Consider the following 220,642-nt stretch of genomic DNA (forward strand, 5'->3'; position numbering starts at 1 on the left):
TGGAATGACGTGCCTACCTGTAAAGAAGTGGGTGTTCCAACCGACTACGTGATGCTGCGCGGCATTTTCATGCCCCCTGGCGTAACCCAAGATCAGGTCAATTACTACGTGGACCTCTTTAAAAAGGTCATTGCCACCCCAGAATGGAAGAAGTTCATGGCCGATGGCGCCTTTAACCAAACCTTCATGAGCGGCAAAGAGTTTGATAAGTGGTTAGATACCAACGCTGCATTGCACAAGCAGCTCATGCAAGAAGCTGGATTTATTGCGAAGTAAGTTAGGATGAACAGGGCCCGCATGTAGCGCGCCCTGTTTTGTTACTGTATTAACCCTTTTTTAGTGAGTAGAGCAATGTCGGAACACGCAAATAATTCAAAATCAGAGGCATCCATTGGCATGCGTGCCATGGAAATCATTACAGCCCTTTTATTTTTAGTGTTTGGTTTGGTGGTGATGGTTGGCAGTATTAAGTTGGGCGCATCCTGGGGCAGCGATGGTCCCGAGGCTGGTTATTTTCCGTTTTATATCAGCCTAATCATTTTGCTTTCCAGCTCAGTCACCCTCTATCAGGCCGCCATTGTTGACCGCAAGAAGGAAGACGAGCCTTTTGTAGAGAAAGAGCCATTTAGGCAAGTTCTGGCCGTTCTGTTGCCAGCATTTGTATTCGTGCTCTTTATGCAGCTGATCGGCATTTATGTTTCTGCCGCTGTTTACATCGTTGTTTTCATGGTCTGGCTGGGTAAGTACCCATTATGGAAGGCGGCCGCCGTTGGTGTTGGTGTAAGCATCGCCCTGTTCATGATGTTCGAGTTCTGGTTTCAGGTCCCATTGCCACACGGCTCTTGGTTTAATCCGCTCGAATTCATCGGCGTCAAATAACAAAATTATTACAAAAGCTTAGAAAAAAAGGAGCTCCAGTTGGACGAAATTAACGCGCTATTTAACGGCTTTGCCGTAGCGATGACCCCCTTTAATTTGATGTTGATGTTGGTTGGCGTTGTTCTCGGCGTCATCATTGGTGTGTTGCCTGGATTAGGCGGCGCCAACGGCATTGCGATTTTGCTGCCATTAACGTTTACGATGGAACCTACCTCGGCCATCATCATGCTCTCCTGTATTTACTGGGGTGCTTTGTTTGGCGGAGCGATCACATCAATCCTATTTAACATTCCGGGTGAGCCTTGGTCAGTTGCAACGACCTTTGATGGTTACCCCATGGCGCGCAGCGGTAAAGCAGGTGAGGCCTTAACTGCTGCATTTACATCATCCTGTATTGGTGCTGTTTTTGCGATTGTGATGATCACCTTCTTGGCACCATTGGTAGCGAAGTTTGCGCTGCAGTTTGGCCCACCTGAGTTCTTTGCGGTCTATCTCTTAACCTTCTGTAGTTTTGTGGGTATGAACAAAGGCTCGCCATTTAAAGTGCTGTCCGCAATGATGCTCGGCTTTGCCTTGGCTTGCGTCGGTATGGATACGGTTACTGGCCAATTGCGCTTGACCTTCGGTAGCACTGAATTGATGCGCGGCTTTGACTTCTTGATCGCAGTTATTGGTCTCTTCGGTATTGGTGAAATTCTGCTCTCGATGGAAGAGGGTCTGAAGTTCTCTGGTGCAGCAGCGAAGATCAAGAGCACCATCGTTTGGCAGACTTGGAAGCAATTGCCTAAGTATTGGGCTACTTCCTTGCGCAGCTGCTTGATTGGTTGCTGGATGGGTATTACGCCAGGCGGCGCTACCCCAGCTTCCTTCATGGCATACGGTGTTGCTAAGCGCGTATCTAAAAACCAGAGCAACTTCGGTAAGGGCGATATGGAGGGTATTGTTGCTCCTGAGACAGCGGCTCACGCTGCCGGAACAGCGGCATTATTACCAATGCTCTCGCTCGGTATTCCAGGATCGCCTACCGCGGCAGTATTGCTGGGTGGTTTGCTGATTTGGGGCTTGCAGCCAGGACCATTGCTCTTCGTTGAGAAGCCAGACTTCGTTTGGGGCTTGATCGCCAGTATGTACCTCGGTAATATTGCCGGCCTGTTCGTGGTCTTGACCTGCGTACCGCTGTTTGCATCGATTCTGCGGATTCCGTTCTCGATCATTGCACCAGTCATCATTGTGATTTGTGCGGTTGGTGCTTACACAGTACACAACGCCACCTTTGACGTTTGGTTGATGCTGGGCTTCGGTGTAGTCGGATACGTCTTTAAGAAACTCGATTACCCAATGGCTCCAATGGTCTTGGCGTTAGTTCTCGGTGACCGTGCAGAAGATTCCTTCCGCCAGTCGATGTTGATTTCACAAGGTAGCGTCGATGTATTCTTCTCGAACTACTTGGTGGCCGGCATCACCACCTTGGCTTTAGTCCTGCTGTTCTGGCCATTGATTGGCAAGTTCACCAGCAAGAAGGCCAAAGCAGCATAAGCCTAACTTGTAGGACGCATGATCTAAATGGGGGCGTAAGCCCCCATTTGTATTTCAGCCCGGGCTAGTCTCGCACTTGCGCTTAAAATAAGCCCATGTCACGCATTGCACGCACATGGATTCATTGGCTTACTGCCGCCGCAGTATTGCTTGGTTCGGTCATGCCAATGGCTGCCCATGCCCGTCCAATCATCTCAGATGTCAATAAGCTTGAGATGGCTGTCTGCGCCCCCAGTGGTGAGCAGATCGATTTGCGGGTTGATCTAGGCCTACCCGATAGTCATCAAGCGCAAACAGGCTGCGCATACTGCCTTATTCAAGATAGTTATGTCCCCAGCATTCAGCTCGATTTACAGTTTGCGGAGCCAGAATCGTCTTCAAAGATCCACACTGCTTTCCAAGCTATAGCATTACCCATTATTGCGTGGATGCAATTGCCCTCAAGGGCGCCCCCAATCCTTTCTTAATGCAACGGGGTAAGTACGCTTACCCAAGATCGTGAGTGGTAAATAAGCCTCCCGGCTTATTCCGCTCATCCCTTTTATTTGCTAAACGGAAAAATTATGTTGAAACGTTTAAAACAAAGTCTACTGCTAGCTTACTTGTCATTATTTGTAATGGCTTCGTATGCCGCTAACCTAGACCCCCTATTTGTTAGTCTTACCAGCGATGAGCCTCATCGCACCACGATGGCCCTGAACTTTAGTAAACACCATGCAGCAAATGGACACCCATTAAGTGTCTTTTTGAGCGACAAGGGGGTTTATCTGGGAGTGAAGGCCGGCAGCACAAGCCATCCCGAGCAGCAAAAATTGCTAGCTGACATGATCGCAAGCGGTAGCACGGTGATTATGTGCCCACCGTGCTTGCGGCATTATGGCTTTAATGAGGCGGATCTATTGCCTGGCATCAAATTAGGGGGAGTCAAGGTGACTGGCGAAGCCTTGTTTAAGCCAAATACAAAGACTTTGAGCTGGTAGTAGAGTATTGCCATGCGCGTTTGGCTTATGAAACGAAACTGTTCCTTTTCACCGAAGCAGGTGGGGTATTTCTACGCCTCGATTGTCTTTTTTTCGCTTCTGGTGGCAGGTTCGTTTTTGCTCATGGGCGTTTGGATGGTTCTGATTTTTACCTGCATTGAAATCACGGCCTTGACCATTGCCCTATATGTATACAGTCGCCATGCTCTCGATTATGAAAAGATCACGATCGATGGCAAGAACATGACGATTGAAAAAAGCTGGGGCGGTAAGGTAGAAAGAAAAGAACTCAATACTGTATGGGCTCGCGTTAGCCGTACCGATAAACATTTATATCGCTTAGTACTTCAACATGCCGATCAAGAAACACCGATTGGTATTTTTGTAAACCGAGATGATCTTCCGCAATTTGAGCGGGAACTTAAGATGCATCTCCATTAATTTATTCAAAGGAAGTTATGAAAACCACCATTCAATTTAGAAGTTTGATGATCAGTGCAGCATTCATTTGCGCAGTGCCATCCGTTGGTATTGCCCAAGATGCAAAAGTGGGCAACATTGCCGTCAATGGTGCCTACACCCGTGCCACCGTCCCAGGTCAGGCGGCAGCTGGCGGCTTTATGAAAATCACCAGCAATGGCGCTGCCGATCAATTGATCTCTGCAACTTCCACAGTCTCGGATGATGTGCAGTTGCACACCATGACTATGGATAACAATGTGATGCGCATGCGTGAGGTAAAGCAAATTGAGGTGCCTGCCAATGGCGCTGTTGAACTCAAGCCAGGTGGTTTGCACTTGATGTTTATGAATATCAAGGCGCCCCTGAAGGCGGGTGAGTCTGTGCCGGTGAAGCTGAAGTTTGCCAAAGCAGGCGAAGTGGAGGTGAAGATGCCAGTCAATGCTCCTGGCGGTCATGGACACGGTCCTAAGCACTAAATACGTGCTGTATTGACCTAAAAAGGGCGCTGCGGCGCCCTTTTGCATTCGCCCTAGGGGGTAGAGCGCTTAATGTACCATTTCAGTTCAAATCAAGAAATTACGAATGATTGCCGCTGCGTAAAGGGGTAATCAATAAACGTAAAGGAGACAGCATGTTTAAGCAAAAAAATGCGATCGGTGGCCTAGAGAAAACCGTCGAATCGTTTGAGACCATCATTGGTGCCTCGACTGAGGTTCATGGTCGCATCCTGATTGAGGAAAGCGTCCGCATTGATGGCAGCGTCATTGGGAATATTGAAGCGCGGCAGGGTAAATCTATTACGGTTGCTTTAGGCAAAACGGGAACCGTTCGTGGCGATATTCATGCACACCGCGTTTTGATTGCCGGTACAGTGGAAGGTAATGTCTACGCCTCTGAAAAGGTGGAGCTTCACAATGGATCATCAGTGCGGGGCGATATTGCCTATGGCCAGCTTGCAATGGAATATGGTGCGGTGCTCAATGGCGCCCTGAATGCCAATGTTGGAGCGGATGAGCGCCCATTGCTATCGGGTGACTCAGAAACGGTATTTCAGGATAGCTGGGACAAGATTAAAGGGCGCTAAGCAGCCACCCTTAAACGACACTACTTTTTCGCTAGCTGGGTATTGCTGGAGATTAAGAACTGCATTGGATTGACGTGCTTGCCATTGTGGGTGATTTCATAATGGAGATGTGGTCCGGTAGATCTGCCTGTGCTGCCTACTTCGGCAATGATCTGCCCGCGCTTAACTGTTTGACCTTGCTGAACATGAATTTTCTTGGCGTGGGCGTATTTTGAGACAAAGCCATCGGAATGACTGATTTCAAGGTAGTTTCCGTAGGCAGCATCATAGCCTAGGCTGGTAACAGTACCGTTACCCGAAGCAATAATCGGCGTTCCTGAGGGCGCTGAAAAATCAATGCCGGGATGCTGCGCCAATAGATTAGTGAATGGATCAAGGCGTGATCCGAAGTTGCTAGATAAGCCCAATTGATTTTGAATCGGCGATCCCGTGGGCAGCTGGCTCAGCCACTCATATTGCTCTCGCCAACTATTTTCTAAGTTTTTGACACCCTGCTGAATCGATGAGGTATTGCCTAATGCATGATCCAACTCATCGACTAGGCTTTTTTGCGGCGTTAGTTTGAATGTAATCGGTTGGTACGCGCCACCCTTATTGCCGGACTCTGGGGATAAGCGCTTCACTGGTGCCGGTGTGGCTAAGTCAGCAAAGCGATCCTTGAGGGCTTTCATTTCCACAATACGCTCGGTCAATTGAGTCAGCTGATTCTGTAACTCATGCAAGCGAGCGCGGTAGCTGGTTTCGATGGCATCTTTCTCTTGAACGGTAATGACGCCGCCGATTTCTCTTGCTAGCTCAGGACTATATTGGATCGCAACCCGAAAGCCCAGCGAATGAATTCCGACTCCGAGCAAAATTAAAATGAACGACACTACCGCCGCCGCTTTGATCAGCGTGCGAGCGGTAATATTGATCTTTTTAACCTGAGCGGTTGATCCGGAGATCCAAATCAGCTGCATAAATTAAATCTTCAAATCCAAGTCGGTTACCGCTCCCTTACTTGCACTGCTTGCTGTACTGGCGTACTTTGCGAGTAGGCCGCGGGTATAGCGCGGCTTAGGTTGCTTCCAGGCTGCACGGCGTTTGGCAATCTCATCATCCGCAACATTGAGCTGAATTAAGAGCTTATGTGCATCAATCGTGACTGAATCACCTTCATTGATTAATGCAATAGTGCCGCCAACATAGGCTTCAGGCGCAACGTGACCGACAACCATGCCCCAGGTGCCACCGGAGAAGCGACCATCCGTAATCAGGCCAACGCTCTCACCCAGTCCCTGGCCAACGAGCGCTGATGTGGGGGAAAGCATTTCACGCATGCCGGGGCCGCCCTTGGGACCTTCGTAGCGAATCACCACGATGTCACCCGCCTTAATTTTGTTTGCCATGATGGCTTCCATTGCTAAATCTTCCGAGTCAAAGACGCGTGCTGGGCCGGTAATCGATGGGTTCTTGAGGCCGGTGATTTTGGCAACGCAACCCTCAGGCGAGATATTGCCCTTCAGGATGGCCAGATGCCCTTCGGCATACATGGGGTTATCTAAGGTGCGAATGACTTTCTGGTCTGCGCGGGGGGTGGAAGGAACATCTTTGAGAACCTCTGCAATCGTCTTCCCGGTAATCGTTATGCAATCACCGTGCAGTAAGCCGCCGTCGAGCAAGATTTTCATGATCTGTGGAATTCCGCCCGCTTGATGTAAGTCGGTGGCTAAGTAAGCGCCCGATGGTTTCATGTCGGCAATCACGGGAACGCGTTTGCGAATCCGCTCAAAATCATCAATCGTCCAGTCGATATCGGCGGCGCTAGTAATAGCCAAGAAATGCAAGACCGCATTGGTCGAACCGCCAACGGCCATGATGACGCTCACTGCATTCTCAATCGATTTTTTGGTAACAATGTCGCGGGGACGTAAATTATTTTTGATTGCCTCCACTACTGCGCGCGCTGAATCCGCAGCGCTAGCGACTTTCTCGGCATCGACGTTGGACATGGTTGAGGAGTAGGGGAGGCTCATACCAAGCGCCTCAAAAGCCGAGCTCATGGTGTTGGCGGTATACATCCCGCCGCACGAACCACTGCTTGGGCAGGCATTCTGTTCGATGCCTTTAAAGTCTTCTTCACTTAAACGACCAGATGTAAATTCGCCAACGGCTTCAAAAGCAGACACAATATTGAGCTCTTTTCCTTTGTAGTGACCCGGCTGAATGGTGCCGCCATAGACATAAATGCTAGGCACGTTCGTACGTACCATGGCCATCATGCCGCCAGGCATATTCTTATCGCAGCCACCAATGACTACCACGCCGTCTTGCCATAAGCCGTTCACGCAGCACTCAATGCTGTCTGCGATGACTTCGCGTGATACCAAAGAGTACTTCATGCCCTCAGTACCCATGCCAATACCATCTGAAATGGTCGGAGTGCCAAACACTTGGGCTTTAGCGCCAGCTGCCTCGAGTGCCTCAATGGCAGCATCAGCGAGCTTCTGTAAGCCACTATTGCAAGGTGTTACGGTCGAGTGGCCATTGGCTACGCCCACCATGGGCTTGGTAAAGTCGCCATCCTTGTATCCCATGGCGTAATACATGGAACGGTTGGGTGCGCGTGCAACACCTTCGGTGACCATTCTTGAGCGTTCATTGAGGCGTTTCATGCGGCTGACTCCATCTGTAATTGCGGAAAAACCTCTATTGTGCAATGAGCTGGGGTAGTGCGATGCACGGGCAATAGTGGGGAAATAGAATGCTGCACTGCAATAATAAAAAAGCACAATAAAACCAGTATGTTAGCCTTCAAAAGTTAGCTATTGAGCTAATATCTTATGTGCAGCACTTCTATTACATTTGCATTAAATGCAAATTAAGGTGAAGAAATGAATACATCGGGGCACGTCTATCTGGTTGACGATGACGAGTCAATGCGGACCTCCTTGAGCAGAATGCTGCGCGAGTTGGGCTACAACGTCCATGATTTTGCGAGTGCTAAAGCGTTTATCGAGCATTCAGTTCCTATAGCGCCCGCGGTGATTTTGCTGGACATGCAAATGCCCGACATGACTGGACTTGATCTACAAGAAGAGCTTGTTCGTATGGGCCGTAAGACGCCGATCATCTTTGTGAGCGGTCAAAGTCACCCGCAGCAAATTGTTAAAAGCCTAAAAAAAGGGGCTCTGGATTTTTTATTCAAGCCGTTTAATTTGGAGGACTTGCTCCATTCTGTGGCTGATGCCATTGCGTTTGACGCGCGGCAGTTAAAGCGGGTCTCCAAGGATGTCGAGGTCAAGCGCTATTTCAGTACCCTGACTCCCCGTGAAAAAGAGGTTTGCCACTTGTTGGTCCAAGGCCTTTTAAATAAAGACATTGCTGTGCAGCTCGGCACAACCGATGCCACGATCAAGGTACACAAGGCGCGGGTAATGGAAAAAATGCGTGCCGAGTCCTTACAGGGTTTGGTGAAGTCCTATTTAGAGGCCTCCCTTGATCAGTCACTGCCAGCTCAGTAATCGGATTAGCCCTAAGGCGACTTCAAATCTCCACCCCAATCGCCGAAAATAAATTTAATACTTTATTAACCTTAAGATATGGCCGGTAAACAGTCCACTCCCGAGATACGCACAGAAGCATTTATTGCGGCACGGGAAAAATGTGCCCTGTCGATCGAGGAGCTGGCGCATCTCGCATGCCTCTCTAAAAAACAAATTCAGCAAATTGAGAATGGTCAAAGTAGTAGCTTTTACTCACCGGCCGTTAAGTTCACTGCTGCAAAAAAAGTAGCCAAGTTAATTCAGCTGGACGAAAAAGACGCATTTGATTTTGGCCCTCAGGCCGAGCTTCCTTTTGTTCAAGCGGCTGAAGTAACGCAGACTGAATTGACTGCCGCTCAGCACGATTCACCAGTCGCTGCAGAAAAGGAAGTCCCCAAAAAAGAAGTGGCTCAAGCGAACGAAGGTGAGCTAAAAGAGACAAAGAAAAAAGCGGTCAGCAGAAAAACAAAAACGGATGAAGCATCTCCAGCAGTCATTCAGCCCGAAGCTAAGCCTATTTTGGTAGAGGCCGTTAAGCCAGAGCTAGGGATGCGGGTGCATTCCGATATGCGTGAACATAAGTCGTCGGGAAAAAAATGGGTTTGGTTGCTCCCGGTAGGCGCATTAGTACTGGCAATCATGCAATTTCAGCCGCTACTGCGAGATCAGCTCGATGCCATGATGGGCAAAGCAAAGCCAGTGGAGGTTACTGCGCTTTCCAGCGCGCCAGCAGCAGACCCCGCACCAACCAACCCGCCTGCTACAGAAGCCAACGCTGCCCCCGTACCTGCCGTCGCTCCTGCTCCTGCTCCTGCTGTATCTGCTACTACTCCAGTACCGCCAGTAGCATCCTCAAGCCCAGCGCCAGTAGCTGCTGCTTCGGGGTGCCCGCCAGCAGATGGAGCGATGGAAAGCTATAAGCCAACGTCTGCAGGCAAGCCAGGTAACCTTGTTTTTGTTAAGGCAAATACAGCGCAATTGGTTTGCGTGATCGATGCAGGTGGGGTGGTGCAGAGCAAGACCTTGGAGCCAGGCCTAGGTCACTCGTTTTACGGCAAGCCGCCATTTAAGGTATTAACGCCAGGCTTTGCTTCCGTTGAAGTCTATTTTCAAGGCTTTCGAGTGCGAACAAGCACGCCCGATGCCAAAAACATACTGCTAGTTCAAGCTGACTGGCAGTAGTTTATTCGGTAGTAATTGAAGCGATAGCTTAAACCGCATCCTCGTTGGCTTCACCAGTACGGATACGGATGGCTTGCTCAATCGGACTGACAAAAATCTTGCCATCGCCAATCTTGCCAGTGCGCGCCGCTTTGGTGATAGCTTCGATCACGCTTTCAACGCGATCACTCGCCACTACAACCTCGACTTTGACCTTGGGTAAAAAATCCACCACATACTCTGCACCGCGATAGAGCTCGGTATGGCCTTTTTGGCGACCAAAACCTTTGACTTCAGTAACCGTGAGGCCGGTAACGCCGACTTCGGCCAATGCTTCACGTACTTCATCGAGTTTGAACGGCTTAATGATGGATGTTATTAATTTCATAAGTTTCCCCTGTTGCAGTAATCATACCCAAAACCGATCGACTCGTCTAAGCAAGTCAATACACTCTCAATTATCTGTATTAAGCTAAAAATCGAGAGGTAATGGGGTAACGCCAATCCCGACCAAATGCCCGGGTAGTCACACGTACGCCCGGTGGTGCCTGGCGCCGCTTGTATTCATTGAGCTTAATCAGGCGGGTAATCTTCCGCACACTGGCTTCATCAAAGCCGCGCTCAATTAAGGATGCAATCGACTGGTTCTGCTCCATATACCCTTCAACGATGGCATCCAGCAGCTCATAGGGTGGCAGGCTATCTTGATCAGTTTGGTCGGGGCGTAATTCTGCCGACGGTGCGCGCGTCAAAATCCGCTCGGGAATGACCGGCGCTACGCTATTGCGATAGGAGCACAGCTTGTAGACCAGGGTCTTGGGGATATCTTTAATGACTGCAAAGCCGCCCGCCATGTCGCCGTAGAGCGTGCAATAGCCGACAGCCATTTCACTTTTGTTGCCGGTGGTTAAAACCAGACGACCGGTTTTATTCGACAGCGCCATCAAGAGGGTGCCGCGCACACGGGCCTGAATGTTCTCTTCGGTGGTATCTGGGGCAAGGCCAGCAAACTGACTGGCCAGCGCGCCTTCCAAAGCAGCTACTGAACTACCAATCGGAATTTCATCGTATTGCACGCAGAGATTGCTCGCTAAAGCGCGGGCATCTACCCACGATATCTCGGCGGTGTAGGGCGATTGCATCATCACGGCGCGCACCCGTTCGGCGCCTAAGGCATCGACAGCAATGGCAAGCACCAAGGCAGAATCTACCCCGCCAGATAAACCAATGATGACGCCTGGAAATCCATTCTTGTGCACATAATCACGTACGCCCAATACTAGGGCGGCATAGGCTTGTGATTCCATACTTTGCGATGGTGCAATGACTCCGAGCTCAGGCTCTCCGTTTTGATCAATCGCAACAAGCCCAATACGGCTTTCGAACTGGGGCATTGCGGTGGCCACTAAGCCATTGGCATCAAGAACAAAAGAGCCGCCATCAAAGACTAATTCATCTTGACCGCCAACGGCGTTCACGTAAATAAAAGGCAGGCCAGTTGCGCCAATGACCTTGCGTAGCACCTCTAAGCGTAAATTTTCTTTATGTACATGGTAGGGCGATGCATTGAGTGAGATTAGTACCTGGGCACCAGCAACTTTTGCCTGAGAGGCAGGGCCTGCATGCCATGCATCCTCGCAAATGATCACGCCAATGACGCAGCCCTCGACGTCAAAAACACAGGGCGCATTGCCAGGGATGAAGTAACGCACCTCATCAAAGACCTCGTTATTGGGAAGTTCGTGTTTGGCATAGCTTGCAATGCACTTCCCATCCCGCAACACCGATGCGGCATTGTGCAATCCCTGCGGAGTTTTTAGGGGGTGACCGATAACGACTGCTAAACCGGGGTACGCCGCCAAAGCACTGCGCAATTGATCTAGGGCATCTGCCGCCGCCTCAATAAAAGCAGGGCGTAGTAATAAGTCTTCAGGGGGATAGCCGGTGAGGGCTAGCTCTGGAGTGACAAGTAACTTTGCACCCGAGCGGTGGGCGACTTCAGCCGCCTCCTGAATTAACTTCGCATTGCCGCTCAAATCCCCCACGACAGGGTTGATTTGAGCTAGGGCAATGTGAAACGGGGTCAAGGCTTATGCCTTTTCCTTGTTGTTGCGCTCTACGCCTTCAAGGATTTCTTTATGGGCATCGGCAACGCCGCCCCAACCGCGAACCTTAACCCACTTGCCTTTTTCGAGGTCTTTGTAGTGCTCAAAAAAGTGCTTAATTTGATTGAGGGTTAAGGGATTCATGTCCTCTGGTTTTTGCCAGCTGGAATAAATTGGCAATATGCGGTCTTCAGGCACGGCCAATAATTTGGCATCCTCACCACCTTCATCTTCCATCTGTAATACACCAATGGCGCGGCAGCTAATCACGACGCCGGGAACGAGGGGGAAGGGAGTAATGACGAGGACATCAACGGGATCGCCATCGCCCGCAATGGTCTGCGGAATGTAACCGTAGTTGCATGGGTAATGCATGGCAGTACCCATAAAACGATCAACAAATAGGGCGCCCGACTCTTTATCAACTTCGTACTTGATCGGATCTGCATTCATTGGAATTTCAATAATGACGTTGAAATTCTCAGGAATTTTTTTACCGGGCTTGACTAGATTAAGACTCATATACGCTCCAAACAATAATAAAAAGGGTGATTGATTTCATTCATGCCATTGCTATGCGCTAAACCCGTGCATCGACAAAAAATGGCACGCTCGATAAAAGTTACTCCAGGGTTTCTAAATAGCGCTGGGCATCCAGGGCAGCCATACAGCCCGTACCCGCACTGGTAATGGCTTGGCGGTAAATGTGATCCTGCACGTCACCCGCAGCAAAGACGCCTTGAATATTGGTTGCGGTTGCATTACCAGCCAATCCGGATTGGGTCTTGATGTAACCGCCTTCCATATCTAGCTGACCAACAAACAATTCGGTATTAGGCTTGTGGCCAATCGCAATGAATGCGCCCATGACAGGAATGTCTTCTTTACTGCCATCTTGCTTGGCAATGCGCACACCCGTAACGCCTTTTTCATCACCCAGAACTTCGTCCAAGGTGGCGTTGAGTTTGAGCTCGACTTTTCCTTCGGCTACTTTCGCCATGAGGCGGTCATTCAAAATAGGCTCGGCACGGAATTTATCGCGGCGATGAATGACGGTGACCTTACGGGCAATGCCGGTGAGGTAGAGCGCTTCTTCAACGGCGGTGTTACCACCACCAACCACGCACACATCTTGGTTGCGATAAAAGAAACCATCACAAGTAGCGCAGCCAGAAACGCCGCGACCCATAAAGGCCTCTTCGCTCGGTAAACCCAAGTATTGCGCTGATGCGCCGGTAGCGATGATTAAGGCATCACAGGTGTAAGTCCCAGAGTCACCCACCAGACGAATCGGTTTTTCGGAGAGGGCTGCCGTATGAATGTGGTCAAAAATGATTTCAGTATTAAAGCGTTCTGCGTGCTTTAAAAAACGGTCCATCAGCTCAGGCCCTTGAACCCCGTCCGGGTCGGCCGGCCAGTTTTCCACATCGGTGGTCGTCATCAATTGACCACCTTGCGCCATGCCAGTGATGAGGGTAGGTTGTAAATTGGCGCGGGCAGCATAGACTGCGGCGCTGTAGCCTGCTGGGCCAGAGCCCAGAATCAGGACTTTGCTGTGTTTCGGAGTAGTAGTCATCCCCTAATTATAGGATTGCTTGATTACAATCAGGGAACATGGCTAAATCGACCCAATCCCCCAGTAAATCCACGCTACCACCCCAGGATAGCGGGCAGGGACGAATGCCCCGTCTTTTCTTGGAAATCCGTTGGTTTTTGACCTTAGGCTTATGCCTTGGCCTGATTGCGATTCTCCTCACCTATTCCAAGTCCGATCCCGCCTGGTCACATGCCAGTTTTGAAGCGCCAAGTAATGTGGGCGGTCGTTTTGGGGCCTGGACTGCTGATTTATTACTCTATATTTTTGGGGTATCCTCCTTTTGGTGGGTTGTACTCTTTGGGCGCCGTGTGATTGCTGGTTGGCGTGAGCTGTGGAGCGTTCCCTTGCTGCCCGACCCCGATGCCAAGCCTGATTCGCTATTGGTGCGTTGGCTTGGTTTTGGATTAACCCTGTGCTCGAGCATGGGTCTTGAGTCGATTCGTTTGCACTCCTTAGCTATTCCATTGCCGAGGCCTCCAGGCGGCATATTAGGCGAGTTAATTGGCGATCCCTTGGTGATGGCCCTTGGCTTTACCGGATCGACCGTATTACTGCTCTTTGGCCTGTTTGCTGGCCTCTCCTTGTTTTTACGTTTCTCTTGGTTAAATGTTGCCGAGCAGGTGGGCCGATCCCTCGAGATTGCCTATCGCCGCCTGCGCGAGCGCCGTGAACGCGTTGAGGATTTGAAGATCGGCGAGCAAGCCGCCGAAGAACGTGAAGAGTTTGTGGAAGAAGTACGTGGCCGAGTTGAAATTGCCCCGGCTGTCCAAATTGTGCGAGCACCCTTGCAGATTGCCAAGAGTGTGCGAGTCGAGCGCGAGAAACAGCAACCCTTGTTTGTCGATATTCCGGACTCTGAATTGCCACCCCTATCGTTGTTGGATGAGGTACCCGAGGCGAAGGAAACCATCTCTGCCGATATATTGGAATTTACCTCCCGTCTGATTGAGCGCAAACTGAACGAATTCGGTGTTGAAGTCAAAGTGATTGCAGCCTACCCGGGCCCGGTAGTAACCCGCTACGAAATCGAGCCAGCCATTGGCGTCAAGGGCAGTCAGATTGTCAATTTGTCGCGCGATCTATCCCGATCATTGGGCTTGGTTAGCTTACGTGTCGTGGAGACCATTCCGGGCAAAACCTGCATGGCTTTGGAGTTGCCGAACCCCAGCCGCCAATCCGTTTATCTCTCTGAAATTCTCAGCTCGCAGGTATACAACGACAATCATTCGCTACTCACCTTGGCTTTGGGTAAAGACATTTCGGGCAGTCCGATGGTAGCCGATTTAGCTAAGATGCCGCATTGCCTCGTGGCAGGCACCACGGGCGCCGGTAAATCGGTTGGTATTAACGCCATGATTTTATCGATCCTGTTTAAAGCCAAACCCGATGAAGTGCGATTGATCTTGATCGATCCTAAGATGTTAGAAATGGCGATGTACGACAAGATTCCGCATTTGCTGTGTCCGGTTGTGACTGACATGAAGCAGGCTTACAACGCTCTCAATTGGGCCGTGAATGAGATGGAGCGTCGCTACAAACTCATGAGTAAGTTTGGTGTGCGTAATTTAGCAGGCTTTAATAAAAAGATTCTCGAAGCAGAAGAAAAAGGCGAGAAGCTGACGAACCCATTTAGCCTAACGCCAGATGATCCTGAGCCAATCTACAAAGCTCCCGTGATTGTGATTGTGATCGACGAGCTAGCAGACCTGATGATGGTTTCTGGCAAAAAGATTGAAGAGCTCATTGCACGCATTGCACAAAAGGCACGTGCAGCCGGCATCCATTTGGTGCTCGCGACACAGCGGCCGAGCGTCGATGTGATTACGGGCTTAATCAAAGCCAACGTACCAACGCGGATTTCATTTCAGGTGAGCAGCAAAATTGACAGTCGCACCATCCTCGATCAGCAGGGTGCCGAAGCCCTTCTGGGTATGGGCGACATGCTCTATATGGCTCCCGGCACTGGCCTTCCAGTAAGGGTGCACGGCGCTTTTGTATCAGACGATGAAGTGCATCGCGTAGTGGAGTGGCTCAAAGAGAAAAGTGAAGCCAATTACATCGAGGGCGTGCTTGAGGGCGCCGATGAGTCCAATATGGATGTGCTTAGTGGCGGCGGTAGCGGCGAAGCCGATCCGCTCTACGATCAGGCGGTCGCAGTGGTTTTGGAGCACAAGCGCGCTTCGATATCACTGGTGCAGCGCCATTTGCGGATTGGCTATAACCGCGCAGCCCGTTTACTCGAGGATATGGAAAAGGCCGGCATGGTCTCCAAAATGAGCGGCAGCGGTAACCGCGAAATCCTTGTCCGCGGTTCTGAATAAGTTCATTTATGACAATGCGTTTTTTAAGTAGCGCTTTTTGCGCTCTCCTGTTTTCAATCCCCAACACTTCTTTTGCGCAAGACGCACAAAGTGGCGTTGAGCAATTGCGGCAATTTGTACGCATATCCAAAACAGCAGAAGGGGAGTTTGTCCAGCAGCAGTTGCGTGCCCCCAAGCCCAATGAACCCCAAGATAAAGGCCTCAAAGTGATTCGCAAAACGGAAGGGCGTTTTATATTCCAACGCCCTGGTCGCTTTGTATGGGACACCCAAAAGCCCTTTGAGCAGCGTTTGATTGCGGATGGCAAGCAGCTCATTATGTGGGACAAGGATTTAAATCAAGCGACCTTTCGGCCTGCGGGGCAGGTTTTAGCATCGACCCCAGCGGCCATCTTGTTTGGTGATGGGGCGCTGGAGCAGCATTTTGATTTGGAGGAGGGCGCTGAGCGCTCTGGCCTGCGCTGGGCAAATCTTAAGCCGAAGGCGAAGCCATCGGCTGGCAGCAATGACCTGCCCTATACCTCGATTGCGATTGGCATGAGCGGCGGCCTACCGCGGGCTTTAGAGCTGATGGATGGATTGGGGGGCGTGGTACAGCTGAGTCTCACGCAAATCCAGCTGAACATTCCCCTGCCTGCAGGTACCTTTACCTTCACGCCGCCTGCTGGCGCGGAAGTCTTGCGCTTAAAATAACGATTCGCACTAAAGCAAAACGCCATGATTGATCCCCAACTCCTTCGCAAAGACATCGCCGCTGTAGCAGCGCGCTTATCTACCCGTAAATTTATTCTGCCAGTTGAGCAATTTAATGCCCTAGAGGCTGAGCGCAAGCAATTGCAGTCCCGCACAGAAGAGTTGCAAGCCAAACGCAATCAACTCTCTAAAGCTGTTGGCATGAAAAAAGCTAAAGGTGAAGATGCTGCTGCAGAAATGGCTGAGGCTGTCCAAGTAAATGCGGATATGGAAGCGGGCGCGAACCGCCTCGCTATTTTGCAAACCGAGATCGCCGATTTTGTCGCGGGCATTCCGAATCTGCCGGATGAGTCGGTGCCGGTCGGTAAAGACGAAAAAGACAATGTCGAACTAAAGCAATGGGGCACTATTCCCACTTTTGCATTTGCCGTGAAAGACCACGTTGATTTAGGGGCGCCCCTTGGTCTTGATTTTGAATCCGCTGCCAAGATCAGTGGATCACGCTTTGTAGTACTTAAAGGACAGCTTGCAAAGCTGCACCGGGCATTAGCCCAGTTCATGCTGGATGTGCATACCGGACAACACTCCTACGAAGAACTGTATGTTCCTTTTATGGTTAACGCTGCTTCGATGCGTGGCACCGGCCAGCTGCCTAAGTTTGAAGAGGATCTCTTTAAGGTCCCACGCAAAATGGGCGAGGGTCAGGGAGAGGGCGAGGAGCGCACCGAAAACTTTTACTTAATTCCGACGGCGGAAGTGCCGGTCACGAATTTAGTGCGTGACACCATCACCGCAGCCGAAGCCTTGCCCCTCAAATACGTAGCTCATACGCCTTGCTTTCGTTCGGAGGCAGGCAGTTACGGGCGCGATGTGCGCGGCATGATTCGTCAGCACCAATTTGAAAAAGTGGAGCTCGTGCAAATCGCTAAACCCGAAGAGTCGATGCAGCGCCTCGAAGAATTAACTCGCCATGCTGAAACGATTCTGGAGATGCTAGAGTTGCCATACCGCCGTGTATTGCTTTGTACTGGCGATATGGGTTTTGGCAGCACGAAAACCTACGACCTTGAAGTCTGGATTCCATCGCAAAATGCCTACCGTGAAATCAGCTCCTGTTCCAATATGGGTGACTTTCAGGCCAGACGGATGCAGGCCCGTTACAAGGTCGGCAACAATAAACCTGAGCTACTGCATACCCTGAATGGTTCGGGTTTGGCAGTCGGTAGAACGGGCGTTGCTCTTCTTGAGAATTTCCAGCAAGAAGATGGCAGTATCCGGATACCTAAGGCCCTGCAGCCCTATATGGGCGGGATCACCAGCCTAAAGCCCAAGGCATAACCAACCCAAAGCTATAATTGCGGTTCGATTCGGAGAGGTGGCAGAGTGGTCGAATGTACCTGACTCGAAATCAGGCGTACTGTCAAAGGTACCGTGGGTTCGAATCCCACCCTCTCCGCCAGAAGCACAAAGTCCTTATAAATCAACAGTTTATAAGGACTTTTTTATTTAATCCCGCTCTTAATTAAATAAAGACAGATGCAGTGCATCATCGGTTCGACAGGGTATCGGCATGGTGAATAGAAAAATATAGAAATACAGTTAGGATTTGAAGAGTAAATTCCAAGCACTAAACTTTTTGTGTGGGCCGTTCTTCAAATTTAAAGATATCTATAGTGGTAACAAAATTTCGACTGCTGGAACCTCGTAGTAACTTAAAGCAATACTCTTCCAATAAAGTTGCATTAAAAATAATCAAACGAAAACATTGATCATCATCATTTATTGCATTAAGAATCAATTTACAAAACGTCTGATTTCCTACAATTGAAATTCGTGCACGATGATCATCTGTTAGGAACAGAGTGCAGGTATAAGGTAGGTTTTCATTATCTGAAATTCCAATAACATCAACCGCGAAAATGGATTGATTTAAGACTTTGTAAATGGATGCATCACAATAGTGCGGATCAATGTTGATACTTAAATTGTTAAACGAAAAACGATCGCTCACAATCGAAACATGAATCGCCTCCTCCCAACAGGTCGTGAATTCGAAGTTTTTCAAGGCACTAATTACAAAAATTTAAACTATCATGGTGCGTGTAGTAGTTAACTACCACAATAGATACATAAGAACTTCTTAGTTAATTTATGTAGTGTCTATAAAACATGATGTAGATAATTCTTTTAGGGTGTATATCCCTAGGGACTACACATGAATAGCATCGAAATCAATCAACTACTAAAAGAACTGCACGGATCATTAGCGCATCTACCAATCTCAAATTCGATTGCATATGAAATTATTTTGATTTCAATGCTTTTCTATTTGAATAAGAAGGAATTATCGTTAAAGACTCTTTTTGCCAATTCAAAATCTACCGAAATGGGTGTAAGACACCATCTCAACCGATTAATCGAGTATGAATGGTTAGAAATGAGACAGTCTGAAAATGATCTTAGGGTGAAATTGGTATATCCAACAACCAAACTGATCCAGCAGTACGAACGATTTCACAAAATTCGATTTGATGAAAAAAATTAACTTAATGCAGTTGAAGTGGCGTTTCTTATATTGAGTTTTCATACGGCGAGAGATCGTTTTGCACTGCATGACAGATTGATAAGCAATAAATCAAATCATCAGACCAAAAAAAGTATTCATTCAATTGGCATAGACATGCTTGATTTGATTTAACTGTAATGGCTGCTATTTGTATTTAAATGCAAACCATAAATATGTATGGCGCTGCTGAATTCAAAGAGCGGCTAAATAACACCTCAGCAAGCCCTTGGTGGGGTATTACTTACCCCTAACAGTCAGTCGATGGCAATGAGCGCGCTATCTTCAATTTTTGGCCCAGAAAGCAAATCTGCTACTATTTACTGCGCCTTATTCTTCTACTCAACTCCGATACCTTATTCGATGCCGATCATGCCCTTTATTCAGCGTTATATTGCGTTTTTACTCTTATCGTTCTCCCTTTGCGCTGGTATTGCTCATGCAGAAAGCAGGGCAGAACTAGACCGAAGCGCACGGTCTGTACTCAATCAACTCATTTCCAGTAATGCCAACGCAAAAAAGCTGAGCGAGAAGGCCGTTGCAAGCCTAGTATTTCCGGTGGTGACCAAGGCTGGCTTTATTGTGGGCGGCCAATATGGTGATGGTGTTTTATTTAAGGATGGAAGGCCAGCAGCGTATTACAACACTGCAGGCGGCTCCTATGGTTTACAGGCAGGAGCCCAACAATTCGCTTACGTATTGTTTTTCATGAAAGAGTCTGCGCTAAATGCCTTAGATTCGACTCAGGGATTTGAGATTGGAGTCGGTCCGAGTGTTGTGTTAGTTGATCAAGGTGTTGCCAGTTCAACAACCTCAATCACTACCCAAAACGATATCTATGCCTTTATTACCGCCCAAAAAGGGGCTATGGCTGGTATCGGTATTCAGGGCAATAAGATTACGAAGCTCGCGAAGTAAGAGAATCTACTGCAGGTTGCAGTTAAAGGTCCACGTTATCTAAAGCCAGGGTGCTAAGGTGGTCAGTGTCGGCCCAGCGCTCGACTGACCAAGTTTTCCCATCGTAGGCAATCCAATTTAAGGACGTATTCGGGACTACCGCCACCCGGGCCTGATCCAATGCTTGTTTACTGGCAATCCGGTACATCATATCGAGGGTTCCGCCGTGGCTCACCACCAAAATGGTTTGGCCTTGGTGTGCGGCCACTAGCATCGCCAAGGCGCGTTGCGCCCGTTCATGAAATGCCTGAATACTTTCACCACCGCCTAAGTCGTGCTGGATATCGCGCGCCAGGTGTGCCTGCCATACTTCGGGCACTGCATGCGGCGCATCATCTAAGCGCAGGCCCTGCAAAACCCCAACATGGCGCTCCCGAAAGATAGGATCGATGGTGATGCTTAGCCCCAGTGCATGCGATACCTGTTTGGCGGTATCGGCAGCGCGTTGCAAATCACTGGAGTAAAGGTGATTAAAGGTATGGCCGGCATGCTGCAAGGATTGCGCTAAGCGCTGGGCCTGCGCTTGTCCATGGCTATTAAGTGGGGTATCGATGTGGCCCTGCATGCGGCGCTCAGCGTTCCAGTCGGTTTCGCCATGGCGGGCAAAACAAATGCGTGTAATCGTACTCATGGTTTATTGCGTAACTGGGTTTACCGTTGTTTGTTTCGAGATCTCAATTGCATCGAGATTGAATCCTTTTTGCTTTAAACGTTGCAATAGGGCTTCATAGGCTTTGGGCTCAACGGATTTACTGCGCGACAAAATCCACAGGTATTTACGGCTCGGCTCACTGACGGCTGCAAGCTGGTATTGCGGGTCTAAGTCAATGACCCAGTAATTCCCCCAAACAAAAGGCAGAAAGGAGAGCCAGGCTGGCGCAAAACGGACTTCCAATTTAGGTGAGTTTGCGTCGCCTACTTGTTTAGCTGCGCCGAGCGCTTCGCTCATGGAGCCATCTTCTTTTTGGCAGCGGTTCAGAACCTGCAGCATGCCATTGGGCTGCACGGCATAGGTTGCACTGGTGTTGGCAATGCAGCGCTTCTGAAACCAGTTAGGATATTTAGCCACTTCGTACCATGTGCCCATATATCGAGCTACGTCCAGTGAGGCAATCGCTTCGAGCGGCGCAGGTGATGCCTCGTTCGATGGGGTTTGAGCTGATGCTAAGGAGACCCATGCACTAAAACTAAAGCAAAGTGCGACGATCAGCGATCGACTAAGGAGGCGCGTGATGGTGTTCGTTGTGTTCATACCGATACTGTATACCTTTCAATGTCACCCTTGCCCAGTCGATTGCGCTATATTGGTATATAAGCAAAAGGACATATAAAGCAAGATGAGTCGACCATTCAAAATAGTGCTGATGATGCTTGGCGCACTCATCGCTTCTTTGCTGATTGGGCTTTTTTATCTCAGCACCCTCATTAGTCCCGCCAAGTTAACGCAGATGCTTATTTTAGAGGTGCGTGAGACAACAGGGCGCGAGTTGATGATTGCTGGACCAGTCAGCTTGGGATTTTTTCCAAGGATCGCTGTATCGGCGGAGCAAGTGCGCCTCAGTAATGCGGCTTGGGCTAAAAGCCCTCAAATGGCAAGTCTAGAAAAAGTAGCCTTAGAAATCAGTCTTTTGCCATTACTGAATCGCCGGATTGAAATAAGCAGCATTCAATTATCGGGATTGATCCTGCATTTAGAAACCAATGCAAAAGGCGATGGCAATTGGCTGATGGGTGATATTGCTACGCCGAATAGCGCAACCGCATCATCCTCGTCTGGCTCGGCACAAGCCAATGCTAAAAAAGCGGACAGTGATGCCGATGCCATAGATCGTAATCTGGTGTTGATTGAGGGCCTCAACTTAATCAATGGTCAGATTCATTATCAGCCGAGTGGGGCTGCCGTTAGTAATTATGGGATTTCACGTTTGTCGATGCAAAAAAATGGCGCTGAGACGGCAATCAATGCTGACCTAAAGCAGGGTGCGTTTACGATTGCGATCAAAGGTAGGATGACGTCAATTCGAGAGGTCTTACGTAGCATCGGAGCAGAGGCAATTGACGTCAATTTCGATTTTGAAGTGGCGCTGGGCGGCAAGCCATCCCAACTCAAGGGAAAGGCAGCACTCAATCCAGCTAAGCCTACTCAGTTTGATGTTGCGTTTAAAGCAGACGAGCTCGATTTATCCGCCATACCAGCATTCAACCACCCTTCATTGCCTACAAAGCCAACATCTTCAGCATCCAACGCAAATACGACTGCCGCTAAAGCAATCAATGCCATCACACCATCCAGCCAGACTCCAGCTACTGCACGTGCTGCCGAGCGTTTCTTTAGTGATACGCCATTGCCGCTCGATTACCTGCCCAATGCCAATGGCACGCTTGATGTTGATATTGGGCAGCTAGTGCTCCCCACTAAAGTAGCGCTCAAAAAAGTAGCTGTGCTGGCACGCCTCACTCCACAGCAGATTGACATTCCCCAAGCGACTTTTCAGCTAGGCAATGGCCGGTTTGATGGCTCCGCCAGCATTGGCAATCTGCAGAGTTTTCCTAACTGGGCATTCAAAGGTCAGGCCAGCGGCTTTACCTTAGAGCAATTGCTAGTCTCAACTAATTCCAAAGGAGAGGTGAGCGGCGGTGATATGCGCGTTGCATTTAACCTCACTAGTAGCGGTAAAAGTTCACACCAAATTGCTTCAGGCTTAAATGGCCAAAGCCAGATCACGATTGGGAGTGCACGCCTTGCATCGAGCTTCATGAACCAGGGTGGCGATGTATTTATCACCTTATTTGATGCGATTAATCCGATGCGCAAAAAGAGCAATGCAACAACACTCGAGTGCGCAGTAGCCTATTTGCCAGTCAAGAATGGGCTAGTAACGGTTCGGGATTCCATCGGCATCGAAACGGACCGTTTAAATATTGTGTTGACTGGAGCCGTTAATCTGAATACCGAGCAGATTAATTTAGCTTTTTACCCAAAAGAAAAATCGGGCCTCACTGCGGGGCTTGATTTGGCCAGCCTGGTGCGCTTACAGGGCAGCTTGGTAAAGCCACAAGTTGGCATCAATAAAGAGGCGGCAGTGCATCAAGCCTTGACACTGGGCCTCGGATTTTTAACGGGCGGTGCATCGATCGTTGCCCAGAATGCCGAAGGGGTCATGAACAAGCCCCACCCCTGCCGTGAGGCTATGCAAAGCTGGGATCGTATTTATTTACGCTCGTAACGTACTTCAGTCTTAAAAACGCTGGCGCCAATAAAAAGACTAAATACAGAAATAAAGATGCCGGCAAAGAAGGCGGTCCAAAAGCCGGAGATCGTAAAACCACTCACTACGGTTGAGACCAGCATCAAGACCAAGGCATTGATCACCAGCAAGAAGAGGCCCATCGTCAAGGCTGTTAGTGGTAGCGTGAGCAAAATGAGGATGGGTTTCACAATCGCGTTGGCAAAACCCAATACCAGGGCGGCAACAATGAGAGCTGCTGTGCCGTCAAACTGAATGCCATCAAAAATAAAACTTGCAACCCATAGGGAGAGGGCGGTGAGACCCCATTGCGCGAAAAAGGGGAGGAGGTTTGGCATGGCGAAGTGCTTTCTGAAGAAGTGTGCAATTGATCTTACCAGTCGAGGGCAGCTAAATTCAGGCTCAGCAGTATTAAAAAACCAGTTCTATTAGTAAATTTGGCATTTTTAGGCTGGGGTGTTTATACTGTGTTTTTATACAGTACTTTAACGAAAAGTTACCATGAATTCCCCTGTTGTAAGGCCGATTCAGGCCGTTTCTGAGTTGGGTCTTAGTCAAACCCCGGAACGCTTTGCCTTGGAGGCGCCACCCTCCGAGTTGCGCCTGCTGGTGCACGGCTTATCTGCCGGCTTTCCCTCGCCTGCAGGAGACTACGTCGAGGATGCGCTCGATCTGAATCAGTACTTGATTCAGAATAAGCCCGCTACTTTTTTGTTTACAGTGCGCGGCGATTCGATGATGGGCGCCAGCATTGAGGATGGCGATAAGGTGGTGGTGGATCGAGCACTCAAGCCTAAGCACCAGGACATCATCGTCGCCGTTGTGAATGGCGACTACACCATTAAGCGTTTATACAAATACCGCGGCACGATTGAGTTGCGCCCTGAAAACCCCAATTACCCGGCAATCACTTTTACGGATGGCGCTGAGTTACAAGTCTGGGGCGTCGTGATTGGTGTGGTGCGTAAATACATAAATAAAGCGGCGCCGCATGCCCAGCAGCGCCACGCCACCCATTCTTGATCATGGGGCAGCGATGGGGGTAACGTCGCGCGCAGCGCATTTTGCCTTAGTGGATGTCAATAACTTTTATGTTTCATGCGAGCGGGTATTTCAGCCACGTCTAGAGGGTGTACCGCTAGTGGTGTTGTCCAATAATGATGGCTGCGCGGTAGCGCGTAGCAGCGAAGTGAAAGCATTGGGCGTGAAGATGGCAACGCCCTGGTTTTTACTAAAGGATTTAGCGGCGCAGCATGGCATACAGGCGCTATCGTCAAACTACACCTTATACGGCGACATGAGTGATCGCGTAGTTTCCATCTTGCGGGACTTTTCGCCAGACATGGAGGTCTATAGCATTGATGAAAGCTTCTTGCGCATCGACGCCGTCACCCATCTTTACCCGAGCCCCATTGCAATGGGAGAGATCATGCGCAGTCGCATTCGGCAATGGACTGGATTACCGGTGTGCGTGGGCATGGGCGCTTCCAAAACCTTGGCTAAGTTAGCCAATTATCTGGCGAAAAAACACCCTGTATTCAATGGGGTGTGTGATCTGAATGCATTAACAGACGCAGAGCTCGAGCATTGGCTATCGATCACTGACGTCGGTGAGGTATGGGGAGTCGGCCGTCAACTCACCTTACGCCTACGGGCCATGGGTATTGAGACGGTATGGGATCTGCGCTCTACCTCGCCCAAAATACTTCGCACTCACTTTGGTGTGGTGATGGAGCGTACCTGTAGTGAGCTCAATGGCATTTCTTGTTTGGAGCTGGAGGAGGTGGTGCCGGCAAAACAGCAAATCATTGCGTCACGTAGTTTTGGTCGGGCGGTGATCAGCCGTGAGGAGCTCGAGGAATCCGTCGCTACTCACATGGCCAGAGCCTGCGAAAAGTTGCGTGCACAATCCTCGGTGGCAGCGATGATTCAGGTATTTGTGCGGACCAATCGCTTTAAGCCGAGTGAGCCGCAATATAGCCCAAGCATTGCAATTGGATTGGTGGAGGCGTGTGACGACACCTTGGTCTTAACGGATGCCGCACTAAGCGGTTTAGGACGGATTTTTAAAGCCGGTTACCGCTATAAAAAAGCGGGCGTTGTGCTGAGTAGCATTTCAGAAAAAGCGCAGCAGCAACACAGCTTATTTGATGACCATCACTGGAATCACAAATCAGCTGAGTTAATGAAGGTAATGGATTCCCTCAATACCCGTTTTGGAAAAAAGACCGTGCATTCGGCGGCAATGGGTAATACCGTGGGCTGGGCCATGCGCTCTGAAAATCGCTCACCCCACTACACCACCTGTTGGGATGAATTGCCGTTTGTCAGCTAAGCCAGCTGGGTTTGCTAAGATTCAGGCTTATTTCTGATCGCACTTCCTTTTTTACACTCAATTTATGTCCATTCTCGCCATTGCTTTAGCCGTTTTATTGGGTCTCTACCTCTTAATCAAGATCCTAGGCCGCCGCAGCGCCATCCGCCTGATGGTCGAAAATTACGGTTTAATCCCGGAAAAACTTGCCCCTTTGAGTGATCGGGAGATTAAGGAGCTCTTGGCGAAACTCCACCACATGGCGGAAAGAGGCCATTCTGTTGCCCTGGAAACGGCTACGCGGCCTTATCGCTAGGCGATATCCCTAGAAACACGTAGTTTTCCGATGACCAGTATCATTGTGGGTTATTGCTTACATTATTAAGGAGATAGCATGCCTGGCTTGCTTCCAAACGTTGATCCCGATGGGTTGTTGGAGTTTTCAGTGGTCTATACCGACCGCTCGCTCAACCACATGTCCGAAGAGTTCAAAAAAGTCATGGTGGATATCTCTAGCGTACTCAAGGATGCCTATCAGGCTAGCTCCGCCATCGTGGTTCCGGGTAGCGGCACGTTTGGTATGGAAGCAGTGGCACGTCAATTTGCAAACCAAGAAAAGATCTTGGTTTTGCGTAACGGTTGGTTTAGCTACCGCTGGACGCAAATTTTCGATATGGCGAACATCACTCAAGATATTCATGTGATTAAGGGTAGGCAAGTCGAAAACGCGACTCAGGCACCCTATGCACCAGCCCCGATTGAAGAGGTGGTGGCCTACATTAAAAAAGAGAAGCCCGCCGTTGTCTTTGCACCTCACGTAGAAACTTCAGCCGGCATTATTTTGCCAGCGGATTACCTCCGTGCAGTGGGTGATGCAGTGGAGTCGGTTGGCGGTTTGTTTGTACTCGATTGCATTGCGTCTGGCGCAATGTGGGTCGACATGAAGGCATGTAAGGTGGACGTTGTGATTAGCGCGCCACAAAAGGGCTGGAGTAGTTCGCCATGCTGCGCCTTAATTGGCCTCAGTGCACGTGCCCGCACCAAGATCGACAGCACACAGAGCACCAGCTTTTCAACCGACCTGAAAAAGTGGTTGCAGATCATGGAAACCTATGAAAACGGTGGTCATGTGTATCACACCACGATGCCAACCGACGCCTTGAAAATTTTACGTAACGTGATGCAAGAAACCCAAGCCTTGGGCTTTGATCACTTACGCAATCAGCAAATCGAGCTGGGTAAAAAAGTACGTGCGATGTTGGTTAAGCGCGGCTACCCCTCAGTAGCCGCTCCTGGATTCGAGGCGGCTGGTGTGGTGGTGAGTTATACCGAAGACCCAGACATTCAGACGGGTAAGAAGTTCATTGCCTTGGGCTTGCAAACTGCTGCAGGTGTGCCATTGCAGTGCGATGAGCGCCCAGACTTCAGAACCTTCCGTATCGGTTTATTTGGTTTAGAGAAGTTGACGCATGTAGATCGTACCGTGGCTCATCTGGAAAAAGCCATGGACCAGATTCAGTCGGTGGCCGCTGTAGCAGCCTAATTGCACTTTAGTAGTGGGGCGGTATTTCGTCGCGTAAGTCTCTCGAGTCGTTGCCGCCACCCAGTCCTTCCGAGCCGCTCGCGCTCATCTGCTCCTTGAGCGATTTCATTTCTCGGTATAAAAATTCAATTTGCTGCTGCTGTTTATAGATCGTTTGATTGAGGTTCTCAATCAAGTCCTCGGCAAAACTGAGCTTCACTTCTAAATTGGTAAGGCGTTCTTCGCTGGACATGGCATTGCCTCCTAATTGGTTTCCGATGGCATTACTACAAAGCGCCCATCTTCCATTTCAGCTTGGGGCCGAATCCAAAAATCATGGGTTTGCAGGGATTCATACACATAGGCCGGCGCCAAGTCGGCTTCGATATTGGCCAAGCAAACCACCCGATAGAGGCCGCCAGTCTTCACATGCCTCAGTTGGGTATTGGGTGTAAAGCGTCCATCAGATGCTTGCGCCATACGGGGTTTTTGTGTCATCACATACTTTCTTTTATGATCAAGTGACATTACAGCATGCATTGATCTACAGAATACCGTTTCCTTATAAAACCAGCCATGTCAATTGCTTACTCGATTCTTGATTTATCACCCATTCCCGAAGGCGGGACTGCTGCTATTGCGCTGCGCAACTCGCGTGATTTGGCGCAGCATGCAGAGGAGTGGGGGTATTCGCGCTACTGGGTAGCCGAGCACCACAATATGACAGGCAATGCGAGCTCGGCTACGGCAGTGTTGATTGGATATATTGCCGAAGGCACGAAGACAATTCGCATTGGTTCGGGCGGCATCATGCTGCCTAATCATGCCCCGCTCGTGATTGCAGAACAATTTGGTACCTTGGCATCCCTGTATCCGGGCCGGATTGAGCTTGGGCTTGGCAGAGCGCCGGGTACCGATCAGATGACCGCCCACGCATTGCGCCGTGATTTGCAAGGCAGTGATCATCAGTTCGCACAAGACGTGCGTGAGCTGCAGCACTACTTTGCACCAGACCAAGAAGGTCAGCGCGTGCGTGCCATTCCCGGAGTGGGCTTAGAGTTACCTATCTGGATATTGGGTTCCAGTTTGTATGGCGCCCAATTGGCAGCAAATTATGGCTTGCCCTATGCCTTTGCATCGCACTTTGCCCCCGATTATTTGCAAGAGGCCATCCAGACCTACCGCACGCACTTCCGTCCATCAGCGCAACTGAACAAGCCCTATGCTGTATTTGGGGTGAATGTGATTGCGGCCGATACCGATGAGGAGGCGCAATACTTGTTTACCACCCTACAGCAGCATTACACGCGAGCCCGGCGCAATACCCGTGGGCAGTTGCCATCACCGATTGCAGATATCGACGCTTTCTGGGAGCCTCATGAAAAAGCCGGCGTGATGCGGTCTTTAGCCTGCTCGGTGGTTGGCTCCCCGCAAACCATACGCGATGGATTGCAGCGCTTACTGAAAATCAGTGGGGCCGATGAGGTTTTAGTTGCTGGTCAAATTTACGATCATGCAGCGCGCCTGCGCTCGTTTCAGATTGCGGGGGAAGTAATTCGTAGTCTAGAGCCTAGCGCCTAGCGCGCTTAGTGATGACTAGCCAAGCAAGGTCTGGAGGCGATCGTACTGATTGCTAATCTCAACGCCGTGAGTCTTGGCAATAGCACCCAACTCCAATACCAACAGGTCTTTGCTGAGCAGCATGGCCGGGCGGATGCTGTAGGCCATATCCAGAAAGACTTGATCGTCTAGGTCGCGGCAAGTGAAGGGGGCTGGCTCCATTGCCGCATTCTCCAGCAGTCGAGTAACACTTTTCCATGCCTGCAGAATCATGGCTTGTTCTTCTTGATTTAGCTTAAACGTCGGACGCTGAATCACATCGATGAGCTCTAGCATTGAGGCTTCGCTTCGCACTGCATCCACGAGCTTGGCATCGAGCAAAAGCCGAATGGGTTCCGCAGTCGGATCTTTAAACACCAGCAAATCCAAAATGACATTGGTGTCCAGCACCAAGCGCGGTTTTATATCAGTCAAGGCAGTATTCACGCGTGAGGGTAAATGCCTTAGTTCGCAGGCGCTTTCCAGATCTCCGGAACCACGGTCACTTGACCTTGATCTGCAGAAACCAGCATCTCACCATCTTGAATATTGACGTGAATAATCATGCTGCGCTCCACCAGTGCAATTAAGGCTTTTGACTGCTCCTCCGGTATGGCGACAATGGTCAAGTTACGCGCGCGCTCTAGCTTATTTTTGATGCCATCCCACCATAATTTACTGGTATTGCCGGCATAGCAATAGACAGCTACTTGATTGGATCGTCCGCAGGCCTTTAGAATGCGCCGCTCATCAGGTTGGCCGATATCAATCCACAGATTGATGGCGCCGGTAAGGTCCTTCACCCAAATATCGGGCTCATCGGTATCACTGAGTCCTTTAGTAAAAACCAACTGCTCTTGTGCATTGAGGGCAAAGGCAATGATGCGAATCATCATGCGCTCATCGGTCTCAGAGGGATGCTTTGCGATCGTTAAGGGGTGGCTAGCATAGTAGTAGCGATCCCCATCGGAGATGTGGAGCTCTGCTTTATGGATGGTTGCGCGCAATGCCATGAGTAAATCCCTTAATTGATCCGCTGTTTGCCCTGATTGGCCGCAGAAAACAGACCATCATAATCCCCTTGGGATATTAGGGCGCTGGAGCGACCAGAACCAGCCGCATGCGCTGATGCGGAATGCCCACTTCATCAAAGATGGCACCATCCGGCTTAAATTGCAGTTTGGCATAAAAAGAAACCGCACTTTGCTGGGCATGGAGCTCAAATACGCTTGCACCTTGCAACATGCCGGCACGAATCGCCTCACCCAGTAGGGCCGTTCCAATCCCTTGACCGCGAAATTCCTTGAGCACTGCCATTCGTCCAATCTTGGCTTTGCTGGGATCCTGCTCATCCAGATAGATTCGCGCGGTGGCAACACATTCACCATCAACGAAGGCCAGCGCATGCTCAGCAATGGGGTCGTAGTCATCGATTTCCAGTTCGGCAGGAATGCCTTGCTCTTTCACAAAAACGGCATAGCGAATCGCATATGCGGTATCGCGCGCTTCTAACCAAGACTGTGTTTCGATCGTAATCATGCTTTACTGAATTAAATGATGACCAATGGGCGAGCGCGCGTCGGCGCCAAAAAGAGGGTGTCCAATTGACTCAACACAGAAGTACTCAATTGAATTTGATTTGCTTGCCAGTTTTCTTCAATACGAGTGAAGTGAGTTGATTTGGGTATGGCGACGGCATGCGGGTGGCGCAAAATCCATGCCAGTGCTAACTGGGCAGCAGTTAGACCCTGTTCAGCGGCCAGCAGAGATAAGCCAGGGTGCTGTGCTAGATTGCCGGTACCCAGTGGCGAGTACGCCATGAGTGCGATATTTAGAGTATTCATGGCAGGCAGTAAATCAAACTCAATGCCACGTTCATTTAGGGCGTAATACACCTGATTACTTTGGCATTGATACGGGGAGCCTACATTCGCTTCGGCTGTGCGCCAGGAATCCAGAGCCTTTGGATCAAAATTACTCACACCGAAATGGCGGATCAGCCCACGCTCGTGAAGCGTTAAAAATCCCTCAATAGTGCTCTCAAAGGAATGGCTGCCTTGCCAGTGCAATAGATAGTGATCCAGATAGTCGCATTGCATGCGCCGCAAACTGGCTTCGCAGGCTTGAATCGTGCCCTTTTTATCAGCATGGTGTGGCAGCACTTTGGAGACTAAGGTAACTTCTTCACGGCGATTGGAGGCAAAGGAGCCAAGTGCCTTGCCGACGAGCGATTCAGCCACTCCGTCGGCGTACATTTCTGCGGTATCGATCAGGCGATATCCCACCTCAAGAGCGTGCGCAATGGCGGTGCACTCTGCCTTGGCTTGACTGGGGTCTTCGCCCATTTGCCATGTACCTAGGCCAATGCGAGACTGAAATAAGGGCGTGGATTGCATGGCGTCTAATATAACCAAAAAACAGCAGTTGTAGCAGATGTTTGCTTACCATCCAAGACTGTGTATCGTATAGCCCTATGATCCGAGTTACCGAGCTGCGCCTTGCGATTGACCATGCCCCAGAAGCACTGGAGGCGGCCATTGTGCGTTTTCTTAAAATTGCCCCAAAAGACATGATGTCCTTTGAGGTATTTAAGCGCAGCTATGACGCACGCAAAAATCTAGCCCTTGCTTTTATCTATACCGTCGATGTTTCAGTCAAAGACGAAGCGCAGGTATTAACCCGCTTTGCTGGCAGTGTTCATGTACGACCATCGCCGGATACCCGTTATCACTTCATAGCAAAAGCACCTCAAACTATGGAGCAACGGCCAGTCGTTATTGGTTTTGGCCCCTGCGGTATTTTTGCAGCACTATTACTTGCACAAATGGGCTTTAAGCCGATTGTGCTGGAGCGAGGAAAAGCGGTGCGGGAGCGTACCCAAGATACCTGGGGCTTATGGCGCAAGAACACCCTCAATCCGGAGTCCAATGTGCAATTTGGCGAAGGCGGCGCTGGTACTTTTTCTGATGGCAAATTATGGAGTCAGGTTAAAGATCCGAAGTTTTACGGACGCAAAGTTTTACATGAGTTTGTCAAAGCCGGCGCCCCTGAAGAGATCCTCTACGTTGCCAAGCCACACATTGGCACCTTTCGCTTAGTGGGCGTGGTTGAAAAAATGCGCCAAGAGATTATTGCGCTAGGCGGTGAAATTCGCTTCTCCCAAAAAGTGACTGGTTTTGAAATCGAGGATCAGGCGATACGCGGCCTTGTAATGGAAGACGGTGAGCGCCTTGCTGCCAGTCAGGTGATTTTGGCTTTGGGGCACAGTGCGCGCGATACCTTTCAGGCCCTACACGATGCTGGCGTGTATCTTGAGGCAAAGCCATTTTCCATTGGATTTCGGATTGAGCATCCGCAGTCGATGATTGATCGGGCGCGCCTGGGGCCGCATGCAGGCAATCCCTTGATTGGGGCGGCTGATTACAAATTAGTGCACCATGCCAAAAATGGGCGCTCGGTCTATAGCTTTTGCATGTGCCCGGGCGGTACCGTGGTGGCTGCTACTTCGGAGCCGAACCGCGTGGTCACTAATGGCATGAGTCAGTATTCGCGTAATGAACGCAATGCGAATGCCGGCATTGTGGTGGGCATCACCCCAGAAGACTATCCAGGCGGACCTCTGGCTGGAATTGAGTTTCAGCGCGCCATTGAATCGAGGGCGTTTGAGCTGGGCGGTAAAAACTATGAAGCCCCCGGTCAATTGGTTGGGGATTTTTTAGCGCAAAGGCCTTCCACTGATTTTGGTGCCGTATTGCCATCGTACAAACCCGGTGTGCACTTAACGGATCTTGCGAGCAGTTTGCCGGAGTATGCGATTGAGGCGATTCGCGAGGCGATTCCTGCATTTGAAAAACAGATACCCGGTTTTTCAATGAACGATGCCGTATTGACCGGGGTTGAGACGCGCACTTCATCGCCATTGCGCATCACACGCGGCGCCAATTACCAAAGTCTGAACATCAAAGGCCTGTATCCCGCAGGCGAGGGCGCAGGCTATGCTGGCGGCATTATGTCCGCCGGAATCGATGGCATCAAAGTCGCCGAGGCCCTGGCATTGGAGTATTTAGCCCAGCACCCCCAATAGGGCGAAGCCTTAACCATGGTGTTTATCAGCCTGGGTTTTCAGAACAGACGATAATGCGGCATGGCTTTAATCGTACTTACAGATGCAAAACTGGCTTTTGGCCACGTTGACTTACTGGCGAACACCGCTTTCTCTCTGGAATCAGGCGAGCGCATCGGCTTAATTGGGCGTAATGGCACCGGTAAATCATCCCTACTTAAAATTCTGGCTGGCCTTGAAAAGCTAGACGATGGCCTATTGCAATATCAACAAGGTTTGCGTATTGCCTATGTGCCCCAAGAGCCGATCTTTGAGGCAACGGAGACCGTATTCGATGCAGTCGCAAAAGGCGTATCCCAGGCAAAGTCCTTAAGGGAAGAATACGAGGCTCTCAGCGTAGGGGATTGGGATGATGCATCCCATCAGCGCCTCGATGAACTGCAATCCGCCTTAGAGGCAGTCAGCGGCTGGAATTGGGAGCAGCGGGTTCATGAAACCCTAGATCGATTGCATTTGCAAGCTGAGATGAAAATCACAGCACTATCGGGCGGCACAAAAAAGCGAGTCGCCTTGGCGCAAGCCTTGGTCGCCGTTCCAGATGTACTGCTGCTCGATGAGCCAACCAACCACTTAGACCTCGACTCCATTACCTGGTTAGAAGAGTTGCTGCGCGAGTATCAAGGCTCAGTAGTCTTGATTACCCACGACCGCGCTTTTTTGGATGCAGTCTGTACCCAAATCGTTGAACTGGATCGCGGTATTCTGCGCAGTTACCCTGGTAATTTTTCTGCCTATGAGGTCTTGAAGGACCAAGAGCTCAATGCGGAATCTTTGGCTAATGCAAGGGCAGACAAACTGCTGGCGCAAGAAGAGGTTTGGATACGCAAGGGAGTTGAGGCAAGGCGTACGCGTAGTGTTGGCCGCATCGCCCGTTTAGAAAAATTACGCGCTAGTCGTGCACAACGCCGCGATGAAATGGGTCAGGTCAAGCTGGCTGTCTCTGCGGGGGATCGCAGTGGCAAGATCGTGGCGGACTTACAAAATGTATCGAAATCATATGATCGCCCGATCGTTCAGGACTTTACCGCCACCATCTTGCGTGGCGATAAGGTTGGCCTTCTTGGCCCGAATGGTGCAGGCAAGACAACCTTGCTAAAACTCATTCTCGGCACGATTACTCCAGATTCGGGAACTGCCGTGATGGGCACGCGGATCGAGGTTGCTTACTTTGATCAAATGCGCGAGGGCCTTGATCTCAATGCATCGCTGGAAGATTACATCAGCCCAGGAAGCGAATGGATTGAAATCAATGGCAATCGCAAGCACGTCAAGAGTTACTTAAGTGATTTCTTATTTGCACCGGAGCGCACCAATTCACCGGTCAGCACCTTATCGGGTGGTGAGCGCAATCGATTGCTGCTTGCTCGCCTATTTGCAAGGCCAGCGAACGTCTTGGTACTCGATGAGCCAACCAATGACTTGGATATTGACACGCTAGATCTGCTAGAACAATTGCTTCAGGACTATAAGGGAACGGTCTTTTTAGTCAGCCACGACCGTTACTTTTTGGACAATGTGGTGACCAGCATTATTGCCAATGAAGGCGATGGATTTTGGCGCGAGTACGAAGGCGGGTATGAGGATTGGAAAATTCAGAAGGCACGCTCCGATCAAATTCGCTCAGAAAATGGTAGCCTAAAAACAGAGCTGAGCCCAAAGGCAGTAGTAAAGCCCGCTGAAAAAGGCAACAAGGAAACTAAGCCAGTTGCCGCTAAGAGCGGCATTCAAAAACTCAATGGTAAAGAGCGCCAAGAGCTAGAGTCATTGCCCTTGCAGATTGAAGTGCTGGAGGCAGAGCAGGCTGAGATTGGCCTAGCGATGAGTAATCCCGATTTATACAAAAATGAGCCTGAACTGGCTGCAAGTATGCAGGCGCGCTTATCTGAGCTTACGAACCAAATCGATGCGATGCTGCAGCGCTGGGAATTATTACTAAGCCGATCTGAGGGCTGATTTACCGTTGGCGTGGATGCCAATATCGACTGATCGACTCAATTGCAATGGAGGCGATCAGAGCCACTACCAAAGCAATCGCACTGGCTGGTGCCGTTTTCACAGTGTTGATAAACAGGGCCATGAATAAAGCCGCATTAATGGCGATGGCGCACCATAAAATGCGCGGATCAGCCCCCGTTTGCTGATGCACACGAAGGTGGCCAAATGTAACAACGGCGTATACCAATAGAAAAGCCAAACTGGCCATTTGACCTATCTCAGCCAATGGAAAGAGGAGGGCAAAAATAATCACACCGATCGAAGAGATGGTTAGTGCACGCATTTGCGTTTTGAGAACGCTATTACCTAATGCACTGGAAACCATTCTTTTTTTAGCGACATCGGCCGCAATATTAGAGGCGGCAAAAATAGTGGCATTGACGGCAGCGGCGCAGGCTAGGAGTGCAGAGATGCTGATGGCAATTTGCCCTAGCTTGCCAGCTACAAGCTGGGCGGCGTCCGCTAAAACATGCCCGTTATTCAGCTCAATTGCGCTTAAAGGCATCAGTAAAACGACGGCGCTACTCACTGCCAGATAAGCTACGGTAACCAAAATAAGAGCAGAAAACATAGCTAGGGGTAATTCGCGTTGAGGACTCTTCATTGCCGAGGATGAGTTGGTCACCACCCCAAAACCCTGAAAATTAATGTATAGAATTCCGGCGGCTACGGCAATCCCCTCGATCGAAAGGCTGCCCATGCGGAAGGCACTGAACTGGGCCTGTTCAAAGCCCATGGCAGAAAATATCAGCAAACTGATCACGACTAAACCAATTGCAAGCATCTCTGCTCGTCCCACCAGGCTAGCGCCAAGGAGATTAATGAAGGTGCAGCTCAAAATGATGCTGGCCGTGATGGCCTTTAATAGGAACGGCGATAAATCACCGCCGAAGAGGGTGTTGGCGTACTCCACAAATCCAGCTGCATAAAGTGCTGCGGCAATTAGGTAGGCAATGTACTGAAATATATTAATGCTGCCTGAAATAATTCCAGGCCCAAAGCTCATGACCGTGAAGGTTGCGGCGCCGCCACTACTGGGATAGGCTGCGCCCAGCTTAGCATAGGAGTAAATCGAAAAAGAAGCAGCTATCGCCCCTAATAGAAAAGCCAAAGGCAGGTAACTGCCGGCATGAAAACTGGCGAGTCCGAGTAATGAATAGAGTCCGGCGCCCATCATGCCACCAACGCCTAAGGCGGTAGCCGAAAATAGACTAATGTTGCTGCGTTGTTTTGTGCTGTGCTTGAGTAATTCTGGGTGCAATCGATTTAATCTCGATGAGGGTTTTGAAGCTGTAGCTGCTGTCGCAGTTGGGTGATTTCATCGAGGAGATCGAGGGCAAGGGCAACTCCCGGAGAATTCAGCTCTAAATCCCGCATTAAACGGGCTGCAGTTTTTGCCCGCCTAAGTGAGTCGCCACTAAAGCGCCAATCTTCTGGCGATGCTCCAGCTGGGCTTAATACGCCTTCGGAGACCCACGCCATGATGAGATCTTCTGGTGTCTGACTTGCTTGAGCCAATTCCACCATGGTCATATGCACATCATGTTCAACAATGCTGCCTTCAATCCAAGTAATGTGAGTTTGTGCCATGCTATTTATCCCTTTTAGTAGCTTCTCGGCTTGAAATCAAATGCACCTTGTAGTGTGCGATAGGCTTCTTTTTGCGCCTCGGTTTCTGCTTTGGGTAAAACAATGTTGGGTACAACATAGAGATCACCAGGCTCTTTACTGGGGATGCCCTTGCCTTTGAGGCGCATCTTACGGCCAGTAGCGGTACCGGCTGGAATGGTGAGCTCAAGCAAAGCGCCGGTTGGCATCGGTATATTGACAGTCGTACCTAAAGCTGCTTCCCATGGGCTCATCGGTAAATCAAAGAATACATCCTTGCCATCGACTCGGTACCTTGGATCAGGATGAATGCCGATCTCCAAATACAGATCGCCTGCTGGACCGCCACCAAAGCCAGGACCAGCTTGACCTGCCAGGCGTAAATTCTGGCCCGCACGAATACCCTGCGGAATGCTGACATCCAATTTGCGCTCTTGCATGAACAGCTGACCCTGATCATCGTAGGCTGGCATGCTTAATCCAATAGTACGTTTGGCACCTTGGTAGGCATCAATTAAATCAATCATGATCTTGGCATGCTGATCTTGGCCTTTGGCGGATCGCGCTTGCGATTGCCGCCCCGCTTGGGCGCGAGCACCTCGGCCAAACAAGGATTCAAAAAAATCGCTTTGGTCGCCGCTAAACTCGCCATCTGCAAAGCCGCCGCTATTCCAATCAGGTGGTGGGTTAAAGTCTTGCCCACTCTTCCAATTGCTGCCCATTTGATCGTAGGCCGCACGCTTCTCGGGATCTTTTAATACGGCAAATGCCTCGCCAACTTCTTTAAAGCGTTCCTCTGCACCTGATTCTTTACTGACGTCTGGGTGGTATTTGCGGGCCAGCTTGCGATAGGCTTGTTTAATCTCATCTGGGCTTGCGGTGCGGGCAACGCCGAGTGTTTCGTAATAGTCTTTGAATTTCATTAGACGAAAGCGAATCCTGTAGTGGTGTTGGAATGCGGTTTAATCCATTTTACAGATCTTTACCGCATCCGAATATAGCAATTCATAGGCCTACGCGCCATTGCTTGAGCTCAACTCATAATGCCAATTTGCCAGGGCACAAATTCGTAGTCGCCCAATCCGAGAAGTTCACTTTTGGATGGCTTGCCGGAGGCGGTTTCCAAAAAGAGTTCAAAAATACGCTGCCCCATTTCTTGTACGGAGACAGTGCCATCTAAAATTTCACCGCAATTGATATCCATGTCTTCCGTTAGACGTGAGTACATTGGCGTATTGGTGGCTAACTTGATGCAGGGCGCTGGCTTGCTGCCAAACATCGAGCCGCGGCCCGTCGTAAAGGCAATTAAATTGGCGCCGCCCGCGATCTGACCGGTAGCAGAGACAGGATCAAAACCCGGCGTATCCATAAACACGAAGCCCTTGGCGGTGACTGGCTCGGCATAGCGGTAAACCTCCATTAATGGACCTGTGCCGCCTTTCATGGATGAGCCTAAGGATTTCTCAAAAATATTGGCGAGGCCACCGATTTGATTACCTGGACTTACTTGGCCATTAATTTGGACATCACGACCAACCGAGTACTCGTCTTTCCACCAACGAATGCGCTGGATGAGTTTTTCACCAATCTCTTTGGTCGCGGCGCGGCGCGTGAGGGTATGTTCAACGCCATAAATCTCGGGCGTTTCCGAGAGAATGCCGGTGCCTCCGTGCCGTGCAAGGATATCAATCGCGGCGCCCAGGGCTGGATTGGCGGTGATGGATGAAAAACCATCTGAGCCGCCGCACTGCAGACCAACGCATAAATGACTTGCCGAGACGGTTTCACGCTTTACCTTATTAGCATTGGGTAAGAGAGCTTTAACCGCTTCAATGCCGGCTTCAATGGTTTTGCGGGTACCTCCACTTTCTTGCATGATGAAGGTATGCAAAGTGGATCCTTCTTTAAGATCTTCTTGCTCCATTAAGCCTTTGAGCTGGTTGCGTTCACAGCCCAGTCCAATCACCAAAGCAGCAGCGAGGTTGGGGTGTTTGGCATAACCAGCCATAGTGCGACGAAGTAATTGCATTGGCTCGCCCGTCATTTCCATGCCGCACCCAATCGAGTGACTAAAGGCAACGACGCCATCCACATTGGGATACTCGGCTAAACGCTCAGGCGTAAACCATTCAGCAATCTTATTCACCACCGTCGCTGAGCAATTGACCGTGGACAAAATACCAATGAAATTCCGCGTACCCACTTTGCCATTAGCACGTACGTAGCCCTGGAAGGTGGCGCGCTCGGATTCTGGTAATAGAACGGTGGGTTTAAATTCGCTGGCGTAGGCGTAGTCCCGATCAAACTCCTTGAAGTCAGTATTGTGGCCGTGCACCATGGTGCCAGGCTCGATGTCCACATTCGCAAAGCCAACCGTGACGTTGTACTTCAGTATGGGCTCACCTTTCTTGATTGGCCGCGCCGCAATTTTGTAACCCGCCGGTACTTGGCTACGGCTAGTGAAGTGTTCGCTTGCTACTTCGGTACCAATGCCCACATCGACCCGAGCAACAACGACGTTATCGTTAGGATGTAAACGAATAACAGGGCCAATGAGGCGCTTTTCTGAGATTTCAATCATAGTGTTAGTACCTTATTCCATTTGCAAAACATCAAATGCTGCTTTCAGTCTTCGTGTGTATTGTTCGTTTACGGCCTTGCTTTCTTTCGGGCTCCATTTCCGAAAGCCTTCTCCCGCTTTGATGCCGGTCTTGCCCTCTGCCATTAGCTTCGCTAAGCTGGGCGGAATTGCGTCAATATTAGAGAGGGATGGGTAGATTTCCTTGGCGGCATTAGCCATTCCATCCCATCCCGAGATTTCTTTCTGAGTCATTGGGCCAACTGCCGCATAACGAAAGCCAAAGCTATAACGCACGGCATCGTCAATATCATCCGGCGTTGCAATGCCTGCGTCTACTAGGGCGAGTGCCTCGCGCATGAGTGCGTGCTGAATCCGGTTGGCCAAAAAGCCGGGAATGTCACGCTTTACCAATACTGGTTTTTTTTGAATCGATTTATATAGTGCACACACCTGCTCTGCCAGTAGGGGGTCTGTTTTTTCGCCCATTACTATCTCAACCAAGGGAACAATATCCGCCGGCATAAAGTAGTGCGCCCCCATCATCCGAGAAGCAGTGGGAAGGCCCTCGGCAATCTTGCTAATGGGGAAGCCCGAGCTATTGCTACCAATTGGAATGCCGGTAGGTACGCGCGCATCCAATGCCTTAAAAATCGTCTGCTTAATGGCTAGGTTTTCGGTAACGGTTTCTATTACCCAAATGCAGTTATCCCATGCATCCCAGGCCTCTATTAATCCAGTCTGATGCTGCATATTTGGCTGCCCAACACCCTGAGCCAAGGAAACCGCCTTTGTGAGGCAGGAGTTGGCTTTTTCTAAAGTCCGGCCCAAAATGACCACAGAATATTGCTGAGCAATGAATCCAGCTGCAATGCCAGCCGCCATTGTCCCGGTGCCTATAACGACGATCTTTGGCATGCTGCCCCTTTTTTGGTGATGTCTTTTTCTGCACAAATAGCCAATATGCAAATAAGATCATTATTATGATGTTTACCTATTTTAATAGACTGGTTGTACATGAGTAGCGTAAAAGAAGACGTAAAAGACACCTGGCTTGGATTCTGTGAAGCGGCGCAGGATAGGTGGGGTAATTTCGTTCAGTTTCTGCGTGAAACGTGGCCATTGCTATTGTTGTTGTTTGCCGGATTAATGTTGGTGTGGTGGCTAGCAGACCCACCCCCGCCCAAGCGGATTGTGATGGCGACCGGCACCGAGGGTGGCTCGTATCAGATGCTGGCTAAAAAGTACGTCGACTACTTTGCAAAAAAAGGCATCACTATAGAACTCGTTCCGTCTCGCGGCGCTCAAGAAAATATCGCGCGGCTGAGTGACCGCAAAGACCCTGTTCAGGCGGGGTTTGTTCAGGCAGGCATTTATAACCCCACCGGTATAGCCGGCATCATATCGCTGGGTAGCGTTGCCTATGAGCCGATTTGGTTTTTTTACCGAGGGCCGGCGCTAGAGGCATCTCATTTTCATTTTCAGGGAGATCGTTTAAAGAAACTCTTAAGCATGAAGACCTCGATTGGGGATGTGGGTAGCGGAACGCATAGTCAAGCACTTCATATTTTGAAGGCAGCGGGTTTAGAGCAATACATCCCTCAATTTTTGACCTTATCTTCGGCGGATGGAGTCAATGCTTTATTACGCGGGGAGATCGATGTGCTTTTCTTAGTCGATCAACTCGAGTCACCTAATATTCAAAAATTATTGAGTGATCCCAAGCTGAATTTAATTGGCTTTAATCGTGCTGAAGCCTATACCCGCATATTGCCTTACCTCGAAATTCTGACGGTACCCACGGCAAGCTTTAGTTTGGTTCGTGATTTTCCACCGCAGACCATTCAATTGTTATCCACTACAACACAGCTATTGGTCGATGACCGAATGCATCCAGCCTTGCAGTACCTATTCCTAGAGGCTGCTGAGGCCATTAATGGGAAGCAATCTTTTTTTGCTAAACGTGGCGAGTTTCCTAAATTTAATCGTTCTGCATTTCCAGAGAGCCCCGTTGCTGCTCGTTTTGAAAAGAGTGGCGCTCCACCGATCATGAACTACCTGCCATTCTGGGTAGCTGAATTTATTCATCGGATGTTCATTCTGATCGTCCCATTTTTGGCATTTGCCTATCCGATTGTTTCTAGCTTACCGAATTATCGGTACAAGCGCGTGCAAGCTCGGATTAATAAAATGTACGGCGCTCTATGGACTTTTGAGCAAGAGTTAGCGGCTAACTTTGATCCAGATCAATGCGGTGTATATCTTAGCAAGATCAATCAAATGGAAGCCGATGCGCTCAGCATAAAGGTGCCTAAAAAATTGGCCAGCGACTATTACAGCCTACGCAGCAGCATGGATTATGTGCGTAATTGCCTCATCCGCGGTGAGCGCCCTTACCTTGCTACTGAGAGGGCTGCGTCATCCACTAAGACAGACGCGCAGCTGTAAGACACTACTTTTTATCACTCCATAAAGCCCCGCCGCTGGCCCAATTGTCTTTGGTGACATCCGTCAAGATGATGTCAACGGACTCGGCTGAACAGTTGAGTGTTTCGCAGGTGACGCGCGTGACCGCTTCTACGAATTGACGTTTTTGCTCATGGGTGCGACCAGCAAATAATTGCACATTAATGGTGGGCATGGGATTTTCCTTTCAGGTAAAAAATCGGATTAAAACATCGCTTGCATTTACTCTTTATAACTGGGATCAATTCGGTCTAATTTGCGCAGCAAGGCAGGCCACTCGAGGACGCCTTCTTCTACTCCAAAATCGTGCAGATCGGCTGCCGCTTTTTCAATAATCCGAGGGCCCGGCATGATCAGGTTGGGACTGCTGAGTGCTGCCACTTGAATTTCACAGGCCTTAATCAGGGTGGCCATCACCACATATGCTTCAGCAATCGTGCGGCCTACCGTAAGCGTGCCATGGTTACGCAGTAGCATGGCGGGGTGATTTCCCAGGTTGGTAACTAAACGTACCCCTTCAGATTCAGTCAGTGCCAGACCCTCATAATCATGGTAGCCGAGGTGCCCCATAAAGCGAATGGCGTGCTGCGATAAGGGCAGCAGACCATCACGCTGAGCGGAGACCGCGATGCCGGCGGTGTTATGCAAATGCATCACGCATTGAGCATCGGCGCGGGCGCGGTGGATGGCGCCATGAATCGCAAAGCCGCTTGGGTTTACCATGCCAGATTGACCAGGAAGTAATTCCCCTTGCACATTGACTTTGAGCAAACTCGAAGCCGTAATCTCGTCAAACTGCATCCCGAAAGGATTAATCAGGTAGTGATCGGGCTCCCCTGGAATGGCTGCCGAAATATGTGTATAAATCAGATCATCCCACTGATTGAGTGCGCATAAGCGATAACATGCCGCCAAATGAATGCGGGCTATCTGCTCTGAATTAAAGGTGCGATCAGCTGACATACGGTTTTCAGGTTTTGAGGGGCAAATGAAGTTCTATTTTATAGGGGCGCCTTATTTTGCCGCCTGCTACTGCTTTTGGGTCAAAATTTAGCGGTATCATTTGAGAATTCAATACGACCATGAACGGGATGTGCGCAACATGAAACCCTATGATCACCCCTTACGGCAGGTGCTGCACGAAGAAGTGCATTCTAGGCCGCCCGTAGCGCAGTGGCCAAAAGAGCGTATTTTGTCGCAGGCATTCTTACTGGATGCACAGTCACGTCAGTTGCAAACCAATTGGATCGAATGCCTCTCTAAAGCTTTTCAAAGCAAAGGCAATGCGAGTCAAGATCACTTCTTTCGATCAATCGAGTTATCTGCCGCCCCGGAGCGCATCATCATTAAGTGGGAGCTGCATGGCGAGTTTGCGACCATTGCTGCGATTGTTCAGCAAAGTGCTCCAGTAGATAAGCCGCTCATTCAAACCCGCCACGCTATTTTGGATCGCCTCAATGCGGTATTGCAAAAAATGGCTTGCCCATCGATTGAGGCAGCAGGTGGCCAGCGGATTGCCGCAATTGATATTGCGTTTGAGGATCGCAGCCTATTTAATGATGCAGAAGAGGTGTCTGCCATTTTTAATGGCAATACCCTGCTGGGTAGCTACATCATGTCGAATCGGCGGGCGCAGCTTTGGACTGACCTCAACTTAAATGAGGATGGATTTATTTCGTATTACGTGCCGCACAATACTTTAGGCTCGCGTCAAGCTGGCCGGGTAGCGCGCCGCATTACAGAAGTCGAAACTTACCGCATGGCAGCGATGCTGGCCTTCCCAGTAGCCAAGGGACTGTCCTTGCCTCTGCGTAATGCTGAGTCCGATTTGGCGCAGATGTCAAAAGAAATTGCCTTGCTGCAAACAGATACCGGCATTCAACTGAAAAAGAATGGTGAATTTTTAGCGGAACTCTCTCAACTTGCATCGAAGACGGAGCAATGGATTTCGGAGTTTGGCCTGCGCTTTACGGCTGCAGAAGCCTACAGTCAGCTAGTGAATAAAAATCTAGCTGAGCTGCATGAAGAAGCCATTCCTGGTATTCAGACCTTGGTGGAGTTTATGGATCGGCGCTTTCAGCCGGCTATGGGTACCTGCTTGTGGACCCAGCGCCGCCTCAAAGAATTATCGGATCGCGTATCCAGAACAACCCAAACCCTACGTACACGAATTGAGTTCGTTAATGAAGAGCAAACGCAGGCGTTGTTAGCTAGTATGGATAAGCGGGCAAAACTGCAATTGCGTATGCAGGAGACAGTCGATAGCTTGTCGGTGCTGGTCCTCACCTATTACTTGGTTGGTCTTCTGTTCTATGTTGCCAAAGGCGGCAAAGAAGCGGGCTTGCCAATTTATCCTGAGATTACCGCCGCCATTGCTGCGCCGATTGTGGCAGCAGCGTTTTTTGTTATTAGTAAACGCCGCCGGGCGCGTAATGCGCGTAATGCCATCTCGTCTTAACGCTGGCTGCACCGAATAAAAAAGGAGCTTACGAATAAGCTCCTTTTTTACGTCCGGCATAGTGCCGGCTAAGACCAGGATTACGCTAAGCTATCTGCCCAGATGTTACGTGCCCAGCCCCAGGCGTAGACGCCTTCGAGCGAGGTAGGCTCACTGGAAAGTCCGCCAGAGCCTGGAACGGTTCTGAAGGTTTTCTCGGCAGCGTTGTACTGGTGTACGCTAGCGACGTGAACCACTTCCCTGGCATTCACAAAGCTATAGCAGGTATTGGTGAGAACCGGTGCTGGATTGACTTCCCAGCCGCTGAGCTCAGCAACAATTGCGGCAGCGGTTACTTTGGCATGCTGGTTTGCCATGTGGCCAGATTTTGGCATGAGGGGCGCAACCTGAATCGCATCACCAATCACGTGGACATTCTTCGCGGCGGTTGATTCAAAGTTAATGTAGTTCACATTAGCCCAGCGTCCGTTGGAGTTGGCGATACCTGATTTAACCGCGACATCGCCGGCACGCATTGCGGGAAGAATATTTAAGACGTCAGCCTTCACATCGTCTTGCACATCAAACTTGATGGTTTTGGTTTTCGCATCGACTGCGACCGCATTGTGCTTCGGACGATATTCGATCATGCCAGGGTACTGCTCAGCCCATACCTTCTTGAAGAGGCCGCCTTTAGAGGTTACATCCTGGTTGGCATCCAAAATCAATACCTTGCCTTTCGGGTTGTTGGCCTTCAAGTAGGAGGCTACCTGGCAAGCGCGCTCGTAGGGGCCAGGAGGGCAGCGATAGGGCGCTTCAGGAATGGTGATGGCAAACACACCGCCTTCGCGCATCGCAGCGATTTGATTGTGTAGGGCCACAGTCTCGGGGCCGGCTTTCCAGGCCTGCAAAGTTACTCCAGCTTGATTCGCTTGCGCTAAACCTTGAACGCTATCCATCATCAAGCCAATTCCGGGTGAGAGGACCACTTTATCAAAACGCATGGATTTACCGGAAGCCAGTTGTACGGTTTGCTTTGCGGCGTCAATATTGATCACGCTATCTTTGATGATCTTAATGCCATGGCGTTTGCTCAGGCCATCATAGGAAACCGTTAATTCTGAAAGCTTGCGCGAGCCACCCACAACAAGGTTGGACATCGGGCAGGAGATAAATTCAGGATTAGGTTCAATGATGGTGACGCGTGCGGTGTTATTCGAGAATAAGCGCAGGTACTTTGCTGCCGTAGCACCACCGTAACCGCCGCCAATCACGAGGATCTCGGCTTTTTGTAAATTGGCTGCACGGGCGGGGCCGGATAAACCGGTCAGTAAACCCAGGGCTGCAGCACTTTGACCCATAAAATGTCGACGATTCATAGTCATCTCCTTATTTCTTGCCAAGCTGGTTGGCAATGATTTGCAATTGTTCGTCGGTATAGCCCTTCGCCAGCTGATGCATGATGGTGCCCTCCCGTGCGCCGGACTTATAGGCCTTCATCGTGGTCAGTATCTGCTCGCTAGTGAGGTTATTAATCAGCGGCATGCCTGCCTCTGGTACGCCTTTGCCATCCGTGCCATGGCAGTTGGCGCAGGTGGCTGCAAGGCTACGGTGATATAGCTTGGTGGCGTCGGCATTTTGCGCGGCAGCGAATAGGCTGACCTGCGACAAACCTAAAAAGACCGCCAATCCTAAGCTTAGTTTGCGTAGGGTAATGTGCATTTGAATGCTCTCCATTAATTATGTTTAAAACAACTGCTCTTTCTATCGAGATTGCTATCTTAGTAGCAATCAAGGGTTAAAAAACGCTTTCCATAGACTGTTTTTTTATATTGTTGCAACTAATTAATCTAAGCGCCTGCAGGTTTACCCTAATTTATAGGAGATTTTTCTAAGCCTTATAAAATGGTGGGATGCGTAGCCAGACCCACTTCCGTTTTCTGCTTCTGATTCTGGCCTTAGCAATCCTGACCTATTGTTTTGCCCTCGATAGCCGCTTTGCCCCAAAAAATGGCGATGAGTATGTATACATGCATATTGCCCGCATTACGGCGGACTTGGGGCAATGGCTACCTTTGCAATCCGAGATGGAGGCGATGCGCAATACTAAGCCGCCGCTGATCTTTTGGCAGGGGATAACCAGCACTGACTGGGCTACCAACTGGGGCTTGCTGGAGTTACGTTGGCCCAGCGTTTTGTATACCGGCTTAACAGCACTCTTTCTGTTCTTGGCAGTAGGGCGCTTTTCTGGGAATGCCCAGACCGGCTTACTTGCCGCTCTCGTTTGGCTGTCTTTCTTTGCAAGCTATCGCTATGGGCGTCCTTATCTCACTGATCCGCCCGAAGTCTTTTTCTTGAGCCTGCCATTTTTTGCATTGCTCTATTGGGGGCGCGCCGCATTTGACTCGCGCATCCTCTTTCCACTATTCGCTGCAATCAGTATCGGCTTGGGGCTCTTGTATAAATCCTTTGCCTACGTATTGCCCGCCTGCTTTGCATTACTGCTTTGGTACGGGCGCTGGAGGCAGTGGCGTCTGATCGAGGTGCTCAAGCGCGATGTGTATAAGCTCATCGTGATTGGTTTGCTGTCGCTGGGTATTTTTGGCTTGTGGTTTGCGCTAGATCCGAACCCAGAAGCGATTTGGCGTGAGTTTGTTTTGGGTGAGAACGCAGGAAAGTTTGGTGCGCGTACTAGCAATTACTTTTTGGACTTGATTCGCGGCGGTGACAGTATTTGGCTCTTACTCCTGACAACCGTCGGCAATGCTGGCCTATTTGCTTTTGTGTTGCTATCGCTGGGCTGGCAATCGTGGCGTGAACGCGCTGTTACCGATATCGAAGAGCGTCTATTGTGGCTCTTGGTCCTTGCCTTTGTGATTGTATTTAGCCTGCCGAGCCAGCGCTCAGGTCGCTATCTGCTGCCCATCATGCCAGCTCTTGCTGCATTAATTGCGCTGCATTGGCAGCGCTTGCCCTTGTGGGGATTTCGGTTTGCGCTAGTACTCCAGCTTATTGTCTTGCTGGCGCTTACTTGGGTCAGCATTCATCTGGAGGGCGGCGACTGGGCCAGCCCACTGCTTTGGCAATACTCGGTTTGGCATTGGTTATTGCTCAGTTCGGGAATAGCCCTAGTGATATGGGGATTTATCCAGACCAACACAACAAAGCTCATGGCATTAGCCACATGCTTCATTTGTTACTTGGCTCTGAATACTGGACTGGCTCCACTCGAAGGACAAATTGGCCGTTACGATGCAGAGACGATTGCTCGCGTGCAGGATAAGTTAGTTGCGGTGCCCTGTGATTTTCGGTCCAAAGATGAGGAATACCGACTGTTATTGCCGGGCGCGCGTTTACAGGGTTATCCAGCCGGCGAAGCAGCTAATGGGATTGACTTAGCTAAACGGTATCCCTATTTCACGGCCTATGCAGCGCTAGGTGCGCCACCTGCATTCTGTGATGATTGTCAAATATTGGGTAAGCGTATGGAGATGCGCGCACGCCATACTCAAGCGGAGATTTTGGCCATCATTCGCGGTGAAATGGGACAATACCTTTTCGTGAACGAATACCTTATTTACTCCCCATCAGCTGTCGCAGTCGCCTCACCGGATGCTTGCCGATGATGCGCATTGCGAGTCTATGCATCGTAGCCTTGGCTGGTGTTGCAGGTTACCTTCAGATCGAAAGTCGGCTGCCATGGAGCCCATTTGCAATCCCAGCAGTACTGGAATCTGAATTGCAGGTAGCCGAACCGGCCCCGGTAGTCGTCGGGAAAAAAGCACAAGCGACTGCGCAAGTCAGCGTGCCTGAGCCGCGTGCCCAATTTATTCCAGAGACTGCGGCGCCGTCGGTGCATGCCGGCTCTGCAATTCTTTTAAATGATGGCAATCTGCGTGCATTTTGGTTTGCTGGGTCCAGAGAGGGGGCGACCGATGTCGTCATTCAAACCGCTGTATTTGATATCAAGGCCGGCAGTTGGTCTAGCCCTGAAGTGGTGATTGACCGAGTTAGCGCTGAGAAGGGCCTGTCGCGCTACATTAAAAAACTGGGTAACCCATTGCCAGTACGTTCAAGCCAAGGCACATTGCAACTGTACTTTGTGACGGTTTCAGTCGGTGGCTGGGCTGGTAGCTCAATCAGCTGGATGGAATCCAATGATGAAGGCATCAGCTGGTCACGCCCACAGCGCCTCATCACTTCGCCTGCACTGAATTTAAGTTCCTTGATCAAGGCTCCTGGATTTGATTTTACCGACGGCACCTTAGGTTTGCCGGTATATCACGAGTGGATGGGTAAGTTTGGAGAGCTCATTCGGGTAGATGGTGGGCGCGTGATCGATAAGCGCCGCATGAGTTCGGGCCGCGCCTTATTGCAACCCATCGTCTTTATTGATGCCCCTGAAAAAGCCGTAGCCTACTTTCGTCAGGCAAGATCTGCAGGCCCACCCCGTATTGCCAGTGCGCTAACCGAAAGCGCCGGTCAATCCTGGGTGAGTGGACCTGATTTGGATTTAGCCAATCCCAATGCAGCAATCGCAGGGCTGCAACTCGCTAACGGCGATCGTCTGATTGCGCTAAATGATTTGGAGTCTGCGCGCCATCGCCTTGTATTGGCGATAGCGCCTGCCGGAACCAACAACTGGAATGTGATTGCAGAATTGGAGAGCGATCAAACCATGACTAATGGCCTCTACCGAGAGTTTTCCTATCCCTCTTTATTACTGGGCGCAAATGGGGAAGTCCATCTTATCTATACCTACGATCGCAAAAAGATGAAGCACATTCAGTTTGATCCACGCTGGATTGAGAGCAAGAAGAATTCGAAGGGGAGTTCCTAATGCTTCCCAATCCAGTAGTACAAGTGACTTCCTTGATTGAGATTGCTATCAGCTCTGCAATCCTATTGGCATGGCTTGCGCAGGCATTGTTTTTTAAAGAAGATGGCAGCGGACGGATAGTAGCCCTTCGAGTGCTTGTTTGTTTTGTACTGGCTAATCTATTGTTCTGGCCGCTATTCACCCTATTCACACCACTGGAGCTGCCCCTGGCCGCCTATGTAAGGGGCTTTACGGGCGAGCTGAGCATTACCTCGATGCTGCTCTTGTGGACGGCTTATTTTTCGCCAAAAGAAATCCATGTGCCTGTAGTAATGAAGGCGTGGATTGCGGTGGTTGCGATTGCTTTTTATCCGCTTGCTTTAGGAGTAAGCATGCTTGATCCCTACGCTTGGGGATATGGCTCAATTACCTTATTGGCCGCTGTGATTGCTACGGCCTTGATTGCATGGATCGCCGGATCCAATCGCATTGCGATTATTTTGGCCGTGGCTATTTTGGCGTGGGCAGCAGGGTGGCATGAGTCTGCCAATCTATGGGACTACATCCTGGATCCATTCTTAGGCTTATGGGCGATTGCTTTACTGATTCGATCAAGTTGGCGGGCGCGTGCTGCACGTGCACAAGCCGGATACCTCTTTCGTAAGGGCTAGGCTTACTGACGTAACGACACTTACTGAAGGGTATAAAAAAACCAGCGACGTATCGCTGGTTTTTGCTTTTATTCCGCGGAATCAATTCCGCTGACTAGATAAGGCTTAGTCTGGAATATTGGCTTTACGAATTACAGGACCCCATTTGTTGATCTCATTATCGAGGTGGGTCTTCAGTCCATTCGCACTGACTTTGTCCATTGAAACGATGTCAATGTTGGAGTCAGCTAAACGCTTCTTCACATCTGGATCGTTCAAGGCTGCTTTGAGGGCAGTATTGAGTTTGGCTTGAATGGCTTGTGGAACATTCTTTGGTGTATAAAGACCGTGCCATACCTTCACTTCAAAGCCTTTTAAGCCTTCTTGATCCAAGGTAGGAACGTTAGGCAATGCAGACAAACGCTTTGGTGTGGTGGTGCCATACACCTTCACGCGATTGTCTTTAACAACACCAATCGTTTGGGTGGTTTGGTCACACAGTAGGTCCACTTGGCCGCCCATGAGGTCGGTTAATGCAGGGCCAGTACCTTTGTAAGGAACATTGGTTAAGCGAACACCCAAACGGCTCTGAAACAGGAGGCCGCACAACTGCGATACCGCGCCAGGTCCGGCATTGGCCATGGTTACTTTATTACCGTTGGCTTTGATGTAAGCCTCGAGTTCTTTAAAGTTATTGGGTGGGAAATTCTTACGCGCAAGCATCAGCATTGGCACATCTACAACTTGACCGATGTATTCAAAATCGACGAGTGGATCGTATGGCAACTTGTCGTATAGGGCCTGTGCTGTAGCCATACCCATGTGGTGCAGATAAATGGTGTAACCGTCTGGTGTAGCACGTGCTACTTTGGCAGATGCAACGGTACCGCCGGCGCCAGGTGCATTCTCAACCACCACGGTGGTGCCCAATGATTTGCCCATTGGAATGGCGATTAGGCGTGCCACGGTATCAGTTGGGCCGCCCGCCGCAAACGGAACGATCAGCGAAATCGGCTTATTGTTGGGCCAGTTTGCTTGTGCAGTAGCAGTATTGCTTGCAATTAAGGCACTGGCGCTGATGATGGCAGCAAATCCAGCTAATACGGTTTTCTTCAATTTCATTACGGTCTCCAGTTTTTTTAAAGCCCTGTGATTTTGCCATTTTTGGCGTCTAGCGGGGCATTAGTGTTTACCAGCAAGCACCAATAGACGTTTGGCCAAAAGTACTACGGGACGGTCAATCATACGGCCGTTTAGCTTGACTACCCCACCTTTCGAGGCTTTATCGGCTTCTATCACTTGATTTGCCCAGTGCAGCTCATCCCCGGTGGGTGTAAATGCCTTAGAAACAATGGGGACTTGTGCCGGGTGGATACAGAGCTTTGCACCAAAGCCAAGCCTTTTCCCCCGCATTGCATCGTCAGAAATGCGGTCGATGTCATCGGTTGCGGTAGTAACACCGTCCACTGGCGGGGCTATTTCGGCCAGGCGCGAAGCCAAGACCAGCTGAAAGCGCGCTACTTGTAATTCCGTTTCTTGTGCATCGCACACCATACCCAGGTCGGCTTGCAAATCAATATTGCCGAGTGCCAGGCGAATCACTTGCTGCGCATTCGCGATGGAATCAATTTGTTGCAGTCCGCGTGCCGTTTCAATCATAGGGATGATGGCGGTAGTGGGTAAAACCTCTGCCGCACCATTGATCTGGTCATGCGATTCGCTTTTGGGAATCAGTAAGCAAGCGATCGCCAGTTCTTCTGCCAAGATTAAGTCTTCACCGTAAAAGCGTGTGCCGGGTGCATTCGAGCGAATGACGATGCGCTGGCGTTGCTCAGCCGAAAAACTAGACCAGGCCTGCCGAATAGCCGAGCGTGCCGCCGCTTTGTCTTCTTCAGCCACTGCATCTTCTAAATCAATGATGATGGCGTGGGCGCCGCTATTCAGGGCTTTTGCAAATCGCTCGGGCCGATTACCCGGAACAAATAAGAAAGTGCTGGCATAGCCAATGGGATTGTCAATCGGGTTCATGGCGTTCATGTTGGTGTGCTCAGTAAAAAACCGACTTTCGTTTGATTGCGGATATTCCACAGTGCATCGATGGCATTCGTCATCTCAAGCGGGGTAGCGCCGCCACTGAAGGCCGCTAAGCGCAGTGCCTTATCGGTAATCTCAGTACGCGTTAGCGTATTGCCAGGGTCACCCTTAGGCTCATCTACACGACCATGCAATTGGCGACCATCTTTCAGAGTGACGGTTACCTTGCCAATCCAGCGCTTAGGGTAGGCGGCATCGATCTCAGGATCGAGTTTCATCGTCACCCGATCGCGCAAAGCACAGATTTCTGGATCGCTAAAGTGATCAGCAAATTCTTGGAGGCCCGCAAATTGATAATGCGCAATGATGGCCAGCACCGTACCCATTGAGAATTTCGATTGATGCACGGTCGTGGGATGGGTAACGGGCCCCAAGACATCAATCGCCCCTTGATGGACATGCGTCACAATGCGATCAATGTCGTGCGCCTGAATATGATTCGATTGCATTGTGTACAACAGCGCATCGGCAGCGGGATGAGTGTGACGGCAAGAGGCATGGTACTTAAAACTCGTTTCTGCACTAGCCCAGCGCGTGCCGAGGCGATCAACTAAATAACTTGGATCGGCATCACTCGACATGCCAGCAGCCAAACCTTGTTTGCCTTCCAGAATGTGCTGCGCCCCAGTAAATCCATCACGGGCCAAATAAGCAGCCATCAATCCCGTTCCGGCAGCATGCGCGGTATGCAATTGTTTTGAGTCGGCAGCGTCGCGCAAGAATTCCCAAAGGCCAGCAGATTGCGTTCCGGCAGAACCAAATGCATGCAGCATGTGCTCTGGGCTGAGTTTTAGAAGATGACCTACTGCAGCAGCAGATGCTAAGGAGCCGGCAGTGCCCGTCGTATGAAATGTTTTGTAATGCGAGCGCCCCAAAAACTCGCCCACACGAATGCCCACTTCATAACCAACTATCGCAGCTGTCAAAAACTCCGTTCCCGAACGACCCAGCGCCTGAGCGCAGGCCAGGGCAGGCGAGAACACGACGGTCGCTGGATGAAATACCGAACTATTGTGTAAATCGTCTTGCTCAACCACATGGGATGCTGCAGCATTGGACATCGCCGCCAAATAAGGGCTACTGCTACTGCGGTGAACGAGGATTTCCGATGGGCCGTTCGTTGGCCCCATTTGCTCGGCAAACCGGGTCAGGATTTCAACCGGGGTAGCACCTTTGCCGGCGACGGCAGAGCCAAACCAATCCACCAGCAAGTCTTCGCCGCGGCGCATAACGTCCTCGGGAATATCTGCTGGCTTGAGTGTTGCGGCAAAGTCGGCTAAGACCTTCGAATAATGAATCGTACCCATCTTAATTAAGCACCGCGGTTGCTTGCATGGTTAACCATCCTTCGTGATCCTGTGCCCAGACACGAATGGTCTTGCCGCTGGGGTCAAGTGCCAAGTCTGGCGTTGCTGAAACTGAGAAGGGATTGATATCAAAGGTCGGCCGGACGGCGCGAAACTCAAAGCGTTTCAAGGTAGACCCTGGAATGGATTGTCGTACCAAGTCAACCAAGAGCGTGGCAATCAACGGGCCGTGGACGATAAGGCCTGGATAGCCTTCCACTTCGGTGACGTAGCGCCGATCGTAATGAATGCGATGGCCATTAAAGGTGAGGGCAGAGTAACGGAATAACAAGACGTCATCGGGATTGATGGTCTTGGTCCAAGTGGCATCCGTTGGTGCTGGAGTGGGTGCAACCGGTTTGTCGTCAGGCGCAGGCGCATCGCGATACACAATGTCATGCTCTTCCGTGAGCGCAATGCCTGCGGCGTTGCTAATTTCATGGCGTACCAAGACGAAGATGAGATCACCGGTGCGCCCTGATTTATGGGTAACGGATTGGATTGTGGAGGTACGTTCAATTGCATCGCCAACGACTAGCGGCTTAATCCACTCAAGCCGGCCACCGGCCCACATGCGGCGAGGGAGTGGTACGGGTGGTAAAAAACCGCCGCGCTTGGGGTGACCGTCAGGGCCGATTTCGGATTGGCGGGCATGGGGTAAAAAATAAAGCCAGTGCCAGAGCTCGGGCAAGAAAGTCCCCATCGTTGGCATTGGGTCGGGTCTATCCAATGTGGCTGAAAGCGCCCTGACTGGCGCAGCAGTGACGGTATCCAGGATAGATTCGGATTTACCAATCCACTCCTGCAGGTGTTTGATGGTTTGATCTTCGATTCGCATCACCCTATTATGCAATGAGCGATTCGGATGGGACGCGCTTTTACCCCAGCCAGCCCAAGAAAAGCCCAGTCAATGCGGCGCCAGCTAGGACAGTCATAATGCCGAGCTGAAAGCGAATTAGAGCAACTATTGCTGCTGCGCAAATTAATACGGACGGTATGGATACCGAACCAGCAAAGCCAGCAGGAAAGAACACGTGGTACGCAAAAAATAGGCCCAAGTTCACGATCACGCCAACCACGGCAGCGGTAATCGCGGTGAGGGGTGCCGTAAAGCCTAGTTTGCCGTGGGTTGACTCTATCAAGGGCCCGCCAATGAGGATGAACAAGAAGGACGGTAAAAAAGTAAACCAGGTGGCAATACACGCCGCTACAGCACCGCTCCAAAAAGCCAAATCGGATCCGAGCGTTTCTTGAACATGGCCCGCAATGTAAGCAACAAAGGCAAGCACCATGATGAGCGGTCCTGGCGTGGCCTCTCCTAACGCAAGACCATCGATCATTTGACTGGCGCTGACCCACTGATAATGTTTGACTGCGCCCTGATAGACATACGGAAGCACGGCGTATGCGCCACCAAAGGTGAGTAAGGCGGCTTTGGTGAAAAACCAAGCAAGCTGAGGGTAGAGTGTCTTCCAACCAAAAAAGAGAATGAGAAGCGTGATCGGCAGAGTCCATAAGAGCGCACCCACAATACCTTTTCGGACTGAACTTCGAACGCTAAAAATAGCGTGCTCCGGCGTTGGTGTTGCATCGTCAATGATGGCGCTACTTTTCCCATGTTCGCTAACGGCATCAACAGCGTGCGCCTTCGGGCTAAAAATGGCAGGATATTTTTTCCCGCCCCAAATACCAATGAGGGCGGCGCAGATCACAATGATTGGGAACGGCACATTAAAAATAAAGATCGCGATAAAGGAGAGTGCAGTAATGAGCCACAGGGCACGGTGTGTAATGGCGCGTTTGCCGATTTTGAGCGCAGCGCATAAAACGATTGCCGTCACTGCCGGCTTGATGCCAAAAAAGAGTGCAGCGATCCAGGGGGTCTGACCAAAAGTCAGGTAGACCCAGCCCAACCCAATTAGGATCAGCAGGGAGGGTAGTACGAAAAGGACCCCAGCCAAAATGCCACCAATACTGCGGTGCATTAACCAGCCGATGTAGGTCACCAATTGCTGTGCCTCTGGACCAGGCAGCAACATGCAATAGTTCAGCGCATGTAAAAAGCGCCGCTCGGAAATCCAACGGCGCTTTTCAACTAGCTCGGTATGTAATACCGCAATTTGACCCGCGGGCCCACCAAAGCTAATGAAGCCTAGCTTAGCCCAAAACCACAGGGCCTCGGTGAGCGGAACCTTCAAGCCTCGTCCATGCCGCCAACGACTTGGCTAAAGCCGTTGTCTACGTAAATAATTTCAGCGGTAATGCCATTGGCAAGATCTGACATTAAGAAGGATGCTGCATTGCCGACATCATCAATCGAGACGTTACGGCGCAGCGGCGCAGTGGCCTCAACCGCGCTCAAAATTTTGCCAAAGCCTTTAATGCCGGAAGCGGCCAAGGTTTTAATCGGCCCTGCTGAAATGCCATTGACCCGAATGCCTTTGGGGCCAAGCGATCCTGCCAGATAGCGGACTGATGCTTCGAGGGAAGCCTTAGCCAAGCCCATGGTGTTGTAGTTGGGAACATTGCGCATTGATCCCAAGTAGGTCAAGGTCAGCAGTGCTCCATTGGCTTTGAGCATAGGCAAGGCCGCTTTGGCCATTGCTGGAAAGCTATAGGCAGAGATGTCATGGGCAATCTTGAAGCCTTCGCGACTGAGTCCGTCTAAAAAGTCGCCGGCAATCGCTTCGCGCGGAGCAAAGCCAATGGCGTGCACAAAGCCATCAAACTGGGGCCAGGTTTTGGCTAAATCACTAAATAGAGCGGCAATCTGCTCGTCGCTGCCGACATCGCAGTCAAAAATCAGCTTGGAATTGAATTCATTTGCAAATTCGACAGTGCGCTCTTTGAAGCGATCGCCGACATAGGTAAAGGCCAATTCAGCTCCTTCACGATGGCAGGCCTTGGCAATGCCATAGGCAATAGAGCGGTTAGAAAGGAGGCCGGTGATTAAAATCCGTTTGCCCGATAAAAAGCCCATGATGAGATCCTTTGCTTCAAATGTGATTTGCTATCTACAATTGTTGCATATGGTTCACTTGCCCCCCTTACTCACGCCTTTTGCCCGGACTTATGCTGGTCGAATGGCGATCCTACTGTTATTGGGGGCGATTGGCTTCGGGGATAAGGCTGACGCAGCGCAAGGCATAGCCCAATACGGCAAGCCCAAGTATGCCGATGGCTTTGCCCATTTTGATTACGTTAATCCCAATGCGCCCCGGGGCGGCACTTTAACCCTGCCCAATCCGGATCGCCGCACTAGTTTTGATAAGTTCAATCCATTTACCTTGCGTGGCGTGACGGCTCCTGGCGTTTCGCAGTTGATGTTTGAGTCCTTGGCGGTGGGTAGCGCCGATGAAGTATCCAGCGCTTATGGCTTGATCGCAGAAGATATTGCAGTTGCGGCTGACAAGATGTCGGTGACGTTTCGGATTCGGCCAGAGGCCCGTTTTTCTGACGATAGCCCGATCTTGGCGCTAGACGTCAAGCACAGCTTTGATACCTTGATGAGTAAATTGGCTAACCCGCAATTTCGGACGGTGTATGCCGATGTGAAGCAAGCGGTTGTAGTGTCGGAGCGTGTGATTCGCTTTGACTTTAAAGAGCCCAATAGCGAGTTACCAGTAATGGTTGGCGGCTTACCCATCTTTTCGCGTAGCTGGGGTAAAAAACCGGATGGCACGATAACCCCATTTGATAAGTTGGCCTTTGAGCATCCCATCGGTAGCGGCCCCTACGTGATTGAGTCTTATCGCGCCGGCAAGACCATGGTGTTCAAGCGTAATCCTAATTACTGGGGTGATCGCGATGGCAAAACCGTCAATGTCCGGGTTGGCTTTTTTAACTTCGACCGCATTCATTACAAACTCTATGCTGACGATGCAGTGCGCTTAGAAGCATTTAAAGCGGGTGAATTTGATGCCTTGGTGGAGTACCGCGCTAAGAATTGGGCGAAGAGTTATGTAGGACCTAAATTCAATAACGGCAGCTTATTGAAAAAGGCCTTTATTAATCACAATGGCGCCGGCATGCAAGGCTTTGCTGTCAATATTCGCAGACCTTTGTTTCAGGATCAGCGCGTGCGTCAGGCGCTGGGTTATGCGCTGGATTTTCAGTGGCTCAATCGTCAATTGTTTTACGATCAATACGGCCGCATTAGTAGTTACTTCATGAATAGCGACCTCAGCGCTAATTTTGATGGGCCAGCCAAACCCGAAGGGGATGAGTTAAAGCTTTTGCAAAAACTCAAAGCGCAGTTCCCGCAAGCGGTGCCGGACGCAGTATTTTTGCCAATGCCACCACCCCCGACTACAGTGGAGCCGAGTAGCCTGCGCCAAAATTTACTCAAAGCCCGCGACTTATTGGCGCAAGCCGGATGGACTTATCGCGATGGCGCCTTGCGTAATGCTAAGGGTGAGCCATTTCGCTTTGAGATGGTTGAGGATGGCCCCTTCTTTTTGCGGGTGATTTCATCGTATGTGCGCAATTTAGAAAAATTAGGCATCAAGGTAGATGTGCGTACCAGTGACTTTGCGCTGCATCAAAAGCGCATGAATGAATACGATTTTGATATGACCACGATTCGCTTCCCGGATTCGCAAAGTCCAGGCAATGAGCTCTACGATCGCTTTGGCAGTAAGGCCGCCGAAGAAAAGGGATCAGATAATGTGATCGGCGTTCGCTCCCCGGCCGTCGATGCTTTGATTGATGCGATTGTTCGTGCAGAGACGCGCGCGCAACTGCAAACGGCTACGCGCGCACTCGATCGGGTATTGTGGAATAGTTACTATGTGATTCCGCAGTGGTACAACCCAACGCATCGCGTGGCTTTTAAGAAAGAAATGCGTTACCCCGAGCCGCCCCTGTATTACACCGCTGAATCATGGATCCTATTGAACTGGTGGAAGGCGGATAAATCCCAATGAACGGTCAGCTGCTCTCCTACATTGTTAAACGCATTTTGCTGATGATTCCAACCTTGCTTGGCGTCCTGACCTTGACGTTTGCCGTAGTGCAGTTTGTTCCAGGTGGCCCGGTAGAGCAGTTAATGCTGGAGCTCAAAGGCAAGGGCGATGCTGCGGTGAGCGGCGCCGAGTCTTCTGGCGGCGGCAGCACCTACCGCGGTCGTCAGGGGATCGATACCGAACGCTTGGCTGAAGTGAAAGCTTTGTACGGTTTTGATAAGCCCCCATTGGAGCGCTACTTTGCAATGCTCAAACGCTTTGCGCAATTTGATTTGGGGCAAAGCTATTACCAGCATCAAAGCGTCTGGCAGCTAATCGTATCGAAGCTACCGGTCTCGATCAGCATTGGTCTGTGGACCTTTTTTATTAGTTACCTCATATCCATTCCTTTGGGCATTGCCAAAGCAGTGCGGGAAGGTAGTCGTTTTGATGCGGTCACTAGCACCATGGTCTTGGTCGGTTATGCCATTCCGGGATTTGTACTGGGTGTTTTGCTTTTAGTTATTTTTGGTGGCGGTAGTTTTCTGCAAATCTTTCCATTGCGGGGGCTGACATCCGATAACTGGAATGATCTAACCATGATGGGCAAGGTCCTGGATTATCTCTGGCATTTAGTTTTGCCAATTACAGCATCGGTACTCGGCAGTTTTGCTGTGATCACGATGCTAACTAAAAACTCTTTTTTAGAAGAGATTCGCAAGCAGTATGTACTGACGGCGCGAGCCAAAGGCTTAAGTGAAAAACAGGTGCTCTGGAAGCACGTTTTCCGCAACGCCCTATTGCCTTTAGTGACCGGCTTTCCAGCCGCTTTTGTGGGCGCATTTTTTACGGGATCTCTACTGATCGAAACCTTATTCACGCTCGATGGTTTGGGCTTACTAGCCTATGAGTCCGTCATGCGCCGGGACTACCCGGTGGTCTTTGGCACCCTGTACCTCTTTACCTTGATTGGCCTCTTTACCAAACTCATCTCGGATGTTTGTTATGTCTTGGTAGATCCGCGGATACAGTTTGGCGCCGGGGGCAGCTCATGAATCGATGGCAGCGCTTCAAAGCCAATCGCTTGGGTTATGCCAGCCTTTGGATCTTCCTGATTCTATTTGGCCTGAGTGCGTGTGCAGAGCTCATTGCTAATGACAAGCCACTCGTCGTGCGCTACCAGGGGCAATTTTATTTTCCGATTTTGCAAAGTCAGCCAGAAACTGCTTTTGGTGGTGACTTTGCTACGCCAACGGATTTTTTGGATCCGGATATTCGCCGCAATATTACTAGTAAGGGTAACTGGGCAATCTATCCGCCGATTCCCTATAGTTTTGAGACTCTGAACTATTTTGCGAAGTCACCCAATCCAGCCGCGCCTTCCGTGGATAACTGGCTCGGCACCGATGACCGTGGTCGCGATGTGTTGGCGCGCTTAATTTACGGCTTTCGTTTATCCATCCTGTTTGGCCTGGCGTTGACCTTCGTGGGCGTGACTGTGGGGATTATTACCGGCGCGCTGATGGGATTTTTTGGCGGAAAGTTCGATTTGATTACCCAGCGCGCTATTGAGATTTGGTCGGCGATGCCGGAGTTGTATTTGCTGATTATTTTTGCATCGATTTTTACCCCGAGCATTTGGCTCTTGGTGATTTTGTTGGCCGCATTTAGTTGGATGGGTTTATCCGATTATGTGCGCGCGGAGTTTTTCCGTAACCGCGCCTTGGAATATGTGCGTGCAGCGCGCGCCTTGGGCTTAACCAATATGCAAATCATGCGGCGCCATATTCTGCCCAACAGCCTAACGCCCGTAATTACCTTTTTGCCATTTCGTATGAGTGCGGCAATTCTATCCCTCACTAGCCTCGACTTTCTTGGTCTGGGTGTGCCTCCGGGTACGCCAAGTTTGGGTGAGCTCTTGGCTCAAGGAAAAGGCAATCTCGATGCATGGTGGATCTCCTTGTCTACCTTTGTCGTATTGGTTTCCACTTTGCTATTGCTCACCTTTATGGGTGAAGCCCTGCGCGATGCATTTGATTCCCGTAAGAGTGGCGCAGTATTGGGGGCGCGCTGATGAGTGATCAATTGATGGTGGCAGCCCCTTTACTGCGTTACGACAATCTCTCGATTTCCTTTGGGTCCGGGCGACGTGAAAAGTTTGCAGTCAAAAATCTGAACTTGGAGATTGGCGTTGGCGAGCGCGTGGCGCTTGTCGGTGAATCGGGTTCTGGAAAAACACTATCTGCTTTAGCTCCGCTGCGCCTCTTGCCGGAGGGCGCCAAAGTAGAAGGAAAGTTAATTTGGACTCCCGTGAGTGCAAAGCAAACTCAATTAACACCGTCATTCACGCCGGAGTCGACTGATCTGCTCACACTTTCAGAGCCCGCCATCCGGGAAATTCGGGGGCGCGATATTGCTATGATTTTTCAGGAGCCGATGACGGCGTTAAATCCGCTCTTTACGATTGGCAATCAAATTGTTGAAGCAGTCTTGGTGCATGAGCCCCTCACATCAAAAGCGGAGTGCATTGAAAAGGCGATTGCACTTTTACGTAAGACCGGCATTCCTGAGCCAGAGCGCCGTTTTTATTCCTATCCACACCAACTCTCCGGTGGACAGCGTCAGCGCGCTATGATTGCCATGGCCTTGGCCTGCAAACCGCGCCTACTCATTGCCGATGAGCCTACGACCGCCTTAGATGTTAGTTTGCGCATGCAAATCTTGGAACTCCTGATTGAGCTGCAAGCCGAGGCGAAGAGCGATCAGGGCATGAGTATCCTGCTGATTACCCATGACCTGAATTTAGTCCGCCATTTTGCAGAGCGTGTCGCGGTGTTAAATCAAGGCAAGTTAATGGAGTGTGGTCCGACTCAGCAGGTTTTCGAGCATCCCGAAAACAGTTATACCGAAGCCTTGGTTAATAGCGAGCCAGTACGCGAGTTACTGCCCGTGATGCCATTAGCTCCGGTGTTACTGAGCACCGACAATCTCCATGTTTCCTATCCCGGATCAAAATCAGGGAACCCTCTGCAACTCTTATCCTTCTTTAAAAAACCACCGCGCCATACCGTACTGAAAAAAGTGCAGTTTGAATTACGCCAAGGCCAGACGATTGGGGTGATTGGGGAATCCGGATCAGGCAAGACAACCTTGGGCATGGCAATTTTGGGCTTGCTGGGTGATTCTGCTGCCGAGGTTGGCGGCGCGGTGAATGTATTGGGCAATGATTGGCAAGTGCTGGACTCTGCGGCGAGGCGTAGTCTGCGTTCGAGCTTGCAGGTGATTTTTCAGGATCCATTTGGATCGCTATCGCCGCGCATGACCGTCCTGCAAATTGTGTCTGAAGGACTGGATGTTCATTTTCCGAATCTATCCGCGAGTGAGCGTGAGGGTCGGGTGCTCGATATGCTCAAAGAAGTAGGTTTAGACCGATCGGCTTTGCAACGTTACCCCCATGAGTTTTCGGGAGGACAGCGTCAACGGATTGCGATCGCGCGCGCCTTAGTATTGCGTCCTCAAATTTTGGTGCTAGATGAGCCCACCTCGGCTTTGGATGTGTCGATTCAGAAGCAAGTGCTCGCGCTACTGACCGAGCTGCAGAAAAAGTACAACCTGGCCTACCTCATGATCAGTCATGATCTGGCCGTGATTCGGGCGATGTCACACCAAATCATGGTGTTAAAAGAGGGCAAGGTAGTCGAGTTTGGCGAGACCGAGGCCTTGATCGCGCATCCCAAGCAGGCCTATACCAAGCAGCTATTTACTGCTGCAGAAATGACCTAGTGCACCATGGCAGTGCAATACTGCTTAAAAAATAGGCAATTTACTCTCACTTAAAGCCTAAATATCCAATATAAACAATGACTTAAGATAATTAAGTTGGTTTGGAGGATTGTAAAAAGTTTGATACACTCCGGCTATGCCAATGTCTTTAAGCCATTCCCCTTCTGCACGCCAACTTGCGCGCTCGTTCGCGCTAGTGTGTTCGCTTGTGGTCTGCACAGCTGCTGGAGCGAATGAGCAGGCCAAAGAAGCGCCGACCGAATCGTTTACCCAGGCAGGTAAGGCGTATTTCATTCGTGCTGCAGATAGGCTTGTAGATTCAGTATCCGGTCGCTCTGAGAATTTAATTAATCAGGCTATGGAATTGATTGGTGTGCGGTATCGCTGGAATATGGATATTCCGCAATCGGGCCTGGATGGCAGCGGTTTCGTTGCCTACGTTTTCAAAGACAAACTGAGCTTTTTGATTCCGCGCAAATCGTCCCAGATGAGCAAAGTAGGGAAGTCCATCACCCGCGATGATTTGCAGCCTGGCGATTTAGTGTTCTTCAATACCATGCGCATGACCTTCTCGCATGTGGGAATTTATGTTGGTGAGAATAAATTCATTCACTCCCCCTCCAAAGGCGCCAGCATTCGGGTGGATGACATGACGAGTGTGTATTGGGATAAGCGTTTTGATGGCGCCCGTCGCCTCGACGGCAGCGATGAGTTTTCCGAGCAGGAACGGAAAAACCTCATGAATGAGATGAAGAAATTTAAAAAACAAACCCAGATGTTTTAGGCGCTGATTAGCGCTTTTATCTGAGCCATTTTTTCTTGAGTGGCAATCTCCCCAGCCAGTATTGCAGCACTTCTCGCCTTAAAGTCAGCACCGCCCATTTGATGGAGTTTTGGCTGAATCACGATGTCAGCACTTTGCAGCTCGTAGCTATTAATGCTTTGCTGCATGATGCTAATGGTTTGCTGAAGCACCCCTAGCGTACCGCTCGCATTTTGCTGGCCGGGCTCATTTGAAATCGAAACAGCAATCACGACCGTAGCACCCATTTGCTTCGCGTATTGCACTGGCACTGGTGCGACAAGACCTCCATCGACATACTCGCGACCCTGAATCGTAGTGGGCTGAAATACACCCGGAATACTGCAGGAGGCGCGCACTGCTATACCGGTATTGCCACTACGAAAGAGCACCCCTTTGCCGGATTGCAAATCGGTGGCAACCACACCCAAAGGAATACGCATCTGTTCAATCGGCCGGTTTTTCACCTCCCGATTGATCATGGCCTGCAGTGCATCTCCCTTAATGAGACCACCAAACCGACCGGCAAACGGGAGTCCCCAGTCGGCAATCGCTGCCTCGTCTAGGCTGAGTGCGATGCGATTGAGCTCATTCCCACTTAGCCCTGATGCATAGAGGGAGGCGATCACGCTGCCCGCACTGCTACCCACCACCAGATTGGGTGAAATGCCTTGTGCTTCCAGGGCTTTAATCACGCCGATGTGAGCAAAGCCCCGTGCGGCGCCCGCACCCAGAACCAAGCCAACAACCGGTTTTTTAGGGCTAACGGTCGTGCAGGCGCTTAATCCAAGGGCGCTAACCCCGGCTAAGGTCGATGCAAGGCCTAAAAAATGACGCCGTTTTGGCTCGGGGGCAGGGGGCAGGGCAAATAATTCCATTTGGCTATTGTAGGCAGCCTCCCCTATAATGGCGCAACTAGTGAGCGAATTGTGAGAATTGCCTTGTAGGTTGCTCCCATACCGTATCCGCTCAGACAGTAGCGTCCAAACTTAAATCCTGACCCACGAAGTCGCCTTGGACGATTGCCTGAAGCAGCTAGAGAACACCCCAACCCATGACGGATAGCCCTTTTTATGCCACTCAGGCTTTGACCTGTTAGGCCGAATTTTATGGATGATCACAAAAAACGCGTTATTGAAACCGCCCTCTTGTGCGCGCAAGAGCCCATTACAGCAATGGATCTCACACGCCTATTTACTGATGAGCTCAGTCCGGCTGTTATTGAAGAAGTGTTGACGGCAATTCAGGAAGACTGGCAAGACAAGGGCATGGAGCTGGTGCATATCGCTACCGGCTGGCGCTTTCAGAGTCGCCTCTCGATGCGCGAGTATTTGGATCGACTTACCCCAGAAAAGCCACCGCGCTATTCTCGTGCAGTGATGGAAACCTTAGCCATCATTGCCTATCGTCAGCCCGTCACCCGTGGCGAGATTGAAGAGATCCGCGGTGTTGCTGTCAGTAGCAACGTGATGAAGCAACTCGAGGACCGCGGTTGGGTTGAAGTTATTGGCCATAAGGAAACGATTGGTCGCCCTGGCCTCTATGCGACTACGAAACAATTTCTCGATGATTTAAGCCTACCTAATTTACAAAGCCTACCTTTATTGGAGGATGCTGCGCCGACCTTTGAATCCTTGGGTCAAGGCGTGATTGAGTTTGATCAAACGGCCACAGTCGAGACCGTCATCACTATGGAAGAGGGCAGTACTTCTGATGATCAGCAAGAGGTCGAGTCGGGACCCGGTCTCGAAATCGACGCTCAGTCCGATGATGAGCCCAAGTTAGATAACACACCAAACCATTAATGACATCTTCCAACGAATCCAATTCCGCAGCACCCAATTTGAATACCACGCCTGTTAGCAGCGACAGCAACTCAGGCGCTGCTACTTCAGAAAATAAGAGCGAAGCGCCCAGTGGTGCGCCAAATGCTGAGCAGGGCGAACAGGGTGAACGTCGCCCGCGTCGTTTTGGTAAGCACCCGTTTAAGAACCGTAAACCCCGCGGTGATAGGCCACCACGCCCAGAGGGTGGTGAGCGTAAGCCTCATACGCCGGGCGAACAAAAAGTAAAACCCACATTCGATCCCGCTCAAAGCGATGCCTTATTTGCTTCGGTTGTGTCCGGTGAATTTGATGCAGCCCTCGATGCGCCGGAAGCCGAAACTGGTAACCCGGATTTAGCAAATTCCTCCGATGAAATTGCAGTCTCCCATCAGGCCGGCGTAGAGCGCAGCGCTAATCGCCAGCACGATCACGATGAACTCGATGGGCCCACCGACGATGAGATGGGAAGCTTGCAGTTTACGAACGTGGATGAGTTGCCGCTTAGTTTGCGGGACGAGGTATGGTCTGATTTAGATGGTCTTGATGATGACGCGGACGATGAAGATACCGTCAAGCTACACAAGGTATTGGCTGATGTTGGCATGGGCTCGCGCCGCGAGATGGAAGATTTAATTGTGCAGGGCAGGGTATCGGTTAATGGTATGCCCGCCCACATTGGTCAGCGGGTGGGCCCTACCGACCAAGTGCGCATTAATGGTAAGGCAGTGCACCGCAAAATTCAGACCAAGCCACCGCGCGTTATTTTGTATCACAAGCCCTCCGGTGAAATCGTCAGCCAAGCCGATCCCGAAGGCCGTCCAACCGTGTTTGATCGATTGCCCAAGCCGCGGCAAGGCCGCTGGATTGCAGTGGGTCGACTCGACTTTAATACTGAAGGTTTGTTGTTGTTTACAACCTCGGGCGAACTAGCCAATCGATTGATGCATCCCCGTTACGGCGTTGAGCGTGAATATGCTGTACGTATTTTGGGTGAGCTCAGTGATGAGCAGCAGTCGCAATTAAAGACAGGCATTCAGTTGGATGATGGCCAAGCGCGCTTTCTGCGCCTTGCCTCTGGGGGCGGTGACGGTGCAAACCGCTGGTATCACGTGGCCTTAACCGAAGGGCGTAATCGTGAAGTGCGCCGGATGTTCGAGGCCAGTGGTCATACGGTTTCGAGGTTAATTCGCACGCGCTATGGAATCTTTTTGTTGCCCCCGCGTTTGCGCCGCGGCAAATGGGAAGAAATTCCAAACGAAGGTGTTGCCCAGCTGATGAAAGCGGCCGGTCTCAAAGTGCCCCAAGCCAGTGATAAGAGTCGCTCCAATCCATCGGGTCGTGGCGACTCCAATGCGGCTAGAGGAGATGATTTCCAACCAGATCCAATGCAAACCTCGGTCTCTTATTGGGGCTCGCGTGAAGCATTAACCATGGCCAATCAGCACCATGGCCTGACACACCAAGGTAAAAATGCAAAACCCGGCGGCGGCGGTCAAGGCCAGGCAGGTAGAGGTCGGGGCCAAGGCCAAGGACAGGGTGGCCGGGCAGGCGGTCAAGGCCAAGGACAGGGCGGAAGAGGCAAAAAAGTCCATCATGGCCACGCATTTAACCCCCAATCCCCTCAGGGACCCGGGGCTGGCGGACCGAAGCGGGGCGCTCCCAAAGGACGCAAACCCTTCCATAAAGGACCTAAAAAGCCGCGAAATCCAAGCGAAAGCTTCTGATTTCACTCAGGTTTTGGTGTAATCGGCTATAATCTTGATCGTACTTGCAATACGGTAGTTTGCAGTGCTGTTTTACCGGCTGATGTTGCGATCAACGTAAGCTGGCCTGTTCTGTAGTTCGGAATATGGGCTTTGAAGCCCATTTTTTTTTGCCATTTTTGCAGCAAGGGGCGTTGTGCGAGAGCAGCAGATTATTTCTGCCGAGTTGGGAAATCTGGGTTACGCGCTAGTCGATATTGAGCGCGAAGCCGGAGGTTTGCTACGTGTAACGATCGAGAACCAAGACTACGAGCGTTTAATTACGGTCGAGGATTGCGAAAAAGTAAGTCACCAGTTGAGTTACTCCTTGCCGGTGGAAAACATTCCGTATGAACGACTGGAGATTTCGTCCCCAGGACTGGATCGTCCTGTGAAAAGTGCAGCTGATTTTGTGCGATTTGCGGGTTTTGAGGTTGACCTAAAACTGCGTGTTGCAGTGTCTGGTCGTAAGAATTTTCGTGGGGTATTGGAGGGGCTCATCGCAGGAAGCGTTGACTCACCCGATGCCAAGTTTGGTTTGTTGTTTGAGGCGAGCGATGGTGCAGAGTCTCAGTTGGAGTTTTCCCTTGCCGAGGTCGACAAGACTCGGTTGGTCCCTGTCATTGATTTCAAAGGAAGAAAATCATGAGTCGTGAAGTTCTCATGTTGGCCGACGCCCTTGCGCGTGAAAAAAACGTTGATCGTGAAATTGTTTTCGAGGCACTCGAGCTTGCGCTCGCTTCGGCTACAAAGAAACGCTATGAAGAGGATGTGGATATTCGTGTCGGCATCGATCGCGAGTCTGGCGAGTACGAAAGCTTTCGCCGCTGGCTAGTGGTCCCTAACGAAGCTGGATTGCAAGAGGCCGATAAAGAAATCCTGTTGTTTGAGGCTCAAGAGCAATTTCCAGACATGGAAGTCGGCGAGTACATTGAAGAGCAGATTGAATCTTTGGCATTTGGCCGCATTGGTGCACAAGCTGCTAAGCAAGTCATTCTGCAGCGCATTCGGGATGCCGAGCGCGAGCAAATTTTGAACGACTACCTTGAGCGTGGCGAGTTAGTCATGACCGGCACGGTCAAACGTGCTGACAAAAATGGTCTCATCATTGAATCCGGTCGTGTAGAAGCCCTATTGCGCCGTGATCAGATGATTCCAAAAGAGAATTTACGTTCCGGCGATCGCGTACGCGCCTACATTTTGAAAGTGGACCGTGAAGTACGCGGTCCCCAAATCGAACTGTCACGTACCTGCCCTGAATTCCTCATCAAGCTATTTGAGAATGAAGTCCCTGAAATTGAGCAAGGCTTGCTCGAGCTCAAAGGTGCTGCCCGCGATCCTGGTGTACGCGCCAAGATTGCAGTGGTTACCTATGACAAGCGTATCGACCCCATCGGCACTTGTGTCGGCGTTCGTGGAACCCGTGTTACAGCAGTTCGCAATGAAGTTGCTGGCGAAGCAGTGGATATCGTTTTGTGGTCTGAAGATCCAGCGCAATTTGTGATTGGCGCCCTCGCTCCAGCGCAAGTCTCATCGATCGTGGTGGATGAAGAGCGCCATGCCATGGATGTGGTAGTAGACGAAGAGAATTTGGCCATCGCCATTGGTCGTAGTGGTCAAAACGTACGCTTGGCCAGTGAACTAACTGGTTGGCAGATCAACATCATGACTCCAGAAGAGTCCGCTGATAAGACAGAGAAAGAAGTGGCTGTCGTGCGTCAAGTCTTCATGGATAAGCTCGACGTTGATCAAGAGGTGGCCGATATTTTGATTGAAGAAGGCTTTAATACCCTCGAAGAAGTGGCGTATGTTCCATTAAGCGAAATGCTCGAGATCGATGCCTTTGATGAAGATACCGTGAACGAGCTGCGGACCCGTGCCCGTGATTCTTTGCTAACGATGGAGTTAGCAAAAGAAGAGCGTGTTGGTGAGGTGTCCCAAGATTTACGTTCCCTTGAGGGAATGACGACGGAGTTGATTGCAAAGCTTGCTGACAATCAAGTTCATACCCGTGACGACCTTGCTGAACTGGCTGTTGATGAGCTAGTTGAGGCGACACAAATTGACGAAGAAACAGCGAAAACGCTCATCATGAAAGCGCGCGAACATTGGTTTACTTCATGAGAGGAAGTGCATGGCAACGACCACAATAAAAGAACTTGCTCAGGAGCTTAAACGCACCTCAGCCGACCTCTTAGATCAATTGAAAGCAGCCGGAATCAATAAAGATTCTGAGGATGCCAAGATTACCGAGAAGGATAAAACCGCACTGCTCGAGCATTTGCAAAAAGAGCATGGCAGTGCTGATACGGGCGCGCGCAAAAAGATCACCTTAACCAAGCGTGAGACTTCTGAGATCCGCCAGGCTGATTCCACTGGAAAAACACGTACCGTACAAATTGAGGTGCGTAAAAAACGGGTACTCGTTAAACGGGGCGATGAAGCAGCGAAAGCGGAAGAGGCGCCAGTAGAAGAAAAGCCAGTAAAAGAGGCTGTAAGTAAACCCCTCTTGTCTGAGGAAGAGTTGGAAAAGCGGGCTGCAGAAGCAACCCGTCAAGCGGAGTTATTGGCGCGTCAAGAAGCAGAAATGAAGGCGGCTGAAGAGGCCCGTCAAAAGGCTGCGGCAGTACCAGTAGAGAGCAAGCCTTCAGCTGCCGAAGCGAAAGCAGCCCAGTCGGCCGAAGCGCTTGAGACCAAAAAGAAGAAAGACCTTGCAGCAAAAGAATTGACCGATGCCAGCGAAAAGCAGTTGGCAGATATTCGTTCGCGCCGTGCTGCGGCAGAAGCGGAGGCCTTGGCGATTCGGGACATGATGAGTGCGCCTGCGCGTGTTCTCAAGGCCCCAAGCGAAGTGGCTGCTGAAGAAGCGAAAAAAGGTACTTTACACAAGCCATTAAAAGCGGAAGGTGCTGATGATAAGAAAAAAGCACCTGCTAAGGTTGGCGGAAAACTGATTAAGTCATCTGAAACTTCCTCCACCTGGCAAGAAGAAGGTGCTAAGCGCGCTGGCGGATTAAAAACCCGTGGCGATAGCTCTGGCGGTGTTGGTGGTGGCTGGCGGGCAGGTGGTGGACGCAATAAGCGTCAGCGCCAAAGCTCGGATAGCAATGCAGATACGAACTTCCAAGTGCCAACTGAGCCAGTGGTTCGCGATGTGCATGTGCCTGAAACTATTACGGTTGCGGATTTAGCCCACAGCATGTCGGTGAAGAGCGCTGAAGTCATTAAGTTGCTGATGGGGATGGGCCAGATGGTCACCATCAACCAAGTGCTTGATCAAGATACTGCCATGATTTTGGTGGAAGAAATGGGTCATAAGGCATTTGCAGCCAAATTGGATGATCCTGATTTAGATCTTGGTATTACAGGACAAGACGCTGAGCTTCTGGGCCGCCCACCGGTAGTCACCGTGATGGGGCACGTTGACCATGGAAAAACATCGCTCCTGGATAAGATTCGCCTGGCCAAAGTAGCATCTGGTGAGGCTGGCGGAATTACACAGCACATTGGTGCTTACCACGTAGAAACGCCGCGTGGGGTGATTACCTTCTTGGATACGCCAGGTCACGAGGCATTTACTGCCATGCGTGCACGTGGTGCGAAGGCAACCGACATCGTTATTCTGGTGGTCGCTGCTGACGATGGCGTGATGCCGCAAACCAAAGAAGCGATTGCCCATGCTAGAGCTGCTGGAGTGCCGATTGTGGTGGCGATTAACAAGATCGATAAACCAGAAGCCAATCCAGATCGCGTTAAGCAAGAGTTGGTCGCTGAGCAGGTTGTGCCAGAAGAGTACGGCGGCGATATTCCATTCATTCCAGTTTCTGCAAAAAGCGGTGAAGGCATTGATTCCCTTCTGGAAAATGTCTTGCTGCAGGCTGAAGTCCTTGAATTAAAGGCTCCGAAAGATGCGCCGGCCCATGGCCTAGTGATTGAGGCCCGCTTGGATAAGGGTAAGGGTCCGGTTGCAACCGTATTGGTTCAGTCTGGAACGCTCAAGCGCGGCGACATGATTTTGGCGGGCTCCTCCTTTGGACGTGTCCGTGCCATGCTCGATGAAAACGGTAAGCCATGTAGCGAAGCGGGTCCTTCCATTCCGGTGGAGATTCAGGGTCTGTCGGAAGTGCCGGCTGCAGGTGAAGCGGTTCAAGTGGTGCCAGATGAGCGCAAGGCGCGTGAGATTGCACTTTTCCGTCAAGGCAAGTTCCGCGATGTGAAGTTGGCAAAACAGCAAGCTGTGAAACTCGAAACCATGATGGAAAACATGGGCGAAGGTGCAATTGAAGCCAAGCTCCTGCCAATCATTATTAAAGCGGATGTACAAGGCTCGCAAGAGGCCTTGTCGCAATCTTTGCAAAAGCTATCTACCCCAGAAGTCAAGGTGCAGATTGTCCACGCTGGCGTGGGCGGCATTACCGAGACCGACGTCAACTTGGCCGTTGCCTCTAAAGCCGTCATCATTGGTTTCAATTCGCGTGCTGATGCGTTAGCTCGGAAGTTGGCTGAAAATAATGGCGTTGATATTCGTTATCACAACATTATTTATGACGCCGTTGATGAGGTGAAGTTGGCTCTGAGCGGCATGTTGACTCCAGATAAGAAAGAAGAGATCACGGGTCTAGTTGAGATCCGCCAAGTCTTCTTGGTGTCTAAAGTGGGCGCGATTGCAGGTTGCTTGGTCGTTGACGGCTTGGTTAAGCGTACTTCAAGCGTACGCTTGCTGCGTGACAACGTCGTTATCTGGACGGGCGAGCTCGACTCACTCAAGCGCTTTAAAGATGATGCCAAAGAAGTACGTGCCGGTGTTGAGTGTGGTCTGTCATTGAAGGGCTATAACGACATCAAAGAAGGTGATCAGCTCGAGGTGTTTGAAGTGACTGAAGTGGCGCGTTCACTCTAATTCGGATCGCGTTCTTTATGCACAAAACGAGCCCCCATCGCAATCAACGCCTAGCGGATCAAATTCAGCGTGATTTGGCTGAATTGATTCCGCGCGAATTGCGTAGTACGAGTTTGGGATTGATTACCCTCCAAGGTGTTGAACTGTCACCGGATTTGGCGCATGCCAAGATCTTCTTCACGGTTCTCGGCGCCGACCCGGATCACGCTCTGACTGCCTTACAAGAAAAAGCAGGCTATTTGCATTCCTTGCTGTTTAAGCGCTTGCATATTCATACCGTTCCTACCCTGCATTTTGTGCACGATGTATCGGTTGAGCGTGGCATGGAAATGTCCCGATTAATTGATCAAGCGGTCGATAGCGACCGCAAAGATTGAGAAATTTGATGCGTCAACGTCTTGATGGAGTCGTGCTGCTGGATAAGCCGTTAGGTATGAGTTCACAAGGCGCTGTGACTGCGGTCAAACGCGCGCTTAATGCCGATAAAGCAGGGCACACCGGGACCTTAGACCCGATGGCCACCGGCTTATTGCCGATCTGCTTAGGCGAGGCTACTAAGTATTCCCAAGATTTGTTGGACGCAGATAAGTCGTATGTGGCCCGAATTCGTTTTGGCGCCAATACCGATACAGGCGATGCCGAAGGACAGATTGTGACGTCCTTTCCTTTGCCTCAGTTTGCCGACGATGCCGCGATTCAGATTGCCTTAAATGCCTTGTTGCCTGCGTTTACCGGTCCGATTCTGCAGGTGCCACCAATGTACTCAGCGCTGAAGCGCGACGGTAAGCCCTTGTATGAATATGCCCGTGCTGGCGTCGAGCTCGAGCGCGAGGCTCGCTCGGTCGTCATCCACTCTATTGTTTGGACCGAGGTGCAATGGCCCGAAGCCACTTTAGAAGTCAGTTGCAGCAAAGGAACCTACATTCGGGTGTTGGCGGAAGATTTGGGCGCAGCACTCGGCTGTGGCGCCCATTTGGTTGGCCTTCGGCGCAGCGAAGTGGGGCATCTGAGCTTGGCACAGTCCATCTCCTTGGATGATCTATTGCGGACAACCGCAGATCACGCCGCTTTTATTCTGCCGGTAGATGCTCTATTGCAAACCTTGCCGCACCTCACGGTCGATGCGCAACAAGCCAAGCGCCTAGAAATGGGTCAACGCGTTCCGTTAACCGTCAATGCTAAATTTCCATTGGCAGAAGCCTTGGTGCGGATTTATCGCGCCACCGCAGCGCCCCACAATTTTATTGGTACTGCCGATTGCCGTTCCGGCGTACTACACCCTAAACGCTTGATTTCACAAGCCCCTTAACCTTATTTTTAACTTTAGAAGCTTCACATGACTAAACGCGCACTTCGTAATATTGCAATCATCGCCCACGTTGACCACGGTAAAACTACCTTAGTGGATCAATTGTTGCGCCAATCTGGCACCTTCCGCTCCAATGAAAAAATGACCGAGCGGGTTATGGATTCGAACGATCTTGAAAAAGAACGTGGCATTACGATTCTGTCCAAAAACTGTGCAGTCGAATACGACGGCACCCACATCAACATCGTTGACACACCAGGCCACGCTGACTTCGGCGGTGAGGTAGAGCGCGTTCTCTCGATGGTTGATGGCGTTCTCTTATTAGTCGATGCGGTTGAAGGCCCGATGCCACAGACTCGCTTCGTGACTAAAAAAGCCTTGGCCTTGGGCCTTAAGCCAATCGTCGTGATCAACAAAGTAGATCGTCCAGGTGCGCGTTGCGATTACGTCATTAACGCCACGTTTGAGTTGTTCGACAAATTGGGCGCCTCGGAAGAGCAGCTCGATTTCCCAATCATTTACGCTTCTGGCTTAAATGGCTATGCCGGCAATTCAGAAGACGTTCGCTCGGGCGATATGCGTCCCTTGTTTGATGCGGTTCTCAAGAATGTGCCGATGCGGGATGATGATCCAGACGGCCCATTGCAGTTCCAAATCTCCTCGATTGATTACAACAGCTATGTCGGCAAGATCGGCGTCGGCCGTATTAATCGTGGCCGTGTGAAGGCGGGCATGGAAGTGATTTGCATGAATGGCCCAGAGGGCATTCCTTTTAAAGGCCGTGTGAATCAAGTACTGAAATTCAAAGGCCTAGAGCGTGAAGTAGTAGAAGAAGCGGTAGCAGGTGATATTGCGTTGATCAACGGTATTGAAGATCTGGCCATTGGTACCACCATTTGTGCGGTGGATAAGCCTGATCCATTACCTATGCTCAAAATTGATGAGCCTACTTTAACCATGAACTTCATGGTGAATACCAGCCCACTCGCTGGTCGAGAAGGAAAGTTTGTTACCAGCCGTCAGATTCGGGAACGTTTAGACCGTGAGCTCAAATCCAATATGGCTTTGCGCGTGCGCCAAACCGACGACGACACCGTTTTTGAAGTTTCTGGCCGCGGCGAGCTGCATTTAACGATCTTGGTCGAGACGATGCGCCGTGAAGGCTATGAGATGGCAGTATCCCGTCCACGCGTGGTGTTCCATGAAGAAAATGGCGTCAAGATGGAGCCGTTTGAGAACTTGACAGTTGACATTGAAGACACCACCCAAGGTGCTGTCATGGAAGATTTAGGTAAGCGTAAGGGCGAGTTGCTTGATATGGTAAGCGACGGTAAAGGCCGCACACGACTGGAATATCGCATTCCGGCGCGTGGCCTGATTGGTTTTCAGGGTGACTTTATGACCATGACCCGTGGTAATGGTTTGATGAGCCACACCTTTGATTGCTATGCACCAGCAAAAGATGGCGTATTAGGTGAGCGCCACAACGGCGTATTGATTAGCCAAGATGACGGTGAAGCTGTTGCCTATGCGATTTGGAAATTGCAAGACCGTGGCCGCATGTTTGTGAAGCACGGTGACCCTGTGTACGAAGGCATGGTCATTGGTATTCATAGTCGCGATAACGATCTGGTTGTAAACCCCATTAAAGGTAAACAGCTGACTAACGTACGCTCTTCGGGTACCGATGAAGCCGTTCGCCTCGTAACACCAATCGATCTGACTTTAGAGTACGCAGTGGAGTTCATTAGCGACGATGAGTTGGTTGAAGTAACCCCCAAGAGCGTTCGTGTTCGCAAGCGTTACTTGAAGGAGCATGAGCGTAAAAAGGCATCACGCGATTAAGTTGCGCTGATCGATAGTAAAACCACCTTCGGGTGGTTTTTCCTTATTTATTCTCTAAATTACTTCATATGTTGCCATCCATAGAACACCGTCTCGCTGCTGAATTATCTGCAAAGCCCAATCAAATTACTGCCGCTATTGGATTAATGGATGAAGGTGCTACGGTGCCATTTATTGCACGCTACCGTAAAGAGGTTACTGGTGGGCTGGATGATGTTCAGTTGCGCTTATTGGAAGTGCGCTTGGCGTATTTGCGCGAGTTAGAGGAGCGGCGCTTAGTCATTATTGCTTCGATTGAAGAGCAGGGAAAAATGAGCCCCACATTGCTTCAGCAGTTGATGGAGGCTGAGGATAAAACCCGCCTTGAGGATTTGTATTTGCCATACAAAGTGAAGCGCAGAACAAAAGCACAAATTGCACTAGAGGCAGGCTTGGCAGAATTAGCAGACGCCCTGTTGCAAAACCCACAATTAAATCCAGAAGAAGAGGCAGCAAAGTACCTCAAGCCAGCCTTTACGTCGGATCAAGGGGAGAATCCTGGTGTACCCGATGCAAAGGCAGCGCTAGATGGTGCGCGTCAGATTTTGATGGAGCGATTTGCTGAAGATGCGAGCTTATTGCAATTGCTGCGCCTTTATGTCCAAGAGCATGGCATCGTGGAATCAAAAGTGATTGCAGGCAAGGAAGAAGAGGGTGAAAAGTTCCGAGACTATTTTGACTATGCTGAGGCTGTACAGGCGATACCCTCGCATCGTGCCTTAGCCTTATTTCGGGGGCGGCGCGAGCAAATTCTGATGGTGTCCTTGCGCCTAGACAGTGAGGCCGAGCGACCCAAGTGGGACGCCCCACTTAATCCCTGTGAAGCTCGCATTGCCCAACATGTTGGCATAGCGCAGCAGGGACGACCAGCTGATCAGTGGCTTGCTGATACCGTACGCTGGACTTGGCGGGTTAAGAGCGCATTGCACCTGGAGTCCGAACTCATGGGCGCATTGCGTGAGCGCTCTGAGACCGAGGCAATTCAGGTCTTTGCTCGCAACCTAAAGGACCTCTTGTTGGCTGCGCCAGCCGGTCCAAAAGCCACAATAGGCCTGGATCCCGGGATGCGCACCGGTGTCAAGGTGGCAGTAGTTGATTCCACGGGCAAAGTGCTAGATACCGCTGTTATTTACCCACATCAGCCGCGTAATGATTGGGATGGATCACTGCATACATTGGCGGGTTTAATCGACAAGCACCAGGTCACCTTAATCTCAATTGGTAACGGCACTGCTTCGCGCGAAACTGACAAGCTAGCTCAGGAATTGATCAAGCTAAAGCCAGGCCTTGGATTGCAAAAAATGGTGGTCTCAGAAGCTGGTGCGTCGGTTTACTCTGCCTCAGAGTATGCGTCCAAGGAGCTGCCGAATATGGATGTTTCCCTCAGGGGTGCCGTTTCGATTGCGCGCCGATTACAGGATCCCCTGGCTGAATTAGTAAAGATTGATCCGAAGTCTATTGGCGTTGGCCAGTATCAGCATGATGTTATGCAGTCGCAACTAGCGCGCTCACTTAATGCAGTGGTAGAGGACTGCGTGAATGCCGTTGGCGTGGATGTTAATCTGGCCTCTGCACCTTTGCTGGCGCGTGTTTCAGGCTTATCCACCGCTGTTGCAGAGAGCCTGGTTGCCTACCGTGATAGCCACGGGCAATTTCAGTCTCGCTTGGATTTGCGCAAGGTGCCGCGATTTGGAGAAAAAACCTTTGAACAGGCCGCTGGATTCTTGCGCGTGATGAATGGCAGCAATCCGCTGGATTCTTCGGCAGTGCATCCCGAGTCCTATCCGCTGGTGGAAAAAATTCTAGCGAAGATTAAAAAAAGCATGAAAGAAGTGCTAAGCGATCCCGGCGCACTGGCATCCATACAGCCTGAATTATTTGTCGATGCAAAATACGGTATGCCTACGATTGTGGATGTATTAAAAGAGCTGGAGAAGCCAGGGCGAGATCCCCGCCCGGAATTCACAACTGCTGCCTTTAAAGAAGGCATCGAAAAAATCAGTGATCTTTCAGTTGATATGGTGCTTGAGGGAATAGTGACTAACGTCGCTGCTTTTGGCGCATTTGTCGACATTGGCGTTCATCAAGATGGCTTGGTGCACATTTCTGCGCTTTCAAATACATTTGTAAAAGATCCCCATACGGTTGTAAAAGCGGGGCAGGTAGTCCGAGTCAAAGTCCTTGAGTTGGATGAAAAGCGTAAGCGTATTGCATTGACGATGCGCTTAAATGAGGCATCTAATGTGCCTGTAAAGGATGCGCATTCTGATCGTCAGCGTACTGGCAGCACTAAGCCACGCACTGAAAAGTCATCACCAAACCGACAATCTCCTCCCCTTGTGAATAGCGCAATGGCAGCTGCCTTTGGGAAGCTTGGTAAGAAATAAATGCACGATCATGTTGTAATACGGACTAGATAAAAATACTATGCCAGCCGATCAGAGCCACTTGCATGCAATGCAAAAAAATCCCACTTTAGGTCATAAGCGCTTGGCGGTTGCCCCCATGATGGAATGGACCGATCGGCACTGCCGATCCTTTCATCGGCAGCTATCCAAGCAAGCTGTTCTGTATACCGAAATGGTGACCACCGGTGCATTGCTGCATGGTGATGTGCCGCGCCATTTGGATTACTCAAGCGAGCAGCACCCAGTAGTGCTGCAACTGGGGGGTAGTGAGCCAGCGGATCTGGCAAAAGCTGCAGCCTTGGCAGCTCAATGGGGCTATGACGAAATTGATCTTAATTGCGGCTGTCCTTCCGAGCGAGTACAGCGCGGGGCCTTCGGTGCTTGCCTGATGGCAGAGCCGCAATTAGTTGCCGATTGCGTTCGAGCGATGCGAGCAGCATGCGATTTGCCCATCTCGGTGAAGCACCGCTTGGGTCTTGATCACATGGATGCCAGTCTGCACCAAAAAGACTACCAATTTGCCTTGGATTTTATGATGGCCGTTGCCGATGCTGGCGCTCATCAGGTCACCATTCATGCACGTAATGCCATATTGAAGGGCCTTTCCCCCAAAGAGAACCGCAGTAAGCCCCCATTGCACTATGCCGTGGCAGCGCAATTGCGCTTGGATCTCCAAAAGCAATTTCCAAATGTGGCTGTTCTACTCAATGGCGGCCTGGAGAACAACGATCAAATTGCGGGCCATTGGCATGACTTTGATGGCTTTATGGTGGGTCGTGCTGCCTATCACTTTCCGGCGATGTTGCTCGGCTGGGATGACTTGCTCGAGACCAATGGAGAGGCTGCAGGCTACCTCTTTAGCGAGTCGGAGTGGCATCGCGTGCAAATTGGTTTGGTGCATCAAGTATGGCGCTGGTTTGATGAATGCCAGAGCAAGGGCAAACTGTTTTATATCGGCGCCTTTACCCGGCACATACTAGGCTTGGCCCATGGCAGGGCGGGCTCACGCTATTGGCGTCAGCGCCTATCGGATCACCATGCCTTGGCTAAGGTGCAGAGCAAAGCGGCGATTGCCGACTTTTTTCTCGAGGCGAGTTTGGAGCTAGGGGATTGGGCTGCATTTGAGATGGATACTGCCTCGGCGGAAAATTCATGAGTGCTGTGCAAAACCCGGGCGCCGATCTCGAGCTGGAGATCACTCCAGATTACCAATTGGCGCTGGATGCAGTCGAGCGCGGCGATCCCTACATCTTCATTAGTGGTAAAGCGGGCACGGGTAAAACGACCTTAATTAGCCACCTGCGCAAAACCATTGCTGGAAACGTTGTAGTGCTCGCCCCTACGGGGGTAGCAGCACTGCAGGTGCGTGGCGTCACGATTCATTCCTTCTTTCGCCTGCCGCCGCGCTTGATTTTTCCAGAAGAGGACATTAAGCCACTGCGATCCTCGCGTGAGCGCCAGCTGTACAAAGATATTCGCTTACTCATTATTGATGAAATATCGATGGTGCGGGCTGATCTGGTTGATGCGATTGATCTTTTCTTGCGCGAAAACGGACCCCAAAAAGGCGAGCCATTTGGGGGCATACAGGTCATGTTTGTCGGTGATTTATTTCAATTGCCGCCAGTGGTATCGAGTAACGATATGCATATCCTGTATGAGCGCGGTTATGAGGATCCGTATTTCTTTTGCGCCATAGCGCTGCACCGTAAAGACATTACGATGATCGAGCTGACGAAAATCTTTCGTCAAAAAGATGCTCATTTTGCGCAGTTGCTCAATCAAATCCGCATTAATGAAGACATTGAAGTGGCACTGGAAACCATCAATGATGCCTGTTTTAATAAGGCGGCAGAGCCTGATCCGATGACGATTACCCTGACTACGACCAATGCCAGGGCAGACATGATCAACCATGGTGAACTCAAAAACCTGACTAGCGACGCCACCAGTTTTACAGGCAAGTTAGAGGGAAAGTTCAATGTGGATGAGCGCAACTTACCCTCACCCATGAACTTAATTCTGAAGCCAGGCTCGAAGGTGATGTTTACGGCGAATGACAATGGGTTTCCAAAAAAATGGGTCAATGGCAGCATTGGTATTGTTCATGAAATCAGCAAAGACAAAATTAAGGTCAAGATCCCTAATGGGGCCTATACGAATACGGTTGAGGTAACCCCTTTCAAATGGGAATCGTATAAATATGACCACGATATGGTGTCCGGCAAGATTAAGCCCAACGCGATTGGCTCTTATGAGCAATTGCCGCTCATGCTGGCATGGGCTGTGACGATCCACAAAAGCCAGGGCAAAACGCTCGATAAAGTGAAGGTCGATCTATCTTCTGGAGCCTTTGCATCGGGCCAAGTCTATGTGGCACTCAGCCGCTGCCGCTCGATTGAGGGGATTTCTTTAGAGCGGCCTATTGTCCTGAAAGACGTGCGCTGCGACCCTGAAATTAAGCGTTTTTACATGGCATGTTTGCCCTAAAAGCCAGCCCAGATTGGCCTCGAATTGGCCGACCGGCAAATTTTGGCTAAAAGCCGACAAAAAGCTATAATCTCATTTCTTCTACGGTGGCTGTAGCTCAGCGGTAGAGTCCTGGATTGTGATTCCAGTTGTCGTGGGTTCGAACCCCATCAGCCACCCCAATCTCCCCCCCGCACCACAGTGACCCCCGAATCCCTTGAAAAGCTCGTTCGCATGAAAATGCCGTATGGCAAGTATGCGGGCCGTACCCTTTCTGATTTACCGGGTGATTATCTCTCCTGGTTTGCCCGCAAGGGCTTTCCAAAGGGTGAATTAGGTGAATTGCTGGAGCTGATGCACACCCTAGACCACAATGATTTGCGGGGACTGTTAAAGCCCCTCTCAGGGCATTAAACAGTCCTCTTGCGATGAATTAATCTGCAAACACCACCGACTTATTACCGTTAATTAAGACCCGGTCATTCAGGTAGTAGCGCAGGGCGCGCGACAGTACTTGACGCTCTAAATCACGGCCTTTGCGTACCAAATCTTCTGCGCTATCGCTATGGCTAATGCGGGTTACATCTTGCTCGATGATGGGCCCCTCATCCAAATCGCTCGTCACAAAGTGGGATGTTGCCCCAATCAACTTGATGCCGCGCGCATGCGCTTGATGGTAGGGCTTTGCTCCCTTAAAGCTGGGCAAGAAGGAGTGGTGCACATTAATGCAGCGACCCAATAACTTAGCGGATAAGTCATCCGACAGAATTTGCATGTAACGCGCTAAGATCACCATATCTACGTTGGCGTCTTCAACGATGCTCAGCAGCTTTGCTTCTTGAGTGCTTTTTGTCTCCGGTGTGACCGGTAGGTAGTGAAATGGTATATCAGCAAAATCAATGCTGGCATACACCGAGCGGGGGTGATTCGACACAATGCCAGCAATAATCATCGGCAATTCACCAATACGCCAGCGATACAGTAAGTCCACCAAGCAATGATCGAGCTTGGAGGCCATGATTAAAACGCGTTTGAGTACGGCGGTGGAACGCAACTCCCAAGAGAGCTGAAAGCGCTCGACGATGGGCTTAAAACCACGGCGCAGTCCCTCTAAATCGACGCTTGCATCGCAACTGAAGCTGACACGCATAAAGAAGCGACCCGAATCTTTATCGTCGAACTGCTGGGCCTCTTGAATGTCCCCGCCCGCCTCAAAAATATAGCTGGCAACAGCAGCAACAATACCGGGGCGATTTTGACAGGTTAGGGTGAGGTTGATGTTTTGCTCTGGCATAGTGAAAATGTTTAAAAGAATTAAAAAGAAAAGAAAAAGAAAACGAAAAAGAAAACGATCAGGTCAGTATTTTATCGACTCGATGCCGGTGTTGGCAGTGAGGTGGGTCGATCTGCAATCCCCACCATTTCTTGGCTGTGATCCATGATGGGCGGCACTACAAACTCTTCGCAAACCGGCTTAGGACCGAGTAGATTTAAAAAATTACATTCTTTTTTAGTGGCTTGCGAAGCAGCATGCTCTAAAGGAGATTTTCCGGTAGTGACGGTAGAGGCGACGCTAACTGCGGTGCTGGGGTTGGCTACTGCTGCTGTAGCCACAGTACCTCCGACGGCACTGGCGGTTGCTGTCCCAGCACTGCCGATGGCTGCTAAAGGCAGGGCGCAGCCCGATAAAAAGAAAACACCAAAGCCAATAATGAAGGCATAGCTCAAGCTATGCCATGCAATGCAGCGGCAATACTTCGAAAAGAGCTGCTGTTTATTTGGCTCGGCAGGCAATGCTATAAACTCCCGCGGCCCATGAGCCATTGGTAATGGCTTCAAATTGGCTGTCAGGGGACTTGATGTCCGCTATAACCTTGCCTTCACCCTTGTTTCCGGAAAACACTTTGTATTCAATAGGGCGGTATTGGGCTTTTTCGCAGAGGTACTCGTTGAGGCCAATGATGGAACGAATTGGCTCTTTTGTTTTGGGGTCTACACCAGGCTTAGTAAAGTCCAGCATCGACATGATTTGCGCTTTGTCGCCATCTTTTTTGAGGGTCTCGATGTCTAAAGAGACCGTGGATTGTTCGTTGGAGCCAATTTCTTGCCAAGCAGCGAAGGCGCTTGAAATTGGTAGGACGGTCATGCAGACCGCGGTCGCTATCCATCTTTTCATCGTAAAACCCCTCAATAAATGTGTATTTCTATTTTAAACCCCAATAGACCTACTTTGGTCTGAGCTCGAGTTGGCGCTGGAAGTTGCTGGGTTTCATCTGTAGTGGCAGTGCTTGATTGCTTGCCCAAAGGGGATTTAGGTTGCGGTAGAGCTTGCTTTGAACCCAGCCTGATTGCCCCGTTTGATAGATGAAGGTCGATTGTTCTAGGTCGGCCAAATCAAATACCGTTCGCAGGCTTGCTGCTTGTTTGGTCTCAAACGGATTTTGATATTTGCCAAGCTCAGGTCGCCCTACATTGATGGTAAATCCATCCCCCGGAAACGGCGCCGTAATATTGAATACTCGATTTAAAAACGGAACCCGACTAAAGGGACGGTGCTCCGATACGGCGATGTGTGCATTCCCCCATTTCCAATTGGCTGGATCGCTGCCGTATTGTGCGCTGAGGTATTCCAGCGCCTTATCCATCGCCTGTTGCGATGCTTGCGCGCAGTTTTCAATACTTTCGGTCTTGGGTGAGTCGCACCAGGGGCTATTTGGATTCGATAGTTGCTCGAGTAAAGCGTTTCTAAAATGGCGTTTGCCATACTCAAACGAAAAATAGTCTCCCAGACGAGAAAATAAATGGCGCGTCAGTTGATCTACCCACGCATTAAAGAGGAGGGCGCCACTGCTATCGATGCGCATATCGCCATCAAATCCAGCAACGATAGCCTTGGCTGCAGCTGCGCTTGAATGAGACGACTGGGTTGCTTTGAAGAGTGGTAATAGCGGTGTTGCTGCTAGCGAGAGGGTGTCGCCCTGCATGGTTCGCATTGCGGCAAAGTCATGCTGTTGCTTTGCTTGTAGTAAGGCGGTAATGCGCTCATACCGAAATGGCAACTCCCAATCCCCGGTGAGCGGATTGGGATTATTGGTGGCCAGAATTTGCTGGTTGGCAGTGGCGATCCAGCCTTGCTCGGGGTTATCGAGTGTGGGCAGCTGATCAAATGGAATATAGCCTTGCCAGTCGTATTGCTTATCCCAGCCAGGTGCTGGCGCAACCCCGTAGAGGCCTTGATGGAGCGTGCGTTTAGGGGCCACGCCAGCCGCCTGAAAGGCAATATTGCCAGCAGTATCGGCCATCACCACGTTTTGCATGGGAGCATAGTTCTTGTGCAATGCTTTCTTGAATCCCTCTAAATTGGTAGCGCGATTCATATCCAGCAAACCGATCACCGATTGATTATCAAGATCGAGTGCGGTCCAGCGCAGGGCCAAAGCAAAGCGATCGGTATTGATTAAATTTTTAGCCCGGTCGTAGGTTTCTGAAATGATGGGGCCGTGGCGACTCTGTTTGACGATAAAACGATGCGCCGGTTTATTTTTAATCTCAATCACTTCTTCACGGACTAAAAATGCAGCCATGCCATCGGGGGTACGGTATTGGCCAGGATTGGCCGGATCAAGTTCCTCGATAAAGAGGTCTTGCACATCGGGTCCCGTGTTCGTAAAGCTCCAAGCAATGCTATCCGTTCTGCCAAGCACGACTGCCGGAATGCCGGGGAGGGTGGCGCCAATGACATTCATTCCTGGCGCCTCCAGGCGTGCAAAGTACCAGAGTGCCGGAGCAGATAAACCCAAGTGTGGATCGTTAGCTAACAGTGGTTTGCCGCTCACTGTGCGCTTGCCACTGAGCGCCCAATTATTCGAGCCAATGCCCTCGATACCTCCTGGTAAGAATGCGCGCAACAACTGATCCTGTTTTGTATCTGGCTGACGTACATCCTGAATACCTAGAGGCTTAATGGACTTGCTGGCATCGGTACTCGCAAAAATGCCCATGTTTTTATACAGCGCTGCAAAGTCCATCTTAGTAACCGGATTGCCTTGCGTATAAGGGGGTAATACCTCCCAAATTTGTGCCGTCGTTAAATCACGCGATAACTCTAAGCGTTGCAATTCTTTTTGCCAATTACCACCCAAATCCATGGCCATCATTAGCATCCAGGCGATGCTATCGGTTGGCGACCAATGGCCTGGTTTGGAGCCTGTCAAAAAGTACTCTATTGGCAGGGCCCAGCCCAATTTCGCGTTACCTGCATTGACGCCATCGGCATAGGCTTGCAGAAGGCGTTTAGCCTCGACCGGGTAGCGCTCATACTGCCGTTCAGCGCTGTACTTAATTCCAACAGTACGAATGAAGCGATCAATTTTCAGGGTGTCTTCACCGAGAATTTCAGATAAACGGCCCGCTGCCAATCTGCGGTTGATTTCCATTTGCCATGAACGCTCAGTTGCGTGCAGAAAGCCCAGAGCGAATAGGGCATCACTCGCGGTAGCCGCCTTGATATGGGGTATGTCACTAGCATCAAAGCCGATGCTCACCGTGTCATTGAGGCCGAGTAGGCGATCACTGCCAGAGGGGCTATTTTTGGTTGAGGCAAGATAGATTATTGCAAGGCACGCAATCAAGAGCATCACGCCAGTCAAGCCCAATGCAGTCCATTTGAGGATGCGTAATAGGAGAGGGCTGCGCTGTGTTGTTATGACCATGAACCTATTCTAAGTGCTCTCGATTGCCTTTGACCTGACCAATAAAAAACCCCGCTTGCGCGGGGTTCTCATGAGGATGCTGGTGATTACTTGTAAAGCACTTCGGGCAACCACAAGCCAATTGCTGGGAAGGTGTAGAGCAACACAATTGCCAGAATCTGGATACCCATGAATGGCAACATACCTGCAAAAATCTGATTCAGAGTCACGTGGGGAGGCGCAACACCCTTCAGGTAGAAGGCTGACATGGCCACCGGTGGCGACAAGAATGCAGTTTGTAAATTCAGCGCAACTAAGAGGCCGAAAAACAATGGATTGATACCAAAATCATCGAGCAGGGGCACGAAGATTGGCATGAAGATCACGATGATCTCAGTCCACTCGAGTGGCCAGCCCAGGAAGAAAATAATGACCTGAGCCAGAATTAAAAACTCCATTGGGCTTAAGCCGAGTGACAGCACCCACTTTTCAACCAAGGTTTGGCCGCCCAGCAAAGCGAATGCTGCGGAAAAGATCGATGAGCCCACGAAGAGCCAGCACACCATAGCCCCCGTCTTGGCCGTTAAGAATACCGACTCTCGAATCACGCGCATATTAAGCTGTTTGTAGGCGGCAGCCAAGATGACCCCGCCGATAGCCCCAATCGCAGCCGCCTCAGTTGGGGTAGCCAGACCAAACACAATCGAACCTAATACGAACATAATCAAAATGGCTAATGGGAAGAATGAGCCCAAGAGCATCTTGAAGATTTCGAGACGCACCCAAGTGAGTAGCAAATAATAAATGGCTAACATGGCTGCAAAGATCGCAGTCATGACCCAGAACCAAGTCGGCGCATCGCGTGGCTCGAGTGCTTTTGCCGCGGCCGCCGCCGCTGCAGCTTCCGCTGCTTTAGCTTCATCCGCGCTCATTGCCGGAGCTGCCGCTGGCTTGTCTTCTTCTGCGCCAGGAGGCAAGGACAAGCCACCACTATCAGTCTTTTCAGCGCCAGGAGGTAATGACAGGCCGCTGCTTGACTCTTCTTCAGCAGCGCCACTACCGGCATCACCCATCTGCATTAATTCCATGCCAGCAACAGCTTCCACGGGGGCTGTGACTACCTTGTAAATCGAGCCCGTAAAGATCGCAAAAACCAAGAGTGGCAATAGCGCAATCATCAGAGACTGGAGCAGCTCAACAGGGCGTACATGCAAATTACGCTTGCCTTTGAGGCCGATTAAGATTGCTGGAATGACTTTCTGGCTAATTTTTTCACCGAGCTCGGTGTAGCTCATCGGTAGTGGAACTTTGCGCTCTTCCATCGACAGTGGCGGCATGAGTTTTGGCTTGAATTTAGCCAAAATAATCACGTAGCCGATGTACAGGCCAGCCAACATAATTCCGGGGAAAAATGCGCCGGCATAAAGTTGCACTACTGAAACACCGGCGGTTGCGCCGTACACAATCAAGAGTACTGAGGGTGGAATCAAAATACCCAAGCAACCACCCGCGGTAATACAGCCAGCAGATACGCGGGTGTCATAACCTGCCTTGAGCATGGCTGGGAACGCCAAAAGACCCATCAACGTCACCACAGCGCCAACAATACCGGTGGCAGTTGCAAAAATCGCGCAGGTAACGATGGTGGCAACAGCTAAGGAGCCAGGAACGCGCACCAAGGCCAAATGCAATGAGCGGAATAATTTTTCAATTAAGTTCGCACGCTCAACTAAGTAACCCATGAATACAAAGAGCGGAATTGAGATCAGCACGTCATTGGTCATGACCGCGTAAGCCCGCTGCACCATCAGAGAGAGTGTGTTGCTCAGTGCCAGAGAGGGATCTGCAAAGCTATACGCGATGAAGGTAAAGATCATGCCCATGCCCATGAGGGTAAAGGCGGTAGGGAAGCCCAGCATGATTGCTACAACAACAAGTGAGAGCATGAGCAGGCCCATGTGGCCGCTCTCAATATTGCCCCACGGAAGCAAGACAATCGTGGCCAGTACAACCAAGGCCATGATGCTAAAGCCGAATAATAGTTCCTTACGCATTGGTTTTCTCCTTATCAAGGCCAACCATTGCCTTCAGTGCATCCACGTCGACCTCTTCTACGTCCTGCTCGCGGGAAGGCCATTCGCCTTGCTGAATGCAGACAACACAACGGAAGATTTCAACGATTCCCTGAAAGAGCAAAATCACGCCCGCTAAAGGAATGATGGTTTTAAAAGGGTAAAGAGGAGGACCATCCGCCGTAATGGACGAGTGTTCCAAGATACGCCAGGAATCTTCAGCAAATCCGTAGCCGGCATAGGCTAGGGCAATCACCCCCGGAATAAAGAAGATGACGTACAAAATGAGGTCAAAAATCGCTTGGGTGCGAGGCTTTAAGAAGCCATACAGAATGTCGCCGCGGACATGACCATTTTTTGAGAGGGTGTAGGCGCCGGCCATCATGAACATAGTGCCGTACATCATGATCATGGCGTCAAACGCCCATGCATGGGGACTGTTTAAGACATAGCGGCTAAACACTTCATAGCCAATTAAGGCGGTTAAGCCAACAACCAGCCAAGAAAAAAACTGACCGATGAAGGTAGATAGGCGATCTACCGTTAAGAATAATTTTTGCACTTTGGAGACTCCAGGGCATTGAAACCATAAAAAAATGGGGTGGTCACCTTCGCAACCACCCCATATTGCTACTGGGCGCTATTTTAAGCTAAGCCTAAAACTTATGCCATATTTCTGAAATAAACCTAAAGCTTATGAAATATTCCTCAATTAGGCCTTTTTAGCGCCGGATGGGAAATAGTGATCAAAAGCCATGCGACGTGGGGTATTGGTATCCAAGTCCCACTTCACAGCACGCTGGGCAAACGCTCTTTGTGAGTCAACAATCTTCTTAAAGAGTGGGTTTTCAGCGGATTTCTTGGCAACAACCTCATCGAATACTTTGAGCTGGTTACGCAAAATGCTGTCTGGCGTTTTGTAGAACTTAACGCCTTGAGTCTTTTGCATTTCATCGTAGGCCTTGGAGTAGCGATCAATCGCCTTCCAGGACATATCGGCAGAAGCTGCCTCGACGCAGTTGTCCAAAATCGCACGGAGTTTTGGTGACAATGCGTTGTACTTGGAGCCGTTGAAGAGAATCTCGAACTGCTCTGCGTTCTGGTGATAGCTTTGCAACATACATACTTTTGATACGTCTGGGAAGCCCAATTGACGATCGGAAGAGGCGTTGTTGAACTCAGCGGCGTCAAGCAGACCACGATCCATCGCAGGGATAATCTCGCCGCCTGGCAATGCGTTTACAGAAACGCCCATGGCAGTAAACATATCAATCGAAATACCGACGGTACGGTACTTGAGGCCTTTCAAGTCCTCTACCTTAGCGATTGGCTTTTTGAACCAGCCGAGTGGCTGTGATGGCATTGGGCCGTATACATAAGACTTCACGTTGGCGTTGACAGTCTTGTAGAGCTCATCTAACAGAGCAGCGCCGCCGCCGTATTTGTGCCATGAGAGGAGCATGTTGGCATCCATACCGAAGGATGGGCCTGATCCCCACAATGCGAGGGCAGCATTTTTACCGTAGTGATACACAACCACACCATGGCCGCCGTCCAATGTACCTTTGGAAACAGCATCGAGCAATCCGAATGCAGGAACAACAGCACCTGCTGGCAATACTTCGATATTCATTTCGCCACCGGTCATGTCATTGACCTTCTTAGCAAAATCTAAAGCGTATTCGTGGAAGATGTCTTTCGCAGGCCAGGTCGACTGGAAGCGTAAATTTTGTACGCCTTGCGATTTAGAAATCATTGGGAAACTGAGGGCAGCTGCACCAGCGGTACCGACAGCAGCACCTTTCAAAAACTTACGACGTGGTGCTTGTTTTTTCATTTCAGACATTCATATCTCCTAGTTTTAATCAATCAGGTACTACGGTAAAACGACTCTGTAAAGTATAAGGATCTAATTAAATTTTCCATCTCGGGTAAACCCTTTAAACGCCATAAGTAGGGCTTTTTTGTTCAAATTGGGTGCCGCGTGTTAGGATTCTCGTCTGTCTTGATTTTGTTGCACTGCAAATCAAAGCCTGCAAAGGCGCGCGCCCGAGTGGTGAAATCGGTAGACACAGCAGACTTAAAATCTGCCGACTCAAAAAAGTCGTGCCGGTTCGATTCCGGCCTCGGGCACCAAAAAACCGCAATTTCTGGGGTTTTCATTCCACCTCAGTACCACCGCACCCTCATTTTTGTAAGCCAAAAGCCGTCAGCGAAGGGTTTGTTGGCGATCAGGCGGTGATTTCCTCAAATACCAATAAGAGTATGTAAATAACCCCTGCAGCTAATACGCTGAGCACAAAGAGCGATACAAAGCTTCGAAAGAGCTCGCTAAAGAGATTGCCGATCAATTGAAATAAATTGAAGTGCTGACTGCGATCGGCTTTCATTGCCTGAAAATTCTGCAGTGTTTTGTAAAGTGCGACACACACCCATACCGCAAGAAAAAGATAAGGGCCGTACTGGTATAGGTAGGACATAAAACGCCTTTTTAGAACAGGGGTGCAGTTTACGGTCTAACGCAACGAAAGCCAATATAGACCACGCTCACGTCCGGCGGCTTGCTGGCGCGATTCGATTCCCGTTGCTGTTCGGCGCCGTACCACCAGGATGCACCACGCGTTACACGTTCATTGCCAACCGCAGTTGAAGTCCACTCCCATACATTGGCGCCCATATCAAAGAGACCATTGACGCCAGCTTCAGTGCTACCCACAAGAACATGGCCAGTCCCGCGCAGGAGGCTGCCCTTGGGCGCAAGGCCGCGGTAAGTGCCGCACTCGCCGTCAAGGCAATGCGAGCCTTTAGCGGAGTCGCCATTAGGGAAGCGGTAGCGCTTTCCGCTGACGAACGGGGCAGGCGGATTGGCGCGCTGCTCTACAAACGCTGCCGAAACCCATTCCTCGTCGGTGGGTAAGCGTTTGCCAAAAAAACGGCAGATCTGCTCTGCCTCGGTAGCATTGAGATGAACCGCCGGTTCGCTGTCTTGAGCCTGAACGCCATAGGGAGTTTTCCAGGTCCAGCCGGGCTTTTGCACAAAACCCAGTTCATATACGGTGCCGCCGCCATTTTTCTCTGCCTGACTCACAAACCCGGTCTGAGCGGCAACGCGTTTGACTTCGCCGATGGTCATTTCATGCTGATCCCATTGCAGGCTACCAACCCGAACCACTGGAATACTGGACTCAGCCTTGGCCAAGAGCTGCTGTGGGCTAAGCAATACGAGCGAGGCAAGTCCAAATCCGAGGTAGCGAATAAGGGTCATTGCGGCTCGGTAATAAAACCCAGCTTAGTTAGGCCAGCGCGTTTTGATGCGGCCAAGACCTGCGCTACAGAGTCGTAACGCACTTCTTTATCCGCACGTAAATTCACTTCCGGTTGAGGTTCTTTTTGCGCTGCTTTTTCTGCATAGCTAACGTAGGTGGTGAGATCAATTGGATTACTGTTCCAAAAGATTTGGCCGCGTGCATCAATCGATACTTGAATCGACTCAGGCTTGGTTTCATTGCGCGCACTATTGGCTTTAGGTAAATCCACTTTCACGGCTTGATGGATTACCGGCAAAGTAATAATGAAAATGATGAGCAAAACCAACATCACGTCCACGAGGGGCGTCATATTGATTTCAGTCATCAGGGCATCGTCACCCTGATCGCCTGAAGGGTTGCTAAACGACATGCTTACGCTCCCGCCTCAACGCGAGCGCCAGTAACAAAATAGGCCAGCAAATCGTTACCAAAGCGATTGAGGTCGGCAACGATTAATTTATTAGCGCGGTTAATCGCATTAAAACCCAGGACTGCTGGAATAGCGACAGCTAGGCCAATGGCCGTCATGATGAGGGCCTCACCAATCGGGCCGGCAACCTGATCGATTTGTGCGCTACCCGAGCTACTAATGGCAACGAGGGCATGGTAGATGCCCCAAACCGTACCAAACAAACCCACGAATGGCGCGGTAGAGCCAGTCGAGCCTAAAAAAGTCTGGCCTTTTTGCAAGAGGGCGCTGCAGGAATCAATGCTATTTTTAATGCTGCGCGACATCCACTCCGAATAGTTCAGCGCTTGCAGTAATTCGCGGCGACTGGACGTTTGACTTTGATGGTGCTCCGAGGCGCTCATGGCTTCTTTGGCAATCCGAAAGTAGGGGTTGTTGGCTTGATCAGAAAAGCCAGCTAGGCCCTGTGCAAAAGAACTGGCACGCCAAAACTGCTCGGCTTCGGGTTTTAGGGCGCGCAGTGTTTTGATATTCCATAGGCGGCTAATCAAAATGACCCAGGTAATGATCGATGACACCAATAAGAGGATGGCCACAAAACGCGTGACCGCATCGCCTGCCATCCATAAATTCATTAAGCCAAATGGGTTATTCATTGCATTAGTTCTTTAAGTTAAATTTAATTAGGAGATTGGTTGAAATGCGGGCGGGGTTGCCATTCACGCTATACGGTTTAAAACGGTAACGCTTACCAATTTCAGAAGCAGCGCGATCGAGCCGCGGAAATCCGCTTGAACGCAGTAAAGCGACTTCTTCCACAATGCCGGTTTCATCAATAATCAACCGAACAACCACTTCGCCTTGTTCCCCAGCTCGCTTTGAAAACGAGGGGTAATATGGATCGGCATCAGGTTGATATACCACCACCAGTTTACCAATATCAGTCTGGATGGGCGTACCTGCAGCTCCTTGACTGGTTGCCGGTGCAACAGCTGCATTAGGCATCTGAGTTTCTGCTGCTTTAGCAGCTTCAGCCGCTTTGGCTTGGCTTGCATCGGCCGGCGGCGTGCTGCTCGGTTCGGGCGTTTTGGGTTTGGGCTCTGCTTTGGTTTGGGTTTTGGGTTTCACTTCTGGTTTTGGCTGCGGTGTCGGGGGGGTAGACACGGGCGGAGCCGGGGGTGTTGCGGGCGCCACTAAATTGGCCATGACTCGCACTTCGTTTTCAGATGGATCGTTTTTCACATTAAGCCCCAGATCCAGGCTAACAAAGAACATGCCATGCAGTGCCAGCACTACGGCAATCACAATCCATTCCTGCCGCGTAAACAGCGGGAGCGTTTTGGGGTTTGGTGATGTTAGCGGCATAGTGCAGTCTGATCCAGGCCTACGGTTTTGAAATCGATCCGTAACTCGGCAGTGTTGGAGTTTAGCAATTGCATCGCCATACTATGCAGACGCGTACCATCGGCGGTGCTCAGCAGTAATAAGCTACGTCTACCGCTTACTTCGGTCGGAATGCGGTGGGCTTCCAGTTGTCGCGCCAACTGACGGATTACCGCTTCGCTGGTGTCAACAACGCGTACCGATGAACCCAATTGATTCAGAATCAATGGCATTAAAAATGGATAGTGGGTACAGCCTAAAACCAAGGTATCGATTCCGGCAGCACGCATCGGTTGCAAATGCTGTGCAAGCAGAGCAGCTGTTTCTGGGGCATGCAATTGACCGGACTCGATCAAGGGCACAAGACCGGCACCCGCTTGTTTAACAAAACGGCAATCCACCGGTAAGGTTGCCAGTAGCGCATTGAACTTATCACTCTTCAGCGTTGCTTCTGTGGCCAATACACCCACTAGGCCTTTTTCGCTTTGCAGCGCCGCCGGCTTAATTCCGGGCTCGACCCCAATAATCGGAATTGTCTTTAGCTGCGCCCGAATACTCTGAATGGCTTCGGCGGTAGCTGTGTTGCAGGCAACGACGATCGCTTGGCAGCCTTCATCCGCTAAAGACTGGCATATCGATAAGCTACGCTCTGCAATCCACTCCGCTGACCTCTCGCCGTAAGGGGCATTGGCACTATCTGCAAAGTAAAGGTAGTCATGGTTCGGCAGCTGCCGCAGGGCCTCATCCAAAATGGATAGGCCGCCTACGCCCGAATCAAATACCCCGATGAGTGCCAATGCGCGCCTAAAACCTTATGCAACAACGACGGGGATTTTTCCAATCCGCGCTTGCCAATCTTTTGGCCCTTCGTGGTGCATCGATGTTCCCTTCGAATCCACCGCAACGGTTACGGGCATGTCCTGCACATCAAACTCATAAATCGCTTCCATGCCGAGATCAGCGAAGCCAACGACTTTTGACGTTTTAATTGCTTTGGAGACCAAATAGGCAGCGCCACCGACTGCCATTAAATACGCAGACTGGTGTTTCTTGATGGCTTCAATGGCAACCGGACCGCGTTCGGCTTTGCCAATCATCGCAATCAAACCGGTTTTGGCCAGCATCATCTCTGTAAACTTATCCATGCGGGTGGAGGTGGTGGGGCCAGCAGGACCAACGGCTTCATCGCGCACTGGATCAACGGGGCCGACGTAGTAAATCACGCGGTTTTTAAAACTGACTGGGAGTTCCTCCCCCTTAGCGAGCATGTCCTGAATGCGTTTGTGCGCAGCATCCCGTCCTGTAAGGATTTTGCCGTTCAGGAGCAAACGATCGCCTGGTTTCCAGCTGGCCACTTCCGCTGGAGTGAGAGTATCTAAATTGACTCGCTTGGATTTTTCAATATCGGGCGTCCAGGTGACGTCCGGCCAATCCGCGAGGGATGGTGCCTCTAATTTGGCGGGGCCATCACCATGCAAATGGAAATGAATGTGCCGGGTCGCCGCGCAATTCGGAATCATCGCCACAGGCAATGAGGCAGCGTGGGTGGGGTAATCCAAAATTTTGACGTCCAAGACAGTGGAGAGGCCACCAAGGCCTTGCGCACCAATGCCGAGCTGGTTCACTTTTTCATAAATCTCGAGGCGCAATTCTTCTACGCGGTTTTTTGGTCCGCGGGCAATTAGTTCTTGAATATCAACCGAGCCCATCAAGGCTTGTTTGGCCAATAACGTAGCTTTCTCTGGCGTGCCACCAATGCCAATGCCGAGAATGCCGGGCGGGCACCAGCCCGCACCCATGGTGGGAATGGTTTTCATCACCCAGTCGACAATCGAATCGGATGGGTTGAGCATGATCATCTTGGCTTTGTTCTCTGAGCCGCCACCCTTGGCTGCGCAAATGACTTCAATGCCATCGCCCGGAACGATTTCATAATGAATCACAGCGGGGGTGTTGTCACCCGTATTTTTACGTTTGCCAGCAGGATCGGTGAGAACCGAGGCGCGCAGCATATTGTCGGGATTGAGGTAAGCACGGCGAACGCCTTCATTGACCATATCGGTGACGCTCATGGTGGCGTCCGACCACTGCACATTCATGCCCACCTTTAAGAAGACCACGGCAATGCCCGTATCTTGGCACAGCGGGCGATGCCCTTCGGCGCACATCCGGCTGTTGGTCAGAATCTGCGCAATCGCGTCTTTGGCGGCCTCCCCTTTTTCCAGTTCGTAGGCCTTGCCCATCGCCCGAATGAAGTCGGCGGGATGGTAGTAGGAGATGTATTGGAAGGCGTCGGCAACGCTTTGGATGAGGTCTTCTTGTTTAATATTTGTCATAAATTTCATCAAATTAAATGGATTTCTCTATTTTAAGGGTTTGCCATAGAGCAATTCACCCTAAAATTCCCTTATCTTAGGGTGAAAGAGAGTGGATTTACACTATTCTGCATCGATTTTGCAGGGTAGTAATTATTGTCATTTAAATAAAGGGTAGGACAGCATGGAACAGTTGATGCAAGAGAATCGGATTTTTAATCCCCCCAGTGATTTTATTAAAAATGCTGCTGTGCCTGGAATGGACGCTTACAACGCACTGTGTGCGGAAGCGGAAAAAGATTACGAGGGTTTTTGGGCCCGTCTTGCTCGTGAAAACCTCTACTGGAAAAAACCCTTTACTAAAGTATTGGATGAGACCAATCCACCCTTCTATAAATGGTTCGAAGATGGATTAACCAACGCCTCGTATAACTGCCTGGATCGTAATTTAGAAAATGGCAACGCCCAAAAAACCGCAATCATTTTTGAAGCCGACGACGGCAAGGTAACGAACGTTACTTATAGTGACCTGCACGCACGCGTCTGCCAGTTCGCGAACGCCTTGCGCAAAATGGGCATTAAGTCAGGCGATCGCGTGATTATTTATATGTCAATGTCGATCGAGGGCGTTGTTGCGATGCAGGCATGTGCCCGTATCGGTGCTACGCATTCGGTGGTGTTTGGCGGCTTCTCCGCAAAATCATTGCAAGAGCGAATTGTTGACGTGGGCGCAATTGCGGTCATTACTGCAGATGAGCAAATGCGCGGCGGCAAAGCCTTGCCACTCAAAGTGATTGTGGATGAGGCGCTTGCCTTGGGCGACTGCGAAAAAGTGAAGAATGTCATCGTGTACAAACGCACGGGCGGCAACATTGCAATGACCGCAGGGCGCGATTCTTGGATGCATGATGTTGTAGCCGGCGAAGCCAAGACCTGTGAGCCAGAGTGGGTGAGCGCTGAGCATCCCTTATTCGTCTTGTATACATCCGGCTCGACCGGAAAACCAAAGGGTGTACAACACTCGACGGGTGGCTATTTACTCTGGGCCATTTTGACCATGAAATGGACCTTTGATATCAAGCCCAGTGATGTCTTCTGGTGTACTGCTGACATTGGCTGGGTTACGGGACACTCCTATATTACCTACGGCCCCCTCGCTGTGGGCTGTACTGAAATTGTGTTTGAGGGCGTGCCGACCTATCCGAATGCCGGTCGTTTTTGGGACACCATTCAAAAACACAAGGCAACGATTTTCTACACTGCGCCAACGGCAATTCGTTCATTGATTAAAGCAGCGAGCGGCGATGAATCCGTTCATCCAAAGAAATACGATCTGTCATCCTTGCGTCTCTTGGGTTCTGTTGGCGAACCGATTAATCCGGAAGCCTGGATGTGGTACTACGAGAACATTGGTGGCTCGCGTTGCCCGATCGCCGATACCTTCTGGCAAACCGAAACCGGCGGGCACATGATTTCTCCATTGCCTGGTGCAACCCCCATGGTTCCAGGCTCCTGCACCTTGCCACTGCCAGGCATCATGGCAGCGATTGTGGATGAGGCAGGGCATGATGTACCGAATGGCAGTGGTGGCATCCTCGTGGTGAAACGCCCATGGCCTTCCATGATTCGCACCATTTGGGGCGATAACGATCGCTTCGTGAAGGCCTACTTCCCAGAAGAGTTGGGTGGCACTTTGTACCTTGCAGGCGATGGTGCGATTCGCAATAAAGACACTGGCTACTTCACTATCACCGGCCGTATTGATGACGTGCTGAACGTATCCGGACACCGCATGGGTACGATGGAAATTGAATCCTGCTTGGTTGCCAATCCATTGGTTGCTGAGGCGGCGGTGGTCGGTCGCCCCGATGACATGACGGGCGAAGCGATCTGTGCTTTCGTGGTTCTCAAAGGCGGTCGTCCTACCGGCGATGATGCGAAGAAGTTGGCGATGGAGTTGCGTAATTGGGTGGGTAAAGAAATTGGCCCAATCGCTAAACCCAAAGATGTGCGCTTTGGTGACAACTTACCGAAGACACGTTCAGGCAAGATCATGCGTCGTTTGTTACGCGTGATTGCGAAGGGTGAGGAAGTTACGCAAGATACCTCGACCCTGGAGAATCCAGCGATCTTGGAGCAGCTGAAGCAGGCGCTTTAAGCACGTAGTACTGTTGCATCAACGTTCAAAAAGAAAAGCCCGCGCGAGCGGGCTTTTTATTAAGCAATTCATCAGCAACATCTACTTCAGCCACGCCCCATCAGCTTTTGCAGGCCTTTGCTGTGGGCGCGAGACTCTTGTAATAGTGCATCCCAATTATCCGGTGGGCGACCTTGCTTGAGCATTGCTGAAAACACCCGATACGCATCATCTTTGCTCTCGTAGGCTCGCTTGGTGCCTTCGTCATTGACCCAAGCGTACACAATGAGTTTGCTTGCTTCGTGGTACCGAAAGAAGAGGCGGTATTGTTGGAAAAATTTTGCCCGCAGCCAATGCTTGCGTTCACTTCCAAGGGTATTGCCTTGGCGATAGATCGCGAGGCTTGGGTTGCTCGGGATGATATTGAACGCCAGTTTATAAATCGCAGCTAGACGTTTTGTTGCATTTTTATGTTGATAGGTGCTGAGATCTTTTTGCTTGAGACGCTCCACTTCCTTCAACAGGATATTGACTTGGTTTAGAAATACCGGATGAGCAAAAATAGTCCAGCCTGAAATCATCAGTGGTGTTGGGTTTGAGGAAATAATTAATCCCCATCATTGGGTAGCGGGGCATCAAGATCAATAGCCGTATTTTTAATGACTGCCTGTAACCGTTTTACCCATGCTGCATCTATGGCCTGCAGTCGCTCGGGATGCGCTTGTAAATCTTGCGACAGAAAATCTAAAAAGCGCTCCATTACAGGATCTGCTATTTCGACTGGGTTACTGCGCCGGATCAGCACGTCCCCATTATCCAAAATGGAGTAATGCACCTTATCGCGCTTGCCGAGCTTAAGTGCTTGCCGCACTGGCTCTGGAACGGTGGTTTGGTAGCGGTCCGTTAGCGTGGATTCAGTTTCGAGTACGGCAATAGTCATATTGGCAACCTCAACAGAATGGTGGAATGGGTAATGAAAATAAGTATAAATGAATGGTAATGCAATTGCATTACCATGTCAATTGAACCCCAATGCCATGGCCAGCAAAGGGGCTAAGAGCGCCAAGGCTACTGTTGTGGTTAAAAGGCAATCAGAGGGGGGGTCGCAAGGAGGACATTTAATTTAAGTTAAAGGCGGCAAATACATTGAACCGTATAATCGTCGCTTCCGGAGAGGTGGATGAGCGGTTTAAGTCACACGCCTGGAAAGCGTGCGTAGGGTTAAACCTACCGCGGGTTCGAATCCCGCCCTCTCCGCCAGCACCACTAAGCCCTCATCGCGAGGGCTTTTTTATTCGCCTTAGGGCGATGCATGCCCCTTGTTTTAGTGGAGGGGTTAGCCACTTTAATTTGTTTGATAATGAATTCAATGGAAACACGAATTCAATCCCTCTATCGTTCCAATTGGCTGCGGTATTCGATACTCATCCTGCTTGGATTGATCACAGCTTTTTGGCTGCTGATCATGACCTGGGGTGTCCATTACGTAAAGCAATCGATTGAGGACTACAGCGCCCAGATCGGCTACCGCATCGAGTACCGCGATCTGCGCATTGCGCCATTGCAGTTGCGACTGGAATTAGATGACGTGAAGTTATCGAGTCGCGATGCAAATGCCATTCCTTTATTTACGCTGCGCCGTGGTGTGCTGCAATTGGATCTGCCCGCTATTCTTGCGGGCAGGATTGGCATTCGGGAAATTCAGTTAACGGATCCGCAGTTTCATGTGGAGCGCAAAGTGCAGTCGGGCAAGCCGGGTCTGTGGAATTGGCAACCCTTTGTGGCTGCAGTTAGTAAGGTACTGCCCCCAAAGGATCCAGCATCGCCTCCGAAACAAATTGAGTTGGAACGTTTCGGTATTTCGGGCTTGACCTTAACGCTAGACGATCAGCCCAATCGTTATCGCCATGACTTTGGTCCGATTGGATTGGAATTACGTGACCTGGCGAACTTCAGCAAGCAGGGCAAGCAAGGCACCCTCGAGGGTGACTATCAAATTGATCTAGGCAAGCTCGACATCCGTTTGCCGAATTCGACGCAGCGCATTCAGGTGGGAGCTGCGCAATTGGCGGGCGGCATTCGGGCAGGCGAAGGCGATCTATTGGCAATTGATTTGGCAGCCACTTTGGATTCTGGAAAAGTGACCTCACGCTGGCTCTTGGGGGCAACAAGCAATACCCTTTCTGGTGATATTCAGTTAGAGCAGTTACCGCTGATTCCCTTGATGCCTTTTTTACCCAGTAATAAGCCGCTGGTGATGCAAAGTGGCGTTCTTAACGGATCGTTGCAATTTGCTTCGGAGCCAAGCGCGTGGTCAATCAAAGGTAATTTTTTTATTCCCGAATTGTTTGTGCGTGAGTCAAATGTGACCGCGCCGCTGCTGGCCTGGAAAGAAGCCAAAGCAGAGCAATTGCAGTTTAAAAAATTCAATGACGGGCGCAGTCATTTGTCAGTCCATGAGTTGCTGCTGCTACAACCTGAGATTCAATACGAAATTAATGAGAAAGGCTTCTCTAATTTTCGTCGCCTATTTATGAAGGGCGGTGATAGCGAGGCGCCCGCTACTGAAACTGCAGCCAAAACCGAAGAGCAAGGCAAAGCACCTGAAGAAAAAAATCCAAGCCCCAGTCCAGTAGCAAAAGAGCCTAATCTCTTTACGCTGGATCTGCGCTCAGTGCAATTGCGCGATGCCAATTTGGTATTCACAGACTTAGCAATTAAGCCCAAGGTTCAGGTAGCGATTCGTAAGCTCAAGGGATCACTCTTGGGCATCAGTAATGAGCCAGGTCACTTTGCATCGGTAGCTCTGGATGGGCTTGTGGCCGGGACGGGGAGTATGCGCGCGACCGGGCAAATGGCTTTTGATGATCCGCGCCTCAATCACGATATGCAGTTGCAATTTCGGAATCTGCCTTTAAGCGACTCCAATCCCTACTTCATGGCATTCGCTGGGCGTCACATCTTAGGCGGCCGACTTGATCTCACGCTGAATTACAAATCGGTGGAAGGGCAACTTCAGGGTCAAAATCGTTTTGTGATTAAAAAGATTGAGCTCGGCGAGGAAGTGCCCGAGTTCACGGGTAAACGCTTGCCTTTAGGTTTAGCGGTTGCCTTGCTGGAAGATTCGGATGATGTGATTGATGTGAAGATCGATATTGCAGGTAACGTCAATTCACCGGAGTTCAGCGCAACTGGACTGGTATGGCAAGCCGTCCGTACGGTACTGACCAATGTGGTGACTGCACCATTTCGGGCGCTTGCATCCTTACTGGGTATGCAGGGTGATCCGGCGATTTATGCCATTCCCGGCGAGGCCGCATTCTTGCCCGCGGACCAAGAGCGCTTTACGCAATTCAGTGATTTGCTTGCTAAGCGACCACACGCCACGATGGAGCTGATTGGGACATATGACCCCGAGTTAGATCGCCAAGAGCTAGCGCGGGCGAGGGCAGATCGCGCCATCTTGACTGCGTCGGGATTTAAGCTTGAAGCGAGTGCGCCACTGCCGGTGCCGAGTCTTTCCGACAAGCGCATCCAAGCAGGCATTAAATCGGCCTATGCTGCGGAGATCGGTCGTATCAAGTTAACCCAGCGGATCCTGACTTTGCCGGATACCGTGGAGCGCTACCAGCAATTGCGCCAAGAACTCATAAGCCATTTCGTAGTGGACGATGCGCAGTTGCAGGCTTTGGGTAATGCGCGGGCGCGCCTAGCGCAAGAAGCGATGCTCAAATCCAATCCGGCCCTAGGGGAGCGTATCCGCTTGGGCACGCCCAAGGCTGTGACAGCCCAGCGCGAAGGGATTCCACTCGAAATTACCTTGGGCTCAAAGTAGGCCCTAGAGCTGCTAGGGTGATAGACTTACCCACATGAATCCATCCACCTTTGCACGTCTCTCCCTAGTCACCTTAATTGCCCTCGGTTTGAGTGGCTGCGGCACGGTAGAGTCAGCAGCGCGTGATGATTGCACATCCATTGGCTGGAGTATTGGCAGCGCAGGCTACGAAGACTGCTTTCGGGCACGCGTGCGTGAGCGCAACATGGACTACAGCCGCCCTTCGGATTTGACGCCAAAGCCCAGCCTGATCTAAGCGGTTTGCGGCATTCCCTAGGTCTAGGGTAAACCCGTAGTATTACCCCCACAAAACGCTCTTGAGCGCCGTCAAGGACTTGCCCCCGTAAATCCACCAAAATCATGCAAACGATATGGCCCTGCGCCTGTATTTGCAGGGCTGTTTCCAACCGAGATTAGAGATCAATAGACTATGAATCACCCCAAGCCATCTGAAGCGGTCGAAGCTGTTGCACTAGCAACGGTCAATGATTTACGGGAAACCATTCGGCGCAAAAGCAAGTTAAAAGGCCGTCAAGCTGATGATGCATCGATTGCCGAAGTACGCCAGCTGATTGGTGAGGCGCCACGCCGCCGGGATCTTTTGATCGAACATTTACACAAATTAAATGACGCTTACCGTGCCTTGCATGATCGTCATTTGGTGGCCCTCGCAAAAGAAATGAATTTGCCGATGGCCGAGGTATATGAAGTTGCCACTTTCTATCACCACTTTGAAGTGGTCCGCGGCGATGACCCAGTTGCGGATATCACAGTACGAGTATGCGATGGTCTGTCATGTGAACTTGCAGGTGCAAAAACACTCTTAAGCCGTTTGCCTGCCATCTTAGGCAATCCAAAAGTCAAGGTAATTGCAGCGCCGTGCGTTGGCCGCTGTGAACAGGCGCCAGTAGCCGTGGTGCACCAATACCCGGTTTTATTTGCGACCGCTGAGACGGTGGCGGCAGCAGTAGCCAATAAGCAGTTATCTCACCCCTTAGCTAGCGATAGCGGTAATTTCGAGCCAGCTGATTTGGCAGAAAAAGGCGTTTCGCCCCAAGGCCATGATCAAGCCATTTCGCCTGATTACGTCGGCTATGAAACCTACCGCGCTAAAGGCGGTTACGCCTTGGCTGCAGAACTTGCCAGTGGCAAGCGGGATGGCGAGCAGATTATTAAAGCCATGGAAGATTCCGGTCTGCGCGGCCTCGGTGGCGCAGGCTTTCCGGCGGGACGCAAGTGGCGCATTGTTAAAGATCAGCCCGCACCCAAACTCATGGCCGTCAATATTGACGAAGGTGAGCCCGGCACATTTAAGGATCGCACGTATTTAGAGCGCGATCCGCATCGTTTCTTAGAGGGTTTGCTGATTGCTGCAAGCGTGGTTGGCATTGATGCTTGCTACATCTATTTGCGCGATGAGTACCACGGTTGCCGCGAGTTGCTTGAGCGTGAAATCGCCAAGCTGCAAGCCAATCCCCCATTTAAGTTGCCCTTGATTGAATTGCGCCGCGGCGCGGGCGCGTACATTTGCGGCGAAGAGTCGGCGATGATTGAAAGTATTGAAGGCAAGCGTGGCGAACCCCGCATGCGTCCACCGTACATTGCGCAAGTGGGTTTGTTTGGCCGTCCAACGCTCGAGCATAACTTTGAGACCCTGTATTGGGTGCGCGACATTGTGCAGCGTGGCCCGCAGTGGTTCAGTAGCTACGGTCGCCATGACCGCAAAGGCTTGCGCAGCTTTAGCGTGAGTGGCCGCGTGAAGTTGCCTGGCGTTAAATTGGCTCCAGCTGGCATCACCATTCAAGAGTTAATTGATGAGTATTGCGGTGGTATGCAAGATGGCCACCGCTTCTATGGGTACTTGCCTGGCGGCGCCTCGGGCGGTATTTTGCCTGCCACCATGAATACCATTCCACTGGACTTTGATACCTTGCAGCCCTACGGTTGCTTCATTGGCTCTGCCGCGGTCATGGTCTTTAGCGATAAAGACAAGGCACGTGATGCAGCCCTGAACGTCATGCACTTTTTTGAGCATGAGAGTTGTGGTCAGTGCACGCCATGCCGCGTTGGTACCAGCAAGGCAGCCGAGCTAATGCAAGCCAAGTCGTGGGATCAAGCAACGCTAGAAGATTTAGCCACGGTAATGGTTGATGCCTCTATTTGCGGCCTTGGTCAAGCAGCCCCTAATCCGATTCGCTGTATTGCGAAGTACTTCCCAGAAGAGGTCGCTTAAATGAACGCCCCTGTAAATCCAAACGAACTCCAGTTACAAACCGTCGAGTTCAAGCTTGATGGCAAGACCATTATTTCGTATGAAGGTGAAACCATCCTCAAGGCTGCTAAACGCCATGGGGTGGACATTCCCCATTTGTGTTTTAAAGACGGGTATCGCCCCGATGGCAATTGCCGCGCATGCGTAGTTGAGATCAACGGCGAGCGTACCTTAGCGCCTAGCTGCTGCCGCAGCGCTACGCCAGGAATGGATGTCAAAGCCAATAGCGAGCGCGCACTCAAGAGTCAAAAATTAGTACTGGAAATGTTGTTATCGGACATGCCAGATGAGGGGTATAAGTGGGTAGGAGACAGCGACGAAGAACAGCGCCAACAACAACACGGCGAACTGAGCACTTGGGCCACACGCCTAGATGTCCAGGTTCGACCAGAACTAAAGGCACTGCGTCGCAAACAGCCGGCTGCAGATATTTCGCATCCGGCAATGGCGGTCAATTTAGACGCCTGTATTCAGTGTAATCGCTGCGTCCGCGCTTGCCGTGAAGAGCAAGTCAACGACGTGATTGGTTACGCGATGCGCGGTGCGCACAGCGAGATCGTATTTGATTTAAACGATCCGATGGGCGAGAGCACCTGCGTGGCTTGCGGCGAGTGCGTGCAGGCTTGCCCCACGGGCGCATTAATGCCCAAAGGCTTGATTGGTTCGCAAACCGTCGATCGCAGGGTCGATTCAGTTTGCCCATTCTGCGGCGTCGGTTGCCAAATTACCTATAACGTTAAAGATGAAAAAATCGTTAGCGTTGAGGGTCGTGACGGCCCTGCAAATCACAATCGCCTTTGCGTAAAGGGCCGTTTTGGTATGGACTACATCCATAATCCACAGCGCCTAACGAAACCCTTGATTCGCAAGCCAGGCGTACCCAAAGACGAGAATGCAATTCAGAATCCACAAGACTGGTCGAATATTTTCCGCGAAGCCACTTGGGAAGAAGCGCTGGATTTAGCTGCAGGAAAGTTAAAACAGTTACGCGATCAGCATGGCAACAAGACACTCGCTGGTTTTGGCTCTGCTAAAGGCAGCAACGAAGAGGCGTATTTGTTCCAAAAACTGGTTCGTACTGGCTTTGGTAGTAATAACGTCGACCATTGCACCCGCTTATGCCATGCATCCAGCGTTGCTGCATTACTCGAGGGCGTCGGTTCGGGCGCGGTGAGTAATCAGGTCAATGACGTTGAGCATTCCAGCTTGATCTTCTTGATTGGATCAAACCCAACTGCAAATCATCCGGTAGCAGCAACCTGGTTTAAGAATGCCGCTAAGAATGGCGCCAAGATTGTGCTCTGCGATCCACGCATTACCGACATTGGTAAACACGCTTGGCGCACGATGCAGTTCAAGCCCGATACCGATGTAGCGATGCTCAATGCCATGATCTACACCATCATCGAAGAAGGTTTGTGCGATCAGAATTTCATTCGTGATCGTGCGAACAACTTTGAGGCCTTAAAAGAAAACATCAAAGGCTATAGCCCGGAAGCAATGGCACCGATCTGCGGCATTCCAGCAGAGACCTTGCGCGAGGTTGCACGTGAATTCGCGACTACCAAATCCGCCATGATTTTGTGGGGCATGGGCGTCAGTCAGCACGTTCATGGCACGGACAATGCCCGCTGCTTAATTGCGCTTGTCAGTATTACGGGCCAAATTGGTAAGCCAGGCTCTGGCTTGCACCCACTGCGTGGTCAAAACAACGTGCAGGGTGCGAGTGATGCCGGCCTGATTCCAATGATGTTCCCCAACTACCAGCGCGTTGATAATCCAGAAGCGCATGCGTGGTTTGAGAAGTTCTGGGGCACACCGCTAGATCAAAAGCCCGGTTACACCGTAGTTGAGATCATGCATAAGATCACAGCGCCGGATAGTGATCCCCATAAGATTCGCGGCATGTACGTCGAGGGCGAAAACCCTGCGATGAGCGACCCGGATTTGAACCATGCACGCCACGCTTTGGCATCCCTCGAGCATTTAGTAGTGCAGGATATTTTCATGACCGAAACCGCGCTGTTAGCAGACGTCGTGTTGCCTGCCAGTGCTTGGCCAGAAAAGACCGGTACCGTCAGCAATACCGACCGCATGGTGCAGATGGGTAAGCGCGCTGTTAATCCGCCAGGCGATGCGAAACCCGATTTATGGATCATTCAAGAAATCGCCAAGCGCATGGGCTTGAACTGGAACTACCAAGGCCCAGAAGCCGGTGTTGCCGCAGTCTATGATGAAATGCGTCAAGCAATGCATGCAGCAATTAACGGTATTACGTGGGAGCGCCTCGAAAAAGAATCCAGCGTGACCTATCCTTGCTTATCAGCAGATGATCCCGGTCGTCCGATTGTGTTTGACGATGCGTTTTCAACACCGGATGGCAAGGTGAAGTTAGTCCCAGCCGATATCATTCCGGCAAACGAACGTCCTGATACTGAGTACCCATTTGTGCTCATTACCGGTCGTCAGCTAGAGCATTGGCATACTGGCAGCATGACGCGCCGCGCTACCGTTTTAGATGCGATCGAGCCATTAGCTACCGTATCGATGAATGGTGCTGATATGACACAGCTCGGCGTAACGGCAGGTGATGTGATCACCGTTGCCTCACGCCGTGGCGAGGTCGGTATTCATGTGCGCCGGGACGATGGTACACCACGCGGTGTGATCTTTATTCCGTTTGCGTACTACGAAGCAGCTGCTAACCTCATTACCAACGCAGCGCTTGACCCGGTCGGTAAGATTCCGGAGTTCAAGTATTGCGCTGTGAAGCTAGCGAAGGGCGGTCAGGTAGCCAAGGAAATTGGTTATGGCACCAATGACCCTAAGGGCAAAGCAGCGGTTCCAGCGTAATGGACTAACCCTTATTTTTCAGTAAGGTAGATAGTCAGATCAAAGGCCTCGTTAACAGCGAGGCCTTTTTCTTTTATCGAGAAGGCTGCATGAGCTCCGCTTGCGCCGTAAAATTAAGAAATGACTATTAAAGCCAAATCAGCCGAAAGCGTTCACCACAGTGACGCAGCAGACTTGCCCGTCCTCATCATTGGGGCTGGCCTCGCTGGGCTGACGGTTGCTTTGGATTTGGCTAAAACCCAAAAAGTGGTCTTGATGGCTAAGCGTGGCTTAAGCGAATCCGCTACTGCATGGGCTCAGGGCGGCATTGTCGGGGTAGTCGATAAAGAACATGACAGCATTGATGCGCATGTGAGCGATACCCTAGATGCTGGGGCAGGCCTCGTCGTGGAATCCACCGCCCGTTACATTGCTGAAGAAAGTGCAGCAGCGATAAAGTGGCTGGTCGAACAAGGCGTGCCGTTTACTACCGATAAAGATGGCCCAATGGGCTTGCACCTCACGCGGGAGGGCGGCCATAGTCAGCGCCGGATTGCCCACGCTGCCGATGCCACTGGCAAGGCGATTCATGAGGTGTTGCTGGATCATGCTCGCGCCAATCCCAACATTACGATTTTGGAGCATTGGATTGCGCTAGACCTCATTACTAATCGCCACCTCGGCGCTAAAGAAAAACGCAATCGCCCCAACCGCTGCTACGGCGTTTACGCGCTCGACATCAATACCAATCACGTTGAAACCATTGCTGCCAAATCCGTTGTATTAGCGACGGGTGGAGTTGGTAAGGTTTACCGCTATACCAGCAACCCCGATACTGCTACGGGCGATGGCATTGCCATGGCCTGGCGTGCGGGTTGCCGGGTTGGCAATATGGAGTTCATTCAGTTTCATCCAACGTGTTTATATCACCCCAGTGATCGCACTTTCCTGATTACAGAAGCCCTGCGTGGTGAGGGCGGCTTATTGAAGCTACCGGATGGAACGCGCTTCATGCCGGAGCACGATAAACGCAATGAGTTAGCGCCGCGCGATATCGTAGCCCGAGCCATCGATTTTGAAATGAAAAAACATGGCCTCGATTACGTTAATCTTGATGCCACGCATTTAGGGGAAGCCTTCATCAAAGAGCATTTCCCAATGATCTATGCGCGCTGCTTAAGTCTGGGTTTGGACATCACAAAAGACCCCATACCCGTGGTACCTGCAGCCCACTACACCTGCGGTGGCGTCGTAACGGATTTGCATGGCAAAACGGATTTGCCTGGACTATATGCAGTAGGCGAGGCCACCTACACCGGCTTGCATGGCGCTAATCGCTTGGCGAGCAATTCATTATTGGAGTGTGTGGTGATTGGGAAGGCCGCGGCGCAGGATATTGCCACAGCAGAGACACCCCAACTGCCCAACCTGCCCCTCTGGGATGAGAGTCAAGTCGAGGATGCCGATGAGCAAGTGGTGATTGCCCATAACTGGGATGAACTACGATCACTCATGTGGAATTACGTAGGCATCGTCCGCACCAACCGGCGCCTTGAGCGCGCATTGCACCGCATTGAGCTGTTGCGTAATGAAGTGCAGGAGTACTACAGTAACTTTAAAGTCACGCGCGACTTGATTGAGCTACGTAACTTATTGGAGTGCGCTGAATTGATCGTCCGCTCAGCCTTGTTGCGTAGAGAGAGTAGGGGCCTGCATTACAGCCGCGATTACCCTGAGACCTGGGCGGTTTCGTATCCAACCATTCTGACGCCGCGCTCTGGTGCAAAGCCAGCCTCAAAGCAATAGAAAAGAAATAATTAAATCAACCGATGCTTTGCTTTTGCTCTGGCAACCGCAGCCAAAGCTTGATCAAGAAAATCTGTATTTCCATCAGCCTCTAAAGTGCAGGCCTCTAAAAAAGCATTGATTTCTTCAGGAGTACGTAAGTGATCCACAACATCGTATGGGCTCAAAGTGACTTGTTTTTGGATTGATTTGGTAGTCATGGATAAATTGTATTGCTACCGATAAAGCAGTAAACCCCTTTTTACGACTGCAGTATCCGCATTGAATAATCCACCGCGCTGACATCTTTAGTGAGTTTGCCTATCGAGATCCGATCCACGCCAGTCGCTGCAATAGCGCGCAATTGATCTAGGTTCACACCGCCCGATGCCTCAAGTAAAGCGCGGCCATTCGTAAAGGCAACAGCCTCTTTCATTTGGGCGGTAGTGAAGTTGTCAATTAAGATACTTTTTGCTCCAGCAGCAAGCGCTTCTTCTAGCTCAGCCTGATTTTCAACTTCGACCTGTATATCCACGCCTGCATTCAGTAGCTGCGCTGCCTTTAGTGCCGCAGTAATGCTGCCCGCGGCTGCAATGTGATTTTCTTTAATCAGAATGCCATGCCATAAAGCAAGCCGTTGATTGTGGCCGCCGCCAATACGAACGGCATACTTTTGCGCTTGACGCAGGCCCGGAATGGTTTTGCGGGTATCCAAAATAACGCAGCCTTTGGGGTTGGGGCTGGCGTCTTTAATTGCATCAACGTGGGCTCGGGCGCTGGTCGCGGTCCACGACAAGGTTTGTAAAAAGTTCATGGCGGGACGCTCTGCCGATAGCAGGGCACGGGCATCGGCCTCGATGGTGCAGACGGTGCTATCGGCTTGCATGGTATCGCCTTCAGCGTACTGCCATGCAATCACGGCTTTTGGGTCTAGCGCTTTGATGACACCCTCAAACCAATCGATACCGCACAGGACTGCACTTTGGCGCACGATGAGCTTGGCATGGGCTGCCTTGTTTGCTGGTACCAGCTGGGCAGTCCAATCACCCGTGCCGATGTCTTCTGCCAAGGCGTCGGCAATATTGCGCGTACGCGCTGCATCTAAGGTTTCGTTTTGAGTGCTAATGCTTTTCATTGCTGCTGTTCTTTATGCAACACCAATGTTCTTCACAAAACCGTGTTGTGCTTTGGCTAATAAATCCGGATGGTCTTTAGTAAAGGTCAGCATGCGCTCAATGCAGTTGAGGGCCTCTTGGCGCGTAGGCTCTGCTACAAACACTTCACCACTCTCCCTTTCGAGGCAATCCAAAATATCAAGTAAGCCATTCATCGCCATCCAAGGGCAGTGAGCACAGCTCTTGCAAGTTGCACTATCTCCGGCAGTCGGCGCTTCAATCAGCACTTTATGGGGAGCCAGCTGTCGCATGCGGTGCAAGATGCCCTTATCGGTAGCAACAATGTATTCGGTGGCGCTGCCATCGACTACGGCTTTGATCATGGCAGAAGTTGAGCCCACTAAATCGGCTTGATTCACGACGCTTTGGGGGGATTCTGGGTGAACGAGAACCTGGGCATTGGGGTGCTTGGCACGTAGCGCCGCCAACTCTTCGCCTTTAAATTCATCATGAACGATGCAAGCGCCGTTCCAGAGCAGCATGTCTGCGCCGGTTTGTTCTTGAATATAGCGACCGAGGTGGCGATCAGGCGCCCACAGAATTTTTTTACCTTGTTCTTTCAGTTGATGCACGATAGCCAGAGCACATGAGCTCGTCACCATCCAATCAGCCTGCGCCTTGACTGCAGCGCTGGTATTGGCATAGACCACCACCACACGGTCGGGGTGCATTGCCCGAAACTGCGCAAACTCAGTAGCATCACAGCCTAGATCTAGGGAGCAAGTAGCCTCAAGGTCAGGCATAAACACCCGTTTTTCTGGGCTCAGGATTTTGGCTGTTTCCCCCATGAAACGCACGCCGGCCACAATCAGGTTTTGCGCGGCATGGTTTTTGCCAAAGCGCGCCATCTCCAGGGAGTCCGAAACAAAGCCACCGGTCTCCATCGCAAGGTCTTGAATATCACCATCCACATAGTAGTGCGCTATTAAAGCAGCATCTTTTTCCTTTAAAAGCTGCTTAATGCGCTTAACTACCTCTAATTTTTCATTTGGAGCCAAGTGGCGGGGTGCTTTTGCCCAAGCTTGCGCAATACAGGTGGCCCCGCTGGCATTTTGCTGGGGGTAATCAAACTGAATGGGTACGTCTTTAACTGAATTCATACGAAATACTACCTTGTTTGCGCTCTCTTTTCAGTATTCGGCATTGCTCTTGAAGGTTTGATAGCAGTTCAGCAGCTAATTTATTCAAATGCAGATGGAGAATTAGTGTCTTTTTTTGCCAATGGCTGTTGAAGCAAGTAAGCTAAAAATGCACAAATTAATTTACTAGCCTAAATAGACTATTTAGAAAGGCAGTTTTGCATCCGGCTTGGCTGCCAAAAGAGCAGCCTTAAACTCTGCCTGAATGCGTGCGATCGCTGCATCGCTATCGGCCTCAAAGCGCATCACTACCACTGGTGTGGTATTGGATGGCCGGGCCAAACCAAAGCCGTCGGCATACTCTACGCGCACACCATCAATGGTATTGATTGATTCAGAAGTAGGGAACTTGGCATTTGCCTTAATGCTTTCCAAAATGGCAAAGGGTTCGCCTTCGGCACAAGCAAGCTGTAACTCAGGGGTGCAGATCGCATTCGGTAAATGATTGAGGGTATCGCTGGGATTTTTCTCTTTGCTGAGAATCTCGAGTAAACGAGCTCCGGTATAAAGGCCATCATCAAAGCCAAACCAACGGTCTTTAAAGAAAATATGCCCACTCATTTCTCCTGCAAGTGGGGCGCCAGTTTCTTTAAGCTTAGCCTTCACTAAAGAGTGGCCAGTTTTCCACATAATGGGTTCACCGCCATGCGCTTTAACAAAGGTAGCTAGGTTACGGGTACATTTGACGTCATAGATAATCTGACCGCCAGGATTGCGCGATAAAACATCTTTCGCAAAGAGCATCATTTGGCGATCTGGGAAGATCACTTGACCATCTTTCGTGACTACACCTAAACGATCAGCGTCCCCATCAAAAGCCAGGCCTAATTCATTATCGGTCGTCTGGAGGTTCTGAATCAGATCTTGTAGGTTCTCAACGTGCGCAGGATCAGGATGGTGGTTCGGGAAATGCCCATCCACCTCACAGAAGAGCTCCTGTACTTCACAGCCCAAAGCCCTAAACAGCTTGCCCGCAAATGCACCGCCCACACCATTGCCGCAATCGACGGCAATCTTCATCGGCCGAGCAAGTTTGATGTCACCCGCAATATAGTTGAGGTACATCGGGAAAATATCAAAGGTGCTTCTTGTTCCTTGGCCGCTAGCAAATTGCTTGGTCTCAATGCGTTTACGCAATTCCTGAATCTTTTCACCATAAATCGCGGCGGTTCCCAGAACCATCTTGAAACCGTTGTAATTCGGGGGATTGTGACTGCCGGTAATCATGATGCCGGATTTGGGTGTCTTGCCATCCAAGGTGTGATTGGCGGCGAAGTAGACCATTGGCGTGGCAACCATGCCGAGGTCAATCACATTAATGCCAGTCGAGAGCAGACCTTCTGTTAATGCCTCAATCAAGCTGGGACCCGATAGACGACCATCACGGCCGATGACGATATCGCTTTCACCAAGTGCGCGCATCTCCGTGCCAAAAGCTTGCCCAATCAATTTAGCGATAGAGGAATCTAGGGTTTCATCAATGATGCCGCGAATGTCGTAGGCTTTAAATATGGAAGAGGAGAGTTGCACGATTAAATCCTAGATAAAAAGATCGAATAAAAATTAAATGTCCTGGCTTTTGAATTCATGAATAAGTTCATGTCCTATCGGCGCATCTATTAATAACTCGCCGCCATGCAATGCTGGGTCAAATGATTGCAATTTTTCAAGTAAAGCGATTGTTTGAACTGTATCGGATTTAATTTTTAGATCAGACTGATGGTGATTCAGGCTAGTAGATGAAACTTGAGTCATGCTTGCTTTAATTTAGTCAGTCGATTTATGAATTCAAAAAATTAATCCGTGCAGCAGTCACCGCATCGATGTGTTCGCTCGCAACAATGTCATTCGCATGACTAGCTAAAGCTTTCTCGATCGGTTTAGCTAAGACTTTGCCGTATTCGACGCCAGGCTGATCAAAGCTATTGATATTCCAGAGGGCGCCAAGGCTTGCTGCGCGATTCTCATAGAGGGCCAGTAGGGCGCCCAAGTAGAAGGCGTTGAGCTTGGGCAGGAGGAGTAAATTGCTCGGGCGCTGACCGGGATACACATCATTGGGGTTGCTCGCTGTTTTGCCGTTGGCTAAGGCCTGCGCCTGCGCCAAGCAGTTCGACAGCAAAATGCGGTGATGGGATACGGCTTCAGGACGATCGCTCATCGGCTCACGCACGGCAATGAAATCAATCGGAATGATCTCAGTGCCTTGGTGGAGCATCTGAAAGTAGGAGTGCTGCGCATTGCTACCTGCGCTACCAAAGACCACGGGGGATGAAAATTGAACAGGCTTGCCATCGCGATCGACACTCTTGCCATTACTTTCCATATCGAGCTGCTGCAACCATTTCGGAAACCAGTCCAAGGCATCGGCGTAGGGGATGGCCGCATAGGAGGTGATGCCGTGGGTTTTCTGCTGATGCAGCAGAGCAAGCGCCATGATGACCGGTAGATTGTCTTCGAGGGGTGCGTTCTTAAAATGCAAATCCATCGCCTCGGCGCCCGCTAAAAATTCCTGAAAGGTATCAAAGCCGTACTGCAAGGCAATCGGCAGGCCAACGGCGGACCAAACGGAATAGCGACCGCCTACCCAGTCCCAAAATGGATAAATATTATCTTTAGAGACGCCAAATGCACTGGCAGCCGGGACATTGGCAGTCACCGCATACAAGGCATCGGCAATTTGAGCTTGATTGCAACCGCTGTCTTTTAGCCAAGCCACAATCGCCTTGGCATTCATGGTGGTTTCTAGCGTCGTGAACGACTTGGAAACAATAATCACGCGGGTACTCTTCGCTTCGGCCCGTGCCACGATACGCGCTAACTCCGCAGTATCAATATTCGCCAAGAAATGCATGCGCATGCCGCGACTAGTAATGCCAGGTACGTAGGCAAGGGCTTCGATGGCGAGGCGCGGACCAAAGTCGGAGCCGCCAATACCAATGTGAATCACATCGGTCACGCCTTCCCATTGGGAGCAGAGAGTTTCCATCCGGGACCAGACAGCAGCCACGGCGGGCATCACGTCCTTGCCGTTAATCAGTACCGGGGTTTTATGGAGGTTACGCAATGCCGAATGCAGGGCAGGGCGATTCTCGCTGGCATTGATGTGTTTGCCCGCAAACAGATCGGCAATGAACTGATCGAGCTTGGATTGGCGTGCCTCTGAAAACAAATGAGCCCACGTCGCACGATCAATTCCTTGATAGGCGGTATCGAGCACGACATTGACTGCAGTATGGCGATGGATTGGTGTCGAACTAGGCTCAAAATGCATTTATGGATTTTATCAAGAAGGGTGGGGAAATTCGCTAAATCCTTGAAAATGGTACGATTTAAGCCATAAAAATAGAGACACACCTCAAATCGAGTTAGGAAAAGCAGAATGGAGCGGCTGGATTGCGTCGTAATTGGCGCGGGCGTAGTGGGTTTGGCGATTGCCCGCGAAATGGCATTACAAGGCAAAGAGACCATATTGCTTGAGCGTGAGTCTGCGTTTGGCACGATCAGCAGCGCCCGCAACAGCGAGGTTATTCATGCGGGCATTTATTACCCCAAAAACTCCTTAAAAGCCCGCTTATGCGTCGCCGGCAATCGCATGCTTTATGAGTATTGCCGGAGTCACCAAGTGGGTACCCAGCAATACGGCAAATTGATTGTGGCTGCAGACGATAGCCAGTTGGATGATCTGAGAGCCCTGCAGCACCGCGCGCAGGAAAATGAAGTACCGGGCATGTCGATGATTAGCGCCAAAGAGGCAATTGCCCTAGAGCCGCAGTTGCAATGCGCTGCAGCCTTGCATTCCAAATCAACTGGAATTGTGGATAGCCATGGGTATATGTTGTCTCTCTTGGGTGGTTTTGAGGACGCAGGCGGCATGGTGGCGTATCAGTCGCCTGTGCTGCGTGCTACCGCTCTCAACGGCGGTGGATTTCAGCTGGAGATTGGCGGGCATGAGGCAATGCAAATTGAGACCGCACTCTTGATTAATTGCGCCGGTATGAGCGCGCCGAAGGTCGCTTCTGCTATAGAGGGGCTCGACCCAGTACATATTCCACGCGCTTATTTTGCCAAAGGCAATTATTTTTCCTTGAGCGGTAAGTCGCCATTTCGGCACTTGATTTATCCCATACCGGAGCCTGGCGGACTGGGTGTTCACTTGACCCTCGACATGGCAGGCCAGGCCAAATTTGGCCCTGACGTCGAGTGGCTCGATATTGCAGCCGAAGCCGAGGTCGATTACTCGGTTGACCCGCGGCGCGGGGATGGTTTTTATGCGGCGGTACGGCGCTATTGGCCAGGCCTAAAAGATGGCACATTAATGCCAGACTATTCTGGCGTGCGGGCTAAGATCGTGCCTCCAGGGGCCCCCGCGGGCGATTTTGTGTTTGATACTCCCAGCACCCACGGTTTAGCAGGTTTATACAACCTCTACGGTTTTGAGTCGCCGGGTCTGACCTCTTCTTTAGCGATTGCCAAATACCTGGATGGCCTCATTCGGGCAGAATAAGTCTAGAAAGCCTACTTTAGGCTGCGTACTTGAACTTCCTTATAATTGAGGGCGCAACAAAAGGAAGCTTGGCAGAGCGGTTGAATGCACCAGTCTTGAAAACTGGCGAGGATGAAAGTCCTCCGTGAGTTCGAATCTCACAGCTTCCGCCAAGCCTTTTTATAGTCCTTCAAGGCAAATCCTATTTTGAAACTACCCCACTATTTTTTATTCAGCATCGCCATGATTCTGATTGGCTGTCAATCCACAGGCCAAGACGGCAAGCCGTTAACTTCGGCAGAAATTAGCGAAAAGCGTGTTGCTACGATCAGGATGGGCGAATCTGGGCTGGCTGCTTTTTATAAGCAAAACCCAGCGGCAAAAAAAGAAATCGAAGCGGCGCCGGGCTATGCCGTTGTTAGCACAACCAATGTCAATGTAGTTTTACTGGTGGTAGCGCGCGGCGAAGGTGTGCTGTATGACAAACGCCGTACCGAGCCTGTCTTTTTGCGAAGCTTTAAAACGGGCGAAGGTTTGGGTGCGGGCTATCAAGATCAATACCAAATTATTGTCTTTAAAACCACCTCGGCCATCGATCAGTTTTTATTGACCTCCATCGATGGTCAGCGTGGCGGTTTAGATGTCGATGCGAATTTTTCAGCCGGCTCCGGAGGGACGATTCGCTCACTGAATCCCAACATTACCTTTTACACCGTTGGTTTATCTGGTTATGACTTGCAGGCTAATTACGGCGGCACCCTGTACTTAGTGGATGAGCAGTTAAATGATGCCGCTACCCTAAGTAGCTTACCTAAAAAAGCCAAATAATTACGACCGATTCGGCATTCATGACTCGTTTCCCAAAAACGCCTCTAAGTTAGTTCATGCAGAACGTAAACCAAATCTTTTATTTGATGTTTGCCGTATTTGCATTGGGCATTGCCCTCAATGCCTATATCGATTTTCGAAACCAAAACCTGCGATCGAATACCAAAGTCTATTGGCTGATTGCAATGACCTTATTTGTGCTTGCTAGCTTATGCTACGCCACAGGGTCATTTGGCTATCCATCTTTTCTCTTTTTTGGCAGCACCTTTTTGGGTTTTTCTTTGTTGGTTGCCGGTTATTTATTTCGCAGCATCAGTCGCCCCCTCACGCGGCAGTGGGTTATCGGTAGCATTGGAGCGGTTCTTGTCTTTATTGCTCTTTTAGGCTATCTGCTTGCCATTCAAGCCCCTTACTTGTATCGCTTGTTGACCGTATCGTTTATGTTGCTGACGCTGACCCTTTGGCAAATCTGGGAGATACGTCAAGCAAAAAAAATCGATTCATCAATTCATTTGCGCTTCATTCAGTACCTACTGTTCGGCTTGATTGTGCTGATCGTATTTCGAATTTTGACTGCAACCGATCCAAAATACGATGGCGTTAATTATCTTTTTGAAGAGACATCAGGGGCTTTATTTGTACGCCTTACCTTGTCGGCGTCTTATTTACTACTGTTTTTCTTCATCAATAACTATTTTTATGACAAGCTATTGGTGGCCGAGCGCAATGCCCTTGCCCAGCTCAGTGAGAAAAAAGCGGAGTTAAAAAATACTGTTAAAGAAAATGAAGAAATCAAGAATCTATTGCAAGAACGAGAGTCCTTGATTAAGTCTTTGATGCGTACGAATAAAACAGCGGCTACGGGCGCGCTATCGGCTTCGATTGCCCATGAGCTAAACCAGCCCCTGGGCGCATCTAAGCTCAACATTCAGTTTCTGAAACGGAAACTCGAGCAGGGTGAGCTAGACGCCAATACTCAAACGGAATTATTTGCGGCCTTGGAGCTAGACAATAATCGGGCGAGCTCGATTGTGCGTTCATTGCGCTCGATTTTTACGGATGAAAAAGCAGCGGTGGAGTGCGTTAATTTAAGTAGCTTAATTGAGTCGATCTTGGTGATTGTTCGACCTGAGCTGCGCGCTAAGCAGATTCAGCTTGAATTGAAATTGCCAGCCGCGCTGCATGCCCCTGTCCGCCAAACTGAAATCCAGCAAGTGATTTTGAACTTGGTGAATAACGCGATTCAGTCTTTGGAGGCTTCGGGCCAGCTAGACAAGCGTATTTCAATTGAGGGCACCAGCAGCATCCACTGTATCCAGATTATCATCACCGACAATGGCGCCGGGGTTAGCCCAGACATTCAGGCGGATTTATTTACAATCTTAAGCAGTGCCAAGAAAACCGGAATGGGTTTGGGTTTGTGGTTATGCCAACACATTATTGGTCGCCACGGCGGCCATATCCGATATGAAGATGCGCCGCAAGGCGGGGCGCGGTTTTGCATTGAATTGCCGCAAACCAGCTTTTAGTACTGCTTAGTCCCTACACATATACAGGTTTGTAATCGGAAAGCGGTCATTCACAGTAGTGCGCGATTCCACAAAGACAGCGCGGCGCTTGCCTTTTTTCTTGCACTCGGCTTCAGCCACCGCCTGTGTCTCACTCTCTTTGGCTGTTTTAATTGTATGTACTCCAACAAGCCCGTCTGATTGGGTGTATGCGCGCAGATCATAAGCCGAAGTGCCGCAGCCCGTAAGCAAACCTGCTAAGAGGCATATAAAAAAAGTATGTTGAGTACGCATCGATCTCTTCGCCTTATAAAAAAGTTGCTTGCAAGTCATTAAGGTAACGCAGGCCGAGTTCTGTTGGTTTTAATACAGCGGGGTTTTCATCGAGCAAGCCTTTTTTACTTGCCATTTCCAGTGCGGATGCGATTACCTGAAGTGGTAAACCGGTGCGCTCACTAAAGCTGGCCGTACTCACGCCTTGACTTAAACGCAGCGCATTGAGCATGAATTCAAACGGGAGGTCGCTGGGGGCTACGGTCTTGGATTCGATCAGCGCATCACCGCGCGTTTCCATCTGCTGCATATAGGTTTCAGGGTGGCGCTCACGTACTTGGCGGGTAATCTGATCGGGTAAGGAGATTTTGCCGTGGGCGCCGGCGCCAATACCAATGTAGTCACCAAAACGCCAGTAGTTGAGATTGTGTTTGCACTCCTGATGGGGTTTGCAATACGCAGAAACCTCATAGCGTTCATACCCAGCTGCATCCAGCATGGCTAAATTCTGTTCAAACATCGCATCGCTGATGTCATCGCTGGGTAGTGTGGGCGGGTGAGCAGCAAAGAGGGTGTTCGGTTCCAAGGTGAGGTGATACATCGATAAATGGCTGGTGCCAAACGACAGTGCTGTACTCAGGTCCGCCGCCGCATCAGTCAAACTCTGCTCTGGTAGGGCATACATTAAATCCAAGTTGACGGACTGAATGTAGCGCGCTGCAATTTCGATGGCGCGCTTGGCTTCATCGCCACTGTGAATCCGTCCTAAAGCCTTAAGGTGCTGATCATTAAAACTCTGAATGCCGAGTGACACGCGATTAATGCCGCAGTCGGCAAAGCCGGCTAATTTATCGGCTTCAACCGACCCCGGATTGGCCTCCATGGTGATTTCAGCATCGGCTTCCAGTGGTAGTAAGCCGCGCACTGCAGACAGTAATTGATTCATGCCCTTGGCTGAGAGCAAACTCGGTGTGCCTCCACCAATAAAAATAGTGTGGACCTTACGACCCCACACGCGCGGTAATTCGGTTTGCAAATCGAGTAGAAGAGCGTTGATGTAGCGCTGCTCATCAAAGCCTGTGGATTTGACTTGATGGGAATTGAAGTCGCAATAAGGGCATTTCTTTTCGCACCACGGAAAATGAATGTAGAGCGAGAGCGGCGGCAGGGCGCTTAACTGCACCCGATCAGGTGATTTCATGGGCTGAGAATAGCCAGCAATTGACGCAAGGCTTGGCCGCGATGGCTGATGGTATTTTTCTCAGCGGGATCCAATTCAGCAGCCGTTTTACCGAGTGCTGGAATAAAAAAATGCGGGTCATAACCAAAGCCGGCGCCGCCTCGCGGCACATCTATGAACTCCCCATGCCATTGCGTTTGCACAATCACGGGCTCTGGATCCAAGGCGTGCCGAATAAATACCAAAGCGCAGACATAATGGGCGCGGCGATCCGTAATGCCGCGTAGCTCAGCAATCACTTTTGCATTGTTGTTGGCATCGCTTGCTTCATCTCCCGCATAGCGCGCCGAGCGAACACCAGGCTTGCCACCCAAGGCAGCGATGCAGATGCCAGAGTCGTCGGCCAATGCCGGTAAACTACTTTCCTTGCTGGCATGCCGCGCTTTCGTTAGGGCATTTTCGACAAAGGTGAAGTAGGGCTCTTCAGCAGCGGCAATTCCTAAATCGCCCTGCGGAATGATGGCGATGCCCAGAGGCGCAAACAGGGCGCTAAATTCCCGTACCTTGCCAGCACTGTTGGAGGCTAAAACCAGTTGCTTCAAATCAGTCATGAATGGTGCATCACTAACGCGGTGTTTAGATTCATGCCTTGTTGGCATTCGCCTGCAATTTGCTCAGCTCATGAATACCGTGCTCGGCCAGATCCAGTAACTCGGCCAATTCTGCACGAGAAAAAGCAGGGCCTTCGGCAGTGCCTTGCAATTCAATCATGCCGCCGCTACCGGTCATCACGACATTCATATCGGTATCGCAGGTCGAGTCTTCGGCGTAATCCAAATCGAGTACGGGGGTACCTTGGTAAATGCCGACAGAAATAGCGGCCACACTATCGGTAATCGGATCTTTTGCAATCACGCCTTTTTCGAGCAAGGTATTAACAGCGTCTCGGGCAGCAACATAGGCACCCGTAATGGCTGCGGTACGCGTGCCCCCATCGGCTTGTAAGACATCGCAATCCAAGTGAATGGTGCGCTCGCCTAATAGGCTGAGATTAAATACGCTGCGCATGGCTCGGCCAATCAGGCGCTGGATTTCTTGGGTACGTCCACTTTGCTTGCCCCTAGCCGCCTCCCGATCGCTACGGGTGTGGGTGGAGCGCGGCAACATGCCGTACTCGGCGGTAACCCAACCTTCCCCAGAGCCTTTTTTGTGGGGCGGAACCCGCTCTAAGATACTGGCCGTGCAAAGTACTTTGGTATCGCCAAAGGCAATCAGTACCGACCCCTCGGCATGCTTAGTGAAGCCGCGGGTAATCGTGACGGGACGGAGTTGCTTTGGGCTGCGCTGGCTAGGCCGCTGAATTGGGGAGGAGGCTGTGCTCATGGTGAATTTGATCCTAATAAGGGGGAAAGGCAATTTACAATGTTCACATGATATCGAGCATGACGGGTTATGGCAGTGCATCCCGCCCCGTTTCCTTGGGCGCGGGGGTAGTTGCGGATTTGCAGGTCGAATGCCGGGCGGTCAATAGCCGCTTCTTGGATCTGGGTTTTCGCTTGCCGGACGAGTGCCGCGGCGCTGAACCCCTGCTGCGAGAGATGGCTACTCAGGCCTTGGCCCGCGGCAAAGTCGAGTTTCGGGCGGCATGGCGAATTAATGCCAGTAGCGCCGCTACAAGCCCATCTCGGGCGACAAGCACCCTTAATCACGAACGCCTGGCCGCCCTCAAGGCGCTCCAAAGCGAGGTGCTGAACACATTCCCACAAGCGGGTGACCTGCGAATGGCGGACATTTTGCGCTGGCCAGGGGTGGTAAACGAGCCTCGAGGTGAAGAGGAGGGCTGGATTGGGGCAACGGCTGAGGCTGCCAAGGCGGCTCTCAATGCCCTGATGGCCAGCCGAGCGGCGGAAGGCGCTGCATTGGTGGGGGTATTGCAGGCCATTGCCCAGCAAATGCAGGCCATTATTGCTAGCCTAGAGCCGCGCATCCCCGAATACGTTCAGCAATACCAAGACAAACTCAGCGCCCGTTTAGCGGAGGCCCTGACCGGCCAAAGTAGTCAACAAGGTAGCCTGAGTAGTGGGATTGTTCCTGCGGAGGTTTTGGACCGCATTCGGCAAGAAGTAGTGCTGTACGCTGTCAAGATTGATGTGGCGGAAGAATTTGCGCGCCTGAAGACCCATCTGCAGGCCGTAACGACTGCACTTAAAGGCAAGGGACCGGTTGGCAAGCGCTTAGATTTTTTGATGCAAGAACTCAACCGAGAAGCCAATACCCTGAGTTCGAAGTCGGTATCCGATGAATGCACTGCGGCAGCAGTAGAGCTCAAGCTCTTGATTGAACAGATGCGCGAGCAAGTGCAGAATTTAGAATAAGCCCATGACCTTAACTTCCCAAACCTATCAAGGCAGCATGCTGATGATTGTGGCGCCCTCCGGCGCTGGTAAATCATCCTTGGTGCAGGCCTTACTGCAGGCGGATGCCGGTCTAAAGCTGTCCTTATCGACAACGACGCGTCAGCCACGCAGTGGAGAGCGCGACGGTAAAGATTACCGTTTTGTCAGTAATGACGCCTTCAAGGCGCAGCGCGCTAGCGGTGACTTTTTAGAATGGGCAGAAGTCCATGGCCACTTTTATGGCACCTCACGCTCGTGGATCGAGCAGCAAATGCAAGCGGGCAATGACGTCATTTTAGAAATCGATTGGCAGGGCGCCCAGCAAATTCGGCAGCTCATTCCCTCGGCCCAGTGGATCTTTATTTTTCCGCCATCGATTGATGCCTTAGAGCAGCGCCTACGTAAGCGTGGCCAGGATGATGAGGCCACGATTCAGCGGCGCTTGGCTGCCGCCCACCTTGAGCTCCAGCATGCTCCGGAAGCCGATTTCATTGTGATCAATGATGTTTTTGAGCAGGCCTTACTTGATTTGCAGCACATCATCGCTACCAGTCGCCTACGATCCGGGCCGATGATGGCCCGCAACCCCGCTCTTTTAAGGCGCCTTGGGGTGTAATCAGTTATCCTATGGGTATTGATCCCCATTAAAGTGAGTAGCGCATGGCTCGTATTACCGTAGAAGATTGCCTTAAAACCATTCCAAACCGATTTGAGCTGGTGCTCGCTGCCACTTATCGTGCGCGCCAACTGGTTCAAGGTCACGCCCCACGGGTTGATGCCAAAGATAAAGCAACGGTAGTGGCTTTGCGCGAAGTTGCTGCTGGCGTCACTGACCGGGATATGTTGACCAAAGTTCCTCTTTAATCGAGAGGCCCGTTGTGGCGCAGCCGCTGACCACATCGGGATCCATTGGGACACGCTCGCCTAGCGAAGTCCTTAGTAACGCTAGTATTCATTCTTCTCAGACCTCAGAGCCAGGCCTCTTTGGTGCTTCCCTAGGCAGTTCCCTCAGCGGCTCAGCCGTTCTTGCATCGCTCTTGGCGCAATCCAGCCGGCATTTATTTGGCCCTACCTCACAGCCGATCGTACCGCCCAAGCAGCAAGTGGTATCCATCAGTGCCTTAACTGCAAAGCTCCATTACCTGAAGCCCGATGAGCTGGCCTTAGTCAAAAAAGCCTTTCAGTTTGCGGATTCAGCGCACTTAGGGCAATACCGTCAAAGCGGTGAACCGTACATTACCCACCCCGTTGCAGTGGCAGAGCTCTGCGCCAGTTGGCGTTTAGATGCGTCGTCGATTATGGCGGCACTCATGCACGATGTGATTGAAGATACAGGCTGTAGTCAGGATGATTTGGTGGCGCAGTTTGGTCCCAAAGTCGCTGAATTGGTGGAAGGCCTAACCAAACTCGATAAGCTGGAGTTTCAGAGTCATGCCGAAGCGCAGGCGGAGAGCTTTCGGAAGATGTTTATGGCGATGGCACGCGATGTGCGGGTGATTTTGGTGAAGCTCGCCGATCGCACCCACAACATGCAAACCTTGGACGCGGTTCCCATTGAAAAGCGCCGCCGGGTGGCTTCCGAGACCCTTGAGATTTATGCGCCGATTGCCCATCGTCTCGGCTTAAATGTGATTTACCGTGAGCTGCAGGATTTGAGTTTCCGCTACTCCATGCCGATGCGTTTTCGGGTTATTGAGGACGCAGTCAAACGCGCCCGCGGTAATCGCAAGGAGATGGTCGAGAAGATTTTGCAAGCCACGCGCATGAGCTTTGCCAAGGTTGGTATTGAAGTCGATCTGCAGGGCCGAGAAAAAACCCTGTTTTCGATTTACATGAAGATGCGCCACAAGCACGTGAGCTTTTCTCAAGTGCTCGATGTCTATGCTTTTCGTGTCACAGTCCACTCGATTGATGAGTGTTACCGTGCCTTAGGGGTCTTGCATGCCTTGTACAAACCGATGCCAGGTAAGTTTAAGGACTACATTTCGATTCCGAAACTCAACGGCTATCAATCCCTGCACACCACGTTGGTGGGTCCATCGGGCGTGCCAGTCGAGTTCCAGATTCGCACCAAAGATATGCATGCCGTAGCGGAGGCGGGGGTAGCAGCCCACTGGGCCTATAAAGAAGGCTCACCCGAAATGAGTGAAGTACAAAATCGCGCGCACCAGTGGTTGCAGTCCTTGATTGATATTCAAGACAGCAGCGGCGATTCGCAAGAATTCTTGGAGCACGTCAAGATCGATCTGTTCCCGGATGCGGTCTATGTATTTACCCCCAAGGGACAGATTCGGGCCTTGCCGCGGGGCGCGACGGCACTGGATTTTGCATACTCGGTGCACAGCGATATTGGCAATTCCTGCGTGGCGGTCAAAATTAACAATATGCAGCTGCCACTGCGCAGCGAACTAAAGAACGGCGATATTGTCGAGGTGGTTACTTCAACCAATAACCAGCCTAACCCCGGCTGGCTAGCGTTTGTGCGTACCGGCAAGGCGAGGGCGTCGATTCGCCATTCACTCAAGACCAAGCATTACGGCGAGTCCTTGCAATTGGGTGAGCGCTTATTAGCAAACGCCTTACGCCAACAAGGCGTGGATGCTGGACTTTTATCCGGCGCCATCTGGGAAAAGTTATTGCACTGGACTGGAGACAAGACCCGCGAAGAGGCTTGCGTCAATATTGCCTTGGGTCGCCGTTCCCACCAAGAGTTGGCGATTCGCTTGAAAATTCTGCTGGATGAAGAGGGCGGTGATGAGCAGATGCGTTTGGGTTCCGGTGACTGGGCAGTTCACCACGAGCCCCATTCACACCAAAAGCAGGCCATTTTGGTGGATGGGCGCGAAGGCATGTCTACCAGCTTTCAGAGCTGTTGCCATCCCATTCCAGGCGATGCCATTATTGGCTATTTGGGTAAGGGCGAAGGCCTGCAGATTCACGTCAACGACTGCCAGACCGCACTGCGCATGCTATCCAAAGACAGTGATAAGTGGGTTGAGGTCGAGTGGAGTAAAGACATTCACCGCGAGTTTGAGGTGAACTTAGCAGTCGATACCCACCAAGGGAAGGGTGTATTGGCTCGGGTCGCGAGCAGTATCACCTCAGCCGATTGCAACATCATGAATGTCTCGATGGAAGATCGCTACAAAGAGGATGCGGTCATTATTCGCTTTACCTTGCAAGTAGCCGATCGCTTGCATCTGTCTAAAGTGATGCGGAGTTTACGCAATAACCCCGACGTGATGCGCGTAGTACGGACCCGCGCTTAGCGGTATTGCACGTCTAAGATCTCAATCTCCGTTGGACCCGTGGGCGTTTGAATGCGCACACAATCCCCTATCCGGGCTTTAATCAAGGCCTTGGCAATCGGCGATACCCAACTGACGTGCCCCTGTTCTAAATCAACCTCATCAACACCCACAATCGTGATGTTTTCTTCTTTGGCGTGATTGGGGCCGCCAGTAGGGCAATAGGTCACCGTCGCTCCAAAAAAGACCTGATCGGCATCTTGTTCGCCGGATATTCGGGCGGCATTGTCGACTACCACGGCAAACTCCAGGCGCTTATTTAAAAACCGAATCCGCCGATCAATCTCCCGCAAGCGCTTTTTGCCATAGATATAGTCTCCATTTTCAGAGCGATCACCGTTCGAGGCCGCCCAGTGGACAATCTCAACGATTTTGGGGCGCTCCACGTCCAAAAGCGCTAAAAGTTCCGCTCTTAGACGCTCGTGACCAGCCGGCGTGATGTAGTTCTTTTCTTCCATGGCATAATTATGGCTGTTGCGGCTGTAGCTCAGCTGGATAGAGTACTTGGCTACGAACCAAGGGGTCGTGGGTTCAATTCCTGCCAGCCGCACCAACTATAAGGCCTCCCAATCGGGAGGCCTTACCTTTTAAGCACTGATTGCCATCTGCGCAATAAATCCAGAGCGATTTTCTCCTGCTGACTTTGCTTTTGCATCCAACCTTGCTAGCACTCGCTTTGGTAAGGAGATATTCACGCGCTCAATCTCATTGGATAAAAGTGCTGGATCAATTTCGGCAATGGCCCAAATCATTCCCTTAAATTCTTTTCTCTTCTGTAAGGTATTAATCGAGCTTGGTCTAGGTACGTCTTGATTGTTATCTAAGGCAGTTTCGATCCACAATTCAATCGCTTCTTTTGCATTGTCGATAGCCTCATCGATACCGCTATCAGAAGCTGAAAAGCAACCTGGCAGATCAGGCACTATCACACCCCACGCAGTGGTGTCGTTTCCCGGTTCAATTGCAATTGGATATTTCATGGACTTTCCCTTATTTAATTCCTGCTTGTTTTAGTAGCTTGTGAACTAAACCAACGCCGAGATCCTTTTTGGGGTGTGGCACCGTGATGTGACCGGTTTTGACGGGATGAGTAAAAACATGATGTGAACCTTTTGAGTTACGCATAATCCAACCATCCCTCTCTAACAACTTGAGGAGTTCTTTGCTATTCATTTGTGTATTATACACACTATAATACACACGATACACATAAGATAAAAGACAGCGGCAAGAACCTACTGATGAGGCCCATCTAGTATTCTTAACACTCATAAAGCATTGAATGCACTTATTTACTTAGTAATTGACCGTACATTCTTTGAACCCCCAATCAGCGCACCATGAACCAATCCCCATCCACCTTGCCCCCCTTTGACTGGAAGGTCATGGATGGTACGCATGCGCAATTAGTGTTGCAGGGCAAGATTGATGTCTATGCCTTGGGAGGCAATTGGACTACCGTTCGCCAAAATCAGGATGCCTGGCTGGGGCAGTCAACTAGCCAAAAGACGCTGAGTGTTGATGCATCCCAAGTGGAATACCTGGATGGCGCTGGTGTGGCATTTTTAATTGACCTGCATGCGCATCAAGAAAAGCATGGGGGAGTATTTACCTTGACCGGTTTGGACAAGCGCTATTTACCCTTGCTGCAGCAATTTGATCCCATCGGTAAGTTATACCCAGTTACAACACCCAAACCCAAAGATAACTTTGTAGTTGCGGTGGGCCGGACCAGTAGCGTCTTCTTGAACGACGTTGCTTCGATCATTACCTTTGCTGGTCATGTGACGGCTGATTTAGTGTGGGCCTTATTGCATCCCCGTCAAGTTCGCTGGGGCGACTTTGTGAATGCTGCTTTTCAGGCGGGCGTAGCTGCTTTGCCGATTGTTGGTTTGGTGGCCTTTCTGATTGGTGTGATTTTGTCGTTTCAGTCTGCCATTGGCATGCAAAAGTTTGGAGCCATTACCTTTGTGGGTCCGATTGTTGCTTTGGGGATCTTTCGAGAGCTTGGGCCATTGATTACTGCGATCTTGTTGGCAGGACGCTCGTCCGCAGCCTTCGCCGCTGAAATCGGTACCATGACGGTCAATAGTGAAGTCGACGCCTTAGTGACTGGCGGGCTTAGCCCAGTGCGCTTCTTGGTAGTGCCGCGGGTGCTTGCTGGGATCTTAGTGGCGCCGATCCTCACCTTGTATGCCGATATCGTCAGCGTCTTTGCTTCTTCGCTGACGATGATGGCCTATGGCGTACCTCTGGTTAATTTTTATGAGGGAGTACTCAATACCGTCGATCTGGAAGACGTGTTCTCCGGCCTAACCAAGTCGGTGCTATTCGGCATTGTGATTGCGGCGGTAGGTTGTATGCGTGGCATGCAAACCGGTACAGGCGCAGCTGCAGTCGGCATTTCAGCCACGCGCGCGGTGGTGAGTAGCATTGTCATGATTGTCTTGGTAGACGGTGTGTTTGCCTATATCTCTTATAAGACGGATTTCTGATGGCAGCGATCGACGTACGTAATCTCTCGGTTGGCTATGGGCAAAATGTCCTGCTGCAAAACCTCAATTTCTCGGTGAATGAAGGCGAGATCTTTGTGATCCTCGGCGGCTCGGGTTGCGGCAAGTCCAGCTTATTAAAAAACCTCTTTGGTCTATACGAACCCCTGGCGGGCAGCGTGCTGATTGAAGGCCTGGACATAACCGACGCCCATGGTGAAGATCGCCAAAAAATCATGACGCACTTTGGGGTGATGTATCAGCAGGGCGCCTTGTTTGGTTCGATGAATTTACTCGAAAACGTCACTCTATTTATGGAGGAGTACACCACCTTAGAGCGCGAGCAAATGAATTTACTGGCCCGTTGTAAGTTGGACCTAGTCGGTCTTTTGCCTTACGAGCAGTACATGCCAAGCGAAATTAGTGGCGGGATGCAAAAGCGCGCTGCGATTGCACGGGCGATGGCGCTGGATCCGAAGATTCTGTTTTTGGATGAGCCATCCGCGGGCCTAGACCCGATTACCTCGGCTGACCTCGATCGCACTATTTTGGATTTATCGCAAAACCTAGGGATTACTTTTGTTATCGTGTCACATGAGCTGGCCAGCATCTATTCCATTGCCAATCGGGTGATTATGTTGGACAAGGCAAGCAAAGGCATCATTGCAGAAGGCGATCCAAAAGTGTTACGGGATCAAAGTGCCGATCCACGGGTGCATCAATTCTTTAATCGCATTATGAGTAAGGAAGCGGCATGAGCAACTCCAACCCCAATTATTTTCGCCTTGGCTTGTTTGTATTGGCCGCTATAGGCGCGCTGATTGCCCTTATTCTGATTTTTGGATCAGGGCAAATTTTCCAAAAAACGTTTGAAGTCGAAACCTATATTAAGCAATCGGTTACCGGCCTGGATAATGGCGCGTCGGTTCGATTCCGGGGGGTCAAAGTAGGGCAGGTAATTTCCGTCGGCTTGACTGGCGAAATCTACGAAAAAAATGTTCCAATGGCGCAGCGTAAGGCATACGTCATCGTACGGATGCTGATTAATGGCAACCCGAAAGAATATTTTGGCGGCTCAGATAGTAATGTTGCTGCCAACCTAAGGGCTAGAGTTAAGACCATGGGTATTACTGGCGTCAATTACATTGAACTTGACTTTGAGGCGCCCAATTCAGATTACCCCACTCTCGCTTATACGTGGAAGCCAGAATACCCGGTCATTCCTTCGCTACCCAGCCCTGCAGATGAGATCTTTACGGGATTGCAAAAAGTAGTGAGTAATTTAAGCGCACTGAATTTAGTCGAAACCCAACAAAAATTTGATTCCCTGGTTACCAATCTCAATACCGTATTAGCTGGGAGCGGCAAAGGCAATCAAGGCATAGCCCAATCCGTCCAAGAATTAAACACACTGCTTGCTAAAATGAATAGCGTAACGAGTAATGCTGAGCTCGAGCTACTGACGCAAGAACTGGTTGCTAGCTCCGTAGTCTTGCGGCAAATGCTCAGTAGCATGCAGGGCGACACCGCAATCACCATTGAAAATCTTAAGCAAGCCAGCGAGCAGCTCAATGACTTAACCCGAATTGCTAGCCGCTCACCATCTTCTTTAATTTGGGGTGAGCCACCGGCTCGCATTCAACTGCCAGCCAATCCTGGCGCGACCGGAGTACAAAAATGAGCTTAGTCACCATCAATCCATTGCAGGGTAAAACCACTGTATTACTTCAGCGCATTGCCGGCTGGTCGTTGCTTACGGTGATTGCATTTACCTTGTTGGCCTGTGCGCCTACGCGTCCCCCCATTGATACAGCGAATTGGCTGGTAGCGCCCGAGCGTACTGGCGGGCCGCGCACGATGCAATCGCCGCTGTGGTTAAAGATGGGGTCATTCTCTGTAACTACACCATTTGATACCAAGTCCTTGGTTTACCGCTTGGGCGATCAGCAATATGAAAAAGACTTTTACAACGCCTATATTGCTTCGCCAAGCAGTATGTTCTCCAATGCAACGCGGCAGTGGCTTGATCAGTCGGGCATCTTTCGTATTACGGTAGGGCAGGGCACCAGCTTTTTCCCGTTCTATACACTGCAGGCAACCGTTGATGAACTCTATGGCGATTACCGCGGAAAACCAGAGGCAGTGGTGTCTGTGCAATTCTTTTTGACGGTAACCAACCCCAATCTACCCACCCCATTAATTACGGCCAAGCGCTATACGCAGCGCGTCGCATTGGCTAATAACCTGCCGCAAACCTTGGTATCGGGTCAGCAACGTGCACTTGCTGAGATCTTGCAGCAGTTGGAGGCCGACCTCTTTGCGGCATCCGCTAATTTACCCAAGCCCATCCTTCGCCGATAAGGTGCTTTAGCCGCCATCACATAGGCTAAGCACTTTTAGGCTACAGTGCTGGATATACATTGACATTGCGCTAAAGGAAAAATAATGGACTTAGGCATTAAAGGAAAAACAGCACTGGTTTTGGCGTCTAGCCGTGGGCTGGGTCAGGCGATGGCAGTAGCTCTAGCCCGTGAAGGTGTGAACGTTGCAGTGACAGGCCGTAATCCAGAAGGTTTAGCCCAATCCGTAGCCATGATTGAGGCGGCCGGTGGCAAGGCAATAGCGCTGAACTGGGATCTATCGGATCTGTCGGTCATCGACGCCCACATTTCTAAAGTAGAAGCCACTTTTGGGCCGATTGATATTTTGATCAACAACACGGGCGGTCCTGCGCCAACCCCGGCAGCAGGCCAAGACCCACTCTTATGGGCAAAGAGTTTCAATGACATGGTGTTGTCACTGATTGCCATTACGGATCGTGTATTACCCAGCATGCGCCAGCGTGGCTGGGGCCGCATTATTACCAGCACCACCTCGGGTGCGATTGCCCCGATTAAAAACTTGGCGATCTCCAATACACTTCGTGCATCCTTATTAGCCTGGTCTAAAACCTTAGCTGCTGAAGTGGCGGGCGAAGGCATTACCGTGAATGTCATCATGCCCGGCCGCGTGGCAACCGATCGCTTACGTCAACTCGATGAAGCACGTGCCAAGCGTGAGAATGTGCCATACGACGCCGTCGTGGCTGCGAGCATTAAGTTAATACCGTCAGGACGCTATGGCGATCCAAAAGAGTATGGCGATACTGCGGCATTCTTAGCGAGTGTCAATGCCTCGTACATTACTGGTTCTGTCATTCGCGTGGATGGCGGACAGATTCAGGGGATTTGAGCTACTTGTGATTGCGCGGGCATGGCGGTGGTTTCGGCGTGACTTACAGTCGACCGAATTGCTCTGGCTAGGGATTGCACTCAGCCTTTCGGTTGCAGCCCTTTCCAGTGTCGGCTTTTTAGCCGACCGCATGCAGCGGGCATTTGAGTTTGATGCGCGCCAACTGTTGGCATCCGACTTGTTGATTGCTGCTGACCAGCCCATTCCGGCGCGGTTTATAGAGGCAGCTAAAGACCGCACGCTATCGATTGCGCAAACGGTGGTCTTTCCGAGTATGGCAACGGTGGGTGAGCGGGGGAAGTTATCCTCACTCAAAGCCGTGAGTAGCGATTATCCCTTGCGCGGGGAGCTGCAAATTAGCCGCAGCACAAACCCGCAGGACAAAGAGAAAGTCAACAGCAGTCATGGCCCGGCGCCCGGCAATGCTTGGGTTGATCCCGCTTTGCTGGAAGTCTTGCAAGCCAAGATTGGCGATACCGTTTCATTAGGGCAGGCACGCCTGCGCATTGATGCTGTCTTGCTGCGCGAACTCGATCGCGGCGCTGCATTTATGAACTTTGCCCCGCGGGTCATGATCTCGCTAGACGACTTACCCAAGACCGAGTTGCTTGGCCTCGGGAGTCGCGTGACCTACCGTTTATTAATCGCCGGATCCAATGCCGCGGTTGCGGATTATCAAAACTGGGTCGTGAATGCGATCGAGTCAGATCAGCTACGCGGTATGCGCATTGAAACCCTCGAGACGGGTCAGCCGGTGATGCGCAAAACGCTCGATCGGGCCGAACGGTTTTTATCCTTGATTGCGCTGTTAACTGCGATGGTCTCTGCGGTAGCGATTGCCTTGGCGGCGCGCCGTTACGTGGTGCGGCAAGCGAATGTGTGTGCGGTCATGAAATGCCTTGGCGCCACCCAAGGGACGATTCTGCGTCAACAACTCAAGACGCTGGCCCTCTTGGGTTTATTGGCGGCGGCATTCGGGATTGCGGTCGGTTGGCTGATTCAGTATGGGCTGATGTGGTTCTTGGGTAATTTATTGATGGCTGATTTACCGCCGCCATCCCTGTGGCCTGTTCTGTGGAGCGCGCTGCTCTCCTGGTTTTTGTTGCTGGGTTTTGCGGGACCGCCTTTGCTGACCCTAGTGCAAGTCTCGCCGGTCCGTTTGGTTCGACGTGAGCTGAGCGGCGTGCCCGTTGCAGCGCGCTGGGTCGCTTTATTGGGGTTTCTGAGTTTTGCTATCTTACTGCTCTGGGCCGCCCGCGACTGGAAGTTAGCGAGTTGGGTTGGCTTGAGTTTTGGCGGTGCGGTTGCTGTGTTTGCATTGCTGTCCTGGATCGCCCTGAAACTGTTAGCGCGCTCTTCTGTGAGTGGGATGCTTAGCCAACTTGGATTTGCGGGGCGCTTTGCTTTGCGCTCACAAGCGCGCAGTCCCGCCTTTGCCGTGATGCAAATTACTGCATTGGCGATTGCCCTGATGGCGCTGCTCATCATCTTGCTCTTGCGACAGGATTTACTCAAAACCTGGCAAGGCAATGTGCCGGTCGATGCGCCCAATCGCTTTGTGATTAATATCCAGAGCGATCAACGCGATGCCTTAACGCAAGATCTCGCAACGGCAGGCCTGGGTAAGCCCGATTTATATCCCATGGTGCGCGGCCGTTTAGTCGAGATTAATAATCGGCCCGTGATGCCGAGCGATTACAGCAAAGACAATGCGCGCCGTTTAGTAGATCGCGAATTTAATTTGTCGTACACCATGGATTTGCCAAGCGGCAATCAAGTGGTAGCTGGTAGCTGGTTTACACAGGACAAACCGCAAATCTCCGTCGAGACTGGCATTGCTAAAACCCTGGGATTAAAACTGGGTGATCGATTGGCGTTTGAGATTGCTGGCGAGACTGTCAGTGCTGAAATTACCTCCTTACGCTCATTGGAGTGGGGCTCGATGCGCGTGAATTTCTTTGTGATCATGCCGCCAGTGCTCTTGCAAGACTTGCCGCAATCCTGGATTACCGCGTATTACCAGCCGCTCAATATAGAAGTATTGGATTTCCGCTTAACCCAACGTTATCCCAACATCACTGTAGTGGATGTGGCGAACTCCTTGCAACAAATTCAAGATGTCTTGAATCGCTTAGGCGCCGCCTTAGGCCTCTTGTTTACATTCACGATTGCCGCAGCCATCTTAGTGCTGTTTGCAGCAATCTCAGCAACACAAGATGAGCGCTTTCGGGATGCAGCGCTTCTCAAAGCAGTTGGGGCTTCAAGTCCTACGCTAGCTGCGATTGCCAGTGTTGAATTGGCGATTGTTGGCGGCCTAGCTGGCCTCTTAGGTGGCTTTGCTGCGGCGATGGCTGCCTGGGCATTGGGGCATTTTGTGCTTGAAATTGAATTCAATTCCTTTGCATCGTCGATTGCGATGGGCCTTGCTTTTGGATTAATCGCTTGCGCAATAGCTGGTTACCAATTTCAGCGAAAGATTCAGCGGGCTACCGCCATGGATTGTTTGCGCGAAGCGTGATCCTGCGTCCAAAGAAGCGCGCGAAGCAACTTACTTTTTCTTCTCTATCTTTGGCAGGGTGATTAATTTGGTTTTACCGAGCCGATCAGGAATCGTTTGGCGGTGACGTGGATCCAAGTAAATGGTAAGTGGCCAAAGAAAGAGCGAGACTGCAAACAGCAGACCAATAATTCCCCACTTTTGTAGTTCTGCGCTGGCTTGAATCAAGATGCAAGGGACAAGCCAAAGTGAGCCGTAGACATAACGCCACAATGCTTGTCTGCGGGTGAGGCGCGCACCCGAAGTGGAAACCAGTTTGACCCGCCAAGTTTGCATGGCCAAGGTTTGTCCGGTACGGGTCCAATACCAAACAAAGTAAAAAGCCAGTACGCCATACAAATAGAAAAACGTTAACCAGCTAGGAAGTGATACGCCAAAAACAATCCCGAGTACGAGGTTGGGTAATAAGAAGAGCAGGGCAATCACGCCCAACAAAATCAATTGCTCATAGAGTAAGCAGAAGACTCGCTTCCAAAAGCCAGGAGGGGGTAGTGCGGTTAGCGGAGTGTCAACTGAACTGCTAGTGCCATCCACAGGGGGCTGACTCATGCGCCACCATCTTTGGTGGGTGCGGCGGCAGGGGTAACCGCAGGCAAGGCATTGGGACGATTTTGCAGCGTAGGCGAGCTCGCCGCAGTTGGCTTTTTCTTATTGTCCTCTTTGGCCGCTAATTTTTTCTTATCTTCTGGGCTGAGCTGCTGGTAGGCCTGCCATGCCGAGGCTTTTTCTTCCGCAGGGAAGCGCAAGCTACTGAGGTAATTATCGCGGGCGATGCGGCGATCTTTTTGCGAGAGTTTAGCCCACTCGTTCATGCGCGATTGCAAGCGCTCCTGATCGACCCGCTTCATTTTGGGATAAAGATTAGCAACCTGAATCCATTTTTGCCGGCGCTCTTTAGAAAGGTAGCTCCAGTCTTCTTCGAGGGGCGCCAAGATTTTTTGTTGCACCACGCTCAGGTCATCCCAATTGCCACTGTGTTTGGGCGCGCTGGCTGCAGTTGGCTGCTTGGTTTGAGCTGCTACTTCGTTTACAGAGCCAATCGCTAGCCAGCTAGCAAGCAATAGCAGCGCGCCCAGACTCCAGCCGGATGCACATCGCTTTGCGGCTAGTGCAAGTGGATTGTGCTGGTGGGGCGTGGCTGACATGGCGATTGGTTTCTTGCCTCAGTTAGGAAGGATCGACTGCAGTATCGGCATTCTCAGAATTGGTGGTTTCCAACTCACGCTTGGCATGGCTACTGAGTTTTAAGAATGCCAGGAAACCGCTATCCATATAGGCATCAGGCGGAACATCATCAGACAGTAGGGCAATGTCGACCGCAGCAATGTCGTTGATGCGTGCATCTTGCTGCCACTCGGAAATCGCCAATAAGCCCAAGGCCAAGACAATAAAAGGCGCAAACCAGCTCAATCGATTCCAATAGGAGGAGGGCTGGCTGCCGCTACCACCCTGATTAAAGGCCAGTTGGGGGCGTAATACGCGCTCCAATTGCGGAATGAATTCTTGCTTGCGCGCTGCCATGGCGGAAAGGCGGGCGTGATACAGACGATCCGTGATTCGGCTGGGCAATTGCGCGGTAGAACCGTCGAGGTATTCGCGCACGGCGCTGCCAATCCGATCTACTTCAAATTGGGGGTCTTGTTCGCGGTTCATAATGAAATTCCTTTTATTTTCAATGCACTAGCTAAGGTTTGCGTGGCTCTGGAACAATGGGTTTTGACACTTCCTTCGCTGCACCCCATGATCTGGGCGGTTTCTGCAATGCTTAGCTCATCCCAATAACGCATCAAGAAGGCTTCTCGTTGACGTGCTGGTAATTTTGCTATTTCAGCCTCTAGACTACGCAAAAGCTGGCTTTGCTCCAGTTTTTGGGCACCATCTTGGTGAATTTGACTGTCATCGGCTGCTTGCAGCTGCTCTAGAGGGTCGTAATCATCGGATTCGTCCGATTTCTTACCCATATTAGAGAAAAGGGTAACCCAGGCATTCCGGACCTTTTGGCGCCGAAACCAATCGTGGATGCGGTTTTGAAGAATGCGGGTAAAGAGTAGGGGGAGTTCTGCACTCGGCTTATCCCCGTATTTTTCGGCCAGCTTGATCATGGCATCCTGCACGATGTCCAATGCCGCGTCCTCATCCCGCACAGCATAAATGGCCTGTTTGAAAGCGCGTTTTTCAACGCTACTGAGAAAATCAGCGAGTTCAGGGGCAGATGCCATGCAAAAACGGGAAGGCCTTGTGTAGGAAGAATGCCTCCATTTTAGGGTATTGCTTTACAATTCAAGGTTCTCCGATTAGAGAGCCGTCCAAGAAGCGGTTTTTTATTCAGTTCAAGCGCCGTTCGAACTCGGGCCACAAGCACGGGACAGAGCAGCCTAAACAATTTTTTGCCGAAAATTGCAAAGGACCTTACCAATGAATACTAGCAGCGCCGAATTTTTAGCCTCCAAGGCCGAATCCACCGCAATCCCTACTAAAACCGGACCTGAAATGATTGGTGCCGAGATGCTTGTCCATGCCCTGCATGCGGAAGGCGTCGAGTTTGTCTGGGGCTATCCCGGTGGAGCAGTTCTGTTCATCTACGATGAAATCTACAAGCAAGACAAGTTTGAGCACATTTTGGTGCGCCATGAGCAAGCTGCTGTGCATGCTGCCGATGGCTATGCCCGTGCTACAGGCAAAGTCGGGGTCGCTTTAGTGACCTCTGGTCCGGGCGTTACCAATGCCGTTACAGGCATTGCGACTGCCTACACCGATTCGATTCCCATGGTCATCATTACGGGTAACGTGCCCACGTATGCCATTGGTGAAGATGCCTTCCAAGAGGCCGATACAGTCGGTATTACGCGACCCATCGTCAAACACAATTTTTTGGTGAAAGACATTAATGATTTAGCGCTCACGCTAAAGAAGGCCTTTCACATTGCGCAGACTGGAAGACCGGGCCCCGTGCTGGTTGATATTCCAAAAGACATTTCAGCAGCCAAGGGTCAGTTCATTTACCCCGAAGAGCTGACCATGCGCTCGTACAACCCCGTTTTGCGTGGCCACAGCGGTCAGATTCGTAAAGCAGTTTCCTTATTGCAGGAAGCAGAGCGTCCGTTTATTTATACCGGCGGCGGTGTGATTCTGTCGGATGCAGCGCCTGAGCTCAAAGCCTTTGCTGACGCCCTCGGTTACCCCGTGACCAATACCTTGATGGGCCTGGGCGGTTTCCCAGGGACTAGCCCTCAGTTTGTGGGCATGCTGGGTATGCACGGCACTTACGAAGCGAATATGGCCATGCAGCATTCGGATGTGTTGATTGCGATTGGTGCGCGTTTTGATGACCGCGTGATTGGCAATACGCAGCACTTTGCGAGCCATCCACGCAAGATCATTCACATTGATATTGATCCATCTGTGATTGCCAAGCGCGTTAAGGTCGATGTACCCATCGTTGGTAATTTGAAGGAAGTATTGGTCGAGATGACCAGCCAAATTAAAGCGGCGGGCCCACTCAAGAATGGCGCCCACCTGGCGAAGTGGTGGGATCAGATTAACGAGTGGCGCAAAAAAGACTGCCTGAAATACGACCGTGATTCACAGATCGTCAAACCCCAGTACGTCGTAGAAAAGTTATGGGAACTCACTGGCGGTGATGCCTTTATTTGCTCTGACGTCGGTCAGCATCAAATGTGGGCAGCGCAGTTTTATAAGTTCGATAAGCCCCGTCGCTGGATTAATTCAGGTGGCCTTGGCACCATGGGCGTTGGCTTGCCCTACGCGATGGGTATTAAAAAAGCCTTCCCAGATCAGGATGTATTCACGATCACGGGTGAGGGCTCGATTCAGATGTGCATTCAGGAACTATCGACCTGCAAGCAATACAACACGCCGGTCAAGATTGTGTCGCTGAATAACCGTTACTTAGGTATGGTGCGCCAGTGGCAAGAGCTGACCTACAACCGCCGCTATTCCAGCTCCTACATGGATTCCTTGCCTGACTTTGTGAAGTTGGCGGAGGCCTTTGGTCACGTCGGTATGCGGATTGAAACCAAAGCAGACGTCGAGCCAGCCCTCAAGGAGGCGATTCGTTTGAAAGATCGCACAGTCTTCATGGATTTCCAAACCGATCCAGAAGAAAACGTGTGGCCGATGGTACAAGCCGGCAAAGGCATTACTGAAATGCTCTTAGGTAGTGAGGATCTGTAATGCGCCACATTATTTCAGTATTACTTGAGAATGAGCCAGGAGCATTGTCGCGTGTCGTTGGTCTCTTTTCGGCACGTGCTTACAACATTGAAACACTCAGCGTTGCGCCGACGGAAGATCCATCCCTATCGCGTATGACGATTGTGACCATTGGCTCTGAAGATGTGATTGAGCAAATCACCAAGCACCTCAATCGTTTAGTTGAGGTGGTGAAAGTGTTTGATTTAACCGAAGGCTCGCACATTGAGCGCGAACTGATGTTGATCAAAGTTCGTGCCGTTGGTAAAGAGCGCGAGGAGCTCAAGCGCACTACCGACATCTTCCGCGGTCGCATCATTGACGTCACTGACAAGAGCTACACCATTGAGTTGACCGGTGACGGCTCCAAACTCGATGCCTTCATTGATTCGATTGACCGTGCTTCCATTCTAGAAACCGTTCGCTCTGGCGGCTCCGGTATTGGTCGTGGCGAACGGATTTTGAAGGTCTAATACGCTTCATTCGGAATGTACTCAACACCCCATTTGTTTAACCCATTTATTACGATTCAACGATAAGGAAATAGCATGAAAGTTTTTTACGATAAAGACGCGGATTTATCCCTGATTAAAGGCAAGAAAGTCACCATCATTGGTTATGGTTCACAGGGCCACGCGCATGCATTGAACTTAAACGATTCAGGCGTCAAAGTTACCGTTGGTTTGCGCAAAGACGGCGCATCATGGAAAAAAGCAGCCAATGCTGGCTTGACCGTGAAAGAAGTAGCCGAGGCAGTAAAAGATGCGGACATCGTCATGATGCTTTTGCCCGATGAGCAAATTGCAGAGGTTTATAAGAATGAAGTGCACGGCAATATCAAGCAGGGCGCGGCCCTAGCATTTGCCCATGGCTTTAACGTGCATTACGGCCAAGTTCAGCCCCGCGCTGATTTGGATGTAATCATGATTGCTCCTAAGGCGCCAGGCCACACTGTGCGTGGTACCTATAGCCAAGGCGGCGGCGTTCCCCATTTGATCGCGGTTTACCAAGACAAATCTGGTTCGGCTCGTGATCTCGCTTTGTCCTATGCAACAGCCAACGGCGGTGGTCGTGCCGGCATCATCGAGACCAATTTCCGCGAAGAAACCGAAACCGATTTATTCGGTGAGCAGGCTGTTCTCTGCGGCGGTACTGTCGAACTCATCAAGGCCGGTTACGAGACCTTGGTTGAAGCCGGTTACGCGCCAGAGATGGCTTACTTTGAGTGCTTGCATGAGCTCAAGTTAATTGTGGACTTGATCTATGAGGGCGGTATTGCCAATATGAATTACTCGATTTCGAACAATGCGGAGTACGGTGAGTACGTGACTGGCCCGCGCATTGTGACGGAAGACACCAAGAACGCAATGCGTCAGTGCCTCAAAGACATTCAGACTGGCGAATACGCAAAGAGTTTTATTCTCGAGAACAAGGCTGGCGCGCCAACCTTAATCTCCCGTCGTCGCTTGAATTCAGAGCACCAAATTGAAATCGTCGGCGAGAAACTGCGCGCGATGATGCCTTGGATTGCAAAGAACAAGTTAGTCGATCAGTCGAAGAACTAAACAACTACCCACAAAGGCGCAAAGCACCCATGATGTATCCCCACCCCATTATTGCGAAAGAAGGCTGGCCTTATTTGGCAGCCGTTGGGGTGGCAACCGTGCTAGTCCAGCAGTACGCTGGTTTTGCATGGGCTTCGCCCTTGTGGATTATTTTCTTTTTTGTACTGCAGTTTTTTCGTGACCCTCAGCGCATTGCGCCGTTGGGTCGTGATTTGGTTCTATCCCCAGCCGACGGCCGCATTGTTGTGGTTGAAAAGACCCAAGATCCATATGCCAATCGCGAAGCAATCAAGATTAGTGTGTTCATGAATGTGTTTAACGTTCACTCCAACCGCTGCTCGGTTAATGGTCTCGTCAAAGAGGTGCAGTATTTCCCGGGGCAGTTTGTCAATGCCGCACTGGATAAGGCCTCGGTCGAAAATGAGCGTAACGCTGTGGTGATTGATGCCAATGGCCAAACGGTGACCTTGGTTCAAGTGGCAGGCTTAATTGCACGCCGTATTTTGTGTTACATCCATGTGGGTGAGCGCGTCAAACGCGGATCCCGCTATGGCTTCATTCGCTTTGGATCGCGAGTCGATGTATATTTGCCGTTAACGGCTGAGCCATTGGTTAGCGTGGGCGAAAAAGTCTCTGCAACCAGAACGGCCTTGGCTCGTTTGCCTGGCCTTGATTGATTCACCTGATTTACTTTAGTAAATAGGAAACGCATTGACTCCATTTCGTCGTCGTAATCGCCTTGATCGCAGCCGCATTTCACGCGGTCGTAATCGTTCTGACGCACAGGACCAGTCGGATGACTTGGCTGATTTTGACGTCGAGAGGCTTGAAGTAGAAAAGCCCCGCGCTCGCAATAAGGGGATTTATTTATTGCCCAATGCGTTCACAACCGCGGCCTTGTTCTGCGGTTTTTTTGCGATCGTGCAGGCGATGAACCACCAATTCGAAACCGCTGCGATTGCTATCTTTGCATCCTTGGTATTAGATGGCATGGATGGCCGTATTGCGCGGATGACCAATACCCAAAGCGCTTTTGGTGAGCAGTACGATTCCTTGGCGGATATGGTGTCTTTCGGTGTTGCCCCCGCATTGGTTGCCTATGAGTGGGTACTCAAAGATTTTGGTAAGTGGGGCTGGCTCGCTGCATTTACTTATTGTGCGGGCGCGGCCTTGCGTTTGGCGCGTTTCAATATCAATACGGGCGTTGTCGATAAGAAGTTTTTTCAAGGTTTGCCAAGCCCAGCAGCAGGGGCCCTGATTGCTGGGTTTATATGGCTTGCGGATGACAATAAGATTCCAGTACGGGATAGCGCCATTCCATGGGTGACCTTCTTGATCACTATTTATGCTGGCTTAACCATGGTTTCCAATGCCCGTTTTTATAGTGGCAAGGCCTTGGATATCCGTTATCGCGTTCCTTTTGGGGTCATGGTCTTGATGATTTTGACCTTTGTGCTGATTTCGTCCAATCCTCCTTTAACCCTGTTCGGCATCTTCGTGATTTATGCCGTCTCAGGTTACGTGATTTGGGGCTGGGAACGGCTCAGTGGCCGTAAGCTGACCTAAACGGGTATTTAAGGTATATTAGATTCATGGTGATGAATAAAACGCACGCAATTGAGCTACTTCTTCTAGCACTGAGCCTTCGGCTCGGGGCGGGTAACGCTTAGGTGATGCAAGTGCAGTAAATCATCAAGCAGACTTACCGGCCCCAGCAAATTTGCTGGGGTTTTTGTTTTGGATGGTGCAGTAGCAGTATTGGCGTACCCTTTTTAAATGATGGCAGTAGATTGGAGAGCAGTGATGACCGATAAATTAATTATTTTTGATACCACCTTGCGCGATGGCGAACAATCGCCAGGGGCATCCATGACCAAAGATGAGAAGGTTCGCATTGCTCGCCAGCTTGAGCGCCTGAAAGTAGACGTGATTGAAGCAGGCTTTGCCGCTAGCTCCGAGGGCGACTTTGCTGCTATTTCCGCGGTAGCGGCTGCAGTGAAAGATTCGATTGTGTGTTCCTTGGCGCGCGCCAATGAGAATGACATCACGCGGGCATCCGACGCCCTTAAGGCGGCCAATGCAAAACGCATCCATGTCTTTTTGGCAACCAGCCCATTGCACATGGAAAAGAAGTTGCGCATGACGCCTGACCAAGTGTTTGAACAGGCCAAAAAATCGATTCGCTTTGCCCGTAATTTAGCGGCCGATATTGAGTTCTCGCCCGAAGATGGCTATCGCTCGGAAATGGACTTTTTATGCCGCGTACTCGAAGCAGTCATCGCTGAGGGCGCAACCACGATTAACGTACCGGACACCGTTGGCTATGCGGTTCCTGAGCTCTACGGTGAGTTCATTCACACCTTGCGTACCCGCATCCCCAATTCTGATAAAGCCATTTGGTCGGTCCATTGCCATAACGATTTGGGCATGGGCGTCGCCAACTCCTTGGCGGGAGTCAAGATCGGTGGGGCGCGGCAAGTGGAGTGCACCATTAACGGTTTAGGTGAGCGTGCCGGCAATACGGCCCTCGAAGAGATTGTGATGGCGCTGCGGACCCGCAAGGATTATTTTGATTTAAGCGTGGGCATTGATGCGACGCAAATTGTGCCGGCATCGAAGTTGGTTTCGCAAATCACCGGTTTTGTAGTGCAGCCCAATAAAGCGGTGGTGGGCGCTAATGCCTTTGCCCATGCATCTGGTATTCATCAAGACGGCGTATTAAAAGCCCGCGATACCTATGAAATCATGCGCGCTGAAGATGTGGGCTGGTCAGCCAACAAAATCGTGCTCGGCAAGTTATCGGGCCGCAATGCCTTTAAGCAGCGCTTGCAGGAGCTCGGCATTACGGTCGAGACCGAAGAAGCGCTCAACGATGCATTCTCGCGCTTTAAAGCCTTGGCCGACCAAAAGTCTGAAATCTTTGATGAAGACATTATTTCCATTACCAGCGGCTCTGCTTCGGCTGAAGAAGGCGAGTTTTATCGCTTTGTTTCCTTGAATCAGCACTCTGAAACCGGGAAGCGCCCGAGCTCGCAGGTGGTCTTTCACATGGGCGGCGAGAAGATCACGTCCGAGGCCGAAGGCAATGGTCCAGTGGATGCTAGCTTGAATGCCATTGAAGCTATGGCCAAAAGCGGGGCGGAGCAGTTGCTTTACTCCGTTAATGCCATTACCTCGGGCACTCAGTCCCAAGGCGAGGTCACGGTACGCTTAGCCAAAGGCGGGCGGATTGTGAACGGCGTTGGCACGGACCCTGACATCATTGCTGCTTCGGCTAAGGCCTACTTATCGGCCCTGAATAAGTTGCATGACCCACGGCAGGCGAAGCTAAATGCCCAAATGGCGCCCTAAGCGAAGGTGTCAGCCCTTAAAAATTAGCTAAGCCATTGTTTTTATTGCAATTATTTTCAATAGCTGGGTTTTGGGGTAATGAAAATTGCCCCGTTTGCCCTCGGATCTCTGCTACAATTCGAGGGCTTTGATTTATAAAGCTTTTTTGTTTTTATTTGTTTAATTAATCGCACGACACAATCTAGGGTGAAAGCTCTTGTGTTCGCAAGTTAGGAGTAGAAAATGGCAGTTGCTGATATCAAAACGGCGGAAATCGTCAAAGACAACGCGCGTAGCGCAAACGACACGGGCAGTCCAGAAGTACAGGTTGCATTGCTGACCGCCCGCATCAATGAACTAACCCCCCATTTCAAGGCCAACGCCAAAGACCATCACAGCCGTCGTGGCTTGTTGAAGATGGTTTCACGCCGCCGCCGCCTTTTGGATTACCTCAAAGGCAAGGATTTGGCTCGCTATCGCACATTGATCGAGAAATTAGGTCTCCGTAAGTAAATCGTATCTGTATCGCCATGCCATCTTGCCTTGAGGGTGACTCATTCGTGATTCAGTCTTGGGGAGATGGCATATTTTTTGAGCGTTTTAGATTACCTGTTTAGGGGATCGTGTCATTCCAATGAGTTTCTGAGCGCCGTGTTCAGTGCCTCCCTGGAATGGCATCCCTTGTAATCTGTAATCGCTCCAGTGGTGTCGTAGCGCTGATTTATCTGCGACGCAAGTAGTACGCGCCTAGCATTCATGTGAATGCGGTGTGGATCAATTTGGAGAAGATCAGAATGACCATGTTTAAAAAAGTAGTGAAAAGTTTTCAATGGGGCAATCACCAGGTAACGATGGAAACGGGCGAAATCGCACGTCAGTCCGGCGGAGCTGTGATTGTCAACGTCGACGATACCGTCGTCATGGGTACTGTAGTAGCAGCACGTTCTGCTAAAGCAGGACAAAACTTCTTTCCATTGACAGTGGATTACATTGAGAAGACCTATGCTGCCGGCAAGATCCCAGGTGGATTCTTCCGCCGCGAAGGACGTCCATCCGAAGGCGAGACCTTAACCTCCCGCTTAATTGACCGCCCATTGCGCCCTTTGTTTCCAGAAGGCTTTTTGAACGAAGTTCAGGTAGTCGTGCATGTACTGTCGATTAATCCCGATGTGCCTGCTGATATTCCAGCCTTAATTGCCGCATCGGCTGCTTTAGCGGTATCCGGCATTCCATTTAACGGCCCAGTTGGCGCCGCTCGCGTGGGCTACCGTGATGGCCAGTATTTGCTGAACCCAACCCGTACTGAGCAGTTAACTAGCCAGATGGATTTGATTGTTGCTGGTACCCAAGCCGCTGTATTAATGGTGGAATCGGAAGTGCAGCAATTGCCAGAAGACATCATGCTTGGTGCCGTAGTGTATGGCCATGAGCAAATGCAGACTGCGATCAATGCGATTCAAGATTTAGTGCGCGATGCCGGTAAGCCCGAGTGGGACTGGACTGCTGCACCCAAAGATGAGCCTTTGATTGCGAAGGTAACAGCATTAGCTGATGCGCCATTACGCGAAGCCTATCAATTGCGTCAAAAACAGGCTCGCTCCGACAAATTAAAAGCCATTACCAAAGATGTGATGGCAAAACTGGCTGCCGATGGTGCGGTCGATGAAGTCGCGGTTGGCAATATTTTGTTTGATATCGAAGCGAAGATTGTGCGTAGCCAAATTTTGAATGGCGAGCCACGGATTGATGGTCGCGATACACGCACCGTGCGTCCGATTGAAATTCGCAATGGCGTATTGCCACGGACTCACGGCTCTGCCTTATTTACCCGTGGCGAGACTCAGGCTTTGGTGATTGCGACTTTGGGCACTGCCCGCGACGAGCAAATCATTGATGCGTTAGAGGGTGAGTACCGCGATCGCTTCATGTTCCACTACAACATGCCTCCGTTTGCTACTGGCGAAACCGGCCGCGTTGGTACGCCTAAGCGCCGTGAAATCGGCCATGGTCGTTTAGCCAAGCGCGCCTTGATTCCAGTGTTGCCAAGCCCAGAAGATTTTGCGTACAGCATTCGGGTTGTTTCTGAAATTACCGAGTCCAATGGCTCCTCATCGATGGCCTCCGTTTGCGGCGGCTGTTTGGCGCTGATGGATGCTGGTGTACCAGTAAAAGCACACGTTGCTGGCGTAGCGATGGGCCTGATTTTGGATGGCAATCGCTTTGCAGTATTGACCGACATCTTGGGTGACGAAGATCACCTCGGTGATATGGACTTTAAAGTGGCCGGAACAGCCAACGGTATTACTGCACTGCAGATGGACATTAAGGTACAAGGCATCACCAAAGAAATCATGCAAGTGGCATTGGCACAAGCCAAAGAAGGTCGCTTGCACATCTTGAGTGAAATGCAATCGGCCATGGGCACGATCCGCACTGAACTCTCCGAGCATGCACCGCGCATGGTGTCATTCAAGATTCACCCTGACAAGATTCGTGAAGTGATTGGTAAGGGCGGTGCAACCATCCAGGCCTTGACCAAAGAAACCGGTTGCAGCATCGATATCAAAGATGACGGTACGGTCACGATCGCTTCTACTAGCGCAGAAGGCATGGCAGAAGCCAAAGCCCGTATCGAAGGCATTACTGCAGAAGCTGAAGTCGGCAAGATTTACGAAGGACCCGTAGTTAAGTTGCTTGAGTTTGGTGCCTTGGTCAATATTCTTCCAGGTAAAGACGGCCTATTGCACATCTCTGAGATCTCCAATGAGCGGGTCAAAGAAGTGAAAGACTTCCTCCAAGAAGGTCAAGTGGTGCGCGTGAAATTATTGGCCGCCGATGAGCGTGGCCGTTTACGCCTCTCACTCAAAGCGGCGATGGCAGAAGAGGGCGGCACAATTGCTCCTTTGGCTGGCGCAGTAGAGTCATCTGCTGATGAGTAAGCCTAGTAAGTGATTGCTGCTTTTTAAATAGGAACTCTGCGATGCGCGTTGTTGAAATCCGTGAATTTGGTGCCCCTGAGGTATTGATTCCTACGACTCGCCCAGATCCTGCTCTACCCAGCGCAGGATCAGGCGAAATCCTGATTAAAGTTCTGGCAGCCGGAATTAATCGCCCTGATGTGTTGCAACGGAAAGGGCATTACCCGGTTCCTGCTGGCGCATCCGACATTCCCGGCCTCGAAGTGGCTGGCGAAATCATTGGCGGCGATCTGGCCCATGCAGATAATCAGTTTGGACTCAAGGTAGGCGATAAAGTCTGCGCCCTCGTACAGGGTGGTGGCTATGCAGAACTTTGCCTTGCCCCGATTGCGCAATGCTTGCCTTACCCTACCGGCTTTACTGATCTGGAAGCGGCGGCTTTGCCCGAAACATTCTTTACCGTTTGGAGCAATGTCTTCATGCGCGGTGAACTTGCCCCGGGCGAAACATTGCTGGTTCAAGGTGGATCAAGCGGCATTGGCGTGACTGCCATTCTGATTGCGAAAGCCTTAGGTCATCGTGTTTTTGTGACTGCCGGTACCGATGAAAAATGCGCAGCGTGTATTCAGCTCGGTGCAGACCTGGCGATCAATTACAAAACCCAAGACTTTGTGGAAGAGGTGAAGAAAGCCACCGATGGCAAGGGCGTAAACGTGATTCTGGACATGGTTACCGGCACCTATTTGCAGCGTGAGATTGATTGCTTGGCCGATGATGGCCGTATTGTCATCATCGCCATCATGGGCGGCTCTAAATCCGAGGTGAACACCGGACAAATCTTACGCCGGCGTTTAACCATCACCGGATCTACATTACGTCCAAGGCCAGTTTCCTTTAAGCGTGAAATTGCCAAACAGCTATTTGAGCGGGTCTGGCCGATCATGAATCAAGGTGCTTTAAAGCCCGTGATTTATAAAACGTTTAGCCTTGATCAGGCATCTGAAGCGCAGCGCTTGATGGAATCGAGCGAGCACGTTGGCAAGATTGTTTTGACGGTTTGACATAGGCTGAGCAAAAGCATGCGTCCGATAACGGTGATTGGCAACTGGAAAATGAACGGCAGCAAAGCCGCCTGCCGTCAGTGGATTGAAACCGTCTGCGCTGAAATGGAAAAAGGCATGCCTGCAGGTCGCCGTTTTGCTTTATGCCCACCTTATCCTTATTTGTCGGAGTGCAGCCAGAGAATTGCGGCATGCTCTTCCGCCATGCTTGCGCTAGGCGCGCAAGATGTCTCTGCTGAAATGAGTGGCGCTTTTACGGGCGAGGTAAGTGCGGCCATGCTGCATGAATTTGACTGCAAATATGTTTTAGTGGGGCACTCGGAGCGCCGTGACCGCTTTAATGAGTCCGATCGATTGATTGCTGAAAAAGCCCTTCAAGCCTTAGATCAAGGCTTGACGCCGGTGATTTGTGTTGGCGAGACTGCGGATGAACGCAACTCTGGTAGGGCAGTTGAAGTGGTGCGGGCTCAGGTGGCCCGGCAAATCACCATTTTGCAGGACCGTTTAGTGGATTCCTTGCTCGCCTACGAACCCGTTTGGGCGATTGGCACTGGCAAGGTAGCTAGCGCCCAAGTTGCACAAGATATGCACCGCGAGATTCGTCTGCAATTGGCTGAGTTCAATGCAGATGTTGCCGCGCATATTGGTATTTTGTATGGCGGCAGCGTGAAGTTTGACAATGCGGTAGAGCTATTTGGTATGCCCGACATTGATGGTGGATTAATTGGCGGCGCTTCTTTAGATCCGCAGGAATTCTTGGCTATTTGCCGAGCTTAAATTTTTAATTGGAGATAAACCATGGAATGGTTAAAAACAGCGTTGATGGTGGTGCAAGTGGGTTCTGCCCTGGCAATCATCTTATTGGTTCTATTGCAGCAAGGTAAGGGTGCCGACATGGGCGCCGCCTTCGGCTCAGGCGCCTCTGGCAGCGTCTTTGGCGCTAGCGGATCGGCGAATTTCCTGTCCCATGCTACTGCGGTACTGGCCGTTATTTTCTTCTCGGCAACGATTGCGATTACGTGGATTGGGAATAAAAAGCCGGCTGATGCGGGCGTTTTGTCCGGCACTACGGCGCCTGCAGCGACTGGAGCAAATCCGCCTGCAGCCCCAGCACAAGACCCATCCAAACCCGCAGTACCAAAATAAAAAAATACAGCTACAAAAACAGGGAGAAATGGCACCATTTTTTGTAGGAATTAAGCGAAGTACCGGTAGTCCTCATGCGGTAGAATTGATGGGTTTTACGAATGCCGACGTGGTGAAATTGGTAGACACGCTATCTTGAGGGGGTAGTGGCTTAGGCTGTGCGAGTTCGAGTCTCGCCGTCGGCACCAAATTCGTAAGTGATTTGCTCTAAGTCAATTTTAATATTTGGCTTTTAGTCCATAATCAAACGTGTTATTGGGATATTTTTAGAGTTAATTTAGGACTTAAAACTGCCTTCACATCAGGATTGCTTTGGACCTCGCTAATTACTTCCCCATCTTGCTTTTTATACTGGTCGGCATTGCCGTCGGCATCGTGCCGATGTTTTTGGGTAAGGTCTTAGCACCATCCCGTCCTGACGCAGAAAAACTCTCTTCCTACGAGTGCGGCTTTGAAGCATTTGAAGATGCCCGCATGAAATTCGATGTGCGCTATTACTTGGTTGCCATCCTTTTTATTCTGTTCGACCTTGAAACCGCATTCCTATTCCCATGGGGAGTTGCGTTGCGTGACATTGGTTGGGTGGGTTACACCGCAATGATGATTTTTCTATTGGAATTCGTTGTTGGGTTTGTGTATATCTGGAAAAAGGGCGCTCTCGACTGGGAGTGATCGTTATGGCACTGGAAGGCGTACTCAAAGAAGGATTTATTACCACCTCTGCGGATCAGTTGATTAACTGGACCCGTACTGGATCCTTATGGCCGATGACCTTTGGTTTGGCCTGCTGCGCAGTAGAAATGATGCATGCTGGCGCGGCCCGATATGACTTGGATCGCTTTGGTGTGGTTTTCCGTCCTTCACCACGGCAATCTGACCTGATGATTGTGGCGGGCACGCTCTGCAACAAGATGGCCCCTGCCTTGCGTAAAGTTTACGATCAAATGCCAGAGCCCCGCTGGGTGATTTCCATGGGCTCGTGCGCCAATGGCGGCGGTTATTACCACTACTCCTATTCTGTTGTGCGCGGCTGTGACCGCATCGTACCGGTAGATATTTATGTGCCAGGCTGTCCACCCACAGCAGAAGCCCTGATCTACGGCATTATTCAGCTGCAGGCCAAGATTGGCCGCACTAGCACTATTGCGCGGAAGGCATAAAGAATGTCTGAGCGCCTGATTCAATTGCAGTCCCACGTCGAGCGTGCCTTAGGCGCGCGCGTGAAGTCGATTACATTGGCCTTGAATGAGTTAACGGTGGTATTGCGCGCCGATACTTATTTAGAGTCCGCTCTGATTTTGCGTGATGATCCGGCACTGGGTTTTGAGCAGTTGATTGATTTATGTGGCGTTGATTACCAAGACTACCTCGATGGCACCTATAGCGGCCCCCGCTTTGCGGTGGTGACCCACTTGTTGTCAGTGAAGCACAACCTGCGTTTGCGCCTTCGTGTCTTTGCGCCGGACGATAGTTATCCTTTGGTTTCCTCATTGACTTCGGTTTGGGCCTCGGCAAATTGGTTTGAGCGCGAAGCATTTGACCTCTTTGGTATTTTGTTTGATGGCCATGCCGATCTGCGTCGCATCTTGACCGACTATGGATTTATTGGTCATCCCTTCCGCAAGGATTTCCCGATCTCTGGGAATGTCGAAATGCGTTATGACCCAGAGTTACAGCGGGTTGTCTACCAACCGGTCACGATTGAGACTCGCGAGGTTACACCGCGCGTCGTGCGGGAAGAGCAATACGGAGGCCCAGTTTAATCATGGCCGAGATTAAAAATTACACCCTGAACTTTGGTCCGCAGCATCCAGCTGCGCACGGCGTATTGCGTTTAGTGCTGGAGCTCGACGGCGAAGTCATTCAACGCGCTGATCCACACATTGGCTTATTGCACCGTGCGACTGAAAAACTCGCCGAGACCCGTACCTGGATTCAGAGCGTGCCTTATATGGATCGCCTCGATTACGTCTCGATGATGGTCAACGAGCACGCCTATGTGATGGCTATTGAAAAATTACTCAACGTCGATGTGCCGCTGCGCGCGCAATACATCCGCGTGATGTATGACGAGTTAACACGCTTACTCAACCACTTATTGTGGATTGGTTGCCATGGCTTGGACGTCGGTGCTATGGCCGTTTTCTTGTACGCCTTCCGCGATCGCGAAGATATTTTTGATATGTACGAAGCAGTCTCGGGTGCACGTATGCATGCAGCGTATTACCGTCCCGGCGGCGTCTATCGTGACCTACCTGAGCGTATGCCGCAGTTTGCTGAGTCCAAGACACGCAGCAGCAGTGCACTCAAGCGCTTAAACGAAGACCGCAGCGGTTCTTTGCTGGATTTCATTGAAGCATTTACCCAGCGCTTCCCCGGAAACGTCGATGAGTACTGTAATTTGTTGACCGATAACCGTATTTGGAAACAGCGCCTCGTGGGCATTGGGGTTGTCTCGCCTGAGCGCGCCTTGCAACTGGGCTTTACTGGTCCCATGCTCCGTGGTTCTGGCGTGGAGTGGGATTTGCGTAAGAAGCAACCCTATGAAGTCTATGACCGCTTGCAGTTTGATATTCCAGTGGGCGTCAATGGCGATTCCTATGACCGCTACTTAATTCGCATGGAAGAGATGCGTCAGTCCAATCGCATTGTTCAGCAATGCGTTGCTTGGTTGCGTGCCAATCCTGGTCCGGTGATGAGTGATAACCACAAGGTATCGCCACCTGCACGCGTGGATATGAAAACCAATATGGAAGAGTTGATTCACCACTTCAAACTCTTTACTGAAGGGATTCATGTTCCGGCAGGCGAGGCCTACGCTGCGGTTGAGCACCCCAAGGGTGAGTTTGGCATCTACGCCGTATCGGATGGCGCGAATAAACCATATCGCCTAAAAATCCGTGCCCCTGGCTTTGTGCATTTGGCATCGCTCGATGAAATGGCCCGCGGCCACATGATTGCCGATGCGGTAACGATTATTGGTACACAAGACATTGTGTTCGGCGAGATTGATCGCTAATCGCATAGGTACCCAGGACTCATTAATGACACACACTCCAACCATGCAACTATCTGCCAAGACCCGCGCCGATATGGAGCGCAACATCGCGAAGTACCCTGCCGATCAAAAGCAATCCGCTGTGATGGCCTGTTTAATTGCAGCGCAAACCGAAGTGGGTTGGGTCTCGCCCGAGGTGATAGCTGAGGTTGCATCCGTATTGGGTATGACCACCATTGCAGTGGATGAGGTTGCCACTTTTTACAATATGTATGACACCAAACCCATTGGGCGTCACAAAATCGTGGTGTGTACTAATTTACCCTGCCAACTCAGCAATGGCGAGCGTGCTGCCAATCATTTAAAGCAGCAGTTGGGGATTGGTTTTAATGAGACTACGCCTTGCGGTACCTTTACCTTAAAAGAGGGTGAGTGCATGGGCGCCTGCGGCGACTCCCCAGTGATGCTGGTGAACAATAAAACCATGTGCAGCTTTATGAGCAATGAAAAAATTGACGCACTCTTAAATGAGTTGCGCGCTTCGGCAAAAGGACAGCCAGCATGACGAGTCTCCATAGCCGTCACATCAAGCCATTAATCTTGGCTGGCCTCACTGGTGATAACTGGGGTCTTAAAGACTATGAAAGCCGCGGCGGTTATCAGCAGTTGCGCCGAATTCTGAAGGATAAAGTTACGCCAGACGCATTGATTGCAGAATTAAAAGCATCGTCATTGCGCGGTCGTGGCGGTGCAGGATTCCCAACTGGACTGAAGTGGAGCTTCATGCCCCGCCAGTTCCCCGGTCAAAAATACTTAGTTTGTAATAGCGATGAGGGCGAGCCCGGTACATTTAAAGACCGTGACATCATGCGTTACAACCCGCATGCATTGATCGAAGGCATGATCATTGGTGCCTACACCATGGGCATTAGCGTTGGTTATAACTATATCCACGGTGAAATCTGGGAAGTCTATACCCGCTTTGAAGAAGCATTGGAAGAGGCCCGTGCCGCAGGTTATTTGGGCGATTCCATTCTAGGAACCGAGTTTAATTTTCAATTGCATGCTTCTCCGGGCTGGGGCGCCTACATTTGCGGTGAAGAAACTGCGCTGCTGGAGTCCCTCGAAGGCAAAAAGGGCCAACCCCGCTTCAAACCACCGTTCCCTGCGAGCTTTGGTTTGTATGGCAAGCCCACGACAATTAACAATACCGAAACCTTTGCTGCCGTGCCATTCATATTGGCAATTGGTGGTGAGGCGTATTTGCAACTCGGCAAGCCGAATAATGGCGGCACCAAAATCTTCTCGGTTTCGGGTGATGTAGTACATCCCGGCAATTACGAGGTTCCATTGGGAACGCCATTCTCAGAGCTCTTGCAGCTCGCTGGCGGGATGCGCGAAGGAAAGGCATTGAAAGCAGTGATCCCCGGTGGATCGTCAGCGCCAGTTATTCCGGGCGCCATGATGATGGATCTAACGATGGACTACGACAGCATTGCGAAAGCAGGTTCGATGCTGGGCTCTGGCGCGGTCATCGTCATGAATGACACCCGTTGCATGGTCAAGTCGCTACTGCGCTTATCCTATTTTTATCACGAAGAGTCCTGTGGACAGTGCACCCCATGCCGTGAGGGTACCGGTTGGTTGTGGCGCATCGTCAATCGCATTGAACATGGACAAGGGCGCCCAGAAGATTTGGATTTGCTCAATGACGTTGCAGCAAATATTCAAGGTAGAACCATTTGTGCTTTAGGCGATGCAGCAGCAATGCCAGTGCGCGGCATGCTAAAGCACTACATGGATGAGTTTGCGTACCACGTTGAGCACAAGCGTTGCATCGTGCCTGAATACGTTTAAGCCCCATTTAAAGAGAAGGATTTGTTGACGTGAGCATGGTTGAAATCGAATTGGACGGCAAGGCAGTCGAAGTTCCGCAAGGTTCGATGGTGATGCACGCCGCAAATAAATTGGGAACCTACATTCCCCATTTTTGCTATCACAAGAAATTATCGATTGCAGCCAACTGCCGCATGTGCCTAGTTGAAGTTGAAAAAGCACCTAAACCATTGCCAGCCTGTGCGACACCAGTAACCCAGGGTATGAAGGTGTTCACCCATTCTGCAAAAGCAGTCGAAGCGCAGCGTTCCGTCATGGAGTTTTTGCTGATCAATCATCCCCTCGATTGCCCAATTTGTGATCAAGGCGGTGAGTGCCAATTACAAGATCTATCGGTCGGTTACGGTAAATCCACATCGCGCTACAGTGAAGAAAAGCGCGTGGTGTTTCATAAAAATGTAGGTCCGCTCATTTCGATGGAAGAGATGACGCGTTGCATTCATTGCACCCGCTGCGTTCGCTTCGGCCAAGAGGTTTCCGGAATCATGGAACTGGGTATGGTTAATCGTGGTGAGCATTCTGAGATCACCACATTCTCTGGTCAAACCATTGATTCCGAGTTATCGGGAAACATGATTGACATTTGCCCAGTTGGTGCTTTGACCAGCAAGCCATTCCGCTATGCTGCGCGCACATGGGAGTTAGGGCGTAAGCGCTCATTGAGTCCGCACGATAGCCTGGGTACCAACACTACAGTACAAACCAAAGCCAACCGTGTCATGCGGGTCGTTGCTCTGGAAAATGAAGCCATTAATGAATGCTGGATCAGTGACCGCGACCGTTTTGCCTACGAAGGCGTGAACAGTGCAGAGCGTTTGACTGTGCCGATGGTCAAGCAAGAGGGCAAATGGCTCGAGACCGACTGGGAGTCTGCTTTAGAGTACGTCACCCGTTCTTTGAAAACCATTACGGCCGATCATGGCGCTGATGCACTTGCAGCCATCGCTCACCCAATCTCGAGCGTCGAAGAGTTGCATCTTCTGCAAAAAGTAGTGCGTGCAATGGGCTCTGACCGCGTAGAGACGCGCCTGCGCCAAACCGATGTGCGCGGTGCTGCAGCTGCGCCATGGCTCGGCATGCCGATTGCCAATGTAAGCCAATTGGATCGCGCACTCGTGGTTGGTAGTTTTTTACGTAAAGAGCAGCCGCTGATTGCAGCACGTTTGCGTACCGCTACGAAGCGCGGCCTCCAGATTTCTCGCGTAGATGCAGGCGGTGACGATTGGTTAATGCCTTCGCTGAGTCTTGCTGCGGCGCCGAGTCGCTGGACTGCGGTGCTGACTGAAGTCGCCAGCGCGATTGCCAAAGCAAAATCGAGTCAGTTGCCCGCAGGTATTCAGGGTGGGGTGATCTCTAAAGAAGCGCAAGCGATTGCAGATAGCCTTTTGTCTGGATCCAATAAAGCGGTTCTCTTGGGCTCTGCTGCAATTGCGCATCCCCATGCCTCTAATTTGCATGTGCTAGCCCAATTTATTGCCGAGCAAACCGGCGCTACCTTTGGATTTTTGCCTATTGGTGGCAATGCCGTCGCGGCACCGCTGTTGCAAGCCGTTCAACAAAAACCCAATGCGGGCATTGATTCTGTCCTCGACGGTAGTGCTCGCGCAGTCCTGTTGCTGAATGTGGAGCCTTTATCTGATTTACCAAATCCAGAGCAGGCACGTTCTGCATTAGCCAAGGCCGATACCGTTATTGCGCTAACTGCGTTTGCTAGCAGCGAACTATTGGAATTGGCTGATGTGTTGTTACCCATTACGCCATTCACGGAATCGGTAGGCAGCTTTATCAATGCGGCAGGAACGGTGCAGACCATCCAGCCATCGGTACGCCCCCTGGCAGATGCAAGACCAGCATGGAAAGTATTACGTGCCATGGGCAGCTTGCTCGGTCTGAATGGCTTCTTACTCAATACACCCGAAGAGGTTTGCGGTGAGGCCTTAGCTAAACCCATTGCCGAGCGCCTGAATAACCGATTTAATGCATCCCCTAGTTTGGTTCAAGAGCAAGCGGTTAACGGACTTGAGCGCGTTAGCGATTTACCGATTTATGGTGTCGATGCGATCGTGCGCCGTGCTCCGGCATTGCAACTGACCCGCGACGCTAAAAATGCACATCGCCTTGGCTTAAATGCCAAAACCTTTGCTGAACTCAATCTAAAAGAGGGTGATTTGGTTGCTATTTCACAAGGTGCTAAAACCGTGCAAATGCCTGCCATGCTGGAAAGTCAGTTAGCTGCTGGATGTGTGCGCATGTCAGCAACTTCGCCCGCAAGCGCTGAACTCGGTGCGATGTTCGGCCCCGTTACGGTCAGCCGAGTTTAGGAATCACCATGACTGACATACTCAACGCCATCAATCTGCACGGAACCGAGCTCTTTGGCTCGCTATGGCCTCTGGTTTGGACATTGGTCAAGATCGTTGCGATTGTGTTGCCGATGTTTGCTGCTGTAGCGTATATGACTCTATGGGAGCGTAAGCTGATTGGCTGGATGCACATTCGTCTCGGGCCGAATCGAACGGGTCCGCTGGGATTGTTACAACCGATTGCCGATGCAATTAAGTTGTTGCTCAAAGAGATTGTTTCGCCAACCCGCTCCAATAAAGTACTGTTTGTGATTGCCCCTGTGATGGTGATTGCTCCTGCCTTTGCGGCGTGGGCGGTGATTCCGTTTCAGGCTGAGATGGTTTTGGCGGATGTGAATGCTGGCCTCCTGTACGTCATTGCGATTTCATCGATCGGGGTATACGGCGTTATTTTGGCGGGGTGGGCATCGAACTCTAAATACCCGTTCTTAGCGGCGATGCGCGCTTCAGCACAAATGATTTCCTACGAAATCGCCATGGGCTTTGCATTGGTCACCGTTCTCATTATTTCAGGCTCACTTAATCTGAGCAAGATCGTGCTCTTGCAAGATACCGGCATCTTTGCGGATATGGGGCTTAATTTCCTATCGTGGAATTGGTTGCCGCTGCTGCCCATGTTCCTGATTTACTTTATCTCTGGCGTTGCCGAAACCAATCGCCATCCCTTTGACGTGGTCGAGGGTGAGTCCGAGATCGTGGCAGGTCACATGGTGGAATATTCAGGTATGGCGTACGCGATGTTCTTCTTGGCGGAATACGCCAACATGATCATGATTGCCGCGCTTACCTCCATTCTGTTCTTAGGCGGATGGCTGCCGATTTTGGATTTACCCATCCTGCGTGATATTCCAGGTTTCTTCTGGTTGTTTGCCAAGACCTTCTTCATTCTGTCTTGCTTTATTTGGTTGCGAGCCACCTTGCCACGCTACCGCTACGACCAGATCATGCGTTTGGGTTGGAAGATCTTTATTCCACTGTCGGTTTTTTGGGTGATTTTGGTTGGCACTTGGGTTATCTCTCCTTGGAATATTTGGAACTAAGCCGCGATTATGTTTAAACGAATAAATCAGTTTTTAAGCAGCCTCATGCTCAAGGATGTGTTGACTGGGATGGCTATCACCGGAAAATACCTCTTTAAGCCCAAGTTCACGGTGCAGTATCCGGAAGAAAAGACCCCCCAGTCACCGCGTTTCCGAGGCCTACATGCCTTGCGTCGCTACCCGAATGGAGAAGAGCGTTGCATCGCCTGTAAATTATGTGAAGCCGTATGTCCTGCTATGGCGATTTCGATTGAGTCTGATCAGCGCGACGATGGTACTCGCCGGACCACGCGTTACGACATCGATTTAACCAAGTGTATTTTTTGCGGCTTCTGTGAAGAGGCCTGTCCGGTTGATGCCATCGTCGAAACTAACATCTTTGAATACTTTGGTGATAAACGGGGTGATTTGTATTTCACAAAAGATATGCTCTTGGCCGTTGGTGATCAGTATGAAACCGAGATTGCAGCCAATCGCAAAGCCGATGCCCCATACCGTTAATTCCCTTTTATGACATTCGAACCCGCGACCATCTATTCGATTTTTTTCTATGCCTTTGCGGGCATTTTGGTGTTATCTGCTCTGCAGGTGATCACCGCTCGTAATCCGGTGAACTCAGCTCTCTTTTTAATCCTGGCTTTTTTCTGCGCGTCGGGATTATGGATGCTGCTGCGGGCTGAGTTTTTAAGTCTCGTCCTCATTTTGGTTTATGTGGGCGCTGTGATGGTGCTTTTCCTCTTCGTGGTGATGATGCTAGATCTTGATTTGGCTCATCTGCGTCGGGATTTCAAGAAGTTTCTGCCGGTCGCCTTTTTGATTGGCGCAGTGATTGTGATGCAGCTCTCCATCGTCTTGATCCGAGGCTTTGTTGGAACTACGGTGCCGCTGCAGCCTATGCTCGAAGAAATGGGCGGCGTTCCCAATACCCAAGCCTTAGGACGCGTCCTCTTTGTCGATTATGTTTATGCCTTTGAGATTGCCGGCATCATTTTGCTGGTGGCGATTATTGCTGCGGTTGCTTTAACCTTGCGTCGCCGTAAAGATTCCAAGTCGCAAATTGTGGCCGATCAGGTTGCGGTTAATCCAGCCGACCGTATGCGTATGGTGAAGATGGACTCCGAAATGGACGCCAAGCAGGATCAGCGCAGTAAAACGGGTGGAGAGCCAAAATGACCATCACGCTTGCGCATTTTCTAGTACTCGGCGCCATTCTGTTTGCGATTAGCGTCGTTGGTATTTTCTTAAATCGCCGCAACATCATTATTTTGTTGATGGCCATTGAGCTGATGCTGTTATCAGTCAATATGAACTTTGTTGCCTTCTCCTACTACTTAGGTGACATGGCCGGTCAAGTCTTTGTGTTTTTCATCTTGACCGTTGCTGCTGCCGAGGCCGCTATTGGCTTGGCTATCTTGGTAACCCTGTTCCGTAAATTCGATTCGATCAATGCTGAAGAGCTTGATCACCTCAAAGGCTAGTTTAAAAAGACCCTGTAATGGAACTGACTCTCACTATTCCCGTACTCTGCGCCATACCGCTTGCGCCACTCATCGGCAGCATGCTGGTAGGATTTTTTGGCACCGGATTTTTAGGTAAGCAGCTGAGTCGTGGTGCCTGCCAAACCATCGCTATTTTGGGCGTGATGATTGCCTTTGTTCTGTCCTGCAATGTCTTAATGCAGGTCATGGATGGCTTTTACTTTAATGGCTCGGTTTATCGCTGGATGCAACTGGGCGAGCTTAGTTTTGATATCGGCTTTTTAATTGATCCACTGAGTGCCGTGATGATGGTGGTGGTGACCTTTGTTTCATTGATGGTCCATATTTACACCATTGGTTACATGGCAGAGGAGGAGGGCTACAACCGCTTCTTCTCCTATATTTCTTTGTTTACCTTTGCCATGCTGATGCTAGTCATGAGCAATAACCTGCTACAGCTCTTTTTTGGCTGGGAAGCAGTGGGCGTTGTTTCTTATCTGCTGATTGGTTTTTACTACGAGCGCCAAAGCGCCGTGTTTGCCAATATGAAAGCCTTCTTGGTCAATCGCGTAGGCGACTTTGGATTCATTTTGGGGATTGGCTTGCTCTTGGCTGGTACTGGTTCCATGAACTACGATGCCATCTTTGCTCAAAACACGGTATTGGCTGCGCAGACTCTGCCGGGTACAGACTGGAATTTAGTGACCGTGGCTTGTATTTGCCTCTTCATCGGCGCCATGGGTAAATCGGCTCAGTTTCCCTTGCATGTATGGCTGCCCGATTCGATGGAAGGCCCAACCCCCATTTCTGCCTTGATTCATGCGGCAACCATGGTGACGGCCGGCATATTCATGGTGAGCCGTATGTCACCCTTGTTTGAGTTGTCTGATACCGCCCTCAGCTTTATTTTGGTGATTGGCTCTATCACTGCGCTATTTATGGGTTTCTTGGGTATCGTGCAAAACGATATCAAGCGAGTGGTTGCGTATTCAACCCTTTCGCAATTGGGCTTCATGACGATTGCTCTGGGCGTGTCTGCCTATCCCATCGCCATTTTCCACCTGATGACCCATGCATTTTTCAAAGCCCTCTTGTTCCTCGGAGCAGGTAGTGTGATCCTGGGAATGCACCACGAACAAGACATGCGCAAGATGGGCGGTCTATGGAAGTACATGCCCGTCACTTGCTTGATGATGCTCTTGGGTAGCTTGGCTCTGATTGGCACACCGTTCTTCTCTGGCTTTTATTCCAAAGATTCGATTATTGAAGCGGTGGCAGCCAGCACGATCCCTGGTTCTGGATTTGCCTTGTTTGCAGTCATGGCCAGTGTCTTTGTAACAGCCCTTTATTCATTCCGCCTGTATTTCTATGTCTTCCATGGCAAAGAGCGTTTTGGTCATGCAAGCCATGATCACCACGCACACGACGATCATGGCCACGATGATCATGCGCACCATGGCTTGGCGCCAGGAGAGAAGCCCCACGAGTCTCCATGGGTTGTTACTATCCCATTAATTCTCTTGGCTATTCCATCGGTCATCATCGGCTTTTATACGATTGACCCCTTGCTGTACGGCACCTTCTTTGGCGACTCTATTTTTATTGATATCGCCAAGCATCCCGTGATGAAGCATTTGGCAGAGGCGTTTCATGGCCCTGTAGCGATGGCAATGCATGCCTTTGGCACCTGGGTTCTGCTATTGGTAGTCTTGGGAGTATTGGCCGCTGCGATTGGCTATTTATGGATGCCCAGCTTGCCAGCGAAGGTCTCCGAAGCGCTTGCTCCCATTAAGAAGCTCCTCGATCATAAATATTATTTGGACGAGCTAAACCAGGCTGTCTTTGCAAAAGGAATGCTTTGGTTTGGTGGTGTGTTTTGGCACCGCGGCGATCAAAAAATTATTGACGGCATGTTGGTGAATGGCAGTGCCCATCTAGTCGGCCGATTTGCTGGCGTAATCCGCCACTTGCAATCGGGTTACCTCTATCACTATGCCTTTGCCATGATATTGGGCTTAATCGCCTTGCTCTCATGGATCTTGTATACCTATATTTATATCGCTTATTAAGTAGAACACCCCGTTATGATTCTTTCCTACGCCATCTGGATCCCGATCGTTTTCGGTCTGATCATTTTGATTTATGGGTCTGAGCGTCCATCCTCAGGGGTGCGTTACCTTGCGTTGTTTGGCTCTGTACTCGGCTTCATTGCTACCTTGCCTTTGGTATTGCAGTTTGATGAATCGACTGCTGGTATGCAGTTTGTCGAAAAGCTCAGTTGGATTGAGCGCTACGACATCAACTATCACCTAGGAGTAGACGGTATCTCCGTTTGGTTTGTCGTTCTGACGGCATTTATTAACATCTTTGTGGTTATTGCCGCATGGGAAGTCATTACTGAAAAGGTGTCGCAGTATCTGGCCGCCTTCATGATCCTATCCGGCCTCATGATCGGTGTTTTTTCAGCGCTCGACGGCATGTTGTTTTATGTCTTCTTCGAGGCCACCTTGATACCGATGTACATCATCATTGGGGTGTGGGGTGGCAAGAACCGCATTTATGCGGCGTTCAAATTCTTCCTCTATACCTTGCTGGGCTCGCTGCTGACCTTGATCGCGATGCTGTATCTGTACAACGCTACTAATACCTTTGATATTCAGTCTTGGCACCATGCACCCCTCGATATTGTTGAGCAAATTCTGATTTTCTTTGCCTTCTTTATGGCCTTTGCTGTCAAAGTGCCCATGTGGCCTTTACATACCTGGTTGCCCGATGTCCACGTGGAAGCGCCTACCGGGGGATCGGTCGTGTTGGCGGCAATTATGTTGAAGCTGGGTGCCTATGGCTTCTTGCGTTTCTCTTTGCCGATTGCGCCGGATGCCAGCATGTACCTCGGCCCCTTTGTCATTTTCTTGTCCTTGGTGGCGGTTATCTACGTTGGCTTGGTTGCTTTGGTCCAGAAGGACATGAAAAAGCTAGTGGCATATTCATCGGTAGCGCATATGGGCTTTGTGACTCTGGGATTCTTCCTGTTTAGTCCACTCGGCGTAGAGGGTGGCATTATTCAAATGATCTCCCACGGCTTTATTTCTGGGGCGATGTTCTTGGCGATTGGCGTGCTCTATGACCGGATGCATACCCGGCAAATTGCCGATTTTGGTGGCGTGATTCACCGGATGCCCAAGTTTTCTGTGTTCATGGTCTTTTTGGCGATGGCCAATTGCGGCTTGCCAGCCACCTCGGGCTTCGTTGGCGAATTTATGGTCATTTTGGCTGCCGTTGATTACGATTTCTGGATTGGCGTACTGGCGGCAACCGCCTTGATATTAGGCGCCGCATACTCCTTGTGGATGGTCAAGCGTGTTGTATTTGGTGCGATTGCTAACCCCGAAGTGGATGCGCTAACCGACATTAATGGCCGCGAGTTTTTCATGTTGGCTGTTCTATCCATCTGCGTTCTCTGGATGGGTATTTATCCAAAACCCTTTACTGACATCATTCACCCAGCAGTGATCCATCTGCTTGAGCATGTCGCTATCAGCAAACTTTAAGCAAGGTAACACCATGGATACTTTTGACCTGATTGCGATTGCCCCTGAACTGATCCTTGCTTTCATTGCAAGTGATTTGCTATTGACCAGCGCATTTATTAAAGAAAAGAAAGAAAACCAAGGGCCGGATGTATTCCATACGCCCAAGGCCGCATCCTTTGTCTATTTTTCCAGTTGCTTACTGCTCATTGGGCTGGGCCTTGCATTTTTGTTTCGCGTGGATGATCTGCCGTATTACGCCATGTACGGCCTATTTCAGTCGGATCCTGTTGCCAATCTACTCAAGGCGGTATCGTGCTTTGCCTTGTTAATTACCTTAATTTATTCGAAACAGTATCTGATTGATCGTGGCCTGTTTAGGCCCGACTTTATCGTGCTGGCTTTGTTTGCGCTCTTGGGTCAGCTGGTGCTCATATCGGGATCCAACCTTTTGACCCTCTACCTCGGTTTAGAGTTGATGGCCTTGTCTACCTATGGTTTAGTGGCCATGCGTCACTCTAGTGGCATGTCTTCTGAGGCAGCCATTAAATACTTTGTGCTGGGCGCCTTAGCATCGGGTTTCTTGCTTTACGGCATGTCGATGCTCTATGGCGTTACTGGATCCCTCGATCTAGTAGAGATCTTTAGGACGGTTGCGGACCCGCGTATTAACCACCTCATCATGGCATTTGGTCTTGTCTTTATTATGGCTGGTCTGGCCTTCAAGCTGGGGGTTGCGCCATTTCATATGTGGGTACCGGATGTCTACCAAGGGGCGCCCACAGCAGTGACATTATTAATTGCTGCCGCACCTAAATTGGCTGCATTTGCATTGCTCTTCCGTTTGCTGGTGAATACCTTGCTGCCACTCTTGGCCGATTGGCAGCCGATGCTGATGATATTGGCTGTCCTCTCCTTAGTAGTCGGTAATGTCACTGCGATCGCGCAAACCAATTTAAAGCGGATGCTGGCCTATTCAGCAATTGCACAGATGGGCTTTGTCTTGCTGGGCATGCTCTCCGTGTTTGATGATCACGCATTTAGTGCCTCCATGTTTTATGCGGTGACCTATGTCATCACCACACTCGGCACTTTTGGTCTTCTCATGGTCTTATCGCGCAAGGGATATGATTGTGAAACGCTGGATGGCTTAAAAGGCCTCAATCGCAAACACCCTTGGTTTGCCTTCTTGGGGCTGCTAATGATGTTCTCTTTAGCCGGCATCCCACCCACAGTTGGTTTCGCTGCGAAGCTCTCCGTACTTGAGGCCTTGGTGGATGCCAATTATGTTTTCTTGGCCGTGATTGCCGTGATTGCATCACTGATCGGTGCGTTCTACTACTTACGCGTGGTGAAGGTCATGTACTTTGATGAGCCAAGTCATGAGCATTCTGTCAGTGGCACTGCTATTGCGAAAGGCGTTTTGGGTTTGAATGGTCTGATGGTGCTTGCACTTGGCATATTCCCTGGAGCGTTGATGGCCCTATGCCTGGATGTCATGCGAAACACCTTGCTCGGCGGCTAACACGATTAACCCAGCTAACTAGCTGGGTTTTTTTATGGACATTCTTTAATGACTGAAAAATCCCTGCATGAACTACCCACAGGCGATGCGCACTTAAAAGAGGAGTGTATCCACACACAAGACCTGTACGGCGGCCTATTTTTAAATATGAAGCGGGATACGGTCCGAATGCCGGATGGTGGTGAAGCGGTGCGCGAGTACCTTACGCATCCAGGTGCGGTAGCGATTGTTGCTTTACTGGACGATGGGCGTATTTTGCTCGAGCGCCAGTATCGCTATCCCGTAGCCCGGGTATGCATGGAGATACCAGCAGGGAAGTTAGATGCGGGGGAGGACCCCTTGGTCTGTGCCCAGCGGGAGCTACAAGAAGAGACGGGGTATACCGCCAGTAAATGGAGTTACATTCGGCGGATTCATCCGGTGATTTCGTATTCGACCGAATTCATCGATATTTATTTGGCTGAAGGCTTGAGCAAAGGTGAGCGGCAGCTCGACGATGAGGAATTTTTAGACGTATTTGCTGCTTCTCTGGATGAATTGCTAAGGTGGGTGGAAGAGGGCGCCATTACCGACGTCAAGACCACGATTTCAGCCTATTGGTTGGATCGCTATCGCCGGGGCTTGGTTAAGCCACAAGCGATCGTCGCCGCTTAAGAAACGCTATTAAAATAAGCTATATTGAATTTAGCAGTTTTGCCCCCATCTACACAGCATGAAAGTCTATAACCTATCCTGTTCCTTTGATCACCGCTTTGAGGGGTGGTTTGCTTCGGAGGAAGATTGCCTTACTCAGCAGGCTAGTGGCATGCTCGCTTGCCCTTTATGCAATAGCACTGAGATTACGCGGATGCCATCGGCACCCCACATTGCCAAGTCGCACGCCAAAGAGAATCAAGCGCAGAGCAGCGGGGCTTCCAGCGCACTCGCCAAGACAAACCCCACAGAAAATCAGCCAAACCAGAATGAGGTTGCCGCAGTGACGCGCGCTGATCATAGTCAGCTCGAAGCGCAAGTACAGGCCGCTTTTTTAAAGGGAATGCAAGAGCTCATGAGCCGTTCGGAAGACGTGGGTTCTGAATTTGCAGAGGAGGCTCGCAAGATTCATTACAAAGAGTCGCCCGAGCGCAGCATTCGGGGGAGCACTACCGTGGATGAAGTGGAGTCACTGCGCGAAGAGGGTATTGAGATCCTGGCTTTACCTGCGCTGCCGCTGCTAAAAAATACCCTGCAGTAAATCTTGCACCCTTGGTGTCTCGCTTAAGCACTCACCAAAACGTACCAAAGAAAAATAGCAACCCTCGGGTTGCTATTTCTATTTAAGGCAAACCAAAAAATGGTAGCCCGAGACCCCTAAGCTTACTTAGAGGTGGGCATCACAAACTCTGCACCCTTGGCAATGCTCTCAGGCCAGCGCTGCATCACGCTCTTTTGCTTGGTATAAAAACGCACACCTTCTTTGCCATAGGCATTCATATCCCCAAAGAGCGAGCGCTTCCAGCCACCAAAGCCATGCCAAGCCATCGGCACCGGAATCGGTACGTTAATGCCCACCATACCCACTTGGACGCGGCGCGCAAACTCACGGGCAATATTGCCATCGCTGGTAAAGCAGGCCACGCCGTTACCAAATTCATGGGCATTGACCAAGTCCAGTGCTTCGCCAAAGTTGGCAACGCGCATGCAGGACAGGACAGGTCCAAAAATCTCTTCCAGGTAAATTTGCATGTCCGGAGTAACGCCATCAAACAGCGTGCCACCCAACCAAAACCCCTTCTCTGATCCAGGAACGGAAAAATTGCGTCCGTCGACTAGTAGCTTGGCGCCGGCTGCAACGCCTTTATCGATGTAGCCGGTTATGCGATCAAGTGCAGCACGGGTCACAATCGGGCCCATTTCCGCATCGAGCTCCATACCATTTTTAATCTTCAATGAGCGGGTACGCTCAATCAGTTTAGGCATGATCTTTTCAGCAGCATCGCCGACCAAAACGGCTACCGAGATTGCCATGCAGCGCTCACCCGCGGAGCCATAGGCTGCGCCAACGAGGGCATCAACGGCTTTATCAATATCGGCATCCGGCATGACTACCATGTGATTCTTGGCACCGCCGAGGGCTTGCACGCGCTTACCAAAATGCGCGCCACGCTCGTAGATGTAATTAGCAATCGGGGTCGAGCCAACAAAGCTAATTGCCTTGACATCTGGATTTTCAATTAAGGCATCCACTGCTTCTTTGTCACCCTGAACGACGTTAAATACGCCTTTGGGTAGGCCAGCCTCGGTGAGTAATTTAGCCATCAAGAGAGAAGCGGATGGATCGGTTGGGCTCGGTTTCAGAATGAAGGTATTGCCGCACGCAATGGCGACCGGGAACATCCACATGGGCACCATCACTGGGAAGTTAAACGGCGTAATGCCGGCAACCACGCCCAAGGGCTGTCGCATGATCCAGTTATCAATATCAGTCGAGACCTGCTCGCTGTAGTCACCCTTCAATAACTCTGGAATGCCGGTCGCAAATTCCACAATTTCAATGCCGCGGGTGACTTCACCTTGGGCGTCTGTAAACACTTTGCCGTGTTCAGCGGTAATGATGGCCGCTAATTCATCGCGGTGGCTGTTGAGCAGCTCTAAATACTTAAACAGAATGCGCGCACGGCGTAGGGGTGGAGTATCCGCCCAAGCCGGAAAGGCCGCCTTGGCAGAGGCAACTGCCTCGTTGACATCATTTTTGCTGGCAAGCGCAACGCGCCGGGCAACTTGGCCACTGGCGGGATGGTGGACATCGCCAAAGCGGCTATTACTGGGGAGGTGCAGGGCGCCGCCAATGAAATGGGCAATATCGTCTTTGGAGTTAAATGGGGGGGTTTTATTGCTTGTCATAGGACCTTCTGTTGATCGACGGGGACTGGGTGATTTGGTGGTTTATGTAAGGCAAATACACTGGTTTATGCGGTAAATCGGGTGTTTAGTCCCTCGAAGTGCCGAACTGAACCTGGAATCCCATTATTCTATCGCTATCGTCTGTTTTCAGCTGTATTCCTCACAATTTGCTACTAAAAGGTTTTTTGCATGAGTCTGCTCTTTTCTCCCTATACCCTGGCATCTCCGAAGGGCGATTTAACCCTGGCGAACCGCATTGTGGTGGCGCCCATGTGCCAGTATTCCGCGGTAGACGGCATGGCGATGGATTGGCACCTAATGCATTGGGGCAATCTGCTCAATAGCGGAGCAGGATTATTCATCATTGAGGCGACTGCCGTAACCGCCCAAGGGCGAATCACCCCAGCCTGCCTAGGCTTATGGGATGACGCGACGGAGGCAGCCTTAAAGGACAAGTTAAGCCGAGCGCGTGCCTTGGCACCAGCCTTACCCGTTTTTATCCAACTTTCGCACGCCGGCCGTAAGGCATCGAGTGCGACGCCCTGGGAAGGCGGTCAGTTACTGGGGGAGGATCAGGGCGGCTGGGCTATCTGTGGTCCATCGGAGATTCCGCAGTTACCGAATGAGCGGACTCCCCATTCTATGAGTACAACTGAGCTGCAGGCGATGATCGATGCATTTCTGACAGCAGCGCTGCGCGCTGATCGTATTGGCATTGATGGGGTCGAGTTGCACTGTGCACACGGGTATTTGCTTCACCAGTTTTTATCGCCGATTGCAAACCAACGTAGCGATGCCTATGGCGGCTCTTTTGAGAATCGCATTCGCTTTCCCTTGGAATTATTTACAGCCGTCCGCAAGGCATATTCGGGGGTGCTGGGATTGCGTCTTTCGGCGTCGGATTGGATTGATGGCGGCTGGACTATCGAAGAGTCCACGGAATTTACGGCGCGCTTAAAGGCGGCGGGCGCCAACTTTATTCATGTTTCATCGGGCGGGATTTCGCGGCAACAACAGATTGCCATTGGACCGGACTACCAAGTGCCGTTTGCGAAAGCAATTAAAGCGCATGCCGGCTTGCCTACGATTGCTGTCGGACTCATTACTAGCCCGCAGCAAGCCGAAGCTATTTTGGAGCGGGGCGATGCGGATCTAATTGCTCTCGCTAGAGCCTTTTTATATAAACCCCGCTGGGCTTGGGAAGCAGCAGCAGCCCTTAAAGGGGAAGTGCATGCCAGTGAACAGTATTGGCGCTGTTTACCTACCGAAGCCCAAGCAGTATTTGGTAATGTGCGGATTGGTCAGCGTTAGGCTTGGGCGCGCGAAGCAGGATCAGCAAGCGCCTGCACGAATGCCTTTGCGGTACTAAGCAATAAACGGTCACGCCCCAGTCCAGCAACCAGTTGCACTCCGACTGGCATGTGATTGGGTCCCGTGCTGACGTTGATGTTGATGCAGGGATATCCAAGCACTGACCACGAGCGGCAAAAAATCGGATCGCCGGTGTGGGACTTGGTAGCCGGAGCTTCCCCGATCGCGCTGGGGGTAATGATGACATCTGCGCTATCCGCAAAAAACTGATCCATCGCTTGCCGCGCTTGCGCAACATAAATTAAATCAGCGGTATAGATTTCATAGGGGATAGCCGCACCGTCTTTGAGTTGGGCCGATATCTTGCTACCCAATAGCTTGGGAAAGTGAACGCGCTCAAATAGCAAACTGCGAGACATTTCGGAGGTCATGATGCGGCTTTGTGCATCCGCTAATCCATCAAAAAGGGCAGGTAAGCTTGCTTCGGAAATGCCATGGTGGCTGATGGAGTTGGCTGCAAAGCGAGCTAAGGCCATTGCCGTGACGGTTTCTTTTTGCGCCAAAGGCCAATGCACTGTATTTGCCAGAGCGATGCGTGGTTTGTGGTGCAAGGGATCGATGTTAGCCAAACTGTGATCGCCACTCATGGCTGCGACGCCTAAGGCAACATCGCTAACCGTTCTGCCAAAACAGCCTAAGGTATCCATGGAAATCGAGAGGCTTTTAACACCTGCAATACTGACCTTGCCATAGCTGGGCTTATAGCCAACCACACCACAAAAGCTGGCAGGGCGAATGATCGATGCGGCAGTTTGGGTGCCCGTAGCCAAAGGAACCATGAAGTCGGCTACGGCAGCAGCAGAGCCACTAGAGGAGCCGCCCGGGGTGTGGGCCGTATTGTGGGGATTGGCCGTGGGGCCGCTCTTAAAGGTCGCGAATTCCGTGGTCACGGTTTTGCCCAAGATAATGCCACCTGCTTTGCGCATCAGGGCGATTGATACAGCGTCCGTCGCTGGCTGATGATCGCGGTAGATGGGCGAACCATACGCCGTGGGGAGGTCATAGGTATCAAACAGGTCTTTGACGCCAATCGGCAGGCCATGCAACAGCCCAGTCGATGCGCCGCGATCGAGTTGACGGGCGCGCGCGATGGCGTTTTCTTTGCCAAGGCTTACCCACGCCTTGATGGTGCGTTCGCGCTGCCCAATGCGGTCTAAACACGCTAAGACTAAATGCTCTGCTTTTATCTTTCCTTGAGCAAGGGCGAGGGCGGCGTCGGATGCGCTGAGGCTTTCTAGATCATTCATAGGCCTATTCTAGTGGCGCTGGCGTATGATCGCAATTCAGCTCAATTGACCTCTGTTTTTTTCACCTCTTTTTACTTCTATGGCCATTCCCCACACCATCAACCGCGAAGCCTGGTTACAAGAGGCTGTTCGGCGCCTAGAGCCCATTTTTTCCAAAGCAGGCTATGCAATTCCGCCAGTGCGCGTGTCTTGCGGCTTTCCGGCTTCAAGTAGTCCACGAACGACCTTGGGTCAGTGCTGGCCACGCGAGCGCTCGGGCGATGGCGTGAATGAGATATTTATTTCCCCTAAGTTAGACGAGCCTGTTCAGTTGCTGGACACCTTGGTTCATGAGCTCTGCCATGCAGTAGACGACTGTTTTAGTGGTCATGGCGAGGATTTCAAGGGGATAGCCCAGGCATTGGGCCTAGAGGGTCCTGCACGGATGGCCCACGCCAGCGAAGCATTGGTCGTGCGGTTGATGATGATTGGTCAGGAGCTGGGGCCATACCCCCATCAGGCGATCGCCTTTCCGCCCCCAAGGCCAAGTAATGCCAGCCGCAGTAAAGCCAAGTGCGGGCAGTGCGGTTACGAAGTGACCTTACTCAAGCGCTGGGCCAGCTATGGCGCGCCCATCTGCCCAAAGGACAATATTCGCATGCAGGAGGCTGTGCCTGAAACGATTGAAAACACCTCCAATGCCGACTCGGACTCCATAGCCGAGGGCAAGCCTGGTCGGGATACCATTCGGCGCGCCATCAGTTAGTGGCTGGAGCCAGCGCCCCAGAGGAAGACTTGTAAAATAGATCCGTTCATAGTGCTGTTTAGCACGCCATTTAAATTACCCTTACGAAGCCCACCATGAATGCACAAAAAATAGTTAAGAACCCCAAAATTGCCGTTATTCCCGGAGACGGTATCGGCAAAGAAGTGATGCCCGAGGGCGTGCGTGCCTTAGAGGCAATCAGCAGAAAACTCGGCATTCCGATGCAGTTTGATCACTTTGACTTTGCAAGCTGTGATTACTACCTCAAGCACGGCAAGATGATGCCGGACGATTGGTTCGATACCTTAATGCAATACGACGCCATTTTCTTTGGCGCAGTCGGTATGCCCGACATTCTTCCGGACCATGTGTCGCTGTGGGGAAGTTTGATTCAGTTCCGCCGTGGCTTTGATCAGTACGTCAATTTACGCCCTGTGCGCTTACTGCCCGGCGTGCCATGCCCACTCGCCAATCGCAAACCGGGTGATATTGATTTCTTCGTGGTTCGGGAAAATACCGAAGGTGAATACTCCAGCGTAGGCGGCAAAATGTTCCCCGATACCGATCGGGAGTTTGTGATGCAAGAATCCGTTTTCACGCGTCATGGCGTCGACCGCATTCTGAAGTTTGCCTACGACTTAGCTCAGAGCCGTGATAAAAAACACCTGACGTCTGCAACCAAGTCGAACGGCATTGCAATCACCATGCCGTATTGGGATGAGCGGGTTGAGGTAATGGCCAAGAAGTATCCGGACGTAAAAAGCGACAAGTACCACATCGATATTTTGACAGCGCAGTTTGTGATGAACCCAGACCGTTTCGATGTTGTCGTTGCGAGTAATTTATTTGGCGATATTCTGTCAGACTTGGGCCCCGCATGTACCGGCACTATTGCAGTAGCGCCATCCGGCAGCATTAATCCCGAAGGATTATTTCCATCACTATTTGAGCCGGTGCATGGATCTGCACCCGATATTTTTGGCAAGATGATTGCGAACCCAATCGGTCAAATTTGGAGTGCCTCGATGATGATGGACCACTTGGGCTACCCCGAGGCGGGCAAGCGCATTTTTACAGCGATTGAGGACGTACTCTCCGCAGGTCCAGGCCATGCACCACTGACCCCGGATGTGGGTGGCACTGCCAAGACCGATGATCTGGGTAAAGCCATTGCGGCAGCAATCGAGCGCTGAGTAAATTGGGGTAGGCGATGTCACAGGCGTATAGCCATTTAACTCAACAAATGCTGCTGGCATTTGAGCAGCAACGTCTTGAGTCTGCGGAGCGTGTGGCCAATGCAGTATTACGGCTTAATCCCAAGGATTTAATTGCGTTGCAAATCTTGGGTTTATGCATGGCTATGCAAGGGCGATTGCGGGAAGCGGTCCCTCCGCTTTTGAAGGCGGCACAGCTGGATCCAAAAAATGTAGAGCTACTATCCAATTTAGCGCGGGCGCAGCATGGCGCAGAGTTATACCGAGAGGTGCTTGAAACGTATGCCAAGTTACTGCGGCTTGTGCCCGATAGCGCGCAAATTCAGACTGATCGCGGAACTGCCCTTGCTAAGTTAAGGCAATTCGATGAGGCAGAAAAGGCATACGAAAAAGCCATTGCACTACAGCCAAACTATTTTTTGGCGTGGTCAAACCGAGGTAATTTGTTAAGTGAATTGCGCCTTACCGTACAAGCTATTCAGAGCTACGAAAAAGCCCTTCAGCTCAATCCAAACTATGCAGAAACCTGGACTAATTTAGGAAATGCTTTTTTTAATCTCGGTCAATTTGCTGATGCTGCCCATGCTCATGAAAAAGCCATTAGCTTAAGCCCCGAGTACGGCGAGGCCTGGTCAAATTATGGAAATACGCTTTTAGAAATGAAAGAGGCTGAGCGTACTTACGAGAGCTACGTAAAGGCATTTCAGCTTAAGCCCGATGTTCCTTATTTATACGGGCAGTTGTTGTCCGCAAAGTTGGGCTCATGCATATGGGATCAGGCTGAGCCTAATGCGATGTCCATCCTAGCCCGAGTTGATGCAAATGAAAAAACTTGCCTGCCATTCGTTTTATTATCAACGCCAGCCTCGCTAGCGCAACAACTAAGCTGTGCTAAGGTCTACGTTGCCGATCGATGTACACCAGTTAGCAATACGTTAGTTGAATATCAACGTCCTGTGCTTAGCAATCAAAAGATTCGTATTGGCTACTTTTCTTCTGATTTCAAAAATCACCCCGTTGGTATTTTGATGGAAAACATTTTAAGGCTGCATGATCGAAGCACATTTGAGTTTTATGGATATTTTTTAAATAAAAAAATACGTGATCCGCTTGAATTAACAATAAATAAGCTATTCGACTCGGCATATGATTTATTTGGCATGACTGATAAAGATGCGCATGTATTAATTACGCAACATCAGTTGGACGTTGCGATTGATTTGAATGGGCATACATCCGGAGCCCGAACTGCATTGTTTTCATATCGTCTAGCGCCGATTCAGATCAATTATCTTGGGTATGCAGGGACATCAGGAGCTAGCTATTTTGATTATCTGATAGCAGATCCTATTGCCATACCCCGATCGGATCAGCCCTTCTTTTCTGAGAAAATTGCATATCTACCTGATTCATTTTTCCCAGTAGATACCTCGATAGCCGATTTTGGCCCTTTACCATCCCGAGAGAGTCAAGGTCTGCCGAGCAGCGGTTTTGTATATTCTTGCTTTAATAATGCATACAAGATTCAGCCTGAAATTTTTAGAAGTTGGATGCGCCTATTACAATCAGTAGAGAATAGTGTTTTATGGCTTTCTACGCCGTCCAACAAAGCGATCAGAAATTTACAGGCTGCTTCTGAAGATCTTGGTGTAAATTCTTCGCGATTAATTTTTGCAAAAAGAGAAGTTGAACGCAAAGACCACCTAAGTCGATTGCGGTTAGCAGATTTATTCTTAGATACGCCGCATTACAACGCACATGCTACGTGTGCCGACGCACTTTGGGCTGGCGTTCCTGTTTTAACCCAAGTTGGCTCAACATTTGCGGGCCGCGTTGCTGCTAGTCAATTACATGCATTAGGTATGGCAGATTGCATAGTAGAGTCGATAGAGGCCTATACAAAAAAGGCAATAGAGCTTGCCTTAAATCCCGCTTTACTTCAGACAGTAAGAGACCGGTTAGCTCAGAATAGTAAAACCTCTCCACTATTCGATAGTAAGCTATATGTTAGGAGCCTAGAAAATACATATCGTACGATTATTTCTCAACATGCAATTTAAGGCGTAACGGTTCGTTCCCACACCGGATCTTTTTTGCTTGCCTTTGCGATCTCGGCCAGGATTTGCTCATGTAGTTTGCAGTCTTCTTCGCTAGCAGCCAAAACCATTAAGTTAGTTGGCAATGGCCTGGTTTGCCCGGATGCATCAAGGTTGGCTGAGTAGTCAATTAAATCAATCGTAAGGTCTTCCTGGCCCCGCGTCATTGCAACATAGACTTCCGCTAAGAGCTGCGCATCCAATAAAGCGCCGTGCAAAGTGCGATGGGTATTGCTAATGGAAAAACGCTCACACAGGGCATCCAAGGAATTGCGTTTGCCGGGGAACATCTGGCGCGCATTAACGAGTGTGTCAATTACATTGGTGGCATGGGCGCGAAAGGGAGGGCGTTTGAGAAGAGCAAACTCACTGTCCAGGAAGCCCAAATCAAACGGCGCATTGTGAATAATTAATTCAGCATCAGCAACAAATTCAATCAGATCTTCGGCGATCTGCGCGAAGACCGGCTTATCCGACAAAAAGGCACGCGAGAGGCCATGAACAGCATAGGCGCCCGCATCGATGTCACGCTCTGGATTAATGTAATGGTGAAACGTCCGCTCAGTCAGTCTGCGGTTAACCAGCTCAACACAGCCAATCTCAATCACGCGATCACCCGTTGCTGGATTCAGACCAGTGGTTTCGGTATCGAGGATGACTTGACGCATTAGGCTGTTCCTTCCAGATCGGCTGGACTAATCTTGAGTGGGCCGTTACCGGCATATTTATCCAGGTAGAGGTAGATTACGGGGGTAATAAAGAGTGTCACAAATTGCGACACAATTAAGCCGCCAGCAACCGAGATGCCGAGGGGCTGGCGAAGTTCAGCGCCTGCACCCAGGCCCAATGCGATGGGCAGGGCGCCCATGAGTGCCGCAAAGGTGGTCATCATGATGGGCCTAAACCGTAAAATACAGGCGGTCCGAATGGCTTCTTCGGGGCTCATGCCCTGATTACGTTGCGCATCAAGAGCAAAGTCAATCATCAAGATGGCATTCTTTTTCACAATACCGATTAACAGCAAAATGCCAATGATGGCGATGATGGAAAGTTCTAAGTTAAACGCCCACAAGAAAAGAAGTGCGCCAATTGCGGCAGAAGGCAGTCCGGCCAAAATGGTCAGCGGATGGATATAGCTCTCATACAAAACACCCAGCAAGACATAGATTACGGCAAGTGCGGCCAAAATTAAAATAATCTGGCCTGACTGATTTTCTTTAAAGACTTTGGCGTCCCCGCCGTAACTCGTAATGATCGAGCTTGGTAATTGAAGTTCCTTCACAAAACCATCAATTGCCTTTGTTGCATCACCTAAGGGGACATCGGGCGCTAAGTTAAAGGAGATGGTAATTGCCGGAATTTGGCCTTGGTGATTGACTGAGGTTGGGCCTACCTCGCGCTTAAAGGTTGCCAGTCCCGAGAGCGGAATGAGACGGTCGGTAGCGCGCCCCCGGACAAACACCTTGCTTAGATCGGTTTCAAATTGACGCTGATCATCGGCCGCCTGCAAAATAACCGAGTAGGTATTGACGTTGGTGTAGATCGATGACACTTGGCGTTCGCCAAAGGAGTTGTATAGCGCTTGGCGGATATCCGCTACCGTGACACCCGCAGTGGCCGCTTTTTCACGGTCAATATCAATCTTGACATTGAGACCACGCAATTGCGAATCGGTATTCACATCCCGAAAGATCGGATCGGCACGCATCTTCTCTAAGATCTTAGTAGACCATTCATTAATGCCATCAAAGCCAACGCTTTGCAGGGTAAATTGATAGCGGCTTTTGCTCGAGCGACCACCCAGCTGCAGGTTTTGAATCGGGCGCATAAAGACAGATAGACCGGGCAGCTCCCTAAAGTCTCTGCGGAGCGACTCGAGTACTGCTTTCATATTCTCGCGCTCGCCTTTGGGCTTGAGCACAATAAAAATTCGGCCGGTGTTCGAGCCCGCACTAAGGCCGCCACCCAAGATGGATACCGAATTGGCCACATTGGGATTATTCATGACGATTTGCGCTGCTTTATCTTGCAATTCCAGCATCGATGGAAAGGCCATGTCTTCGGAGGCCTCCATGGTCGCAATAATCTGCCCGATGTCTTCCTCAGGGAAGAAGCCTTTGGGGCTGTAAATAAACATCACGATCGTCAGAATGATCGTTGCAACCGAGCCGAGCAAGACGGGCTTGCGGTAAATCAAAGCCTTATCGAGGTAGTGAACATAGCGCTCTGTGGTCCAAGAAAAAAACTGATCGAAGCGGCGATTCATTGCAAACTCTCTCGCGGGCGCGCCAGGCTTTGGTAAAAAACGGCTACACAGCATCGGGACTAGCGTGAGGGAGACTACTGCCGATACCAAGACTGCCAAAGACACCACCACTGCAAATTCCCTAAACAATAATCCGGCAGGGCCTTGCATAAAAAAGAGGGGAATAAAAACAGCTACCAAGGAGAGTGAGATCGACACAATCGTAAAGCCGACTTCTTTGCTGCCCTTCAGCGCTGCTTTTAATGGCGACATTCCTTGTTCGGTATAGCGCACAATATTTTCAAGCACCACAATCGAATCATCGACCACTAAGCCAACAGCCAAGGTGATGCCGAGCAAGGAAATGTTGTCTAGGCTGTAGCCCATGAAATAGAGCAGAGAGAAGGCGCCAATCAGGGAGATCGGCAAGCTCAGCGAGGGAATGATGGTGGCTGAGGCGTGCTTTAAAAACAGGAAGATAACCAGTACGACCAACGCGATCGTGAGCAGCAGGGTGATATTGACATCGTGAATCGCTTCACGAATGGAGATGGAGCGATCGTTGACCGGGATTAACTTGATAGAGGCGGGTAACTGTTTTTCAAACTCGGGCAGTAAAGCCCGAACAGAATCGACCACCTTTACCGTGTTGGCGCTGGGCTGCCGCAATACGGCAATCGCAATCGAGCGCTCGCCATTGGTGGTGGAGAGAGAGCGGACGTTTTCATAGCTCTCGACCACGTCGGCAACATTACCGAGGTAAATGGGTAGACCATTGCGCTGCGCAATGATTAAGTCGCTAAAGTCCTTAGCGGTGACCAGTTGCTCATTGGCATAAATCGTCATGGCTTGACGGGGGCCATCCAAAACGCCAACGGGAGTATTGCTATTTGCTTTATTTAAGGCAAGCGCAATGTCTTCCATCGTTAGGTTATTGATAGCAAGGGCGTCTGGCCTTGCTTTAACGCGAATGGCGTAGCGCTTTGCGCCGTATATCTGAATCTGCGCCACGCCATCAATGGTTGATAGGGTAGGTGAAATCAAATTTTCAGCGTAATTGTTTAAATCGGAAAGATCGAGTGAGGGCGAGGTCATGCCGATAATTAAGACAGGCGCGTCGGCGGGGTTGACCTTCCGATACGACGGCGGAATGGTCATCTCAATCGGCAAGCGCCGCTGCGCTCGCAGCAATGCGGCCTGCACATCGACTGCGGCCTTATCAATATCCCGATCGTTATTGAACTCCAAGGTAATGCTAGTGCTGCCCAGGGAATTCACGGAACTAATCAGGACAATTCCATCAATCGTGGAAAACTCTTTTTCAAGGGGAAGCGCAACCGCCGAAGCCATGTTTTCGGGCGAAGCGCCCGGCAAACTCGCAGTGACTGAGATGACGGGGGTATTAAAACTCGGTAGGGCGGCAACCGGAATTTTGGTGTAGGCGACGATTCCAGCAATCACTGTCGCTAGCGACAGTAAGGTGGTCATAATCGGCCGCCGAATACACAGCTCAGACAGCGTCATTTTTTCTCGGGAGCCGCAGGGGCGGTGGGCGCTGGTTTAGCCAGTGCTTTTGGTGTGTTGGCGGGCTTTGCTTCGCGCACCTTACTGCCAGGTCGGAGATTTTGTTTGCCTTCAACCACCACGCGCGAGCCTGCTTCAATGCCTTCAATCACCGCATTGCCTTGGTACTCGTAGAGAACCTTGACTGGTTTCATCACTACTTTGTCATCGTCTTTTTCAACAATGTAGACAAAGCGACCTTTGGGATTAATGACGACTGCCTGCGAAGGAATGAGCATGACATCGCTTAAGGTACTGGCCTCTAATTTAATTCGGGCAAATTGGCCCGGAATCAATGCACCATTTTTATTCTCTAGGCGAGCCTTCAAACGTACCGCGCCAATCACGGGGTCAACTTGGTTATCAATCACATAGACCAGGCCGGGATACTGAACGGTCTCAATATTACCGATGCTCACGCTTACGGGTAAAGGTGAATCGTCTTTACGCGCCTTCAGTAGCAAAGGGATATCGCGCTCAGGAACGGTGAACTGGACATTAATGGGGTCGAGCTGGGTAATGGTAACCATCGCGCCACTAGTCGAGGTCGCAGTCGAGCTCGTCGATGACACGACGACGTTACTGGCCTGAACTAAAGAGCCTGGAAAGACATTGATAATGCCAGCGCGTCCGTCGATCGGGGAGCGTAGGTAGTTATACGACAGCTGGACTGCGGCAGCCCGGGCTGCGGCTTGGGTTGATGCGGCATTGGCCTCTGCCGTATCGAGCCCTGCTTTGGATATGAAATTCTTGGCTACCAATTCTTTGGCCCGTGCTAGTTGACGCTGCGCGTCATTAGCAAGTGCTTGAGCACGATCAAAATTAGCCTTGTCAGTTCGGTCGTCTAGGGTAAAAAGCAAATCCCCTTTTTTCACGATTTGACCTTCGGTGATGTTGACCTTGGTAACGATGCTGGTAATTTGCGGGCGCACATCAACAATACTGGCGGCAACAATGGTGCCGGTCGCCTCAATCACAAAGGGAACATCTTTGCGTTCCACGATCACGCTACTAACCGTTTGTGCTCCCCCTTTTTTGCTGGCAGGCGGATTAAAGTGATCGTAGGTCTTATCGGCCGCAAATAGGATCACTACAAGCGTAAGAATCCACCATTTGCGGCGCATGGCAAACGCCCATATGCTGGCAAAGTTAATTTTGGACCATGCCTGTGTGATTTTCGAGAGTATGCCGGTGCCGACCTTTTGAATGGCCCGCACTAGCGACGCAGCAACTTTGTTTAACCAGGGTGTTTTTGGAGCGTTTTCAGCCAATTGATCTCAGTTTTTCGTAGGTATCTAGTAATAAGGCTATGGGTGCTATCGGATTGCCCATTCTCTCATAAGCCTTTGGGCTTGGTGTAAAGCGGATGTGTCCAAAAAGGAGGCTAAAACCACCTGTCTGTAGCGCTCTATGTACTTCGCTTTGCGAGTAATTCTTCGACGCCGCGGTTGGCCAGGGCATCAGCCAGCTCATTGCCGGGGTGGCCATTGTGGCCGCGCACCCAATGCCAGGATATTTGGTGGCTAGGCAGCAGGGCATCGAGCTCTTGCCATAGGTCAGCATTTTTAACGGGCTCGCGACTGGAGGTGCGCCATTGGCGCTTTTTCCAGCCTTCCAGCCATTCCGTAACCCCTTTTTGAACGTATTGGGAATCGGTATAAAGCGCAACAGTGGAGGGTTGTTTGAGGGCCCGTAGCGCATGAATAACCGCACTCATCTCCATGCGGTTGTTGGTGGTTAAATCAGCACCCCCATGCATATGCCGCTCATACTCGCCCGATCGCAATACTGCACCCCAGCCCCCTGGACCAGGATTGCCCTTACAGGCTCCATCGGTGTAAATGGTGATGTGGGGCAGGGTAGGATCAGGCTGGCTCATGATGATCATGTTGTTTATGGGGAGCGATGGGTTGTATTTTGCTCTCCACTGCGGGATTGAGTTGGCGTAGTGATTGGGGTCGCTTCTGGGCAACGCGGCCAACCAGACGCATGCCAGGGTGGCGCTTGACTGCAGAGACCATAAATACAGCGCCAAAAATAGGCCACCACCGATTGCCCATCGGTTCCAGGTAATTCATGCGCGCAATGGCGGACTCGCCTTGCAGGGGAAATTTGTAGCAGGCAAAGTGACCTCGATCCAAGGAGAAATTGAGCAACTTTAGCCAGTCACGGATGCGCAGTAGATTAATGAACTGACCATCTCTGGGTAAAAATGGCTTGCCAATTAAGCGACCAAGATATTGCCGTGCGCCCCACAGGCTGGCAGGATTAAATCCGGACAAAATGAGTCGGCCCTCGGGCACGAGCACCCGGTCCGCCTCACGCAGAATGTGATGAGGGTCATTCGCAAATTCCAATACATGCGGCAATACCAGGAGATCGACGCTCTCTGCCGCAAAGGGTAGCTCATCGGGCAAGCCCTCGATGACATGCCAAGTCGGCGTAAGGGGTTCATTTGACTGTGCAGCTAAGGCTTGATCGGTCTGCGTTAACAAGGCGCGCATCGGCATGCGGTTTTCGCGCAAGGAATGGAGCTGCGGCAGACCAACTTGAACCGCATTAAAGCCAAATACATCCACGACCGTTTTATCAAACCACATCTGCTCAGCATGCAAAACATATTGACCTGGGGGCGAAGCAAGCCAAGCATCCCAGGAGCCATCCGCAGACAAAATAGGGCTTTCGGGTGAGGCTTGGGTTGGTATCATGTGCCTATGGTAACGAAAACTGCATTGCAAGTCTGGCCCATACCGGCTTTTGACGACAACTACATCTGGTGCATTCATGATGGCGAGTCTGCCTTGGTCGTCGATCCGGGAGACGCTGGTCCGGTATTGGATTACTTAGAAAGCCAAGCACTGACCCTCACCGGCATTCTGATTACCCACCACCACGCTGATCACACGGGCGGCATCTTGGATTTATTGGCTTATGTGGCCACTGATTCTCTTCCAGTGTATGGTCCGGCCGCAGAGGCAATTCCAGGGCGAACCCAAGCCCTAATGGAGGGCGATCGGGTTGAATGTGCTGCACCTGCGATTGCATTTACGGTCTTGGAAGTGCCTGGCCATACCTTGGGACATATTGCCTACTTTGCTGCTGGTAATGCGCCCAAGCTTTTTTGTGGCGATACCTTATTTGCATCGGGCTGTGGCCGCTTGTTTGAGGGAACGCCCACCCAAATGTCGCAATCGTTGGCTAAATTTGCGGCCTTGCCGCCAGAAACCGCGGTGTATTGCACCCATGAGTACACGCTGTCGAACATCCGCTTTGCCTTGGCAGTGGAGCCGAATAATGCCGATCTCATCGCGTGGGCAAATACGGCGCAGACCTTACGCCAAGCAAATCAGCCAACCCTGCCAACGAGTATTGGGCATGAGTTGCGGGTGAATCCCTTTATGCGCTCTAATCAACCCGACGTCATCGCTGCTGCAATCCATGCATCGGGCGCTGCCGCATTGCCAAGTCCAGCGCATGTCCTAGCGGCAATTCGGGCTTGGAAGGATCGCTTCTAGTGTTCCTGCGCCAACGCGATCTAGGGCGCTGGTATTTGCATTGGCGATCACTGCTTGTTATCGCCGCGGTGGCGGCCTTATCCGGCTGCGCTGGGATGGGTAACGATTGGTCTTCGGATGCGAATGGTTCTGCCGCGCGTAACCCACGCGCAGCCAAGGCGCCTCGTGTTGATCTCAGTAAGCAGTCTGTGAGCAGCCTAACTGCCCCATCCAATAATTTATGGCTTCGCATCCAAGACGGATTTACGATGCCTGAGCTCAATAGCCCACTGGTCATTACGCAGACGCGTTGGTTGGCCGCTAGACCCGATTATGTGCACCGCTCAATGGCACGCTCATCGCGGTATTTGTTCTACATTGTTGAGGAAGTCAATTTACGCGGCATGCCCACTGAAATTGCATTGCTGCCGTTTGTGGAGAGCGCCTTTAATCCAGTCGCTAAGTCGACCGCAAAAGCCATGGGCATTTGGCAATTTATGCCGGCAACTGGAAAAGATTTTAAGTTAACGCAAAACGTGTTTCGCGATGAGCGTCGCGATGTCTTGCAGTCAACCAATGCTGCGCTTGATTATCTGCAACGCCTGCATCGGCAGTTCGGCGATTGGCAGTTAGCTTTAGCCGCGTACAACTGGGGCGAAGGCAATGTGGCTAAAGCAATTAAGCGCAATCAAGCGGCCGGACTACCAACCGATTACCTCAGCTTAAAGATGCCCAAAGAGACCCGCGAATACGTTCCGAAGCTGATGGCGTACAAAGCTATCGTGTTGGATCCGCAGGCCTATGGCATTGTCTTGCCGGAACTGGAAAATCACCCGTTTTTTGTCGCGATTGATGTGACGCGTGACATTGATGTGGATGTAATCATTAAGTTGGCTGATATAACGCCAGAGGATTTTCGTAATCTCAATCCCTCTTTTAACAAGCCTGTTATTTTGAGTGCAGCTAATCAACAAATCTTATTGCCGTTTGGTCACGCCGAACTCTTTCAGGAAAATCTAAAAAATTACACTGAGCCACTCTCAACGTGGACTGCAGTCAGCGTTCCAGCAACTGAGTCGGCAGACCAGCTAGCGAAACGACTGGGGGTGTCGGTAGCCGTCCTGCGGGAAGTTAATGCTATTCCAGTTGGCATGCGGGTCAGGGCTGGATCAACGGTGTTGATTCCAAAGCCAAGTACGAAATTGACTGATGTACCCGAACACCTGGCCGAAAATGCTAGCCTCAATTTGGTCAAGCCAGCACCTGTGAAAAAGGCAGCAGCACCCAATACCGCGAGCAAGAAAACCAATGCCGTAACCCCTAAAACGGCACAAAGCACGACAAAATCGACTGTTAAAACCGCTTCTAAGCCGCCTAGTCAGCAAAAGCCCGTATCGACAGATGCCGCTAAATCTGCGAAAACAACTACTGCAAAAGCCGGAGTTACCCCGCAATAGAGTAAATTTACTTCTTACTGCACTAGTAGTAGCGAATCCATTTAGTACTCTTTTTAGGTAAATCATGTCCTACAAAACCGTTCACGCCCAATCCATTCAAGATCCCCAAACCTTTTGGGGCGAGGAAGCAAAACACATTCACTGGGAAAAGCCGTTTGATACGGTACTGGACTACTCCAAGCCGCCATTTGCGCACTGGTTCAAGGGTGGCTTAACCAATCTTTGCTACAACGCAGTTGATCGGCATTTAGCCCAGCGCGGCGATCAAATTGCCTTAGTGGCGGTTTCCACCGAGACCGATATTGAAAAGGCATACACCTTTAAGGAGCTGCATGCGGAAGTCAATCGCATGGCTGCTATTTTGAAGGCGAACGGCGTTGGCAAAGGCGATCGCGTATTGATTTATATGCCGATGATTGCGGAAGCCAGTTTTGCAATGCTGGCGTGCGCGCGCATTGGTGCAATTCATTCCGTGGTGTTTGGCGGCTTTGCATCGCACAGTTTGGCATCGCGCATTGAAGATGCCACACCTAAAATGATTATTACTGCGGAAGCCGGCATGCGTGGCGGCAAGGCAGTGCCTTACAAGCCGCTGCTCGATGAGGCGATTGCACTTTCGTCCTATAAGCCTGCAAAAGTATTGATCGTCAACCGAGGCTTATCTGAGTTTGTCATGGTGGATGGGCGCGACCTCGATTACACCGCCGAGCGCTTGGCTCATCTCCATGCAGAGGTGCCAGTGGAGTGGGTGGATGCAACCCATACTTCCTATATTTTGTATACCAGCGGCACGACTGGCAAACCGAAGGGTGTGCAGCGTGATACCGGTGGCTACGCAGTAGCACTTTCATCAGCCATGCGCCTGATCTTTTGCGGCAAGCCGGGTGAAACCATGTTCACTACCTCCGATATTGGCTGGGTCGTTGGCCACAGTTTCATTATTTATGGACCGCTGATTAATGGCACAGCCACCATCATGTATGAGGGAACTCCTTTACGCCCAGACGGCGGTATTTGGTGGAGCCTCGTTGAGAAATACAAGGTATCGGTGATGTTCTCTGCGCCCACTGCAATTCGGGTGCTCAAAAAACAAGACCCTGCTTTCTTAACGAAATACGATTTATCGAGCTTGCGCACGTTATTTTTGGCCGGCGAGCCTCTGGATGAGCCAACTGCAACGTGGATTCATGAGGCGATTGGCAAGCCGGTGGTGGATAACTACTGGCAGACTGAAACTGGCTGGCCTATCTTGGCGATTCAGCGTGGCATCGAGGTCATGCCCCATAAATTCGGCTCTCCAGGCTTACCGGTGTTTGGTTACAACATGAAGTTGTTGGACGAGGCGACTGGCGAGGAGCTGGGCCCAGATCAAAAAGGAGTAGTGGCGATTGAAGGTCCGCTGCCTCCGGGCTGCATGCAAACCGTGTGGGGTGATGATGCGCGGTATGTCAAAACCTACTGGAGCACTATACCTGGCAAGCTGATCTATTCCACCTTCGACTGGGGTATTAAAGACAAAGACGGCTATTACTTTATTCTGGGCCGCACTGATGATGTCATCAACGTGGCCGGTCACCGTTTAGGTACCCGCGAAATCGAGGAGAGCATCTCCAGCCACGCGAATATTTCCGAGGTAGCAGTCGTTGGCATTGAGGATAAATTGAAGGGGCAAGTCGCCATTGGCTTTGCGATTCCAAAGGATGCATCGAACGTGGCTAATTTAGAGGCGGAGCTCATGAAGACGGTCGATTCGCAATTGGGCGCCGTAGCAAGACCTGCACGCGTCTACATTGTGACGGCTTTACCTAAGACCCGTTCTGGGAAGATTGTGCGGCGCGCTTTGCAAGCGGTAGCAGAAGGGCGTGACCCGGGTGACATTAGTACGATGGAAGACCAAACGGTGCTGGCCCACATTAAAACGGTGATTCAGGAAAGCGCCAAAAAAGCCTAGGAAAAACGAGGCCAAAAAAGCAGAAAGCATAGGGAAATCGAAGCAGGGACTGGGCGGCCGCACCGCCCAGTAAGGCTGCGGCTGGTTTGGCAGGAAGCTGGCCTACGAACTGGTATTATTGTTGGGTTCGTAACTCAATAAATTACCCTAGCGCTTAAAAACACTCACCTCCCGCAACCACTTCCGGGTAGGCTATTTGGGGGTGTTGAGCGTTGGATGGCAGCAGGGATTGGAGATGGTTTGTCACCCTTGCTTCCTTCTTTTCCCCCAGCCGTTTTGGCATTAGCCGATGGCACTCTCTTTTCAGGTTATAGCATTGGCGCCCCCGGCGAAACTGCCGGCGAAGTTGTTTTCAATACCGCCTTAACGGGTTATCAGGAAATCATTACTGACCCTAGCTATTGCCGCCAGATCGTCACCTTGACCTATCCGCACATTGGCAATGTCGGCGTCAACGAGCAAGATGCCGAATCATCCCAAATTCATGCTGCCGGTTTGGTAATTAAGGACCTCTCGCGCCGAGTGTCGAACTTCCGTTCTGAGCAAAGCCTCGACTCGTATTTGCAAAAGGCAGGTATCCCTGGCATCGCCGGAATTGATACGCGCAAGCTGACCCGTTTGTTGCGGGATAAGGGCGCTCAGTCGGGCGCGATTGTGGCCGGCAAGATGGGCGACGATCCTGCAGCGCTCGGTGCCAGAGCCCTTGAATTAGCCAAGGCATTTCCAGGCATGAGTGGCTTAGATCTAGCGCAGGTGGTTAGCACCAAAACCGCATACCCGTGGCGCGAAGCCGAGTGGGACTTACACGGCCCCAATGGCAAACCCGCTTACCGTAGCCTCGATACCAAAAAACCCATCAAGAAAGTGGTGGCGTACGACTTTGGCGTCAAGCGCAATATTTTGCGCATGCTCACCGAGCGCGGTTGCGAATTAACCGTGGTGCCAGCCAAAACTACAGCTGCAGAAGTTCTGGCCATGAAACCCGATGGGGTGTTTTTCTCCAACGGACCCGGTGATCCTGGGCCGTGTGATTACGCCATTAGCGCCGCAAAAGAAATCATCGAGCAGGGCGTTCCGACCTTTGGAATCTGTTTGGGTCATCAGATCATGGGCTTGGCTGCTGGCGCGAAGACCCTAAAAATGAAATTCGGGCATCACGGCGCGAACCACCCAGTCAAAGATTTGGATAGCGGACGGGTGGCGATCACTTCCCAGAACCATGGATTTGCAGTCGATGCCAAAACATTGCCCAGCAATGTGCGGGTGACCCACGTATCGCTTTTCGATGGCTCCCTTCAGGGCCTCGCGTGGACAGACAAGCCTGCCTTTTGCTTTCAGGGGCATCCCGAGGCATCGCCCGGACCCCACGACATCGCTTACTTATTCGATCACTTTATGGACTTAATGCATGGCGCTCCAACCAGTAAACAAGGAGGCAAATAATGCCTAAGCGGAGCGACATTAAAAGCATTCTGATTATTGGCGCAGGCCCGATCGTGATTGGTCAGGCTTGTGAATTTGATTACTCGGGCGCGCAAGCATGTAAAGCGCTGCGCGATGAGGGCTACAAAGTTATTTTGGTCAATAGCAATCCAGCGACCATCATGACTGATCCTGAGATGGCCGATGTCACCTACATTGAGCCGATTACATGGGAAGTGGTCGAGCGCATCATTGCGACGGAAAAGCCCGACGCCATATTGCCGACGATGGGCGGCCAAACTGCACTCAATTGCGCCTTGGATTTACACCGTAATGGCATTTTAGAAAAGTACGGTTGCGAATTAATTGGCGCATCTCCGGAGGCGATTGATAAAGCCGAAGACCGTCAAAAGTTTAAAGATGCGATGACCAAGATTGGGTTGGGCTCAGCTAAATCCGGTATTGCGCATTCGATTGATGAGGCCGTTGCTGTGCAACAGCGCATTCAAAAAGAAACTGGCAGCGCTGGTTTCCCGGTAGTCATTCGTCCATCTTTTACGATGGGCGGCTCGGGTGGCGGTATTGCGTACAACCGCGAAGAGTTTGAAGAAATCTGCAAGCGCGGTTTAGAGCTTTCGCCCACCGGTGAGCTCTTGATTGAAGAATCGCTGCTAGGCTGGAAAGAGTTTGAGATGGAAGTCGTGCGTGACCACGCCGACAATTGCATCATCGTCTGCTCGATCGAAAATTTAGATCCGATGGGCATTCATACGGGTGACTCCATTACGGTAGCGCCTGCTCAAACCCTGACGGACAAAGAGTATCAATTGATGCGCAACGCATCGATTGCAGTGCTGCGTGAAATTGGTGTGGATACTGGCGGCTCAAACGTCCAGTTCTCGATCAATCCAGTCGATGGCCGCATGATCGTGATTGAGATGAACCCGCGTGTTTCTAGGTCATCTGCCTTAGCCTCCAAAGCAACTGGCTTTCCGATTGCGAAGGTTGCGGCAAAGTTGGCGGTGGGCTATACCCTAGACGAGCTGCACAACGACATTACTGGCGGCGCTACTCCGGCCTCGTTTGAGCCATCGATTGATTATGTTGTGACGAAGATTCCCCGCTTTGCCTTTGAGAAGTTCCCGCAAGCGGATTCGCGTTTAACTACGCAAATGAAATCGGTAGGTGAGGTGATGGCCATTGGCCGCACTTTCCAAGAGTCGTTTCAGAAAGCCTTACGTGGCCTTGAGGTTGGTGTTGACGGCCTAGATGAACGCTCAAGCGATTTAGAAGACATCATTCAGGAAATTGGTGAGCCAGGGCCTGATCGCATTTGGTACTTGGCAGATGCATTCCGTATGGGCATGGGTCTCGATGAAATCTATGAAGAAACCAAAGTAGATCCTTGGTTCTTAGAGCAGATTGAAGAGCTCATCTCGATTGAAAACACACTCAAGCAGCATACGATTGATGGTTTATCTGCGGATGAGTGGCGCTTTTTAAAGCAAAAAGGATTTTCGGATCGCCGTTTAGCCAAGCTGCTGAAGGTCGATGCTGCCTCGGTGCGCGCTGCACGTCACCGCCTGAAGGTATTCCCAGTGTATAAGCGGGTCGATACCTGCGCCGCTGAGTTCGCCACGAATACCGCGTACATGTATTCCACCTACGAAGCAGAGCACGGCGAATGTGAATCGCAGCCAACGAATCGCGACAAGATCATGGTTCTGGGCGGCGGACCGAATCGCATCGGTCAAGGCATTGAGTTCGATTACTGCTGCGTGCATGCTGCTCTTGCGATGCGTGAGGATGGTTACGAAACCATCATGGTTAACTGCAATCCCGAGACCGTATCGACCGACTACGACACATCGGATCGCTTGTATTTTGAGCCTTTGACCTTAGAAGATGTTCTCGAAATCGTTGCTAAGGAAAAGCCCAAGGGCGTAATCGTGCAGTACGGTGGCCAAACGCCACTCAAACTGGCTTTGGATTTAGAGGCCAATGGCGTTCCCATCATCGGCACATCCCCCGATATGATTGATGCGGCCGAAGACCGCGAGCGTTTCCAAAAACTATTGCATGCCTTGGATTTGCGTCAGCCACCCAACCGGACTGCACGCACCGAAGACGAAGCCTTGCGACTGGCCGATGAAATTGGCTATCCCTTGGTAGTGCGTCCATCTTATGTATTGGGTGGTCGCGCTATGGAGATCGTGCACGATGGCCGTGACTTAGAGCGCTATATGCGCGAAGCGGTGAAGGTATCGCATGACTCACCAGTACTATTGGATCGTTTCTTAAATGATGCAATTGAATGCGATGTGGATTGCATTAGCGATGGCGAGACCGTATTTATTGGTGGCGTGATGGAGCACATCGAGCAGGCTGGAGTGCACTCTGGTGACTCGGCATGTTCATTGCCACCATATTCCTTATCGGAAGCCACCGTTGATGAAATCAAGCGTCAAACCGCAGCCATGGCTAGAGGCCTCAATGTCGTTGGCCTGATGAACGTACAGTTTGCGATTCAGAATGTGGACGGCGACGATGTCATTTATGTGCTGGAAGTGAATCCCCGTGCGTCGCGGACTGTGCCGTTTGTATCGAAGGCGACCGGTTTGCAGTTAGCCAAGATTGCAGCGCGCTGCATGGTAGGTCAGACCTTAGCCAAACAAGGCATTACACGCGAAGTCATTCCGCCGTATTTCTCGGTCAAGGAAGCGGTTTTTCCGTTTAATAAATTCCCTGGTATCGATCCCATCTTGGGACCTGAGATGCGCTCCACTGGCGAGGTGATGGGGGTTGGTAAAACCTTCGGTGAGGCTTTGTTTAAGTCGCAATTGGGCGCTAGCATCAAGCTTCCCAAAACTGGTACGGTGGTATTGACCGTGAAGGACAGCGACAAAGGCAAAGCCGTTGCCGTTGCCCAGCTCTTGCATGAACTCGGCTTTCCAATGGTGGCAACCAAAGGTACTGCTGCAGCGATTGCTGCTGCCGGTTTACCGGTGCGCGTAGTCAATAAGGTGAAAGATGGTCGTCCACACATCGTTGACCTGATTAAAAACCGGGAAATTTCACTGGTCTTTACGACGGTGGATGAGACCCGTACAGCGATTGCGGATTCGCGTTCGATTCGAACGAGTGCCCAGGCCAATGGCGTGACCTACTACACCACGATTAGTGCAGCACGGGCTGTGATGGATGGCCTGATGGCGTCAAAAAGTGGTGCTAGAGATTCACTTGAAGTCTATTCGCTGCAAAATTTGCACCGCAGCCTCGAATAGTCTCTGTAAATACCGCAAACCTAGCTTAAACTACTTCTTTAATTTGTAGATAAGCTAGGTTGCAGTATGAACACCATTCCAATTACTAAATTTGGCGCTGAACTGCTCAAGGCAGAGTTGCATCGGCTTAAGCACGTCGAACGTCCTGCCGTGATCAATGCCATTTCTGAGGCGCGTGCACAAGGTGATTTATCCGAGAACGCCGAGTACGATGCCGCAAAAGAAAAGCAAGGGTTTATTGAGGGTCGAATCAAGGAGCTTGAGACTACATTGTCTGCCGCTCAAATTATTGATCCTGCCACCTTGGAGGTTGAGGGCCGTGTGGTGTTTGGTGCGACCGTAGATCTCGAAGACTTGGAAGACGGCACGAAATTCACATATCAAATTGTCGGCGACGATGAGGCAGATATTGAGCTCAATAAAATTTCAATTAGCTCGCCGATTGCACGCGCGCTGATTGGTAAAGAAGAGGGCGACGTGGTGGCAGTTCAGGCCCCAGCAGGTAATCGCGAAGTGGAGATTTTGGCGGTGCGTTACATCTAAAGCATGAACACCGCTGGAGCTCCTCGCTATGCCGCAGCCCAGCGCCTCTTTTTACTCATCTGTGGGGTTTGGGTCGGCAGCCTGTTTGCGGTAGGCTATTTGGTGGTCCCCACCATCTTCGCTAACTTACAAGATCGCCAAGTTGCCGGCATGATTGCAGCCGCCATCTTTCAAGTGGAAGCCTATCTCAGTGTGCTGGTTTGCCTAAGTCTCCTTGTACTCGCTAACCTGCTGGTAAGGCGCGAGGTCGAGCACTACCGCAGTATTCGCTGGATCACCTTCGTCTTATTGCTCTCTTCGCTAATCACGTGTTTCGGCTTGATTCCATACATGGACGCATTACGCCAAGAGGCGCTACTCTTAGGTGTACCAGTCATGGCATCGCCGTCTGCAAGCCTATTTGGACGCTTGCATGGTATTTCCAGTGGGCTGTTTTTAGTTCAGAGCCTTTTAGGCCTCTGGATGGTGTGGCGTTTAACTCGCCAAGCGGCCAACCCTTAATCCACTAGACCGGAATTAACCCAGGGATTTTTTCTTGGTGCTGGCTTGACGCACTTTGCGGCGTTTGACCGGGCCGGTTGGCGCTGCTGCGCGCTTGTATCCAGGCGATGACCAACCAATCTTTGACTCTGCAGCATTGGCGCGAGTGGGACGCGCAGAGGCGCTCTTGGATGCCGCTTTGCGCGCAGGCGCTTCTGCCTTGGTGCCCACGGGTTTGCCGAAGGGTTTGGCAGCAGCAGTACGCCGGGCAGAGCGCTCCGATGTGCTGGTAGCGCCCCGAGTAACAGGGCGGTTCGGTGATCGTGGTGCCTGTATTGATTTTTTGGTTTTATTGCCGCCTCGCGCATAGGGCGCATTGGCTTCCTTAATGAGGGGTTCTGGGCGCCAGAGAACCAGTAATTTGCCAATGTGCTGCACTGGCGCGGCATTTAGCTTGTCGCACAGCGCTTCGTAAATGGCAATGCGGTTTTCACGATCATCACCAAAGACACGGACTTTAATTAAGTTATGGCTATTGATTGCAATTTCAGCTTCGTTGACCACGCCGGGGGTCAATCCATCGTTACCAATCATCACAACCGGGCTAAGGTCGTGGGCTTTGGCTTTAAGCGCTTTGCGCTGGGCAGGGGAGATGGTAAGTGCAGTCATGCCTCGATCATAGAGCATTGCTGTTTATCAGACCAGAATAAGCAGGTAAAGTAGAGCGCTCAGCCCTGTACTGTGGTGCTGGAATTAACTGATTGGGATTACGTGGCAAAGAATAAATTCAATAAAAGCTGGTTGCAGGACCACCTGATGGATCCCTACGTCAAGATGGCGCAAAAAGAGGGCTATCGTGCACGGGCCGCCTATAAGCTCAGCGAAATCGATGAGCAGGACCATTTAATTAAAGCGGGAATGGTGGTGGTCGATTTGGGTAGCGCGCCAGGCAGCTGGTCCCAGTACGTACGTAATCGCCTTACCGAATTGGGTAAACACAACCCGAAGATTGAATCCGGCAAGCCGGATGGCGTGATTGTTGCGATTGATATGTTGCCGATGGAAGCAATAGCGGATGTTAGTTTTATTGAGGGCGACTTTCGGGAGGAAGAGGGCTTACGTGCGCTGGAGTCCTTATTGCCCCCGAGTTGTAATGGCAAAGTGGATTTAGTTTTATCGGATATGGCGCCCAATCTATCGGGCGTCGGCATTGCCGATGCAGCGCGCATGGCAACCCTCGCTGAATTGGCCTTGGATTTTGCGAAGGACCACCTGCAGCCCGACGGCGCTCTATTGATTAAATGCTTCCATGGCAGTGGCTACAGTCAAATTGTGGAGACCTTTAAAAAGGTGTTTAAGACGGTTTCAGCCCGAAAACCCAAAGCTTCTCGGGATCGCTCCTCAGAGACCTTTTTGCTGGGTCGCCACTTGAAACCCCCCAAAACAGCCCCAAAATAGGAAATAACCCCTATATTTAAGAGGTTTTAGCGAATAAAAATAGGCTAAACCCTTGAATTACGGAGGTAGTAGAATCATTTACATAAGGAAACCGTCTTTTTGACTGGTTTAGTAATGGAAGAACTCCCGGATTAATCCGGCAAAGGTGGGTATTTGAACAACAATATGTTCCAAAAAATCGGCGTCTGGTTCATTGTCGGCCTCGTCCTTTTTACTGTGTTTAAACAGTTCGATAAGCCAAACACGCCAGAGCGAGTGACGTACTCCCAATTTATGGATGACGCGCGGGATGGCAAAGTGCGCCGCGTGGACGTGCAAGGCCGCACCTTGCAAGTGACCCCAGTCGATGGAAACAAGTACTCCCTGATTTCCCCGGGGGACATCTGGATGGTCGGCGATCTGATGAAGGCCGGCGTTCAAGTCACAGGTAAAGCAGAAGACGAACCCAATTTATTGATGTCGGCTCTGTATTACCTTGGACCTACTTTATTGATTATTGGTTTTTGGTTTTTTATGATGCGGCAGATGCAAGGTGGCGGCAAAGGTGGTGCATTCTCCTTTGGCAAATCCAAAGCTCGCCTCGTTGATGAGAACAGCAATACCGTGACCTTTGGTGACGTTGCTGGCTGCGATGAAGCCAAAGAAGAAGTATTTGAGATTGTTGACTTCCTCAAGGATCCACAAAAATTCCAAAAGCTGGGCGGTCATATTCCCCATGGTGTTTTATTGGTGGGCCCTCCCGGCACTGGTAAGACCTTATTGGCGCGTGCGATTGCGGGCGAAGCCAAAGTACCGTTCTTCTCGATCTCAGGCTCTGACTTCGTTGAGATGTTTGTGGGTGTTGGCGCGTCCCGTGTGCGCGACATGTTTGAGAACGCCAAGAAAAATGCCCCGTGCATCATTTTCATTGATGAGATTGATGCGGTCGGTCGCCATCGCGGCGCTGGTATGGGCGGCGGTAATGATGAGCGCGAGCAGACCTTAAACCAAATGCTGGTTGAGATGGACGGTTTTGAAAGCAACAGCGGCGTTATTGTCGTTGCAGCAACCAACCGTTCTGATGTCTTGGATCGCGCTTTACTGCGCCCAGGTCGTTTTGACCGTCAAGTGCACGTTGGCTTGCCTGACATCCGTGGTCGCGAGCAGATTCTGCAAGTGCATATGCGTAAGGTGCCCATCAGCCCCGACGTCAATGCAGCTGTGTTGGCACGTGGTACTCCAGGCTTCTCTGGTGCCGATTTAGCGAACTTAGTGAATGAGTCTGCACTCTTTGCTGCGCGCCGCAACAAGCGCTCAGTTGATATGCAAGACTTTGAGGATGCCAAAGACAAGATCTACATGGGTCCAGAGCGCAAGTCCGCTGTGATGCGTGAAGAAGAGCGTCGCAATACGGCTTACCACGAGGCTGGCCATGCCGTGGTTGCCAAGGTGTTGCCAAAGGCAGACCCTGTTCATAAAGTAACGATCATGCCGCGTGGCATGGCTCTCGGCGTGACCTGGCAGTTGCCCGAGTTCGACCGAGTGAATTTATATAAAGACCGCATGCTCGAGGAGCTGGCCATTTTGTTTGGTGGCCGTGCAGCCGAAGAGGTGTTTTTGAATTCCATGAGTACGGGTGCATCGAACGACTTTGAACGTGCAACCAAGATGGCGCGCGATATGGTCACTCGCTACGGCATGAGCGATAGCTTAGGCACGATGGTGTATGTCGATACCGAGCAGCAGGGCATGTTTGGCCCGAATAGCTCGAAGTCGGTATCCGAGTTAACGCAGCAAAAAGTCGATGCGGAAATTCGGAGTTTGATTGACAGCCAATATGCACTAGCTAAATCCATTCTTGAAAACCACAAAGATAAGGTCGAGGCAATGGTCACTGCTCTGATGGAGTGGGAAACGATTGATGCCGAGCAAATCAACGACATCATGGATGGTCGTCCCCCACGGGCGCCTAAGCCAACGCAAGCAACTGCGTTTGGTAATTCAGCAGGTGGTTCGACCGGTCCAACTGCGGGTAGTGCGCCCGCCGCTGCGTAAATAGCGCTGTAGATTAGCGCAATGCAGTCGTCAAAACAGCCCGCAACATGGCGTTGCGGGCGTTTTCTTTTTGAACTAGGGCAAAGGCAAGCCAAGCGCGAGCGGCCCTTAGTAATGGGGATACTCAACGCCACGCCGGATTCATTTTCGGATGGCGGGCGCTTTCATGCCAAAGACGATGCCCTACGTCAAGCCGAATCAATGATTGCTGCAGGCGTTGATCTGATTGATATTGGCGGTGAATCAACCAAGCCTGGTGCAATTCCAGTGCCACTGCAAGAAGAGTTGGATCGGGTCCTACCAATCATCGAAGCGCTCAAAGACTGCGGCCTTGCTTTATCGATTGATACCTACAAAGCAGAAACCATGCGGCAGGCTTTGCTGGCCGGCGTAGATTGCGTGAATGACATTTGGGCATTACGCCAAACGGGCGTAGAACAAGTGGTGCTGGATGCTACGCTAGCACACAATTGCGGCATTGTCTTAATGCATATGCAGTGTGACCCCATCACCATGCAACTTAATCCAAACTATGTGAATGTAGTCAGCGAGGTAAATGCCTTTTTGATGGAGCGCATCCAAACCTTAATGAAGCAGGGCATTGCTGTAGACCGAATTGCAATTGACCCCGGATTTGGTTTTGGTAAGAGCTTAGACCACAACCTCGCCATGCTGCAGGAGTTTAGGCAGTTCACCCACAACGGCCATCCCGTGTTAGCAGGCATTTCCCGAAAGTCGATGCTCGGCAAAATTACCGGGCGAGAGGTTGGCGATCGACTGATACCAAGTGTGGCTGCCGCCGTGTTGGCGGCAGAGCGGGGCGCCAGCATCGTACGCGTGCATGACGTTCCTGAGACCATCGACGCTTTAAACCTCTGGGCTGCAGCCCAAGCATCAGGATGATGAGCAAAAGCATACATCCCCTTGCTTGCAAGTTTTATAATCAATGCATATGACAGCCAAGAAAAAAAAGTACTTCGGCACTGACGGTATTCGGGGTGAGGTGGGTAAGGCCCCGATCATTCCGGATTTCATCTTGCGCCTGGGATACGCTGCTGGTAGCGTTTTAAAGCAAGCCGCTCCTGCAGGCGAGCGCTGCACCGTTTTAATTGGTAAAGACACGCGCGTATCAGGCTACTTACTAGAGGCTGCCCTGGAGGCCGGTTTTTCTGCGGCCGGAGTTGATGTCATGCTTTGCGGTCCGATGCCCACACCCGGTGTAGCGTACCTGACAAAAGCATTGCGACTCTCTGCTGGAGTGGTAATCTCGGCATCGCACAATCCATACCAAGATAACGGCATTAAGTTTTTCTCACCCGAGGGTGATAAGTTATCCGACGCATCGGAGTTGGCGATTGAGGCTGCACTCGATCAACCCTTGGGCTGCGTCAGCTCGAAGTATTTAGGTAAGGCATTTCGTCTTGATGATGCCACTGGGCGTTACATTGAGTTTTGTAAGTCGACCTTTCCTGCAGTCCTGAATCTTCGTGGTTTAAAGTTGGTCGTGGATTGCGCTAATGGCGCCGCCTATCAATCTGCCCCCAATGTATTTCATGAGCTGGGTGCAGAAGTGATTTCCATCGGGGTTGAGCCCAATGGGCGCAATATCAACGATGGTTGCGGCGCAACTGCGCCAGCAGCACTCGTTGCCAAAGTGAAAGAACATCAGGCTGATTTGGGCATTGCCCTGGATGGCGATGCCGATCGCTTGCAAATGGTCGATAGCACGGGTCGCCTTTTTAATGGTGATGAGCTCTTGTACGTGCTGGCGAAAGACCGGGTAGATCGAGGAATGAAATTGGGCGGGGTGGTAGGCACCTTAATGACCAATGCTGCTATCGAGCATGCGATTAAAGCCCTGGGCCTGCAATTTGAGCGTGCCAATGTGGGCGATCGATACGTATTAGAGCTCCTTAAAAAACACCAGTGGACATTGGGCGGCGAGGGTTCCGGTCACTTGCTATGCCTAGATCAACATTCCACTGGGGATGGCACAGTTGCCGCTTTACAAGTATTGGCGGCGATGCGCAAACAAGGTAAATCCTTGGCCGAGCTACTCAATGGCGTGAATGTCTTTCCGCAGGTCTTGCTGAACGTTAAAGTGGCCCCAGGCTTCGATTGGCAGGCCGATCCCAAGGTAGTAGAGGTGGTTAATGCCATTACTACCCAGCTCGGCACTGCCGGCCGGGTATTGATTCGGGCTTCGGGTACCGAGCCCGTTCTGCGCGTCATGGTGGAGGCAAAGGAGCTTGAGCAGGCAAACAGCTACGCTAAAACCATAGTCGCGGCAATACCCACTTCATAAATACTAAATGTAAATCATTGTTTCATATGGTTTTTTTACTAAAAAACCAAGTGTCACAGAGCCGTCATATTGTCCCTTTAATGTTCACCTATCGCATCGTGCGATGTAACCTTTAAGGACATATAAATGAAATTGACACTGAAAAAGGCGCTAACTGTAGCTACCCTTTCGATTTCAGCAGCGAGCTTTGCTCCAATCGCCATGGCGGCCGATATTACTGGTGCCGGCGCAACATTCCCATTCCCAATCTACGCTAAGTGGGCTGAAGCCTACAAAGCCCGCACTGGCAATGGCATGAATTACCAATCAATCGGCTCTTCAGGTGGTATTAAGCAGATCAAAGCCAAGACGGTGGATTTTGGTGCGTCCGATAACCCAGTCAAGTTTGAAGATCTCGAAAAAGACGGCATGGTTCAGTTTCCAGCCATTATTGGCGGCGTTGTTCCGATCGTCAACGTTCAAGGCCTTAAGCCAAATCAGCTCAAATTAGACGGCGTCGTCTTGGCTGATATTTTCCAGGGCACGATTACCAATTGGAATGACAAGCGCATTGCACTACTGAACCCAGGCCTGAATATTCCAGCGGGTGAAATCACTGTTGTTCACCGTGCGGACGGCTCGGGCACAACGGCGATTTTCACCGACTACTTGGCAAAAGTAAGTGGCGAGTGGAAGAGTGCGGTTGGTGCTGGTGCGGCGGTTAAATGGCCTGCGGCTTCTTCCGTTGGCGGCAAAGGCAATGAAGGCGTTGCTGCAAACGTTTCTCGTGTGAAAAATTCGATCGGCTATGTTGAGTACGCTTATGCGAAGAAAAATAACATGACTACCGTTCAGTTGAAAAATAAAGATGGTCAATTTGTATCTGCTGATGACACCACTTTCGCAGCCGCTGCAGCTGGAACAGATTGGTCTAAGATTCCAGGAATGGGTACGTTCATCACCGACGCGCCTGGCGCCAAGTCCTTCCCAATCACCGGTGCTTCTTTCATCCTGATGTACAAGCAGCCAGCCAATAAGGCATCTTCTGCTGAGGTGATCAAGTTCTTTGACTTTGCCTTCAAAGAAGGCGGCAAGATGGCGATTGATTTGGACTATGTACCAATGCCAGCGTCAACCATCGAGTACATTCGTAAGAACGTTTGGACTCAGATTCAAAACAAGTAAGATTATGTTTTTATGACCAATTACCCCGCTTCGGTGGGGTAATTGTTTGTTAAGTCCAAGTAGTTTTTGGCGGTGTATCGCAAGCAGTTCAATTAAGGTAGCCGATTTATGAAAAATTTAGTTTCATCTGGCCTCGTTAGTACACAAGCAATCGGCATTGCTAGGCGCCAGCGTGTGCTCGACAAACTCTTTTATTTGATAACGCAATTTTTTGCGTTATCGGTCTTGTTGGCCTTACTCGGCATTATTGCTTCCCTCGTTGTCAACGCCTATCCTGCATTTCAAAAATTTGGTTTCGGATTTTTTACCACCGTTGAGTGGGACATTATTAACGGGGAGTTCGGTGGAGCGATTGCTATTTACGGAACAGTAATCACTTCGGTTATTGCGCTTCTCATAGCAGTGCCGCTCAGTTTTGGTATCGCTGTGTTTTTGACTGAAATTTGCCCTAAGAGCCTGCGCCGTGCGCTCGGAACTGCCATCGAAATTCTAGCTGCCGTCCCGTCGATCATTTATGGCATGTTTGGCCTGTTTATTTTTGCCCCTTTATTTGCCGATTATATTCAGCCTGCTTTAGCGGCTACCCTGGGTCAGATACCAGGCTTAGGAATCCTATTCTCCGGCGCGTTCAATGGTATTGGTGTTCTTTGTGCCGGCTTGATTTTGGCAATGATGATTTTGCCCTTTATTGCTTCGGTGATGCGAGATGTATTTGAGATCGTTCCTCCTGTATTAAAAGAGTCTGCTTATGGCATCGGTTGCACCACTTGGGAGGTGGTGCGCAACGTGGTCTTGCCCTATACCAAAACAGGTGTGATTGGCGGCATTATGCTGGGCTTAGGCCGCGCTCTGGGCGAAACTATGGCAGTCACTTTTGTGATCGGTAATGCCCATAAACTCAAGGCCTCGCTCTTTGCTCCAGGTAACTCAATTGCCTCTACCCTAGCTAATGAGTTTGGTGAGGCAGAGATCGGCGCCCATTATTCCTCCTTATTTCTTTTGGGATTAGCACTTTTTGCGATCACCTTTATTGTGCTGTCGCTGGCCAAAATCATGTTGATGCGCATGGAAGCGAATCAAGGAGCGAAGACCTAATGAGTAACGCCCAATTTAAAACAGATTCAGCCATTACGAAGGGCATGGATCAAGCTCTGTTTAATAAACGGAAGCGCGTTAATGCCATTGGCTTGACCTTATCGCTGATCGCAATGAGCATCGGCATGGTATTTTTGTTTTGGATTTTATCGGTACTGCTCTATAAGGGCTTTGCAGCAATTAGTCCCTCCTTATTTCTGCAGAGTACGCCGGCCCCCGGAACAGAAGGCGGTGGATTGGCTAATCCCATTGTTGGTAGCCTGATGATCGTAGGTGCTTGTACCTTTATTAGCACCCCGATTGGTATTTTGGCAGGTATTTACCTTTCAGAATATGGTAACAAGAGCCGTTTTGCCGAGGTGACCCGCTTTGTGACCGACATCATGCTGTCTGCGCCATCCATCGTAGTGGGTTTGTTTGTGTATGCCATTGTGGTCTACCAAGTAAAGCACTTCTCAGGATGGGCAGGTACGATTGCCCTTTCTTTAATTGCCATTCCAGTCGTGGTTCGCACGACTGAAAATATGCTGCGTTTAGTGCCTTTGACCCTCCGGGAGGCTGCATATGCCTTAGGGGCCCCAAAGTGGAAGGTAGCACTGAGCATTACCCTTACAGCTGCCAAGAGCGGTGTTATCACCGGCATCTTATTGGCGTTGGCTCGCGTGAGCGGTGAAACTGCGCCGCTCTTGTTTACGGCGCTGAATAACCAATTCTTCTCCACCAATATGAATGCACCCATGGCGAATTTGCCAGTGGTGATCTTCCAGTTTGCAATGAGCCCGTATGACAATTGGATCAACTTAGCATGGGGCGGTGCGCTATTGATTACATTTGCTGTATTAGGACTCAATATATTGGCTCGAGTAGTGTTTCGTGAAAAGGTAAAAGTATGACCATGATGAGAACGGTAATGCATGCGGGTTCGGCAGAGGCGAGTGCAGCGGTGGCGGAGCGTACCGATGCGGCGGCTTCAGTCACTGCCCTTGAAATTCGGGATCTTAATTTCTTTTATGGCAGCTTTCAGGGCTTAAAGGACATTAATCTCGACATTATCGAGAAGAAAGTAACTGCATTCATCGGTCCATCAGGCTGCGGTAAGTCCACTCTATTGCGCACATTAAATCGGATGTATGACCTCTATCCAGGTCAACGTGCCGAAGGTCAAATTAGCTTCTATGGCGAGAATATTCTTGCACAAGGCAGCGATGTGAATTTATTGCGCTCACGGATTGGCATGGTTTTTCAGAAACCAACTCCGTTTCCAATGTCGATTTATGAAAACATTGCCTTTGGTGTGCGCCTATATGAACGTCTGTCTAAAGCAGAGATGGATGAGCGAGTAGAGTGGGCGCTCAGTAAGGCGGCACTATGGAATGAAGCCAAAGACAAACTTAATCAAAGCGGTTTGTCCTTATCCGGCGGTCAGCAGCAGCGCTTGTGTATTGCTCGCAGCGTGGCTGTTAAGCCATCAGTGCTCTTGCTTGATGAACCAACCTCAGCGCTCGATCCGATTTCAACGGCAAAGATCGAAGAGTTGATTAACGAGCTCAAAAAAGATTACACCATCGCTATCGTGACGCACAATATGCAACAGGCCGCTCGCGTATCCGACTTCACGGCATACATGTATTTGGGTGAGCTAATGGAATACGGCAAGACCGATGAAATTTTTATTAAGCCTAAACGCAAAGAAACCGAAGACTACATTACAGGCCGTTTCGGCTAATCAGGAGATCATATGCAAGATAAACACTTATCATCGCAATTTGACGAGGACCTTAACTCCTTATGCGCCAAATTATTACAAATGGGAGGTGTGGTAGAGCAGCAAATCGACATTGCTATGCGTGCTTTCTCAGAAATGAATTTGGACTTATGCAATCAAGTTGTTGAGCGGGAAAAGACTGTTAATTCACTTGAGGTTGAAATTGACTCGGCTTGCGTTGAGCTGATTGCACGGCGTCAACCGACAGCGCGCGACTTGCGTTTGGTAATGGCAATATCCAAAGCCATTACCAATTTAGAAAGAGCAGGGGATGAAGCTGAGCGCGTAGCCAAAAGAACTCGCCGCATTATTAACGAAGCCGGAAACTTTAAGATTAATGCTGCGGAGATTAAATTGTCTGGTCAGATGGCAATTGATTTGCTCCGCCAGAGCTTAGATTGCTTTGCTCGTCTTGATGCAGTAGCTGCTGTAAAAGTAGTGCAGGACGACAAGCAAATTGATGAAGAGTTCCGTGGCTTTGTGCGTAAGTTGATTACGTATATGGCCGAAGATCCCAAGATGATTTCGACTGGTCTAGATCTGCTCTTTATTGCGAAAGCCATTGAGCGCATTGGTGATCACGCCAAGAACATTGCAGAGTTTGTGATCTACATTGTGAAGGGCGCCGATGTACGGCATGTGCCGCAAGACGATTTAATTCGCGAAGCTCATAAATAAGATCTATGCCTCAGCATATTCTGGTTGTTGAAGATGAGCCCTCGATTGCCGAGCTCATCTCAATCAATTTAACCTATGCTGGGTATGCTGTATCGCGCGCCTTGCAGGCGGATGAAGCCCTATTGCTGTTACGCAATGCCAAGCCCGACTTAGTTATCTTAGATTGGATGATGCCCGGCAAATCCGGCGTTCAGTTTGCGCGTGAGCTTAAGTCCAATCCCGCAACGCAATCCATTCCGATTCTGATGTTGACTGCTAAAGGCGAAGAGGCAGACAAAGTATTAGGTCTTGATGCCGGTGCGGATGATTATGTGACTAAGCCATTTTCGCCAAAGGAGCTTGTGGCGCGCGTGAAGGCTTTATTGCGGCGCCATGTGCTTGAGGTTGTGGAAGAGAAACTCTTGATATTGGGCCCAATGCAACTGGATCCAGTAGCCCACCGTTTAACGATTCGTATTTCAGATAACAACAGCAAGGCCCTTGCTTTGGGGCCTACTGAGTTTCGTTTAATGCAGTTTTTGATGGCTAACCCCGAACGGGTGCATTCTCGTACCCATCTTTTAGACAATGTGTGGGGTAATGAGGTGTACATCGAAGAGCGTACGGTCGACGTACACATTAAGCGCTTACGTGCTGCTTTAGCCCCTTTTGCCTGCGATCATTTCGTCGAGACGGTCCGCGGTAGCGGTTACCGAATTACGAAGAGCCCAGTAAATACATAGCTTTAACGGCGCACTGGCAATGCTTTGCTGTGCGCTACTGGGTATGCTCTAAGATAACGCTATGTTTGCTGCCATTGCCCGCCTTTTTGTACTCTTAGCGTGTTCCTTTGCCTTGTATTCGCTGACTCTGTCGGCATGGGGTCATTGGGTTGCACTTGGCATTGCGCTTACTGTTTTAGCTATTCCGCTGGGGTATTTCTACCTCAAGTTATCGACTCTCAAGAAATATGTTCAAGCCGATGAATTGGAGAGTCTGCCTGCGGCTAGCGGCTTCTTGGAGGACCTCTTTTTTCGTTTGCAACGCTATGTCAAGGCGATCAAGCAGCGCATTTTTGAAGTCGAGCGTCAGCACCAACGGTTTATTGAGGCCTTTCAGGCCTCACCCAATGGCATCGTGATGCTTGATAGTCAAGATCAAATTGAGTGGTGTAACGCCATTGCCGAACGTTTTTTTGGGCTGAACTTCAAGCGCGATGCGTTGCAGCGCATTAATTATCTGTTCCGTAATCCCGACTTTATTCAATACTTGAGCGCTCGTAAGTTTGAAGAGCCTTTGGTGATTGAAAAAATGGGTCCTGGCTCCAATCTTAGCCTTCGAATTCAGGCGTTCCCGTTTGCGGATAACAGGCGTTTACTGTTAGCTCAAGACGTGACTGACTTATATAAAGCGGAGGCGATGCGCCGTGACTTCGTGGCAAACGTCTCTCACGAAATGCGCACGCCACTGACTGTGATGATGGGTTTTTTAGAAACCGTCCAGACAATTGATTTGACGCCAGCCCAAAAAGCAGAGTATCTCGAGCTCATGATGGCCCAAGGTCGCCGCATGAAAAGCTTGGTTGAGGATTTGCTCACCTTAGCCAATCTAGAGGCGAATTCCTTGCCTGTCTTGCAGGACTCGGTGAATGTAGCTGATTCTGCATTTCCATTATTAAGAAATGATGCCGAGGCCTTATCGCAGGGCGCCCATCAAATCCGCTTCGATGCAGAGTCAACCCAATTGCTCATGGGTAACGAGCATGAATTAATGTCGGCCTTTGGTAATTTGATTTCAAATGCCATTCGCTATACACCCGACGGCGGAGAGATTATGGTGCAGTGGGGCGTTAATTCCAATGGGCAGGGTGTATTTTCGGTTCGGGATACCGGCCCCGGCATTAGTGCTGAGCATTTACCACGTTTAACTGAGCGCTTTTACCGGGTTGATCGCAGTCGCTCGCGCGATACGGGTGGTACTGGACTGGGTCTAGCGATCGTCAAGCACATTGCTAGTCGGCATCAAGCTCAGCTCTTGATTGAGAGTGTGCCCGGATCCGGCAGTCAATTTACCTTGCTTTTCCCTTCGGAGCGAATTGTTTAATCAGTTCTAACTGCGCAATGACTGGAGCCTGATTTGCCCGGGGTTTTACTTGTTGATAGCTGCCATCGGAATTCATTTTCCATGCGGTGGCATTATCTTTAAGTAGCAACTTTAGACCTTCCAAGATAACCCGTTTTTTTAGCGCCCGATCTTTGACCGGAAATGCCACTTCAACCCGTCTAAGTAGATTGCGATCCATCCAGTCGGCGCTTGAGAGATGCACGGACTCTTTACCGGCTGCATAAAAATAGTAGATGCGGTGGTGCTCTAAGAAGCGGCCAATAATGGAGCGCACGCTTATGTTGTCCGATAGGCCCTTGACCCCAGGTTGTAGGGCGCAAACACCGCGCACAATCAGCTGGATCTTCACGCCTGCTTGGGATGCCTTATAGAGTTCTGTAATGATGGTTGGCTCAAGCAAGGCATTCATTTTGGCGATGATGAGGGCTTTTTTTCCTGCTTTGGCTGCTTTTGCTTCGGCACGAATATGCGCAATCAGCTCATCTAGTAGGGTAAAGGGCGATTCCCATAGCTCGCGGGTTTCCAGGTGTAAGGCTGTACCAGTGAGCTGCTGAAACACAAGGTGCACATCATTGGTAATGGATTCATCGCAGGTCATGAGACCAAAATCGGTATAGAGTTTGGCTGTTTTTGGATGGTAGTTTCCAGTTCCCAAATGTACATACCGAACCAGTTGCGACTTATTTTTCTTGCCGGCTATTTTCTCGCGCCGAACTACTAGTAGCATTTTGGCATGGCATTTATGACCAACGACGCCATACACCACATGGGCGCCAACGCTCTCTAATTTAGCGGCCCAGTTGATATTGGTTTGCTCATCAAATCGCGCAAAGAGCTCCAGTACAACCGTTACTTCTTTACCATTGCGCGCTGCTTGAATGAGTGCGTCCATTACCGGGGAATCATCACCCGTTCGGTAAACGGTTTGCTTAATGGCCAATACATCCGGATCATTGGAGGCTTCGCGCAATAACTGTAATACAGGCTCAAAGCTCTCATAAGGGTGGTGCAATAAGATATCACCTTGGCGAATTTTCTCAATGATGGAATCGTCCGGATCAGTCGAATCTTGCTGACCTGGCTTGGTCAAGCCGAATGAGGATTTGGGGCGGTATAGGGCAAATTTGAGTTCGGGCTTATCGACCAGATCAGGCACCTGTGATAAACGCATTAAATTTACTGGACCATCTATCCGGTAGCAATCTTGTGGCTCAAGGCCGTTCTCCTTGCGCAGCCGCTCCACCAGGGCATGGGGTGTCTCGACCGATGTTTCTAGGCGTACCGCATCGCCTAGGTGGCGGGTTGGTAATTCACCTTGCAGAGCCTTACGCAGATCAGTTACTTCATCATCGGATACAAACAATTCCGAATTACGAGTAACACGAAATGGGTGGCACTCAAGAATACTTAAACCTGGAAAGAGGCTACCCACAAACTTTTGTACAAACGAGGAGAGGAGCACAAAGCCGTAATCGGATTTGGCCAGATGTTTTGGCATATGAATGACGCGCGGCAGAGCTCGCGGTGCTTGGACAACGGCTAGGCGAGCCCGCCTACCAAACGCATCTTTTCCGTCTAAGGAAACAATAAAATTTAAGCTCTTATTGGCTACCTTTGGAAATGGATGCGCTGGATCCAGTGCAATCGGAGTCAGTAGCGGTAGCAATTCAGTGCGAAAGATGCCGTGTGCCCACTTTTCTTGCTCTGGCGTCCAGTCTTTGGCGAAAATAAATTGAATGCCAGCGTCTTCTAGTTGCGGTTGTATGGTGTTATTAAATACTGCATATTGCCGCGCAACTAATGTGTGGGCATATTCTGTTACTTTGTCGTATGTCTCGGCAATACTGAGGCCATCGGCTTCGGTTTTCTTGGGGTCGATTTGCAATTGCTCCTTGAGTCCAGCAACACGCACCTCAAAGAATTCATCTAGATTGCTTGACACGATTCCCAAAAAGCGTAAACGCTCTAAGAGGGGGTTGGCGGGATCCTCAGCCTGAGCCAGTACTCGGGAATTGAATTCCAAAATACCGATTTCTCGATTCAGAAGGGGAATGGCCATTTTTGTCATGAATAGCCTATGTTATGCCACCTTTATATTTCAGTAATGTGTCATTTGGATTGCATACAATAAGCCTTTAGTATCTGTGGTATTCCCCTGTTAAAGCCGATCCATTTGAAAGAAAAGACCGTGACAACCCCGACTGATGGCTATGTTGCTGCCGTTGACCTAGGCTCGAACAGCTTTCGCATGCTGATTGCGCAGGTGGTCAATACGCCTTCGGGGACCCAGCTTCGGCCGATTGATACCCTTAGGGAGTCCGTTCGGCTAGCGGCCGGCCTCACGGATAAGAAGCTGTTGGGTCACGAAGCTTATGAGCGGGGCATATCGGCCATTGGACGCTTTGGCGAGCGTTTAAGGGGCTTTGATTTGGCCCAGGTGCGGGCGGTAGCAACCAATACCTTGCGGGTTGCACGTAATTCAGCGGATTTCATCAAAGACGCTGAAAAAGCCTTGGGTTTCCCGATTGAGGTCATTGCAGGAGTAGAGGAGGCTCGTCTGATTTATATTGGGGCCGCCCATGAGGTATCCCCAGTCCAGGGCAATCGACTGGTTGTTGATATTGGTGGTGGCTCAACCGAACTCATCATCGGTGAAGGGTACAAGCCCAAGTTGATGGAGAGCCTCTATATCGGCTGCGTTTCCCATAGCATGCGTTTTTTCCCTAAAGGGGAGATTGATGCTCACGCGTTCAAAGAGGCCGAGCTCACCGCCCGCCGTGAAATCCAAGTCATAGCGGAACCGTTTGTAAAGCAAGGCTGGAAACAGGCCATTGGGTCGTCTGGCACTGCGCGCGCTTTAGCCGACATCATTGCTCAAATGGGGTATGGCAATGCTCCCAAAGGTTTTATTACCAAAGCTGCCTTGAAGGCGATGAAGCAGGATTTATTGCGCTTTGAGCACACCAGTCAGATTTCGGTGCCTGGGCTCAAGGATGACCGCCGCATCGTATGGCCGGGTGGCTTGGCAATTATGCTGGCGGTGTTTGAGGAGTTAGGTATTGAGCTAATGGAGGTAACCGATGCAGCCCTCCGGGTTGGCGTTCTCTATGATCTGTTAGGCCGATCACAACACCACGATATGCGTTTTGTCACGGTGGAGCAGTTCATGGACCGATATTCCATTGATCGGCAGCAAGCTAAGCGGGTGGGTAATTTAGCAACTAATTTTTTATCGCAGTTGCCTGTCCTTGATAAAGAAGCCAGAGTGAATAACTTAGTATTAATTGAGTGGGCCGCCAATCTTCACGAAATCGGCTTATCGATTTCCCACAACAGCTATCACAAGCATTCAGCCTACATTGCAGCGAATGCCGATATGCCTGGCTTTTCAAAAAATGATCAACTTCGCCTAGCTACCTTGCTCGTAGGTCACACCGGCAAACTCGGTAAGCTGGCTAGCAATACCCAATTCTTAGATTGGCGCATGCTGTTTGCCTTACGTCTCGCTCAATTGCTTTGCCGTGGTCGAAGCGATGCCCAATTGCCCGAGGTGAGCATCAGTGAGTCAGGCGCCGGTTTCACCGTCAGTATTAAACGGAGTTGGTTAGAAAATCACCCACTGACTGAATTCAGCCTCCGCAAAGAGGCTGCAGAGTGGGAGCGGATTGGCAGGCCCTATCAAATCGAGCTAATCTGATTTAGCCCGCGACTGAAGCCCCCAGTTTATTTGCCCAAAAAATGCTTGGCATAGCGGGGATTGATTTCCGATAAGCGCAACATCGTTAATAGATCGGCAGTATTAAAGTCCGGATCCCAAGCTGGTGCACTGCAAATTTTTGCCCCCAGCTTCAGGTAACCTTTAATCAATGGGGGCGCCTCCACCTCAAGTCCACCATTAAGGCGAGCGAGCGGCAATGGTACTTTTGGAAAGCCATGGCATTCAATTGGCGCCATTTGATCGGCACTCAGTCCGTTGTAGAGGCTAGCAGCAAAGTGGCCGCCATCGGACATCGGGATACTAGCGCAGCCCAACATGATTTCATAATTGTTTTTCAGCATGTATTCAGCAAGGCCACTCCACAGAGCCATGATCACGGCACCGGAACGGTAGTCTTGGTGTACGCAAGAACGACCTACTTCAACCATCTTGGGGCGTAAATGCTCCAAACGGGAAAGATCAAATTCGGAATCTGAATAGAGCTTACCGATTTCTTGGGCTTTATGAGGCGGTAGAACCCGGTAGGTACCCACAACTCGTAAGGTGTCTTGATCGCGAATGATCAGGTGGTCGCAATAGGCATCAAACTCATCAACGTCTAGACCTTCTGCATTTGGCGAAAGTGTAGCACCCATCTCCTCTGCGAATACCTTAAAGCGCAAGCGCTGCGCCTCTTGAATTTCACCCGCATCTTTAGCCCACGATACCTGCAGTGCAGGACGCTTTGATTTGCTAACTGGGCGGGCAATTTCAGGGGTGGACTGCAATTCAGCCCGGGTACGCTGGGCAAATGCTTTACCAAATAAACGCTTAGCAATTTTTCTGGAAAGCAATTTTTTAATTGGATGGATTTTTTTCTTGCGCTCTACGGTCGTCGTGCTTTTAAAAAACACATCGAATGGAGCGAATGGATTGGGCATGTCTGACATAGAAAACCTTATAAAAGTAGAATTAACTGTAAATTGCGTTTATGACAGTTTGGTGAAGAGTGGGAGGCATACGCAGAGCCATAAAATAAAGGAGATAAGCAGCGCTAGCATCACCGCGGCAGAGCCAAAATCCTTGGCGCGTTTGGATAAATCATGGTGCTCAAAGGAGATGCGATCGATCGCCGCCTCAACGCTGGAATTGAGTAATTCGATTGCCATCACGAGCACAAGGGAGCAAATTAAAATGGCCTTTTCAAAGAGCGATACCGGCAATACAAGTGCAATGGGTGTCAGCAATACAAACAGAGTCAGCTCTTGTCGAAACGCACTTTCTTCTTTAAAAGCAAATACCAACCCATGCCACGAGTTTTTCGCAGCATGCCATGCACGAACCAATCCGCGATTGCCTTTGTGCGGATTTTGATCAATGTGGTAAGTATTTTTCAATTAAAAACTCGATTTTCTTAAGCTAGGGCAGTGCGGTGTACCGCAGCGCTTACTACGGGCTTTAAGTGCCTTGCAAACTGCTCCGTCGAAGCTCTCCAGGAAAAGCGCTCGGCATGTGCCCTCGCTACTTCACGCGGAATCTTGAGGGCGGCTAGGCAGGCAGTGCGTAAATCCTCATTCATTGCGCCTGCAGGAGAGTCGCCAAGTACATCAATGGGGCCAGTAACGGGGTAGGCTGCCACTGGGGTACCGCAGGCCATGGCCTCTAGCAAGACCAAGCCAAACGTATCTGTTTTGCTCGGAAAGACAAAGACATCCGCGGCTGCGTAGACCTTGGCTAATTCAGGCTGATTTAAAACGCCTAAATAATTGACATTCGGATATTGCTGCTTGATTTTCGCCATGGCAGGGCCATCGCCCACGACCCATTTTGAGCCGGGTAGATCAATCTCTAAGAATGCATTGATGTTCTTTTCAATGGCAACCCGACCCACGTATAAGAAAATCGGGTGGGCTGAATTGAGGGCCTTTGACTCTTGCATATGAAACACCTCAGTGTCTACCCCGCGAGACCACAGAACAACATTGGTAAAGCCAAATTTCTCCAGATCATCTTTGACGACGATGGTAGGCGCCATGACTGCCATCGATGGGCCATGAAACCAACGCAAAAACGCATAGGTCCACGCGATTGGAATACCGGTGCGCGCATGAACGTATTCTGGAAAGCGTGTGTGGTATGCGGTAGAGAAGGGCAGGCGGTTGCGCACTGCGTAAGCCCGTGCGGATAAACCAAGGGGACCTTCAGTAGCAATATGAATTGCATCGGGTTCAAAATCCTTGATTTTGCGTGCTACACCTTTACCGGGAAATAGCGATAAAGAGATATCCGGATAGGTAGGGCAAGGAATCGTTTTAAATTGCTTGGGCGTAATCATCTCAATCTCATGTCCCATTAGCCGTAGTTCATGGCAGGTTTGCTTGAGGGTACGAACAACTCCATTGACCTGGGGTTCCCAGGCGTCGGTTACGATCATTATTTTCATACTAGAGCCTCTTCAAGTGATGGGGTAATACGCGTTTGTGTATTTAACTGTTCGGCATTCGCGATGCTGGGAGCGGGATCCCCCAAGATGGTTTTCCAAAAGACGAGTTTGAGTTCGCCTTCGGTGGTTTCGACCAGGGCACTTAGGCTTTCGACCCAATCGCCGTCGTTGCAATAAATCAAACCATCGATTTCCCGAATTTCAGCTTTGTGAATATGCCCACAGACAACGCCATCGCAATTGCGCATGCGTGCTTCCCGGGCCATGATGTGCTCAAAGTCAGCAATGTAGCTGACCGCATTCTTCACTTGGTGCTTTAAATACTGCGACAAAGACCAATACTGCAGACCCATTTTGATGCGCACCAAATTAAAGTAACGGTTCATGCACAAAATGAGGGAGTACAGGTTATCGCCGACGTAGGCCAGCCATTTAGCGTATTGCATTACGCCATCGAATAGATCGCCATGCGTAACCCAGAGCTTCTTGCCATCCACAGTGGTATGAATAATCTCTTCCACCACCTGAATATCGCCAAAGGACATGCCAATGTATTGGCGTGCGCTTTCATCATGATTACCCGGAATAAAATACACATTGGCACCTTTACGGGCTTTGCGCAGCAACTTCTGCACCACGTCATTGTGGGTTTGTGGCCAATAGATGGATTTCTTGAGGCGCCAACCATCGATAATGTCGCCCACCAAGTAAAAGGTGTCGGCTTCGTTGTGTTTTAAAAAATCGAGGAGGTAGTTCGCCTGGCAACCGGATGTACCCAGGTGCACGTCTGAAATCCAGATGGCTCGGTAGTGCGTCATTGATGAGTATTAAGCCATCGCCATGTGTAGGCTTCATGACAATTTGATGTCATTTTTATGACTTACTGGCTTAGTATGCTAATTGCATTCCTAATTTCAGAGCGCATCATATTTTCGTTTCTTGATATGACTTTAAGCCGTTTTCTTACCATACTGAAAATCATCTTGCATCTCCTGAAGGGCTGCTTGATTTTGCTGCTGGTATTTCCCTGGCTTAAAGCCGAGCAACGGCATCGATCGATTCGCCACTGGTGCAAGCAGCTGCTTGGCATCTTTAAGATGCGGCTTAGCGTTATCGGGGCAGAGCGCCTGATGGATACCCATTACTTAATGGCAGCCAATCACATCTCTTGGATTGACATTCATGTGATCAATGCCTTTAAGCCCCATTACTTTGTCGCCAAATCCGAAGTAGCGAGTTGGCCGCTTTTTGGTTGGATGGCGAAACAGCTAGGTACTCTCTTTATTGAGCGGGGTAAGCCCAATAGCATTCGCAATATGGTGCAGGAGATAGCTAGTCAACTGAATCAAAAAGCCATTTGTATCTTTCCTGAAGGCACCTCAACTGACGGCAAGCAAGTGGCCCCCTTTAAATCAAACTTATTTGAGGCGGCGATTGTTGCCAATGCGCCGGTGTATTGTCTGGCGATTCAGTATTATGATTTACGTACAGGAATAAAGACCACGGCTCCGGCTTTTATTGGTGAGATGGGCTTATTGGATTCGATTTGGAATCTGATTTGCAGCCCGCCCATTTGCGCCCAGATCAGCATTAGTGAAAAACTACCCGCACTCAACGAAAGAAAGGCCCTGGCCGAACTGAGCCAGAGCCTCATTACAGCGCAACTGCGCGATACCCGTTAGAAGGCCGCGCGCACTCCAACCATTAAGCTGCGCCCCGGTTGTGGTGCATACAAACGCACTGCCATTGGGGTAGTGGCAAAACGGATTTGCTCGTTGAGCAAGTTTCGCAAATTCACGTAGCCGGTCCAGCTGATCTTATTGACCTTTTCGGTGTACGACAAACCAGCGTTCAGTAAGTTGTAGCTGGGGGTGGGGCCTACTTCCCAAGAGGCTAATCGATTCTGCTCAAAGCTATAGGTATAGCTGGCATTGGCTAGCCACTTGTTTTGCTGATGGGCTAGCTGCAATCCAACCCGTGGCGCTGGTTGCAAAGGCAAGTTGCCGCCCGCATCAAAAGTCCCTTGGGAGGCATCTGCAAACAAACGGGCACCGCTACCAAACTGATTCCAGTTGTAGGTTAATTCAGCCTCAGCACCTTTGATTGTGGCTGCCGCTTGCTGCGCAACGACAACCGAGAATTCTTCAGCCGCTTCAGCCGTTTGTCCTGTGTAGAAACCATAAATATAGTTATTGAACTTATTCAGGTATGCATTTACCTTTCCACGTACCTTGCCTACCGTCTTTTGAATATTGAACTCTAGGTTATGCGATGTCTCTTTGTTGAGATTCGAGTTACCAACCGAAAACGTCGCAGTCGACTCATGTATGCCGTAGGAATAGAGTTCAGCTGCGCTTGGAGCGCGCTGGGATACGGTATACGACAGTCCAGTGCCATAGCCGTTACTAAAGTTCCATAGGCCGCCGGCCGAATAGGATAGAAGATTAAAGTTGCGATTCTCTAAATTGGGCGTTGCAGGGTTAGGCTGTGGTTCAGCAACTGGATTTTGAAACTCGCTAACTTGATTCGGGTTTTGCGATACCGCGTTGTATCGCAGTCCTAGATTACCTTGGAGCGCACCCCAACGACCCTCTTCAATCCAAAAGAGGGCATTGGAATTGGTTTTCGTTGAAGGAAGGATGGCGTAGTTACCGGTTGCAATCTCTGTCGCCTCAAGCGATGACCGTGTTACTTGAGCACCAAAGCTTCCTTTCCAGCCCATAAATTGTTTATGCGCTAGGTCTAGGCGAAACTCATTGGAGATGTTTTTCCATAGCGCTGCCGGTGTGTATCCTGTATCTGGATTGATAGCAAATTCCGTATGGTTGTAATTACTATTCGCAGCGCTGAACTTGACTGAAGAGAATCCAGCAAACGGATCACGGGTTTGGTGTTGAAAGTCATAGCGATTCTGTGACTGCGCAATCATTCCGCCTTCCACGGTCGGAATGCCGTAGTTGTTATTCATGCGCTCAACCGAGACGCCTGTATAGCTCGATTTACCAATATAAGAGGCGCCAACACCCAAGTTATTTTGATTGTTAAACGAATTGGGTAATTTGCCGGTAAAGTTTTGAGCCTCTTCAAAAGGATGTCCGGGAATATTCCAGACTTGATTCGGTCCACCTTGAATGGAGTTTCCTGGAATCCGGTAGTTCTGATTATTGTTAATGGCTGTATCGACATGAACCGCAACCGATCCAATCGAGCTCTCAATCACGCCCGATGCAGCGCGGCCATTGCTGACCGTGTCGTAGCTGGTATTCACTGCCCCCGTGGCCTGCTCTGGTAGGTTGGTCAAGATTCGATCATTGATCACGTTAACCAAACCACCGCTAGACCCTGAGCCATACTTTAAGGCCGCAGCCCCGCGCAGAATTTCAATCTGCCGCGCATTTGCAACTGGACTAGCTACAGCATGATCAGCTGAGATGGCAGAGACATCGCCAACGGATAGACCATTTTGCAGAATTTGTACTCTGGGTCCATCAAGACCACGCATGACAGGGCGTGAGGCGCCAAGGCCATAACCGGTCTGGGATACCCCCAGCTCATTCCCGATGGTAGCTCCTAATGTAGTGCCCAGCTTATCCAGAAGCTCATTGCCTTGCAGAATCTTGGTTGGCGTGAGGATGCTGGTGTTGCTCTCTTGTGATCCAGTTGCTTCAATTTGTAGATTGGGATTATTGCTGCTTTGGGCGTAAGCAATCACCGAGAAAGAGACGGTCAGGGTAGCGGTGAGGCTGACTGATTTGAGTAAGCCAAACGCATTTCGCTTCGCTAAAAGCGATCGAGAATTCATCTTCATAAAAAACTCCAATTGCGCCACGGCATCGATGTGGCGAAACAGTACATGGCAGACAATAGCTGCCGCTTAGGGATTTACAACTGGAGGGATTGCGGCGGAGCGCGGGATTGGTAGTGGCTTAAGACTGCGCCGGTATTAAAAACGGCACTATAAATAGTAGGTTCAGACGCCAGTGCTTGAGCCGCGGCGATAGCCGTGCCTGCGCTTGAAACAAAACCGGCCAAGGTGAGCGCATCAAACAACAAACAATTGGCATTAATGTGGTCTGAGTGCGATGCCTCTGCATGGTGATGGGCATCACAGTCACTATGCTCAAGGGCTACCTCAGATGGGCCAAGCTGGGTTAGTTGAGGCTGACCGGTATGGGGATGCGCAATGCTGTGCGCATAACCGAGCCAATGGGTACCAAGTAGACTAAATACAAGGAAGGCAATTGCTAGACAAGCCCGAGCAGAACGCTGGATTTGAGTGGCAAAAAAGGCTTTCATAGGGCCAAATGGTACAGGAAATGGCTAGTCCGCCCAATACTGTGTAAAATAGCGATTCCGTCGGAGTGTAGCGCAGCCTGGTAGCGCACCTGCTTTGGGAGCAGGGGGTCCAAGGTTCGAATCCTTGTACTCCGACCACTTTTCCTTCCCTTGATCAATTCTGCCAAGAGTCTGATCCACCTCAAAAACGCCACGTTACGCCTGCCTCCGATCGTAAGGAATATATCCCCGATCCAGAGAATACGGTCCCAAAGTTAGCCGCGCTGCGCATGATCGATAGGCCTAAATCAACATCTGGGGTGATCGAATAAATTGCGGCCACCATTCCATAGTCCGAAAACCGGTTTGCATTCAGCAGAATATTGCTGCCCATGCCAAAATCCAGTGCTAAGCGCCAGCGCGTATTCACTAACCAAACGGGTGCAATAGAAAGTGCATAGGCATTGGTACGTAAGGGCTCAATACTGCCGCTGACCGGGTAATTGGTGTTGTAGGGATTGCGGGCATAACTTACGTTGCTATGTACATGAATTTGGTCCCCATAATAGGAGCTGATGAGATTCAGTTCGTAATTAGTTCTGGCAAATCCAATACCGACGGCTTGCTGGCTTGTGGTTGCGGGCAGGGTAACGGTGGGTTTGACAGCAAACGCCCAGCCTTTTTCACCATCGCCCCAAAAACGCCACTTGAGTCCCAGTACATAATTGGAAAGAGGTGAGTAGCTGCCATTTGGGTTCGCATAGTAGGTGCTTGAAAACGACGCTTCAACGGTTTCACTCAAACCGCGGGTGTATGTAAACGGCGCTGCCGTTGCTCGCCCAAGACCCTTAAATTCCTCGCCGTTGCTATTGATAACGGAAATGTCTTCGGCAGCCTTATTGTTTAAAACATAAATGTATTGCTCAATTTGATTGACGTTGCGGCCAACCGTAGCGGCATCATCGGTATTGAGCGGTTCAAATGCCTGTGCACCAAACGACAGAGCGAAGGCAAAAACGCAGAAGAGAATGCGAAGGGCGGCAAACATGAGTAAGGGACACTATAAGACAAATAAGTCACACTAGACCAATTGGATGACACTTCAATGTCATCCAAGGCAACTCTGGAAGATTAAGCTATTTGGGAAGAAACTCTTTTTTAGCTCGCAAGAACAGCAGCGCAATCACACCCACGAGCATGACATAGAGTGAAATCATCACCGCTCCTTTGCTGTGCGCATACGCAAAGCTTGAATAGGCCAAATACCCGCAGGAAGCGCAAAAGATGAGTGGCGTAAGGGGGTAGAGCGGGACACTAAACTCCCGCTTGGTATGAGGATGCTTAAAGCGCAGAACAAATACTGAGATGCCAACGAGGAACAGGAAGCTCCAAAACACAGGAGCAGTAAATTCCACCATGGCCTCAAAACCATCCGACTGCAACGCGCCGAAACACACGAGTGCAACGCAAATAATTCCCTGGACGATGTAGGCCAAACTAGGAGAGCCGCGCTTGGCTTCCCAGCGTCCCATGAAACGTAAGCCATACCAATCTTCGCCCATCGCAAAGTTGGTGCGTGCGCCCACAATCATGGTGGCATTAATGCTGGTGAGCGCCGCAACCGCTACAAACAGGCCGAGGAGTTTTTCACCAATTGGGCCAAAGGCAAGGCCGAGTAAATCGGCAGGCGCTGCTTTACTGCTAGCCAGCTGTTGCATACCCAGGCCGCTAATTAAGGCCCAATTCACTAGTAAGTAAATAATGGTGATGAGCAAGAGACTAAAGACGATGACATAGACCACTGTCTTGCTGCCACCTTTCACTTCAGCCGAGATATAGGCGGATTCGTTCCAGCCGCCAAAGGTTAGCAGCACAAACACCATGGCAAGGCCAAGTAAACCCAGCGGCGGCGTGCTCGAGAAAAAGGCTGCATGTTCTACCGCAGGTAAGGGAGCACCCATTAAGCCAAACCCGGCCACGATGATGGCCAGCAGGCCTGCGACTTCGAGAACCGTGAGGATGGTTTGCACGTTTGCAGACGCATGAATGCCAATCAGATTAACCAAGGTCAAACCAATCACAATCAGTAGGGCCCAGATAACAGACGAGTAGTCGCCCAGGGGTAAGACCTTTGTCATATAGTCGCCAAACACAAAGGCGAGTAAGGCAATCGATCCCGTATTGATGACAGTGGCTTTGGCCCAACCATACAAAAACGACGCGTTTTTGCCATACGCCTTAAACAAGAAGTGGTAATCACCACCGGCATGGGGATAGGTAGTTGCCAGTTCGGCGTAGCACAGGGCGCCTGCCATGGAAATCACCGAGCCGATGATCCAAACGCTCATCATCCAGCCGATATCGCCCGTAATGCCGGCGACCATCGATGGCGTTTTAAAAATACCGGCGCCAATCACAATGCCAACAATGATGGCAATTGCACCGGTGCGCGAGAGCAGGCGCTCTGGCACCGTGTTGGCGGGGTTATTCATGAACTAGCTTAAAAAGCTGAAAAACGCAGGGCCGTACCTAGCGGCGGACACCAGTAAATTCATTCTGAACGTAGCCGCCTTTATCGTCACCCTTCAACGTATTGCCATTGACTGTTACTTGCGCTGTACGGAAATTGCCATTGCGGTCTTTGTAGCTGAATTCCATTTTGGTGCCAGTTAGTTTTGCATTGAGCAGGGGTTGGCTTCTGCGATCGATTAATAAACTGCCACCTATGCGCTGGTAGTGCTGTGACAGGCTTAAGGTGGCAGGGCCTTGGGCATCAAAGTTGGTTAAAGTCCATTCGCCAGCCACGTTGGCAGGCACCACCCAGAAATAGGCTCTGGCAGGACTATCCACTTCGGCATCGGCTTCCCAGTCACCCATGGTGAAGGCATGCGATACAACGCGTGTACCAGGCTTCATCTTGAGGATAGTAGGGCGCAATTTGAGGTTGAGCTCAGGCAGGAGGTACATGGTGACAACCGTTGCTTTGGAGAAATCCTCTTTAAAGATATCGCCCTGAATAATTTTGACTTGCTTAGATACGCCAGCACGTTCGGCATTGCGCTGACCGAGCGCTGCCATTTCAGGATTAAATTCAATGCCAACTGCAGTTGCGCCGAATTGCTTGGCCGCTGCAATTGCAATCTTGCCATCGCCAGCACCCAGGTCATAGACCAAATCGGATGGGCCGACTTTGGCAATCTTGAGCATATTGGTTACCAATTCATCGCCAGTAGGTACCCAGATCACATCTTTACCTTCTTGGCCAATGCTGGGTTTGTATTTATCGTCGCCACCCTCGGTTAGGCCTTGCGCGCTAAGGCTAACGGCAAACAAGAGAGAAAAGGCAAAAAGGAGTCGTTGTACGTTCTTCATAGTGGGCTTAAGGGCGTTTAATGGGTTGAGTGAAATAACCGTACGATCATAAATTAATTCAATTAAAAGCCCCAAAAAAAGCCAAAAACCGTAAACCATGTCCATTAGAATGGGGGCTGCAGATACATACTGCCCATAGCTCAGCTGGATAGAGCAACGGCCTTCTAAGCCGTAGGTCACAGGTTCGACTCCTGTTGGGCAGGCCACTGAAGCTTAAATCACACTTTTAGGCCCTATTGAATGAAGAAATTACTTCTCGTTAGTATTGCGTTAAGCGCCACCGTTCTTGTAGGCTGCAAAGGTGAGGATGCAGTAGCAAAATGCGTTCAAGCCAATATTAATTCGGATATTGAGAGCGGGAAACTCAAAAAGACCGATTCTGCGGCAATGAAACAATTGGAGCTAATGCACAGGGCAAGCTGCATTGAAAATATGACGATTAAGGCATATTAATTTTCTGCAGGCTTGGGCTTCAACTATTACTGGGTAGGTAACCCCCTCAATCTATGTTGCCCATTTTGTACTCCTATCGCAGATGCCCCTATGCAATACGAGCTCGCATGACCTTGCAATATGCCGGTATTCAGGTTGAGCACAGGGAGATTCAATTGCGTAATAAGCCACAATCGATGTTGATGGCATCCCCAAAAGGTACGGTGCCCGTGCTCATTGTGGGTGATCTTGTTTTAGATCAAAGTATAGAGATCATGCAATGGGCATTGCAGCAATCTGACCCAGATAGCTGGGGCGGGATAGATGAAGTAGCTGCTCAAATTTGGATTGAACGGAATGATGGACCATTCAAGGTATTGCTTGATCAATATAAGTACCCCAATCGGCATCCCAATCTGAATCAAGGCGATGTGCTCAATGCTGCAATAGCGTTAATGCTAAAGCCGCTAGATGCGGCTCTGGATTCCAATCACTATATTTTAGGCAATACACAGCATTGGATTGATATTGCCATTTTTCCATTTATTCGGCAGTTTTCCATGGTTAATCCTCAGCAGTTTGCGCAATTGCCGCTCCCAGCCCTAAAAAATTGGCTTACGAACCATCTCCAATCGGAGCTATTCAATGCCATCATGTCTCGACATCCAGTTTGGATAGACTGACCAAAGAATGACTAACTCAATGCGTGGCAGTGTATAGAAGAGCAGCTTTAGGCCATGACTCTGCTTTTCTCGGCTTAGGTGGATTGAAGCGTTTTTAGTTGAATCGCAAAACGTCCAGCCTGATTATTTGAAATCAAAATGCCAAACTCAATGACATCAGCGAAGGATAGGGCGGGAGCATTAATGACTTGCCCACGGAAAGTGGATTTAAATTGATTTAAATTAAATTGGTGCGTTTGCCAGATGGGTTCAGCAATGAAATCGGCTACATAGCTCACCTGCGGCGCTATCGCAGTGCGTAAGACGAGCTTGTATTGCTTGCCATCCCCTTTGGCCAACAGTTCTAGCACTTGAGTTCCTGGGGGAAATTGGGCTGATGAGCGCATGGAGGCAAAGCCACCATTATTTTCAAGGGAAACCAGGCCTTCAAAATACATACCTTGCGTATCTTGCCGAAGAGTCGATTGTGATATTCCTCCCATCACGCCATCATTCACAACCCAGCAATCGCGCATCGTTTTCGGGTTAGTGAAATCCATACGAACTCCTTGTGCGCGTGACAGTGCGCTCCAGCATAAAAGGGAAGCACTCGAGGCGCAAAGAAAATTTCTTCTTGAAATCAATTTTGCAGATGCGATGCAGGAGTTAAATGCCTTGAGACTATAGCAAAGCACCGCGCGCAGCGATGGGCCAAACCGCCTCTACGGTATTGCCCCGAACGCAAATAATTTCATCGTATAAGTTGACAGTCGGATCGCAATGACCGGGTATGAGCATGATGGAGTCACCAAGTTTCAGCGGCGATTCTGCGGAGAGCTCAAGCACGCCATGCTCATCCGAGGCTTTGAGGTAGTTTGCATCGGTTCGTTGCCAGACTAGGGGCATCCCAGAGTCCACGCTAGATGCTTTGAGGCCGGCATCGACCACGGCGCGACCCTGAGTTGGGTGACTGAGTATGGCGGTTTTAATAAACAAGGCGTGCTCAAACGCTAAGTCACCTGCATCACGCTGGTTTTTGGCATAGTCGCGGTCCATCAAAATATAGGAGCCTGCTTGTACCTCATTAAAAATCGATGAGCTACCTTCCAGCATCACCGAGCCAGTGCCAGCGCCAGTAATGCGTTCTACCGCGATGCCCGCCTGCTCAACCGCCGCCTTCGCTTCAGCCGCCTTAGCACATACGGCCGCAATAGCATCTTGCCGTTCTTTAGGGAGGCGGTAATGCTGGGCGCTACCGTGGTAGCACTGTAAGCCCATGAAATGTAAGTAGGGCGCTTGATCAATAAGACGAGCCAGTGCGACAACTTGCTCAATCGAAGTAGCGCCGCAGCGACCCATCCCCACATCCACTTCAATATAGACATCGATCTTGATTTTGCGCGCGCTACTCGCCTGAGCAAAGGCAGCAACTTGATCTTCATGATCAACCAAGACACCGATGCGCGCTTGTTCCGCTAAATCAAGTGCATGAGCCACTTTCTTTTCGCCGACTACTTGGTTAGTAATCAGAATGTCCTTAACCCCGGCTGCAACAAAGACTGCCGCTTCACTGACTTTTTGACAGCAGATACCAACTGCACCTGCTGCAATTTGACGTAATGCAATATCAGGGCACTTATGGCTTTTGGCGTGGGGACGTAAGCGGACCTTGCTGCCCGACAATGCATTTTGCAGAAGCCCCAGGTTGCGCTCAAAGGCATCCATATTCAGAATTAAAGCGGGCGTATCGATCTCATCAAAGTGATCGCCGGCGCGGGCTGCTTTCCAAGGTGCCATGGTGGATTCCACACTAAAAACGTAAATTTTAGGGTATTTCTTATAAAAGCTACGTTCTTCGCTTCGCAGCCCTGAATACGTCATCATATTGACACGAAGGCAACTGATGATTGCATACTCATCAAAGGACGCGGTATGAACGAATTTAATGACCCTGTTGTTAATCCCCTTTACGGTTCCAGCACTCACCTCGTATCCCTTTCTGGTCGCCGACACTTTTTAAAGTCAAGTGCTGCTTTGTTGGCTGTCCTCAGTCCTATTTATGGTTCGTCGCAAGGTTTGTCTAAATCGGTCTGGGGCAAATCCCCCCGTTTTACTTTTGAAACGGTAGGCCTGGAGCGTTCCAGCGATGGCATTGCGGTACCAAAAGGTTACCGCTGGTCAGTGGTAGCGGCATGGGGTGATCCCATCAACGGCAAGTTTCCTGTGATTTCGTATGACGTCATTAATTCTCCGCAGCAACAGGCTAAGCAATTTGGCATGCACCACGACGGCTGCGCATTCTTCCCCGACGCAGGCTTCGCAGACCGTGGCTTGTGGGTGGTAAATCACGAGTACACCGACGATGGCTTATTGCATCCCGATGGCATGAAAACCTGGTCGGCTGAGAAGGTAGAAAAAAGCCAGGCTGCGCATGGTGTTACCGTTGCGCAAATTCAGAAGCAAGCCAATGGTCAGTGGCAAGTGACATCCAGTCCTTTCGCGCGGCGCATTACGGCATACACGCCATGCGCAATTTCGGGGCCCGCTGCTGGTAACCCGCGCATGCAAACGGCATTTGATCCGCATGGCAAGTTGGTATTGGGTACTTTAAATAATTGTGCGAATGGCGTGACGCCCTGGGGTACATATTTAACATGTGAAGAAAATATCAATGGCTACTTTGTAAAAACAGGTGCATCCACCAAGGAAGAGCAACGCATTGGTATTAATGCCAAAGGCTTTGGTTATCGCTGGCACGAGTTTGATGCCCGTTTTAATGCGGATCTGCATCCCAATGAGGCCAATCGCTTTGGTTGGGTGGTGGAGATTGATCCACGCAATCCAGATAAGGCACCCATCAAGCGTACTGCCTTAGGTCGATTCAAACACGAGGGAGCAGCAGTCACGCTAGCTAAAAATGGCCGAGTAGTGGTGTACATGGGTGACGACCAGCGTGGAGAGTATGTATACCGCTACGTTAGTAAACATGCCTATCAAGCTAATCGGCCCGAACTGAATCAATCCTTATTGGATGAAGGTACTTTGTATGTAGGCCAGTTTGCGGAGGGTGGCAAAGGCCGCTGGATTCCATTGGTTCATGGGCAAGGGGGTTTAACTCCGGCCAATGGCTTTCCGGATCAAGCCTATATTCTGATTGAGGCGCGCCTTGCGGCGGATCACGTTGGGGCAACTCCATTGGACCGCTCAGAATGGGTCGCTGTCCATCCAACAGCCGGTGATGTGTATTTATCCCTGACGAATAATAACCAGCGGGGTAAAGAGTTCCCACTCAATGCCGTAAATCCACGCGCCAATAATGCAATGGGGCACATTGTTCGCTGGAAGCCCAATCAGCTGGATGCGGCCAGTGACCAGTTTGAATGGGAAATTTTTGTTTTGGCCGGCGATCCAGAGGTACAAGACCCTAATCAAAAAGGAAATATTAAGGGTGATGTATTTGGTTCACCCGACGGTTTATGGTTTGATCCGCGTGGCATGCTGTGGATGCAGACCGATATATCATCGGGCGCACTTGGAAAAGGCCCCTACGCTCGTATTACTAACAACATGATGTTTGCGGCAGACCCCATTAGCGGTGAATTTAGGCGTTTTTTAATTGGCCCTAACGGATGCGAAGTCACTGGAATGGATTTCACGCCCGACTACAAGACCATGTTTATCAATATTCAGCACCCGGGCGAGAGCCCCAGCGAGCGCAGTAATCCAGAAAAACCAAAAGCAAATAGCGATTGGCCAGACCGAACTTTATTCTCAAGACCACGCTCGGCAACGATTGCAGTTTGGCGTGAGGATGGGAAACCGGTTGGCGTGTAGCTAAGGCTTGCGTGAAAGTAGTAAAGGCCTAAATGAGAACGGGCTGTTCTTGCTGCCATCGATGGTAATTTCTACTGCTTCTACTTGTTCATCACCCATGACTTGCACTCGATATACCTGATGCAGGGGCCGTCTATTACTGCCTCCTGGCGCCATGAAGGGCTGATCAATGATGAGGCGATGGCTATCACCATGAATAATTAAAGTAGGTTTAGCTAATTCAGCTAACTTTCGATTCATTAGCAGAATGCTATCGCGCAAGCCGCTTTGATCCGAGGTAGCTGATTTGCTCGTATAAAACATGTCAGCCTGAAAAGCCAAGACCAGGTGATCGATGGAGTTTTGCTTTGCAGCAGCAAAGACCGTTTCAAGCCAAGCTAAGTTAGCCCGGTTACGGGGGACATACTCTGCTTGCTGAGCAAAATTATTGTTTGAGCCAACAATGTGCACAGTTGCAAATAGTGTTTTTCCTGAAATCCAATACGCGTTTTCCACAAACTCGGAAAACTGCGGCTGAAGATCAGATTGACGAATGAGTGCAATGGGATTTTTGCCCTGGCTTTTAGCGTCGGTAAAGTGCAGGGCACGAATAAACTGCAGGCGCTCAACCGGGTCATAGCCACCGGCATTGAGGCGATGGCAGTCGGTCCACTCGTTGTCACCGGGCGTGTAGATTAAGGGGGCTTCAAACAGGTTGAATGAGGCATGTATTTTGCGCAGGTAAGCATCACTGCAGGGCGAACCACCACTTTTAGTGTCGCCAACAAAAATACTAAATTGGGGTTTTTGACGGTTAATTTCTTGAATTAAGGCAAAGTAAGCCTCTTCATCTTTAGTTCGGTAAGGCAAATCGCCTAGTGCGATAAAACGTATCGGCTCTGCTTTTGCAACGCACCCGAGCAATACGAAACTGATGAAGCAGATCATGCGAACGCATTGAAGGGGGTTTTTATTCATATAAGTGACATATTCCCTGGTTACATTAGTAAGATGGAATCATTGCAGTTTCTAACATGCCCGCTTTGCCATTCAATCGAAACGCTATCCAGCCCATCCGAGGTTATTACGCAATTTCACCGTTGCGTGCATTGTAAAAAACCCTATAAGGCCAGTAAAAACGACTGTTGCATTTTGTGCAGCTATGGAAACTTGCCATGCAATCAGATTGAGCAAAATTTGGCGCTGTAAGGCATTTGGCTCAGCTCTAAGTCTTTTTAACCGAATTGTGTGTCAAAACAGTGTCATACAACGCAATTAAATTAGGAACATTCATTAGAGGAAGTTCAATTGGCAATTAATCAGGAAGAACTCGCTGAGTGGTACAAACGGGCCCAAGAAGAAATTCTCGATGACCTCGATGAAGAGCTTGAGCTGGAGATGGACGATCTGCGTTTAAGTGATGACAGTGACTCACCGAATGCCCTCAACCGCCAAGTTTACTTTCGTGAATTGTTTCGCTTGCAAAAAGAGCTTATCAAGTTGCAAGACTGGGTGGTTCATAAAAAACTCAAAGTAGTTGTTTTATTCGAAGGGCGTGATTCAGCTGGCAAGGGTGGTGCTATTAAGCGTATTACGCAGCGTCTGAACCCACGGGTTTGCCGGGTTGTTGCGCTTACCGCGCCTTCCGAGCGTGAAAAGACCCAATGGTACTTTCAGCGCTACATTGCCAATCTGCCTGCCGCAGGTGAGATCGTGTTATTTGATCGCAGTTGGTATAACCGAGCCGGCGTTGAAAAAGTCATGGGGTTTTGCAGCGATGCGGAGTACCACGAGTTTCTCAATACAGTACCTGAGTTTGAAAAAATGATCATCCGCTCCGGAATCATTTTGATTAAGTACTGGTTCTCGATTTCCGATGAAGAGCAATATAACCGCTTTACACAGCGCATTCATGATCCTTTAAAGCAGTGGAAGCTAAGCCCGATGGACCTAGAGTCCCGTCGCCGCTGGGAGGACTACACCAAAGCGAAAGAAATGATGCTGGAAAAGACGCACATTCCAGAGGCGCCTTGGTGGGTTGTTGCTGCTAATGATAAAAAGCGTGCTCGCCTCAATTGCATTCAGCATTTACTTAATCAAATTCCCCATCAGGAAATTGAGCACGCCGCGGTTATTCTGCCTGAGCGCGTACATAACCCGGATTACATTCGCGGCCCAGTACCCAAGGAAATGTACGTTCCCGACGTCTACTAGTACAGTTGTTTTAGTCTAAGCGGCGGCTTTTCTTCTCCCCAAACGAAGAAGGCGATTGTTTGGTATAAATCCTGCTTGCCATACGCCAGTAGGATTAGGTATTCATGCCACACACCGATTCGGTCTTTGCCTTTGTTGATATTGAGACCACCGGTTCTCGGGCAGAGCTCGACCGCATTACCGAGATTGGCATTCTGACCCTTGATTCCGATGGCGTTTCGGAATGGTCGCGCTTAATCAATCCAGATACCTATATACCTAAAAACATTCAACACCTGACGGGCATTACCCCCGAGATGGTGGCCACGCAGCCACCGTTTTCTGAGATTGCCAATGCGCTGTATATGGAGCTCAAAGATAAGATCTTCATTGCCCACAATGCCCGCTTTGACTACAGCTTTATTAAGGCCGAGTTTAAAAAAGTCGGGATTGATTTTTCGCCCAAGGTGCTCTGTACGGTAAAGCTATCCCGGCGTTTATTCCCCAATCAGGCGCGCCATAATTTAGATACCCTGATTGCGGTGCATGGCTTGCACGTTGCCAATCGCCACCGCGCTTTAGATGATGCCAAATTGTTGTACGACTTCTGGCAAGAGTGCATTCGCTTGTTTGGATTGGATCGCTTACAAACCGAAGTGGATTATTTGCTGGGTAGTTCGAGCTTGCCAGTTCACATCGATAAAGCGCTAGTAGAGGAGATTCCGAGTCGCCCCGGCGTGTATATGTTCTACGCAGAAAATCGTCAGCCTCTCTATATCGGTAAAAGCATTGATCTGCGTGCGCGCGTGAAAGGGCACTTTCATGCGGCGCTGACGAATCGCAAAGAAATGAAGATTGCTATGCAGATCCGTGATATTGATTGGATCGAGACGGCTGGAGAACTCGGCGCCTTGATTTTGGAATCGCGCCTGATTAAAGAAAAACTACCCACCTTTAACGTCAAGTTGCGTCGCTCCAAAGACTTGTGCGCATGGCAGCTGATCGAGTCTACTGAGCACCTTCAGTTGCAGCTCGTGAATCACCAGGATTTAGAGCCTGGCAAACAAGATAACTTATATGGTCTTTTTTACAACAAGCGGGAAGCCTTGGCGAGCCTGCAATCGATTGCTAAAAAGAATCAGCTGTGTGAGGCCATCTTAGGTTTAGAGAAGCGGCAAGGGCAGGGGGCTTGTTTTGGTTTTCATGTGAAGCAGTGCAATGGTGCCTGCATCGGCTTAGAGCCGGCAGCCATCCACAATCTGCGCCTCAAAACTGCGCTCCTCAAATTGAAAGTCGCATCCTGGCCCTATCAAGGTGCCATCGCCATCCACGAGGGCGACGACTTGCATCTGTTTGACCATTGGTGCTACCTCGGAACGGCAGCGAATGAGGCAGAAGTGGAAGAACTGCTAAGTGACGGCCGGCCCGAGTTTGATCTGGATATTTATAAGATCATCCGTAAAACCCTTAAAAAAACCAAGGATTTGGGTTTGCGTGTTACCGCCCTGGAATTCCCACAGAATCGGCATGAGGCTGTCGAATTCCCCTAATTAGTGCTTTGTCCTATCTCCTAGGGTAAGTACCGTTTACGCTTTAATAAAAAATTGCGACTATGGATGTCCATTCTTCCGGAGGAGCATTCATGAAGCATTCGATTAAACGCACCGCACTGTCCACTGCCATTGTTGTTGGCATGGCTGGCTTTGCTGCTAGCCCCGCTTTGGCGTGGGAACCTACTAAACCCGTTGAGTTTGTGATTCC

At 50.5% G+C, this 220,642-nt stretch carries 205 protein-coding genes, 9 tRNA genes and 1 pseudogene; 130 read left to right on the forward strand and 85 right to left on the reverse strand.

The annotated features are described in order from the left end of the window. The 8 genes and pseudogenes from Q8M75_RS01660 to Q8M75_RS01695 all read left to right on the forward strand — a co-directional run. Positions 1-276: pseudogene (locus Q8M75_RS01660) on the forward strand (tripartite tricarboxylate transporter substrate-binding protein); the annotation flags it as partial. Positions 277-351: 75 nt separating this feature from the next. After that, the gene (locus tag Q8M75_RS01665) at positions 352-879 is read left to right on the forward strand and encodes a tripartite tricarboxylate transporter TctB family protein (RefSeq protein WP_305485526.1); all 528 of its coding nucleotides are present in this window, start codon (positions 352-354) and stop codon (positions 877-879) included. 39 nt (positions 880-918) lie between these two features. Continuing rightward, positions 919-2,415: a tripartite tricarboxylate transporter permease gene (locus tag Q8M75_RS01670; RefSeq protein WP_108468709.1), complete on the forward strand. Its 1,497-nt coding sequence runs from the start codon at positions 919-921 to the stop codon at positions 2,413-2,415. A gap of 95 nt (positions 2,416-2,510) precedes the next feature. Next, on the forward strand, positions 2,511-2,882 hold the full coding sequence (locus tag Q8M75_RS01675) for a DUF2946 family protein (RefSeq protein WP_305485529.1): 372 nt from the start codon (positions 2,511-2,513) through the stop codon (positions 2,880-2,882). A gap of 96 nt (positions 2,883-2,978) precedes the next feature. Then, positions 2,979-3,395, forward strand: a complete 417-nt coding sequence (locus Q8M75_RS01680; RefSeq protein WP_305485532.1) for a DsrE family protein — start codon at positions 2,979-2,981, stop codon at positions 3,393-3,395. A gap of 27 nt (positions 3,396-3,422) precedes the next feature. Beyond that, positions 3,423-3,836 (forward strand): DUF2244 domain-containing protein, encoded by a 414-nt coding sequence (locus tag Q8M75_RS01685; RefSeq protein ID WP_305485534.1) that lies wholly within the window; start codon positions 3,423-3,425, stop codon positions 3,834-3,836. 17 nt (positions 3,837-3,853) lie between these two features. Further along, on the forward strand, positions 3,854-4,333 hold the full coding sequence (locus tag Q8M75_RS01690; protein WP_305485536.1) for a copper chaperone PCu(A)C: 480 nt from the start codon (positions 3,854-3,856) through the stop codon (positions 4,331-4,333). A 155-nt stretch (positions 4,334-4,488) separates the two neighbouring features. Then, positions 4,489-4,941, forward strand: coding sequence for a polymer-forming cytoskeletal protein (locus tag Q8M75_RS01695; protein WP_305485538.1), 453 nt, complete (start codon positions 4,489-4,491; stop codon positions 4,939-4,941). Between the two features lie 20 nt (positions 4,942-4,961). Here the strand turns inward: Q8M75_RS01695 and Q8M75_RS01700 are convergent, their stop codons facing one another. Both Q8M75_RS01700 and ilvD read right to left on the reverse strand, forming a co-directional pair. After that, positions 4,962-5,900, reverse strand: a complete 939-nt coding sequence (locus Q8M75_RS01700; RefSeq protein ID WP_305485540.1) for a M23 family metallopeptidase — start codon at positions 5,898-5,900, stop codon at positions 4,962-4,964. 3 nt (positions 5,901-5,903) lie between these two features. Beyond that, a complete protein-coding gene (gene ilvD, locus Q8M75_RS01705; protein ID WP_305485542.1) occupies positions 5,904-7,595 on the reverse strand; it encodes a dihydroxy-acid dehydratase in 1,692 nt (563 codons plus the stop codon). Between the two features lie 219 nt (positions 7,596-7,814). On the opposite strand from ilvD, the gene Q8M75_RS01710 reads away from it, so the two are divergent. Together Q8M75_RS01710 and Q8M75_RS01715 are read left to right on the forward strand one after the other, a co-directional pair. Beyond that, positions 7,815-8,444, forward strand: coding sequence for a response regulator transcription factor (locus tag Q8M75_RS01710; RefSeq protein WP_305485544.1), 630 nt, complete (start codon positions 7,815-7,817; stop codon positions 8,442-8,444). Positions 8,445-8,522: 78 nt separating this feature from the next. Next, on the forward strand, positions 8,523-9,647 hold the full coding sequence (locus Q8M75_RS01715) for a helix-turn-helix domain-containing protein (RefSeq protein ID WP_305485546.1): 1,125 nt from the start codon (positions 8,523-8,525) through the stop codon (positions 9,645-9,647). 28 nt (positions 9,648-9,675) lie between these two features. Here Q8M75_RS01715 and glnK read toward each other — a convergent pair whose 3' ends face one another. The 4 genes from glnK to trxB form a co-directional block, all read right to left on the reverse strand. After that, entirely contained in the window at positions 9,676-10,014 is a 339-nt protein-coding gene (gene glnK / locus Q8M75_RS01720) for a P-II family nitrogen regulator (protein ID WP_108468718.1), read from the reverse strand. Positions 10,015-10,093: 79 nt separating this feature from the next. Continuing rightward, a complete protein-coding gene (locus Q8M75_RS01725) occupies positions 10,094-11,713 on the reverse strand; it encodes an NAD+ synthase (RefSeq protein ID WP_305485550.1) in 1,620 nt (539 codons plus the stop codon). Positions 11,714-11,716: 3 nt separating this feature from the next. Next, positions 11,717-12,253: an inorganic diphosphatase gene (gene ppa, locus Q8M75_RS01730; RefSeq protein WP_305485552.1), complete on the reverse strand. Its 537-nt coding sequence runs from the start codon at positions 12,251-12,253 to the stop codon at positions 11,717-11,719. A gap of 100 nt (positions 12,254-12,353) precedes the next feature. Then, positions 12,354-13,307 carry a thioredoxin-disulfide reductase gene (trxB, locus tag Q8M75_RS01735; protein WP_305485554.1) on the reverse strand — a complete coding sequence of 318 codons (954 nt, stop codon included), beginning with the start codon at positions 13,305-13,307 and terminating at the stop codon, positions 12,354-12,356. A 38-nt stretch (positions 13,308-13,345) separates the two neighbouring features. On the opposite strand from trxB, the gene Q8M75_RS01740 reads away from it, so the two are divergent. From Q8M75_RS01740 to Q8M75_RS01765, 6 genes are all read left to right on the forward strand, one after another. After that, positions 13,346-15,649, forward strand: coding sequence for a DNA translocase FtsK (locus Q8M75_RS01740; protein WP_305485556.1), 2,304 nt, complete (start codon positions 13,346-13,348; stop codon positions 15,647-15,649). A gap of 8 nt (positions 15,650-15,657) precedes the next feature. Further along, positions 15,658-16,341, forward strand: a complete 684-nt coding sequence (locus tag Q8M75_RS01745) for an outer membrane lipoprotein carrier protein LolA (RefSeq protein WP_305485558.1) — start codon at positions 15,658-15,660, stop codon at positions 16,339-16,341. 24 nt (positions 16,342-16,365) lie between these two features. Then, the gene (serS, locus tag Q8M75_RS01750) at positions 16,366-17,679 is read left to right on the forward strand and encodes a serine--tRNA ligase (protein ID WP_305485561.1); all 1,314 of its coding nucleotides are present in this window, start codon (positions 16,366-16,368) and stop codon (positions 17,677-17,679) included. Between the two features lie 31 nt (positions 17,680-17,710). Continuing rightward, positions 17,711-17,800, forward strand: a tRNA-Ser gene (locus tag Q8M75_RS01755). A gap of 756 nt (positions 17,801-18,556) precedes the next feature. Beyond that, positions 18,557-18,886: a hypothetical protein gene (locus tag Q8M75_RS01760; RefSeq protein ID WP_305485563.1), complete on the forward strand. Its 330-nt coding sequence runs from the start codon at positions 18,557-18,559 to the stop codon at positions 18,884-18,886. Positions 18,887-19,267: 381 nt separating this feature from the next. Continuing rightward, positions 19,268-19,822, forward strand: coding sequence for a lipid-binding SYLF domain-containing protein (locus Q8M75_RS01765; RefSeq protein ID WP_305485566.1), 555 nt, complete (start codon positions 19,268-19,270; stop codon positions 19,820-19,822). A gap of 22 nt (positions 19,823-19,844) precedes the next feature. Here Q8M75_RS01765 and Q8M75_RS01770 read toward each other — a convergent pair whose 3' ends face one another. Next, a complete protein-coding gene (locus tag Q8M75_RS01770) occupies positions 19,845-20,492 on the reverse strand; it encodes a histidine phosphatase family protein (RefSeq protein ID WP_305485568.1) in 648 nt (215 codons plus the stop codon). Between the two features lie 3 nt (positions 20,493-20,495). Then, positions 20,496-21,113, reverse strand: coding sequence for a lipocalin family protein (locus Q8M75_RS01775; protein WP_305485570.1), 618 nt, complete (start codon positions 21,111-21,113; stop codon positions 20,496-20,498). An 85-nt stretch (positions 21,114-21,198) separates the two neighbouring features. On the opposite strand from Q8M75_RS01775, the gene Q8M75_RS01780 reads away from it, so the two are divergent. Then, on the forward strand, positions 21,199-23,088 hold the full coding sequence (locus tag Q8M75_RS01780; protein ID WP_305485572.1) for an AsmA family protein: 1,890 nt from the start codon (positions 21,199-21,201) through the stop codon (positions 23,086-23,088). Here Q8M75_RS01780 and Q8M75_RS01785 read toward each other — a convergent pair. Then, complete coding sequence (locus Q8M75_RS01785; protein ID WP_305485574.1) at positions 23,073-23,447, reverse strand: phage holin family protein; 375 nt, start codon at positions 23,445-23,447, stop codon at positions 23,073-23,075. The two genes, Q8M75_RS01780 and Q8M75_RS01785, sit on opposite strands and share 16 nt — an antisense overlap. Positions 23,448-23,610: 163 nt before the next feature. On the opposite strand from Q8M75_RS01785, the gene Q8M75_RS01790 reads away from it, so the two are divergent. From Q8M75_RS01790 to Q8M75_RS01805, 4 genes are all read left to right on the forward strand, one after another. Further along, a complete protein-coding gene (locus Q8M75_RS01790) occupies positions 23,611-24,132 on the forward strand; it encodes a LexA family transcriptional regulator (RefSeq protein WP_305485577.1) in 522 nt (173 codons plus the stop codon). Further along, positions 24,101-25,444 (forward strand): Y-family DNA polymerase, encoded by a 1,344-nt coding sequence (locus Q8M75_RS01795; protein ID WP_305485579.1) that lies wholly within the window; start codon positions 24,101-24,103, stop codon positions 25,442-25,444. Before Q8M75_RS01790 ends, Q8M75_RS01795 begins: the two co-directional genes overlap by 32 nt. 64 nt (positions 25,445-25,508) lie before the next feature. Then, entirely contained in the window at positions 25,509-25,739 is a 231-nt protein-coding gene (locus Q8M75_RS01800) for a hypothetical protein (protein WP_305485581.1), read from the forward strand. Positions 25,740-25,817: 78 nt separating this feature from the next. Further along, a complete protein-coding gene (locus tag Q8M75_RS01805; RefSeq protein WP_305485583.1) occupies positions 25,818-26,966 on the forward strand; it encodes an alanine--glyoxylate aminotransferase family protein in 1,149 nt (382 codons plus the stop codon). Positions 26,967-26,973: 7 nt separating this feature from the next. Here Q8M75_RS01805 and Q8M75_RS01810 read toward each other — a convergent pair whose 3' ends face one another. Further along, positions 26,974-27,198 (reverse strand): SlyX family protein, encoded by a 225-nt coding sequence (locus Q8M75_RS01810; protein WP_305485585.1) that lies wholly within the window; start codon positions 27,196-27,198, stop codon positions 26,974-26,976. A gap of 11 nt (positions 27,199-27,209) precedes the next feature. Then, the gene (locus Q8M75_RS01815; protein ID WP_305485587.1) at positions 27,210-27,425 is read right to left on the reverse strand and encodes a hypothetical protein; all 216 of its coding nucleotides are present in this window, start codon (positions 27,423-27,425) and stop codon (positions 27,210-27,212) included. A gap of 96 nt (positions 27,426-27,521) precedes the next feature. Between Q8M75_RS01815 and Q8M75_RS01820 the strand changes: the two genes are divergently transcribed. Then, complete coding sequence (locus Q8M75_RS01820) at positions 27,522-28,526, forward strand: LLM class flavin-dependent oxidoreductase (protein ID WP_305485589.1); 1,005 nt, start codon at positions 27,522-27,524, stop codon at positions 28,524-28,526. 15 nt (positions 28,527-28,541) lie between these two features. Here Q8M75_RS01820 and Q8M75_RS01825 read toward each other — a convergent pair whose 3' ends face one another. The 4 genes from Q8M75_RS01825 to Q8M75_RS01840 all read right to left on the reverse strand — a co-directional run bounded on the left by Q8M75_RS01825 (position 28,542) and on the right by Q8M75_RS01840 (position 30,940). Beyond that, the gene (locus Q8M75_RS01825; protein ID WP_305485591.1) at positions 28,542-28,979 is read right to left on the reverse strand and encodes a putative toxin-antitoxin system toxin component, PIN family; all 438 of its coding nucleotides are present in this window, start codon (positions 28,977-28,979) and stop codon (positions 28,542-28,544) included. 29 nt (positions 28,980-29,008) lie between these two features. Further along, complete coding sequence (locus Q8M75_RS01830; protein ID WP_305485592.1) at positions 29,009-29,557, reverse strand: YaeQ family protein; 549 nt, start codon at positions 29,555-29,557, stop codon at positions 29,009-29,011. Between the two features lie 76 nt (positions 29,558-29,633). Beyond that, complete coding sequence (locus Q8M75_RS01835; RefSeq protein ID WP_305485594.1) at positions 29,634-30,083, reverse strand: GNAT family N-acetyltransferase; 450 nt, start codon at positions 30,081-30,083, stop codon at positions 29,634-29,636. 11 nt (positions 30,084-30,094) lie between these two features. Further along, positions 30,095-30,940 (reverse strand): aldo/keto reductase, encoded by an 846-nt coding sequence (locus tag Q8M75_RS01840; RefSeq protein ID WP_305485596.1) that lies wholly within the window; start codon positions 30,938-30,940, stop codon positions 30,095-30,097. Between the two features lie 77 nt (positions 30,941-31,017). Here Q8M75_RS01840 and Q8M75_RS01845 point away from each other — a divergent pair, with 77 nt between their 5' ends. Both Q8M75_RS01845 and Q8M75_RS01850 read left to right on the forward strand, forming a co-directional pair. Beyond that, positions 31,018-32,628, forward strand: a complete 1,611-nt coding sequence (locus Q8M75_RS01845; protein ID WP_305485598.1) for an NAD(P)/FAD-dependent oxidoreductase — start codon at positions 31,018-31,020, stop codon at positions 32,626-32,628. A 60-nt stretch (positions 32,629-32,688) separates the two neighbouring features. After that, the gene (locus tag Q8M75_RS01850) at positions 32,689-34,620 is read left to right on the forward strand and encodes an ATP-binding cassette domain-containing protein (protein WP_305485600.1); all 1,932 of its coding nucleotides are present in this window, start codon (positions 32,689-32,691) and stop codon (positions 34,618-34,620) included. A 1-nt stretch (position 34,621) separates the two neighbouring features. On the opposite strand, the gene Q8M75_RS01855 is transcribed toward Q8M75_RS01850, so the two are convergent. From Q8M75_RS01855 to Q8M75_RS01875, 5 genes are all read right to left on the reverse strand, one after another. Beyond that, a complete protein-coding gene (locus Q8M75_RS01855) occupies positions 34,622-35,923 on the reverse strand; it encodes an APC family permease (RefSeq protein WP_305485602.1) in 1,302 nt (433 codons plus the stop codon). Positions 35,924-35,928: 5 nt separating this feature from the next. Then, positions 35,929-36,252, reverse strand: coding sequence for a chaperone modulator CbpM (locus tag Q8M75_RS01860; protein ID WP_305485604.1), 324 nt, complete (start codon positions 36,250-36,252; stop codon positions 35,929-35,931). A 14-nt stretch (positions 36,253-36,266) separates the two neighbouring features. Continuing rightward, positions 36,267-37,193 carry a DnaJ C-terminal domain-containing protein gene (locus tag Q8M75_RS01865; RefSeq protein ID WP_305485606.1) on the reverse strand — a complete coding sequence of 309 codons (927 nt, stop codon included), beginning with the start codon at positions 37,191-37,193 and terminating at the stop codon, positions 36,267-36,269. A 110-nt stretch (positions 37,194-37,303) separates the two neighbouring features. Further along, positions 37,304-38,851: a UxaA family hydrolase gene (locus Q8M75_RS01870; RefSeq protein WP_305485608.1), complete on the reverse strand. Its 1,548-nt coding sequence runs from the start codon at positions 38,849-38,851 to the stop codon at positions 37,304-37,306. 12 nt (positions 38,852-38,863) lie between these two features. Next, on the reverse strand, positions 38,864-39,766 hold the full coding sequence (locus Q8M75_RS01875) for a 3-hydroxyacyl-CoA dehydrogenase NAD-binding domain-containing protein (RefSeq protein ID WP_305485611.1): 903 nt from the start codon (positions 39,764-39,766) through the stop codon (positions 38,864-38,866). A 99-nt stretch (positions 39,767-39,865) separates the two neighbouring features. Here Q8M75_RS01875 and Q8M75_RS01880 point away from each other — a divergent pair, with 99 nt between their 5' ends. Further along, complete coding sequence (locus Q8M75_RS01880) at positions 39,866-41,296, forward strand: TAXI family TRAP transporter solute-binding subunit (protein ID WP_305485613.1); 1,431 nt, start codon at positions 39,866-39,868, stop codon at positions 41,294-41,296. A 4-nt stretch (positions 41,297-41,300) separates the two neighbouring features. On the opposite strand, the gene Q8M75_RS01885 is transcribed toward Q8M75_RS01880, so the two are convergent. Continuing rightward, entirely contained in the window at positions 41,301-41,489 is a 189-nt protein-coding gene (locus tag Q8M75_RS01885) for a 4-oxalocrotonate tautomerase (protein WP_305485616.1), read from the reverse strand. Positions 41,490-41,536: 47 nt separating this feature from the next. Next, entirely contained in the window at positions 41,537-42,277 is a 741-nt protein-coding gene (locus Q8M75_RS01890) for a class II aldolase/adducin family protein (protein ID WP_305485619.1), read from the reverse strand. Between the two features lie 100 nt (positions 42,278-42,377). On the opposite strand from Q8M75_RS01890, the gene Q8M75_RS01895 reads away from it, so the two are divergent. Further along, positions 42,378-43,772, forward strand: coding sequence for a DUF3422 domain-containing protein (locus Q8M75_RS01895; RefSeq protein ID WP_305485621.1), 1,395 nt, complete (start codon positions 42,378-42,380; stop codon positions 43,770-43,772). Between the two features lie 80 nt (positions 43,773-43,852). Here Q8M75_RS01895 and Q8M75_RS01900 read toward each other — a convergent pair whose 3' ends face one another. Next, a complete protein-coding gene (locus Q8M75_RS01900; RefSeq protein ID WP_305485623.1) occupies positions 43,853-45,130 on the reverse strand; it encodes an NAD(P)/FAD-dependent oxidoreductase in 1,278 nt (425 codons plus the stop codon). Positions 45,131-45,140: 10 nt separating this feature from the next. Then, positions 45,141-45,488 carry a c-type cytochrome gene (locus tag Q8M75_RS01905; protein ID WP_305485625.1) on the reverse strand — a complete coding sequence of 116 codons (348 nt, stop codon included), beginning with the start codon at positions 45,486-45,488 and terminating at the stop codon, positions 45,141-45,143. Between the two features lie 176 nt (positions 45,489-45,664). Between Q8M75_RS01905 and Q8M75_RS01910 the strand changes: the two genes are divergently transcribed. Genes Q8M75_RS01910 through Q8M75_RS01920 form a run of 3 tightly spaced genes read left to right on the forward strand, consistent with a single transcriptional unit; the run spans position 45,665 to position 49,241 of the window. Further along, the gene (locus tag Q8M75_RS01910; protein ID WP_305485627.1) at positions 45,665-47,377 is read left to right on the forward strand and encodes a glycosyltransferase family 39 protein; all 1,713 of its coding nucleotides are present in this window, start codon (positions 45,665-45,667) and stop codon (positions 47,375-47,377) included. Further along, positions 47,374-48,591, forward strand: coding sequence for an exo-alpha-sialidase (locus tag Q8M75_RS01915; RefSeq protein ID WP_305485931.1), 1,218 nt, complete (start codon positions 47,374-47,376; stop codon positions 48,589-48,591). The genes Q8M75_RS01910 and Q8M75_RS01915 overlap by 4 nt, the downstream gene beginning before the upstream one ends. Continuing rightward, a complete protein-coding gene (locus Q8M75_RS01920; RefSeq protein WP_305485629.1) occupies positions 48,591-49,241 on the forward strand; it encodes a hypothetical protein in 651 nt (216 codons plus the stop codon). The genes Q8M75_RS01915 and Q8M75_RS01920 overlap by 1 nt, the downstream gene beginning before the upstream one ends. 105 nt (positions 49,242-49,346) lie before the next feature. Here Q8M75_RS01920 and Q8M75_RS01925 read toward each other — a convergent pair whose 3' ends face one another. The 6 genes from Q8M75_RS01925 to fabI are packed head-to-tail and all read right to left on the reverse strand — an operon-like array spanning position 49,347 to position 55,640. Continuing rightward, positions 49,347-50,342: a tripartite tricarboxylate transporter substrate-binding protein gene (locus Q8M75_RS01925; protein ID WP_305485630.1), complete on the reverse strand. Its 996-nt coding sequence runs from the start codon at positions 50,340-50,342 to the stop codon at positions 49,347-49,349. A gap of 60 nt (positions 50,343-50,402) precedes the next feature. Further along, on the reverse strand, positions 50,403-51,248 hold the full coding sequence (locus Q8M75_RS01930) for a CoA ester lyase (protein WP_305485633.1): 846 nt from the start codon (positions 51,246-51,248) through the stop codon (positions 50,403-50,405). Positions 51,249-51,253: 5 nt separating this feature from the next. Beyond that, a complete protein-coding gene (locus Q8M75_RS01935; protein WP_305485635.1) occupies positions 51,254-52,621 on the reverse strand; it encodes an MmgE/PrpD family protein in 1,368 nt (455 codons plus the stop codon). 1 nt (position 52,622) lies between these two features. Beyond that, positions 52,623-53,498, reverse strand: a complete 876-nt coding sequence (locus Q8M75_RS01940) for a MaoC family dehydratase N-terminal domain-containing protein (protein ID WP_305485638.1) — start codon at positions 53,496-53,498, stop codon at positions 52,623-52,625. Between the two features lie 40 nt (positions 53,499-53,538). Beyond that, on the reverse strand, positions 53,539-54,858 hold the full coding sequence (gene chrA / locus Q8M75_RS01945) for a chromate efflux transporter (RefSeq protein ID WP_305485641.1): 1,320 nt from the start codon (positions 54,856-54,858) through the stop codon (positions 53,539-53,541). Beyond that, positions 54,855-55,640 (reverse strand): enoyl-ACP reductase FabI, encoded by a 786-nt coding sequence (gene fabI, locus Q8M75_RS01950; protein ID WP_305485643.1) that lies wholly within the window; start codon positions 55,638-55,640, stop codon positions 54,855-54,857. Before fabI ends, chrA begins: the two co-directional genes overlap by 4 nt. A 103-nt stretch (positions 55,641-55,743) precedes the next feature. Between fabI and Q8M75_RS01955 the strand changes: the two genes are divergently transcribed. The 5 genes from Q8M75_RS01955 (at position 55,744) to Q8M75_RS01975 (ending at position 62,170) form a co-directional block, all read left to right on the forward strand. Beyond that, positions 55,744-57,585, forward strand: a complete 1,842-nt coding sequence (locus Q8M75_RS01955) for an extracellular solute-binding protein (RefSeq protein WP_305485645.1) — start codon at positions 55,744-55,746, stop codon at positions 57,583-57,585. A gap of 8 nt (positions 57,586-57,593) precedes the next feature. Next, positions 57,594-58,658, forward strand: coding sequence for a microcin C ABC transporter permease YejB (locus Q8M75_RS01960; RefSeq protein WP_305485933.1), 1,065 nt, complete (start codon positions 57,594-57,596; stop codon positions 58,656-58,658). Then, positions 58,655-59,677, forward strand: coding sequence for an ABC transporter permease (locus Q8M75_RS01965; protein WP_305485648.1), 1,023 nt, complete (start codon positions 58,655-58,657; stop codon positions 59,675-59,677). The genes Q8M75_RS01960 and Q8M75_RS01965 overlap by 4 nt, the downstream gene beginning before the upstream one ends. After that, positions 59,677-61,386, forward strand: a complete 1,710-nt coding sequence (locus Q8M75_RS01970) for an ABC transporter ATP-binding protein (RefSeq protein WP_305485650.1) — start codon at positions 59,677-59,679, stop codon at positions 61,384-61,386. Before Q8M75_RS01965 ends, Q8M75_RS01970 begins: the two co-directional genes overlap by 1 nt. Before the next feature lie 142 nt (positions 61,387-61,528). Next, entirely contained in the window at positions 61,529-62,170 is a 642-nt protein-coding gene (locus Q8M75_RS01975; RefSeq protein WP_371131733.1) for a C40 family peptidase, read from the forward strand. Here the strand turns inward: Q8M75_RS01975 and Q8M75_RS01980 are convergent. Then, positions 62,167-63,066 carry a patatin-like phospholipase family protein gene (locus Q8M75_RS01980; protein WP_305485653.1) on the reverse strand — a complete coding sequence of 300 codons (900 nt, stop codon included), beginning with the start codon at positions 63,064-63,066 and terminating at the stop codon, positions 62,167-62,169. The two genes, Q8M75_RS01975 and Q8M75_RS01980, sit on opposite strands and share 4 nt — an antisense overlap. A 231-nt stretch (positions 63,067-63,297) precedes the next feature. On the opposite strand from Q8M75_RS01980, the gene scpB reads away from it, so the two are divergent. The 13 genes from scpB (at position 63,298) to Q8M75_RS02045 (ending at position 79,140) form a co-directional block, all read left to right on the forward strand. Further along, positions 63,298-63,993, forward strand: coding sequence for an SMC-Scp complex subunit ScpB (gene scpB, locus Q8M75_RS01985; RefSeq protein ID WP_305485655.1), 696 nt, complete (start codon positions 63,298-63,300; stop codon positions 63,991-63,993). Continuing rightward, positions 63,993-65,738 carry a 23S rRNA pseudouridine(2605) synthase RluB gene (gene rluB, locus Q8M75_RS01990; protein WP_305485658.1) on the forward strand — a complete coding sequence of 582 codons (1,746 nt, stop codon included), beginning with the start codon at positions 63,993-63,995 and terminating at the stop codon, positions 65,736-65,738. Before scpB ends, rluB begins: the two co-directional genes overlap by 1 nt. Positions 65,739-65,913: 175 nt before the next feature. After that, positions 65,914-66,405, forward strand: a complete 492-nt coding sequence (gene rimP / locus Q8M75_RS01995; RefSeq protein ID WP_108470024.1) for a ribosome maturation factor RimP — start codon at positions 65,914-65,916, stop codon at positions 66,403-66,405. After that, positions 66,402-67,880, forward strand: coding sequence for a transcription termination factor NusA (nusA, locus tag Q8M75_RS02000; protein WP_305485662.1), 1,479 nt, complete (start codon positions 66,402-66,404; stop codon positions 67,878-67,880). The genes rimP and nusA overlap by 4 nt, the downstream gene beginning before the upstream one ends. A gap of 10 nt (positions 67,881-67,890) precedes the next feature. Beyond that, positions 67,891-70,656, forward strand: coding sequence for a translation initiation factor IF-2 (gene infB / locus Q8M75_RS02005; protein ID WP_305485664.1), 2,766 nt, complete (start codon positions 67,891-67,893; stop codon positions 70,654-70,656). A gap of 17 nt (positions 70,657-70,673) precedes the next feature. Beyond that, positions 70,674-71,033 (forward strand): 30S ribosome-binding factor RbfA, encoded by a 360-nt coding sequence (gene rbfA, locus Q8M75_RS02010; RefSeq protein WP_108468772.1) that lies wholly within the window; start codon positions 70,674-70,676, stop codon positions 71,031-71,033. A gap of 8 nt (positions 71,034-71,041) precedes the next feature. Further along, positions 71,042-71,965: a tRNA pseudouridine(55) synthase TruB gene (gene truB / locus Q8M75_RS02015; protein WP_305485667.1), complete on the forward strand. Its 924-nt coding sequence runs from the start codon at positions 71,042-71,044 to the stop codon at positions 71,963-71,965. 27 nt (positions 71,966-71,992) lie between these two features. Next, positions 71,993-73,810: a translational GTPase TypA gene (gene typA, locus Q8M75_RS02020; RefSeq protein ID WP_305485669.1), complete on the forward strand. Its 1,818-nt coding sequence runs from the start codon at positions 71,993-71,995 to the stop codon at positions 73,808-73,810. A gap of 68 nt (positions 73,811-73,878) precedes the next feature. Further along, on the forward strand, positions 73,879-76,236 hold the full coding sequence (locus Q8M75_RS02025) for a Tex family protein (RefSeq protein ID WP_305485671.1): 2,358 nt from the start codon (positions 73,879-73,881) through the stop codon (positions 76,234-76,236). Between the two features lie 70 nt (positions 76,237-76,306). Continuing rightward, positions 76,307-77,413 carry a tRNA dihydrouridine(20/20a) synthase DusA gene (gene dusA, locus Q8M75_RS02030; RefSeq protein WP_371131734.1) on the forward strand — a complete coding sequence of 369 codons (1,107 nt, stop codon included), beginning with the start codon at positions 76,307-76,309 and terminating at the stop codon, positions 77,411-77,413. Continuing rightward, positions 77,410-78,747, forward strand: coding sequence for an ATP-dependent RecD-like DNA helicase (locus Q8M75_RS02035; RefSeq protein WP_305485676.1), 1,338 nt, complete (start codon positions 77,410-77,412; stop codon positions 78,745-78,747). Before dusA ends, Q8M75_RS02035 begins: the two co-directional genes overlap by 4 nt. A gap of 86 nt (positions 78,748-78,833) precedes the next feature. Continuing rightward, positions 78,834-78,908: transfer RNA gene (locus Q8M75_RS02040), tRNA-His, on the forward strand. Between the two features lie 19 nt (positions 78,909-78,927). Continuing rightward, positions 78,928-79,140, forward strand: coding sequence for a DUF3820 family protein (locus Q8M75_RS02045; protein WP_305485678.1), 213 nt, complete (start codon positions 78,928-78,930; stop codon positions 79,138-79,140). Between the two features lie 19 nt (positions 79,141-79,159). On the opposite strand, the gene purU is transcribed toward Q8M75_RS02045, so the two are convergent. From purU to Q8M75_RS02080, 7 genes are all read right to left on the reverse strand, one after another. Then, positions 79,160-80,020 carry a formyltetrahydrofolate deformylase gene (gene purU / locus Q8M75_RS02050; RefSeq protein WP_305485680.1) on the reverse strand — a complete coding sequence of 287 codons (861 nt, stop codon included), beginning with the start codon at positions 80,018-80,020 and terminating at the stop codon, positions 79,160-79,162. A 71-nt stretch (positions 80,021-80,091) separates the two neighbouring features. After that, positions 80,092-80,520 (reverse strand): hypothetical protein, encoded by a 429-nt coding sequence (locus Q8M75_RS02055; RefSeq protein ID WP_305485682.1) that lies wholly within the window; start codon positions 80,518-80,520, stop codon positions 80,092-80,094. Next, a complete protein-coding gene (locus tag Q8M75_RS02060; protein ID WP_305485684.1) occupies positions 80,501-80,872 on the reverse strand; it encodes a surface-adhesin E family protein in 372 nt (123 codons plus the stop codon). The genes Q8M75_RS02055 and Q8M75_RS02060 overlap by 20 nt, the downstream gene beginning before the upstream one ends. Positions 80,873-80,951: 79 nt before the next feature. Further along, positions 80,952-83,438 (reverse strand): penicillin acylase family protein, encoded by a 2,487-nt coding sequence (locus Q8M75_RS02065; protein ID WP_305485686.1) that lies wholly within the window; start codon positions 83,436-83,438, stop codon positions 80,952-80,954. 86 nt (positions 83,439-83,524) lie between these two features. Continuing rightward, the gene (locus Q8M75_RS02070; RefSeq protein WP_305485689.1) at positions 83,525-85,471 is read right to left on the reverse strand and encodes a TRAP transporter large permease subunit; all 1,947 of its coding nucleotides are present in this window, start codon (positions 85,469-85,471) and stop codon (positions 83,525-83,527) included. Beyond that, the gene (locus Q8M75_RS02075; RefSeq protein ID WP_108468782.1) at positions 85,464-86,051 is read right to left on the reverse strand and encodes a TRAP transporter small permease subunit; all 588 of its coding nucleotides are present in this window, start codon (positions 86,049-86,051) and stop codon (positions 85,464-85,466) included. The genes Q8M75_RS02070 and Q8M75_RS02075 overlap by 8 nt, the downstream gene beginning before the upstream one ends. A gap of 150 nt (positions 86,052-86,201) precedes the next feature. After that, a complete protein-coding gene (locus tag Q8M75_RS02080) occupies positions 86,202-87,335 on the reverse strand; it encodes a TRAP transporter substrate-binding protein (protein ID WP_305485692.1) in 1,134 nt (377 codons plus the stop codon). Between the two features lie 201 nt (positions 87,336-87,536). On the opposite strand from Q8M75_RS02080, the gene Q8M75_RS02085 reads away from it, so the two are divergent. Beyond that, positions 87,537-87,625 (forward strand) — tRNA-Leu (locus tag Q8M75_RS02085). 95 nt (positions 87,626-87,720) lie between these two features. Here the strand turns inward: Q8M75_RS02085 and Q8M75_RS02090 are convergent. Genes Q8M75_RS02090 through Q8M75_RS02120 form a run of 7 tightly spaced genes read right to left on the reverse strand, consistent with a single transcriptional unit; the run spans position 87,721 to position 92,925 of the window. Next, positions 87,721-87,969, reverse strand: coding sequence for a hypothetical protein (locus Q8M75_RS02090; RefSeq protein ID WP_305485694.1), 249 nt, complete (start codon positions 87,967-87,969; stop codon positions 87,721-87,723). Between the two features lie 29 nt (positions 87,970-87,998). After that, positions 87,999-88,754: a formylglycine-generating enzyme family protein gene (locus tag Q8M75_RS02095; RefSeq protein WP_305485697.1), complete on the reverse strand. Its 756-nt coding sequence runs from the start codon at positions 88,752-88,754 to the stop codon at positions 87,999-88,001. After that, positions 88,751-89,167, reverse strand: a complete 417-nt coding sequence (locus tag Q8M75_RS02100; protein ID WP_305485698.1) for a biopolymer transporter ExbD — start codon at positions 89,165-89,167, stop codon at positions 88,751-88,753. Before Q8M75_RS02100 ends, Q8M75_RS02095 begins: the two co-directional genes overlap by 4 nt. 2 nt (positions 89,168-89,169) lie before the next feature. Beyond that, positions 89,170-89,862 carry a MotA/TolQ/ExbB proton channel family protein gene (locus Q8M75_RS02105; RefSeq protein WP_305485700.1) on the reverse strand — a complete coding sequence of 231 codons (693 nt, stop codon included), beginning with the start codon at positions 89,860-89,862 and terminating at the stop codon, positions 89,170-89,172. A gap of 4 nt (positions 89,863-89,866) precedes the next feature. Further along, positions 89,867-90,571: an energy transducer TonB gene (locus Q8M75_RS02110; protein ID WP_305485702.1), complete on the reverse strand. Its 705-nt coding sequence runs from the start codon at positions 90,569-90,571 to the stop codon at positions 89,867-89,869. Beyond that, the gene (murI, locus tag Q8M75_RS02115) at positions 90,562-91,386 is read right to left on the reverse strand and encodes a glutamate racemase (RefSeq protein WP_305485704.1); all 825 of its coding nucleotides are present in this window, start codon (positions 91,384-91,386) and stop codon (positions 90,562-90,564) included. The genes Q8M75_RS02110 and murI overlap by 10 nt, the downstream gene beginning before the upstream one ends. Before the next feature lie 15 nt (positions 91,387-91,401). Continuing rightward, the gene (locus Q8M75_RS02120) at positions 91,402-92,925 is read right to left on the reverse strand and encodes a fumarate hydratase (RefSeq protein WP_305485708.1); all 1,524 of its coding nucleotides are present in this window, start codon (positions 92,923-92,925) and stop codon (positions 91,402-91,404) included. A 163-nt stretch (positions 92,926-93,088) separates the two neighbouring features. Here Q8M75_RS02120 and acs point away from each other — a divergent pair, with 163 nt between their 5' ends. Further along, on the forward strand, positions 93,089-95,062 hold the full coding sequence (gene acs / locus Q8M75_RS02125; RefSeq protein WP_305485710.1) for an acetate--CoA ligase: 1,974 nt from the start codon (positions 93,089-93,091) through the stop codon (positions 95,060-95,062). An 86-nt stretch (positions 95,063-95,148) separates the two neighbouring features. Here acs and Q8M75_RS02130 read toward each other — a convergent pair whose 3' ends face one another. Then, positions 95,149-95,622, reverse strand: coding sequence for a type II toxin-antitoxin system YhaV family toxin (locus tag Q8M75_RS02130; protein ID WP_371131728.1), 474 nt, complete (start codon positions 95,620-95,622; stop codon positions 95,149-95,151). A 26-nt stretch (positions 95,623-95,648) separates the two neighbouring features. Continuing rightward, positions 95,649-95,981 carry a type II toxin-antitoxin system PrlF family antitoxin gene (locus tag Q8M75_RS02135; RefSeq protein WP_305485712.1) on the reverse strand — a complete coding sequence of 111 codons (333 nt, stop codon included), beginning with the start codon at positions 95,979-95,981 and terminating at the stop codon, positions 95,649-95,651. A 230-nt stretch (positions 95,982-96,211) separates the two neighbouring features. On the opposite strand from Q8M75_RS02135, the gene Q8M75_RS02140 reads away from it, so the two are divergent. The 6 genes from Q8M75_RS02140 (at position 96,212) to nadB (ending at position 105,786) form a co-directional block, all read left to right on the forward strand. Beyond that, positions 96,212-96,301 (forward strand) — tRNA-Ser (locus Q8M75_RS02140). 109 nt (positions 96,302-96,410) lie between these two features. Continuing rightward, positions 96,411-98,876: a DUF748 domain-containing protein gene (locus Q8M75_RS02145; RefSeq protein WP_305485714.1), complete on the forward strand. Its 2,466-nt coding sequence runs from the start codon at positions 96,411-96,413 to the stop codon at positions 98,874-98,876. Positions 98,877-98,910: 34 nt separating this feature from the next. Next, positions 98,911-99,132 carry a hypothetical protein gene (locus Q8M75_RS02150; RefSeq protein ID WP_305485715.1) on the forward strand — a complete coding sequence of 74 codons (222 nt, stop codon included), beginning with the start codon at positions 98,911-98,913 and terminating at the stop codon, positions 99,130-99,132. Positions 99,133-99,306: 174 nt separating this feature from the next. Next, on the forward strand, positions 99,307-101,109 hold the full coding sequence (locus Q8M75_RS02155; RefSeq protein WP_305485717.1) for an NADH-ubiquinone oxidoreductase-F iron-sulfur binding region domain-containing protein: 1,803 nt from the start codon (positions 99,307-99,309) through the stop codon (positions 101,107-101,109). Beyond that, the gene (fdhF, locus tag Q8M75_RS02160; protein WP_305485719.1) at positions 101,110-104,001 is read left to right on the forward strand and encodes a formate dehydrogenase subunit alpha; all 2,892 of its coding nucleotides are present in this window, start codon (positions 101,110-101,112) and stop codon (positions 103,999-104,001) included. Positions 104,002-104,121: 120 nt separating this feature from the next. Beyond that, the gene (gene nadB, locus Q8M75_RS02165; protein WP_305485721.1) at positions 104,122-105,786 is read left to right on the forward strand and encodes an L-aspartate oxidase; all 1,665 of its coding nucleotides are present in this window, start codon (positions 104,122-104,124) and stop codon (positions 105,784-105,786) included. An 11-nt stretch (positions 105,787-105,797) separates the two neighbouring features. Here the strand turns inward: nadB and Q8M75_RS02170 are convergent, their stop codons facing one another. The 6 genes from Q8M75_RS02170 to pgi all read right to left on the reverse strand — a co-directional run bounded on the left by Q8M75_RS02170 (position 105,798) and on the right by pgi (position 111,350). Then, positions 105,798-105,986, reverse strand: a complete 189-nt coding sequence (locus Q8M75_RS02170; RefSeq protein ID WP_305485724.1) for a hypothetical protein — start codon at positions 105,984-105,986, stop codon at positions 105,798-105,800. 41 nt (positions 105,987-106,027) lie between these two features. Then, positions 106,028-106,900 carry a carboxylating nicotinate-nucleotide diphosphorylase gene (nadC, locus tag Q8M75_RS02175; RefSeq protein WP_305485726.1) on the reverse strand — a complete coding sequence of 291 codons (873 nt, stop codon included), beginning with the start codon at positions 106,898-106,900 and terminating at the stop codon, positions 106,028-106,030. Positions 106,901-106,912: 12 nt separating this feature from the next. Further along, positions 106,913-108,040 (reverse strand): quinolinate synthase NadA, encoded by a 1,128-nt coding sequence (nadA, locus tag Q8M75_RS02180; RefSeq protein WP_305485728.1) that lies wholly within the window; start codon positions 108,038-108,040, stop codon positions 106,913-106,915. A 183-nt stretch (positions 108,041-108,223) separates the two neighbouring features. After that, complete coding sequence (locus Q8M75_RS02185; protein ID WP_305485730.1) at positions 108,224-109,609, reverse strand: phosphomannomutase/phosphoglucomutase; 1,386 nt, start codon at positions 109,607-109,609, stop codon at positions 108,224-108,226. A 33-nt stretch (positions 109,610-109,642) separates the two neighbouring features. After that, on the reverse strand, positions 109,643-109,834 hold the full coding sequence (locus Q8M75_RS02190) for a hypothetical protein (RefSeq protein ID WP_305485732.1): 192 nt from the start codon (positions 109,832-109,834) through the stop codon (positions 109,643-109,645). 25 nt (positions 109,835-109,859) lie between these two features. Further along, entirely contained in the window at positions 109,860-111,350 is a 1,491-nt protein-coding gene (pgi, locus tag Q8M75_RS02195) for a glucose-6-phosphate isomerase (protein WP_305485734.1), read from the reverse strand. Between the two features lie 108 nt (positions 111,351-111,458). Between pgi and Q8M75_RS02200 the strand changes: the two genes are divergently transcribed. The 4 genes from Q8M75_RS02200 (at position 111,459) to Q8M75_RS02215 (ending at position 114,919) form a co-directional block, all read left to right on the forward strand. After that, positions 111,459-112,583, forward strand: a complete 1,125-nt coding sequence (locus Q8M75_RS02200) for an NAD(P)/FAD-dependent oxidoreductase (RefSeq protein WP_305485736.1) — start codon at positions 111,459-111,461, stop codon at positions 112,581-112,583. A 62-nt stretch (positions 112,584-112,645) separates the two neighbouring features. Then, positions 112,646-112,735, forward strand: a tRNA-Ser gene (locus Q8M75_RS02205). Between the two features lie 34 nt (positions 112,736-112,769). Beyond that, positions 112,770-113,390 carry a hypothetical protein gene (locus tag Q8M75_RS02210; RefSeq protein ID WP_305485738.1) on the forward strand — a complete coding sequence of 207 codons (621 nt, stop codon included), beginning with the start codon at positions 112,770-112,772 and terminating at the stop codon, positions 113,388-113,390. A gap of 56 nt (positions 113,391-113,446) precedes the next feature. After that, positions 113,447-114,919, forward strand: coding sequence for an ATP-binding protein (locus Q8M75_RS02215; protein ID WP_305485740.1), 1,473 nt, complete (start codon positions 113,447-113,449; stop codon positions 114,917-114,919). Between the two features lie 6 nt (positions 114,920-114,925). Here the strand turns inward: Q8M75_RS02215 and Q8M75_RS02220 are convergent, their stop codons facing one another. From Q8M75_RS02220 to rph, 4 genes are read right to left on the reverse strand one after another with little or no spacing between them, the layout of a single operon-like run. Next, entirely contained in the window at positions 114,926-115,192 is a 267-nt protein-coding gene (locus Q8M75_RS02220; RefSeq protein ID WP_305485742.1) for a hypothetical protein, read from the reverse strand. Positions 115,193-115,205: 13 nt separating this feature from the next. Next, positions 115,206-116,372, reverse strand: a complete 1,167-nt coding sequence (gene hemW, locus Q8M75_RS02225; RefSeq protein WP_305485744.1) for a radical SAM family heme chaperone HemW — start codon at positions 116,370-116,372, stop codon at positions 115,206-115,208. Further along, complete coding sequence (gene rdgB / locus Q8M75_RS02230; protein WP_305485937.1) at positions 116,369-116,953, reverse strand: RdgB/HAM1 family non-canonical purine NTP pyrophosphatase; 585 nt, start codon at positions 116,951-116,953, stop codon at positions 116,369-116,371. The genes hemW and rdgB overlap by 4 nt, the downstream gene beginning before the upstream one ends. Positions 116,954-116,993: 40 nt before the next feature. Beyond that, complete coding sequence (rph, locus tag Q8M75_RS02235) at positions 116,994-117,734, reverse strand: ribonuclease PH (RefSeq protein WP_305485747.1); 741 nt, start codon at positions 117,732-117,734, stop codon at positions 116,994-116,996. Between the two features lie 47 nt (positions 117,735-117,781). Between rph and Q8M75_RS02240 the strand changes: the two genes are divergently transcribed. From Q8M75_RS02240 to Q8M75_RS02255, 4 genes are read left to right on the forward strand one after another with little or no spacing between them, the layout of a single operon-like run. After that, positions 117,782-118,726, forward strand: coding sequence for a YicC/YloC family endoribonuclease (locus Q8M75_RS02240; protein ID WP_305485749.1), 945 nt, complete (start codon positions 117,782-117,784; stop codon positions 118,724-118,726). Positions 118,727-118,730: 4 nt separating this feature from the next. After that, positions 118,731-119,363, forward strand: a complete 633-nt coding sequence (gene gmk, locus Q8M75_RS02245; RefSeq protein ID WP_305485750.1) for a guanylate kinase — start codon at positions 118,731-118,733, stop codon at positions 119,361-119,363. A gap of 44 nt (positions 119,364-119,407) precedes the next feature. Further along, positions 119,408-119,611: a DNA-directed RNA polymerase subunit omega gene (gene rpoZ / locus Q8M75_RS02250; RefSeq protein ID WP_108468810.1), complete on the forward strand. Its 204-nt coding sequence runs from the start codon at positions 119,408-119,410 to the stop codon at positions 119,609-119,611. Positions 119,612-119,625: 14 nt separating this feature from the next. Then, complete coding sequence (locus Q8M75_RS02255; protein WP_371131729.1) at positions 119,626-122,016, forward strand: bifunctional (p)ppGpp synthetase/guanosine-3',5'-bis(diphosphate) 3'-pyrophosphohydrolase; 2,391 nt, start codon at positions 119,626-119,628, stop codon at positions 122,014-122,016. Here the strand turns inward: Q8M75_RS02255 and greB are convergent. Next, positions 122,013-122,513 (reverse strand): transcription elongation factor GreB, encoded by a 501-nt coding sequence (greB, locus tag Q8M75_RS02260; RefSeq protein WP_305485752.1) that lies wholly within the window; start codon positions 122,511-122,513, stop codon positions 122,013-122,015. The two genes, Q8M75_RS02255 and greB, sit on opposite strands and share 4 nt — an antisense overlap. A gap of 18 nt (positions 122,514-122,531) precedes the next feature. Here greB and Q8M75_RS02265 point away from each other — a divergent pair. Next, positions 122,532-122,608 (forward strand) — tRNA-Arg (locus Q8M75_RS02265). A gap of 34 nt (positions 122,609-122,642) precedes the next feature. On the opposite strand, the gene Q8M75_RS02270 is transcribed toward Q8M75_RS02265, so the two are convergent. Then, positions 122,643-123,035, reverse strand: coding sequence for a type II toxin-antitoxin system HicB family antitoxin (locus tag Q8M75_RS02270; protein WP_305485754.1), 393 nt, complete (start codon positions 123,033-123,035; stop codon positions 122,643-122,645). Between the two features lie 10 nt (positions 123,036-123,045). Next, positions 123,046-123,228 carry a type II toxin-antitoxin system HicA family toxin gene (locus Q8M75_RS02275; RefSeq protein WP_305485755.1) on the reverse strand — a complete coding sequence of 61 codons (183 nt, stop codon included), beginning with the start codon at positions 123,226-123,228 and terminating at the stop codon, positions 123,046-123,048. A 167-nt stretch (positions 123,229-123,395) separates the two neighbouring features. Here Q8M75_RS02275 and Q8M75_RS02280 point away from each other — a divergent pair, with 167 nt between their 5' ends. From Q8M75_RS02280 to Q8M75_RS02305, 6 genes are all read left to right on the forward strand, one after another. Further along, on the forward strand, positions 123,396-124,550 hold the full coding sequence (locus Q8M75_RS02280) for an ABC transporter permease (RefSeq protein WP_305485756.1): 1,155 nt from the start codon (positions 123,396-123,398) through the stop codon (positions 124,548-124,550). After that, positions 124,550-125,305 (forward strand): ABC transporter ATP-binding protein, encoded by a 756-nt coding sequence (locus Q8M75_RS02285; RefSeq protein ID WP_305485757.1) that lies wholly within the window; start codon positions 124,550-124,552, stop codon positions 125,303-125,305. Before Q8M75_RS02280 ends, Q8M75_RS02285 begins: the two co-directional genes overlap by 1 nt. Further along, positions 125,302-126,228: an MlaD family protein gene (locus Q8M75_RS02290; RefSeq protein ID WP_305485759.1), complete on the forward strand. Its 927-nt coding sequence runs from the start codon at positions 125,302-125,304 to the stop codon at positions 126,226-126,228. The genes Q8M75_RS02285 and Q8M75_RS02290 overlap by 4 nt, the downstream gene beginning before the upstream one ends. Next, positions 126,225-126,908, forward strand: a complete 684-nt coding sequence (locus tag Q8M75_RS02295; RefSeq protein ID WP_305485761.1) for a membrane integrity-associated transporter subunit PqiC — start codon at positions 126,225-126,227, stop codon at positions 126,906-126,908. The genes Q8M75_RS02290 and Q8M75_RS02295 overlap by 4 nt, the downstream gene beginning before the upstream one ends. 84 nt (positions 126,909-126,992) lie before the next feature. Continuing rightward, positions 126,993-127,778 (forward strand): SDR family oxidoreductase, encoded by a 786-nt coding sequence (locus Q8M75_RS02300; RefSeq protein ID WP_305485763.1) that lies wholly within the window; start codon positions 126,993-126,995, stop codon positions 127,776-127,778. After that, the gene (locus Q8M75_RS02305; RefSeq protein ID WP_305485765.1) at positions 127,753-130,296 is read left to right on the forward strand and encodes an ABC transporter permease; all 2,544 of its coding nucleotides are present in this window, start codon (positions 127,753-127,755) and stop codon (positions 130,294-130,296) included. Before Q8M75_RS02300 ends, Q8M75_RS02305 begins: the two co-directional genes overlap by 26 nt. A 30-nt stretch (positions 130,297-130,326) precedes the next feature. Here the strand turns inward: Q8M75_RS02305 and Q8M75_RS02310 are convergent, their stop codons facing one another. The 4 genes from Q8M75_RS02310 to Q8M75_RS02325 are packed head-to-tail and all read right to left on the reverse strand — an operon-like array spanning position 130,327 to position 132,554. After that, complete coding sequence (locus Q8M75_RS02310) at positions 130,327-130,884, reverse strand: RDD family protein (RefSeq protein WP_305485767.1); 558 nt, start codon at positions 130,882-130,884, stop codon at positions 130,327-130,329. Further along, positions 130,881-131,480, reverse strand: coding sequence for a DUF3106 domain-containing protein (locus tag Q8M75_RS02315; protein WP_305485769.1), 600 nt, complete (start codon positions 131,478-131,480; stop codon positions 130,881-130,883). The genes Q8M75_RS02310 and Q8M75_RS02315 overlap by 4 nt, the downstream gene beginning before the upstream one ends. A gap of 22 nt (positions 131,481-131,502) precedes the next feature. Further along, a complete protein-coding gene (locus Q8M75_RS02320) occupies positions 131,503-131,988 on the reverse strand; it encodes a DUF3619 family protein (RefSeq protein ID WP_305485771.1) in 486 nt (161 codons plus the stop codon). Further along, positions 131,985-132,554, reverse strand: a complete 570-nt coding sequence (locus tag Q8M75_RS02325) for an RNA polymerase sigma factor (protein WP_305485773.1) — start codon at positions 132,552-132,554, stop codon at positions 131,985-131,987. Before Q8M75_RS02325 ends, Q8M75_RS02320 begins: the two co-directional genes overlap by 4 nt. Before the next feature lie 196 nt (positions 132,555-132,750). On the opposite strand from Q8M75_RS02325, the gene Q8M75_RS02330 reads away from it, so the two are divergent. The 28 genes from Q8M75_RS02330 to Q8M75_RS02465 all read left to right on the forward strand — a co-directional run bounded on the left by Q8M75_RS02330 (position 132,751) and on the right by Q8M75_RS02465 (position 160,631). Next, a complete protein-coding gene (locus Q8M75_RS02330) occupies positions 132,751-134,529 on the forward strand; it encodes an acetolactate synthase 3 catalytic subunit (RefSeq protein WP_305485775.1) in 1,779 nt (592 codons plus the stop codon). Next, on the forward strand, positions 134,529-135,020 hold the full coding sequence (gene ilvN / locus Q8M75_RS02335; RefSeq protein ID WP_305485777.1) for an acetolactate synthase small subunit: 492 nt from the start codon (positions 134,529-134,531) through the stop codon (positions 135,018-135,020). Before Q8M75_RS02330 ends, ilvN begins: the two co-directional genes overlap by 1 nt. Positions 135,021-135,095: 75 nt before the next feature. Continuing rightward, the gene (ilvC, locus tag Q8M75_RS02340; protein WP_108468826.1) at positions 135,096-136,112 is read left to right on the forward strand and encodes a ketol-acid reductoisomerase; all 1,017 of its coding nucleotides are present in this window, start codon (positions 135,096-135,098) and stop codon (positions 136,110-136,112) included. Between the two features lie 29 nt (positions 136,113-136,141). After that, a complete protein-coding gene (locus tag Q8M75_RS02345) occupies positions 136,142-136,789 on the forward strand; it encodes a phosphatidylserine decarboxylase (protein ID WP_305485782.1) in 648 nt (215 codons plus the stop codon). Positions 136,790-136,823: 34 nt separating this feature from the next. Beyond that, positions 136,824-137,678, forward strand: coding sequence for a CDP-diacylglycerol--serine O-phosphatidyltransferase (pssA, locus tag Q8M75_RS02350; protein WP_305485784.1), 855 nt, complete (start codon positions 136,824-136,826; stop codon positions 137,676-137,678). Positions 137,679-137,915: 237 nt separating this feature from the next. Beyond that, positions 137,916-139,463, forward strand: coding sequence for a 2-isopropylmalate synthase (locus tag Q8M75_RS02355; protein ID WP_305485786.1), 1,548 nt, complete (start codon positions 137,916-137,918; stop codon positions 139,461-139,463). Positions 139,464-139,685: 222 nt separating this feature from the next. Next, entirely contained in the window at positions 139,686-139,955 is a 270-nt protein-coding gene (gene rpsO, locus Q8M75_RS02360; RefSeq protein WP_108468828.1) for a 30S ribosomal protein S15, read from the forward strand. Between the two features lie 281 nt (positions 139,956-140,236). Beyond that, positions 140,237-142,381 (forward strand): polyribonucleotide nucleotidyltransferase, encoded by a 2,145-nt coding sequence (pnp, locus tag Q8M75_RS02365; RefSeq protein ID WP_305485793.1) that lies wholly within the window; start codon positions 140,237-140,239, stop codon positions 142,379-142,381. 41 nt (positions 142,382-142,422) lie between these two features. Continuing rightward, the gene (locus Q8M75_RS02370) at positions 142,423-143,421 is read left to right on the forward strand and encodes an NAD(P)H-quinone oxidoreductase (protein ID WP_305485795.1); all 999 of its coding nucleotides are present in this window, start codon (positions 142,423-142,425) and stop codon (positions 143,419-143,421) included. Positions 143,422-143,439: 18 nt separating this feature from the next. Then, positions 143,440-144,198 carry a triose-phosphate isomerase gene (gene tpiA / locus Q8M75_RS02375; RefSeq protein WP_305485797.1) on the forward strand — a complete coding sequence of 253 codons (759 nt, stop codon included), beginning with the start codon at positions 143,440-143,442 and terminating at the stop codon, positions 144,196-144,198. A 21-nt stretch (positions 144,199-144,219) separates the two neighbouring features. Then, positions 144,220-144,567: a preprotein translocase subunit SecG gene (secG, locus tag Q8M75_RS02380; RefSeq protein WP_305485799.1), complete on the forward strand. Its 348-nt coding sequence runs from the start codon at positions 144,220-144,222 to the stop codon at positions 144,565-144,567. 103 nt (positions 144,568-144,670) lie between these two features. Further along, positions 144,671-144,755 (forward strand) — tRNA-Leu (locus Q8M75_RS02385). 124 nt (positions 144,756-144,879) lie between these two features. Then, positions 144,880-145,239 (forward strand): NADH-quinone oxidoreductase subunit A, encoded by a 360-nt coding sequence (locus tag Q8M75_RS02390; RefSeq protein WP_305485801.1) that lies wholly within the window; start codon positions 144,880-144,882, stop codon positions 145,237-145,239. A 5-nt stretch (positions 145,240-145,244) separates the two neighbouring features. Continuing rightward, positions 145,245-145,727: an NADH-quinone oxidoreductase subunit B family protein gene (locus Q8M75_RS02395; protein ID WP_108468834.1), complete on the forward strand. Its 483-nt coding sequence runs from the start codon at positions 145,245-145,247 to the stop codon at positions 145,725-145,727. 3 nt (positions 145,728-145,730) lie between these two features. Next, positions 145,731-146,330, forward strand: coding sequence for an NADH-quinone oxidoreductase subunit C (locus Q8M75_RS02400; RefSeq protein WP_305485803.1), 600 nt, complete (start codon positions 145,731-145,733; stop codon positions 146,328-146,330). Positions 146,331-146,332: 2 nt separating this feature from the next. After that, complete coding sequence (locus Q8M75_RS02405; protein ID WP_305485804.1) at positions 146,333-147,586, forward strand: NADH-quinone oxidoreductase subunit D; 1,254 nt, start codon at positions 146,333-146,335, stop codon at positions 147,584-147,586. Between the two features lie 25 nt (positions 147,587-147,611). Next, positions 147,612-148,130, forward strand: a complete 519-nt coding sequence (gene nuoE / locus Q8M75_RS02410; RefSeq protein WP_305485806.1) for an NADH-quinone oxidoreductase subunit NuoE — start codon at positions 147,612-147,614, stop codon at positions 148,128-148,130. Beyond that, positions 148,127-149,422 carry an NADH-quinone oxidoreductase subunit NuoF gene (gene nuoF / locus Q8M75_RS02415; RefSeq protein ID WP_305485809.1) on the forward strand — a complete coding sequence of 432 codons (1,296 nt, stop codon included), beginning with the start codon at positions 148,127-148,129 and terminating at the stop codon, positions 149,420-149,422. Before nuoE ends, nuoF begins: the two co-directional genes overlap by 4 nt. A 35-nt stretch (positions 149,423-149,457) precedes the next feature. Next, positions 149,458-151,782 carry an NADH-quinone oxidoreductase subunit NuoG gene (gene nuoG / locus Q8M75_RS02420; RefSeq protein ID WP_305485941.1) on the forward strand — a complete coding sequence of 775 codons (2,325 nt, stop codon included), beginning with the start codon at positions 149,458-149,460 and terminating at the stop codon, positions 151,780-151,782. 17 nt (positions 151,783-151,799) lie between these two features. Then, a complete protein-coding gene (nuoH, locus tag Q8M75_RS02425; protein WP_371131735.1) occupies positions 151,800-152,864 on the forward strand; it encodes an NADH-quinone oxidoreductase subunit NuoH in 1,065 nt (354 codons plus the stop codon). Between the two features lie 9 nt (positions 152,865-152,873). After that, positions 152,874-153,365 (forward strand): NADH-quinone oxidoreductase subunit NuoI, encoded by a 492-nt coding sequence (nuoI, locus tag Q8M75_RS02430; RefSeq protein WP_305485812.1) that lies wholly within the window; start codon positions 152,874-152,876, stop codon positions 153,363-153,365. Positions 153,366-153,374: 9 nt separating this feature from the next. Then, positions 153,375-154,037, forward strand: a complete 663-nt coding sequence (locus Q8M75_RS02435; RefSeq protein ID WP_305485814.1) for an NADH-quinone oxidoreductase subunit J — start codon at positions 153,375-153,377, stop codon at positions 154,035-154,037. Continuing rightward, positions 154,034-154,342 carry an NADH-quinone oxidoreductase subunit NuoK gene (gene nuoK, locus Q8M75_RS02440; RefSeq protein WP_305485816.1) on the forward strand — a complete coding sequence of 103 codons (309 nt, stop codon included), beginning with the start codon at positions 154,034-154,036 and terminating at the stop codon, positions 154,340-154,342. Before Q8M75_RS02435 ends, nuoK begins: the two co-directional genes overlap by 4 nt. A 17-nt stretch (positions 154,343-154,359) precedes the next feature. Further along, the gene (gene nuoL, locus Q8M75_RS02445; protein WP_305485818.1) at positions 154,360-156,411 is read left to right on the forward strand and encodes an NADH-quinone oxidoreductase subunit L; all 2,052 of its coding nucleotides are present in this window, start codon (positions 154,360-154,362) and stop codon (positions 156,409-156,411) included. A gap of 15 nt (positions 156,412-156,426) precedes the next feature. After that, positions 156,427-157,893 (forward strand): NADH-quinone oxidoreductase subunit M, encoded by a 1,467-nt coding sequence (locus tag Q8M75_RS02450; RefSeq protein ID WP_305485820.1) that lies wholly within the window; start codon positions 156,427-156,429, stop codon positions 157,891-157,893. Between the two features lie 13 nt (positions 157,894-157,906). After that, positions 157,907-159,397, forward strand: a complete 1,491-nt coding sequence (nuoN, locus tag Q8M75_RS02455; RefSeq protein WP_305485822.1) for an NADH-quinone oxidoreductase subunit NuoN — start codon at positions 157,907-157,909, stop codon at positions 159,395-159,397. A gap of 48 nt (positions 159,398-159,445) precedes the next feature. Then, positions 159,446-160,051 carry an NUDIX domain-containing protein gene (locus tag Q8M75_RS02460; RefSeq protein WP_371131730.1) on the forward strand — a complete coding sequence of 202 codons (606 nt, stop codon included), beginning with the start codon at positions 159,446-159,448 and terminating at the stop codon, positions 160,049-160,051. A 58-nt stretch (positions 160,052-160,109) separates the two neighbouring features. Further along, positions 160,110-160,631, forward strand: a complete 522-nt coding sequence (locus Q8M75_RS02465) for a DUF1178 family protein (RefSeq protein ID WP_305485825.1) — start codon at positions 160,110-160,112, stop codon at positions 160,629-160,631. A gap of 122 nt (positions 160,632-160,753) precedes the next feature. Here Q8M75_RS02465 and Q8M75_RS02470 read toward each other — a convergent pair whose 3' ends face one another. After that, complete coding sequence (locus Q8M75_RS02470) at positions 160,754-162,280, reverse strand: CoA-acylating methylmalonate-semialdehyde dehydrogenase (protein WP_305485828.1); 1,527 nt, start codon at positions 162,278-162,280, stop codon at positions 160,754-160,756. 189 nt (positions 162,281-162,469) lie between these two features. On the opposite strand from Q8M75_RS02470, the gene Q8M75_RS02475 reads away from it, so the two are divergent. Beyond that, complete coding sequence (locus tag Q8M75_RS02475) at positions 162,470-163,591, forward strand: NADH:flavin oxidoreductase/NADH oxidase (RefSeq protein ID WP_305485831.1); 1,122 nt, start codon at positions 162,470-162,472, stop codon at positions 163,589-163,591. On the opposite strand, the gene Q8M75_RS02480 is transcribed toward Q8M75_RS02475, so the two are convergent. Then, complete coding sequence (locus Q8M75_RS02480) at positions 163,588-164,898, reverse strand: amidase (RefSeq protein WP_305485834.1); 1,311 nt, start codon at positions 164,896-164,898, stop codon at positions 163,588-163,590. The two genes, Q8M75_RS02475 and Q8M75_RS02480, sit on opposite strands and share 4 nt — an antisense overlap. A 79-nt stretch (positions 164,899-164,977) precedes the next feature. Between Q8M75_RS02480 and Q8M75_RS02485 the strand changes: the two genes are divergently transcribed. The 3 genes from Q8M75_RS02485 to Q8M75_RS02495 all read left to right on the forward strand — a co-directional run bounded on the left by Q8M75_RS02485 (position 164,978) and on the right by Q8M75_RS02495 (position 168,917). Beyond that, on the forward strand, positions 164,978-165,643 hold the full coding sequence (locus tag Q8M75_RS02485) for a SprT family zinc-dependent metalloprotease (RefSeq protein ID WP_305485836.1): 666 nt from the start codon (positions 164,978-164,980) through the stop codon (positions 165,641-165,643). Between the two features lie 95 nt (positions 165,644-165,738). Beyond that, positions 165,739-166,836: a tartrate dehydrogenase gene (locus tag Q8M75_RS02490; protein WP_305485839.1), complete on the forward strand. Its 1,098-nt coding sequence runs from the start codon at positions 165,739-165,741 to the stop codon at positions 166,834-166,836. Between the two features lie 50 nt (positions 166,837-166,886). After that, complete coding sequence (locus Q8M75_RS02495; RefSeq protein WP_305485841.1) at positions 166,887-168,917, forward strand: glycosyltransferase family 41 protein; 2,031 nt, start codon at positions 166,887-166,889, stop codon at positions 168,915-168,917. On the opposite strand, the gene dnaQ is transcribed toward Q8M75_RS02495, so the two are convergent. The 5 genes from dnaQ to Q8M75_RS02520 all read right to left on the reverse strand — a co-directional run bounded on the left by dnaQ (position 168,914) and on the right by Q8M75_RS02520 (position 175,469). Beyond that, positions 168,914-169,621, reverse strand: coding sequence for a DNA polymerase III subunit epsilon (gene dnaQ / locus Q8M75_RS02500; protein ID WP_305485843.1), 708 nt, complete (start codon positions 169,619-169,621; stop codon positions 168,914-168,916). The genes Q8M75_RS02495 and dnaQ overlap by 4 nt on opposite strands. Continuing rightward, positions 169,621-172,722, reverse strand: a complete 3,102-nt coding sequence (locus tag Q8M75_RS02505) for an efflux RND transporter permease subunit (RefSeq protein ID WP_305485844.1) — start codon at positions 172,720-172,722, stop codon at positions 169,621-169,623. Before Q8M75_RS02505 ends, dnaQ begins: the two co-directional genes overlap by 1 nt. Next, a complete protein-coding gene (locus Q8M75_RS02510) occupies positions 172,719-173,978 on the reverse strand; it encodes an efflux RND transporter periplasmic adaptor subunit (RefSeq protein WP_305485846.1) in 1,260 nt (419 codons plus the stop codon). Before Q8M75_RS02510 ends, Q8M75_RS02505 begins: the two co-directional genes overlap by 4 nt. Before the next feature lie 191 nt (positions 173,979-174,169). Continuing rightward, entirely contained in the window at positions 174,170-174,619 is a 450-nt protein-coding gene (gene rnhA / locus Q8M75_RS02515; RefSeq protein ID WP_305485946.1) for a ribonuclease HI, read from the reverse strand. Positions 174,620-174,626: 7 nt separating this feature from the next. Continuing rightward, complete coding sequence (locus Q8M75_RS02520) at positions 174,627-175,469, reverse strand: class I SAM-dependent methyltransferase (protein ID WP_305485848.1); 843 nt, start codon at positions 175,467-175,469, stop codon at positions 174,627-174,629. A 6-nt stretch (positions 175,470-175,475) separates the two neighbouring features. On the opposite strand from Q8M75_RS02520, the gene gloB reads away from it, so the two are divergent. The 7 genes from gloB to Q8M75_RS02555 all read left to right on the forward strand — a co-directional run bounded on the left by gloB (position 175,476) and on the right by Q8M75_RS02555 (position 185,413). After that, positions 175,476-176,276 (forward strand): hydroxyacylglutathione hydrolase, encoded by an 801-nt coding sequence (gene gloB, locus Q8M75_RS02525; protein WP_305485851.1) that lies wholly within the window; start codon positions 175,476-175,478, stop codon positions 176,274-176,276. Then, positions 176,276-177,712: a transglycosylase SLT domain-containing protein gene (locus Q8M75_RS02530; RefSeq protein WP_305485854.1), complete on the forward strand. Its 1,437-nt coding sequence runs from the start codon at positions 176,276-176,278 to the stop codon at positions 177,710-177,712. The genes gloB and Q8M75_RS02530 overlap by 1 nt, the downstream gene beginning before the upstream one ends. 64 nt (positions 177,713-177,776) lie before the next feature. Then, positions 177,777-179,663, forward strand: coding sequence for a propionate--CoA ligase (locus Q8M75_RS02535; protein WP_305485856.1), 1,887 nt, complete (start codon positions 177,777-177,779; stop codon positions 179,661-179,663). A 249-nt stretch (positions 179,664-179,912) separates the two neighbouring features. Beyond that, positions 179,913-181,106, forward strand: coding sequence for a glutamine-hydrolyzing carbamoyl-phosphate synthase small subunit (gene carA / locus Q8M75_RS02540; protein WP_305485948.1), 1,194 nt, complete (start codon positions 179,913-179,915; stop codon positions 181,104-181,106). After that, positions 181,106-184,369, forward strand: a complete 3,264-nt coding sequence (gene carB, locus Q8M75_RS02545) for a carbamoyl-phosphate synthase large subunit (protein ID WP_305485859.1) — start codon at positions 181,106-181,108, stop codon at positions 184,367-184,369. The genes carA and carB overlap by 1 nt, the downstream gene beginning before the upstream one ends. A 66-nt stretch (positions 184,370-184,435) precedes the next feature. Beyond that, positions 184,436-184,912, forward strand: coding sequence for a transcription elongation factor GreA (gene greA / locus Q8M75_RS02550; RefSeq protein WP_305485862.1), 477 nt, complete (start codon positions 184,436-184,438; stop codon positions 184,910-184,912). Positions 184,913-184,915: 3 nt separating this feature from the next. Beyond that, a complete protein-coding gene (locus Q8M75_RS02555) occupies positions 184,916-185,413 on the forward strand; it encodes a DUF4149 domain-containing protein (RefSeq protein ID WP_305485865.1) in 498 nt (165 codons plus the stop codon). Between the two features lie 15 nt (positions 185,414-185,428). On the opposite strand, the gene Q8M75_RS02560 is transcribed toward Q8M75_RS02555, so the two are convergent. Next, entirely contained in the window at positions 185,429-186,061 is a 633-nt protein-coding gene (locus tag Q8M75_RS02560) for a YhbY family RNA-binding protein (protein WP_305485866.1), read from the reverse strand. A 102-nt stretch (positions 186,062-186,163) separates the two neighbouring features. Here Q8M75_RS02560 and Q8M75_RS02565 point away from each other — a divergent pair, with 102 nt between their 5' ends. The 11 genes from Q8M75_RS02565 (at position 186,164) to phoR (ending at position 197,973) form a co-directional block, all read left to right on the forward strand. After that, a complete protein-coding gene (locus Q8M75_RS02565) occupies positions 186,164-186,850 on the forward strand; it encodes an RlmE family RNA methyltransferase (protein ID WP_305485867.1) in 687 nt (228 codons plus the stop codon). Between the two features lie 153 nt (positions 186,851-187,003). Next, entirely contained in the window at positions 187,004-188,884 is a 1,881-nt protein-coding gene (ftsH, locus tag Q8M75_RS02570) for an ATP-dependent zinc metalloprotease FtsH (protein WP_305485868.1), read from the forward strand. Positions 188,885-188,905: 21 nt separating this feature from the next. Next, a complete protein-coding gene (gene folP, locus Q8M75_RS02575) occupies positions 188,906-189,787 on the forward strand; it encodes a dihydropteroate synthase (RefSeq protein ID WP_305485869.1) in 882 nt (293 codons plus the stop codon). A 49-nt stretch (positions 189,788-189,836) separates the two neighbouring features. Then, entirely contained in the window at positions 189,837-191,189 is a 1,353-nt protein-coding gene (glmM, locus tag Q8M75_RS02580) for a phosphoglucosamine mutase (protein WP_305485872.1), read from the forward strand. 126 nt (positions 191,190-191,315) lie between these two features. Beyond that, positions 191,316-192,353, forward strand: a complete 1,038-nt coding sequence (gene pstS / locus Q8M75_RS02585) for a phosphate ABC transporter substrate-binding protein PstS (protein ID WP_305485874.1) — start codon at positions 191,316-191,318, stop codon at positions 192,351-192,353. A 108-nt stretch (positions 192,354-192,461) separates the two neighbouring features. Further along, positions 192,462-193,448 (forward strand): phosphate ABC transporter permease subunit PstC, encoded by a 987-nt coding sequence (pstC, locus tag Q8M75_RS02590; RefSeq protein ID WP_305485876.1) that lies wholly within the window; start codon positions 192,462-192,464, stop codon positions 193,446-193,448. Beyond that, positions 193,448-194,341, forward strand: a complete 894-nt coding sequence (gene pstA, locus Q8M75_RS02595) for a phosphate ABC transporter permease PstA (RefSeq protein ID WP_371131731.1) — start codon at positions 193,448-193,450, stop codon at positions 194,339-194,341. Before pstC ends, pstA begins: the two co-directional genes overlap by 1 nt. Positions 194,342-194,346: 5 nt before the next feature. Then, entirely contained in the window at positions 194,347-195,174 is an 828-nt protein-coding gene (gene pstB / locus Q8M75_RS02600) for a phosphate ABC transporter ATP-binding protein PstB (protein ID WP_305485952.1), read from the forward strand. A gap of 12 nt (positions 195,175-195,186) precedes the next feature. Further along, complete coding sequence (phoU, locus tag Q8M75_RS02605; RefSeq protein WP_305485878.1) at positions 195,187-195,891, forward strand: phosphate signaling complex protein PhoU; 705 nt, start codon at positions 195,187-195,189, stop codon at positions 195,889-195,891. Positions 195,892-195,896: 5 nt separating this feature from the next. Beyond that, entirely contained in the window at positions 195,897-196,613 is a 717-nt protein-coding gene (phoB, locus tag Q8M75_RS02610; RefSeq protein WP_305485881.1) for a phosphate regulon transcriptional regulator PhoB, read from the forward strand. Positions 196,614-196,674: 61 nt separating this feature from the next. Further along, the gene (gene phoR / locus Q8M75_RS02615; protein WP_305485884.1) at positions 196,675-197,973 is read left to right on the forward strand and encodes a phosphate regulon sensor histidine kinase PhoR; all 1,299 of its coding nucleotides are present in this window, start codon (positions 196,675-196,677) and stop codon (positions 197,971-197,973) included. Here the strand turns inward: phoR and ppk1 are convergent. Continuing rightward, complete coding sequence (gene ppk1 / locus Q8M75_RS02620; protein ID WP_305485887.1) at positions 197,939-200,062, reverse strand: polyphosphate kinase 1; 2,124 nt, start codon at positions 200,060-200,062, stop codon at positions 197,939-197,941. The genes phoR and ppk1 overlap by 35 nt on opposite strands. A gap of 120 nt (positions 200,063-200,182) precedes the next feature. On the opposite strand from ppk1, the gene ppx reads away from it, so the two are divergent. Beyond that, a complete protein-coding gene (ppx, locus tag Q8M75_RS02625) occupies positions 200,183-201,691 on the forward strand; it encodes an exopolyphosphatase (protein ID WP_305485889.1) in 1,509 nt (502 codons plus the stop codon). 26 nt (positions 201,692-201,717) lie between these two features. Here ppx and Q8M75_RS02630 read toward each other — a convergent pair whose 3' ends face one another. The 4 genes from Q8M75_RS02630 to Q8M75_RS02645 are packed head-to-tail and all read right to left on the reverse strand — an operon-like array spanning position 201,718 to position 204,952. Next, entirely contained in the window at positions 201,718-202,641 is a 924-nt protein-coding gene (locus tag Q8M75_RS02630; RefSeq protein ID WP_305485891.1) for a GNAT family N-acetyltransferase, read from the reverse strand. Positions 202,642-202,680: 39 nt separating this feature from the next. Beyond that, entirely contained in the window at positions 202,681-203,088 is a 408-nt protein-coding gene (locus Q8M75_RS02635; protein WP_305485892.1) for a diacylglycerol kinase, read from the reverse strand. A gap of 17 nt (positions 203,089-203,105) precedes the next feature. Continuing rightward, on the reverse strand, positions 203,106-204,134 hold the full coding sequence (locus Q8M75_RS02640) for a glycosyltransferase family 1 protein (protein ID WP_305485895.1): 1,029 nt from the start codon (positions 204,132-204,134) through the stop codon (positions 203,106-203,108). Next, positions 204,131-204,952 carry a UDP-2,3-diacylglucosamine diphosphatase gene (locus Q8M75_RS02645; protein ID WP_305485898.1) on the reverse strand — a complete coding sequence of 274 codons (822 nt, stop codon included), beginning with the start codon at positions 204,950-204,952 and terminating at the stop codon, positions 204,131-204,133. Before Q8M75_RS02645 ends, Q8M75_RS02640 begins: the two co-directional genes overlap by 4 nt. Positions 204,953-205,117: 165 nt before the next feature. Between Q8M75_RS02645 and Q8M75_RS02650 the strand changes: the two genes are divergently transcribed. Beyond that, positions 205,118-205,816, forward strand: coding sequence for a 1-acyl-sn-glycerol-3-phosphate acyltransferase (locus Q8M75_RS02650; RefSeq protein ID WP_305485900.1), 699 nt, complete (start codon positions 205,118-205,120; stop codon positions 205,814-205,816). Here Q8M75_RS02650 and Q8M75_RS02655 read toward each other — a convergent pair. Further along, positions 205,813-207,942, reverse strand: a complete 2,130-nt coding sequence (locus tag Q8M75_RS02655) for a TonB-dependent receptor (protein WP_305485903.1) — start codon at positions 207,940-207,942, stop codon at positions 205,813-205,815. The genes Q8M75_RS02650 and Q8M75_RS02655 overlap by 4 nt on opposite strands. Positions 207,943-208,016: 74 nt before the next feature. Further along, positions 208,017-208,430 (reverse strand): DUF6153 family protein, encoded by a 414-nt coding sequence (locus Q8M75_RS02660; RefSeq protein ID WP_305485905.1) that lies wholly within the window; start codon positions 208,428-208,430, stop codon positions 208,017-208,019. A 61-nt stretch (positions 208,431-208,491) separates the two neighbouring features. Here Q8M75_RS02660 and Q8M75_RS02665 point away from each other — a divergent pair. Continuing rightward, positions 208,492-208,568: transfer RNA gene (locus tag Q8M75_RS02665), tRNA-Pro, on the forward strand. A 43-nt stretch (positions 208,569-208,611) separates the two neighbouring features. On the opposite strand, the gene Q8M75_RS02670 is transcribed toward Q8M75_RS02665, so the two are convergent. The 3 genes from Q8M75_RS02670 to Q8M75_RS02680 form a co-directional block, all read right to left on the reverse strand. Next, positions 208,612-209,457, reverse strand: a complete 846-nt coding sequence (locus tag Q8M75_RS02670) for a hypothetical protein (protein WP_305485908.1) — start codon at positions 209,455-209,457, stop codon at positions 208,612-208,614. Positions 209,458-209,545: 88 nt separating this feature from the next. After that, positions 209,546-210,901: an APC family permease gene (locus tag Q8M75_RS02675; RefSeq protein WP_305485910.1), complete on the reverse strand. Its 1,356-nt coding sequence runs from the start codon at positions 210,899-210,901 to the stop codon at positions 209,546-209,548. Positions 210,902-210,938: 37 nt separating this feature from the next. Then, complete coding sequence (locus tag Q8M75_RS02680) at positions 210,939-211,781, reverse strand: class I SAM-dependent methyltransferase (protein WP_305485913.1); 843 nt, start codon at positions 211,779-211,781, stop codon at positions 210,939-210,941. A 129-nt stretch (positions 211,782-211,910) separates the two neighbouring features. Between Q8M75_RS02680 and Q8M75_RS02685 the strand changes: the two genes are divergently transcribed. From Q8M75_RS02685 to Q8M75_RS02695, 3 genes are all read left to right on the forward strand, one after another. Continuing rightward, positions 211,911-211,987, forward strand: a tRNA-Arg gene (locus Q8M75_RS02685). 34 nt (positions 211,988-212,021) lie between these two features. Further along, entirely contained in the window at positions 212,022-212,234 is a 213-nt protein-coding gene (locus Q8M75_RS02690; protein WP_305485915.1) for a hypothetical protein, read from the forward strand. A 53-nt stretch (positions 212,235-212,287) separates the two neighbouring features. Further along, positions 212,288-212,896, forward strand: coding sequence for a glutathione S-transferase (locus Q8M75_RS02695; protein WP_305485917.1), 609 nt, complete (start codon positions 212,288-212,290; stop codon positions 212,894-212,896). 74 nt (positions 212,897-212,970) lie between these two features. On the opposite strand, the gene Q8M75_RS02700 is transcribed toward Q8M75_RS02695, so the two are convergent. Both Q8M75_RS02700 and Q8M75_RS02705 read right to left on the reverse strand, forming a co-directional pair. Then, complete coding sequence (locus tag Q8M75_RS02700; protein WP_305485919.1) at positions 212,971-213,435, reverse strand: CIA30 family protein; 465 nt, start codon at positions 213,433-213,435, stop codon at positions 212,971-212,973. Between the two features lie 121 nt (positions 213,436-213,556). Beyond that, positions 213,557-214,672 carry a DSD1 family PLP-dependent enzyme gene (locus tag Q8M75_RS02705; RefSeq protein WP_305485921.1) on the reverse strand — a complete coding sequence of 372 codons (1,116 nt, stop codon included), beginning with the start codon at positions 214,670-214,672 and terminating at the stop codon, positions 213,557-213,559. 135 nt (positions 214,673-214,807) lie between these two features. On the opposite strand from Q8M75_RS02705, the gene Q8M75_RS02710 reads away from it, so the two are divergent. Next, entirely contained in the window at positions 214,808-216,709 is a 1,902-nt protein-coding gene (locus Q8M75_RS02710) for a PhoX family phosphatase (RefSeq protein WP_305485923.1), read from the forward strand. Here Q8M75_RS02710 and Q8M75_RS02715 read toward each other — a convergent pair whose 3' ends face one another. Beyond that, positions 216,710-217,666, reverse strand: a complete 957-nt coding sequence (locus tag Q8M75_RS02715) for a hypothetical protein (protein WP_305485925.1) — start codon at positions 217,664-217,666, stop codon at positions 216,710-216,712. Positions 217,667-217,699: 33 nt separating this feature from the next. Between Q8M75_RS02715 and Q8M75_RS10105 the strand changes: the two genes are divergently transcribed. From Q8M75_RS10105 to Q8M75_RS02725, 3 genes are all read left to right on the forward strand, one after another. Beyond that, a complete protein-coding gene (locus Q8M75_RS10105) occupies positions 217,700-217,897 on the forward strand; it encodes a GDCCVxC domain-containing (seleno)protein (protein WP_371131732.1) in 198 nt (65 codons plus the stop codon). 99 nt (positions 217,898-217,996) lie between these two features. Then, positions 217,997-218,902, forward strand: coding sequence for a polyphosphate kinase 2 (ppk2, locus tag Q8M75_RS02720; protein ID WP_305485927.1), 906 nt, complete (start codon positions 217,997-217,999; stop codon positions 218,900-218,902). A gap of 104 nt (positions 218,903-219,006) precedes the next feature. Further along, entirely contained in the window at positions 219,007-220,431 is a 1,425-nt protein-coding gene (locus Q8M75_RS02725; protein ID WP_305485930.1) for a 3'-5' exonuclease family protein, read from the forward strand. The last annotated feature ends 211 nt before the right edge of the window (positions 220,432-220,642 follow it).

The sequence above is a fragment of the Polynucleobacter sp. genome, assembly GCF_030693775.1.
GTDB lineage: Bacteria > Pseudomonadota > Gammaproteobacteria > Burkholderiales > Burkholderiaceae > Polynucleobacter.

Bases quoted from the DNA above. Each gene is read 5' to 3' on its own strand.
- Q8M75_RS01665 (WP_305485526.1), top strand. From the start codon at position 352: ATGTCGGAACACGCAAATAATTCAAAATCAGAGGCATCCATTGGCATG.
- Q8M75_RS01675 (WP_305485529.1), top strand. From the start codon at position 2,511: ATGTCACGCATTGCACGCACATGGATTCATTGGCTTACTGCCGCCGCA.
- Q8M75_RS01680 (WP_305485532.1), top strand. From the start codon at position 2,979: ATGTTGAAACGTTTAAAACAAAGTCTACTGCTAGCTTACTTGTCATTA.
- Q8M75_RS01685 (WP_305485534.1), top strand. From the start codon at position 3,423: ATGAAACGAAACTGTTCCTTTTCACCGAAGCAGGTGGGGTATTTCTAC.
- Q8M75_RS01690 (WP_305485536.1), top strand. From the start codon at position 3,854: ATGAAAACCACCATTCAATTTAGAAGTTTGATGATCAGTGCAGCATTC.
- Q8M75_RS01695 (WP_305485538.1), top strand. From the start codon at position 4,489: ATGTTTAAGCAAAAAAATGCGATCGGTGGCCTAGAGAAAACCGTCGAA.
- Q8M75_RS01700 (WP_305485540.1), bottom strand. From the start codon at position 5,900: ATGCAGCTGATTTGGATCTCCGGATCAACCGCTCAGGTTAAAAAGATC.
- ilvD (WP_305485542.1), bottom strand. From the start codon at position 7,595: ATGAAACGCCTCAATGAACGCTCAAGAATGGTCACCGAAGGTGTTGCA.
- Q8M75_RS01710 (WP_305485544.1), top strand. From the start codon at position 7,815: ATGAATACATCGGGGCACGTCTATCTGGTTGACGATGACGAGTCAATG.
- Q8M75_RS01715 (WP_305485546.1), top strand. From the start codon at position 8,523: ATGGCCGGTAAACAGTCCACTCCCGAGATACGCACAGAAGCATTTATT.
- glnK (WP_108468718.1), bottom strand. From the start codon at position 10,014: ATGAAATTAATAACATCCATCATTAAGCCGTTCAAACTCGATGAAGTA.
- ppa (WP_305485552.1), bottom strand. From the start codon at position 12,253: ATGAGTCTTAATCTAGTCAAGCCCGGTAAAAAAATTCCTGAGAATTTC.
- trxB (WP_305485554.1), bottom strand. From the start codon at position 13,307: ATGACTACTACTCCGAAACACAGCAAAGTCCTGATTCTGGGCTCTGGC.
- Q8M75_RS01740 (WP_305485556.1), top strand. From the start codon at position 13,346: ATGGCTAAATCGACCCAATCCCCCAGTAAATCCACGCTACCACCCCAG.
- Q8M75_RS01745 (WP_305485558.1), top strand. From the start codon at position 15,658: ATGACAATGCGTTTTTTAAGTAGCGCTTTTTGCGCTCTCCTGTTTTCA.
- serS (WP_305485561.1), top strand. From the start codon at position 16,366: ATGATTGATCCCCAACTCCTTCGCAAAGACATCGCCGCTGTAGCAGCG.
- Q8M75_RS01760 (WP_305485563.1), top strand. From the start codon at position 18,557: ATGAATAGCATCGAAATCAATCAACTACTAAAAGAACTGCACGGATCA.
- Q8M75_RS01765 (WP_305485566.1), top strand. From the start codon at position 19,268: ATGCCGATCATGCCCTTTATTCAGCGTTATATTGCGTTTTTACTCTTA.
- Q8M75_RS01770 (WP_305485568.1), bottom strand. From the start codon at position 20,492: ATGAGTACGATTACACGCATTTGTTTTGCCCGCCATGGCGAAACCGAC.
- Q8M75_RS01775 (WP_305485570.1), bottom strand. From the start codon at position 21,113: ATGAACACAACGAACACCATCACGCGCCTCCTTAGTCGATCGCTGATC.
- Q8M75_RS01780 (WP_305485572.1), top strand. From the start codon at position 21,199: ATGAGTCGACCATTCAAAATAGTGCTGATGATGCTTGGCGCACTCATC.
- Q8M75_RS01785 (WP_305485574.1), bottom strand. From the start codon at position 23,447: ATGCCAAACCTCCTCCCCTTTTTCGCGCAATGGGGTCTCACCGCCCTC.
- Q8M75_RS01790 (WP_305485577.1), top strand. From the start codon at position 23,611: ATGAATTCCCCTGTTGTAAGGCCGATTCAGGCCGTTTCTGAGTTGGGT.
- Q8M75_RS01795 (WP_305485579.1), top strand. From the start codon at position 24,101: ATGCCCAGCAGCGCCACGCCACCCATTCTTGATCATGGGGCAGCGATG.
- Q8M75_RS01800 (WP_305485581.1), top strand. From the start codon at position 25,509: ATGTCCATTCTCGCCATTGCTTTAGCCGTTTTATTGGGTCTCTACCTC.
- Q8M75_RS01805 (WP_305485583.1), top strand. From the start codon at position 25,818: ATGCCTGGCTTGCTTCCAAACGTTGATCCCGATGGGTTGTTGGAGTTT.
- Q8M75_RS01810 (WP_305485585.1), bottom strand. From the start codon at position 27,198: ATGTCCAGCGAAGAACGCCTTACCAATTTAGAAGTGAAGCTCAGTTTT.
- Q8M75_RS01815 (WP_305485587.1), bottom strand. From the start codon at position 27,425: ATGGCGCAAGCATCTGATGGACGCTTTACACCCAATACCCAACTGAGG.
- Q8M75_RS01820 (WP_305485589.1), top strand. From the start codon at position 27,522: ATGTCAATTGCTTACTCGATTCTTGATTTATCACCCATTCCCGAAGGC.
- Q8M75_RS01830 (WP_305485592.1), bottom strand. From the start codon at position 29,557: ATGGCATTGCGCGCAACCATCCATAAAGCAGAGCTCCACATCTCCGAT.
- Q8M75_RS01835 (WP_305485594.1), bottom strand. From the start codon at position 30,083: ATGATTACGATCGAAACACAGTCTTGGTTAGAAGCGCGCGATACCGCA.
- Q8M75_RS01840 (WP_305485596.1), bottom strand. From the start codon at position 30,940: ATGCAATCCACGCCCTTATTTCAGTCTCGCATTGGCCTAGGTACATGG.
- Q8M75_RS01845 (WP_305485598.1), top strand. From the start codon at position 31,018: ATGATCCGAGTTACCGAGCTGCGCCTTGCGATTGACCATGCCCCAGAA.
- Q8M75_RS01850 (WP_305485600.1), top strand. From the start codon at position 32,689: ATGGCTTTAATCGTACTTACAGATGCAAAACTGGCTTTTGGCCACGTT.
- Q8M75_RS01860 (WP_305485604.1), bottom strand. From the start codon at position 36,252: ATGGCACAAACTCACATTACTTGGATTGAAGGCAGCATTGTTGAACAT.
- Q8M75_RS01865 (WP_305485606.1), bottom strand. From the start codon at position 37,193: ATGAAATTCAAAGACTATTACGAAACACTCGGCGTTGCCCGCACCGCA.
- Q8M75_RS01870 (WP_305485608.1), bottom strand. From the start codon at position 38,851: ATGATTGAAATCTCAGAAAAGCGCCTCATTGGCCCTGTTATTCGTTTA.
- Q8M75_RS01875 (WP_305485611.1), bottom strand. From the start codon at position 39,766: ATGCCAAAGATCGTCGTTATAGGCACCGGGACAATGGCGGCTGGCATT.
- Q8M75_RS01880 (WP_305485613.1), top strand. From the start codon at position 39,866: ATGAGTAGCGTAAAAGAAGACGTAAAAGACACCTGGCTTGGATTCTGT.
- Q8M75_RS01885 (WP_305485616.1), bottom strand. From the start codon at position 41,489: ATGCCCACCATTAATGTGCAATTATTTGCTGGTCGCACCCATGAGCAA.
- Q8M75_RS01890 (WP_305485619.1), bottom strand. From the start codon at position 42,277: ATGTCAGCTGATCGCACCTTTAATTCAGAGCAGATAGCCCGCATTCAT.
- Q8M75_RS01900 (WP_305485623.1), bottom strand. From the start codon at position 45,130: ATGAATCGTCGACATTTTATGGGTCAAAGTGCTGCAGCCCTGGGTTTA.
- Q8M75_RS01905 (WP_305485625.1), bottom strand. From the start codon at position 45,488: ATGGAGAGCATTCAAATGCACATTACCCTACGCAAACTAAGCTTAGGA.
- Q8M75_RS01910 (WP_305485627.1), top strand. From the start codon at position 45,665: ATGCGTAGCCAGACCCACTTCCGTTTTCTGCTTCTGATTCTGGCCTTA.
- Q8M75_RS01915 (WP_305485931.1), top strand. From the start codon at position 47,374: ATGATGCGCATTGCGAGTCTATGCATCGTAGCCTTGGCTGGTGTTGCA.
- Q8M75_RS01920 (WP_305485629.1), top strand. From the start codon at position 48,591: ATGCTTCCCAATCCAGTAGTACAAGTGACTTCCTTGATTGAGATTGCT.
- Q8M75_RS01925 (WP_305485630.1), bottom strand. From the start codon at position 50,342: ATGAAATTGAAGAAAACCGTATTAGCTGGATTTGCTGCCATCATCAGC.
- Q8M75_RS01930 (WP_305485633.1), bottom strand. From the start codon at position 51,248: ATGAACCCGATTGACAATCCCATTGGCTATGCCAGCACTTTCTTATTT.
- Q8M75_RS01935 (WP_305485635.1), bottom strand. From the start codon at position 52,621: ATGGGTACGATTCATTATTCGAAGGTCTTAGCCGACTTTGCCGCAACA.
- Q8M75_RS01940 (WP_305485638.1), bottom strand. From the start codon at position 53,498: ATGCGAATCGAAGATCAAACCATCAAACACCTGCAGGAGTGGATTGGT.
- fabI (WP_305485643.1), bottom strand. From the start codon at position 55,640: ATGGGCTTTTTATCGGGCAAACGGATTTTAATCACCGGCCTCCTTTCT.
- Q8M75_RS01955 (WP_305485645.1), top strand. From the start codon at position 55,744: ATGGCGATCCTACTGTTATTGGGGGCGATTGGCTTCGGGGATAAGGCT.
- Q8M75_RS01965 (WP_305485648.1), top strand. From the start codon at position 58,655: ATGAATCGATGGCAGCGCTTCAAAGCCAATCGCTTGGGTTATGCCAGC.
- Q8M75_RS01970 (WP_305485650.1), top strand. From the start codon at position 59,677: ATGAGTGATCAATTGATGGTGGCAGCCCCTTTACTGCGTTACGACAAT.
- Q8M75_RS01975 (WP_371131733.1), top strand. From the start codon at position 61,529: ATGTCTTTAAGCCATTCCCCTTCTGCACGCCAACTTGCGCGCTCGTTC.
- Q8M75_RS01980 (WP_305485653.1), bottom strand. From the start codon at position 63,066: ATGGAATTATTTGCCCTGCCCCCTGCCCCCGAGCCAAAACGGCGTCAT.
- scpB (WP_305485655.1), top strand. From the start codon at position 63,298: ATGGATGATCACAAAAAACGCGTTATTGAAACCGCCCTCTTGTGCGCG.
- rluB (WP_305485658.1), top strand. From the start codon at position 63,993: ATGACATCTTCCAACGAATCCAATTCCGCAGCACCCAATTTGAATACC.
- nusA (WP_305485662.1), top strand. From the start codon at position 66,402: ATGAGTCGTGAAGTTCTCATGTTGGCCGACGCCCTTGCGCGTGAAAAA.
- infB (WP_305485664.1), top strand. From the start codon at position 67,891: ATGGCAACGACCACAATAAAAGAACTTGCTCAGGAGCTTAAACGCACC.
- rbfA (WP_108468772.1), top strand. From the start codon at position 70,674: ATGCACAAAACGAGCCCCCATCGCAATCAACGCCTAGCGGATCAAATT.
- truB (WP_305485667.1), top strand. From the start codon at position 71,042: ATGCGTCAACGTCTTGATGGAGTCGTGCTGCTGGATAAGCCGTTAGGT.
- typA (WP_305485669.1), top strand. From the start codon at position 71,993: ATGACTAAACGCGCACTTCGTAATATTGCAATCATCGCCCACGTTGAC.
- Q8M75_RS02025 (WP_305485671.1), top strand. From the start codon at position 73,879: ATGTTGCCATCCATAGAACACCGTCTCGCTGCTGAATTATCTGCAAAG.
- dusA (WP_371131734.1), top strand. From the start codon at position 76,307: ATGCAAAAAAATCCCACTTTAGGTCATAAGCGCTTGGCGGTTGCCCCC.
- Q8M75_RS02035 (WP_305485676.1), top strand. From the start codon at position 77,410: ATGAGTGCTGTGCAAAACCCGGGCGCCGATCTCGAGCTGGAGATCACT.
- purU (WP_305485680.1), bottom strand. From the start codon at position 80,020: ATGCCAGAGCAAAACATCAACCTCACCCTAACCTGTCAAAATCGCCCC.
- Q8M75_RS02060 (WP_305485684.1), bottom strand. From the start codon at position 80,872: ATGACCGTCCTACCAATTTCAAGCGCCTTCGCTGCTTGGCAAGAAATT.
- Q8M75_RS02065 (WP_305485686.1), bottom strand. From the start codon at position 83,438: ATGGTCATAACAACACAGCGCAGCCCTCTCCTATTACGCATCCTCAAA.
- Q8M75_RS02070 (WP_305485689.1), bottom strand. From the start codon at position 85,471: ATGCGTAAGGAACTATTATTCGGCTTTAGCATCATGGCCTTGGTTGTA.
- Q8M75_RS02080 (WP_305485692.1), bottom strand. From the start codon at position 87,335: ATGTCTGAAATGAAAAAACAAGCACCACGTCGTAAGTTTTTGAAAGGT.
- Q8M75_RS02090 (WP_305485694.1), bottom strand. From the start codon at position 87,969: ATGTCCTACCTATACCAGTACGGCCCTTATCTTTTTCTTGCGGTATGG.
- Q8M75_RS02095 (WP_305485697.1), bottom strand. From the start codon at position 88,754: ATGACCCTTATTCGCTACCTCGGATTTGGACTTGCCTCGCTCGTATTG.
- Q8M75_RS02100 (WP_305485698.1), bottom strand. From the start codon at position 89,167: ATGTCGTTTAGCAACCCTTCAGGCGATCAGGGTGACGATGCCCTGATG.
- Q8M75_RS02105 (WP_305485700.1), bottom strand. From the start codon at position 89,862: ATGAATAACCCATTTGGCTTAATGAATTTATGGATGGCAGGCGATGCG.
- Q8M75_RS02110 (WP_305485702.1), bottom strand. From the start codon at position 90,571: ATGCCGCTAACATCACCAAACCCCAAAACGCTCCCGCTGTTTACGCGG.
- Q8M75_RS02120 (WP_305485708.1), bottom strand. From the start codon at position 92,925: ATGACAAATATTAAACAAGAAGACCTCATCCAAAGCGTTGCCGACGCC.
- acs (WP_305485710.1), top strand. From the start codon at position 93,089: ATGGAACAGTTGATGCAAGAGAATCGGATTTTTAATCCCCCCAGTGAT.
- Q8M75_RS02130 (WP_371131728.1), bottom strand. From the start codon at position 95,622: ATGATTTCAGGCTGGACTATTTTTGCTCATCCGGTATTTCTAAACCAA.
- Q8M75_RS02135 (WP_305485712.1), bottom strand. From the start codon at position 95,981: ATGACTATTGCCGTACTCGAAACTGAATCCACGCTAACGGACCGCTAC.
- Q8M75_RS02145 (WP_305485714.1), top strand. From the start codon at position 96,411: ATGGAAACACGAATTCAATCCCTCTATCGTTCCAATTGGCTGCGGTAT.
- Q8M75_RS02150 (WP_305485715.1), top strand. From the start codon at position 98,911: ATGAATCCATCCACCTTTGCACGTCTCTCCCTAGTCACCTTAATTGCC.
- Q8M75_RS02155 (WP_305485717.1), top strand. From the start codon at position 99,307: ATGAATCACCCCAAGCCATCTGAAGCGGTCGAAGCTGTTGCACTAGCA.
- fdhF (WP_305485719.1), top strand. From the start codon at position 101,110: ATGAACGCCCCTGTAAATCCAAACGAACTCCAGTTACAAACCGTCGAG.
- nadB (WP_305485721.1), top strand. From the start codon at position 104,122: ATGACTATTAAAGCCAAATCAGCCGAAAGCGTTCACCACAGTGACGCA.
- Q8M75_RS02170 (WP_305485724.1), bottom strand. From the start codon at position 105,986: ATGACTACCAAATCAATCCAAAAACAAGTCACTTTGAGCCCATACGAT.
- nadC (WP_305485726.1), bottom strand. From the start codon at position 106,900: ATGAAAAGCATTAGCACTCAAAACGAAACCTTAGATGCAGCGCGTACG.
- nadA (WP_305485728.1), bottom strand. From the start codon at position 108,040: ATGAATTCAGTTAAAGACGTACCCATTCAGTTTGATTACCCCCAGCAA.
- Q8M75_RS02190 (WP_305485732.1), bottom strand. From the start codon at position 109,834: ATGACTCAAGTTTCATCTACTAGCCTGAATCACCATCAGTCTGATCTA.
- pgi (WP_305485734.1), bottom strand. From the start codon at position 111,350: ATGCATTTTGAGCCTAGTTCGACACCAATCCATCGCCATACTGCAGTC.
- Q8M75_RS02200 (WP_305485736.1), top strand. From the start codon at position 111,459: ATGGAGCGGCTGGATTGCGTCGTAATTGGCGCGGGCGTAGTGGGTTTG.
- Q8M75_RS02215 (WP_305485740.1), top strand. From the start codon at position 113,447: ATGCAGAACGTAAACCAAATCTTTTATTTGATGTTTGCCGTATTTGCA.
- Q8M75_RS02220 (WP_305485742.1), bottom strand. From the start codon at position 115,192: ATGCGTACTCAACATACTTTTTTTATATGCCTCTTAGCAGGTTTGCTT.
- hemW (WP_305485744.1), bottom strand. From the start codon at position 116,372: ATGAAATCACCTGATCGGGTGCAGTTAAGCGCCCTGCCGCCGCTCTCG.
- rph (WP_305485747.1), bottom strand. From the start codon at position 117,734: ATGAGCACAGCCTCCTCCCCAATTCAGCGGCCTAGCCAGCGCAGCCCA.
- Q8M75_RS02240 (WP_305485749.1), top strand. From the start codon at position 117,782: ATGATATCGAGCATGACGGGTTATGGCAGTGCATCCCGCCCCGTTTCC.
- gmk (WP_305485750.1), top strand. From the start codon at position 118,731: ATGACCTTAACTTCCCAAACCTATCAAGGCAGCATGCTGATGATTGTG.
- rpoZ (WP_108468810.1), top strand. From the start codon at position 119,408: ATGGCTCGTATTACCGTAGAAGATTGCCTTAAAACCATTCCAAACCGA.
- greB (WP_305485752.1), bottom strand. From the start codon at position 122,513: ATGGAAGAAAAGAACTACATCACGCCGGCTGGTCACGAGCGTCTAAGA.
- Q8M75_RS02270 (WP_305485754.1), bottom strand. From the start codon at position 123,035: ATGAAATATCCAATTGCAATTGAACCGGGAAACGACACCACTGCGTGG.
- Q8M75_RS02275 (WP_305485755.1), bottom strand. From the start codon at position 123,228: ATGAATAGCAAAGAACTCCTCAAGTTGTTAGAGAGGGATGGTTGGATT.
- Q8M75_RS02280 (WP_305485756.1), top strand. From the start codon at position 123,396: ATGAACCAATCCCCATCCACCTTGCCCCCCTTTGACTGGAAGGTCATG.
- Q8M75_RS02285 (WP_305485757.1), top strand. From the start codon at position 124,550: ATGGCAGCGATCGACGTACGTAATCTCTCGGTTGGCTATGGGCAAAAT.
- Q8M75_RS02290 (WP_305485759.1), top strand. From the start codon at position 125,302: ATGAGCAACTCCAACCCCAATTATTTTCGCCTTGGCTTGTTTGTATTG.
- Q8M75_RS02295 (WP_305485761.1), top strand. From the start codon at position 126,225: ATGAGCTTAGTCACCATCAATCCATTGCAGGGTAAAACCACTGTATTA.
- Q8M75_RS02300 (WP_305485763.1), top strand. From the start codon at position 126,993: ATGGACTTAGGCATTAAAGGAAAAACAGCACTGGTTTTGGCGTCTAGC.
- Q8M75_RS02305 (WP_305485765.1), top strand. From the start codon at position 127,753: ATGGCGGACAGATTCAGGGGATTTGAGCTACTTGTGATTGCGCGGGCA.
- Q8M75_RS02310 (WP_305485767.1), bottom strand. From the start codon at position 130,884: ATGAGTCAGCCCCCTGTGGATGGCACTAGCAGTTCAGTTGACACTCCG.
- Q8M75_RS02315 (WP_305485769.1), bottom strand. From the start codon at position 131,480: ATGTCAGCCACGCCCCACCAGCACAATCCACTTGCACTAGCCGCAAAG.
- Q8M75_RS02320 (WP_305485771.1), bottom strand. From the start codon at position 131,988: ATGAACCGCGAACAAGACCCCCAATTTGAAGTAGATCGGATTGGCAGC.
- Q8M75_RS02325 (WP_305485773.1), bottom strand. From the start codon at position 132,554: ATGGCATCTGCCCCTGAACTCGCTGATTTTCTCAGTAGCGTTGAAAAA.
- Q8M75_RS02330 (WP_305485775.1), top strand. From the start codon at position 132,751: ATGAATACTAGCAGCGCCGAATTTTTAGCCTCCAAGGCCGAATCCACC.
- ilvN (WP_305485777.1), top strand. From the start codon at position 134,529: ATGCGCCACATTATTTCAGTATTACTTGAGAATGAGCCAGGAGCATTG.
- ilvC (WP_108468826.1), top strand. From the start codon at position 135,096: ATGAAAGTTTTTTACGATAAAGACGCGGATTTATCCCTGATTAAAGGC.
- Q8M75_RS02345 (WP_305485782.1), top strand. From the start codon at position 136,142: ATGATGTATCCCCACCCCATTATTGCGAAAGAAGGCTGGCCTTATTTG.
- Q8M75_RS02355 (WP_305485786.1), top strand. From the start codon at position 137,916: ATGACCGATAAATTAATTATTTTTGATACCACCTTGCGCGATGGCGAA.
- rpsO (WP_108468828.1), top strand. From the start codon at position 139,686: ATGGCAGTTGCTGATATCAAAACGGCGGAAATCGTCAAAGACAACGCG.
- pnp (WP_305485793.1), top strand. From the start codon at position 140,237: ATGACCATGTTTAAAAAAGTAGTGAAAAGTTTTCAATGGGGCAATCAC.
- Q8M75_RS02370 (WP_305485795.1), top strand. From the start codon at position 142,423: ATGCGCGTTGTTGAAATCCGTGAATTTGGTGCCCCTGAGGTATTGATT.
- tpiA (WP_305485797.1), top strand. From the start codon at position 143,440: ATGCGTCCGATAACGGTGATTGGCAACTGGAAAATGAACGGCAGCAAA.
- secG (WP_305485799.1), top strand. From the start codon at position 144,220: ATGGAATGGTTAAAAACAGCGTTGATGGTGGTGCAAGTGGGTTCTGCC.
- Q8M75_RS02395 (WP_108468834.1), top strand. From the start codon at position 145,245: ATGGCACTGGAAGGCGTACTCAAAGAAGGATTTATTACCACCTCTGCG.
- Q8M75_RS02400 (WP_305485803.1), top strand. From the start codon at position 145,731: ATGTCTGAGCGCCTGATTCAATTGCAGTCCCACGTCGAGCGTGCCTTA.
- Q8M75_RS02405 (WP_305485804.1), top strand. From the start codon at position 146,333: ATGGCCGAGATTAAAAATTACACCCTGAACTTTGGTCCGCAGCATCCA.
- nuoE (WP_305485806.1), top strand. From the start codon at position 147,612: ATGACACACACTCCAACCATGCAACTATCTGCCAAGACCCGCGCCGAT.
- nuoF (WP_305485809.1), top strand. From the start codon at position 148,127: ATGACGAGTCTCCATAGCCGTCACATCAAGCCATTAATCTTGGCTGGC.
- nuoG (WP_305485941.1), top strand. From the start codon at position 149,458: ATGGTTGAAATCGAATTGGACGGCAAGGCAGTCGAAGTTCCGCAAGGT.
- nuoI (WP_305485812.1), top strand. From the start codon at position 152,874: ATGTTTAAACGAATAAATCAGTTTTTAAGCAGCCTCATGCTCAAGGAT.
- Q8M75_RS02435 (WP_305485814.1), top strand. From the start codon at position 153,375: ATGACATTCGAACCCGCGACCATCTATTCGATTTTTTTCTATGCCTTT.
- nuoK (WP_305485816.1), top strand. From the start codon at position 154,034: ATGACCATCACGCTTGCGCATTTTCTAGTACTCGGCGCCATTCTGTTT.
- nuoL (WP_305485818.1), top strand. From the start codon at position 154,360: ATGGAACTGACTCTCACTATTCCCGTACTCTGCGCCATACCGCTTGCG.
- Q8M75_RS02450 (WP_305485820.1), top strand. From the start codon at position 156,427: ATGATTCTTTCCTACGCCATCTGGATCCCGATCGTTTTCGGTCTGATC.
- nuoN (WP_305485822.1), top strand. From the start codon at position 157,907: ATGGATACTTTTGACCTGATTGCGATTGCCCCTGAACTGATCCTTGCT.
- Q8M75_RS02460 (WP_371131730.1), top strand. From the start codon at position 159,446: ATGACTGAAAAATCCCTGCATGAACTACCCACAGGCGATGCGCACTTA.
- Q8M75_RS02465 (WP_305485825.1), top strand. From the start codon at position 160,110: ATGAAAGTCTATAACCTATCCTGTTCCTTTGATCACCGCTTTGAGGGG.
- Q8M75_RS02470 (WP_305485828.1), bottom strand. From the start codon at position 162,280: ATGACAAGCAATAAAACCCCCCCATTTAACTCCAAAGACGATATTGCC.
- Q8M75_RS02475 (WP_305485831.1), top strand. From the start codon at position 162,470: ATGAGTCTGCTCTTTTCTCCCTATACCCTGGCATCTCCGAAGGGCGAT.
- Q8M75_RS02480 (WP_305485834.1), bottom strand. From the start codon at position 164,898: ATGAATGATCTAGAAAGCCTCAGCGCATCCGACGCCGCCCTCGCCCTT.
- Q8M75_RS02485 (WP_305485836.1), top strand. From the start codon at position 164,978: ATGGCCATTCCCCACACCATCAACCGCGAAGCCTGGTTACAAGAGGCT.
- Q8M75_RS02490 (WP_305485839.1), top strand. From the start codon at position 165,739: ATGAATGCACAAAAAATAGTTAAGAACCCCAAAATTGCCGTTATTCCC.
- Q8M75_RS02495 (WP_305485841.1), top strand. From the start codon at position 166,887: ATGCTGCTGGCATTTGAGCAGCAACGTCTTGAGTCTGCGGAGCGTGTG.
- dnaQ (WP_305485843.1), bottom strand. From the start codon at position 169,621: ATGCGTCAAGTCATCCTCGATACCGAAACCACTGGTCTGAATCCAGCA.
- Q8M75_RS02505 (WP_305485844.1), bottom strand. From the start codon at position 172,722: ATGACGCTGTCTGAGCTGTGTATTCGGCGGCCGATTATGACCACCTTA.
- Q8M75_RS02520 (WP_305485848.1), bottom strand. From the start codon at position 175,469: ATGATACCAACCCAAGCCTCACCCGAAAGCCCTATTTTGTCTGCGGAT.
- gloB (WP_305485851.1), top strand. From the start codon at position 175,476: ATGGTAACGAAAACTGCATTGCAAGTCTGGCCCATACCGGCTTTTGAC.
- Q8M75_RS02535 (WP_305485856.1), top strand. From the start codon at position 177,777: ATGTCCTACAAAACCGTTCACGCCCAATCCATTCAAGATCCCCAAACC.
- carB (WP_305485859.1), top strand. From the start codon at position 181,106: ATGCCTAAGCGGAGCGACATTAAAAGCATTCTGATTATTGGCGCAGGC.
- greA (WP_305485862.1), top strand. From the start codon at position 184,436: ATGAACACCATTCCAATTACTAAATTTGGCGCTGAACTGCTCAAGGCA.
- Q8M75_RS02555 (WP_305485865.1), top strand. From the start codon at position 184,916: ATGAACACCGCTGGAGCTCCTCGCTATGCCGCAGCCCAGCGCCTCTTT.
- Q8M75_RS02560 (WP_305485866.1), bottom strand. From the start codon at position 186,061: ATGACTGCACTTACCATCTCCCCTGCCCAGCGCAAAGCGCTTAAAGCC.
- folP (WP_305485869.1), top strand. From the start codon at position 188,906: ATGCAGTCGTCAAAACAGCCCGCAACATGGCGTTGCGGGCGTTTTCTT.
- glmM (WP_305485872.1), top strand. From the start codon at position 189,837: ATGACAGCCAAGAAAAAAAAGTACTTCGGCACTGACGGTATTCGGGGT.
- pstS (WP_305485874.1), top strand. From the start codon at position 191,316: ATGAAATTGACACTGAAAAAGGCGCTAACTGTAGCTACCCTTTCGATT.
- pstC (WP_305485876.1), top strand. From the start codon at position 192,462: ATGAAAAATTTAGTTTCATCTGGCCTCGTTAGTACACAAGCAATCGGC.
- pstA (WP_371131731.1), top strand. From the start codon at position 193,448: ATGAGTAACGCCCAATTTAAAACAGATTCAGCCATTACGAAGGGCATG.
- pstB (WP_305485952.1), top strand. From the start codon at position 194,347: ATGAGAACGGTAATGCATGCGGGTTCGGCAGAGGCGAGTGCAGCGGTG.
- phoU (WP_305485878.1), top strand. From the start codon at position 195,187: ATGCAAGATAAACACTTATCATCGCAATTTGACGAGGACCTTAACTCC.
- phoB (WP_305485881.1), top strand. From the start codon at position 195,897: ATGCCTCAGCATATTCTGGTTGTTGAAGATGAGCCCTCGATTGCCGAG.
- phoR (WP_305485884.1), top strand. From the start codon at position 196,675: ATGTTTGCTGCCATTGCCCGCCTTTTTGTACTCTTAGCGTGTTCCTTT.
- ppk1 (WP_305485887.1), bottom strand. From the start codon at position 200,062: ATGACAAAAATGGCCATTCCCCTTCTGAATCGAGAAATCGGTATTTTG.
- Q8M75_RS02630 (WP_305485891.1), bottom strand. From the start codon at position 202,641: ATGTCAGACATGCCCAATCCATTCGCTCCATTCGATGTGTTTTTTAAA.
- Q8M75_RS02640 (WP_305485895.1), bottom strand. From the start codon at position 204,134: ATGAAAATAATGATCGTAACCGACGCCTGGGAACCCCAGGTCAATGGA.
- Q8M75_RS02645 (WP_305485898.1), bottom strand. From the start codon at position 204,952: ATGACGCACTACCGAGCCATCTGGATTTCAGACGTGCACCTGGGTACA.
- Q8M75_RS02655 (WP_305485903.1), bottom strand. From the start codon at position 207,942: ATGAAGATGAATTCTCGATCGCTTTTAGCGAAGCGAAATGCGTTTGGC.
- Q8M75_RS02660 (WP_305485905.1), bottom strand. From the start codon at position 208,430: ATGAAAGCCTTTTTTGCCACTCAAATCCAGCGTTCTGCTCGGGCTTGT.
- Q8M75_RS02670 (WP_305485908.1), bottom strand. From the start codon at position 209,457: ATGTTTGCCGCCCTTCGCATTCTCTTCTGCGTTTTTGCCTTCGCTCTG.
- Q8M75_RS02675 (WP_305485910.1), bottom strand. From the start codon at position 210,901: ATGAATAACCCCGCCAACACGGTGCCAGAGCGCCTGCTCTCGCGCACC.
- Q8M75_RS02680 (WP_305485913.1), bottom strand. From the start codon at position 211,781: ATGAAGAACGTACAACGACTCCTTTTTGCCTTTTCTCTCTTGTTTGCC.
- Q8M75_RS02690 (WP_305485915.1), top strand. From the start codon at position 212,022: ATGAAGAAATTACTTCTCGTTAGTATTGCGTTAAGCGCCACCGTTCTT.
- Q8M75_RS02695 (WP_305485917.1), top strand. From the start codon at position 212,288: ATGTTGCCCATTTTGTACTCCTATCGCAGATGCCCCTATGCAATACGA.
- Q8M75_RS02700 (WP_305485919.1), bottom strand. From the start codon at position 213,435: ATGGATTTCACTAACCCGAAAACGATGCGCGATTGCTGGGTTGTGAAT.
- Q8M75_RS02705 (WP_305485921.1), bottom strand. From the start codon at position 214,672: ATGGCACCTTGGAAAGCAGCCCGCGCCGGCGATCACTTTGATGAGATC.
- Q8M75_RS02710 (WP_305485923.1), top strand. From the start codon at position 214,808: ATGAACGAATTTAATGACCCTGTTGTTAATCCCCTTTACGGTTCCAGC.
- Q8M75_RS02715 (WP_305485925.1), bottom strand. From the start codon at position 217,666: ATGAATAAAAACCCCCTTCAATGCGTTCGCATGATCTGCTTCATCAGT.
- Q8M75_RS10105 (WP_371131732.1), top strand. From the start codon at position 217,700: ATGGAATCATTGCAGTTTCTAACATGCCCGCTTTGCCATTCAATCGAA.
- Q8M75_RS02725 (WP_305485930.1), top strand. From the start codon at position 219,007: ATGCCACACACCGATTCGGTCTTTGCCTTTGTTGATATTGAGACCACC.